A 222,405-nucleotide genomic window follows, 5' to 3' on the forward strand; every position below is an offset into this window, starting at 1 on the left:
GTGGTCCGTTGCGAGTTCTGCGATCAGTGGCTTTTGGTCATCAAGGCGAAGGCGAAGACAGCTCCAAGCAGCCGCGATTCTTGATTTGGAGTATTGAGGGCCGGTTTCTTGAAGGGCTCCTCTCACCAGGTCGCTTCGTTCGTGCAGCTCGAGCAGACCAACGCAGCTGGCCAGGAGATAGTGCACCCCATAGTCGCTTCCCTGGTTCTCCTCAAGGTCGTCGATGAGAGCCAGGCGTTCCGTCGCTGGCATCTCGCATAAGGCTTTGGCGGCTTCGTATTGACGCGCCTCGTCGCGGTGTTGAAGTCCAGCCCGTATCGCTTCTGCTTCTGAGGGAATCGGAGAGGGGTTGGCGAGAGCAAGCGTGCGCGGATCATCCCTCAGGAGCGTTTCAAGCAAGGCGTCTGAATGGGTTTTGTTGATGTCTTCTCTGTTGCCTTCGCTTTGGGCCTTGGTAATGAGGAAGGCGCTTTTGGCCCGTAGCGGCATTGACACGGGACAGCGGGTGAGCGCTTCTAAGGCTGCCAAGTGTTGAGCATCGCCTAAATCAATGACTGCTGCTCTGCGTCGTCCTGGATTGGTGTCTTGTAATTGACTCAGCAATGGCCCCAAGCTTTCGTCTCGATTGGTTAGCCGTAGGGCATGGGCATGGGCCGCTCCTGCGACTAAAGGATTTAAATCTCCGCGCAGTTCCGCAATCACATCGTTGCTATCTGGAAGGTTCAGACGCGTAAAGGCCTGGATAACGGCCCGCTTTTGGTTGTCAGGACCGTTCAGTGCAGTCAGTAATTGCTGCTGCTGGGTTTCGGTGAGTGATGCGCCAATGCGTGCAATGGAATCAACAGCGTTAACGACCGTTGGTTCATCTTGATCAGTCAGAGCCTCAATCAAGACAGGGAGAGCCGTCTTTTGTTTTCGTCTGCCCAGAGCTTCAAGAGCTTTTCGTCGGGTGATTCGTTCATAGAGGTCATCGCTTTCCTTTGATGCAACCTCAATCAATCGGTCAAGAGACTGTTGCGATGTGCAGGCTCCTAGGCGTGAGGCAGCTAAGTACTTAACACCGGGATTATCGAGTTGGCTTGGATCACTAATAATGAGATTGAGAGCATTCTCCTCACTCATTCCCGAAAATAATGTGTCAAAGCGCTCACTCATTGCCTACAGGGAAGAATGGGATTTTGATGCCGGCACTTGTCTAAATGCCCGACGAGGCCAGAGCCTTTGGCTCGGGTTGATCCTTTTCTCTATAGTAGTGGTCAGCCTCATTGGTGAATGAATGTGACGTCCGCATCTTCTGCATTGAGCGAGATCAACCGCTTTGTCAAAGCATTTGATTTGGATGATGCTCTGAATACTATTTCCAGTATCGAGGATCTCAAAAAACTTCTCGTGGATTTTGATAGCCCGCTTTCCGGATCGTTAATCCCACTTGAGCAGGCAACGCGGACCCCAAAGATTCTTGTTGACTCTGGTACAACTCAGCTGGGAATCCCATGGAGAACGCTTCAGTGTCCTGGTGGCCCTATTGTTCTACAAATGATTTGCGAAAAAGTTAATTTTGCCCTTTGGATTGAGGAGTGTTGAGTATGTCATCGTCTGAACTTGATCGGTTTATCCAAGCTGTCGTTGATGATCACGGCATTGCGACTGGAATTAAGCCTCTTGCTACCCATTATGATCTCGTCGCTTATGCAAACATCAGGGGCTTCTCAATCACATTGGTTGAATGGGGAAGGCATCTTGCGATGGATTGGCTTCAATCTGCCGATGCAGAATTGGAATTGCTTCAGCTTGCCGACCCTGCCCATTGGAGTTGGGCTTTTAGGCAACTGTCGAGTTGGCGTCCTTTGTTAATGGAAGGCACCCTTTCTGAGGGGTTGTTGGGAACGATCAATTTTGCCTCCATCTCTGAGTCCGATGATCAAAATGGGCTTAAGGGAACGGATGCTGTTGCTCAGCAAGAAAAGCCCCTCACGGATGCTGAGCGAGATGCAGCCCTGGAATCTTTCATTGAAATGCTTAAAAGTAGGCCTGATTTAAAAGATCAAGTGAAGTTTGCACGGGATCAGGATGCAGTGATTGAACTTGCGAATGCACAAGGCTTTCCGGTTGATTCGTTGACATTATTACGTCGTTGGAACAAGGTATCTGACTTCTCCAAGCCGACTTGGTTTGGTTGGTTTGACGAGTAATTTATTTAGCTGATTTCTGCATAACGAGTTTGCGATGTTCCGCGCTTTGCCCAATAGGTCACAATGGCTTCTCCCCCTGGCCGGGGGACTGGAGCATTGGCTCGAAGAATTTTGAATGTTCGGTTGGGTCCCATTGGCCAATTGCCTGCAGCTGAAACGGAACGAATTCTGCCACCAAGTAATTCAATACAACGCTCAAACTTTTCGAGTTGACTTTGATCAACAGTCTCGAAAATAAAATCTGTTCCAACACAAATCAAGTGTTGCGACCGGATCCAAGCTTTTAATTGTTTTTCCGCATCTAGCGCGGACATTCAAACCACATGCTTGCTTGATTAACCATCTTATCGAAGCCAGTCGAGGTTTAGAGAGTCGCCAAGGGATGTCACTCGTTTGAATTTTAAGGGTCCGTGTTCGGAACCCCATTTTTGCGCATGGGTTTCTGGATCAAAACCGCGATCACGGCTAACCCAAGTTGTGCTGTCTACATCAACCTCGCTGATCAGATAGGTCAATTGCCCATCGCGCGGGACCAAACACTTGTGGCCTGGCTCCACTTCTCCCCGATAACATCCAGTTTCGACTTCATGAAAATGCATATCACATCCACAGCGCGGTGTGAGGGACTCCACTTTGAGGCTTCGGAGTAAGTCTGGACGCTGTCCTGAGCCGGCAAGCCTTAGTGAATCAGCAAATCCAAAATTTTCAACAACAAAGATATCTTGAATTTGCTGGAGTCGATGAATCCCTTGTCGATAGGGACTCCATGGATCATGATCGTAGCTTTGTTCTGAGTAGAAGCCAGGTCCTTTTAAGGTTTCCCATGGTAGGGGCCTGAAATAGATATTAATGTGAGCGAAGTCTTTTGGGTTGTCCTGAGATTGCTCAAAATTGCTGTAATGTCCAGCCAGTGTTTTGGCAAATCTCAATAATGCTTCTTTAGAGCTCATCGATTATTGATGTAGTTACTGAATGTTTAAGCGCCTTACTTCTGATGCAAATGAAGTTTGTAGGATTCCCGAGCCTGCGGATGTACGAAGGACGGAGGACCGACAGCGCACGTTTTCTGATACAAACCAAATCCTTTCTTCTGCAATGGATTGCTCATATTGAGTCTTGAGCAGAAAGGTGCCATCTTCGAGGAATTTATAGTCGGAAACTGCGAATTCAGATTCTGCGTACCCTACGCTTCTGATGATTTTCCCTTCGGTCTCGTTGATGGCGAGGGGAACAAGGAGGCAAGACCCAGATGTGACATCGCTTGGATCGTCAGGTTCCCAATCACTTTCTGCTTTCCATTCCATTTGAAATGGGCAGGTTGCGGTTGCCTTGGAATCTAAGTTTGATGATTTGATTAGTTCTTGAATACTGCTAGAAAAAGGATCAACTCTTTTGATCTCTACTTCACTTAGCACGTCTTCAAATTGTTGGAAGGCTAGAGAGTGCCCAGAGCGCATCGAGCGCCATTTGCCTTCGCTTTGATGGACGAAAGTCTCAATATTCATTCAGGTGTGCATCAATCGTTGCCGAGGTGGCAGACGGATGAGGTTGATTGATATGCACCATATTCACCATGGAGTCAATCATCATTGACATGGCCATAGGAACGCCAGAAACAGAATCATGAAAACTCTCGTTTTGCCCTGATGTTTTCCTGTTGGAAGTGTTTCTAAAGATTGGCATGTCGTTTGGAGTGATTGAAGGTGCTAACGGCTTTGGCTGGGAAAACGCCAGATTGGGCCCTGTGAACGACCAAGGCCCAATCATGACCGATTCGATCTGCTCAATGAGCAAATCTCTCTAAGGGTTAAGCATTCGCAATAGAGATGATGCGACCGCGCTGGGCTTGGATGCTTCTGATCGTTGTGGACAGGGAGTTGTAGCTGACAACTGATCTTTGGGCTGAACGACGCGCCGTTCCGAGCTGCACACGTGACGTCCAAATGATCGTGTAGCGACCACCACCGCCAACGGCCTTCCGAGCACCAGCGGCTGTTGGATTGGTGTTCGAAGCAATGCTGCTCAGCAAAATTGATGTTTTGCTTCCATCAAAGCCTGCATAGCCAGGGTCAATGGCGATGTTGCGTTGGTAAGCAACGGTGGTTTCGCCAACCACTGATTTGGCTGTTCTGGCATAGGGAACCGTGTCGATCCCAAAATTCTTGAGATACTCGTCGCTGTAGGTGTAGCTAGCGATCTCAGCTTCAAATCCCTCTGTGGCAAGTCTGTTGACGTGCTCGCTGATCTCAGCCTGATTGCGTGGAGGACGTCCCATCAGGTGCTTGAAGTTCAGTTCGACGAAACGATAGGGATTGTTGGGCTCGAGCGTGTAACGCCGATAGGTCTCGGATTGAGCCAAGGAAGTGATCAGCCCCTGAACGGTGAGATCACCGTTCATGAACAACGCATCGATGGAAGGACAAACATCCAGCTCCATCAGATAACGGTTGCCGAACACCTGGCGATAAGCGGCTTTGAGAACAACGGAGGCTTGTTCGGTGTCTTGGTTTGCGGCGCAGGTGAGGGTCAGAGGGGCAGTCATTGTTGGGGGGAGGGAAAAAGAAGGCTTCATCACAGACGGGGGTCGGATGAAGCCAATGTGCGTCGAAGAAGTTGGAAGGGATGGGTGAATCCCTCCTTAGGTCACATCACCTCGGTGATGGAGACGATCCGACCTCCGCGGCGGTGGATGTACTTCATCTGGCTGGTCATGTCCTTTCCAGAAACCAAGTAGCTGGCATTGGGAGTCCTTTGGCGTCCACCTGCGGGTTGTGCTTGCACAACGATGCGGAACCGTCTCTTGGTGGGATCAGGGGAGCCAGCAATCGCGCTATTGCGGTTGCTGCGGACGGTTGTTGTGCGCCATCCACTGGGCACAGTCTTGGTGGCGACTGAGGTGACAAGGGACGAGCTGTTCGCTACGGAGTCGCTTGCTGCATAGCCTTCAGAGAGAGACAGATGGCGGTTGAAGGCCAGCTGGGAGCGTCCTTGCTCGGAGAGGATGCGCATGTAAGGAACGGTGTCCTCACCAAACGTGCTCTGGTATTCGGCGCTGTCGATGTAGCTATTGATTTCTGCTTCGTATCCTTCGTTTGCAAGGATTTGGATGTGCTCGCTCACCTCTGCTTGTGAGATTGGCGCACGTCCCAAAATGTGCTTGAAGTTCAGTTCAACGAAGCGGTAGGGAGCATTCGATTCAAAGAAACGACGAACGTATTCGGAAGACAAACAGATCCCACGAACCAACTCACGGGTGCTGTAGTAGCCCTCGGTGAACTTGCTTTCAGCAGCCAAGGCCCTCTCTGACTCCATCAAATGGGGATTGCCCATGACCTGGCGGTAGGCAGAACGGATCAATGCGTTGATTTGGTCCGCAGTGTCACCAGGGCAGCGTTGGAACACTTCCTGTTCCCGCTGACCAAGACCGAAGCCCACGTATGCATCGCCACGGGCTGGCATCGAGTCGCCGCCATCGCTGGACTTGCGCACCTTGGAGCTGAATTTGACATTGGTTCCAGAGCCGCTGCTCTTGGCTCCACGGGAAGAGGAGACGGAGCTGGGAAGCTGAATGTATGGAACGGCACCACGTGCGAGTGTGTTGCTCAGCTGACTGCGGGCGCCAACAGCACTGTCGCTGATGGCAAAGCCACGCTCAAGAGCAGCGATATTGACAAAGCTGCTTGTGGGGATACCAGCCGCAGACGTGAATGAACGGGTGTAGGGAACAACGTCGTTGCCGAACACTTCAGCGTATTCAGCCGAATCAACGATGAAATCAATCACCGCATCGTGACCAGCGCTTGCTAGCAAGGTGATGTGCGCTGACATCTCTCCTTGAGAAAGAGGAGGACGACCAAGCAAATGCTTGATGTTCAGTTCAACGCCCCGCATGGGTGCGACGCCTTGGAAGAAACGCGCGCGATAAAACTCAGTTTTTGCGAGTGCCCGCACGAATTCGCGAACGTTCCGTTCGCCATTGCAGAACTGAGCCTCCAATTCTCTCGAGCGCTCATGTTCCATCACATGGGCATTGCCATAAACCTGGCGGTAGGCGGCATTGATCGCAGCTTCGAGCCCAGCTGCGTCATCGACGGCATAACGCTGCATCGTTCCGCCATGGGGACAATCTTCGTGATTGCGAGGGCCTATCGCAATTTTCATTGAGGCGCAGGATTGACGCAGAAACTCAGCGTTGCTCAGGGCTGGCTTGTTTGCTGCATTGCGATTCCTGCTGAATGAGACAGGGTTCGAATTGAGGGAGCTGGCTCCGAAACCTTGAGAGGCAGACATGGGGGGTTGAGGGAGAGGGAAGGGAGAGGTGGTCGCTGGGGGCGACGGCAAACTAAGGATTGGCGAGACAGGCAATCGCCAATCCAGGATTAGGTTCAGTTCGAGGGGGTGATGCTGGCGATCTTTCCGCCTTCGGCATGAATGCGTTTGAATTGCTCAGAGAGCTTGTCGAAGGGGACGTAATACACACGGTTTGAGCGGGTGTATCGAGAGATGCGGCGCACATTGTTGGCGCTGTATCCAGTGACTTCGACCCGATAGGTCTTGCCTTCGTCGCCAGCGCCAACGCCAAGGCGTGTTGGCGCATCCTGGAGATTCTTGGACGGTCGGAAACTCCAGCCCTGGGTCTCGATAGAGGAGGGTGGAACGACAGCCAGAGGGCGGTTCTGATAGGCAGCACCACCCAACTTGCTGGTAATTCCTGAGAGGTCGCCTTTCAAGCTGCTGCTGCTATTGCCGCGCAGAAGCTGGAAGCTCCAGGTGAACTCCTGCATGGTGGTGCAGCTTTCGGTCTTCCATCCCCGCTGATAAGGAACAGTCCATTCACCAAAGGTGTTTTGGTAATCGTCTGAGTCGAGGAAGCTGTCGATATCGGCGCTAAAACCCTTACTATCCAGGCGTTCGGCGTGAGTGCGCATCTCCTGGAAATCCACAGGAGCACGACCAAGAAGATGGCGAAAGGCCAGTTCGATATAGCGATAACGAGGACAGGCATCAAAAAAGCGAGAGCTGTAAAGCTCGCTCTTGGCAACGACGCGAACAAACTCGCGAACACTGATTTCGCCAAGTTTGAACTGGGATTCGGCTACGAGCTGACGCTCGCTGTCCATCACGTAGGCATTGCCGAGTACCTGCTTGTACACGGCTGTGATGATTTGCTCCTTCTTGGCGTCTTCATCGCCTGGAATCAGTTCAAGGGGAGCTTCGCTCTCTGCGGAGAAGCGCTCAACGCCGAGTAACGAAGCGGGACCGAAAGGCATAGAGCTCGCTGGGTGTTCGCTCTATATGTTCTGACAACCCTTTTCTCAGCAGGGCGATTCTTTATAAAGCTCAATCAATTGTGTTGGAGTGTTGCGTGACATGACCATTTTGGCTTTGCTTCGGCAGCTGGGCTGATAAGTGGTAGTCACCGAAACTGTCGCGAAAGCTAGTTCAGGACAGTGATTCAAGCGCTTCACGCGTGTTTTTACGCGTCATTGGGTTCCAGCAGTCCAGCTCGAGATAAGGACGGGCCCGCAAGGCTCCTAATTGCTCTGCTAGACCCTTGCACAAAGAAAAGTCGGCGCCTTTGATCGACTCCACGCCCTCAAGTCCGGCATCCGTCAGGTCCGCTCCACGAAAGTCTGCGTAGTCGAGTTGGCAACCACCGAAGCGTGCCCCTCGGCAGCGGGCACCCCGCAGCACGGCGTGACGCAGGTCGGCTCCGACGAGGCGAACATCATCGAGCAGGGTTCCACTGAGATCGGCACCACTCAGGTAGGTGCCCATCAAAGAGGCGCCGCGTAAATCCATGCCCCGTAAGTCTGTTCCGTTTAGAAACGCTCCATTGAGCTTGGCTCCAGGTCCAACCGCTCCTGAGCTGCGCACTTCAAACCTCTCAGGCCAGATTGTGGCTCTGTCGTAGCGGGCTAAACGCAAATCAGCGCCCTCGAGGTTGCAGCCAGATAGGTCGCAACCGCGCAAATCAACGCGACAGAGAGCTGCTCCGCTGAAATCAGTGGTTCCCAACGATTGCCCTCGCCAGTTAGCTCCTCTGGCATCGGTCGTCCCTGAGGCAAAAGCCTCAGGGAGCGTTTGTTCTGGGGGTAGCCAAGAAGAGAGCTCAAGCTCAGCGGTCACGGCAATTAACGGGTGCTGAGCATTGAGCCTGCCACGATGATCAGCACGCGTAGGACTTCGACACTGCCAACCACGGCCAGGCCCAGCCAGAACTTCTTAACCCAGGCTGGTGGCTCTTTGATCCATGCGGGAGTGACACCGCCGCCAGACATGTCGCGGGTTTGCAGTTTTTGTTTCCACTGCATGTCACGCCAGTCGCTCCCATAACGCGGGAAGCGCTGATAGATCGGCATTTCGCCGGTTGCGGCGCCGGGTATGACTCTTGATCGCTGGTTTGGAACTTGGTCGTAGCCAAACGAATCCATGTATTCGCTGCTGTCGAGTACAGCGTCGACAAAGCCAGCAAACCCGCGATTGCCAATCACAATCGACCAGCTCAGGCGTTCACCGTCTCCATGAACAGGGCGCCCAAGAATTCTTCCAACAACCTGGTCCACGAGGCGGTAATTGCTGTTGCAAGACACATATCCCTCGGTGAAGCGCCGGGAGAGCAACAGGCCGCGAATGAAGTCGCGCATCGTGATGCTTCCGTTGCGCAGTTGCGACTCAAGAAAGGGATCTCTGTCTGCCTTCATGGCATGAAAGAACACTTGCCTGTAGGCGCTTTCTATTTGGTTTGTGAGAGACGTCCAGTTCTCTCCGTTCGCTGCTGCTGCGATCACAGTTTGATCGAGAGGTGCCTCCAGGCCGCCAAGATCGCCAACGCGTTGGTTTTGGCTGGTGAGGGGGTAGTCAAGCCGTGGCAGAGGCATTAGGTGCTAATACTCATGAGCAAGGTCGATATTCTCGTTCGATGTTTCCGATGAGGTGGTGTTTCCTTTGTCTCTCTTTACGTTCTTAAGATTTTTAAATCGGCTGCGTGTGATCGAGCTGAAATGCGCTCATTTTTTCGATGAGGTGGTTTAGGGCGCTTTCCAGCAAGTCCACATCGTGATTGGCCCCAGCGTGGGAATAGGCCTTGCATGCCAAATCGCGAAGCTGGGTGAGGGCGACCAGTAAGGCAGGGACAGGGACCTTTAGAACGTCGTAGAGCTCTTGCATGGCGTCGAGCCCAGCAGGATCGGTAAACCTTGTCTCGCCTGCGGCAACGGCATAGAGGCTGATCCTTAAGAAGTGAAAGCAATCACGCCAGCAAGCATCAGCACGCTCCTGAGGGAAAAGAGCTCCCCCGGGTTGTACGAGACCTGGTTGTTGCGTGAGGAGTGCTTCCCGAGCGCTGTCAACCAAACCAGGAACTTCGCTTTGCAGCTGGATCAGCAGAGCTGGCTTCACGCCAGAGTGCTGGCAAGCAGCGGTGATTTCTTCCGCCGTTAGGAGCCTCGTCTCATGGTTTGCTTGAGCCAGGGTGGCTCTGAGATCACTGTTGAGCGATTGGCGATCTAGCAGGCCAAAAATCTGCGCTCGTTGGGCTAAGGCCCGAATCTGTTCGGAAGATAGGGGCGAGGTCATGCCGTGATGGCCGGACTTAAAAGCTGCTCATCAATGATCGGCGAAGCGGTGAGCCAGCCGTGCCTCTCTAAATAAAAAGCCCATGTGATCTCTGCCCCAAGGCCAGGGCAGTGGCCTGGTAAAGCTTTGGCAATGTCAACGGGAACGCCCAGTTCGCTCAATAAAGGGACGATCCCTTCAGACGAGTCGATGCTGGTTGACCGAATCGCAGCACCAACAACCCAGGTGAGGCGCGTTGCATCGAGAGCATCCCGGTTGCTCTCGCAGGCCAAAAGAACGTTGCCTGGTTCTTTCAGGCCCAGCAGGGTGTCTCTCCAAAGCTTGAGGTCGTCAGCTTTGAGGTTGATCCTCAACACCCCATCTCCAATGGAGTGTTGACATTCATTTTCAGGTTGAATCTTTTGGATCAGAGCTCTGATCGCGGAATCGGCTGCACCGTTCATCACAACAGCTCAGATCGAAGAATCTTATCTCTGCTCCTTAAAGGCGTTGAGGATGGCAGCACGTTGCCTTGCGAAAGGTACCAGCCGTTGGTGCAGGCGTCTCCTTCAAGAGGTTTGAGATCACTGTGGACAAGTTGTTTGTGATCGATACCATCGGCTTCCGATGAGCTCGGAGTTCACGCCAATGACCATTTCTAGTCAAGACATGGTTCAGCAGTTGAGCGGACAACTGCACTTGGTCAGTGAGATTGCAGAATCTTTGACGCTCAGATTGCTTGCACTCGAAGAGCGATTTCACGAACTCTCAGAGAAGTTGGACTCTGTTGAGCCGGAACAAGCTGATGATTCCGATAGCTTTTTATTGCTCGCTGATAGCAGTGACCGTCTCGTGCAACTCCGCGGTTTGCTGAATGAGCAAGCAAAAGATGAGTCGCATGGCGAGGCGCCTCGACTCGAGGTGGTGATCGATTCTCATGTCGACTCAGACAACGACATGGAGGCGCCGGAGGATTTTGGTCTGGAACAAACTGTGCATGTCAACGATTCACAGGAACTGCCCTCAGAATGCGTGGATCCAGACCTCGAACAGAGCGACGAACTGCTGTCAGCTTGAGTGGCTTGCTCCATCCAGGTTGAGCAAGCGAACCCTAAAAATTGCGATCTGACGAGCTTGCTCGGGCTCAGCCTGGAGGAAGGGATGGTCCTCCATCTTTTCAATGACTGCATCGATACGTTGATCAATCGAAAGATCAGCAAATTGCTCAGCTTTGGCTAGGTGCTTCCAGGTTCGGTCGAACACCATCGCAAATCCGTCGGGATTATTGAAAGTGCGATCGTCATCGATCGGTACGCGAATCATCGACTGTTGCTTGCAAATGTCAGAACCCAGATTTGAATTGGGGGCGTTTCGACAATTTGCCCCTTCAAGCATTCAAATTGGTTGAGCAGTCATGCCGAAAAGCGCCTAGGAGGCGTTTCCCTTGCTGCTGATCCACCTCTCCCCAGCCGAAAGGCATGGTGTCGGGTAGGCCCATGGCACTTCTGAGGGGTGCATGGACCGAACAACTCTATGCCTCGCTCGAGTCTGCAGGGTTCATGCGCCGATGCCAGGCCTCGAGCTTCTTTGCATCGATTCAGGCGGCAAGAATGGTGCTCATCCATCCAAATCATTTTTATTGGTAGAACGAATATGATGAAATGTTTTTGGATTAGACGTGGTGGAGTGAGTTTTTGCGCTTGGCTTTAGCGCTTGTTTCTAGCGCTTCATATAAGCATTGGCGTATTGATCAATAACGCTTGGGTCATAATGGTGGGATGACAAGACTTCGGTGATTCTATGGGCCATGGCCCTCGATGTTGCTGAATATCGATTGCCTAATGGTTTAAGTTTTTTCCCTTGATCTCTCAATGTAGGAATTTTGCTGGCTTGATACTGCTCTTCCGCTAGATCGATCATGTCTCCACTGCTGTTCTCAAGCCACCAGTGATAATCATCAGTTTCTTCAAGCTTGCGCGAACCTCTGATGCAGTCAAAGTCTTTCCAAAAAAAGCGATGTAACGTATGCATGACAAACAAGTGCCACCCTCTCGTTTGATGGGGCGAAGCATGGGGAGAGCCTTTTGAGGACTGCTTTTGAGCTTCTTCTGCTTGGAAGGATTCGCCAAACTCCCTTTCGATCTCAAGAGTGGAGTGCAACCATTTTTTCCCTTTAGCTCTCTTTTCTTGAAGCAATCCCATTGGATTGATATAGAGGTCGAGGAAGCACTGAGAGATCGTGAGGATGTTTCGATCTGTTGAAGGAATGGAGAGATCACCGCTGCAAAATTGATCTGATGGAAAGAGTCCATCTGTATGGGGCTTTAAGACCCTCTTCCCGTCAATGTAAAGATGACCAGATCGGCTCGAAAGAAGAAAACCCATATGGTTTGGTTAAAGCTTCCCTGATTGAATTAATATTCCAAGTTTACCTTGTGGCTGCTCGATTTTATTGGTTTTTCAAGGACTTCTAGGTGTCTCATCCATTGATGTTATTCCGCCCATCTTATTCTGCCCATCCTTCGTCGAGCGACGGGCCTCACCCCAGGCTTTGATCGGCCACAGGCTCTAGATGAAACAGGAACAGTGCAAGTGGGACCGATTGTTTGAATGCTTGGTAGGAGAGGGGGTGCCGCCTCGTTCTCTTCAGATTACTGAGCTGTTCCAGCCAAAAACCTGAACCATTTGTGCCCTCAGTTGTGCGGTTGTTTCCAGCGCAGGAGAAAGGCTGCGTTCTCGTTGAGGGCTTTGCTTCATGACATAGTCGAGGTCCTGTAAAAGCATGGAATTCATGTTCATAGCAAGGATGCACTGTGCATTCTCGCAGTGATTCTGCTTTGTATCGTTGTACATGGACACAACATCTTTGATGTAATCAATGAAGACCTTTCTTGACTGTTCCATTGTTAAGACCTGCTCTTGATTCCATCCAAGAAATGCAATGAGTTGATGGCATGAGCTAAAAGCAGCAACGGTGTGCTCGGTTTCTTTGAAGTATGTTTTGATGAATGCAGCGATGTTGGCGATGCAAAATTGCATTCCAAACACCATGCTATCGGCTTGTTCTAAATCATCTTGAATTCTGTCCCAAGTGATGCGCGCAATGCGGTCGTCTGGCTGCATCTCAGCTAGCGCTGCCAATTGGAGCGACCTTGAAATAAGTTCTTTATTTAGCTTGCTATTCATGGATCTCTAGTAAACACGATGTTTGATGACATCACTCATGAGGCTAAGTACCTCTGCTGCTGATTGGTCATGGCTGAGCCGAGGGAGGGTGTCTGATGATCTTGAGTCTGCTCTGGCCCAATTGTGCATGAGCCAACGCAGGAGCATCGTTTTTCATGCGCAACTGTTTTCATGCGCAACTGTGGAGAATGTCATTGCGTGAAAATTTGGCGGTTGAAGATGATATTCGGCTTGTGGGAATCTCTCAAGCTCTAGCGCAGTTGCTTCTGTCATTGCCTTATGGGTGAGTTGGTCTGGGTCCTGCCCCTTCATTCAAGGGTTCAGGCGTTTCATCGCTCTATTGCTGAGGTCATGAAAGAAGGCGAGCCAATTCTCGGATTGTTCGCGTCTGCAAGGCATGGCGTGACGACTTCGGAATCCATTGGTGTGACCGCTTCAGCAAGATGGGTTCTACAGCGTTTGGTTTATGACATACGAGCAAGAGGTCATCATTAAGTGCGCCATCAAGGGCGTCCTTGGCGGTCTTGACAGGAAAATGACGTCTGAGGAGCTTGATGAGTTGCTGAACGGCTCACAGGATTGGAGAAAGCATTTGGTGATTGAGGAGATCACAGAGGTGGCCACCATCCATGCAGGGCGCCGTCGTCCAGAAATCGACTAGCTGTTATGGCTCTGCCGTTGTACGAGCGACCCCAAATCAGGTAGCAGGTTGGCGATTGGCAGCACGCCTACAGCTTCCAATGCCCATGGAGAGGTGACTCCATTGCGTCGATCAAGATTCAGTCAATGCCAGGACCCAGATTTGAACTGGGGACACGGCGATTTTCAGTCGCCTGCTCTACCAACTGAGCTATCCCGGCACGTCGTTTTCACGACAACGGAATCTTAAATCACGGGGTGCGCCCCAGACAGATCAATCCCCTGACCTCAAACCCAGCATGTTTCAACGTCTTCAATGCTTCTTGGGCCGTGGCTCCACTGGTGAGGATGTCGTCGACAATCCATGTGGGCCTTGCGGCAACGCAGCTGGATCGGTGGTCTGGATCGATGGCGAAGGCAGATTTCATGTTCACAAGCCGCTGACGACGACTGAGGTGGTGTTGCCCCACGGTGGGCCGACAACGTTTCAGCAGTGTCTTGGTGGTGCGTCCAAGGCTTTGGCAGATCAATGCCGGCAGAGGATTGGCTCGTTTTTCCGCTTTCCAACTGGGGATCGGAACCAAAAGAGCCCTTGCCGGAAGGGTTGGCTGTAGAGCGAAGGTGATGGCCTTCAGGACTGATAAATCTTGATTGAGCCTCAGGCGCAGGATGTGTCGGCGAAGCTCTCCTCGATACCAACCGGCCGCGTTGAAGCGAACAGGAGTGATGCCTCGCAGGCCAAATTCCACAAGGCCGAGCTTTTGCGTGCACTCACTACAGGGATGATCCGCTTGTGGACGGGGTTGGATGGCCTTCTTGCAAATCGGACAAAAAGGCACAACGAACAGGTCTTTCAGGCAATCGTGAAGTGCGACTAGCAAAGCGTCAGAACGACTGCCTTCAGGATTCCCCTTTGCTTTCGTCAGACGGCATGGCTCTCAGCATGGCCACCATGGTGCGGTGGGCGTCCTCACTGTCAGTGAGGGTGTGATCAAACGGGATCCGGACGGTTTTTCCGTCTACTTCAAGGCTCATCGCATCAGGGCTGACGGCCGTCATGGTGGCGTTGTTAGCAGCACTCACTCCTCCGTAATGGAGGGCGTACTGAAGCACTGCATCGCCATGGTCATCGTTCATGTGACGACAGATGCGTTCGCTAACAGCGGGGGTAAGCGGATCAGCGGTCATGGTTGAAGAAGAGAAGGGTTAAGAGCGGGGGATTGACTTAGCTAAAGCGTTGCCAGAGCAGAAGGGCGAGCCGAAACCCGCTGAATCCCACATATCCGGCAAGCACGATGAACAGGCCAATGGCAAGGCCGTCACGAAGTCGGTTGGGCAAGGGTTCGGGGATGCTGCCTTAATTCTCCCCTAGATGGATCGTCTTGTCTGGTGCTTGTACAGCCTGAAGAGCTAAACGAGCAACTCCGGCGGCTGGAGGTGTGTTGCAACTGCGGATCGGAACCCCGAGTTGGCGCTCGCGCAGGCGACGCCATTGAGGATTGCGCGCTCCACCACCAAGGGTCACGATCTTCTTGGGAGGATCAGCTCCAAGGCTTGTGAGGCGTTGCCATCCCGCCTGTTCGATTTGCGTTAACCCCTCTAAGAGGCCATGCAGATAGAGGGCATCGCTGACTGGGCGGGGCGTCAGGATGGGTTCAAGCTGGGGGTCATCAACGGGGAAGCGCTCTCCGCATCTTGGAAGGGGGCGCAGCTTTAAGCCGCTGTTCTGATCTGGATCGATCTGACGGCTCAGTTCCGCGAGGTCGATGTTGGGAAAGAGTTGGTGCAGCACGGCAGCCCCAGCATTGGAGGCTCCTCCGCATAACCAACGCCCTCCCACGCGATGGGTGGAGGTTCCTGGACCTGGAGCGAGGGGCTGATCGGTGAACCGCTTGAGCACCAAGGTGCTTCCCAGCACTGTGATGCCCTCGTCGTCGTCAGCATCAGCCGTGAGAACAGCCGCGTTGGCGTCGGTTGTCCCGGCAACGACCAGCAAGTTCTCTGGCAGGTCTAGATCTTTCGCGCGTTGGGGCGCCAGGGGGCCAAGCACGGAGCCGCTGGTTCGAATATCTGGAAGTGCATCCCACCAGGGTTGGCTGATGAAAGTGTCTGGCCAGGCATTTTGGCCGAGGTCCCATCCCAGTCGAAGGTTGTTGCCTTCCTCCCCATAACTCCAATTTCCAAGAAGCCATCCGCTGATCCAGTCGGCTTGATGGCGGAGCAAGAGAGGGGCTTGATGTTGATCGACAAGGTGCAGCGCTCGCGCGAGGCTTCCACTGGCGCTTGAAGCTGGTCCACCCTGTGGAATCAAGGCGCGGAGCTGCTCAACGGCGTTTGGGCATGCGAGCGAATAGGGCATGGCCTCAGCAAGGGGCAGGCCCTGTTGATCACAGGCGAGCAAAGTTCCTGAGGTGCCGTCCACCGCGATGGCTTTGAGGCGATGTCGGTACTCGGGCTTGAGGCGCCCGATCAATGTGCAACATCGGTCGCGCCAATCAAAGGGGTTATGCAGACCGATTTGGTATGGAACACTTTCAGTCTGGAGCAGGGCACAGCTGCTGTCGATGACAGCAATGCGGACCCCGCTGGTGCCTAGGTCAATGCCGAGCACCAGCGGATCTTGGCTCATGGTCTTGCGTTTACAGACTGTTGCCGGCTTGGATGCGGTTCGCTTCCGCTTGCTTTAGGGCTGCAGCCTTGTCATTGACGTCTTCCCAGGGCAAGTTCAGATCGGGGCGACCAAAGTGTCCATAGGCAGCTGTATCGCGGTAAAAGCGACCACCGTTGAGGGAAGGCATTTCCCGCAGCTTGAACTGCTCGATGATGGCACCAGGACGCAGGTCAAAATGCTCTTGTACGAGGTCGGTGAGTTCCGCATTGGACACCTTGCCTGAGCCGAAAGATTCCACAAGGATCGATACCGGCTTGGCCACGCCAATGGCGTAGCTCAGTTGAACTTCTGCACGATTCGCAAGACCTGCGGCTACCAGTGCTTTTGCTACGTAGCGGGCGGCATAGGCAGCGGAGCGATCCACCTTGGTGGGATCTTTGCCGGAGAAAGCGCCGCCGCCGTGACGGGCGTAGCCGCCGTAGGTGTCGACGATGATTTTCCGTCCCGTGAGACCGGCATCACCCTGAGGCCCGCCGACCACGAATTTGCCGGTGGGGTTGACCAGATAGCGGCAATTGGCCCGATCGGGCTTCAGAGGGAGGTCTGCTGTCGCTGGCAGCACCACGTGAGTCCAGAGGTCTTCGCTGATGCGATTGCGCACCTCCTGCTCGTCGGTTAGGCCCGTCACCTCGGCGGTGTGTTGGGTTGAGATCAGAATGGTGTCGATCTCGACGGGTTTGTCGTTTTCATAGACCACGCTCACCTGGGTCTTGCCGTCAGGCAGCAGGTAATCGAGGGTGCCGTTGTGGCGAACTTCGGCCAGACGCCTAGCAAGCCTGTGGGCAAGGCTGATGGGCAAAGGCATCAGCTCTGGAGTTTCATTGCAGGCGTAGCCAAACATGATTCCCTGATCGCCGGCGCCGACCTTGTCGAGGGGATCGCCTGCGTGATCATCCGCTTCATCAACGCCCTGGGCAATATCAGGGGATTGCTGATCAAGGGCGACCAGGACGGCACAGCTCGTGGCGTCAAAGCCACCGGCCCGCGCCCCGCTGTAGCCGATATCCCGAATCACATCGCGTACGAGATGGATGAAATCCACCTGGGCTTTGGAGGTGACTTCGCCCGTGATCATGCAAAGACCGGTATTCACAACCGTTTCGCAGGCCACCCGGCTCGTGCTGTCTTGGGCTAGGAGAGCATCCAGGACGGCATCACTGACTTGATCGCAGATCTTGTCGGGATGGCCTTCCGTCACGGATTCGGAAGTGAAAACGTATCGACTCATAAGGGTTTCGGGCGTGGTGGGATTTTACGGGTTGCCCTTACTGAGCTTGTTCAACCTTGAGCTCTTGCCAGTGATGGATCAAATGTTGATGGGAGGTGAGGTCGGGGGTTCGATTCCATCCCGCCACGTAGCCAAGCGCATAAGCAATGCCTGCGCGGCGTGCCATCAGGAGATCGGAGTCGGCATCTCCGATCAGTGCGCATTGGGATGGATCCAAATGCAGCTGCTTGCACAGACCATGCACGGCGCCTGGATCTGGCTTGCAAGGGGTGTCATCAGCGCTCCAGATTCCTGTGATGAAGTCGCTTAAGCCATGGTCTTGAAGAAACTGTTTGATGCCGTGGCGGGTGTCATTGCTGATCACGGCACAGATCACACCAGCGTTGTGCAGCTCGTTGAGCAACTCTTTCGAATGGGGCAGAGGGGTTCTGGCGCTGAGGGCTGCTTCCGTTGCGTTTTGCTTATGGAGATGGTCCACGCTGTCAAAGATCTCTTCAGCGAGCACGAGTGCTTGAGGCCAGCTGAGATCAAACAGACAGAAGATCGTTGCGGTGCTCAACAGATTGTGTTGACGCGAAGCGACGGCCAACGTTCCATCAGGAATTAAGCCGGAGTCGCATCGGCCCATCGCGCGCTTGAGCAACCCCTGGAGTTGAACTTGTGTCTCTGACGACGCGCCACGGGAGGCAAAGACACGAAGGATTTCATCAATCCTGGCGTCTGCCAGTTCAATGAGATGGGGTTCGCTATGGGAAAGGGTGCCGTCCTTGTCGAACAGCACCCCGTGGATCAAGCCAAGCGAATGGCCTCTGAGAAATAGATGAGCCATGGGCTCATGCAGCTCAGACCATCATCGAGCTCAAGGGCTCTTCTCCCTCTTCTGCTTGCTCAAGAAGCATTTGCTTGTAGCGAGCAGCCATTTCCTCAGCCTTGTCAAAGACCTTTTGAGGATCGGTGAGCATGTCACCGGGTTCTGGCTCTAGAGCCTTGGTGGACAGTGAGATCCGACCACGTTCGGCGTCGAGGTCGATGATCATCACCTTCATTTGATCATTCACATTCAGCACGGAATGGGGTGTTTCGATGTGCTCGTGACTGATCTCGGAAATGTGGAGCAAACCGCTGACACCGCCGATGTCGATGAAGGCGCCGTAGGGCTTGATGCCACGAACGGTGCCGATCACCACTTCGCCGACCTCGAGGCGATTCATCTTGCGCTCTACGAGGGCGCGACGATGACTGAGAACCAGACGATTGCGCTCTTCGTCGACTTCAAGGAATTTCAGGGGCAAGAAGTCTGCAACCAGCTCTTCTTTCGGCTTGCGCGTGCTGATGTGGGATCCAGGGATGAAGCCGCGAAGACCTTCCACGCGAACAAGAGCACCACCACGGTTGGTGGCGAAGACTTCTGAATAGATGGTGGCGTCTTCTTTTTGCAGCTGCCGCACCCGCTCCCAGGCACGCTGGTACTCAATACGGCGAACGGAGAGAGACAGTTGCCCGTCTTCGTTTTCTTCACTCATGATGAAGAATTCCCGAATTTCACCGGGTTGCAACACATCGCTGAGACCTTCCACCCTGTTGATGGAGACCTCTTGGAGTGGCATAAATGCGGCGGTCTTGGCGCCGATATCGATCATTGCCCCCTTCGTTTCCAGCGCAAACACGGTGCCGTTGACGATGTCGCCTGGCTTGAAGTTGTAGTCGTACTTGCTTAGTAGTGAGGCGAAATCATCAATCGTGAAGCCGGCCCCATCCAAATCCCCAGGGTTGGCGCGACTGCTTGGATCATCCGCGGTCGGAATATCTTCCGGAATACTGAGATCTTCGTCCGTTCCAAAATCGGCTTGGTCTGCTGTGGCTTCGACGGCTGTACTCTCGTCGATGGCAGTGGTGGTGTCCACAGCAAGATCCTGAGCCGGATCGGTTGGGGTAACAGTCATGGATGGTTGGCGGTCTGCCCGAGGACAGTGCGATAAAAATTGATCCAGTGCCCGCCGACAAAGGATCAGTATTTTTTAATTTTACAGAACAGCCTTGCTTTTTAGACGAGGGCGGCGAGCTCAGCTTTGTCTACGTTCATCCCTTCAAGGGTGGAGACGAAATCGCTGACGCTTCGAAAGTGTCGATACACCGAGGCAAAACGCACATAAGCCACTTCGCTGAGCCCTTTGAGATGTCCCAGCACCAGCTCACCAATCTCTGAGCTGGCAACCTCACGGCTATTGCTTTGCTGAAGGCTGAGTTCCAACTCGTCAACAATGGCTTCGAGTTTGCTGGGAGTGAGCTCTGTTTTTTCGCAGGCTCGGCTTAGGCCGTGCAGAAGTTTGCTGCGATTAAAAATTTCACGATGCCCATTGCGTTTGAGCACGGTGATGGGGACCATCTCAACCCGCTCGTAAGTTGTGAATCGAAATTCACAATTCAGGCATTCACGACGCCGGCGCACACTCCTACCACCCTCGGCTGCTCTCGATTCGAGAACCCGGCTATCCGTGTTTTGGCAGGAGGGGCACTGCACGCCCTAGTCGATCCAATATGAATACTTTTTATTGTATAGAACATGTGGAGCCTTGAAAAGTGTTTGTGACCTAAGAATCCGATTTGAGCAATAAAAAAACCCCGCTTTTGGCGGGGTTAGATCTGCTGGATGGACTACTTACCGATCTTCGGTGGATCGCGGAATGCGATTGCGAAGAACAAGGTGGCAATCGCCAGGCCGAGAATGAGGATGTAAGCGAAGCTTTCCATCGAGAATCTCCTAGAGAGCGATCAGCTGAGGGGGGTGGAACCCGTGGGAGGAACATATCCCTCGGGTAGGCGACGGGTGGATTTGTCGCCGAGTTTTTGGAAGAGACCGAACTCAACCTGTTCGCCAAGATCAGGGTCGATTCCTGCGAACACGTCCCGGTAGAGGGTGCGAGCACCGTGCCAGATGTGGCCGAAGAAGAAGAGCAAGGCGAAGGTTGCGTGGCCGAAGGTGAACCAACCACGAGGTGAGCTGCGGAATGTTCCGTCCGAGTTATAGGTTTCGCGATCGAAGTCGAAACCTTCTCCGAGTTGAGCCTTACGGGCTAGGCGCTTCACGTCAGCTGGATCAGTGAAGACCTTGCCATCGAGAGAACCGCCATAAACGGTTGCTGTGACGCCTCGTTGTTCGAAGGAGTACTTCGCTTCAGCGCGACGGAACGGAATGTCGGCACGAACGATTCCGTCATTGTCTTCAAGAACAACAGGGAAGTTCTCAAAGAAGTTGGGGAGACGACGAACTTGAAGTTCACGTCCTTCCTTGTCGGTGAAGACAGGATGGCCAATCCATCCAGTTGCCAGTCCATCGCCATTCACCATCGGACCTACACGGAACAGGCCGCCTTTGGCAGGACTGTTACCGACGTAGTCGTAAAAAGCGAGTTTTTCGGGGATGGCAGCGTAGGCCTCGTCAATCGTGGCACCTTCATCAAGAGCCGTCTGAACGCGGCGATTGATTTCTGTCTTGAAGTAGCTCTGATCCCACTGATAACGAGTGGGGCCAAACAACTCGACAGGGGTTGCTGCGGCGCCGTACCACATGGTTCCAGCCACAATGAAGGCGGCGAAAAACACAGCTGCAATGGCACTAGCCAAAACAGTTTCGATGTTTCCCATCCGCAAAGCCTTGTAGAGGCGCTCCGGCGGTCGGGTTGTGATGTGGAAGATGCCGGCAATGATGCCCACGATGCCTGCGGCAATGTGGTGGGCAACAATTCCTCCTGGATTGAACGGGTTGAATCCTTCCGGTCCCCACGAGGGTTGAACCGCCTCTAAGTGGCCTGTGAGGGCATAGGGGTCAGAGATCCACATGCCAGGTCCAAAGACACCTGTGAGGTGAAAGGCACCAAAACCGAAACAACCCAATCCTGCAAGGAGAAGGTGGATGCCGAAAATTTTCGGAAGGTCAAGGGCTGGTTCGCCCGTACGGGGGTCTTGCCAAATTTCAAGATCCCAGTACGTCCAGTGCCAAATGGCAGCGAGCATCAAAAGGCCACTGAAGACGATGTGAGCGGCTGCGACGCCTTCGAAGCTCCAGAAGCCAGGATCGACTCCCGTTTCTCCGGTAATACTCCAGCCTCCCCAGCTTCCGGTGACGCCAAGTCGGGACATGAAGGGCATGACAAACATGCCCTGACGCCACATTGGGTTCAGGACTGGATCCGATGGATCAAAAATTGCGAGTTCGTAGAGGGCCATCGAGCCGGCCCAGCCGGCAACGAGGGCAGTGTGCATGAGGTGCACGGCCAAGAGTCGGCCGGGGTCGTTAATGACGACGGTGTGCACCCGATACCAGGGCAATCCCATGGGTCAGGTTCAGGTGGAACGGAGCTGCTGATGCAGACAGACCAAGTGATCGTAGGGGGTTCGCTCAATTGAGTGGGGTGTGTTGTCGCGAGCTGCAATGTCTTGTGTTGAGCCGCCTCGATTTGTTTTCCCCGCTGTCCTGTCAGTGCTTCGGTCTATTGGCTGCCGCATTCAGGTCTGGTCGAGGGGGTTACAAAACGCAACCTTTGGGCGCAAAGTGGGCGTTTATCGCTGGAGCACTCCATGCCAGTCATTCGTTTTTTGCGTGAGGGACGTGATGTGGAGTGCTATCCCGGTGAAAATCTGCGCGATGTTGCTCTGCGCGAAAACATCGAGCTTTATGGCTTGAAGGGACAACTCGGGAATTGCGGTGGCTGCGGTCAGTGCATCACCTGTTTTGTTGACGTTGTGGGATCCGATGCCGACGCGCCTTTGACGGCTCGAACCGCTGTTGAGGACAGCAAGCTCAGGCGTCGTCCTGAGTCATGGCGATTGGCTTGTCAGGCGCTGGTGGAGCAATCCGTGATCGTGCTGACCCGCCCGCAAGTTCGCTTGGCTGACCTCGATAAGAAAAAGGTTGCCGCGCGCACGGCAGCCCTGCCAGTCGGGCCTACGGCATGGCCCGTGACCGAGAGCGAAGATGAGGCCGAAGAAGGATCGGAACAGGAGACTGCGGATGATGCTCCTGCTACGCCCAGTGACGAGGGGTGAGCTGAAGCTCATCGTTGCTCCCGAACGATGATACGTTCGGCCTTGCGTCAATAATCGCCCATGGAAACCAACGATCTCGGCTTCGTTGCCAGCCTCATGTTCGTCCTGGTTCCGACGGTGTTTCTGATCGTCTTGTTCATCCAGACCAACAGCCGAGAAGGTTCCTCCTGATCGACTGTTGGTTCGGGACTGGTCCGCTTTAGCTCTGCTCGGGTTCGCGGACCAAAAGAACCGGTGCAGGCGCATGGACTCGGATGTAATCGCTGATCGAGCCGCCAAGGAGTTTGTCCAAATCCACCAGGCCTCTAGCGACAAGAGGGCGCCTGTCCTGTGATGCGATCACCAAAAGGTCGGCATTGATTTCTTCGGCTGCTTGGCAAACCCCTCGGCCGATGTCCGGGTTTGCCACGTGCATTGGCTTGAGGTCAACGCCCAGGCTGCGAGCCCGTTGGACTGCGGCCGTCAGCAAGCCGTCGGCTTTGCTGTCGCCACCGCGGGAGGCCGAGAGGTCTTGCCTGGCAATGTGGACGCCAGTCAGCTGTCCGCCTGGGATCTCTCGAACCATTTCGCAGGCAATCCGAAGCGCATCATCGCCAACACCTGTTCCGTCAACAGTCACCATGAGGCGATTCACATGGCGGACATAAAGGTCATCACGCACCAGCAGCATGGGACGTGTTGATAGCTGAAAGACGTATTGGCTAGTGCTGTTGGACAGGATCGATTGCAGGCGACCCAGGCCTCTGGATCCCATCACGATCAAGTCGGCATTGATCTCTTCAGCCACCTTCAGAACGGTCTGCTTGGCATCCCCTTGGCGGATGATCGAATTCACGTCACTCGGGTTAAGACCCAATTGGCTTACCGCCTTGGCGAGCAAGCTCCCTGCGGTTGTCCAATGGTCTTCTGCGTTGACCTTGCCTTGCTCGGACACCACATGAAGCAGGTTGATGCGTGCAGCCCTGAATGCAGGAAGCTCCCGCAGCATCCGCACCATTTCTTCGACATGACCTTTGCCGGAATCAGCAATCAGAAGATTCTTGAACACGATGAAGAGTTAGGTCTGCATCAGCCTATGGCTGACTCACCAGACCGTGCTGATGGTGATTGAGAGCGTTACGAGACCTCCTTGGCAATTGCATAAGCGTGTGCTGCCACAACACACCGATCACGGCGGTGTGATGTGGCATGGCGCCTATGTCGGGTGGTTGGAAGAGGCTCGCGTGGAAGCCCTTGCTGCGGTGGGGCTGCCCTACCGGCTGATGGCGCTTGAACGGTTGGAAATGCCAGTGGTGCGCTTGGACATGTCTTACAAGCGAGCTCTTTTGCATGGAGACCAGGTTGTGCTTCTAAGCCATGCGCTTCCCCCTGAGGGTCCTCGCTGGCGATGGCAGACGCGCTTGTTAAGGCCAGATGGTGATTGCGTCTTCGAGGCCCATGTGGAGTTGGTGTTGGTCCGTCTCGACGGTGACAGGCGCCAGGTTTTGCGACGCCCACCACCGTCCGTGGCATCAGCGCTTCAGCTGCTGACCCAGGGCCCAACCCAATAGCGTGCTAGTACAGATGTACTTGCGCTGAATGATTGGGTGAGCGTGGCTGGTGGTGGCTGTGGATCTCATGCCCCGGATTGGGTGTTGCCAGGATGCGGGCCCTCAGGGCTGTTGCTCAAGCGCATCAGCTGCCCTTGGCCGATCTGTGGTCATGGCCTCTCTGGCGTTTGCAAAGAGAGCTGAGGTGGCCCGACGCCTTGATGAAGCGCGTCGAGTCGTATCGGCTGAGCAAAGGGACGTCCCCCAGCGTTGGGGTTCCGGACCATGCTCTGCTGCCCCTGGATCAAGACTGGCCGATCGCATTTGAAGGGTTGAAGCGTCCTCCGCTTGCGGTGCACTGGTCGGGGCGGAAGCCGTGCTGGCCGTTGTTATCTGCTCAGAAGGCTGTCGCGGTCGTCGGAACGCGCCGGCCGTCGGATCATGGCCGGCGAATGGCCCATGCGCTTGGTCAGGGCCTTGCCCGTGCTGGTTGGCCCGTGGTGAGTGGTCTTGCGGAAGGCATTGATGCCGCCGCTCACCATGGTTGTCTTGCAGCGGGTGGCCGTCCGGTTGGTGTGTTGGGTACGCCTTTGGATCGTGTGTATCCGTCTGAGCATGAGGCCCTGCAGGCCGAAGTTGAGTCTGCTGGCTTGTTGTTCAGCGAATGGCCCTGCGGTGCGCGGGTGCAGCGATCCAACTTTGCGTTGCGGAATCGCCTTCTGGTGAGTGTGTCTTGTGCCTTGGTGGTGGTTGAGTGCCCTGAAACAAGCGGCTCACTGTTGTCAGCTCAGATCGCTCACACTCAGGATTGTCCTGTGTGGGTGGTCCCAGGGGATGCGCTGCGCTGGTCTTGTCAAGGCAGCAATCGTTTGTTGCAGGAGGGGGCAACACCGTTGCTATCTCCGGAATCGTTGATTGCCGCCCTGGGACCAGGACCGCTTGCGCCAGCGAGCACGGCGTCGAAGCGATCGGATCGATCCCGGCCTTCCGTCGAGCGGCATCCCTCGCTTTTGCGATGGGTGGATGAAGGTTTCACCCTTGAGCAGTTATCTGCAGAACTCAGCTGCAGTCCAACTCAGTTGGCGCATGAGTTGTTGCAACTCGAGCTCGAGGGTGTTGTCGAACCCAAGCCTGGTCTGCGTTGGCGGTCCGTCTAACCTGAGCCCATGGGCGTGATTCGCTGCAAGGGAACAGATCTACTGGTGTGGAGGCGGGAGCTGCTCCGTCAGGGTGGGCGTGCTGTGGACTTGGATTGGCTGCTTTCGATGGCGGCAGATTGCTCCTGGGGTGATCTTCAAAAACTGCGCATTTGCCCAGACGTTGAGATCGAGCTGAGTTCTTCGTTGACCCAGCTCACAGATCTTTGGATCCAGCATCGCGATCAGCACATTCCGCTCCAGCACTTGGTTGGCCTCTGTCCATGGCGCGATTTTGAGCTGGAGGTGTCACCCGATGCCTTGATTCCGCGTCAAGAAACCGAGCTGCTCATTGATTTTGCGTTGCAGTGTTCGCCAGAAGATGCCCTGGATAAGGAAGGGATCTGGGCCGACTTGGGAACAGGCTCAGGAGCTTTGGCCGTGGCGCTTGCCCGTGGTCTCCCTCACTGGCAGGGACATGGCGTTGACTCCAGCAGCCAGGCGCTTGCTCTGGCGGAACGCAACCTCAGGGCCCTCGCTGGCGAAAGTTGTTGGCAACTCCATCTCGGCAACTGGTGGGAACCGCTCAAACCATGGTGGGGGCAGTTTGGTCTTGTGTTGAGTAATCCGCCTTACATCCCCACCGCTGTCATCGATGACCTAGCGCCCGTCGTTAAAGACCATGAACCTCATCTAGCGCTCTGTGGTGGTGAGGATGGACTCGACTGTTGCCGGCAGATCATTCGAGATGCCAGCAGAGCCTTAGCTCCAGGAGGCTGGATCCTCTTGGAGCACCACCATGACCAAAGTGCAATGGTGCTGAAGTTACTCAGTGAGGCAGGTTTCGAGCGGTCAGAAGCCCGCTCTGATCTTCAGGGCATCCCCCGCTTTGCACTTGCTCAGCGACCCTGCCATCCATTGCTTCTGGCCAGTTCATAGATCATCGATGACGATCAATCCCCTCAAGTTGTTGGATCGCGATGGCCTCGACGCGCATTTGCGTGCTGGGGGTGCTGCCTTGCTCCCTACAGACACCCTTCCGGCATTGGCTGCGCTGCCAGAGCAGGCGGCACAAATTTGGCGCTTGAAAAAACGTCCACAGGACAAGCCCTTGATCCTGATGGGTGCTGACGTTGATGCGCTGTTATGTCATGTATGCCCCGAAGCTCGAGCCGACGCCAATGCTCTAGCGCATCGGCACTGGCCAGGGGCCCTCACCCTGGTGTTGCCCGCCTTTGGGCCCTGCGCAGAAGCCCTCAACCCTGGAGTGGCAACTCTGGGTTTGCGCATTCCAGCTTGCGAGCCGATGTTGGATCTTTTGCGTTGCAGCGGTCCTCTTGCCACGACCAGTGCCAATGTGTCTGGTGAACCTGCCAGCCGAACCGAGCGGGAGGCGGCGGCTGCGTTCCCAGACTTGCCATTGCTTGCGCCGATCCCTTGGCCTAATCCTTCCTGTCAAGCGAGCTCGGTGATTGCTTGGCGAGGATCGCAACGTTGGCATTGGCTGCGCAGAGGCGCTGTCATGCCAGCAGGTGTGGTGAGCCCTCCCGAATGCTCTGGTTAATTGCTTCGTTATTTTTGCTTCAAACCGCCATTCATTGGCTGTTTGAACCGGTGGTCCAACTGCTCACGCCGTGGTTTGAATTGGATGTGCTCCCATGGATTCTTGCCATCATTGGGATCTGGCTGTTTACAGGTCGCTCGAACCGCTGATCCCAGCATCGATCTGGAGCGATGACCGTGGTCTTAAGGATCTTGTCTGAAGCCGGCTAACGGATTTGAACCGATGACCTTCGCTTTACAAAAGCGCTGCTCTACCACTGAGCTAAGCCGGCATTGATGGGAGTTTACCGCTGCACGTTCTCGTCGCTTCTGAATGGGTGTTGAGCCACCACATCGAAAGTTCAAGCCTCGAGCGGCAACCGCTTTTCTCGAGGGCGTTGCTGATGTGACTTTCCACGGTTCGGATGCTAACCACAAGTCGGGACGCGATGGCCCGATTGCTAAGCCCCTCCAGAAGGAGTTGGATCACGGTGGTTTCTGCGGGGGTGAAGCCTTGCTCAGCCATGACGTCTGGAGATGCTTCCAGAACCATTCCCCGCTAGTCCGGTTTGGGAGTTGTTGATGCGATTGGTCGCCGAAACGGCAAGTTGGCAACCAGGGCCGTGACGCGATCCTCGGTTTCCAAGCTCACATCACCTTCCTCTAGATCGATATCAACGTATTTGGCCACCACTTCAAAAATTTCACGACGCATTTGGTCGAGAAGCTCAGGGCTTAGGTCACTGCGGTCATGCGCCAGAACGAGCTGAAGCCTGTCTCTGGCAGTGCTTGCGCTTGCTGGTTGACGCCCAAGCAATTTGTCGACGAGGTCACGGAGAGTCATCAGCTCAGAAGATCTTCGTTTGCATCAAGCGGCGCACGGTGGCCCGTAGGCCCGAACGCTCCTTAGAGGGGTCCAGCAATGAAATGTCTTCGCCTTGAAGGCGGCCGGCAATATTGCCGTAGGCCTTGGCTGCTGGTGATTTGGTCCCATTCAGGGTGAGGGGTTCGCCCCGATTGGTGCTAACGATCACCTGCTCATCTTCCAGCACTAATCCCAGCAAGGGGAGAGCCAGGATGTCGGTGACGTCATCCACCGCCAACATTTCTTGATTGGCCATCATTTTGGGCCTAACTCGATTGAGAACGAGTTGGACTGGGGTCACCCCGTGGGTGTTGAGCAATCCGATCACTCGATCTGCATCTCGCACAGCTGAAACTTCAGGAGTGGTGATCACAATGGCCTCACGCGCTGCAGCAACGGCGTTCTTAAAGCCGTCTTCAATGCCTGCGGGGCAGTCGATTAACACGTAATCGAATCGTTTCTCAAGCATGGAGACAATGGCCTGCATGTCCTCTGGTTTGAGCCACTCGAGCATCCGCGGATTGCCAGCAGGCAGCAAGGCCAGATTCGGAACCTGTTTGTGCTTCACCAAGGCCTGGTCCAAGCGGCAGGTCTCGGCCAAAACCTCTTGAGCTGTATAAACAATTCGGTTTTCGAGTCCAAGCAACAGATCCAGGTTGCGTAAACCGAAGTCAGCATCCAGAACAACAGTGCTGGAACCACGCTGGGCGAGGGCTATACCCAAGTTGGCCGTAAGGGTGGTCTTACCGACGCCCCCCTTGCCGGAGCAGATCAAGATCGTTCGCGAATTTGACGTCACGTTGTCGCGGTTGATTTGGTCAGGTTAGGGGCAAGTGCTCTTAATTGTTTAAATCGGCTGAAAGCTCTTGCAATGACAAGTCACTGCGGGGATCAGCAGGCTCGATCGAAATCACTCCATCCACAATGCGGGCTTCCTCCGCAAGACCAGGTTGGGGTTTCTCCTCTGGTCCCCTGGCGACAAGATCCGCGATTCGTAGCTGAAGAGGACGGAGCTGTAAGGCCGTGATCCTGGCATTCAGATCGCCTTGAACCCCTGCATGAGCAGAACCACGGAGGCGTCCCCAGATCAGGACGTTCCCCCCGGCACTGATTTGCGCACCTGGATTGACATCGCCAATGAGCAAAACGTGGTGGCGTGCTTTGAGATGGTCTCCCGATCGCAGGGTGGCTCGATGGATCAACAGTGCTGGGGCCTGCTTGTCCTCAGCACTTTCAGGAAGCGGATCGACACGCTGTGGTGTGGTGAGTTGAGCTGGAATGCCAAGGGCGTTGGCGCTGACCACGGTGAGTGGATGGCAGCTTTTGATGGACAGCAATCGGCAGCTGCGCTCCTCAAGTTGCGCTTGCAAGGCAGAGAGCACCCGGCAATTCAACAACCACTCCCCGCTATCCAATTCGAGATCCTTGCCCTCCAGGCCACTGAGTTGGTCAGCGAGGGTGTCTTGCCAAGGGATGTGCCGATTGGTGGGCAGAACCAGGCGATGGCATGCCGCTTGAAGGGTCTCTTGGGTCAAAGCCACCGACGTGATCAAGAGTGGAAATTGACGTTAAATCTGCGCCAGGTATTGGCCCACCTTTCGTTTCAGTTCCTGACTGATTTGCTTTGGATAGATCAGCCAGCTGGTGCTGACAGGCTTGCTCAAGCTTTTAACGAGTGCTGAGCTTTGCTCGAGTGCTTGAAGTTGCTGACCATTCCAGAGCCTTAGCCCCCCGCGATAGGGGTGATATCCATGCAGTTGTTGATGGCGTAGACCGCAACTCAAACTCGGATCCAATCCCTTTGCTTCGGCCAATCCCCGTGCGAGTGCCAAGCATTCGAGCTGCTTCTCCTTGGAGAGGCTGTCCACATCGAGAGCTTTGAGGAGTCGTCGGTTGAGAAACCGATCACAGAGATCAGCGAGCGGGCGAGGGGCTTCCTCTCGCCAGCGCAACAGGTGATAGCCCGTTCGCAGGTCATCGTTAGCCAAATAGGCCTCCAGGTCGAGCTCATGGGCTGACCACAGCCAGCAGCGCATCGTGGAATCTGTCCAAACCTGATCGGGGCCTAGCTCACGGGCTAGGCGAATCATTTGTTCCAGCAGCCAATTGCACACCACATTGAGGCGGTGGTTGTAAACACTGCGGTACATCAGGTTTCGCACCACGAGGTAGTGCTCAACCGCCATGAGGCCCTTGGGATGAATCGCGAGTTCTCCATCTGGCGCCAGGGTCAGTGCGGCCAGAATTCTCCCTAAATCCAGTTGGCCGTAGCTCGTCCCTGTGCTGTAGCTATCTCGCAGCAAGTAATCGAGCCTGTCGCAATCGAGTTGGCTGCTCACGAGGTCCTTAATGACTCTCCGCTCTGAGGTGCCGTGCTCTAGGAGAGCGGCCACGGCTTCTGAGCTTCCTGGTTGGAATCGCTCGAGTGGCTCCCGGATCGCAGGGTGCTCTCGAACGATGCGTGCGGACCAGCGCTCATGGTGGGTGCCAAACATTTCCTCCCCGGTGTGGCTCAGGGGTGCATGACCCAGGTCATGGAGCAGGGCTGCCGCGTAGAGCACCCCCCGATGACGTTCCAGTGATGGATCCATGGCCAACAGACGCTGAAAGGCCTGTCGCGCAATGTGGAAAACGCCAAGAGAGTGGGTGAACCGGCTCGATTCAGCGCCGTGAAAGGTCAAAAAGGCTGGACCGAGCTGGCGAATCCGCCGAAGCCTTTGGAAGGGGGCTGCGTCAACGAGCTCGAGCACCAGGGCTTCAGCTGGGTTGACTGAATGAAGTGCGATGCCGCCATGCAAAGGGTCGTGATAAGTGCGGCTACTCATGCACTTTCTGCCATCTCCTCTGCCTTGATGGCATCGGCTGTTGCGGGTGATTCGCTGGTTTGGCGATCAATGATGGCCTCCAGAACCCGCGCTGCATCCGTCAGCCAGCGGTCTCCTTCGCCCCCGGGATTCAGGGGTTCGGGCTGATCTAGCAAGCGATCTGGCGTAATCCCTTGCCCTTGTATGTCCCGTCCGCTGGGGGTGACATATCCGGCCACAGTGACGGCCAAACCGCTGCCATCACTCAGGTTGGTTAGGGTCTGGATGAGCCCCTTGCCGAAGGTTTCACTGCCCAGCAGCAGCGAACGATCGTTGTCCTGCAGGGCCCCAGCGAGGATCTCGCTGGCACTTGCGGTGCCAGCGTTGACCAAGGTCACCATCGGACCGTCGTACAGCGTGACCGGGTTCGATTGGATGGGATCAGCAATCCCGTCTCGATTGCGTGTTTCCACGATCGGCTCTTGGTCCAAGAAGGCGTCAGCAACGGCAAGTCCTCCGCTGACGAGACCCCCAGAGTTGTTGCGAAGATCAAGCACCACTCCTTCCACTCCCTTATCGGTGAGTTCTTGCAGGGCTTCCTGTACTTTCTTCGGCACGCCTTCGCTGAACTGCGTGATGCGGAGATGGCCAAGCGTGTGGGTGTCACTTCGAAGACGCCGCGTGCGAACCGGGCGTAGATCGACATTGCGTCGTTCCAAGGTGAGCTCTTCAGCCTCTCCATTCGGGGGTTGGACGGTGAGCAAAACCTGCGTTCCCGCATCCCCTCGCAAGCGTGCTGCGGTGGTTTCGAGTCCCAGCAGAGCAGTGGATTCTCCGTTCACAGCCAGAAGTGCTGCGCCGCTGACCACGCCCGCGTCAGCGGCGGGTGATCCCTCAAGTGCCGCGATCACAACCACTGAATCTTCATCGTTGTGATGGCCCAGCTGAAGCCCTACGCCACTCAGGCTGCCGGAGTTGCTGGACTTCATGACGGAGTAATCGTCAGGTCTCAACAGCCTTGTGTAGGGATCATCGAGGGGTTCAAGCATCGTTTCGATGGCGCTGTAGGCCTGCTCGCTGGTTTCGATCGTCTGCTCAAGAGCTTTCTGGCGTAAGCGCTTCCAATGAATTCGATCGAAACTCGAGGGGTCGACATAGCTCTGATTCACAAGGCGCCAGGTTTCAACCACCAGCTGCTGGGCATCGTTGAGCGCCAGAGCAGGTGCTGGAATGAAGAGGCTGCAAAGCAAAAGGGAGGCACAGCCGGAGGCCAGCTGCCGCAGGCCTTTTCTCATGTAATTAACAATCGGCAACATCAGCTTCATTCTGTCGCGTCGGCTGGAGCGTCATCGGTAGACTCTCGCAATCCAAACCGACCTTTGCATGGCGAACTCCTCACCTGTCTACGACTGGTTCCAGGAACGTCTTGAAATCCAGGACATTGCTGATGATTTCAGCACCAAGTACGTTCCGCCCCACGTCAATATTTTTTATTGCTTGGGCGGCATCACGCTTGTTTGTTTCCTGATTCAGTTCGCGACCGGGTTCGCGATGACTTTCTATTACAAGCCCACTGTTGCTGAGGCCTACAGCTCAGTTCAGTACCTGATGACAGATGTGAGCTTCGGGTGGCTCATTCGCTCAGTTCACAGATGGAGCGCCTCAATGATGGTGCTCATGCTCATTCTTCACGTCTTCCGCGTGTACCTCACAGGTGGCTTTAAGCGTCCCCGTGAGCTCACCTGGGTAACGGGCGTGACCATGGCCGTGATCACTGTTTCTTTCGGTGTCACCGGCTATTCACTCCCTTGGGATCAAGTTGGTTATTGGGCCGTCAAGATTGTTTCTGGAGTGCCTGCTGCCATTCCGGTTGTTGGTGACTTCATGGTTGAACTGCTGCGTGGTGGTGAGAGCGTTGGTCAATCCACACTCACTCGCTTCTACAGCCTTCACACGTTCGTGATGCCTTGGTTGCTTGCTGTTTTCATGCTCATGCACTTCTTGATGATCCGTAAGCAGGGCATTTCCGGTCCTTTGTGATCCATTTCAGTTGCTTTACGCACTGATTCAAGTTTCGAACTTTCCCACTTACCGTTCGTTTATTACCGCTTAGCACCATGCATATTCTCAAGAAGCCTGATCTCACCGATCCCAAGCTGCGGGCCAAGCTCGCCAAAGGCATGGGGCACAACTATTACGGTGAGCCTGCATGGCCCAACGATCTTCTCTACATTTTTCCTGTAGTGATCCTTGGAACCATTGCCTGCATCGTTGGGCTCTCTGTCTTAGATCCAGCCATGTTGGGTGATAAGGCCGATCCTTTTGCAACCCCTCTGGAGATCCTTCCTGAGTGGTATCTGTACCCGGTGTTTCAGATCCTTAGGGTTGTTCCCAACAAGCTTCTGGGTATTGCATTGCAAACCTTGGTACCCCTTGGTTTGATGCTCATCCCCTTCATCGAGAGCTTCAACAAGTTTCAGAACCCATTCCGTCGTCCTATTGCGATGGCAGTGTTCTTGTTCGGTACAGCTACCACCATTTATTTGGGAATCGGTGCTGCAATGCCTATCGACAAGTCACTCACTCTCGGTTTGTTCTGAGGCCAATAGCTTGAAAAACCCTCAGCTCTGTGCTGGGGGTTTTTTGTTGTTCAGTTTTTTTACGGGGGTTTTTAGGTGGGTAGTTCGTCGAGGTCGAGCATCTCCACATCATCAGGATTCACTCTCAGGAAGTGGTGGAGCAGAAGAAATCCAACAATGGTCCAGGTCTGATAGGTGCGTGATTGCTGGCCCATCCAAGTGCCTGTGGGGCCATCAAAATATTCTGCCCACTGCTGCCTTGGCAGTTGGTTGAGTTGGCTCCAGTAACAATCCTCCAGCATTGACTTCATCTGTCCCATCAAAAGGATGTCTGCATTGGGATGACGGCGCTCGTGGAGGAGGATCGAGGCCCCGAAATACCAGAGAAGGCTCGGCCAATGGCCACCGTTGTGGTAGCTCCACGGCCAGTTCTTTGGATCCGATCCGGTCTTGTTCTGCCACTCCAACATTTCCATGGGTGGATGGCAAATCCGCATCGGCATCTGAGCCATCAGATGATTGCGGTTGTGAAGGGTGAGACGAAACAGTGCACGCTGTTGTGGGGCTGTGAGAAGTCCGAAGAGGCAGCCAAGAGAATTGCCTAAACTGTAAAAACGGAAATCAGGTCGGCCTGTACGCATGTTTCCGATGAGATAGCCACCGCGGTTCTCGAGCCAGTCCTGCAGCCAATCAGGGATCACTTGGGGCTGCACATTGAATTCGTTTTGGTGCTGATTGTCGCCGTATTGCTCTGTGGGCCTTCTCCTTAGGACTTGCATCGTCTTGCTGGTCACCCAGTAGTGCTTCAGCAAAAACTTGCGGAGGTCATGAATCCACTGGCGGGTGAGGACCAAGCGCTGGTCGAGTAGACGATTGTTTTGATTGCGTCGGCCGAGCTCCATGAGCTGAGCGCAGCAACGAAGGGATGCATACAGGAGTACTTCAACTTCTAGGGGCGCACCCCATACGTCCATCGGACGATCAATCATGAACGCGCAATCCGGCACAAACAGCACCGGTGTTCCCTCAAACGTGGGATGAAGTACGAGGTCCAAGAACAGTTGGACCCCTCGTTGGACGCCAGGTGTGGATCCAAATTCTTCGTCTCCACTGGCTTTGATGTACATCCAACAGAGAACTGGCCACCACAGGCTGGGATCTACAGACGTAATTCTTCCAATCGACCGTTGGCCGTAATCGGCAATGATCTTTCCGTTCTCTTCGACGAAGGAGGTTGGGAACACTCCACGTGTCTGATAGGTGGTGCTTTGGAGGTCGAGGCAGATCTGGAGGAACTGCTTGACGATCGTGAAACGTTTTTGCGTCAACAGGTAGACCATCACTGGCACGTTGTCGCGCAGGAAGATCTCGCCGTAGTTGAGAGCTTCGTCGGCACTGGGATGCTGGAGAGCTGCAACGCTTCCAGCAAGATTTCCTGCAATGGGAATCAGCGTGCGTTCGAAATGCTCTTTGGCCTTTTGGACCACTTGTTCTTCCTTGGAACTGGGACGGACCCGCTGGTGCTGTTGGCTGAAGCGATCGGCCATGGTGCTGTAGCGACCATTATTCAAAACTTAGTGATGGAGCTTGCTTTGGCCAGTGGAAGCAAGTCTTGAGATGCCTGAAGATGAGTTGAGGTTGCAGAAAGGGCAGTGAATGGGTTATGGTTTTGGACTGCGCAGGGGAGCACTGCTCCGAAGCGCAGCCGAGGGACGCGAAGAGCGAAAGCTTGAAGTGTTCAGCGGGTGCTTACGAGATTGAGGGAGCGATCCCACGATGTTGTAGGTTTCACAAGCGGTCGCGAGACCGCAGGCGGCACGTCTCTGAAAGGGGACGCAAAGCCAGAACCTGGACAATTTAAAAGTTTAGGAACTGACGCTTTTATCGCGTTTAGTTTGAACTGAAGGCCGCAAGGTTTTTAGTCTGGCTAAATGATAGTGCGATAAAGGTGTGAGGTCCCGTCAACAAAATTTTAGTTGCAGAGAAGCATTGTGCTTACAACTTGAAAGTTTTCACGAACTTTTGAGTTGTCGGTGTGCGCAATGTGGAGCAACGACCGGATCTGAGATCCCGGAAAGTCAAACGAGGAAGAAATTCTAAATTTGCACTCTTGTGAATCCTTCTGTCAGAGGAAGGGGGCGACAACTGCAACCAGTACGCCAGTGCTGGGATGTGGGTGAAGCAAGTCAATCTGAGGTGAAAGCCAAAAGGGATTGATCTACAACGGAGAGTTTGATCCTGGCTCAGGATGAACGCTGGCGGCGTGCTTAACACATGCAAGTCGAACGAACCTTCGGGTTAGTGGCGGACGGGTGAGTAACGCGTGGGAATCTGCCCTCAGGAGGGGGATAACGGTTGGAAACGGCCGCTAATACCCCATATGCCGAGAGGTGAAATGAATTTCGCCTGAGGATGAGCCCGCGTCTGATTAGCTAGTTGGTGAGGTAAGAGCTCACCAAGGCATCGATCAGTAGCTGGTCTGAGAGGATGATCAGCCACACTGGGACTGAGACACGGCCCAGACTCCTACGGGAGGCAGCAGTGGGGAATTTTCCGCAATGGGCGAAAGCCTGACGGAGCAACGCCGCGTGAGGGATGAAGGCCTCTGGGCTGTAAACCTCTTTTATCAAGGAAGAAGATCTGACGGTACTTGATGAATAAGCCACGGCTAATTCCGTGCCAGCAGCCGCGGTAATACGGGAGTGGCAAGCGTTATCCGGAATTATTGGGCGTAAAGCGTCCGCAGGCGGCCCTTCAAGTCTGCTGTTAAAAAGTGGAGCTTAACTCCATCATGGCAGTGGAAACTGTTGGGCTTGAGTGTGGTAGGGGCAGAGGGAATTCCCGGTGTAGCGGTGAAATGCGTAGATATCGGGAAGAACACCAGTGGCGAAGGCGCTCTGCTGGGCCATCACTGACGCTCATGGACGAAAGCCAGGGGAGCGAAAGGGATTAGATACCCCTGTAGTCCTGGCCGTAAACGATGAACACTAGGTGTCGGGGGAATCGACCCCTCCGGTGTCGTAGCCAACGCGTTAAGTGTTCCGCCTGGGGAGTACGCACGCAAGTGTGAAACTCAAAGGAATTGACGGGGGCCCGCACAAGCGGTGGAGTATGTGGTTTAATTCGATGCAACGCGAAGAACCTTACCAGGGTTTGACATCCTGCGAATCTCTTGGAAACTTGAGAGTGCCTTCGGGAGCGCAGTGACAGGTGGTGCATGGCTGTCGTCAGCTCGTGTCGTGAGATGTTGGGTTAAGTCCCGCAACGAGCGCAACCCACGTCTTTAGTTGCCAGCATTTAGTTGGGCACTCTAGAGAGACCGCCGGTGATAAACCGGAGGAAGGTGTGGATGACGTCAAGTCATCATGCCCCTTACATCCTGGGCTACACACGTACTACAATGCTACGGACAAAGGGCAGCAAGTTCGCGAGGACAAGCAAATCCCATAAACCGTGGCTCAGTTCAGATCGTAGGCTGCAACTCGCCTACGTGAAGCAGGAATCGCTAGTAATCGCAGGTCAGCATACTGCGGTGAATACGTTCCCGGGCCTTGTACACACCGCCCGTCACACCATGGAAGTTGGCCACGCCCGAAGCCGTTACTCCAACCCTTGTGGAGGAGGACGTCGAAGGTGGGGCTGATGACTGGGGTGAAGTCGTAACAAGGTAGCCGTACCGGAAGGTGCGGCTGGATCACCTCCTAACAGGGAGACAAACAACGATTTTGATGTCTGAGTTATTTATTCTTAGGCCAAAATCCTGTCACCTTAGGTCGATCGGTACCTCAACTTTGAAGCTAAGAGAGTTCCAGCAATGGTTGTCTGCTTAGTGGAGATTTTTAGTTCCTAAACTTTGTCTAGTTCACAACCCATTAGGGATGAGACTCCTGGGCCATTAGCTCAGGTGGTTAGAGCGCACCCCTGATAAGGGTGAGGTCCCTGGTTCAAGTCCAGGATGGCCCATTCGGTGTAGGGGGTTTAGCTCAGTTGGTAGAGCGCCTGCTTTGCAAGCAGGATGTCAGGAGTTCGAGTCTCCTAACCTCCACTGACTACCAAAATCCCCATCTCCAAAACCTGGAGTATGAACTCGTATGGATTGTGATTTAGATTTGTCCGCTAGATGACCCTAGCTTCTTGTCATTTTAAGGCATGGAAATAATTCCATGATTTGATTGATAGGATGCTGGGCTCGATGCAATGTATTGAGAGATCAATGCATTGTTTTGATGTCTAGCCGAACCTTGACAACTGCATAGTTTAAGTCTGGAAAGAATAAAGCATCTTTATGGATGCATCATTTTTTGTGTTAACGCATGAAGGAGTGATGTTAATTCTAAAGCAAGAGCCGAGACTCCAGTATGTTCTTTCAAATGTGTCGAGCATTTGAGAGTTTGATTTTAATTTCTAGTTTTAGGTGCTATTTTTAGTGTCTGACTTTAGAAATTAGAAAAATCTGTTTCAACAACAGCAAGCGTGCTGGAGATACATTGGTCAAGCTACAAAGGGCTCACGGCGGATACCTTGGCACACAGAGGCGATGAAGGACGTGGTTACCTGCGATAAGTCTCGGGGAGCTGGAAACACGCTTTGATCCGGGAATTTCCGAATGGGGCAACCCCTAGAACGGCCAGCTGAATCTATAGGCTGGCGCGAGCCAACCCAGCGAACTGAAACATCTTAGTAGCTGGAGGAAAGGAAAGTAAAAACGACTCCCTAAGTAGCGGCGAGCGAACGGGGAAGAGCCTAAACCAATGGTTTCGACCATTGGGGTTGTGGGACAGCAACGTGGATCAGGAATGTTAGTGGAAGTGTTTGAAAGACACGCCACAGAGGGTGAAAGCCCCGTACACGAAAACTGAACTGACCTAGCTGTATCCCGAGTAGCACGGAGCACGTGAAATTCCGTGTGAATCAGCGAGGACCACCTCGTAAGGCTAAGTACTCCTGTGTGACCGATAGCGAAACAGTACCGCGAGGGAAAGGTGAAAAGAACCCCGGGAGGGGAGTGAAATAGAACATGAAACCGTGAGCCTACAAGCAATGGGAGCCCTACTCATAGGGTGACCGTGTGCCTGTTGAAGAATGAGCCGGCGACTTATAGGCATTGGCGGGTTAAACCGGAAATGGTGGAGCCATAGCGAAAGCGAGTCTGAATAGGGCGTTTGTCAGTGTTTATAGACCCGAACCCGGGTGATCTAACCATGGCCAGGATGAAGCTTGGGTGATACCAAGTGGAGGTCCGAACCGACTGATGTTGAAAAATCAGCGGATGAGCTGTGGTTAGGGGTGAAATGCCAATCGAACCCGGAGCTAGCTGGTTCTCCCCGAAATACGTTGAGGCGTAGCGTCTCGTGCTCCAGCAGGGGGGTAAAGCCACCATTTCGGTGCGGGCTGCGAGAGCGGTACCAAATCGAGATGAACTCTGAATACCCTGTGTGTAGCGAGGCAGTCAGACTGTGGGGGATAAGCTCCATGGTCGAGAGGGAAACAGCCCAGACCGCCAGCTAAGGTCCCCAAATCAACACTAAGTGATAAAGGAGGTGGGATTGCCCAGACAACCAGGAGGTTTGCCTAGAAGCAGCCATCCTCAAAGGAGTGCGTAATAGCTCACTGGTCGAGCGATCCTGCGCCGAAAATGAATGGGGCTAAGTGTTGTACCGAAGCTGCGGATTTATGGTAGGGGAGCGTTCTATGTGGGGCGAAGCGTTAGCGTGAGCGGGCGTGGACTGCATAGAAGTGAGAATGTCGGCTTGAGTAGCGAAAACATGGGTGAGAATCCCATGCACCGAAACCCTAAGGGTTCCTCCGGCAGGCTCGTCCGCGGAGGGTTAGTCTGGACCTAAGGCGAGGCCGAAAGGCGTAGTCGATGGATAACAGGTCAACATTCCTGTACCGGTTATGTTTTGGGAAGAGGGACGGAGAAGGCTAGCCAAGCCAGATGTTGGTTACTGGTTCAAGCGTTCGAGGCGTTGAGGATCGGCGAAAACGATCCGAGCTGAGGCGTGAGTACGAGCTGCTACGGCAGCGAAGTTGGTGATGTCATGCTTCCAAGAAAAGCTCTATACCCGTTAAGGCATAACTGCCAGTACCCGAAACCGACACAGGTGGGGTGGTAGAGAATACCGAGGTGCGCGAGGTAACTCTCTCTAAGGAACTCGGCAAAATGGCCCCGTAACTTCGGGAGAAGGGGTGCCACAGCAATGTGGTCGCAGTGAAGAGGCCCTGGCGACTGTTTACCAAAAACACAGGTCTCCGCTAAGTCGCAAGACGATGTATGGGGGCTGACGCCTGCCCAGTGCCGGAAGGTTAAGGAAGCCGGTCAGCGTAAGCGAAGCTGGCGACTGAAGCCCCGGTGAACGGCGGCCGTAACTATAACGGTCCTAAGGTAGCGAAATTCCTTGTCGGGTAAGTTCCGACCCGCACGAAAGGCGTAACGATCAGGGCGCTGTCTCGGAGAGAGGCTCGGCGAAATAGAATTGTCTGTGAAGATGCGGACTACATACACCCGGACAGAAAGACCCTATGAAGCTTTACTGTAGCTTGGTATTGTGCCCGGGCTCTGAATGCGCAGGATAGGTGGGAGACGTTGATCTAGTGCTCGTGGGTACTAGGGAGTCAATGGTGAGATACCACTCTTTCAGAGCTAGGGTTCTAACGTTCACCCGTTATCCGGGGAGCGGACAGTATCAGGTGGGCAGTTTGACTGGGGCGGTCGCCTCCTAAAAGGTAACGGAGGCGCGCAAAGGTTTCCTCAGGCTGGTTGGAAATCAGCCGACGAGTGCAAAAGCAGAAGGAAGCTTGACTGTGAGACCTACAAGTCGAACAGGGACGAAAGTCGGCTTTAGTGATCCGACGGTTCTGAGTGGAAGGGCCGTCGCTCAACGGATAAAAGTTACTCTAGGGATAACAGGCTGATCTCCCCCAAGAGTTCACATCGACGGGGAGGTTTGGCACCTCGATGTCGGCTCATCGCAACCTGGGGCTGAAGTCGGTCCCAAGGGTTGGGCTGTTCGCCCATTAAAGCGGTACGCGAGCTGGGTTCAGAACGTCGTGAGACAGTTCGGTCCATATCCGGTGTATGCGTAGGAATATTGAGAGGATTTCTCCCTAGTACGAGAGGACCGGGAGGAACGCACCTCTGGTGTACCAGTTATCGTGCCAACGGTAAACGCTGGGTAGCCATGTGCGGAGTGGATAACCGCTGAAAGCATCTAAGTGGGAAGCCCACCTCAAGATGAGTATTCCCATGGGGTAACCCAGTAAGGTCACGGGAAGAACACCCGTTGATAGGCTCTACGTCGAAGTTCAGTAATGGATGCAGCGGAGGAGTACTAATAGACCGAGGGCTTGACCAACACTTGGTTCTTGCCTGAAAAAGACTTTATTCAATCCAGATGTCATCATCAAAACGAAAGTAGAGATGATGAAACTATGCAGTTCTCAGGGTTCAACCCTTGGCAATGTTTCTATCCTGGTGTCCATAGCGCTGTGGTCCCACTCCGATCCATCTCGAACTCGGTTGTGAAACGCAGCAGCGGCGACGATATTTGGGGGGTAGCCCCCTGAGAAAATAGCTCGATGCCAGGTAAAAACATTCAAACGAAGAAAGCCATCCCTTGAAGGGGTGGCTTTTTTTGTGCCCATTTTCGCGTTACTTTGGTCCTGATTGGTTCACTCAATTGCCATGGAATCGGATCTAGCTTTTTGATAAGCAGTCGTTCTGTATAGGCTTAACCTCCCTTTAAATTCTGTATTGATTGTGATTTGATTGTGATATTTTTCGATCTGTTGAACTCTCGCTCATCACTTTTGTGAATCTGGCTTAACTATTTTTGCCCCTATTTTATAGGTCAATTAAGGGGTTTTCTTGGAATTTTTGTTTTTAGGTCTGACAGCTTGAGCACCAGTGGGTGCTGCGTCCTGCAAGCTTGATACGTTCAATTGCTTGTCCACATTTCAAGCATGGTTGTCCTGTGCGCCGATACACCGCAGCTTGTCCTCCATAATTGCCATTCACTCCTTCCAGATCTCTGAAGTCACTAAAGGTTGTTCCCCCTGCTCCAATGCTCAGTTCTAGGATCTTAATTAGGCACACTCTGAGCTTGTCTAATTGCTTGCGATTGAGTTGTCCTGCTGCTGTTTGAGGGCGAATGCCCGCAGCAAATAAACTTTCGTCGGCATAGATGTTGCCTGTGCCAGCCACAATCGATTGATCCAATAATGCCGCTTTGATCGAGCGCGTTGATCCTTTGAATCGTTCTTGTAAGTACTGCGTTTTGAAGTCTTGGCTAAAGGGCTCAGGCCCCAACTTTTTCAAACCCGTCATGACTGACTCCACCGCAACTGCAGGTGGGACCCACCACATTTCAGCAAAACTTCTCAGATCAACGAAGCGCAATTCCTGGCCTTTGGCATTCCAAAATCGAACGCGCGTGTGATTGCAGGCTGGAGTGTCGTCTTCGATCCACTGAAATTGTCCGGTCATTCGTAAATGCACTCCCCAATATCCGGCGCTCTCTTCAGCTGCATCTGCTTCGGCTGATGCTGGCCTATGCAGTTCTGCGTAGAGGTACTTTCCTCTTCTCGTCCATTGACCTACACGGCAATTGACGAGTCCCAATTCAAAGTACTCAGGTCCACCAGGACTCGCAATCGCCCTGTCCCGGCACACTTCAAGATCGCTGATGACAAATCGGTCAAGACGATCCGCTAATCCACGACGAACCGTCTCAACTTCTGGGAGTTCGGGCAACGGCCTCAGGCCGGCTCTAGTTCCGCTTGAGCGAAATTATTGGTGTTGATTCCTCCTTCTGATCCAGAAATCCCGTTGTAATTCACCTTTTCAAAGCGAACAACCACCGGGTATCGAATGCCTGAAGTATCGATGGAGGCCACCGTGCCGACATCGTTGTACCAATAGGACTCAGGGCGCTTAATGCGCACCTTGTCACCGCGGGAAATTGCCATCGCTGCGCAGAAACGTTGATGCAAGCTGAGCGTATCGCTGCATGGTCTCCAGATGGAGTGAGCGTCACAGAATGTCGTTCGCCCTGATGCTCAGATCGCGGCATCGCCATGGCAGCATCCATCACCACCCCACCGATAACGCCTTTGACGAGCCTGAGTCCCGAAGCACCCGCGTTCAATCTCGACCTTCCAGATCCTGAAAGCGATGCCATCAGCACGATGGAATTCCTGGCTCGTCTCGAGCAGGCCTGGGATGTGTGCGACAAATTTGATCTTCAGACTGAAATCTGGCGTGGTCGCATCCTGAAATCGGTGCGTGATCGCGAAAAACGTGGAGGGGAAGGACGCGGTGCGGGCTTTTTGCAGTGGCTTCGCGAACGGGAAATCAGCAAGACCCGGGCGTATGGACTGATTCAGCTGGCTGAATCAGAGCAAGGTTTGGTGGGTGAGGGTTTGCTGGAGCCATCGAGTGTGAACCAGTTTTCAAAACGGGCCTTTCTTGAGACCGCGTTGGCAGCGCCTGAAGTGCAGGTGATGATTGCGGAAGCGGCCAACGAGGGGCAGGAGATCACCCGTAAGCAAGTTCGCAGACTGACGGATGATTTCACCTCTGCCACCAGTCCCTTGCTGCCTGACGAAATTCGGCAACGCGCACAAGAGAATTTGTTGCCTTCCAAGGTTGTCGCGCCATTGGTTCGCGAACTGTCCAAGCTTCCCGAGCTTCAGCAGGAAGACTTCCGCAAGGTGCTTCGCGATGCGCCGGAGCTGGATCGCATCAAGGATGTCACTCATACGGCCCGATGGATTACCAAAGCCACGGAGTCAGGTGTTGCTGTCCGTGCCTTTCACCAGGGTGATCTGGACCTAGAGAAAGCAATGCAGGAGGCGCAGCGCCTCGATGCTCTTGGTTTGCTTGCCGATGCCGTAGGGCAGGCTCAGGCGCTGGAAGCCGCCGTTCTCAAGCTTCATACCTCTTGGAGACGGTTAGGCGGACTGCATGAACGGCTGTGGGTGGAAAGCGGAAGCAGCACACCTTATCTTCGTGATGTTTTGACAGCGCTACAGACCTTGAGTGGGGCCACCATGCGGGTGTCGCTCGGGGAACTTGCTGGGGGCAAGAGGGTGAGACTTCAACTCGTTGAGGAGGCTCCTGACCAACTGGAGCCTCCCATCACCCTCTAGATCTAGTGCTCGTTAAAGTGAGAACACTATCTGTGGAGTGAGGGTGCGAGTTGGATCCACTCCTTGAGGCTCTCCACAGGTATTACGGCTGGGATTCCTTTCGTTCCGGACAGCGTCCGGTAATCGAAGCCCTGCTCAGCGGCCGTGACTGTTTAGCTGTGTTGCCAACGGGCGGGGGCAAATCACTCTGTTTTCAGCTCCCTGCCTTGGTTCGGCAAGGGTTGGTGGTGGTGATTTCTCCACTCGTTGCCCTGATGGATGATCAGGTTTTGCAACTCCAGCGGCGGGGCATTGCTGCCGCCTGCCTGCACCGCGGGATTCAACCGGAACAACGACGTTTGATTCAGACGCAGTTGTCGGCTGGCAGCTTGCGTCTTCTTTACCTCGCCCCTGAGCGTCTTCAAGGGGAGGCGGCGAGGGACATGCTCTCTGCCCATGCGCGGGAAGGGAGGTTGGTGGCTTTGGCCGTGGATGAAGCCCATTGCATCAGCGCTTGGGGGCATGATTTTCGGCCCGACTACAGGCGTCTTGGTCAACTTCGCGCCCTGTGTCCTGGCGTTCCACTCGTTGCCTTGAGTGCCACCGCAGCCCCGAGGGTGCGGGCTGACATTCTCCGTCTGCTGGGGTTGTGTAAACCGCTGATCCAGGTGTCGTCGGCGCAACGCAGCAATCTCCACTACACGATGCGGCGCCGTCCGAGCGATCCTCTCCCTGATGTTTTGGAGGCTCTCAAGCACTCACGTGGTGCCACTTTGATCTATGCCAGGACCCGGCGTTCGGTGGAGCTTTGGGCCGAAAGGCTGCAATCCCAAGGGATTCAAGCGATCACGTATCACGCGGGACTGGAGGTGGAGCGCCGCGAGGAGGCACTCAAGCATTTCCTAGAGGCTGATGCGCCGGTTTTGGTGGCCACCGTGGCGTTTGGGATGGGCGTTGACCGCTCGGATGTGGGGCTGGTGTTGCATTTGGATTTGCCGGCCACCCCGGAGGGATATCTCCAGGAGTCAGGTCGCGCTGGACGCGATGGCAGACCGGCCCATTGCCTGGTGTTGTTTTCGCCTGGAGATCGAACCAGCTTGGGCTGGGCCATGCAGTCCACGTTGCGTCGTGCTGCTGAATCCAAGGCCAAGGCTTCCGACGATGACGTTTGGCGGGTGGAGTTCTCCCAGCAGCAATTGAGGCGGATGGAAGCTGTTGCTGAGGGAGAGATTTGCCGCGAGCAAGCCCTGTTGCTCTCGGTGGGCGAGCTCACATCTCCTTGCGGCCGCTGTGATCGTTGCTTGGCCGATGGGCGGGCGAAGGATTGGTCGGATCGCGCCCAAGAATTATTGGAGGTGATCGATGCCGGTCAGGGAGTAGACATCCGCAGCTTGACGGAGCGTTTGCGCGAAATTGATGGCAGCGAAGAGAGTTGGGGCTGGCTTGCGCGCAGGCTTGTGCAAGAGGAGCTCATTCGTGAGAGCAATGACGGCGCTCAACGCTTGTCCTTAAGGGATAGCGGCAGACAATTTCTGCATGCCCCGTGGCCTCTGCATTACGCGGCTTGAGTGCAGTTGCCCAATGACCTCCACCTGGCTTAAGCGGTTTTTTTACATCGATCCATCACGAGATCCCTCTCGAAATTGGTCTGGGGGGCAATCCAGCTTTTCCATGCGCCATCAGAGCTGGTGACGTTGATTTTGCCTGCTGAGCAGTTCACCGCTACGTAGATGGGCTTGCCTTCGCTGTTCAAGGTTGGAGCCACCATGCTGCCGCCCATGGATTGCCAGTTGCTCCAGTCCACTTGGAGCGGACCGTAGGTGCGCCATGCCGCTGGTTTGGCCTCCACTGCTTTTTTTGGTGCTGCCGTTTTTGTCGCAGCAGGTTTGGCTTGAACTGGCTTGCTCTGAACGGGTTTAGCCTGAACCGACTTGGCTGGCTGGCTGGCCGTGGCGGTGAGAACGGGCTTTGCTGCTGGTGTGGTGCTGGTTTGCACTGTTGTGCTGACAGATGTGCTGACCGATTCGCTGGTCTCAGGGCGACGGGTGTCCCGCAGCATCAACTTGGTTCCAATCGTCACCTTGTTGGGGTCATTGATGGTGTTGAGATCAATCAACGAGGCCACGGGAACCTCATAGGCGCGCGCGATCTGGGTGAGGGTCTGACCCCTAGCCACGGTGTGGGATGTGGCATTGGGGTTGGCTTTGATCGGCGTCGGCTTGGCCTTCGCCACGGGTTTTGGCTTGGGAAGCACGGCCGATGTCGGCAGCTTCAGCGTTTGGCCAACCTCAACATGGTCAGCGCTTGGAAGGCTGTTGATGGCGATCAGATCTCTTTCACTGACGCGATATCGCGCCGCAATGCCACCGAGGGTGTCTCCCCCGCGAACGGTGTGGCGTCCTTTGCCAGCGCTAACAACACCCCTGGCACCACTTGGCAAACGCAATGTTTGCCCAACTTCTACATGGTTGGAATTGCGAATTCCATTTTCTCGCATCAAGCTTTTAACGGAAACGCCATAGCGGTCAGCAAGATCGGAGATGGTGTCACCTGGTTTTACTGTGATCGATGCCGCGCCCGCTTGAAGGGGCATCAGTGCCGACAGGGTTAGGGCGGCGGCAACAATGCTTCGCATTCTTCTTTCTGAGCTGGGCGAAACATAAGGTGTCCGGCCCAACTTGCCAGTCCCTTGTGCGGATTGATTTGTTTCGATTGATGGGGACCCTTGTTGCGTGGTGTTCAGCCAACCAAACAGCGAAATACCGCAGGATTGAATGAATACGGGGGGTAGCGGAGACGGATGTCGAGAAAAAAGGGCCGGCTCAGCACCGAGCGCTCGTGGGAGAAGGTTTGAAAGCCGGTTTCTGCGTGATAGCTGCCCATGCCACTGGGGCCCACTCCACCGAATGGCAATTCAGGAACCCCTTTTTGCATCACCACATCGTTAAAGCAGACGCCACCTGAACTGGTGCGTTGCAGAACCTCGCTTTGGTCGTTGTGATCACCGCCGAAGAGGTAGATCGCCAATGGCTTGTCTTGCTGTTGAATCCGTGTAATCGCGGAATCCAACGTATCCACCGTCAACATGGGCAATAAGGGGCCAAAGATTTCCTCTGCCATCAAGGGATCCTGATCGCTGTGCACCTCAATCAAGGTGGGTGCGATCTTGCGGCTTTGGTGGTCGCATTCCCCCCCAAACAGGATGCGTCCCTCTGCTCGTGCAGTCGCCAGCAGGCCTTCGAGATGTTGAAAATGCCGATCGTGGATTAAGGAGCTGAGATCAGCAGAAGCGATTGGATCTTCTCCATAGAGCTTGCGGCGCTCCTCTCGTAAGGCTTCCACGAGGCGCTGCCTGATGCTGGTCTGAACCAGGAGGTGGTCAGGGGCGATGCAGGTTTGTCCAGCATTCACCCCTTTGCCCCAAATCAAGCGGCGGGCGGTCACTGCCAGGTCTGCACCGTCGAGCACAATGGCAGGATTTTTGCCACCTAGCTCCAGCGTGACGGGCGTGAGATGACAGGCGGCACCGGCCAGCACCTTGGCTCCAATCGCTCCACTGCCTGTGAAAAAGATGTGGTCGAAACCAAGGTCCACGAGAGCGGCCGCGGTGGATCCATCCCCATTCACCACCCTCACCACATCGCTGGGGAATCCCTCCGTGATGAGGCGTGTGATCAGGGCTGCAGTGGCAGGAGCATGCTCGGACGGTTTCAAGACAACGGTGTTCCCCGCAGCAAGGGCACTGATCAGGGGCTGGAGCGTGAGCATGAACGGGTAGTTCCAGGGACCGATCACAAGCACGCATCCCAAGGGGTCTCGGATGAGTTGGGCCCGCCCTGGCTGTTGCGCGATCGGCACGGGGATGCGGCGAGGGCGCATCCAGGCCTTGAGGCGCCTCCGCGTAACTTTTAATTCTTGGAGCAACGCCACGATTTCAAACATCCCCTCGAGCTCTGGTTTGGCGAGGTCGACACGAAGAGCCTCAAGAATCTCTGCTTCATGGCGATCCAGCAGGTCGCTGAATCGTTTCAATTGCAGGCGCCGTCAAGCTTCTGGTCGGGTCTGCCCCGAGACGACAGCGGAGCGGCGACTCTTTAAATCAGTAGCTTGGAAGGCCTCGTGGGGGCAGGAGCTGACCATCGCAAGCCATGGGATCTGATTCCAAGCTCGCAGTCCTGATCGATGGATCGCGGACGAGGGGGTGACGTCGCGGCCGATCAGGGTTAGTACGAGTTGGAATGGTTCCGGCGTGATGACAAAGCAGCAGCCGTGGTGGAACGGTGCCGTCATCTACCAGCTGATTGTGCGCAGCTATGCCGATGGCAATGGGGATGGGATCGGCGACCTGCAGGGTTTGGCGAATCGCCTGCCCTATCTCCGTTGGTTGGGCGTGGAAGCGATTTGGCTCACTCCGATTTATCCATCGCCTCTGCAGGACGGTGGTTACGACATCACCGACTTCAAGTCCATCCATCCAGAGCTGGGAGATTTAGCGGCCTTCCATCGGGTTTTGATCGCAGCGCACTCTCACGGAATCAAGGTGGTGATGGATTTGGTGCTGAATCACACCAGCACGCTCCACCCTTGGTTTCAGCGCGCCCGTTGGGCCCCTGAAGGCAGTCCTGAACGGGATGTGTATGTGTGGAGCGATGACCCCAAGCGTTATGCCGATGCCCCCGTGCTGTTCCGCCATTTCGAGTCTTCGAACTGGGAATGGGACGAGGTGGCGCAGCAGTACTACCTCCACCGGTTTTTGCGTCATCAACCCGACCTCAATTACGACAGCCCAGTCGTGCAGGAGGAGATGCTTGATGTGGTGGATTTTTGGATTGAGCGAGGCGTGGATGGCTTCCGTCTTGATGCGGTTCCCTTTCTCTGTGAAGCCGAGGGTTCCCGTTGTGAAGGGTTGCCTGAAACGCACGAATTCCTCAAGCGTTTACGGGCCCGGGTGGATCGCCATGGTAAGGATGTTTTGCTCCTCGCAGAAGCGATTCAACCCGTGGAGGAGGCTGCTCCTTACCTCGCGGATGACGAACTGCATGGAGCCTTTAACTTCGCCCTAACGGCCCACCTGTTTGCCTCGATTGCCAGTGGAACGGTGGAGGCCTTGCGTGAGTGTTTGCAGGCGGCTCAGAACGCTGTTGGGGGGTGTCGCTGGGCCTTGCCTTTACGCAATCACGATGAGCTTTGGTTGGGGGACGGCCATCTGGTTCCAGAAGATGTGATCCAAACGATCCGAGCAGGATTGCATCAGGGGCAGGGCCATTGGCTGAACTGGGGAATCAACCGGCGTCTTGCGCCTTTGCTCAATGGTGATCCGGGGTCCAATCGGGTGATGCATGCCCTGCTGTACAGCCTTCCAGGACTTCCATGCCTCTATTACGGAGATGAGCTTGGGATGGGGGATTGGCCGGGCTTGCGCGACCGCGACCCGAATCGCACTCCGATGGCCTGGACGCCAGGACGAAATGGTGGATTTTCAACGGCTCCAGATCCACTGCTGGTGTTGCCACCCATCACGGCTCCCGGATACGACTATCGGGTGGTGAATGTGGAAGTTCAGAAGCAGTTGCCTGGATCGCTTCTGAATTGGCATCGACGCATGCTCACCTGCCGCAAGCTGCTTCCCGCCTTGCGCAATGGCGACTTTGAGCTGTTGGATTGCGCCCATCCTGGCGTGATCGTGTATGTCCGTACGAACGCAACAATGACCGTGATGGTGGCGGCCAATCTCTCGGCCGCTGGGGCATCCTTTCGCCTCGACCTGAGCCGTTGGTCTGGTGAACGCACCCGTGAGGTGCTGTGGGGGTGCGACTTCCCCCCTGCGGATGCGGATTGGTTTGTCTACCTCGCTGCGCATGGATTCAGCTGGTGGTTGATTGGTGAGGTGGAGGAAACCGACAACAGCAGCGAGGCCTTTGCTGATCAGCAGGACAAGTTCAGCTCCGGTGGGGTGTTGGGGGCGTCTATCCCCTCCTCTTCAAGAAGGGCTTGAACCTGGGGAAGAAGCCGCTCGGCTTCGTCCTGGTCCACCATGGCTAAGCGGCAGCGACGGGCGAGGACATCCGTTGCCGTGCAGGCGTGTTCGGCGCTAATGGCATGGCGTAATTCACCGCGACATACGGGGATGACATCGCTCAAAGGCTGACGCTCGCTTTCACTCCAACTGGCCACGAGTGCAGCCGCTTCCAATCCGAAACTGGATTGCAGGTGGGCCCGTTGCTGATCGCGTAGAGGGCTCTCTGGTAGCAAGCGTTCCAGGGCGCGGACTTGCTCTTGCAGCAGAGAAGGAGTGCGTTTGGGGTCTTGATCTGCGCCGATTAGCGGTAATGCAGAGGGGTCTGGAAGGGGGCTCCCGAATTGCTCTTCCACCGCCTGAAGGGTGTCGAGCGCCATGGGTCTGCAGGTGGTCCATTTCCCGCCCATCACGCTGATCAGGCCACTGTTCAGCGTCTCAACCTCGTGCTCGCGCACGACCCTGCTGCTATTCACTTCAGCACCGGCTGGCTTGAGCAGCGGTCGTCCGCCAGCCCAACAGCTCCCCACAACGGGATCGCCGAGGTCGGGGAACCAGCGCTTCACGTAATCGAGCAAATAGGTTTGCTCGTCTGCGGATGGAGCGGCTGCACTCGCTTGTGTGCACTTGGTGTCTGTGGTGCCGACCAGGGTGCGACCAAAGAACGGCAACATGAACAGAACACGGCCGTCATCGGTGGATGGCAACAGCAAACCAAGTCCTTCAGGACAGAGGTTGGCTCTTAACACCAGATGCACTCCCCTACTGGTGAGCATGCGCATGGAGCAGTTGGGGTCGGCCATCCGCCGAATGGCATCCGCATGGATGCCTGTGGCATTCACCACGGCCTTGGCTTCCCAGCGTTCTTGCTCTCCTTGGCTGTTTTCGCTGATGGCAGCACAGATCTGCCCCTGGCTGTTGCGTTCCAGCTCCCGAACCTTGGTGCGGGTTCGAATCACAGCACCGGCCCGTTCAGCGGTAAGAGCTAGCAGCAGATTCAGGCGAGCATCATCGAATTGCCCGTCGCTGTAGGCCACACCGCGTTGAACATCAGGACGCAGAAGAGGGAGTGCTTGGTGGAGTTGCTTGGAGGACAGCATGCGGCTGCTGCCGATCCCGGCACGACCGGATAGGGCGTCATACAGCCCAAGGCCGATGCGGTAGTAGGCCTGGCCAAGACGACAGTCGCTGGGCAGGGCCAGTTCAAGGCGTTGGGCTAAGAACGGAGCTTGTTCCAGCCAGTGCCCCCGTTCGAGCAGGGCTTCTCTAACCAAGCGCAATTGGGCGAGGTCGGCTGTTTTAAAAGCAAGTTCGAGATAACGCACCCCTCCATGCAGGAGTTTGGTGCTGCGGCAGCTGGTGCCACTGCCGAGGTCATGGCCCTCGAGCAGAGCAACACGCAGGCCGCGGCGGACCGCTTCATAGGCCACGCTGCATCCACTGGCGCCACCGCCGATAACGACGAGGTCAAAACGTTGATCAGCCATTCCAGTGAAGGCTCCTGCTCACAGCATCGTTCCAACGTTGGCGCCAGCGTTGGCGCTGCTCCAGGGTTTGTTGGGGCTCAAACACGCTGGAGTTTTGGGTGCGATTCGGCACCAGGTCTTTGAGATCTGCAATTACGCCGGCTTGTAAGCCCGCCAGAAGGGCCACACCGCGCGCTGTGCTTTCGAGATGCTTTGGGCGCCGCACGCGCAAACCGGTGCTGTCGGCTTGGGCTTGCAGGAGAAGGTCAGAAGCTGCGGCTCCCCCATCCACGGCAAGCTCCCCGAGACTTTGCTCCATGGCTTGCTCTGCCAACTCCACAAGACTGGCAACGGAGAGAGCAATTCCTTCCAGGGCGGCTCGAGCGATATGCCCTCGGCGGGTGTCGCGGGTGATCCCGATTAACAAACCCCTGGCACTGGGGTCCCAGTGGGGTGTGCCCCATCCGGTGAAGGCTGGAACAAGCATCACCCCGGCGGCGTTCTCCACCTCTTGCGCGAGGGGATTGACCTCTTCGGCACTGCGAATGATGCCGAGGCCATCGCGCAGCCATTGCACCACCGTGCCCGCATTAAACAGACTTCCTTCTAAGCAGTAGGTGGGGGTGCCGTGCTCATCGGTCCAGCCCAGGGTGCTCAGCAGGCCAGCGTCGGAATGGCGGATGCTGGTGCCGGTGTTCACCACGAGAAAGGCGCCGGTGCCGTAAGTGCATTTGCCTTCGCCTGGTTGCAGGCAGAGTTGCCCCAGGGTGGCGGCCTGTTGGTCGCCAAGCAGGGCTTGAATGGGTACGCCAGCAAAGGGCAAACCCGCTTGGATCACTCCGAAATCGCCTCGGCAGGGCCTGAGTTCGGGGAGGGCCTGCTTGGGTAAGCCAATTTCAGCGCAGGCGTCATCGATCCATTGCCGCTGCTCTAGATCCATCAGCAGGGTGCGGCTGGCATTGCTCATGTCTGTGGCATGAATGGTGCCGCCACTGAGCTGCCATAGGAGCCAGCTCTCCACCGTTCCAAAGCAGAGATCACCCTGGGCCGCGGCACTGCTTGCGGCAGTTTCATGGTCGAGCAGCCAGCGAATTTTGCTCGCGCTGAAATAGGGGTCGAGCATCAGGCCGGTTTTGGCTCTCCAGCTCGTTTCAAGGCCGCTTGCCTTCCATTGCTCACAGAGATCGGCTGTGCGGCCGTCCTGCCAGACCAGGGCTGGGCCGCAGGGGCTGCCATCGCTGCGTTTCCAGAGCGTGGTGGTTTCGCGCTGATTGGTGATGCCGCAGCTGATCACGGCTTGCCGCTGCTCCGGAGTGATCGCCTGCTCAAGGCGGCTCATCGCCAGACGCTGGCTCTCCCAGATCGCCGTAGGACTTTGTTCTACCCAGCCATCGGCGGGGTAGTGAATGTCAAGCGGTGCGGAAGCGCTGGCGACTGGGCGGCCATCCGTATCGAAGAGAGCAGCGCGTGAGCTGCTGGTGCCTTGATCTAGTGCGAGCAGGAGGGGCGGTGCTGCCATAGCCATCTCGTTTCCTACTTGCTAGCGATGGGACCAACGGCCTGCAAAGGAATGGCAGAGACATCACGCATTGGGCCGTTCCCCACTTGGGTCGCTGAGGCGATGGTCTACCAAGTGTTTCCTGATCGTTTTCGCCGCAGCGGCCGGGTGGAAGCGCAGCAGGGGTTGGCGTTGCAGCCCTGGGGGACAGACCCTGCCGAACAGGGGTTCCAGGGGGGTGATCTCTACGGAGTGATCGAGGCTCTGGACCACCTTCAGCAGCTGGGAGTGACCTGTCTGTACCTCACCCCTGTTTTCAGTTCGGCCGCCAATCATCGCTATCACGCTTATGACTATTTCGAGGTGGATCCTTTATTAGGAGGGAATGCTGCGCTTGATGCCCTGATTGCGGCGGTGCATCAACGGGGCATGCGTCTGATCCTCGATGGGGTGTTCAACCATTGCGGCCGCGGCTTTTGGGCGTTTCATCACCTGTTGGAAAATGGGGATCGCTCTCCCTATCGCGAGTGGTTCCATGTGCATCAGTGGCCGCTGCGGCCCTATCCGCGGAAGGGCCAAGACTGTGGTTACAGCTGCTGGTGGAATGATCCGGCGCTGCCGAAGTTCAACCATGACCATGCTCCCGTGCAGGAGTACCTCCTAGCGGTTGGTAGGCACTGGTTAGAACGCGGCATCGACGGTTGGCGCTTAGACGTGCCCGATGAAGTGCCTGCTGCCTTTTGGGTGGACTTCCGGCGCATGGTGAAAGCGGTGAACCCCGAGGCCTGGATCGTGGGTGAAATTTGGGGAGATGCCAGGTCTTGGCTGCAGGGAGAGCATTTCGATGGCGTGATGAATTACCGCTTGGGCTGGAGCAGCCTTTGTTGGGTGGCGGGCGCGCGTTTGCGACGCAGCTACCGCAACCCGATGTACCCGTTGCGCCCCCTGGAGACGGAGGCCTTGCTGCAGATCTGGTCTGAGACGCAGGGTTGGTATGCGCCGGAGGTGAACCGCTGCCAACTCAATCTTTTAGATAGTCACGATGTGCCCCGGGCCTTGCACAGCCTCAAAGGAGATGTAGCTGCGCTGTCTTTGGCGTTGCTGCTGTTGATGCTTCAGCCTGGGGCCCCTTGCTTGTACTACGGAACGGAAGTGGGCCTGGAGGGCGGTCCTGAACCAGCCTGTCGCGAGGCGATGCCGTGGGAGGAGCCTTGGCTCCAGGATTTGCGCCCTTTAATCGTGGCGTTGACCAAGGTCCGTCAACAGCTGGAGGCGGTGCGGGAGCGCGGCCTGTCGTGGCAGGCTCATGCCCGTGATGGCCTCATCGGACGTGCACCCGGGGTGGTGGTGGTGGTGAACCGCTCTCGGCGGAAGGCTTTGCGACTCGATCCTCACGACGTCGCACGAGATGGTTGGGAGACGGATGGTGCGGTGATTGGTCGCTACCAGAGGGCTCCCCATTCACTGTCGCCTCAATCAGCGGTGCTATTTAAGGTTCCAGGATGAACATTATTGTTTGATCTGTTCTGCTGATGAAGTTTGCTTGAGCATGCTTGTCAAATTTAAAATGCATTGATGATTGGCATACTCTTGAAGCACGACAACACCAATATCTTCCTTTGAACTGAGTTCGATTTCGATTAAATGGTTAGCCTCTACTGGCAGGGCCCTGAGAGGGCATAGCCAAGCATCCACGATGCGTTGTTCCAGGCATTCAAGACTATGTGAATCGCTAAAGTTTTTAGTTGAAGACACAATCCATCCTGAGGGTGGTGGATTGAGCAAGGAGTGATCAAGCCACCGATTGGCGTCAAGTCTTAAACTTGATTTTCCTTGTAAACGAGCCATTTGATGGACCATTCGCTCGAGTTGAAGCAAGAGCGAATCTTCCTTGGGTTGCCAATGATTGCCTATTTTTTGGAGTTTTATGCCAAAGATCTGAGCACATTTTTTCTGGTTTCTGCTGATTGTTGTTTGATGCTGCTCAAAAATTTCACCTACTTTTTTCCCAGACTGAAGCCATATCATTCCGTCAAAGCTAGAAAGCAAATCTAAACTAACCATGGTGCTGACTTTGGATCAAAATTCCACCTAAAAAGCTTGTTGTTTGGCTGATTTAGACACGCTTCATTATGCTGGATTTTGAGGGTGTAGGGATCAATGCATGCAAGCTATGCACTTTTGGGACCAGGTATTGGCCGAATGTTTGCCCTTGCTGTAACGAATTATGTTCATGAAATTACAAAGGAATCAATGCTTTGGGTTGGTTTTGATCCTTACTTTTCCTTTGCTAAGGCCTCGCCTGAGAAGACTGACTTTCGATCGCTTGCTACTTAGCTGCTTATGCGAGTGATTGTTGTTTAGGTGGGCGTTTGGTGGATGGGCAATGTTGTGACTCCCAGCGAAACCGATCGGCGTCAATGTTTTTGTGTTCAGTTACGGATGCTGTTTATTTACAAAATCATCTAGAGAAACCTCGTAGCGCTTGATGCTGAGAAGATCTGGATGGTTCCGTTCTGATCGGTTGTCAGTGCATCGCACCGAATCACAGCATTGACAAGCAGCCCCAACATCCGGCTGTCGTTTGAGATGGAAGCCCTTGTCGAGACTTGAACTCGAGACCTCTCCCTTACCAAGGGAGTGCTCTACCGCTGAGCTACAAGGGCGTGTGGTGGATGGGCCGGGTTGGATTTGAACCAACGTAGGCAGAGCCAGTGGATTTACAGTCCACCCCCATTAACCACTCGGGCACCGACCCGAACCACACTCGAAGAGGTTACCAGCAAGGCTGTCGATACGATCAACCTACGTTTACGAGTCGGGCCATGCACCTGTTGCTGCTCAACGGCCCCAACCTCAATCTGCTGGGCCAGCGGGAACCAGGCCTCTACGGCCGCCAGACCCTTGATCAGATCGAGACATCACTCTGTGAGCGAGCCTGCGCTGATGGCCTAACGCTGGAGTGTTTCCAGAGCAATTTCGAAGGTGCCCTGGTGGACCGCATCCATCAGGCGATGGGAAAGGTGGATGGAATCCTGATTAACGCAGGGGCCTACACCCACACCTCGATTGCGATCCGTGATGCCCTTCTGGGGACAGCGATTCCCTACGTGGAGCTGCACTTGAGCAATACCCACGCCCGTGAACCGTTTCGGCATCGCTCGTTTCTGGCCGACCGTGCCGTTGGCGTGATTTGTGGTTTTGGCCCTGTGAGCTACGACTTGGCCCTGGATGGGTTGGTTCGCCACCTGCGCAACTCTGCGAGCGGAGGGAAGAGCTGATGGCCTCGACATCTGTGGCCAGCATTCGTTGGTTGGCGGCACCCACGAGCGCTTCTTGGCTGCAGCAAGCGATCGCCAGACCAATAGAGGTCTTAATTGATCATGCGCACTGTGAGCGCAAAGCGGCGGGGTCTGCCGTGCAGCTGATGTTTCGCTATCTGTGCGAACCAGGCCTGGGGGAAGTGTTGAGTCCGTTGGCGCGCGAGGAGCTTGAGCATTTCGAGCAGGTGCTTGCTTTGCTACGGGCACGAGGGCGCTATCTCGAGCCTTTGCCATCCCCGGGCTATGGCGGCTTTCTTGCCAAGCACATCCGTAAAGGGGAGCCGCTGCGAATGCTGGATTCGTTTTTGGTGGCGGGTTTGATCGAAGCCCGTAGCCATGAACGGATGGCGCTGTTGGCGGAGCACAGCCCGGAGCAAGATTTAAAAGACCTTTATGGAAGCTTGTTGTTGAGTGAAGCGCGCCATTTCGGTCTTTATTGGGTGCTGTGTGAACAGCGTTGGGAGCGTTCGGTGATCGTGCCCAGGCTGGAGGAGCTTGCGCAGGTTGAAGTGGAGGCCCTGACTGGAGAATTGGAGGAGCCGGCCGACGTGAGAATGCATAGTTGTGGTGTTGATGTTCGCTGAGCTGCTCCACAACATCACTCCATATGAGGAACTGAGTGCCTGCGATATACACCCCCACTCAAGTTGTGGGGGGAGGATCTCATATCAGCGAAAACCAGATGCTGACTCGGTTTGGTAATTGTTCTCATCTAGCCTGGCGACCATCCCCTCATTGAATAGGGACCGATTGCCTCGCTTGATTGTTAAGATGGCAGCTGCCCGAATCTGTTCGTAGGTTTGTTGTGTCGACATGTTGTAACGAGAGACTAAGTCTCGAATCGTCAGCATCGATGTAAGTCGCCTGTTGGATAGATAAACGACTTACTGAAAGGCTTCAAGCGGATTAAATGTATTGATGTAACCTTCTCCAGAGGGGAGTTTATTAATCACTGAAAAGCTACTGGCATAGGGCAGTGGTTGCACTAAGGGAACAAAGCGGACATAGCTGGCATATCTATTTTTAACGCTGTTGGCAATTGATTGAGCCGTAGACAGTTCGCAATATTTGGATGCATTCCATTTGTTTGTAAATTTAAGAATTAGCTTTGTCTTGTGAGGATTCACTACCTACGACAAAATCCCACCATGCTTCAAGACGTTGCGTAGATGCATACCAGATGTCTCCAAATAAACCACCATGGGCAGTGTCGTCTTGAATCAGAGAGCGGGCGCCAGTAAGTAGAGCTGACTCAACTGGAACGAGTCCATCACCGAGGCATCCTTCATCATCAATAGCTCTTTGGTAACTAGCTTTAGCGCCCCTGCGGCTGAATGCCGAGGCATTTCCACTAGACAAATCAAGCTTTCCGGCAATAGCGACATAGTCAACGTCAGATTCATGACAACCAGGAAAGCGGCGGTCGACCATCGCCCTCAAAGGTGTTGCACGGACTGCCTGATGAGGACTGCCGAGTGTAACCAAACGATCACATCTTTTAGAGCCCGCATAAATCCTTCCCTCAAAAGGTTCATCGCTGAGATAGAGGCGTAACATCACTCCACCGGAGCTGTGCCCAATCAAGGTGACTTTTCCACTTAGTGAGTGATGTTGAACTTGTTTCACAATGTCATCGACACGGTCGAGTACGCGTCTCCATCCAAATCTCCAGATAGTTAAAAGCCAATCCAGTCGAGACATGGGAACCACCAGAGCATTGCAAATTCCCTTGTGCTTTAGCCACTCAGCCATTGGTTCATAAGCCTCTGCTGTAATCAAGAAGCCTCCAAGGATCACAACCGGCTGCTGAGGATCAACCGTTCTCATGGCTCTGATTCATGGAATGAACACCATCATCAATGGAGAAGGATGCCTAAGCAGTGATCCGTAGGACTCTCCTGTGTAACGCGATCAGCAGCTCTTGTAGCAGATCAAGTGCCATCGATGAGTGTCATGGATTGGGGGTAACTGCTTAGAGCATTCCAAGCTGCAATAAAAATCCCACTCGTGGCTGGGCAGTTGCAAGGTACTGTGACTATCTTTTACCCGTAAAGGCTCGATTGAATGGGGTCTTCTTCGTTTCTGATTTCATCAATCAAGCATAGTTTGTTCGAGTTTTGGAAATCGCTTATGTCCAGATTTTGAGTGACTTTATCTACTTCATCAGAGACTATTTTATGTCCTTTGTGAGCCGCATGGCTCAATGCTGCTAGTGAAGTCACGGCTCTGATAGTCCCCCATGCAGTGCAGTGGAGCTTTTTAATTGCTTTTTAGAGTTGTGTTCAACATCACAGCACCGCTTAATACCGGTCACTGTCTCTGCTGGTGATTCTGGAGATGGTGTGTGGGTCGAGCAAGTAAATCACTCTTCTCAGATCGCCATGGCTAATGCATTGATTACAATCCAAAAAATCATGACTGCCCCCCCCCTAATCGCTTTCGCATTGATGTCGCCAATGCCGGAAGACTCCAAGTCTGAAAAGCTTTGGCGTCTTTCATCCCGAAGCGTGAATAGCAGCTAAAGTTAATATTCGGCTCGCGATACCGTTCACCCACATTCGGGGTTTAGAGCATATGGCGGATAAGGTTCATTCATCATTGCCATGGAAGTCATCCGTTTCGATTTTCATTTGTTCTAAGCATCTTGTGTCATGTCTGGATGAGATGGTGAATATCGGCTTAGATTGATCTATGGATTAATAATGGTGCCTTTCTCTCTCGAAACTTCTCCTGGTGATCAGAGTTGTGCGATCAGGTCAGGTGCATTCAAAGGTTGTTGCTCGTTGCTGCTTTCGGTTGATGAATTGACATCTTTGTTTGAAGACCCTCCCGTTGAGGATTGAAATGGGTTGGCTCATGTCTTTGGCTAGCGGTCTTGAGATCACGGAATAAAAAAGCTACTCCCCTAAAAGAGCAGCTTAAAAACCAACACCTGAGCTATCAAAACCAAGAGCGTGAGCTGCAACCAGGATCTCTATGGTCGATCTTCTGTAGCAGCTAGTTGAATTGCCCTCTTTCGAGGGGCAGACCGTGAACCCACAGCTTGATTTTAAATTTGAATCTCAATCAGTGAAGAGTAAAAGGTTGTTTGTGGCTGATTAGTTCTTGTCTGTCAACGACTTGGACATGGCGGCTGCGAGAGCAACACAACCAGCGACGATCAGATAGCCCATGAGATTTGTTTGAAGGCTTAAGCATCATTTGTTTTCGAGCTGCCTGCTGACTGTCTCCGATGAGACCGAATCCTCAATCGATCGGCTGGATTGTCTGTTTGCTTGCTTAGGCAAGGCCTGGATAGTGACTGGCAATTGGGTCATCGGTGAAGGATGCCGCCCACCCTCCTGATTTTTTGAAAAAACGAATCACGCAGTAGCTGGGGTTCGCGCCCATGTCGAACCAGTGCCGGGTTTCCGCTGGAATGGCGATCCAATCATTGGCTTCGCAGATCAGCTGAAGCACCTCCCCATTGATATGGAGTGAAAACAGGCCGCGACCCTCCACAAAAAACCGCACTTCGTCTTCCGCATGCTGGTGTTCGCGCAGAAATGTTTGGCGCAATGGTTCGCTGCTGGGTTGATCTCCACCAACGCGCATCACGTCCACGGTTCCATATCCATCGCTGTCTTGGACGGAACGGATCAGTGATTGATAGGCCAACAGAATCTGCTCTTGATTGGCCCCTTGTTCGAGCCCTGGCTGGCTTGGCCAGCGTTGAAACTTGATCCCTCGCGTTTTGAGCTCTGCGCTGATCAAGGCGGGATTGCTGGTGCTGAACAGTGGCTTTGGTGTGGATGCAACGGCTGAAGCACGGTCTGCAGCAATGCCTGCTGCCTGTGTTGCGTAAATCCTCAGCTGCGTCATCAGCGCTGCGTTGCCTGAACCGCATTCCTGTTTAGCTCTGACGAGTCTCTGGCGTGGCGCCTGTCCCACCGGTCACTGTCATTGTTGGGCAGTTGGTTGGGGATCTTGTGCCTCACGCTCTGCAATTGATCGGAGTGGGCCCTGGTGATCCAGAGCTTCTCACCATTGCTGCTGTTCGCGCGATTGAAACCGCCGATGTCGTGGCTTATCCCGTTGCTCGTGCTGATGCTGATGGGATGGCTTGGACCATTGCCTCTCGCTGGACGCGTTCAACGCAACGGCGGCTGCCTCTGGTCTTTCCGATGGTGGCGGAAGCCGAGCCGAGATTGAAGGCTTGGCGTCATGCTGCCGATGCGCTTGCGTCTGAGCTGCGACGCGGTTTATCGGTGGTTTTGCTCTGTGAAGGTGATGCCTCGTTGTTTGCCTCGAGCAGCTATGTGCAACTGGCACTTCGCAAGCAGCATCCTGATCTCAGGGTCAAGTTGATTCCGGGTATTCCGGCAGTTTGTGCTGCAGCAGCTGCTAGCGCGGAGATGGCGATTGATTGGCCTCTCGCCTTGCAGCAAGACGGGGTGCTGATTCGTCCTTGCCCAGACCAAGAATCAGATCTGGAGAGATTGCTTGAATCAGCTAAAGCGGACTGCATGGTGCTGGCATTGATCAAGCTGGGGCAGCGATGGCCATGGGTTCGAACTTGCCTTGACCAGCGCCGGCTGCTCGAGGGCTCCCTCTTCGCGCAACGGGTGGGTTGGCCTGATCAGGTCTTGGCGCGGGCAACCGAAATTCCCGCTGAATCGAAGCCTTATTTTTCACTGCTGCTGATTCGGCAGACTTGGCCTGAGGTAGTGCCGTGACGGAAAGCGTTTCGTTTCTCACGTCTTTGAATTGGCTCGGGCTGGTTCACCCCGTTCTGATGATTTTGTTTGTCTATCCGGTGGTGGGTGCCACGATTCGGTTAGGCATCTTGGCCCGGGAACGGCGGCTGGATCTCAATCCGATTGCGCCAACGGTGCCGGTGGAACACGCCGATCACGGTCGTTGGGTGACGGGGGGAATGGTGTTGGCGGTGTTGGTGGCGTTGTTTCACAACGCTTTGGCAGGAGGGATGCAGGCTGATCAGATGTTGGGATTCCTGCTGGCTGTCGTGGGTGCTGCAGCGGCATACGTGGCGTTATTAGGTGCCAAAGGTGTTGTCCCGAAGATGTTGTGGGCAGCAGCCTGTTGGTTCACTCTGATGCTGAGTGCCTCTCAGCCAGCGTTGCTCCAGTGGCGCCAGGCCTTCCCCACAGCGGTTTGGCAGTCGCATCTTTGGGGGGGGCGGCCTTAATCGCACTGATGTTGGCTGCGGTAGTGATGCAAAAGCAGATTGCGGGTCGGCTCTGGATGCGACGGCTGCATGTGTGGATGAATGTTGTTGTTGCTTTGTTGCTAGCGACGCAGGCCATCACTGGGACGCGTGATTTATTCATGCGCTGATGTTGGGGATTGACTCGCAGAAAATGAGCGATGCGCCTCAATCAGAACAATCCTTGCCAGATGATTGAGCCAGGATTTGACGCCCCATTAATCTTTTCAAATCTTGTGAACGATTCATGAGCGGAAGTGGACATCACGGGCCTGATCGCAGCCTTTGGATGGATCACATCGAATCACCACCACCGATCGGAACAGGGACTGCTTGGACGGTGCAAGGGTTTGAGGATTTTTTTCGATGTATCCCAACGCTCTATCGGTGACGTTGCCGATTACAACGTGCACCTTCCTACCGATGGGGATCTCTACGACACCCATGAGATCTATGCCGGTCCAGATGGCATGGTCTATTTCACCCAGCGCATGCATGACCGCGTAGGTCGATTCACTCTGGATGGAAGGGTTGAGTTTTTTGATCTTCCCGATGGGTCTCGCCCCCACGGCTTGCGCTTTAGCCCTACTGGTGGCTGGTACATCACGCTCGAAAACTTTGACGAAATTGTTGAGTTGAGCAAAGAGGATGGCTCGATTGTGGCCACCTACAGCGTTGCCTTTGATGATCCGCAAATCCAAGGGATTGTGGGTCCCCATGGATTAGCGATCGATCAACAAAATCGTCTTTGGTACGCCGGTCGCACCTCAGATGTACTCGGTTGGGTTGACCCTGAAACGGGAGAACATCGGCGATTTGAGTTGCCTACTCGACCTGAAATTGCTCCCAACTTTGACCATGAATTGGTCAAGCCTGAAGCTAGTGCACCGATTTATGTTGATATTGATGATGATGATAACGCTTGGTTTGTGAATCTGCAAACGAATCAAATTGCCCGCATCGATCCTCAAGGTCAGATGCGCTTATTTGAGATTGAAGGTTTTGATACTGATAACACTCGTCTGATCAATGTTTTTCAAGGCCCGGATGGATTTATTTGGGTCACGATTGAGGGAGATAATTCGCCAGCTGTGGAAAATACCCAGCAAAGTCTTGGCGGTATTGCTCGGTTTGATCCCACTACGGAAACGTTTGAGGCCTATCCCCAAAAGTTATCCAAGGGAGCCGGTGTAGTTCTGGGCGTGAAAGATAGTTCCGTTTGGTTTCAATACCAGGAGGAGGCCCTCGTTCGCTTGACGGTTGATGACTCAGGCCGAACAGACCAACAGACCTTCCCTCTTCCAGACATTGGTAAACGTGTGATGCATCGCATCGCTCAAGGACCTGATTCAAACATGTGGTTTACAAGCCTTGCGGCGGATGTTGTCAGTCGGTTGGTGACGGATCAACAGGGCTTGCCTGTGTATGGCTTTGATCAAACGCAAACGGGTGATCAATACTTGTCTGCGTTGCCAATGGAGTGGACCCATTTGTTGCAACCTGAGTCGGGTTATGACTCCCCCGACCCTCTTTTCCTGAGTCCTTCAGCTGGGGACGAGGTCATTGCAACGTCGCGCCTCTGGGACCGATTGACTGGACAGACGGTTTGGACAATCGACAATCGATTGTGATGAACGCAATTCTTGGCAGAGCAGTTGTCGCTACGAGTGGTTGGGTGAAGATTTCCGTGTGTACGACGATCTCAGTGATGCGTCGGGGTTGATTCCGGTGTATCGCGCTCTCGATGCGGATGACGCTTCACTGCTCTGGTACACAGACCCACGCTTTGTGGACGCTTCGATTCATGCCGACTCTTCAGTGGCTTGGTATGCCTATGCCATTCCAGAGAACGCGACCTTTGGCTGAACAGGATTGCTGTAAAAGCACTGCTTGCCGTTCAACAATCTCGAACGCGTGATTTATTGATGCGCTGATCCTTGGACTCTGGGCAGGTGTTGCGGGATCATGCTCGGGTTGAAAGGCCCGCGTTTGGGTGGAGCGATCAGTCGCCGGAAGAGGGCCAACAAGGCACGGCCTTCCTGAGGTGCCTGACGGTCGACCCAGCATCCCGGCCGGCAAAACAGCCAGCGGATCAGGGCATAGCGATCCTGCCGAGCCAAATCTCCCCAGTGGAGAAGGGCTTCTGTGTCGGTTTTGTTGGTAAAGATCACTGGCAATGCAGGCAGCTCTTGGCACCAGCGCAGCTTGGAACTGGCCACCCATGGAAGGGGAGAACGGGAGTAGGCGATCTTGGCGCCGCTTTCGCTTAAAGCGGTGATGCAGCAGGGATAACGATGTCCGCCGTCATCTTCAATCCAGGCTTCCAGTTTGAGCTTTTGCCATGGGGCGAGGTCCTTCGCGGCAGGGTCCCAACAGGCACGAACCGCCACGATCAAACTGAGCAGATTGATCACGCCCCACACCAGCCCGACCGGCCGACCGGCAAGCACCTGATTTGGTAAGCCGCTGGCGTTGGAGAGCAGCCCCTGGAGGTTCACCAGATTGAACAGCACGAGGGCCAATAGCGGCAGGAGTAGTTCCACGCTGGTGCTGCCACGATCACGGCGCTGATGTTTGGGAGTGACGCGAAATCCACCGATGCGTCCAATCAGGTTGGACAGCACGGTCATGGTGAGGGGAACGGTGAGCACCCAGCCGGTGAGCTCGCTTAAAAAAGCCGTTCGAGACCCACGGTTTAACCAGCCCAGGCTCAGCACTTGCAAGCCCCAGAGCGGTAGGAGAAGGGTCAATGCGGCCTCGCTGTTGAGCAGGATCGGAATGATGCCCAGAAGGCCATAGCTGAGTGGCATCAGCATCAGCACCAGCCTTGGCACGTTGTTGAACCAATGCATCACGCCTTCGAGGTAGGCGATGCGTTGCCCAAGCGATAACCCCTTGGGATGTAAGGGGCCGCTGCGAAGCCGAAGGCTTTGCAAGGTGCCAGAGGCCCAGCGTTGGCGCTGGTGTACGAAATCCGCCATGGTTTCGGCCGCCAATCCAGCGCTGAGTTTTTCCTGCAAATAGAGCAGTCGCCAGTGCTGACGCGTCAGGCTGATGCCGGTCACAAAATCCTCAGAGATGGCTTGTTCCACAAAGCCACCGATTTGATCGAGTGCTTTCCGTTTCACCACAAACGACGTGCCTGCACACACCACCGCCCCCCAGCCATCGCGCACCGGTTGGATCCAGCGGTAGAAGCTTTCTTCATCTGACAGAAGCCAATGTTCCATCCCCAGATTGCGCATCACGGGGTCCGCGTTGATGAAGGTCTGAGGGGTCTGAATTAGCGCAACCTCAGGTTCGAGCAGAAAGCCAATGCTGCGATCTAGAAAAGTGCGTTGGGGAATGAAGTCGGCGTCGAAGACGGCCACCAGCTCTCCTCGGCAGTGGCGCAGACCATGGTTGAGATTGCCGGCCTTGGCATTCACGTGCTCCGGTCGGTGCAGGTAGCGGCACCCGAGCTCGGCAGCGAGGGTTTTCACCTCATGGCGACCGCTGTCGTCGAGCACCCACACCTTGGTGTGGGGATAGGACAAGTTTGTGCAGCCAATCAGGGCTCGTTCGAGCACCTTGATGGGTTCGCCGTAGGTGGGAACCAGGATGTCCACGTGGGGTTTCCAGCCGCTGTTAGCCCAGCGCTGTTGCCGATCGTTGATCTCGAAGCGGCGATCGGGGAATCGTCGCCAAGCCAGCCAGAGCGGGATCAAGCCAATGAGGAGCAGCCAGGCTTCGGCGAGCAGGAGCAGCAGGCTGAGGCTGATCGATAAGCGGCTATCAAAGTTGAGGCTGGAGGTGACTCTCCAGGTCAAATAGCGAAGGGTGAACAAGGTGATCAGCAGGATCAGGCTGCGCCGTCCCCAGATCGGGGTGTCTTGTTCAGGGCGACGAATCAACCAGAGCGGCCAGATCAGCAGCAGAGGCAACAACTCATTCACTGAATTTGCTGCATCTGTTGATCGAGTAACTCAAGGGCTGCGGCGAGCGTGGGGGCGCGCATCAGTTGCTGCCGAAACTGGGATGCGCTGGGGAAGCCAGTGCAGGTCCAGCTCATGTGTTTCCGCGCAATCAGCAGGCCGTGATCCCCGCGTGTCTCGACGAGGGCCAGGAGTTGTTCTTTGGCGAGGGCTAGACGCGCATGGGCTGTGGGCGTGGCGGGAATCGGCAGCCCACTCAGAGCGGCATCGATTTGGCCCACCAGCCAAGGGGCACCCATGCTTCCGCGTCCCACCATCACGCCATCGGCGCCTGTGATCCGCAGGCAACGCAGCGCTTCTTCTGGGCTGTTGACATCCCCATTCGCGATCACGGGAATACGCAGGGCTGCTTTCACTGCGGCAATCGCGTTCCAATCCGCACTGCCGCTGAAGCGTTGCTCTCGTGTGCGGCCGTGCAGCGTCAGCATTCGCGCCCCTGCATCCTGCAAGCGTCGGCACCAGCTCACGGCGGCCTCCGCCCCCGCGCCGTTGTGTTCACCACACCAGCCGAGGCGGGTTTTCACCGTAACGGGAAGGCCCACGGCGGCCACCACCGTGTCCACAATTTTGCAGGCAAGATCCGGGTCGCGAATCAGCCCGCTGCCGCCTCCTTTTCGGGCGATTTTGCGGACGGGGCAACCCATATTGATGTCGATCAAAAAAGCTCCCGCATCGGCCGCTCGCCGGGCTGCATCGGCCATTGCGGCCGGATGGTGATCAAACAGCTGCACCCCAATGGGCCCTGTCTCTTCTTGCAGCCCATCCATCTTGAGCCGACCGTGCCCCAGCTCCAGGCTGGTGGCATTCACCATCTCGGTGAACAGCAGCGCATCGGGAGCCCAGCGGCGCACCAGTTGCCTGAAGATCCGATCGCTGACGCCAGCGAGTGGGGATTGCAGGACGCGGCACCTGAGTTGTCGCTCTAACAGTCGACCCTGAATCTTCAGCGGCATGGCCAAAGGCCGAAGATCTCTGCATTCTGCGGGTTTGGCGGGTGATCTGAGACTTGGCGTAATGGTTGGGCTTGTCAAGGCAAGGCGATGGGGCGAAGGATGGAGGTCTCCGGTCTCTGCTCACATGCCCTCTAACCCCTGGCCGCTGAGCCGCTTGTTGTTGGAGCGAATCCTTGAGGACCGAATCAGTGATCGCTTTGTGGCCGAGCGGATCTGGGAGCGTTTGGGGTACCAGCCACAAGGGGAGGGCCTGGTTTGGCTCGCTGGGCCTGAGACGCCCTCGGTATGGCGAGAGGCCTTCCCCCAGGCCCCGGAAGTGATCAGTGTTCGCCCCGCATCCGTGCAACTCACCCGCTCGATTCCACACGAGCACAAACAGCTCTTGAAAGAACAGCTGAAGTTTGCCGGGTATCGAATCGGAGAGCTCTATCCACGGCGCACGCGAAGGGCGACGGCGGTGAATTGGTTGTTGGCCTGGCTTGCATCCCGCGATCAGTTGCTGGTAGAGGAGGGCCCCTTGCCACCCTTGCTGGATACGCCGCTCAATCCAGTGAGCGGCCATCCCGGTGATCTTCCCGTGCGTTGAGCCCTAGGCCTGGATGATCACCTTGGTGCCTTTGGGGGTGTTCTCGAACAGCCATCGAGCCTGTTTGGTGGGCATGCGGACGCAACCGTGGCTTCTCGGCACTCCAAAGGCTTGGCCAGCATCTTCTTGCCAGGGAGCGGCGTGCATGCAAATGGCTTCGTTGGCGGTGATGCACATCGCATAGGGCACGCCTGGAGAAACATAGGTGCGTCCGCGCATGGTGACCGAGCGGTACTTGGTGAGCACCGAGGCGTGGCCCGTGGGTGTGGGCGATGAAGCCTTGCCCGTACTCACGGGAATCACCCGGACGGTTTGATCTTGCTCGTTAAGCACGGTGAGGGTCTGATCGGAGAGATCGACCACGAGCGTTGCAATGAGCTCAAGCATGGTTGTGCCGCTGGCGTCGTTGTCACAGGCCTAGCTGCGTCGCATGCGTCTCATTCGTCTCTTTCTGAATGATTTCGCATTTCCGTGATGGGTCACCTCTGTACTGTCAAGAAAGTTTTTCTGGGCTCCTGTCTTGGCACGTCCGGTCGTCGCAATCATCGGACGTCCCAACGTGGGCAAGTCCACCTTGGTGAACCGTCTTTGTCGAAGTCGTGAGGCAATCGTTCACGACCAGCCAGGTGTGACCCGAGATCGCACCTATCAAGACGGGTATTGGGGCGATCGAGAATTCAAGGTGGTGGACACCGGCGGCTTGGTGTTCGATGACGACAGTGAGTTTCTTCCTGAGATCCGGGAGCAGGCCGGCCTCGCCCTAGCTGAAGCCAGCGTGGCGTTGGTGATTGTGGATGGTCAGCAGGGACTCACGGCTGCTGATGAATCGATCGCGGAATGGCTGCGTACGCAGCCATGCAAGACGCTGCTGGCAGTGAATAAGTGTGAGTCTCCGGAGCAGGGGTTGGCGATGGCCGCTGAATTTTGGTGCCTCGGTCTTGGCGAACCCCATCCGATTTCGGCCATTCATGGTGCTGGCACCGCCGAGCTTCTCGACCAGGTGCTCACCTTTCTTCCGCCCAAGGACGAGGAGAGCGATGAAGAGGAGCCGATTCAGCTTTCGATCATTGGTCGCCCCAACGTGGGGAAATCCAGCTTGCTCAACGCCATCTGTGGGGAGACGCGGGCGATCGTCAGTCCGATTCGTGGTACCACCCGCGACACGATTGATACCCGTATCGAACGGGAAAATCGTCCCTGGAGATTGATCGACACCGCGGGAATACGCCGGCGTCGAAGCGTGAATTATGGGCCAGAATTTTTTGGGATCAATCGCAGTTTTAAAGCCATTGAACGCAGTGATGTCTGCGTTCTAGTGATCGATGCTCTCGATGGTGTGACCGAGCAAGATCAACGCTTGGCGGGACGGATCGAAGAGGACGGTCGCGCTTGTGTGGTGGTGGTGAACAAGTGGGATGCGGTGGAAAAAGACAGCCACACGATGACGGCGATGGAAAAGGAGCTTCGCGCCAAGCTCTACTTTCTCGATTGGGCTCCGATGCTGTTCACCTCAGCGCTCACGGGGCAGCGGGTCGACAGTATTTTTGCCTTGGCGGCTCTTGCTGTGGAGCAGCACCGCCGCAGGGTGAGCACATCGGTTGTGAACGAAGTGCTGAAGGAAGCCCTCAGCTGGCGGAGTCCCCCCACCACCCGTGGTGGCCGGCAGGGCCGGTTGTATTACGGCACCCAGGTGGCAAGTCGTCCGCCCAGTTTCACGTTGTTTGTGAATGAGCCCAAGCTGTTTGGCGATACCTATCGCCGCTACGTCGAGCGTCAAATTCGTGAAGGGCTCGGCTTTGATGGCACGCCGGTGAAGCTGTTCTGGCGAGGCAAGCAACAACGGGATGCTGAAAAGGAGCTGGTCCGCCAGCAGAACCGCCAAGGCTGATCCTCCATGGACTGGTTGCGACAGATTCCGATCGGGCAGTACGTCGATGGCAGCGCTGGTTGGCTGCGTCTGATCGATCCGCGTTTGAAGCTGGGTTGGGTGGTGATGTTTTTACTCACCCCTGTGCTGGCCGGTCCGTTGTGGCGTCTCGGGCTTGTGCTGGCTTTGATGGTGATCACCGCCTTGAGTGGCTTGCCCGCCAGGTTGTGGTGGCGCTCTCTCCTGCTGGTGGTGTGTCTTGGGGTTGGCTTTGGCCTCCTGGCGATGTTTTTGCCAACGGGAGATCCCGCGGCCACGCAGACCATTCGGCCTGTTCAGGAGTTGCAGGGTTTGTCCTTGCAGGCGCCAAGTTGGGAGTTGTTTCGCCTGGGTCCTGTTCAGCTTGGACCGCTCAACCTGGGCCCCCTGTCTGTGGACCGGCGTTCGGCTGAGCTCGGTCTCAACAGCGCAACGTTGATTGTCACCGTGGTGCACAGCGTGAATCTGATGCTGCTGTCCACCCCCAGTGAAGATCTGATGTGGGCCCTGAATTGGTGTCTATTCCCGCTGACCAGGCTCGGTTTGCCAGTGGATCGTCTCTGCTTTCAGTTGTTGTTGGCGCTGCGTTTTTTACCTCTCGTGCAAGAGGAACTGCAGAATTTGGTGCGCTCGGTGGCGAGTCGAGCGGTCAATTTTCGTCAGCTGGGCTTCAAGGCTTCCTTTGGATTGCTCCTTTCTGTGGGAGAACGACTTCTCGCCAATATTTTGTTGCGGGCTGAACAAGGTGCTGATGCCTTGATTGCCAGGGGAGGGCGTTGGCTTCCTGCGGACTGCTTCCGTCCTGTTCAGAACCCGTCTGCCCTCACCCGTGGTTTGAACTTGCTGTCATTTGTGCTTCTTCTCGCGGTGGTGGGATTGCGAGGCAAGTACGGTGCTCTCTAAATCTTGACGGACTGAGTTGTGGGAGCGGAGCGTTACCTCAATCACCCCACCTTCGGAATGCTTTATCAGGTTTCGACCGCTGGAGAAGGTCGGGATCTGTACGCCACGCTTTATGCCCAGCGCATGTTCTTTCTGGTGACGCTGCAACCCAGAGGGGCTCAGTTTGAGGTGATTCCGCATCAGGATGCCCGGCACCACGCAGAGCTTCACCTCGCGCGCTGTCGACGTGATCGCTCCTCCGATTTCGCCGATTGGAAGCAGCTTTTCGATCAAACCTTCATTTGATGGCGTCCAGCAGCACAGAATCTGAGACGATTCAGGCGCGGTGGCAGGCGATTCACGCTGATTGTCCAACCGCCGTGCATTTGCTGGCTGTCAGCAAATGCCACCCGGCCATGGCGGTGCGTGAGCTTGCCGCGATGGGGCAAGTGGATTTTGGGGAGAGCAGGGTGCAGGAGGCACTCCCCAAACAACAGGACTTGTCAGACCTCAGCGGCTTGCGTTGGCATTTCATTGGACGTTTGCAGGCCAACAAAGTTCGGGCTGTCGTGCGTGCTTTCCCTGTGATTCATTCAATCGACTCTCAGGCCCTCGCAGAGCGCACCTCCAGGATTGCCTTGGAGGAAAACAAAAGTCCGGAGGTTTTTTTTCAGGTCAAACTTCGCGACGATCCGGCGAAGGGTGGCTGGGAGCCGGATGGCTTGCGGGAGGTTTGGCCAGAGCTGCAGTCGCTGCCGGGCTTGAAACCCATCGGGCTGATGACCATGGCCCCCCTTGGCCTGGGGCCTGAAGAGCGTCAGAGCCTCTTTCATGAGTGCAGAACCCTCGCGGATAAGCTGGCTCTGCCCGAATGCTCGATGGGGATGAGCGGCGACTGGAAGCAGGCTGCGAAGGCTGGTGCCACCTGGGTTCGCGTGGGATCTGGATTGTTTGGCCCGCGGCCTGAACGCTTGGTTTGACCCCCACTCAGCTACGTAGTCTGTTGTGAAGATGATCAAATGGTCTAGTCACTCTTGCTCACAACTCTGTAGAGCGCTATTCAGGGTCAAGGTTTGATTGGTTTCCGGTGTCGCTGATTTCTCGTCTTCGTGCGGTCGTTGCGGGTGATGATTACCTCGACGGTGATTATGACGATCTCGATTACGACACTGGCGAACAGGACGAAGTCGAGGAAGCTCCTTCTCAATCCATGTCAAGTGCTCTTGCAACTCTTGACGGAACCAATCCCTTTGAAAGTGAGCAATCTTTCACTGGATCCAATGTGATCGGGATGCCTGGTATTAGCACCGGGCCCGCTGAAGTTTCTTTGATGGAACCTCGCAGTTTTGATGAAATGCCTGGCGCCATCCAAGCCATTCGTGAGCGCAAAACGGTGATCCTTAATCTCACGATGATGGAGCCAGATCAAGCACAACGGGCAGTGGATTTCGTGGCAGGTGGAACCTTTGCTATCGACGGTCATCAAGAGCGTGTTGGCGAAAGCATCTTTCTGTTCGCTCCCAGCTGCGTGACCGTCACGAACGCCACCCAGGACGAAGCTTCCGTTCCTACCCACGTTTCCAAGGACGTCGAGCAAGCCTCTTCTGAGGCCAGCATCGCTCCGACTCCAGCCTGGAGTGCCACAAGCGCTACCGCACTTTGAGCCCTCAGTGCCCTTTTCCTTTGGTGTGATCGGTCTGGGCCGGATGGCTCAGGCCCTCGTGATTCCCCTGATTGAACAGGAACTCATTCCTGCTGATCAGGTGATTGCGGTTGTTGGTCGTCAGGAGTCTGTGGCAACGGTGTCTCAGCGCGTTCCCTCTGGCGTGAAGATCGTTGCGGCCGCTGATCCTGCTGCAACAGATGCGTGGGGGGCATCGGTTCAGCTTTTGGCCGTCAAGCCCCAGATGCTCGATGCAGTCGCTGCGTCAGCGCCCCCTCGATCAGCCATGCCTGAGTCGGGCTCAAGCCTGTTGATTTCCGTGCTTGCTGGGATTCCTTTGGCGCGGCTTCAGGATTTGTTTCCTGGCCGGGTTTGTGTGCGTGCCGTACCCAATACCCCCTGCCTGGTGGGTCAGGGACTCACGGGTTTGGCCTGGGGGGATGGCGTCTCTGATCAGGAGAAGCGGCAAGTGCGTTCCTTTTTTGAACCTGTTAGTGAGGTTCTGGACCTGCCCGAAGAACGGCTTGATGCTTTTCTTTCGCTCACCTCCTCTGGCCCTGCCTATGTGGCCTTAATGGCGGAAGCCTTGGCCGATGGTGCTGTTGCAGTGGGCATGCCTCGGGCCCAGGCCCATCATTTGGCCCACCGAACCCTCGCTGGAACCGCGGCCTTACTTCAGGAACAAGAACTGCATCCTGGCGAACTCAAAGACATGGTGGCCTCCCCTGGTGGCACCACCATGGCTGCGCTGCGTCATCTCGAAAAAGCGGGCTTGCGTTCAGCCTTGATTGAAGCCGTTGTTGTCGCTACGCACCATGGTCGGGGGATGGCCAACTAGCCCTGGCTTATGCGGCTAAAGGGTTCTCGGCGATCAGGGTGTCGTAAAGCTCTTCCAGAGCATCGATATTCGACACCATCCGGTAGCGCTCCATGACCCGCTCACGCGCTCGCCGCCCTAGCTCCTGGGTGAGTAGCGGTTGATCACGGAGAACAGGCAGCAAGGTGCGGAGCTGGGTGGTGACCCCCTGCGTGCTGAGCACGATGCCGGCTCCACCCGCCAGCACTTCTCCATCCGCTCCAGCGTCCGTGGCGACGCAGGCGCATTGGCAGCCCATGGCCTCGAGAAGGGCAATGGAGAGCCCCTCCACCAGAGACGGCAGCACAAACACTTCAGCGCACTGGAGCAGGGCGATGCGGGTGTTGAGATTGGCTTCGTAGCCCCACCACAGCAGATCCCCGATCCCATTGCCGTACACGTTTTGCAGCGTGCTGCGCAGGGGCCCGTCACCCACGATCACGAGCCTGCAGCCGGCTGGCTTGACCAGTCGCCAGGCCCGCAACAACGCTTCCACATTTTTCTCGGTTGCGATCCGTCCCATGTACAGAAAAATGCGCTGATCACCAAGGCGAGAGCGCACGGTATGCAGTTCCTTGCTAATCGAGGCGGGATGGCTCGGGGCGGGAGACCAGCGCTCGGGATCGACGCCATTGGGGATGACGGCAAGGCGCGTTTCGTGGACCCCTAAACGGTTCAGCACTTCCGCCTGAAGATCGGAAAAGACGATCACCCGGTCGTAGCGGGAGAGAGCAGGTGCGTAGAGCTGGTAGCTGAGCTGTTGCGTGCCTGCTGTGAGGTTGCGCAAGCCCGCATCAAAGGGGGGATGAAAGGTTGCGACCAGCGGAATCCCTAGGGGTTGGCAAAGCTCCGGAAGCCTGAAGTCGAGGGGGGAGAGGGTGAGGCTGGCGTGCACGACATCGGGCTGCAACCTCTTCAAGGACTCACGCAACTCCCTCTGGGCCCTAGGGGAGGGGATTGTGTACACCTGAGACTTCACCAGGTAGGGCAGGCTCACATCCGGGTCGTGGGCCAGTAACGACGTGTTGCTACTGCCTGGGGAGCCAGGGTTATCGAAATGAATGAAGCTGGTTTGATGGCCGCGTTTCTTGAGGGCCTCTGTGGTGCTCAGCCCGTAGGTGACATTGCCGCAGAACGGAGTTTTTTTGCCGAGCCAGGCAATGTGAGCCACTGGCACCGTTTCAAAGCCGAGTCTGAAGTTAGCAGCGCTCCCAAGGGCGCTCCCATAGAGCGGCAGCGAGAGACAGGGCCGCAAGCACCCAGAGCACCGGGATCAAGCCAATGCTGCTCACCAGGGCACCGGCGAGAACCAGGGGCAGGCTGAGAGCAATGTTGATCAGGTTGTTCTGCAGCCCGAAGACCCGACCCCGCTGCGCTTCAGGGGTGTCTTCCTGAATGGTGGTCTGAGCCGGAATCGCGACGAGAGCGGCACCAATGCCCAGGACGCCGCACAACAACAGGGTGGTGCTGAGATTTCCGCGCAGTTGGCCAAGCATGATCAGGCACCAGGTGATCGTGCCCAGTCCGGCCGCGGCGAGGCGACGACGGCTGAAGCGATGGCCCATTTGGGCCACCAGCACCGCGCCAATGGCCATCCCGAGTCCGCTCATCGCCAGCAGGGTGCCGAAGCCTGTTGGCCCCAACCCTTGGATGGCAGACGCCAGGCTGATCGCCAGCACATACAGCGCGGCTAGGAGGCTGTAGAGCACTACGAGATGCACCATCGCTCCGCGGACGGAGGACTGCTCTCGAAGCACCTGAATGCCTGCCACGATTTCTTTCCAGACCGATTCGCTGCTGTCCTTTCGCGGCGGTTCGCGCATCTGGATGGTGCTAAGGCTGATGGCCGCCATCCCGTAACAGAACGGAAGCAGCAGAAATTCGCCGTTGTTGATGCCCACCGTTTGAAGCAGGTGGTTGAGTCCTCGCAGGATTGGATCGCCTAGGGCAAAACCCACGATTGTGGCCCCCATGCTTGTGGCCTGATAGAGGGAGTTGGCGGCCAGCAGGTGTTCTCTGGGCACCAGCAGTGGGATCGAGGCTTGCTCAGCGGGGGCGAAAAACTGGGTGAGAACCGATTCAAGAAAGGTCATCACCAACAGAGCCCAATATCCCCAGCTCAGCCCAAACCAGTGCGGCCCAGGGATCAGGAACAGAGGAGTGCACAGCACAAGCAGTGCCCTCAGGCCATTGGAGGCCACCATCACCCTGCGTTTGGGCCAGCGGTCTACCCACACCCCCGCAACGGATCCGAGCACCATTGCTGGGATGGTGTTGGCCACATAGATGCCGGTAGCCAGCAAGGTGATCCGTTGGGCTCGCGTCTCGAAATCCATGCGAATCGCAGAGGCGATTTCAGCAAGGGCGCCATTGCTATCCGGTGTGTTGGTCACCCAGTATTGGGCGATCAAATACACCATCAACACGATGTAGAACTTGTCCGCAAGTTGGGAGAAGATCTGGCCGACCCAGAGGCGTCGGAAGCCATCGAGATGGATCACGGCCTGAAGGCCGAGGCGACCTTCGGGATTGGCGCTCGTGGGCAGGGCCGGATCCGGACTATTTAGGGAGGGGCCGCTCAAAATGTGTTCATTCGCCGGATCATGATCGCCCACCACTGGCCGTAGCGTGGACAGCCTCTTTCACCATGGCAAAGGAGCGCACGGGCCTTGGGAGATGCACACGGCACCAGCACTCCAAAAGGGTAAAAAGTCTGAGCCAAACGGTTCTGGGTCCCATCAAGCCGCCGTCTTGGCGTTCCGGCAGTTCAAGCCGCGTTAAGCGCTGAAGCAGGGCTAGCTCGGAGGGGTTGATCTGGATGGCTGCTCCAGCTTGCGCACCGATGGCCAGACCTTCGTCCGCCAGCAGGCTGCAGCGCCAGTCCCAATTCCCGATCGGTGGAGAGAGGGCGGCTCCAGTGCGGCAACACGTTTGCAGAGGCAGGCCGTAGCCGCCGAGAGCGAGCAGGTGAACGCAGGCCTGAACAAGCGTTGCCAGGGTTCGATCCACACGCTCGCCCTCAGCGCTTTCACGTTGAGCTTCACCCTGATTCCTCGCCAGCAGCTCGAGACGCTCGAGATGCATCAAGACCACACTGAGCATTCCGGGTAGAGGATCATCTCCAGCGACCAACGAGATCGAAAGCTCAGACAGAGCCTGGGCGGCTGTGAGCGTTTCCAATCGTTGGCCCACGTTGCCGAAATTGTGTTGCACCCGCAGTTGGCGCACCCGAAGCAGGCCGCTGCGTCCTCCCACCTGCAGCTCCAGGGTGGTGAGGGGAACCGCTGCTGCCAGGCTGCTGCGAGGTTTACGCGCCCCTGGCACGGCCAGGCGAATCAGGCCGACGTCATCGCTGAGCAGGGTGAGCAGCCTGTCCTGCTCTCCGAGGGGGCCCACCTTTAAGGCCAATCCTTCGATTCGCCGTTCCGGGCTCATTGCGGATGCCGAAGAGCCTGAATCAACGCTGGGCCATGGCTGGTTCCCAGGGCCGTGGCGCCCTCTTCCACAAGGTCCAGGGCCGTTTCCAACCGTTGAATGCCCCCGGCCGCCTTGATGGCGCAATTCCCCCTGGCAAGTTCCTTGAGCTTGCGCACTTGCAGCGGAGTGGTGGCCGCTCCAAATCCGTTGCCCGCTTGCAAGCACGCAGCACCGGCATCGATGGCGGCTTCGACAGCCAAGCTCAGCCGCTCTGGCGGCAAGCGGTTGACATCCAAAATCACCGTGACCGGTAGGCCGAGATCGCAAATTTTCGCAAGCTCTTCCGCATAGGCCTCCGCCCGCCCCGCTGTGATGGCAGCGAGGTTTGGCACCACATCAAGGGCATCCGCTCCCCTGGCTGCGGCCCATTCCGCCTGCGCCCGTTTGAGCTCCGCTGGAATCGTTCCGAAGGGGAAGTCCACAACAGCAAACAGGCGAAGACGACCGCTTGGTCCAAGGCGATTTCGGACCGCTTCCAGGTGGCAGAGGCTGGTGCAGAGCCCCCCGAAGCCGAGCAACCTCCCCGCATCGCAAAGGTTGTGCAGGGCCTCCTCTTCCAAGAGTGGATCTAAAACGGCTTGATGGATCAAGGGCGGCAGCTCAGGAAGCTCCCGCTGACGCGGCGACGCGGTCATCGTTGTGGGGCAAGCACTGGCTTTAATTCCGCGCTTGGATCACGCCAAAACCACCGTGATTGCGGTGATAAATCACCTGGAGCTCACCACTTTCTTTGTCTCGGAAGAGGTAAAAGTCGTGGTCGATCATCTCGAGTTGATGGCGTGCCTCTTCGAGACTCATCGCTGGCATCGCGAAATATTTGCGCCGAACACCTGGGCTTGGGAGCTGCGCTTCTTTCCCTTCGAGCAGGGAGTCTTCCGTGGGACGTTCCGTGAGCAGGACGTCATTCGCCGCCGTAGGGGTGGTCCGATGGCCATGGTCGCTGTGGCGTTCCTTAAACCGTCGCAGCTGGCGCGCCAGCTTGCTCGCGACCAGATCGATGCTGGCGTAAAGGTTTTCGCTTCTCTCCTGGGCGCGGATCACCGTGCCGTTGGCAAACACGGTGACTTCAGCGGTTTGTTGCGGCACCCGGGGGTTTCTGGCGACGGATAGGTGCACATCTGCTTCCTTGACGAGGTCGTCGAAGTGATGGATGGCCCGTTCCAGTTTTGTTTCGGTGTATTCCCGCAATGCGGGCGTCACATCCAAATTGCGACCATGGATCAGAAGCTTCATGGCGGTCCCCTTTGCCTGGTTCTACCGGCAACCTACTAACTGCCCTAGACGCAGGAAAGCGGTCTGCGGCATTTCTTTTTGAGCCTGTTGCGCCCGTGCCGTTCCTCCAGGCCTGGGAGTGGCAACGTCTCTGGCAGCAGCGATTGTTTGCTGCGGAAGGCTCAGACAGGGAAGCGGTGTGGATTCTTCAACATCCGTCTTGCTTCACCCTTGGTCGGGGAGCGACGGAGGATCATTTGCGCTTTGAGCCAGACCATCCGCCAGCTCCCCTGCATCGCATCGATCGTGGCGGGGAGGTCACCCATCACGCTCCAGGGCAGCTGGTGGTCTATCCGGTGTTGGACCTGCGCCGGCGTGAACCCGATCTGCATTGGTACATGCATCAGCTCGAACAGGTGGTGATCGATGTGTTGGCGGCATTGGGCTTGACGGGGCACCGCATCTCAGGCCTCACGGGGGTTTGGCTTGAGGGGCGAAAGGTGGCGGCCATCGGGGTGGGATGTCGTCGCTGGATCACGCAGCACGGCCTTGCTCTCAACGTGTCGTGTGCCATGGAAGGGTTTGCGCAGGTTGTGCCCTGTGGCATTTCCGATCGTCCGGTGGATCGTTTGCAGCGTTGGATTCCTGGCATCACCCCTGCGGTCGTGCAGCCACTGCTGCGGGATGCACTGGCCCAGCGTCTGTCCCTCATCTGGTGCGACCTTGCTGGTCTTGATTCTGGGTGGTACTCCTAGGCGCAAGCTGAAAACAACGTTGTGGGTTCGTTTGCACAGGCCAGCTGGCGACCAACGCCTTGGGAGTTGAAATCACTCGCCCGGCAGCAGCATGTGCAAGGCCTGGGGCGCGTGGATCAACTTTGGCCCAGGCTTGAGCAACGCCATGGAGCGTTGTTGGCTGTGGATGCTCCCCATGCTGTCCATCCGGAGCATTTCACCTATGCGGAGTTGTCGCAACGGATTGCAACGGCGGCGGCAGGGTTTCGTTCCTTGGGGATTCGTGAGGGAGATGTGGTGGGACTGTTTGCCGAAAACAGTCCTCGCTGGCTGATGGCTGATCAGGGTTTGATGCGCGCTGGTGCGGCCGATGCGGTGCGTGGCGCCTCGGCTCCTGTCGAGGAGCTGCGCTACATCCTCGAAGACGCCAAGGCCGTGGCTCTGGTGGTTCAAAACGCGGACCTGTGGCAACGGCTGCAATGGCCTGATCAGCTGCGCAGCCAGCTGCGCTTTGTGCTGCAGCTCGAGGGCGATGCTGTGGATCAAGACGTGATCACTTGGGCTGATCTTTTGGCGGCTGGTGCCGGGCAACAGGCACCGGATCCAGACGCTGGCCGAGATGCCGCCAGCGCTGCCAGCACGACAGCCACCATCCTCTACACCTCTGGAACCACCGGTCAGCCCAAGGGCGTTCCGCTCACTCACGCCAACCTGCTGCATCAGATGCGCAGCTTGAGTTGCGTCGCTCGGCCAGATCCCGGCGCTCCCGTTCTCAGCGTGTTGCCGATCTGGCATGCCTATGAACGCAGTGCGGAGTATTACTTCTTTTCCTGCGCCTGTTCGCAGAGCTACACCACGATCAAACAGCTCAAACGTGATCTCCCCAGGGTGAAGCCTGTGGTGATGGTCACGGTGCCGCGTCTGTGGGAGGCGGTGCAAGCCGGGTTTGAGGATGTCCTCAAAACATTTCCTGCCTCCAGGCAGCGCCTTTTGCGCGCGGCGCTCGCCAACAGCAGTGCCTATTGCTTGGCCCGGCGTCAGCGTCGCAACCTGATGCTGATCCCCCTGGGTCGCCGTCAGCGCTTGATGGCGCGCTTGAAATCTGCCGGACGCTGGCCCGCTCATGCCCTGGCAGCCAAGCTGATTTGGCCAAAGCTGAGGTTGCAGCTCAGTGGTGGTCAGCTGCGCTTCCCTATCAATGGAGGAGGAGCGATCGCTCCTCACGTGGATTCCTTTTTTGAAGCGGTGGGGATTGAGTTGTTGGTGGGCTATGGCCTCACTGAAACCAGCCCGGTCGTGAGTTGCCGGCGTCCGTGGCGCAACATTCGCGGAAGTTCAGGCCAGCCCTTGCCGGATACGGAGTTCCGGATCGTGGATGCTGAGACGCGTCAGCCGCTCGGCTTTCGTGAATGTGGTGTTGTTTTGGTGCGCGGTCCCCAGGTGATGGCTGGCTATTTGCGTCGGCCAGAGGCCACAGCAAAAGTGCTCGATGCCGATGGCTGGTTTGATACCGGTGATCTGGGCATGCTCTTGCCCGACGGGTCGGTGGTCCTGACGGGGCGTGCCAAGGACACGATCGTGCTCAGCAGCGGTGAAAATATTGAGCCGGCACCTTTGGAGGAGGAGCTGGTTTCAAGCCCCTTGATTGAACAGGTGATGCTTGTTGGTCAAGATCAACGCCAGCTGGCGGCCTTGGTTGTGCCGCGCCTCGAGGCGATGTTGGCCTGGGGGGCAGAGCAGGGTCTCCGTTTGCAGGCTGATCTCGGGGGGACTCCAGGCGATCAAGACTTGCGACGTCTGCTGCGTGGGGAACTGAATCGTCTGCTGAGTTTGCGGGTTGGAGCCCGCTCGGATGAACGGGTGATGGGTGTGGTGTTGGTGGCGCCGTTCACGATCGAAAACGGCTTGCTCACGCAGACCTTGAAGCAGCGTCGCGATCGGATCAGCGGGCGTGACCGGGAGTCGATTAACGCTCTTTACGGAAGCTGAATAGATGCTGATACCTGCATCCCCTGATTTGGGTTGACCTGCAGCCAGTGGACTGGGACCCTTGGCACCACGTCATTAATTTCATGTCGGACGGCAACACCCTCACGATTAAGCGCTCGATCACCATTCGTGCGGTGGTGACTCCCTCATGGAAGGAGGAGGCTGAGCGCGAGTTGAGCAATGGCATCGCCACCACGGATCAGCAGCTTGCCCAGCTGGAGCAAGAGGGACAGCAAGTGGTGGACGAAGTGCGTCGTCAAAGTGCGAATCCGCTCGACCCCCGTGTGCAGGATCAGGTGGCACAGGTGCAGCAACAGGTGGCGGCCAAACGCTCTGAGCTGGAGGAACAAAAGCGAAACCTGCTGCAACAACAGGCTCAAGTTCGTGAGCTAGAGATGGATCAGATCGTTGAACAGGGTCAACTCGATAGCTTTTGCGACGTCAAAGTTGGCGATAATTTGGTTAGCAAGATGCAGGTCTCTGTCGTTGTGCGCGATGGCGTGATCGAGTCGATCGATCAGGGCTGACCCGGGCCGTAAAATCTCTCTGATTAGCTCTTCTGGAGACGGTTTTGGCAACCCACGACATTTTTATGCCTGCCCTCAGCTCCACCATGACGGAGGGCAAAATCGTGGAGTGGCTCAAACAGCCCGGAGACAAGGTGGCGCGAGGCGAATCCGTTCTCGTTGTTGAGTCAGACAAAGCCGATATGGATGTGGAGTCCTTTCAGGAGGGCTACCTGGCCGCCGTGTTGATGCCTGCGGGAAGCACGGCCCCGGTGGGTGAAACCATCGGCTTGATCGTTGAGACGGAATCCGAGATTGCGGACGCCAAGGCCAAAGCCCCCACCGCAGCCCCTTCAGCAGCCCCAGCGGCTGCGCCAACCGCCCCAGCCGCTGCGGTACCTCCTGCTGCGGCACCTACCGCGGCGCCCGTTGCCCCAGCGCCCGTGGCGGCTCCCGCTCCCGTCTCAGCTCCCGTGGCCGCACCCGCGAGCAATGGACGTTTGATCGTGAGCCCCCGCGCCCGCAAGCTGGCCTCCCAAATGGGCGTAGACCTTGCCGGTCTGCGCGGCACTGGCCCCAATGGCCGGATCCAGGCAGAAGACGTTGAAAAGGCGGCCGGACGTCCGGTGACCCCCCCAAGAGTGGGAGAGGGCACGTCCGCCGCTGTTGTGACTGGTGGCACGGTTGCGGCTTCGCCGTCGGCTCCTGCAGGCAACAGTTTTGGGGCTCCGGGCGACACCGTGGCCTTTAACACCCTTCAGGCGGCCGTGAACCGCAATATGGAGGCCAGCCTGGCGGTGCCCTGTTTCCGCGTTGGATACACGATCACCACCGACAAACTGGATGCGTTTTACAAGCAGGTGAAGCCCAAAGGCGTCACGATGACGGCGCTCCTGGCCAAAGCCGTGGCCGTGACCTTGGCACGCCATTCGCAGGTGAATGCCGCCACCACGGCCTCTGGCATGAGCTACCCCGCTGAGGTGAATGTGGCTGTTGCTGTGGCGATGGAAGACGGCGGATTGATTACGCCTGTGTTGCGCAATGCCGATCGCACCGATCTGTATGAGTTGTCGCGTCAGTGGGGGGATCTTGTGAAGCGTTCCCGCAGCAAGCAGCTGAAGCCGGAGGAATACAGCACCGGCACCTTCACCCTCTCCAACTTGGGAATGTTTGGAGTGGATCGCTTTGACGCCATCCTGCCCCCTGGCACCGGCGCGATCCTGGCGGTTGCGGCATCTCGCCCCACCGTGGTGGCAGGCAAAGACGGCTCCATCGCTGTGAGGCGTCAGATGCAGGTGAACCTCACCGCTGATCATCGGGTGATTTATGGCGCCGACGGTGCTGCCTTCCTCAAGGATCTGGCGGAGCTCATCGATACGCGTCCGGAGAGTTTGGCTCTGTAAGCCTCAGCTGTGTTGGCTGCTTCGTTGCTGTCACGCCTGATTGGCCGAGCCTTGCCTCGGGCTCAAGTCGCCCATGAGCGACTGCCCAACCTGCAGGCTTTGCCGATTCTCTCGTCGGATGCTCTCTCCTCTGTGGCTTACGCCACAGAGGCTTCGCTTGGTGTGCTCGTCTTAGCGGGGAGTTCGGCCCTCAAGCTGTCGCTCCCCATCACCCTGGCGATCATCGCTTTGATCGTGATTGTGGTGCTGTCCTATCGGCAGGCGATCTCCGCCTATCCCAATGGTGGAGGGTCTTACGTGGTGGCTCGTGAAAACCTTGGACGCAACGTCAGCCTCGTGGCCGCGGCAGCCCTTCTCATCGACTACGCGCTCACAGCCGCCGTGAGCTTGATGGCTGGAACCCAGGCCCTGTCGTCTTTGCTGCCCTCGTTGCTGCCCCATGAGTTGGCGTTGTCCATGCTGTTGCTGGCCCTGGTGGGTTGGGCCAATTTGCGTGGCCTTCGTGAGGCGGGCAGAGTTTTTGCGATTCCCACCTACGTCTTCGTGGTGATGATCCTGTTGCTCACCCTTGTAGGGGTGAGCAACCTCAGCTTGCACCATGGCTGGACGCCGGAGCCGCCGCCTTTGGAGGCCGCTCTGCAGCCCTTAGGGCTGTTTTTGATCTTGCGCGCATTCAGCTCTGGCTGTTCGGCGATGACCGGGATTGAGGCCATCTCCACCGGCGTGCAGGTGTTTCGTGAACCCGCAGCACGCAATGCCCGCGTGACGCTGCTTGTGATGGGTGGATTGCTTGCATCGATGCTTTTGGCGGTGACGGGCCTGGGCTTCATGTATGGCGTTGCCCCAGATCCTCAAGTCACCGTTTTGGCTCAGATCGGTGTTCGTGTGTTTGGCAGCGGCAGCCTCTTGTTTTGGTTGCTGCAACTCTCCACCCTGCTGATTCTGGTCTTGGCCGCCAATACGGCCTTCGCTGGGTTTCCTCTGTTGGCGGCGATGCTTGCGGAAGACCGTTGCCTGCCGCCGCAGATGCGCTGGTTGGGAGACCGTTTGGTGTATCAGAACGGCATTGGCGTTCTGTTGGCGGTGTCGGCGTTGATCATTTGGATCTGCCATGGAGACACCACCGTGGCGGTCAATTTGTATGCCCTTGGCGTGTTTACGGCGTTCACGCTGTCGCAGCTGGGACTGGTGCTGCATTGGTGGCGCTTGCGTGAACCGGGTTGGCAGGGGCGGATGGCGCTCAATGCCTTGGGTGCCTTCTCCACGTTCGTGGTGTTGTTGGTGATCATCGTGAGCAAGTTCAGCGAAGGCGCCTGGACGGTGGTGATCGCTCTGCCCCTGGTGGTGTGGGGGCTCGCTGTGATTCGCAAGCGCTCTCGAGAGGTTCAGGCTTTATTGGCGCCTGATCCGGGCATGGAGCCTCTTTACCTAGAACCGAATGCGTCGCCACGCCATCAGGCCATCGTTTGGCTTGGTGGTCTCAACCAGCCCTCCTTTGAAGCCGTCCGTTATGCCTGTTCCATTGCCGATCAGGTCACGGCTGTGATGGTGGTGGTTGATCAGGATGAAGCGGGTCAACTCAGCCAGGAATGGGATCGTCTAGCGGGATCTCAGACAGGCGCCTTGGAGCTCAAATTGCTTGAGAGTCCATTCAGCTCACTCCTGAAGCCCTTTTGTGATTTTGTTGTTGATCAGGAGCAGCTTCATCCTGAGCAGTGCACAACGGTTGTGATGCCATTTGTCATTCCGAGGGATCACCTGGATCAAACCCTTCTGAACCAGAGGGCTTTCAACCTGTTTCGTGCTCTTTCCGATGGCAAAAGTCGCGTGTTTTCGATGGTGAGGTACTACATCCCGACCGCTGGGACTCCAGGTGACTGCGTGCGGGCAGCATGGGCTGATGTTGTGGTGGAGCCAGATCATGCCTGACTCACGCGATCTCCAGCTCAGCGCGTATGACTACGTGCTGCCGGAAGAAAGGATTGCGCAGGCGCCGGTGGAGCCGCGGCACGATGCGCGTCTGTTGGTGGTGCCCCCTGTAGGGAGTTCCCTGTCCGAGCTGAGGCACAAGCGCGTTTGGGATTGGCAGCAGGAGTTGCAGTCCGGCGACCTTTTGGTGGTCAATGACACCCGCGTGCTGAAGGCCCGTCTTCGCGTTCGGCGCAGCGGTGGTGGCTTGGGTGAATTGCTTGTGTTGGAGCCTCGTGGTGATGGGCGCTGGTTGTGTCTGGCAAGGCCTGCCAAACGCATGCGGCCTGGAGATCAGCTCTGGCTTGAAGCCTTGGAGCAGGATTCGCTTCCCCTTAACGTCTTGGCCAGCGATGGTACGAGTGGAGGACGCATTGTGCAGTTTCCTCCGGATTGTTTCGATGCTCAAGCGTTGGAACACTTACTGGATCGCTATGGAGAGGTGCCTCTTCCGCCTTACATCACCCGGCACGACATTTCAGATCAAGAGCGTTATCAAACCCGTTACGCCAAACGGCCTGGGGCAGTAGCAGCTCCAACTGCAGGACTTCATCTCAGTGATGCTCTTCTTGCATCGATTGCCGAGCGGGGAGTGGAGCTGGCGCATGTCACTTTGCATGTTGGTTTGGGCACCTTCAGGCCGGTAGAAATCGAAGACCTCACGGATCTGACCCTGCACAGCGAGTGGGTGGAGGTGCGCCCTGAGGTAGTGGAGGCCGTTTCAGCCTGTCGCGAACGGGGCGGCCGGGTGATTGCCGTGGGAACCACGAGCGTGCGAGCCTTGGAGGGGGCTTCTGTTGCGGGTGGAGGACGTCTACAACCGTTGAAGGGGCCTGTGGATCTGGTGATTCAGCCTGGTTATCGCTTCCAGGTTGTGCAAGGTTTACTGACGAATTTTCACCTTCCCAAAAGTTCACTTTTATTGCTTGTGAGTGCGCTGATTGGCAGGCAACGTTTGCTTGATCTGTATGAAGAAGCCGTCAAAAATGAATACCGATTTTATTCATATGGAGATGCGATGTGGATTGGACCTGATGCAGTTCTTTCCACTGTAAAACCTGATTTAACGCTAAAAACTAAAGGGATTGTCGTAGCATAGTGAATTTTAAATCCTGAAAGACGGTATTAGTTGATCATTCGAAAAACAGAAAATAAGGCTATTTTGTTGATTAGTATATGATGTTTTAACGGATGATGTGGTCTTGGGGAAATTATTTTTGTTTGACAGTAATAGTTTAAATTAATAAAAAGTCAGTGTATTAGCAGCATGCAGGTTGAGAATGGCTTGTGCATCCAGAGTTTGGATTACAAGTTTTTTTAAAATATGATCTTGCCCTCATCCTCAACTTTCTTATATCGGTCGATGGAAATGATTTGAACAGTTGTTGCTAAATTGTTATTTATTGCCCATAATAAAGTCCCGATTTATCAGAAAAGGAGTTCTGGAACATTTCGTCTTGAAAGTCTTGGTTGATCAAAACCAGAGAATCGACTTTTTCCTGATGATTAACCGTAAAATTATTTTTTGTATGGTTGACTAATCCAGTCAGTGAGGCATTGCCTTCTATTTTAGACTCACCTTGTAAAGAAACTCCCCTGCTTTCAGAGATCTCAAGTTGGCGCAAATTAAGTTGATCATCGCTATTCTCTTTCAGTAGGTTTTCTTTGTCATTTATTGGTGCTATTAATCGAGATATAAATCCCTCTGAATAAATCTCATTATTATCACTAGATAATGAAAATGAGACTGATTCCATATCAATTTTGCTTTGATTTGAGCTTCGTGCTTTTCTCTCGATTCTACGTTTTTCTTTACCACTACGGTTCCGTTCCATGATTGCTGAGTTTTGACTCTTAAATACAGTTCCTTCTTCTTTGGAGTGACATGGGTGTTGAATAAGGCTGATAATCAATCCTATAAATAGAATGCTAGCAATGTAAATTTTTTTTGTTACAATTAAATCTTTTCTTGGGATGTCAATGCCCAACTGAGGTGTGAAAAATTGTAGGCCGTGGAGCATGAGCCAATCTGCTGCTACTTGACTAATGTAAGAAGCATCAATCAAACAAAAAGCACTTTTGCTGGTCATGCGCCAAATCCCCAAGGCTCCTTTGCTGCTTGCCTTTTTTGTCTTTGCCGTTTTTGATTTCTTCCTTGCGGCGTACATGCATTAAGCTTTTAAAGTTGCTTGATTAAAGAATAAGCTGAATAGATTTATTTTTCGAGTTCTTTCGTGTTTACTGAAAGGAGGCCAGTGCTATCTTGAACAAAGCGCTAATCTAATGTGCAAATCTTTATACTTTAAATCTGTATTACCCGCGAAATTAAATTCTTGTTGCCCACTTTCAGTGGACTTATGATTGATGAATTGCGCTTAAGGGCAGAAGTCAAGCAATGAAAATCGGCCATTGAATTTGTTTTGAGCCACTCCGGAAATTTTATATATGGAAAAATTTGATAGTTGACAAGATCTGAGCGGTTTTCAATACCTCGAGGATGTGTTAATTGCTGACGCTCAGAATTATGAAAACCAGAGTTGGGTTATATTCATGAAGCTTATTCTTTACGACAACTCTGGTCTATATTTATCAGAAAAGATGAATCAGTGTTCAGGTGTGGGTTGCTAAGATGCAAAAAATATCTTACTGATTCAGTGAATATGAATTCCAATGTGTTTGTCATGTGAAAAGCGGTCATCAACCCTACTTAATAAAACAAATCACATCTATGTTAATCTATTCAATCATAATTAAATATTTTCAATGCTCCAGTGTTGCTGTTCCAAGCTTCTGTGAATATATCTTCAACAAAATGAGTGTCAATTTGATTAAAGATTTTTTCTGAAGCTTGTTTTGAAAGTGTGGTGTCGCTTTTTACATGACTAATTTTTCCAATTAAAGCATTCTCATGATTAGACTTTGAATTTACAGTGATCGATCCACTGAGATTCTGCTTGGGATTATCAGTATTGATGACTTCCGTTAGTCCATTTTGATTCTGCAGGGTCTCTTGTTGATTGGGCAGCGCCATTGCTTCTTCGCTATGGAAGACATCTATTTGCTGTTTAGTGCTGTGAAAATTTTCCTGATCTGATTGATCCTGCCTAACAATGCTTAATTCCAAGTTTTGCGATTGAACATTCGATTGTATATCTGTAAGGCCTTCTGATTTAAATTCAATTTTTTCTCTTCCCCACTTATTTCGATTTTGGCCTGAGATGTTCGAATTTCCGAATTTGGAAAGTTTCATGGCCTGAGAGTGAACATGCTTGGGGTAAAGAAATGGGGTGAATAGCAATATCAATAAAATTCTTTTTTTCATTGTTCAATTGTTGGAAAAGATTGATTTGTTTTTGGATTGGTTAGAGATTTTTTACTCATTCTAGGTCGGAGCGTCTGGCATCACTAAGTCTGTGCTTTGATCTAGTGCAACTGCTTGATTCCAGATTGGCTTGCAATTTGTATATAAGCCTGGGAAGGAAGCTTTCAAATGCTTCGTGTCAAGATTGACGCTTTGAGTTAAGTTTAATGTTTTAATGCATTGCTCAATAATTCCCCTTTCAGTGATGATTTGTGTTTTTTTTGCTTGTTCTTTCATTGCCTGAACGCAACTAGCTACTTGCTTGCCTATAGGTATTTGAAATCCAATTCGCCCTTGTGGCATCCACTCTTTTTCTTTCCAGTTATCACCGAAACTGCCAAAGTACTGACTGCTATAGGGAAGAATACCAAGATTGAGAAAAAGACTCGGTGATCGACAGCTGATTGCTTTTGTACCAACAGTCATATCACCCAGACGACCTTGACCAGTATTCCTCTTGTAACTATAAAGACCTACGCCAATTGACTCTGAACGCGATTGGTTTTGCTGTGAACTAACAGGTGATGTTGAGGAATTATTGGTGTTACTTTGAGTGGAACTTGATGTCTGAGCCAATACAGGATTGCTCATCATCAACAATGTAGATACACAGGTTGCGCATTGTCTAAAGATTGACATTGGTGCAATGTGTTTTCGTATCAAATATGGCAAAGGATTTTGATGACTACACGCAAATGATGCTTAGTAGTAAAAGCTCAAAACCTCTTTTGCGCAAAAGAGGTTTTGTTTGGTCTCAATCCCAACGGCCCGTCGATTGCGTTGAGCTTCTGCGGGATTATTTCGATTTAATTTAATGGACGAATTCTGGTCAATCCAGTGAAGTCGAAGGCAACCATTTTTATCGATTGTTAATCTTTGGTACGAGTTTGCCCTTTCAAGCTTTGTTGGCGATATTGATTTAAAGAAAGGAGTTTGATGGACTCTGTTGCGTTTACGCTTTTGGTTGTTGATCATTTTGAGGCTTAAGCGGTAAACGCTAAAGATCCTTGGATGCTTTGATTATTCTATTGATTGCCGGTAATGAGTCTTTATTTGCGAGGCGGATGTATTCTATTGCGCTAATAGATGTGAAATTTCTTCGATTTTACGCTGGTGAATGCCGGCCGACAGGCTATTTAATCGCTGGCTATTGAGCTTGTTGGATTTCACCTGTCTTGCTATGATTGAAATGTCGTTTGCTTCTGATTTGCAACCTAGGGCAGCATTTTTGCACTCTCCTTGGGCCAATAGAGCCACTTTGTATCGCTGGGAAAGTTGTTGTAGCCCTTCCTTCTTATTCATCAAAATCAACCAACATCTAATTTGTGCGCTGAATTGTGTTTGGGCTAAGCCACTTGATTTCAGGCTTGGGTTTTTCTTATGCAATATTGAAACAGTTGTACAAAAATAAACCCCAACACCCAACCAATGAAACACACAAAATTTCAAGCTTCAAGATCCCTTAACCAACTAATATCTTTGATCGTAGGTGCTTCTACGGCTAGAGCAACTGCTCAATATGAGAATAATATCAAGAAAAGAATCAAGGAGTGCCATGCACTTGTTTTATCTGAGATGGATGATGCATTTGCAAGTGGTGACACCTACAAGACTGAAGGCTGCAAAAGAAAAATTAACAGCATGGAATCTTTAATGATATTGTGTGAGATTGTGGAATGTGCAGATTATCAGGCCCAGGATTGATATATGCTAGACGTGATAATCCCATTATTTAAGTATGTGGTTTTTGTCGATAGATAGATCCTCTATTGTTGTTCACTCTTTGTTTAGAATGACATTGTCGTGAACGAGCTTGCTGTATTTCCAAAGCTTTTGTCATTGTTGAAGGTGTCGACCACTATATCAGTCTTAGTTGTTCCAGACTCTCTTATCATTCCTTCGGTAGACGTGTAGCCACTTCCTACTGATACACTAAGTGAACCATCAATGTAACCTTCGGATTGTATACCTTCCCAAGTGTTGGTAGATCCTGCCCCCGATAGTTGATTGGTGGTCGTCTCAATATTTTGATTGGCGTTATTTATTTGCCCTTCTGCCGAGTTGAGTTGTAATGAATCGGATCGATTACCTGTCCTTTGATCGATGCTTTCTTCTAGTGCTAATGATTCAGAACTATATCCTGAATCAGTTAAGTCATAGTCATTATATGGAGCAAGTGAATTGTCTGCTATGGCACCAGTGGCTTCTATCAATGTTGAATCTCCTTCATCCCTGATGCCTATCCTCGCATTTTCAGCACTTATATCGATTTGATAATTACTCGAATAAGATTTAACGTTGAGTTCATTGTCCTGATAAATTTCTCCAGTTACGGTTCCAGTCGTATTACCCCAACTATTCCCGATTACACTTGTTGCTGAAACACCATTCTGAGAAGTAATAGCGCCTGCATGTGCTGTAATCGGAACGAACAGAGCCAATAGACCAACTGTTGAAATGAGTTTCATCATGGCGCCAAGACTCATCAGATAAATTTGATTGATGCCTGATACACAGGCTCTTTTTGTATAGCTGCGCTTCTGAACCACAAGAACTAAACCCGCATTTTCCCGCATTATTCATCTAGATGCAATTCACTTTGCCTCCTAGACGCATTGCCTTCATGCCGCTTTTTTGCCGATGGCAATTCAGCTGGTTATGGAGTTTCAGTTTGCCTTGGTCCAGAAGAGAGGGAATGAACTGGGCGTCTGGATGTGGGGTCTATTGCAAGGTGGAGAGGCATAAAAAAAGGGGGCTTTTCGCCCCCCGTCTGCCGTGTTGATCAGATCAGGAGAGATCAGAAAGAACTGTTGCGGAACGAGGATGCTTTAGATCCAAAGCTCGTGCCGGTTGTAATTGACGTGAGATCAACAGTCGTCGAGGTGAGTCCAGTTTCCTTGATGGTCCCACCAATCGTAGTGGTTCCACTTTGGACGGAACCACTTATCTGGCCATCCACAGCGATTTCACTTTGGAGTCCTGCCCAGCCCGTGCCCTGCGTGGAGAACGAGCCGCCCCCTGTCGCATCTCCACTTACTGAGCCCTGGTTGGTGTCAACAGTGGAGGAGGAGGTGGACTCTACAACAGCGACATCGGCCTCTCCTTCAACAGAGCCACTGGCTTCGACGCTACCTGATCCTGCCAGGATTCCGGCAAAAGGACTAAGGGCCCCGGCTCCTGTTGCTGCACCAGAAGCTTCGCCCTCTACTGTGACGTCAGCTGAACCCTCAGCAGCGAAGCCCTCTTGAGAGCTTTCGGTGTCTGTGAATACGAAATTACCTTCACCTTCAAACTCGATTGCACCCGCTGCCATGCCAGAACTTTGGTTGTAAGCGGCTGCGCCAGGTGCGCGGGTCATGAATCGTCCATTATTGGCATCCAGATCCAAGCTGGTTGTGGATGTTTCGGAAGCGATATTCACCACATTGTCAATTGTGATGTCAGATTGCACCTTGATGACACTTGATCCAGTGCTGGTTCCTGTGAATTCGCTGCTTGATGCACCAAAGTCGTTGTTGAGGCTTCCAGCCATGGCACCAGTTGGGAACATCAGGCCGATGCCTGCAAGGCCAGAGATGATGAGTGCTTTTTTCATTTGTTGCTTGGTTGAGGTTTTTTTAATGGCGCTGATCTGAAAGGCTGAAATAATTCAGATAATCAGATGACTCATGTCTAGACCGCCCTGTTCCCTGAGCCCCGAAGTTTCACATCTTGGTGTTGAATAATTTTTAAACGCAGTGAAATTTGCCTTGTATTGATTATTTTATTTTTGACGTGTATATGGTTTGTGATTTTGATTAGTTTTGAGCTTTATGCAACAATCAACTCTTGCAATGTAATATTCAATCGCTCTTTTGCTTTTTCTCGCAATTGCGCATTGGCTATCAGGAGTGGGGTAAGGGTTTGGAAGCTAGTGTTCAGAAGAGATTGACAGGAACAGGCCTGTTGGATGCGCGTGCCAAGGCAAGGTGCACACGCATCACAAAAGGGGGTTTTTCTCCCCTTTTGTCGTGTTGTTCAGATCAAGAAAGATTGGAAACAAGCATTCCATAATGAGGATGCTGAAGCCCCAAAGCCTGTTCCCGATGTGGCTGATTCATCACATCAGGAAACTACGAATCGGAACTCCTACTCGTTCAATTCCGAGAAATAATTGATGAGGGTATCAGTGCTTGCATGTGTCGCTGTGAATTTGCAAATGTCTCGTAACTTCTTTCAGCAAACTGATTAAAAGCGGTATGGCTTAATTAAAATAAAGCTTAATCATGAAGTTATTACTCATTGCTTTTGTAGTTGTATTGATAGGTCTGTATGTGGCTCATTGAAGCTCGTTGCCTTAGTTGTTGATACTGAGGGCTTTTTAGGCATGGGGTTAGAAAATCAGATTCATATCGAATATCAATGTAATTCTTCATTCATGACTTTTTGCCCTGTTATTATCAGCTTTTCATAACTTCTTTGATCGTGACGATTGCAGTCATTAACTGACGTGTTTTCCTATTGCTTGCAAAAATCCTGTCTACATTATGACCCAAGACTGTATGTTGAACCTTTCTCTGCTTGATATCGTTTTACTACTCTATTGAGTAGATTGTATTTTGTTTCTGTGTTTATTCGAGAGTATTGAATTGAATGTTGCAGGACAAAAAATAATTAAAATCTACTGTGCTCTTTGAGCTAAAATGCAATTGACTTTGAGGTTAATGATCTCATGAATTTTGGTAAGATTCAATATCTTTTCTCATCCCAATGATTGAACACACCTTAAAGCATTAATCTAAAATTATTGATTTTAAAATATAACTTCTTTAAGTTATATTTTGAGGGGAATTTAAATGGCTAATCAGCCTAGAGTCCATTGTAATTGCCGGCTTCAGATGCAAACGATTCTGTGAAAGAATCTATGACAAAATCTTCATCCCTAGTGATTTCAGTATTACCACTCTCATTGGAAGTAAAATCCATGTTTGCTGAAACCTGATTGATTTGTCCCGAGATCGAGAAGCTAGGATCATTACCATCAACTTCTAAAATACCATTAAGGGCAGCATCAAAACTTTCTGTTGGGACACCAGTATCTTGAATGTCATTTGAATCGACTAAGTCAAGAACAAATTCATTGATACTTCCTGTTACTCCATTGCCGGCTAAATTAAAAGACATGGTATCTGATACGGATCCGCCAGACATAACCGTTTCTTTATTGGTATTAATTTTGATTACTTCATTGCCTTCACTGACTTTTGTTGTTGTATTTGTATTACCGCTGCTAAAAACAGTAGTCTTTAGGCCTTGAGCACAAAGGCTTTGTTGAGATAAAATTAAAGAAGCGAGAACAAGTGATGTTTTGAAGTTAACCATTGTGAATTTTAAGATGATTAAGTTAGGATTGAATGGTGATTATATGTTTATTACTCTTCTAAATTGTACCCTTCTTCTTCAAATTTTGCCAATATTAGTTGGGTGACATAGTCTTTGATGCTGATGTCTGATTTGATCGTGTGGAGCTTAATTGCTTTGTGCATTTCCTTGGAAATTAGAATCGATATTTTTTTAAGAGATTGAGATGACTTATTGCAATTTTCATTAAGTTTGTTTCTTTCATTTTCTTCCTCGTTGCCTGTGATTTGTGCTGGGTTTAACGTTGTCATGTTGAAAAATGGTGTTTTTTAAATAGATTTAGATTGAATTTATTTTTTGTTGATGACTCTCATCTCCGCCGGATTTAATTTTGCGTTTTCCCATATGCTTTTACAGTTTGTATATAAGCCCGAAAAGTTTTTCTCAAGTATAGAAATGTCCATTTTGATTTGATTTGCAACTTTCATTGTTTCTATGCATTTAGCGAGAACACCACTTTCGGTTGTCATTTGAGTTTGTAATGTTTGATATTTCATCGCACTGATGCAACTAGCTACTTGAGGACCAAATGGCATTTGCAATCCAAGTGTTCCTTGTGGCATCCAGTCTTTTTCGCGTGAATTATTATCAAAGGTTCCAAAATATTGATTATCGTAGGGAAGAATGCCTGCGTTGGCAAAAAAGCTAGGTGATTGACAACTGATTGCTCGAGCTCCTACTGTCATTTCCCCCAAATCTCCTTGTGCAGGATTCAGCTGATAGTTGTAGATACCGCCACCAATTGATTCTGATCTTGATTGATTTTGCTGAGAATTAACTGGTTGTGAAATAGCATTGTTATCGTTGGTTTGTGAAGGGTTAGCCTGTTGAGCTTGTACTTCTACTCCAAGAGATGAAGTAAGGATGAGTAGTGTTGTGAGCTTGCGGAGCATTTCGGATTTAATCTTTGCGCGAATATTCATAAGATGGCAAGCCTCTTTGGCGCTGACTGTACTTTTTGTGTGGATGCGCTTTAGCGCTTATGCGTGTAAACATATATGGAGACGACTAAGGCTTTAGTGATATCTTAATTTTTTATTTACAAATAACAGATCGTGGATTTACTTCTATTGATAGATTATGAAATGGCTTGCATTTATTAACGCTAGTACCTTGCGCTGATTCATAGAATCCTTGTAGAGCATTTTGTGTTGAGGGTTGCTTTAGTTCGGTTAAGAATTTTCTTTGAGGTAGGTTGTTATCATTGTTGTAATTAAATCCGTAAGAGTTGTGTCTTGAGCTAAGGCTTTTTCTTAATCTCTTTATGAAGTTCTTTGTCAATCAAAATCGAAAGTTTTTTAAGTGTGCAGCTAGTATTAGATTCCAATTTGATCGTCTTAATGGTCAGATGTTGTTGAGCAATGATTCATATTCAGCGCTTGAGTCGGATGCGCAACTTTTCATTTCTAGCCTCTAATTCGTCGATTTCTTTTAAATAACGCTTTAAAGCAAAAACAATCAAGGAATTCATAGTTTCTTCTCTTTCTAATGCGATTTCTCGGAATCTTTTGTGCATGCTGCTTGTTACCTGTAGAGATATTCTTTTGACTGCCCTCTTGCTCAATGATACATTTGTATGACTGAGAGCAGAAGTCTCCGCACCTGTCAGTTTGGAGATTTCAGCTGACAATGATTGATTTTCCATATGTAAGTTGAATTTTTATATACTGATTAGGACAGACCTCATCTTAATCAGATTCTCAGAAAACTCTCAGCCTTTAGGCGCCTTTCATGATGTCTTTAGCTTTAATATACAATTTCATAAGGTTTGAGTCTGGTTTTGCCGCCTTTTCGTCTCCTGCAGTGTTGGCAAATTTTTGATCTTCGTATTGCTGTTCGGTTTGTTGCCCTTTTCTCATTCGTTCAAGTTTCTTCAGCAATGGCCTCTGTTGGTCCATCCACCGACTTTCTCAACTCACCGAGTCGATATTTGTTTCGTTTCAATAGCTTTTACAATGGTTTAGCGAACTCCCCTACTTGTATTTTTACTCAAATATGTATTGATTTTGATGAAACAAAGGTGTCTTATCTTAATTGCGACGATCCTTCTTATCAATCATATAGAAATCTTAGCAATGATCTCGTTAGTCTTGGTTTAGTCAATAATCGGGATCAGTACCTTGACCTTTCCTGCGGTGTTAATTTTCGATTTGATTCGAAGCTGTCAGTGTTTGATCTTGATTTCTTTGATCAAACACTTCTTTCGGATCAATTCAGTCCTATTGGTTCTCTATACCAATTCGAGATCGAGAATTTAGACGCAAGTTTTTATATTTATTAGGCTTTTAATTGATGGCTCTCGACCTCTTTTTCTATTATTTTTGTAATATAGTCGCTTAATAGCATGTCAGCATTTATGGCGCTTATGCGTAGACATCGATGTAATTCTTTTGGTAATAGTACTGAAATCCGTTTTTTTTCTGTACAGTTTGATGGGTTTGCTTCGTGGGTTCCTGAGACCATTTTTTTTGTCCTTGTGATTTGCAATCCTTGGATCTATTAATCCTTGGATTAGCTTACATTTGTAATTTAGCAATACAGTTTCAAGCCCCCCTCTAAATCACATTTTGGCTTATATGCTTCTATCTTCTAGGGCTTTTCATCGCTGAACGTCTACATGCGGAAAAGCGCTTTTGGTTTTTGCTAATTGATCTACTTTTTCGTTTCCCCCATGTTGTCTCATATGGATTATGCTTTTTCGACCATCTGCTCTATAATAGTTTAACATTTCCTGTCGTTTTTATTTAAGCTTCATGCTAGAGCGTTAATATTTGTGGCATTCTCTTTTCGTTGCATACTTGAGTATTTTGGCACGATCCTTTTAGACTGTTTTTGCATGTCTTTAGGATGTATGATGATGCATGCATTGAGTTTACTTTGCATGATCTTCGTTAAGGACTTTATTGTCGCGATAGTGGTTTCTACCAAGCACCTCGATGATCTTCAAGTGTAATACTGTTGTAGTTGTGTATACGGTTTTTTCTTAGTCACTAAAACGCATTGTCTATAAAGCTGTTGTTTTCTTTGATGCTATTTTCGCATTCACCTGTACCAGCACTGCCTGCTGCGCTCTTCAAATACCATTCCCTTGTAATGATATATGTTTGAAGGTTTATCGTTAATTTTTTTCCTGGTTGTCTTGGCGTTAGGACAACGGATTCAGCTCCATGTAATGCCGTATAAAGCATCGGTGATCCGTCGTTAATTTGACCCATTGCTAGATTTGAACCAGGCTGGATTGTTAGTGAGATCCACTTACCCTGCCCAAACTGACAATCTAGGTAAATATTTCCTATGCTTTGATTCTGCGTACTTTGAGCATCAAAATTATTTTGAGAAAATTTCTGTGGCTCCTGGGTGAATTGTGCAGTTGCTACCTGAGCATTCATTAATGCAAGTATCAATGAATTCAATAAGACTTTCATCGTAATTATTAAGGTTTGGCTCAAAGGGTTTTGGCTTAATAATATAAAATAGTGGGTTGTGAAGGAGTTTTACGCCATTTTCTTTTGGCTGTTGATTCAGGCCAATATTGGCTGTTCGATTATTCCTGTTGGTACTTCTGCAAACATTGCTGATGATAAATAGCGCTCAGCTAAATCTGGGAGTACAACTACAATCGTTTTCCCGGCATATTCATCTCGTTTTGCTAGGCGAATTGCTGCAGCTGTTGCAGCTCCACAAGAAATTCCAACAAGCAAGCCTTCTTCCTTAGCAAGTCGTAGAGCCATTTCGATTGATTCTTCATTAGTCACTTGTTCAACCAGATCAACTATCGAAAGATCAAGGTTCTTTGGAACGAAGCCTGCTCCTATTCCTTGGATTTTGTGAGGACCTGGTTTGAGATCTTCTCCGTTGAGAGTCTGCGTGATGACCGGACTGTGGCTTGGCTCAACAGCAACTGAGGTTATTTTCTTGCCTTTCTGATTCTTGATATAGCGTGAGACGCCTGTGATAGTTCCTCCGGTACCTACTCCTGATACAAGAACATCGATTGTCCCATCACAATCGTTCCAAATTTCTGGCCCAGTCGTTTTTTCGTGGATTTCGGGATTGGCTGGGTTGTCAAACTGACCCGGCATGAAATACTTTTTGGGATCACTTGCCACAATGCTATTTGCTTTGGAGATAGCACCTGGCATCCCCTTAGCTGCCTCTGTCAAGATGATCTCAGCACCAAGCACAGCCATCACTCGACGTCTTTCAATTGACATCGATTCAGGCATTGTAAGGATTAATTTGTAACCTCTGGCTGCAGCTGTGAAAGCCAGTGCTATTCCAGTATTTCCAGAAGTTGGCTCAACGATGGTTTGGCCATCGCTCAATTTTCCTTTTTTTTCAGCATCCCAAATCATGTTTGCGCCAATGCGGCACTTAACACTGAAAGCAGGATTGCGTCCTTCGATTTTTGCGAGGACAGTAGCTTTGCAGTCCTTTGTGAGGTGGTTCAGGCGTACGAGAGGTGTATTTCCAATAGCCTGGCTGTTATCAGCGTAAACCCGTGTCATGGTCAACGTTCGTATTCAGTTATTCTAAAAGAAAGCGCAAAAACCATCCAGAAACTTTATGTCTTGTTAAGGATCAGAACAGTCGCGATGAACCGTCTGTGCTTTTCTTTATTTTACGATCCCAGAAACTATTCCTCTATGAACCTGTTTTGAGTTGCTTTCTTGATATTGTTTTCAATGCCACCTCTACCGGGAAAGTTGAAGCCTCTGCATTTCGAGCACGCAAGTGGGCTTGATGCAGCAGTGCTATGCGTCGGTACAGCGAGGCTGTCAAGGTAGATTTGAGGCGGCGTATGAGTCCGCCACAGCTGCATCAAATTCATGAGCAGGCTCGCCAGCGAAACCCACGTCGCTGGTCAAGATCCACACGCTGCTGGCGTCAGCCAGAAGTTGTTTGGATCAATCCACCACCAATGGAAGACGAATTCTAACCATTTTAGATGGCGGTTGCTGGGCCTGTGTTAATTGGAACGAGTGCTCGGAGTCTGTTGGTTGGTTTAAGTTTCAATTTGCACAAGAAGACCTCCTGAGCATTGAATGATTATTGTCTTAAATACGTTTGGTGTCTGCGGCTAAGAGTTTTACCTTTTGGCTACTTGGTTGCAACTGGTCAGTAAAGTGAATTTTTTTAATTTGATTGACTTGTTGTTATGGGTTGAGTCGAACGAGCGGAGTGTTGCAAATCGCTTGGCTGTTATCGGCGTAGACGCTGGACATGAAGCTGGAATTACTTTCTAGTAATTGCCATTAATGGCACGTCATTCCAGCTTTAGGCCTTGTTAAGACTTCGATGTCTGTTGCAATGAGTTTGTCTATGCAGAGCCACTCATTTTGTTTTCGATGAACACGCGCCAAGCGTCGTTTCTGGTGTGCGCATTGATTGCTGGTGCTCCTTCTGCAGTTCGGGCGGACTCTGAAGAGGAGATGGGTGGCCCCTATCTGCGACTCGGTGCGGGGATGCAATGGCCTGAGAACAGTGATCTGAAGGATCAGAGTTGTTCCAGCAGGAACCCACCTGCCTTATTTGGGTGTGGGCCAGGAGACGATGGACGGAGCCTGGGTGCCTACGGCGGTTTTGAACAGTCCCCGATGGTGGATGCTGCCGTTGGTTACCGCTGGGCCTCATGGCTGCGGACGGAAGCGCTGCTCAACTGGTCGCCCCAGCTCAACTTGTCCAGCACCAGCAATTTCCTTGGTCGGGGTTCCAACCAGCCGGTGAGTGCGTCCGGGAATGCCTTAGCGGGGTTTGGCGTTGTTTATGTGGATGGCCCTGAGCTTGCCACTGTGCGTCCTTACATCGGAGCTGGCCTGGGTGCTGCCAGCACCTCCCTCGGGCAGGTCACCTATCGCATTCCAGCGATTTCTAATGATGCCGTCACGGTGACCTCTGGAGGGAGTTCCACCTCATTCGCCTATTTGCTCACGGCTGGTGTAAGCATCCCTGTCAGCGAGAGGCTTGATCTTGATCTGGCCTATCGCTGGACCGATCTGGGAACGGTGAAAACCAATGCAGGATCCGCAACGATTGTGCGGCCTGCGGGCCGTTCCAACCTGGAGATTGCTGGCACTCAGATTGATCTTCAATCGCAAGCCGTTCTGGCGAGTTTCCGTTTCCGCTTCTAGGGCATGGAATGCGATAGGGCTCGCTCAAACCGTTGCCAGAGCTCGTCGGGTTGTTCGAGACCCACCGACACGCGCAGGAGGTGAGAGGGAACCCCGCAGGCCTGGGCCCAATCCAGTTCGTCGTAGTGAGCTAAGAGCACGTAAGGGCACATCAGGGTGAACGGTGTGCCTAGGCTTGGTCCTTTACAGACCGCCAGCCCGTCGTAAACAGCTTGGGCTTGATCGCTACCGCCCTTGAGCTCAAACGAAAGCAGGCAGCCATGTCCAGCGTCGGGGCGCATGAGTCTGCGGAAATTGGCGCATTGATCGGGGTAATACACGCGAGCCACTGCCGGATGGTTGCTGAGTCGCGCAGCTAGGGCTTGGGCATGGCGATTCAGTTGAGGAACGCGCTCTTGGATATCGCGGCTGCCTTGTTCCAAGGCCATCGCATCGGCATTGCCAAGGCCGATGAACCCCCTTGTTGAGCGCTGTTCGCGGAAGGTTTGTTCCCATCGCGACCAAGGGCTCACGACCAGGGATCCGGCTAACACATCACCACGACCGGCAAAACTTTTCGTGAGTGAACTGAAGATCACGTCTGCGTAAGGCAGGGGGTCGATGTTCAAGCAAGAGCCGATTGTGTCGTCTGCGATCAATGGAATCCCGCGGGCGTGGGCTAGGCGGGCGAGGGTGGAGAGATCCACACACTGAAGAAGTGGATTGCTGGGTAGTTCCACAATCACAGCTGCTGGATCGATGCGATCAAGAGCGGCTTCTACGGCTGCGTTGCTGCTGTCGAGGAGCAGTTCGCTGCCGGCAAAGACCACCTGAGGCAGTTTCAGCACATCCACGTAAGGGAAGCCGATTTGGAGGGTGGGGCGTCCGGGGCGCAATGCCGTGACCCATTGAAGAGCGGTGTGCAGAGCCGCCATCCCGGAGGGATGCAGGCTCAATTGCTGGGTTTCACACCCATAGATGGCGGCCAGTCGTTCGATCACAAGAGCCTGGGCTTGATCAGCGCTCCCGGCTGCTGGTGCTGCTTCCTTGTTCAAGCTGATCGCGGCCCGTCGCGACGAGGCTCCTAAACCAGCGTGTTGCCAGAAAGCCTTGGCATGGGGGCTTGCTTCAGCGTTGGCAATCAAGACGGCGAGTCCGAGTTGATCCACGATTTGGGTGGAAGCATGGGGAGCCACCCCATGGCAATGGTCCTGGGCGAGCTGGGCGGCAGCTCTGTTGGGGTATGGCCAAGCACTGGATCCAGCCGAAGCCTTGCCGGCAGGCAGCATCGTTAGGGCTTTGCGGGCAACCTCCGCAACCAAGGGATGGAGCGCAAAGCGTGGATAAAACGCTCGTAATTGCGAGCGGCATTGCGGATCGTTGTCTTCGTAGGCGATGACGTCGCGCCAGCGCGGTAAGGCCACCGATACGGCGTGGGTGCTGTCAGGCAAGGGATGGCCGAGGTCCTCGCCTTGCCAGCAGGGATTGCGCAGGAGATCGCGGGGACTCACGGAAGCAGGCTGAGGGCGTGGTCAAGATCGATCAAGAGGTCCGTGATGTCTTCGCAGCCAAGCGAGAGACGAATCAGTCCATCGCTGATTCCTAAGGCTGTTTTGATCTCGGCAGAAACGGCGGCGTGGGTCATGGTGGCTGGATGGCAGATCAAGCTCTCAACTCCGCCAAGGCTTTCGGCCATCGTGAACCAACGCAGGGCTTTACACATGGCATAGGCCTGTTCAAGGCTCGCATTTAATCCAATCGTCACGATCGCTCCGCCTCCGTTCATCTGGCGCAAAGCCACAGCCCTCTGCGGATGATCGTCTCGTCCTGGGTAACGCACCCACGACACGGCGGGATGGGATGCCAAATGATCTGCCACCGCAGCGGCATTCGCCATCTGTTGGTTCAGGCGCAGGGGCAGCGTTTTGATGCCTCGGGTGATCAGCCAACAGTCGAAAGGGGAGGGCATCAGCCCCAATGCTTTTTGGGCAAACACCATCTTTTGGTGCCAGCTGGGCTCATCGGTGCAAACCGCACCACCGAGGGCATCGGAATGGCCATTGATATATTTCGTGGTGCTGGTGAGGGACAGGGTGGCGCCGAGTTCCAGAGGACGTTGCACCAAGGCGGTCGCGAAGGTGTTGTCGACCACGACGGGGACGCCGGCGGAGCGGGCAGCGCTGCAGACCGCATCGAGGTCAATCACCTTGAGCAGTGGATTGGTGGGACTCTCCAGCCAGACCATCGCTGGCTGCCGCTCAATGATGCCGGCTGCCGCCTCGGGGTTGGTGAAATCCACCCATTCGGTGCGCACCCCAAACTTGGCAAACACCTGTTCGAACAAGCGCACGGTGCAGCCGTAGAGGTTCTCTTCGCAGACCACCAAATCTCCCTGGCTCAGGGTGGAGGCAATCGCGGTGATCGCACTGACTCCTGAACCAAACACCGTGGCATGGCTACACGCCTCTACGGAGGCCAACACCGTTTCAAGAATGCGGAAGTTGGGGTTGCCCGAGCGGGTGTAATCGAATCCGCCTGGGTTGCCATGCTCAAACGTGGAGGTGGCGTAGATGGGTGGCATCACCGTGCCGGTTTCGCTAGCGAAGCTTTCGCCGTGGTGAATGGCCCGGGTGGCTGTCGCCGGTTCTGGGACAGGACGCTGCAAGGCGTTGATGCGATCTATCGCAAGGCTATTCAACGGACCTTTGTTGAAGGGGTGTTGAAGGGGTGTTGAAGGGGTGTTGAAGGGGCTGGCTGGCCTTCAAGATGAGGAACGACAACGGAGTGTTGATGGGCGCAACGAACGCGAAAGATCTACGGCAGTTGTTGTTGCCTTTTTCGTCAATGGCACGGATCGGCGCTCGCTACAGCTGTTTATCGCTTTGATGAGTGCGGTGATTGCTGTGTCTCTTGGCTTAATGGCCTGGGTGTGATGGTCGATTTTGCTGGCTGGCTTGTACAAAGCCGCGCCTTGGCTGCGCTCACGGTGTTGTCTGTTTTGGCGAGTGGTTTGGCTGCATGGCCTCTTCGGGGGATGGACTCTCGTCGGCGTGTGGCTTGGTTGTATGTACTTGGTAGTTTTTGGTTGTTGTTAATTGTCAACGCAGTCGTTGTTCTTTTTACGTACTTCTTAAGGGATCTCACGGATTCATTTGTGGCGAGAAATATTGAGGGTTCTCGATTGGGCTTGATTCAGGTTTTTGTCTTTTTGGGTGTCTTTATCCCAGCAATTTATGCCTATAATTTTACTAAAAGTGCGTTTGCTAATTTTTGTTGTGAAGCGATGACTCTGCGCTTCTTTGGTGGCTGTCTAGGTGGTGGATTTTTCTATCGGCTTAGCTCTACCGGTTCGGTTGATGGCGTTCCGATTGATAACCCTGACCAGAGTATTGCTCAAGATATTGATAAGTTTACGGAGAAAAGCTCGGAGTTGTTTTTTTGAGCTTGTTGACTCTTGTGTTTCGGCTGCAAGTTTTGCTGTTGTTTTGATCACCATTGATGCGTAAATTCTTTTTTATGTGCTTGTGTATGCGGCATTTTTGTCTGGACTTATCGCCTTTGTTGGTAGGAAATTCGTTCGACTGAATTGTGTTCAATTGAGATTGAATGTTGATTTCGCTTTGGTCGGTTTATTTTAAGGACGAGATTGAGTTTGGAGTTTTCACCCAAGTATCGATAGCGTTCTCTGTCGTGAAGAGAGTTTTCAGCTTCATTGTGGATAATTTCCCTGACATTGCAAATTTGATTTCCAATGGTCAACGCTTAAGTGAAATTGGTCATGGTTTCGATCTCAGCGTTCATGATTTTGAGACCGGACCTTCATTGTCTGCATCGCATTCAGCTCCCGAAGCCAAATTGCTAGCTCCTGGGGTGATGATTCATGTGGAGTCTGCAACTCTGAAGATTCCATCCGGGGAGCGCACGTTAGTGCGCAACCTCAGCATCGATCTCGATCAGGAGAGCCGTTTTCTTATTGTGGGTTCATCGGGATGTGGGAAAACGTCGTTGCTGCGGACGTTCAGCGGCCTTTGGTCTCCCGCTTCTGGAGTGGTGGCATCACGGGGATTTCGTGATGGGGTAATCTTTGTTCCCCAAAAGCCCTATGTGTTTTCAGGCTCCTTGCGCGAGCAGCTGCTCTTCTATCCCGATGTTGAGTTGGATCTCAACCAGGAGCGGATGTACACACTGCTCGACTCGGTCTCTCTTTCCTCCGTCCACCAGACCCTTGAGTCATCGGAGGCCTTTATTGATTGGCCAAAAGTGCTCTCTGTGGGAGAGCAGCAGAGAATTGCATTTGCGAGGGTTTTGCTGGCCAAGGTGAAATTTGTGCTTCTCGATGAATCCACCAGCGCGTTAGACATCCCAACGGAACGGGCGGTGTGTCAGCTGCTGCAGGATGCTGGAGCTGGGTATGTGAGTGTGGGACATCGGTCTTCTCTGCTGCCCTTTAACGACTCTGTGCTGGAGCTTGGCTTGATCGTGACGGCGGCTGGAGCTTGTGTGATGCCCATGACTATGCCTTCCCGCAGGCTTGATGGTTTGCCTCAGGGCGTCTTAGCGTTCAAAGATTGTTGGGATGCATCGTGAAGGAAAGCCAGGTACAGCAAAGTGACAAGGATGAATGGCGCGATCATGTGCTTCAGGAGATTGTAGATTTTTTAAGTAAGAACAAAGAAGAGATCCATGGGCGTTATCTCGATCAACGAAGTGGCAAGCTTCCACGAGATTTCATTGAAGAGAAAGGCTTGATGGATTTTGAATTGGCGATCACATTTCTAGAGGATAAGCCCAAGGGAATGGGGTTAGGTCTTGGCTTTTTCAAGGCGACTCTGATTCGCTGAATGTAAGAAAACTCTCTTGATTCCTCCAATCAAGACGTTGTGAGATAAATGAGATGCTGTGTGGTTAGGGCCTAAAATCCCAAACCGCTAAATAGTTCTTGATGCACAACATAGGTGTGGTATAAAGTTGTGCCCGCATTGGGCGAAAGTTCGATGCCATCACTGTTGAAGGCGATGTTGCAAATCAAGTTTCCTTTCCAGGCAATCTTGTCTTCACTTTGCTCTGATGACCATTCCATTGCAGCGCTGAAATGATCAGGAATGATGGCTCCGATTTTTTCGCAGATGTTTGAAAGCCTGCAGAGGGCAGGGGGCTTGGCAGGTAGCGATAAACCTTTCCTTAGTATTAATTCGTCAATCACTCCTGTATATCTCACAAATTCGATGAATGCCTGTTCCTGTTCTGTGAGTGAGGCCTTGGAGAGTGCTTGATCAAAGAGATCGGCCGGAAGGATTGGCCTGGTTTTAATCATTTTGTAGAAACGCTTTGTTGCAGGGAAATGACTGTAGTGACGAGGGTTGGATTTTTGAATATCTCCCGTGGGTACGCTCTCGTTATTCAGTGCAAAGGGTTGTGTGTCATTGATTGCACGACCAGCAATTGTTTGCCACAGTACTTGGAAAGGGTCAATTCCATGGGTCTGAGGAAATCACTTAAAAAAGCCATGGTTTATTTGCTTGGCGTTGTCGATGAGTACTGGGCGATGCGAGAGCCTAGTCAGTACGGCAAAAAGGATCCAGAATGTTCTATCTCTGCTGAGAGTCAGGATTGTGTGAGCAAGAGTGTGCCCCATTGATAGCATTGATAGCTGATGAGAGAAAATGGTTATGGAGAAAAATATTGTAATTATTGAGCAGTCTTGTGGGGTTAGCGTTATAATCCTGTTGAATTGAGAATTTAAGTTGAATCAAGCCAGTATCCGCCGATTTATATTTACTTTGATTACGGGCTATTTGGCGATTTTTGGTGTTCAGCAGATCCCCTATGAATTTCCAAATCAATGGGCTGTGTTGATACCGGTTTTGATCGTTGTTTACATCATCACCGTATGGCTGGATGGAGTTTTCTTTAAGGATGATCAACCTCTTGAAAAGCTTCCTGCTTCCGTGACAAAGGCTAACAAGAAGAAATCATCTAAAAAGTCGAATGGATTTGGAGACACTTAAAAGATATTTGATTGGCTTGAAAGGTGTGTGTGGGCACAAAAAAACCTGCTGGCTTGATCTCCAAGGCCAACAGGAATAGGCATGGATTGAGAACAGTCCCAGATCGAAACCTGGGCTTGAACATCAGACTTTTCTGGAGTAGTACTCAACCACTAGCAGTTCGTTGATCTCAAGGGCCACCCATTCGCGCTCAGCGCGGCCAACCACTTTCGCGCTCAGCTTTGGTTTGTCGAGTTCAAGGTGGGGAGGCACGTTGGCCAATCCTGGGAATTGAAGATTCGCTTCAGCGAGCAATTTGCTGCACTTGCGTTCGCGAATGGCGATCACATCACCAGCCTTGCACTGATAACTAGCGATATCAGTGACCCGTCCATTCACGGTGACGTGGCCATGATTCACCAATTGGCGTGCTCCGGGCACGGTTGGGCCAAATCCAATGCGGAAACAAACATTGTCGAGACGGTTCTCGAGCAGTTTGAGCAGGTTGGTTCCTGTTGAACCTTCCTGAGCACGCGCTTTCTTCACGTAGCGCACAAGTTGACGTTCGGAAACGCCGTAATTGAAGCGAAGCTTTTGCTTCTCTTCTAAGCGGATTGCGTATTCGGAGCGCTTGCGACGGGCTTGGCCGTGCTGACCGGGTGGATAGGACCGTTTTGCGGCCTTCCGGGTGAGACCAGGGAGGTCTCCCAAGCGCCGCGTGATCCTCAGGCGAGGGCCGCGGTATCTGGACATAGGTCGATTGAGATCGGTAGTGGGTTGTTCGTGTCGACTCTGTCCATAATCACCGATTGCATACGGTGCGAGACGATCGACAAGAACCATTTAATATACCCCTAGACTGGCCTTGCTTCAAAAAAGCGTTTCTCTCAGGAGTCCATACAAATTTTGGATTCCATGAATAAATATTTTTTATTGTGAAAGCTAACCAATCCTCGTCGGCTCTTACTGGTTTCCTTCTCCGTTTTGTTGGCCTGCAATTTGTTGCTCTTATTTTAGCACTAGTTTTAATTGTCTCGGGGTATACCTTGGTGACAAGAACCTACGTTCGCTTTCAGGCTTCGCAGGTGATGGACGTTATGTTGGCTGTTCGTGAATATACTTCTAGGAAAATTAATCCATTGATTGCCCCTATCAATGACACTTCTGATGAGGCATTTATTCCTGAAGCTGTTCCAAGTTATTCTGCTACGAAGGTATTCGAATATCTAAGATTGAATAATGCATATTCTGATTTCCAATATCGAGAAGCTGCACTCAATCCAACAAGTCCCTCGGATCGCGCGAGTGCTACTGAAGCGGAAATTATTGGTCGGTTTGAAGGCAACCCTCGTTTAAGAGAGATTAGCGGTATTTTAAATGATAATAGTGATCATAATCAATATTTTCTCGCCAAGCCCATTCGGCTTTCAAAAGAAAGTTGTTTGGTCTGTCACTCAACACCCGATAGAGCTCCTAAAAGCCAACTTATAGCCTATGGAGATAAGAATGGATTTGGATGGAAGCTGGGTGATGTTGTTGGTGCTCAGATCGTGTCAATTCCGATTGATTCCGGTTTGCCGTCTCCAGCGCGTTTTGTCCTTCTGCTTGTTTTAGCTGTTGGACTTATGTCTTTGGCTGTGGTTGTGGTGGGTCAACGCTTTTTTGAAGCTCTTATTGCTCGTCCACTAAGACAAGTCTTGCGACTTGTGAGTGATGAGTCTTGTGGGGCCGATGAAGATTCAAGGCATCTGCATCAACGTCAAGATGAGTTTGGTAAGTTGTCTCGATGGATTTCCAGCCTTCGTGATTCCTTGAAGTGAGCCTTAAGATTCTTTGTATAGGATCAATTGGCTTCTTGCCTTTTCTTTTTAACTTAGCGCAATCCAAGCAAAAAGACCTTGAGATGCTATGAAGGTTGCTGGAAGGAAGATTTCCATGATTCTTTCGAGTGTTGGAACGCGTTCTGAGCCTTCTTTTGCAATTGTTTGTGAGATGTAATAAGCGATGAAGACTTCTGAAATCATAAACACGAATAGAAAGATTGTATAAGTATCGCCTAGGGTTAGATACGGGACTCTTGGTACTGAACTTGTGATAATGATTTGGTAAGCAAGAGTTGTAAACAGCAGTCCGGAAATGAATGCCAGTCTGTCCGCAAATGCCTCTAAAGGGATGGCTAGGAAAAAGATACTTGTGAAGGTGAGAATCCCTAGTGGTAGGAATATTTTGTAGATAAAGTGGCCTGACCGTCTTGAGATTGTTATCGTCGCTGATAATCTTGAGAATTCGTTGCTTCCTTGCTCAGGGTCGTCATGGTTGCGAATTATATAATCTAAATTTTTAATTTTCCATTCTGGAAGCTTGGAGTTTTTGCTTAGGCTTACGACATCTCCAAGTTCGACTAGCTTGATTACATTCTTGTCCCAGCTAAAGGACTGTACATATAAGTGCAGGAGTTGCTGGTCAAAGGGGAATTTTTCGAGTCTAAATTCTGAGCCAAGTCCTTCCTCAAAACGCGCTTTCCTTTCAACTGCTCCACTGCGATGCAGCGTGATGGTTTGAGTTTGGTAAAAGGCTTCGCTGACGCGATTTGTAAATTCAAGCTGAGGAACCCAATGGGATCCCATCCAGTCCTCCGCAGCGGATTTGAACAGAACGAGCTCATCTTCATCCTCCGGAAGATCGCTGATGATGCGTGGATCGCACCATGTGGAAGTCAGTAATCCATCAAGCTGAAAATTATTGTGTGTATCGGAGATTGAAGGCAATTCATTGATGTGGATGCTGACTCCCACAGGAATGGGTTTGAGCTTTGAGATTGGTTGCGGCGGCGCCAATGGATGAGTGGGTAAAAGCTCTTTCTCTGGGCAGCCGTATTCGGAAATATTGAGCTGAGATAAATCTTTGATTCTATTCGCTTGTCCAGGGATATATTCAACTGCACCTGATGGAGAATGGACTCCTATCCATAGACAGAAGGATATCAATGCTGCAAAAAATGCACCAATTTGCTTTCTTCGTGCCACGTATAAAAAGCACTACAGGATTTTGAAACGATAATCCCTGATTGGGGGGCAAAATATTTTGCGTTTAAGCACACCTCGTTAAGATGTAAGCATCTATTTGGTCTGTTGGCCGTGATCGAGACATGGATCAGCCGGTTGATGCTCGGCTTGATCGGCATCTATCGCACTTGGATTTCACCCTTGATCGGCCCTCGGTGTCGGTTTATCCCAACCTGTAGTGCTTACGGGATCGAGGCGATTCAGCGCCATGGCCCTTGGCGTGGTGGTTGGTTAACCCTGCGTCGTTTGCTGCGCTGCCATCCCTTTACTCCCTGCGGCTGTGACCCCGTCCCCGATTGATTCACGGCGATTGTTGCTCTTTAGCAGGGCTGGTTGTTGTCTCTGTGAGGGGCTCGAACAGCGCTTGCGAGATCTCAATCTTGAGCAAGATGTTCATCCCCTACAGCTTGAGGTGGTGGATATTGATTCACCCGAATGTCCAGTGTCATTGCGCGCGCGTTATGACCTCGAGGTTCCCGTTTTGGTCTTGGACGACACGGAGCTCCCTCGCGTTTCCCCCAGATTGAGTGGGGATGGATTGCGCAATTGGTTGCAGCGGGTCTGTTCCACTGGGACAGGTTCGGATTAGAAAACCCTCCTGTGGTGCCCCAGCGATGACCCAGACACTCCATGCTTTGCTCCATTCGGTGGGTTTGCCTGTCCCCCAGGGCTCGGTCGATGTCGTGATCGAATCGATCACCTGTGATTCACGTGGCGTAGGGCCTGGGAGTTTGTTCATCGGTCTTCCCGGCGGAAGGGTGGATGGAGGCAGCTTTTGGCCTAATGCTCTCGCTGATGGTGCTGCCGCTGTACTGATTGGCTCAGCTGCCGCTGCTGCTAAGCCTCCTGAACACAGCGACGCTGTGGTGGTGGTGCCTGATCCAGTTGCTCTCTGGGCTGGTGAGCTGGCAGCAGCTTTTTGGAATTACCCCAGTGATCGCATCGGCTTGATTGGGGTTACGGGCACCAATGGCAAAACCACCACGACGCATTTGATTGAACATTTGAGTTCGGCCTGTGGGCGTCCTTCTGCTCTGTTTGGAACCCTTCTGAATCGCTGGCCTGGCCATAGCGTGACCGCAACGCACACCACCGCTGTGGCTGATCGGCTGCAGGCTCAGCTCGCTGAGGCCTGTGCCGCTGGCGCTGAGATCACGGCCATGGAGGTGAGTTCCCACGCCCTTGATCAGCATCGGGTGGCTGGATGCCGCTTCTCTGGTGCTGTGTTCACCAATCTCACTCAGGACCATCTCGATTATCACGAGACGATGGCGTCTTATTTTGAAGCCAAAGCTCGCCTGTTTGCCACACCGCTTGCCCCACCTCTGGTCGCTGATCGTGGGGCTCAATTTGTCGTGAATGTGGACGACCCTTGGGGAAAACAACTAGCGGAGCGGTTGGGCGATCGTTGTTGGCGGAGTTCGTTATCCGAGGGCTCAGTTTCTGCAGAATTGACGATGTCTGATTTGGTGATGGGCTCGTCTGGGGTTGAAGGCCGCCTGTTGAGTCCGGTTGGTGAGGGCTCGTTTCACTCTCCACTGCTGGGTCGATTCAATGTGATGAATCTGTTGCAGGCCGTAGGGGTCTTGCTTCAGCAAGGTCTCCCTTTGGAGCCGCTCCTTGAAGCCATCAGCACATTCGGGGGCGTTCCTGGTCGGATGGAACGGGTTGTTGTGACCTCAAAGGGGGGAGCGCTGCCCACGGTCTTGGTGGATTACGCCCATACGCCAGATGGATTACGCAGCGCTTTGAAGGCCTGTCGCCCTTTCGCGGACGGCAAACTGATTTGTGTGTTTGGTTGCGGCGGTGATAGGGATCGTGGCAAGCGTCCGCAGATGGCTGCGATTGCGTCAGAGCTTGCTGATGGTGTGGTGGTGACTTCTGATAATCCACGCACAGAAAATCCTCAACAAATCCTGGATGATGTTGTGAGTGGAATTCCTAATGGAACTGCGTTAACGGTGACCCTGGATCGAGCTGAAGCCATTGCGGAAGCGATTCAGAATGCTGGCTCACAAGACCTTGTTCTCATTGCTGGTAAAGGTCATGAGGATTATCAAATTCTGGGTACCGAAAAAATTCATTTTGATGACCGTGAACAGGCTTTAAAAGCCCTGCAAGATAAATTGAGCTCTTAAACGTCTATTCTTAAACTTCTAACTTGGGTAGTAGTAAAAAGCTGCTCCGAAAATCGAAAACATTCCTAGGAGCAAAACACCTTCCAGCCAATTTGATTTTGCGTCCATATTGACAAGGTTCACAATTAAGACGCTAAAGATGAGTGCGATGACTTCGAAGGCTGTGAAGTCAAGATTCATGGGCTGACCGATCACAGATCCAATCATGATCAGTGCTGGCGCGATTAGTAGGGCAACAAGCAAGCTGGATCCCATCGCTAAAGAAATGGGGAGATCCATTTGATTTTTTAAGGCCCCTTTAACGGCAGGCACATACTCTGAAAACCCCCCAATGATCGGAATGATGATGATTCCGGTGAATAGGGCGCTGAAACCGAGCTGTTCTGTGGCAGGCTCTAAAAAATGAACAAAGCTTTCAGATTGATAAGCCAAGCACGCCGTGCTAAGAATTAATTGAATAATCCAAGGTCCTAAGTTTATTTTTTTTACTGCATCTTGAGGCGAGTCAGCGTCATCGCTTTGGATGTAGTTGGGGTCAAATAGATGGCTGTGGGTTGCGAGTGAGAATGTTAGCGTTAAGAAGTAAATAACAATAAGGATCGCCGCGACAGTCATTGATAGGCCATGAATTGCGATGGGATCATCGATTCCTGATGTGCTGATGAGGGATGCAGGTAGGGCCATCGCCATGACAGCTAAGGTCATAGCCGCACCGTTGGTGCGAACCATGGTTTCCTGAAAACTTTGTTCGCTGTATTTCAAACCACCTACAAGCATCGCCACGCCCGTAACGAGAAGTAGATCGGAGAGAATCGCTCCAGTAATACTCGCTTTGACAACATCGATAAGGCCCAACCTTAGAGCCGATAGGGCAATAATAAATTCAGCACAATTGCCAAACACTGCGGTGCAGATGGCTCCAATCGTTGCTCCGCTATGTTCTGCAATCTCTTCCGTTGCATCGCTAAGCAACAGGGCGATCGGAATGATGCCTGTCGCTGAAACAATGAAACAAAGCAGAGTTGGCCAACCCTGCATCGAGGCCAGCTGTGTTAGCCCCAGCATGAGTAGCGCTGGAATCAGCTTCCAGCGTCCGGATTGGACGAAGGAGGATATCAAGCTTTGGGGTATGAGTTCGTCGACTTTATGAAGGGCTGAGCGCATGTATTGTTTGATGTTGGAATGGGGTTGAGATCCTTGCTACGGCAGAAGTTTAGGGCTCCCATTGTTGTGCTCCAAAAAATGTGAGCTCAACGTAATTGCTAGCTTGGTTGTTATTGCTTGATAAGTCTAGCTGAAATCCTCCCAAGTCTACTTTTTTAATCGACTTAAGGCTTGTGAGGAGAGTTTCTTTTGTGAGTGGCCCTTGGACATTTTTGATCCCTTCTGTGATTAATTTGGCTGCCATAAATCCTTCCAGGCTTGTGAAGCCAAAACGGGCTGAAGGATTGTTTACGCGCATGAGGCGTTGATACTCTGCGACAACAGGAATCCAGCGGTCCCAGGGAAAGGGAACGACTTGGCTAACCCCAATGCCATTGGCTTGTCCTACAGGCAGTGATTGTTCAAGGGCTCTGGTGCCAACAAAAGACACATTCATGATTTGGGCTTTTGTATCTCGTTTTAGTAACTCTTTGCTTAACGCTGCTGAGCTGACGTATGTCGAAATGATGATGATGGCGTTTGGTTGAGTGGATGTTAGGACTTGAAGTGCTGATTGTATTTGTGCAGAGTTCCTTTGAACTGTGGAGATTGCATATGGTTTTAGGCCGTGCCTTTTTAGTGCTGATTCTGCAGATTTAAGTCCATCTTTCCCGAAGGCGTCATCTTGATAGATAATGGCTATTTTCTGTCTCGCATTTCGAACAAGACTATCCACAATTTTATCGATTTCCATTTGATAGCTGGCCCTTAAATTCACCACCATTTTCAATTCGTTGTCTCGCAGGATTGAAGCGCCTGTTAGAGGGGCGATGAGGGGGACTTTTCTTTTTTCAATGACGGGAAGGATCTCTTTTGTTGTTGGTGTGCCTACGTACCCAAATAAGGCGAGAAGGTTGGGGCGGTCCAGCAGGGTTTTCGTGTTTCTGATGGTTTGCTCAGGCTCATACTGGTCGTCGAGGCTAATCAAGCGGATTTTTTTTCCGTTGATTCCTCCCTGTCGATTCACTTCGTTAAACCATGCTTCCGCTCCAGCTTGATATTTTTTCCCGATTTGAGCTGAAGGTCCGCTCAGTGGTAAGGATTGACCGAGGAGGATCGTGCTTTTGCTATCAGAGTATGTTTGGGATTCTTTTTGTTGGGCTGATGTGGAGGCGATCGATAGACTGAGTCCAATTACTATAAGGGTATTTCTATGAAGAATCGTTGCTATTGGCTTAACCCGTAAAACACTTGTTTGATTCGCTGCTTTTTTTTTCATGACGAAGGTTCGAAGACGGAGAAAGTGGAACATCTTGGCGATCGCGTCAGTTGTGCTGGCAGCCTTGCTTTCCATCGTTGGAGTTACTAGTTTAAATGTTGATCAAGTGCCAGGTCGTGATTCCCTGCGCCTTTCTTCAGCTTCTCGTGCTTTGACGACATCAGTGGATCGTCTTCCTCGAGATGGCTGGAGTTCTCAGCGAGGAGAATCGTTGAGTGGAGGTGAAATTCAAGCTGATATTGATGCCTTGGATGATGCGCTATATCATGTAAAGATTGGGGTGTATTCAAATAGTACTTATGATTTAGATTTAAGTATTCCTAGCTTTTCGTCAAACGGCTATGTATGGATGCGTTGGAAGCAGCCTCTTCAGGATTACTTAGAGGCAAACGATACGGATTTGCAAGAGCATATTTCGTTGCTGAATGCGTTGTTGTCTGACGCGGATCCTGTGTTGCATCCTGTGCAAGATAAGCCAGCAATTTTGTCTGATGGTACCTACTATCAGCTTTATACTTATGTTGGACGTTTTTATATCGATCGAGCAAGCTTTAGACATTTTCCTTTCCTTACAATTAGTTTGCCGATTGCGATCGAGGCTGATGATGTAGCTGGTGGTCTTGGCTATGGAACACTACGTTTTGAACCTGATAGTCGTAATAGCGGGATGGGTCTCTATGCGGGTACGGGAATCATTGGTTGGTTGAACCGAGGCTGGTCGATTGCTGAGTACCGCCATAACTATGCTACCAATTTTGGCCTGGGTGGACTTGATCGAGACTATAGTCTTATTCTTTATGATATTACGTTTGGAACCTCATCCTGGTCCTCTTTTTGGCGCTTGATGTTGCCTTTGTTGGTGGTCATGGTGATGGTCCTACTCGTATTCAAAATCCGTCCAGATGAACAAGACGCCCGAGCCGGAATTCCGGTAACAGTTTTGTTGACTTTGGTTTTCTTGCAGCAGGTCTATCGAGGGGAACTTCCTGATCTTCCCTTCCTGACATTTCTGGATCAGGTCTATGTGATTGCTTATGTCATTACTTTGTTGGCGTTTGTTTTGTTGGTATGGATTGGACGTCGTTATGCCGATATGGAGAGTATGCCGCTTGGAGAGGCGCGCGATAATCTTTCGAAAAGACTTGAATTCTTAGATGAGGTTTGGCCGCTTTCTATGGTGTTGTTTTGCTCTATTGCTGTGGTGACTTCTTGGTACTTAATACCCGCAGGGGCTTAATGATTAGATGCCCGTCAGCTCTTTAAGAGCCTTCACGAAGGATGTGAGTTCGCGTTCTTCTGTGGTGATGTGGGTACAGGCTCTTAGGCAGATGGGTTCTTCCAGGTTGCGGATCCAAATCCCTTTGCTACCAAGTATTTTTACGATGTCAGTTGTGCTTCGGGAGCATGAATCGTTGAGCTGGAAGCTCACCAATCCTGCGGGGGGCTCCTCCTCGAGTAAGGGAGTGGTTCCCGGAAGCTCATTCAGCTTTCTCCAGAGCTCGCCGCTAAGAGATTGGATGGCTTCGAGGCGCTGTTGCTCGCTCGCCTCACTTGCGAGCAAGCTCAACGATTGACGCAGCCCTGCCATCAATGGCACACAGCTCGTTGCAATTTCAAAGCGCCGGCTGTCGTGGTGAAACGGGTCTGGATCATCGATCACGGCGCGTGTTTCATCGCGCAGGCTGCGCCAGCCAATCAGGGTTGGATTGGCTTGGTTGAGGATTCTTTCTGATAAGGCCACACCTCCAAGCCCCTCGGGACCGCAAGCCCATTTGTGGCCAGTAAATGCATAAATATCAGCCGCCTGGGCTGCTGCTTCCACAGGGATTTGACCCATGCTTTGGGCTGCATCCACGAGCAGAAAAGGTTGCTGAGCATGCTGATGAAGCTGCTCTGCCACCGCAGGGATGGGCATCAGCTGCCCGGTGTTCCAGAGCAGATGAGACAGCACCACCACTTTGGTGCGTGGCTGTAGAGAGTTCTCCAAGGCTTGAAGCACGCCTGCGTCGGTGTCGTGTTGGGTCTCACGTCCTTGCCTGAACTGCTGAACAGGGAGGTTGTCGACCTCCAGCTGTTCCCGTCTGGCGAGTTCATGGCATGCCGCGACGACTCCTGGGTGCTCGCAATCACTGATTAGGAGGCGATCACCTGCTTCAAAGGGAAGTCCCCAAAGGGGCAACACGCAACCGCTGGTGACGTTTTCGGTGAGTGCAAGGCGATGGGGAGCTACACCACACATGCGACTCAGCACCGCACGCGTTTTGTTTGTTTCTGAACTGATGTACGGCCACACATCTGTAGTGAAGGGCCCCAGTTCTTGGATGCGCTGCCAGCTTTGGGTCATGGCCTCCAACGACGGCGTTGGCAACGGTCCCTGTCCGCCGTAGTTCAAGTAGGTCTTGTTGCCCAGTGCTGGACAGAGATCGCGGAGGGAGTTTCGAATGTCCATGGTGTCGATCAGGTATGGATCACGAGAGGCTTCTGATGAGCACCAAGCTATCTACCAGGACTTGCGCCAGTGATTAAGCATGGTTTTGGCCATTCATTTATGGATGATTTTGAGGGGAATTGTTGTGTGAATCATTCTTGCTAACGACGCGATTGCGTTGTCTTGATGTTGCTTTTTTGTCCCTTTTTGCTCGGCACCATTGAGTCTTTGAGGGCTACGACGATGCCTACAGGTGGCTTCGGCATGTTTGGGCAGCGTGGCTACGTTTTGCGTTGATGCTCTGTTGGTGATGGCCGGCGTTGATTGGTTGTGGATCTTGCATCCTTTTCTTGCCGTGGTTTTGGTTTATCCACTGGTGGGTGTGGTGGTGCGCTTGGCCGTCCAGACGCGTGCACGTCGGCTCCAGAAACAGAATCTCCCCGTCACGGTTGGGCGCGACCACAGCGACCTGGGTCGTTGGCTTGCAGCGGCTGTGGTGATTGTGGTGTTGATTGCCCTCTCTGTTGTGATTGGCACGAAGGTTCCTGTCGCTGAGTTCAAAGGGGGTCTGGGGCGTGCGATCCAGCTGTTGCTGGTGTTGGTTGGAACGATCGTGAGCCTCCTCGCCCTTTGGCGTTGCAAGAGGCCTGGATTGAGGTTGGCTTTCTCTCTCATCACCTGGGCCGGAGTGTTGGGGCTTGGCGCCCAGCCTGAGGTTTGGCGGCTTTCGGATAATCCCCTTACGCCTGCGTTTTGGCAGTCCCATTACTGGGCTGGTGTTGGAGTAACGGGCTTGATGTTGTTTTCCCTGGGTGCTCGCGCTGAGATACTGCGCGACATTCGCATGCGTCGATTGCATGTTACCGCCAACGTGCTGGCGGCCTTGTTGTTTTTGACGCAAGGCCTCACAGGAACCCGTGACCTTCTCGAGATTCCGCTCGGTTGGCAGAAGTCCACCATTTATGCCTGTGATTTCAATGCGAAGACCTGTCCTTCACTGGATCCCAATGCACAGCCCTGACTGACCCATCTGGCTAAAGAGAGAGGGTTGTGGCTTCAACCCATGGATTCTTCAGCGTTGAAGGCACTGTTTTTGCAACGTGTGAGCTTGGGGGGCATGAGCTTGAGGCCATGTCGCGAGCTTTTTCTGCGCTCTATCGAAGCTTTCAGACGGATGTTATTGGGCGTGAGCGCTGCTCTCCTATCAAGGGCATGATCTACACCTGGATTGATCCTCCCTCGGGCCGTAGCGAACATGTGTGTTTGTTTTTCCATGGTGGGGGATACACCATGGGATCGACGGATGATCACTTGCAATTGATTGCCTCACTTGTAGAGGATTCAGGGATCAGTTTTCTAGGGGTTGATTATCGTTTGTGCCCGAACGATTGTTTTCCAGCTGCTCTCGATGATATAGAAGATGCTTATCGCTGGCTGTTAGCGCAGGGCTATCGAGCAGAGGCGATTGGTACGACAGGAATTTCTGCTGGGGCCACATTGGTGACGCAATTGCTGCATCGCTGTAAAAGGAAGGGCTTGCCGATGCCCGCTGTGGCATTGGTGATGGCAGGGGTTATGGACTTCAGCTGTGGGAGAGAATCTGTTGCTTTTAATGCCAACGATGATCTTGTGTCGTTGCAGCGACTCGAAGCTATCTCTTCCCATTATTTGCCAGAGGATGGTTCATATGATTCACGAGATCTTGACTGTTTGCAGCAGGATTACCGCTCTTATCCCCGTACATTATTCCAGGTTGGTGATCGTGAAGTGTTGCTCAGTGATGCGATCGCCTGTTTTTCAATTTTAAAAACAGCAGGACATGATGTGGCTTTGCCTGTTGTGCCTGGAATGATTCATTGCGGGCAGCTCTTTTCACGGGAATTTACGCCTGGTCAACGTGCAACGGCTGAGGCAGCCCTTTTTCTGCGTGAAGGATTCGTTGCTTGCAATCCATACTCAGTGCGTGGCATGGGTGAGCGCAAGAAGCAGAAGACTGGTCATTGATGCGGTGCCAGCCACAAACCAACCAAGACGGGCGCGATCAATGGCCGGGAGTTCTTCTCGGAACACGGCCATGAGCAGTCCCCCTCCCAGAAATGCTGTGGCGATGGCGAGATGGAGGTCGTCCACGGGGTGGAGGAGTGCTGCATGCAACAGCCCCAAGACCAGGGCAGCGGTTCCCACCCAGCGCATGCGTGTTCGGTAGATGGCTGGATGCCGAGCGTCCATGGTCCGATCGGCTAGGAGGACATGGGCGCTGATGGCGATGGTGAACAAGATTCCATAGGCCAATCCGGTGCTGATCAGGGACGGAAGCGAATAGGCATAGAGGTAGCTGATCGCAGCGAAATTAAGCGTGTGCAGTGATCTCGCAACCCTGCCAGCCTTGCGTTCATGGGTGGCGAGCACATCAAGGCTGTACGTCACCATGATTCCTGCTAGGGCGATCAGAAATAGCAATGCCTCTGTGATGGGGGTAGGGGCAAAGGTTTCCATCCCAGGGGCTTTAGATAAGGCTTGTCCATGACTGGCAAGTTCTGGCAATAGGTGCACAAATACGTAGGCGATTCCTGCTCCGCCTCCAAAGGAGGCCCAGCGCACCTGTTCGCGATCAGGTCGCGTTGCCACCTTGGCTGCGAGCCAGTGCGCACTTGCAATCGCAGTCACGCAGAGAATGGAAGAGATCCAGAGCATCACGGCCGACACCTGAAGACTGTTTCAGTGTGGCCTCTCATCGCAAGACAAACATTCTTTTGAATTGCTGAGTTCTATCGCCTTGAAAGACTGCCTCAAAGTTTAAGTTTGAAATACCGACATGCCTAGATGGCATGTCGGTCATTGGCCATCAAAGTTCAATTAGGGGTTGTGTGGCTTTTGTTCTGTGCAATATTGCCAATCCTTTGAAAGCAGTGAACGTCATGGAAACTTAAATGGTCGCACCTTTGGATCGCATGAAAGTGTTGAAGGGAAAACGAAATCAGAGGATACGCATAATAATTTAAACTCATCTTAGAAATTAGCCTTGTCGGGATTAAGGTATAAGACGCTAATAAGTGATTTTAATAATCTCTTGATTGCTGTTGTTAAGGCTGTGTCTTGAGTTAGGTTTAATAAATGGTTTCAGAGAACTTGGACCACTTCGCTCACCTCAGGAATCGATTCGCGCATCTTGCGTTCAATCCCCATTTTTAAAGTCATCGTGCTGCTCGGGCAGCTTCCGCAAGCGCCCTGCAGGCGAACTTTCACGATCGGACCATCGATCTCAACGACTTCCACGTTGCCACCATCGGCCATCAGGAAGGGGCGAAGTTCATCGAGCACCTTTTCCACGTTCTCGTTGGTGAGGGCCATGGTCTCGGTGCTCATCGTTCAATATTCAGACTGAGCCAATCCTAGGCATTTCTAAGCCGCTCGGCCTCATAGCCTGTCGACAGCAGATCTGTTCGCCCCTTGGACCGCTACGACGTTGTGCTCGTGGGTGCTGGGATCATGAGTGTCACCCTGGCAACCCTCCTGCATGAACTCGATCCAGACTTGCGGTTGTTGGTTGTTGAACGGTTAGAGGCACCCGCTTTAGAAAGCAGCGCTGCGGGAAATAACGCTGGCACCGGCCATGCTGCCAACTGTGAGCTCAATTACACCCCTCTTCAGGCTGATGGCACGATTTCAATGGCGAAACCGCTGGCGATCAATGCCAGTTTTGAGTGCAGCCTCGAGTTTTGGTCGTCCCTCTGTGAGCAGGGTCGTTTAGATCCCTCTGGGTTTATTCACCGCGTGCCCCACATCAGTTTTGTGTGGGGTGAGGGCGATGTGGCCTACCTGCGCCAGCGCTATGAGCAGTTGAAGCCGCTGCCTGCTTTTGCGGCCATGGAGTGGAGCCGCGATGAGGCTGAGCTCGCTTCCTGGATTCCGCTCGTGATGGCCGGGCGAGATCCTAAAAAAGCAGTTGCAGCCACCAGGATTGAGCGCGGCACAGACGTGGATTTCGGGGCTTTGTCTCGCTCTCTGTTTGTTCCCTTGCAAGCGTCTGGGGCCCTTGATCTGGTGTTCGGGACTTCGGTGTCTGATCTCAACCGTCGCGCAGAGGGCTGGGAGCTGCAATTGCGTGGCCCCTCTGGACGCCGCGACGTGATGACGCCGTTTGTGTTTCTCGGTGCCGGTGGTGGGGCCCTACCTCTCCTCCAACGTTCGGGCATTCCTGAAGCGGCTGCTTACGCCGGGTTTCCCGTGAGCGGGCAATGGCTTGTCTGCAATGACCCGGATTTATCGGAGCATCACTTCGCCAAGGTGTATGGCAAAGCCAAGGTGGGGGCTCCGCCGATGTCGGTGCCCCACCTCGACTCCCGCTGGATCGATGGCCGTCGCTCCCTCCTGTTTGGGCCCTATGCCGGCTTTAGCAGCAAGTTTTTGAAGCAGGGGTCTTTGCTGGATCTTCCTCGTTCTGTGCGCACCTCCAATGTGTTGCCCATGCTTCAAGTTGGGGTCAACAACATCCCCTTGGTTCGTTATCTCGTGAATCAACTGCGCCAAAGCAGTGAGGATCGGATGGAGGCGTTAAAGGCTTTTCTCCCAACGGCTCGCGCGGACGATTGGGCTTTGTCGGTGGCTGGTCAGCGCGTTCAGATCATCAAACGCACCCCCACTGGAGGCCGTTTGCAATTGGGTACGGAGGTGGTTGCTTCTGGCGATGGTTCGTTGGCTGCCCTGCTTGGTGCCTCTCCTGGCGCGAGCACCTCCGTCACGATCATGTTGGAAATTCTTCAACGCTGTTTGCCTGATCGCTTGGCTTCGCAAGCGTGGCAGCAGCGCTTGCAAGCGTTACTGCCGAGCTATGGGCAAGATCTCAATGCGGATAGAGAGCTCCTTCAGCGCAGCCGAGATCGCAGTGATGCGCTGCTTGGTTTGCAGATTGCACGCTAGTTAGGCGCAGGCGCGCTCCGATGAATCGGCGGAAGCCCCATTGTGGAGTTCAGGGATGCTTGCCAGTGAGATTCACGATGATCCCCCCAGCTGTGATCATGGCGATTCCCGTAAGCTGACCTGGTGAGGGAATTTGCTTGTAGGCAAGCAAGGCAACCAGCACAATCGCGATAATACCGATCCCACTCCAGGGGGCATAAGTGATGCCAAGCGAAATCGTTTGCACGACGCGAGAGAGCAACAGCATCAAGGTGGAGTAAGCGGCTTGCATAACGATTGCGGAAATAGGTCTGCTGAACCCTTGAGAGTGTTTGAGAAAAGAGGTTCCCATCACTTCGGAAGCGATCGCCAAGCAATCACAGAATCCAGGGTGGGGGCATGCAGCGTTTCTCTCATCGAATTGGTGGCGGCTCCTTAGGATTGGCGCATTGCCTTCTGAAGCCCGAGCCGGGATTTCGCCAACCGCATGACCGACGCTCCCGTCAAAAGGATTCGCAACTTCTGCATCATTGCCCACATCGACCATGGCAAGTCGACGTTGGCCGACCGGTTGCTGCAAGACACCGGCACGGTGGCCAATCGGGATATGCAAGAGCAGTTCCTCGACAACATGGAGCTGGAGAGGGAACGGGGGATCACGATCAAGCTCCAAGCGGCCCGCATGAACTACAAGGCGGCGGATGGTGAGGAGTATGTGCTCAACCTCATTGATACCCCCGGCCACGTGGACTTCTCCTATGAGGTGAGCCGCAGCCTGCAGGCCTGTGAAGGGGCCTTACTGGTGGTGGATGCAAGCCAAGGCGTTGAAGCTCAGACCTTGGCCAACGTCTACATGGCGCTGGAGAACGATCTTGAGATCATTCCTGTGCTCAACAAGATTGATCTGCCTGGTGCCGACCCGGATCGCATTAAGGAGGAGATCGAGGCGATCATCGGCTTGGATTGCTCGAATGCGATTCCGTGCTCCGCCAAAACGGGTCTAGGCGTTCCGGAAATTCTTCAAGCGGTGGTGGATCGGGTGCCACCTCCTGCCGACACAGTGGAAGAGCCCACCAAAGCGCTGATCTTTGATTCTTATTACGACCCTTACCGAGGCGTGATTGTTTACTTCCGTGTGATGAGCGGAAGGATTAGTCGCAAAGACAAGGTGTTGCTCATGGCGAGCAACAAAACCTATGAACTTGACGAAGTCGGGATCATGGCCCCGGATGAGAAAAAGGTGGATGAGCTCCATGCTGGAGAGGTGGGTTATCTCGCGGCCTCAATCAAGGCGGTGGCGGATGCACGGGTGGGAGATACGATTACGTTGCTGAACGAGCCGGCAGATGCACCGCTGCCTGGCTATGCAGAAGCCAAACCGATGGTTTTTTGTGGCTTGTTTCCTACAGAAGCCGATCAATACCCGGATTTACGAGAAGCTCTGCACAAATTGCAGCTCTCTGATGCAGCGCTGAAATTTGAACCCGAAACCAGCAGTGCGATGGGCTTTGGATTCCGTTGCGGATTCCTCGGCCTGTTGCACATGGAGATTGTGCAGGAGCGCTTGGAACGTGAATACAACCTGGATCTGATTGTTACTGCGCCATCAGTGATTTACACCGTGAATCTCACCAATGGTGAGCAAATCATGGTGGATAATCCGGCCACACTCCCAGATCCTCAGCAACGTGAATCGATTGAGGAGCCCTATGTGCGCATGGAAATTTATGCGCCGAATGAGTTCAATGGAGCATTGATGGGGCTGTGCCAGGAGAGACGAGGTGACTACATCGATATGAAATACATCACCAAGGAACGGGTGACCTTGATTTATGAATTGCCCTTAGCAGAAGTGGTGACTGATTTCTTCGATCAAATGAAGACCCGCACCCAGGGCTATGCCTCGATGGAGTATCACCTGATCGGCTATCGCAAGAACGAGCTTGTGCGCTTGGATGTGTTGATTAATGCAGAACGCGCTGATCCTCTTACCACGATCGTTCACCGCGATAAGGCCTACAACGTGGGCAAGGGCTTAGTTGAAAAGCTCAAGGAATTGATTCCGCGCCAGCAATTTAAAATTCCTTTGCAAGCTTCTATCGGGAGCCGGATTATTGCCAGTACGAGTATTAGCGCGATCCGTAAGGATGTGCTTGCGAAGTGCTACGGCGGTGATATTTCGCGTAAGAAGAAACTGTTGAAGAAACAGGCAAAGGGTAAGAAACGGATGAAGGCGATGGGCAAAGTCGATGTACCGCAAGAGGCCTTTATGGCTGTATTGAAACTGAATCAAACCTCTTGATTTTGATCGTTTTGTTGTCGCTTGAGGCTGATCTGAGGCTGATCGGTCAGCCCTTACGCTGATAAACGTTCAATCACTGAGAAATAAAGAGGAATGCCAACAATGATATTGAACGGAAAGGTCACTCCCAGGGCTGCTGATAGATAAAGGCTCGGATTGGAATGGGGAAGAGCTGTTTTCATGGCTGCCGGAACAGCGATGTAGGAGGCGCTGGCGCAAAGGATCACGAACAACAGCGCATTGCCAGGATCCAGTTTGAATAACGACGCTAAAGCGATCGCAACGAATGCATTCAGAACAGGGAAGAGAATCGAGAAGGCAATCAAGAAGAGTCCACTTTTCTTTAATTCGCCGATTCTTGAGGCGGCTGATATCCCCATTTCCAAGAGAAACAGGCACAACACGCCATAAAAAATCTGGTTGGTGAATGGAGCGATCTTCTCAACACCGGAATGATCGAATGTTTCCGATAAGGCACCAACAACAAGGGACCCCAAGAGTAAATAAACAGATGTATTCAGGATGGATGTTTGGATGATCGTGCTCAGCTGTGGCGATGTGCTGGGCGTGTTCTTGGATTGGCTTTGTGACCTTCCGTTCAGGATCAATCCCATCACAATGGCCGGAGACTCCATCAAGGCGAGTGCGGCAATCATGAATCCAGAATGTTCCACTTTGATTTCATTGAGAAAGGAACTTGCGGTGATGAACGTCACGGCACTGATCGATCCAAATGAGGCTGCAAGGGCTGCAGAATCCTCAGGCCCAAAGCGTCGCCTGAGAATGGGAAAGCCATAGAGGGGCACAACGATGGCCATCATCAAGCACATCAGCAGAACCGTGACAACGGATCCACTGAGCCCGCTGCGAACAAGCTCCACGCCACCTTTGAATCCAATGGCGATCAACAGATAGATGGACAGTAATTTGGAGATGGGCGGTGGTATCTCCAGGTTGATTCGCAGACAGACGGCAGCGGCTCCCATGAAAAAGAACAGGACAGCGGGTGAAAATATATTTTCAAGAATGAGGCTTTGATTCAATGGATTGATGTGGCTTTGTCCAAGGTAGCTTGCCACTTGGGTGACACGCCACTTGTATGCGTTTGAATCAATCGTTTTGATCAGCCTGCTTCAGTTTCAACACTTTTATCTGCAACAGAAGCTATCTTCGACACTTTATCTGGCTCGCTTATGCTTCAATTAAGGTGTTTTTCCGGAGAGTTCAATGTCATCTTCGTTATTGCAATGATCAAAATTGGCACTCGGATTGCTGGGGTCGCAATCATCAAGATTGTTGCCATGGCCATTGTTGCTGTTATTCGCAACGGTGATTTCATCGATTTGGTTGTAACTACCGTTGGTCAGCAACGCCAGTTGGGTCAGCCAGCTTGATTCCATGCCAATGGAGGTGGTGTTCACAATCAGCGGTTGATTGCTTCCATTGTGCGTGCGGCCTTCATTTTTAGAGGAGTAGCGCTCGGCCGTGCGTGTTTCATCTTTCCTGGACCATTTGCCTCCGTTAGGGTCCTTATTGGGTTTGCCATCAGTGAGGAAATAAAGAGTGTCTGTTTCGGTGTCATCAAAGCTCTGCTGAATCGAATCCCAGGGGTCCGTTCCACCCCAGCTGGTGACTTTGTCGTCATTCAAGGTGTTGACAAACTCAATCGCTGAATCTCGCTTTCCATCCGCGCCAAGGCTCACCAGGTTGGTGGTTGAATCGGTCCAGGATTTGTGGTTGGTGTACCCATCCGAACTGAACGATGTGATGCCCATCTTGGTGGTGTTCGGCAGTGCACCGATCAGCATGGTCATTTCGCTGATCAGGGCCTCCATGCGGGTGAGTGCACAGATTCGGTTCGTTTCTTTGTAGCGACCTTTTTTCGGGTCATAAAACGTTCGGTAGATTCCGTAACCGTCTCCCCACATCACACAGGCGCTCATCGATCCGGAGCCATCGATCACAAAGCGCACATTGCTACTGGTGATGTTCTGGAAGAAGGCTCCGCTCAGAACGCCTCCTTCCATGACTTCATCGGTGTTGTTCAGCCGTTTGTCGGCACGTGCGAAGGCAGTAAAATAAACATTTTGCTTGGTAATATCCACGCCATTTTTTGTTTTTTGTAAATAGCTGGCTGTAATCGGAAATGGCTGACTCGTCGGTTCATTGTCCGTGTCCGGGGTGGGATCAATGAATTTCATCAGCTTGAAGTTGGAATCGGTCTCCATCCTCAGGGCCGGTTCCCGTGGGCTCCGAAATGGGGTCACCCCTTGATTGAAGGAGAAATCGATTTGAGACAGAATCTCGTTCACGGGTTGGGGGGGGCAAGGCTCCTCTCCACACATCGATGGAAGAGCAGCGATTTGTTCCAGGATGTTGGAGAGGAAGAGCTCTTCTGTTTCATCGAAGGAACCATCGAGTTTCAAGGGTGGGCCGCAACGCTGGATGGTGTAGCCATAGCTGTTGTTGTTACTCGCGAGCCCGTAAACCACGGGTTTGGACAGTTCCACCATTTTGATCCCAAACAGTGGCTTGAACAGTTTGGTTCCAGCCAGGTTGGTGCATTTGCTGAGAACATCTGAATAACGTGGATTTTGAAGATTGAGATGTTGTTCAGCGTCTGGAAACGGATTGGCGTTGTGAACTATCAGATGAAGCCCCCGCTCCACCTCCGTTCGCATCAAGCGCATTCCATTCACCGTGTTCTGCCGGAGTGTTGCCTTATCAGCGGAGGTATTGATGATTTTTGCCGTGGATTGCATCGATAGAGCTGTAGCCCCCACAATCAAGGTTGAGGCAACTCCTGCCACCATGGCCTCGGTGAGACTGATCTGACCAGCTTCCTGTTTGCGACGACCACGCTTGGATGTTTTGAGGGCAACTTGCAGACTGGTCATGATGGAAGATGCAAACTTTTTTGTTCCTGATTCAAATCAACGGTTCCTTGATCAGTATGCATCTGCTGAATTGTTGAGTGATTGAGGTGTGGGTTGGTGTTCACTGAGAGTTAGGTGATTTCTATTAATTTTTCTTCTATGCACTGATTGTTCAGCCACTTGCCTCGCATGAGGTTTCCGGTTCCTGAAATCTCAATACAACGTTCCACTAATCGGTTGGATCCGTCCCCCTTGAGCATTGCAGGGTCCATTTGCTTCAGGGAACGGATGCGGAAGGTGAGGTTACCTGTTTCAGCACTGGTTCCCGGTGGCGTGAGGGAGTAGCTGCTTTGTGAGACGGCCACTTCAACATTGGTGCGGTCGCTGGATCCTTCCCGTTGAATCAGGCGAAAGGTTGGGGGAAAAAGCGGATCAAGGTTATTGAGGCATCCCTCGTCAAGATTTGCTGTTGCGAAGTCTGAATTGCAGCATTCCATTCTTGTATTGGTGGCGCTACTACCATTAGGTTGTTGAAATTCGAGGATGTCCCAAGTGGGTTGAAAGCTTTTGCTTACAGGAAAAGTTAGGGTGCAACTGGATCGCGTGGTTCCCAGCTTTCGCATCAGCTTCAGCATTCCGGCTTCCACTGTCTGTGTGTAGCGATCCACTTCCCCCTGCCAGACTTTGCGCAGAAAACTGGGTGCACTCCATGATGTGACTAGGGATAAAATCGTAACCACAACTAATAGCTCAACAAGGGTAAATCCATTCAGTTTTGGGTTGAGTTGATTCATGAGATTGTTGTGTAGCAACGGGAGGAAAAATTAGGGTTCATTTCCATGGTGCGCTTTTCTTTGTAATTGGAAGAGTCCGGTTCTCCTAGATATTCTGGTGCAGTAAAGGTGTATTCAACAATGAGGATGTCCAGATCATTTTTGGATAGTGGTCTGAGCACTCTTTGGATGGTTTGATTGATGCCTTCAGCCGTTGGTAAAGGAACCTTGGCTGTGATGATATCGGTTAGTTTCTGTGTGGGATTTGAGCAGGCTGTTTTCTTCTCTGCTTCACTGCCAAGGTTCTTAAGAGTTAGATAGGCGTCTTCTTTCTGAATGAGTTGAATATTGTCGTTAATCGCATTTTCAATACGAGTACGCTCCTGTTGGTTGGCCCCAGATGCCAACGAGGAGATGCTGAACCGGCTTACGCCTGCCATCACAAATGCCATGATCACGCCTGCAATCATCACCTCAACCAAGGTGAACCCCTGTTGCACAACGTTGTTTTGTTTTGTCTTTAAGGTGTGAAGATTGGAGAGCATGGAGGGCTTGCCTCCCTCATAAGCCACTTGAGACTGTTGATTTCAGAGGTGGGTGTTGACTCCTTTATTCTCTTCTCTTGCATTGGTGGTTAGGTTTGTGTAGAGCTAGATGTATTGATGGTTATGGTTATGGTTGTCTGAGAATGTACTGAAGCAAGAAATCTTTACCAGCGGCGGAAGATATCAAATCCTGTGCCTCTGATCCCTCGCGCCACCATGCGTCCATAACCTGGGAATCCCTTCTCGGTCCATTTCCAGAGGGAATCGCTCGCCTTGATTACCGTTTCACCGTTGTTTTCTGTGACTAACTGGATGTTCCCATCATTGGCGCAGATGCTGTGGGCCCAGATCACGCCATGAAGGTAGGCGTCACTGAACGGTTTCACCGTTCCTCTCGGGAGATGTACGATTGCATGAGGCAGTGTGGAACTGCTCTTGGAGCTTCCTTCCCAGCGCAACATATGCGGACGGTCGGACTCACAATTCATATCCGAAGTGCCAGCACTGGCGCTGATGATCAGTTTTGCGGGCTGCTGGTTGCAGCTTGAGCTGCCGTTATTGACGCCACAGAGAAGACTGCCGTTGCGCAGTTGAATCGCCCCACTGAGATTGGGGTTGATGGTGTCGTTGAGCGGTTTTTCCAAATGAAGAACAACCGGTCGATCACCGTTTTCAATCAGCAGCTTGGTTTTGCTTAGATCGAGATGTTCAACATACAGGTGGCATTCGAAACTGCTTTGTTGTGTGCAGATGTCTTCAGCGTGGAGGGTGATCACATTGTTGGCAATCGTGACCCCTTCCGGTTGACTGAAAGTGGTGCTGTCCTGAGAACGTACACAGACAATCCCTTCGTCTGGACATTGTGCGTGAAAAGTCAAATGCGCTGAACTGAGCGTATTGGAGGTGCTGTCTCCATCACTTTCAGTGTTATCAGTGCTTCCGCTTTCAGCAGTGCTTCCGCTATCAGTAGTGCTTCCGCTTTCATCAATGCTTTCGTCGATAACAACCCTTTCGCTGTCATCGAAACTCCAGATCCTTGGGAGTCCGTTGTTACCGACATCGAATGCATTGTCCTGAACAAACAGGGATCCCAGAGGCAGTCCTCGATTGAGTGTGGGCCAGATTTTGTCGCTCAGTTCATTGCTCTCTGCATTCACCAGGTCCTTTCTTTTGAGGATGTTGCAATCAATTGTGTCGAATCCTGATGCGTCGGTCATGTCCAACAGGATCAATCCTGGGCCTTCTGCACCTGTGTGATCGGTAACGCGGGAACCCACGAGTTCCATGTAATTCCCACCCATCACGGCCCAGTCCTTTTCAGCGGGAACGATGGATTGCACGTAAAGAGATCGCCGGAGCAGGGTTCGAGCCAGATAGCTATCGGTGGTTTGATTGTCACGTTTCACGATCCCCTCCACTTCGAAGATGCCCTCTCCGATCCCGCCTTTGCCTGGGCTGGAGTAACCCCTCAGGCGATAGAACAGCTGGATGGGGGCTTTGCCGTCGTTGCGTTGGGAGGTTCCTTCGGTGATTTGAACGCCGGAGCCTGTTCTCGGCCAATCCGCTGCTTGTGATTCGGGAACTCGGTTGCTGATATCGGTGCAGAGTTCTTCCAGTTTGGGAGAAGAGGCGTCAGCACTGCCAAGAGCCTCCCATAGCCAGACGTCGCCGCTATCGGGCTCAACGTTGTCGAGAGTTAATAAATAACCGCGGTAATTATCGGGATTATTGTTATTCAGGGCTCCAAGAATGCGGTTGAATCCGTTTAGCGCGGCCGTTTCCGCCATCTGTTGATAACTCTCGAGCGCACCCAGTTTTCGGGTCATCAATTGCCTGGCGAGCAAGCCACTGGCACCGGCGAACAGCACCATTCCCATCATTAAGGCAGTGACCATCGCCAGGCCCTGCTCTTGCTTGGCAATGCGTTGCACGCATCGGCTTTGGGAAGGGAGGAATGAACGGCGGCGTTTGCTCATGGTTCAGGGGCAGGTGAGATCGGTAGTGGCGGCGGCTGTTGTTCCATCTCCGGTTTGAATATTGCTGGCTCCTGTCCGAACATTGATGCAGCCGAGCACATTGAAACCGCTTGCTTTGGATTCAGTTGGGGTTGCCGTGAACACGTATCTGGGCTCTAGCCCTCCTCCAGTGGCAGTAAGGGTGTAGTTGGCTCCGGGCAGTGTGATCTCCGAAAAGGTTGCCCCGGAAGCAACCCCTGTGTCCGTCATGAAATCCCGCCTGAAGTCATTCCATCCATTCGGCAAAATATTGTCTTCTTCGTCGTAAGTTGTTATCACTAAATCCATCGCTTGGGTCACGGTTGTGACTGTTTCCCGCTGATGTGTGCGTTGCATTTGGCCCATGAAGCTTGGAAGTGATATGGAACTCAGAATCCCGATGATGGATACCGTTACTAGCACTTCTGACATGCTGAAACCGGCACTTTGAACTACAGAGTTTGTCGAATTCATCAGGCTTCACCTCGACCTCAATTCCTAAATTTTGCTTCAATGGTGGGAATCCTTAATGAATGACGCCTGAGAGTTTTGTGATAATCTATTGATTAATTGGCGCCTCATTTATTTTATTTGTTGTGTATTTTGCGATGATGTGAGAAAATCGTAAATATTGAAAATTTGCTTAATATGCTTTGATTAGCATTTACGAGAATTTTCCTCCTGTCTGGTTGTGTAGGAGGATTGAATGTTTTTTTTGGCTTTTTGGATTGCCGTAAAAAGGCAGCCTTCGGACTGCCTTTTTGTCTAATTTTAATGCTACTATTATTATGCACAGGTTGGCGCATCAGGCGCTGCTTCGGTGGAGGTCACGAGTTCTCTGGATCCAGTTGTTGAATTCACGCAACCGGCTGCAAAGTATTCACCAGCCAGGTCATCTTTACCTGTGGCGGATATAGCAAGTACTCCAGTATTACCGGCATCGGTGGGTGCGGCAATCGTGCAATATTCGGACGTTGTTGTTTCATTCTCGGCTTGAGCCACGGCGCTAGCAAGAGCTTCAACCTTGTTTCCAGCAGCGTCGGCGCCAAAGGCTGAAAGGATTGATCCCACTTTCGTGGTGCATTCAGTTGCCTTGGCTTTGTTGGCCTGGCCCAGGAAACTCGGAAGTGCTATTCCTGAAAGGATTCCAACGATCACAGTCACGACCATCAGCTCCACAAGGGTGAAGCCTTTTTCCAGAAGATTGCGACCTTTTTTGCGGTTGAGAAGGGACAGCTGAAGACGGCTCTTGAGAGTAGTCATGATTGTTCGTTGAGAGAGAAAACGGATCGGTGCACGTCGTGCCCACAGATCAATCATTCCCCCGGCCAGTGGCCGATAAAGAAGGAAACGGCTAGAGCTTGCTAAGAAGGTTCTTATGTAAAGAATGTTTTGAATCACCCTCGTCCGTTGCCATCCCTCCGGATTTGGCTGCAGTCTTCGGCCTTGCTCACGGTGATCGCTGGCTACGCCGTGCTTCTGGCGGTTCATTCTGCCTTTGCCACGGCCCAACGGAACAACAACCATCAGGATCTGGCGGCTTCTATTGCCCGCCTTCTTTCCCTGCATTCCACCGCAATTGCCCCTCCCAGCAACACACAACTTCATGTGGAGCTGCAGCCTGCAGGACCTGCCTTGGCTCCCCAGCTGCAGGAATTCACAGGGAATCAGCAATGGTTGGTGAGTCGTCGCCGTTTGCCGGAGCCGATCGACGGGTTGGATTGGCTGGAGCTGCGTCAGAACGTCACCCGTTCTCTGCAGCAGGAGCGTTTGAGTCAGTTGCTGCTGATCGCAGCAGCCGGTGTGTCGATCCTGCTCACATCCCTGTTGCTGCGTCCTGTGTTGTATCGCGGCCTGGTGATCCCTCTCAATGCCCTTGTGGATCAACTGCAGGCCCTGGAGGCGAACACCCTGGGTCAGGACTTGGTGGATGCCGAGCTTCAGCCGCAGGAGTTGCGGCCGATCGTGCTCGCCTTCAATCAGCTGCAACAGCGATTGGCGGCGGCCTGGCAGCGGGAGAAGGAGTTTGTGGATGGTGCCGCCCATGAGCTGCGCACCCCGATCACCGTGATTTCCGGTCATGCGCAACGGCTCAACCGTGACCTGCTCCCCTCTGCCACGCAGCGCTCTGCAGCTGTGATGGCTTCAGAAGCGGAGCGGATGGCCAGCATTCTTGATGCGCTCAGGGATCTTTCACGCCTTGATTCAGGTCGATTGCCTTTGCAGATCGAAACCCTGGATGCCGAGGAGCAGCTGCTGATGGCCTACGAGCGCTGCTTCGCTGCCGCAGCTGATCGCTTGCGGCTTCCGCCACCCAGATCAGAACCGGTGCTGCTGTTCAGGGCCGATAGCCAGCGCCTGCAGCAATGCCTGAAGGCCCTGATCTCCAATGCCATGCTCTACAGCCCAGGCCTGGTGCAGTTGCAGGCTGAGTGGAGAATCGATCAGTTGGTTCTGCATGTTCTGGATCATGGACCCGGCATCCCAGAAGCGGAGCGTGAGCAGGTTTTCAGGCGGTTTGCACGGGGAGCGATGGCCGGTCCAACCCGAGGGGTGGGGCTTGGGCTGGCCCTGGTTGATCAGTTGCTTCAGGCGATGGGAGGGGCGTTATCGATTCGCGATGCACCCGGTGGTGGTGCCGATGTTCAATTGCAGTTCAGGGTTGTGTCTCATCCACCCGCGCCATGAAACCAACCCCCCGGATGGTGTGAACCAGGGGGGGCGAACCCTGTTGCTTGAGTTTGCGGCGCAGATAGCCCAGATACACATCCAGGGTGTTGGGGTCGCCCACAAACGGTGCTCCCCAGACCCCTTCCAGGATCGCTTGCCGGGTTAACACCTGGCCTGAGCGCTCCACCAGGAAGTGCAGCAGATTAAATTCCCGTTGCGACAGCGACAGTGCCTTGTCCTTGAAGCGCACAGCACGGCTGAGCACATCGATGCTCAGGTCTCCGAGCGAGAGCGTCTCGCTTTGTTGTTCCGCTTTTTCCACGTGCCCGCGTCTCAGTCGGGCACGCACCCTGGCGTGGAGTTCCTTGAGCTCAAACGGTTTGGTGAGGTAGTCGTCTGCCCCCAGATCCAGGGCCTGCACCTGTTCGTCCAGATCGTCATGGGCGGTCAGCATCAACACCGGTGTCTGGTCACCGCTGCTGCGCAGCCGCCGGCAGATTTCAATGCCATCAAAGTCCGGCAGTGTCCAATCCAGAATGAGGAGATCAAACCGGCTCTGACGCAGGTGTTGGAGTGCTTCGGTGCCGTTGATCGCGCCGATGCACTCCGCCTGTTCACGAGAGAACTCATCCAGCAAAAATTGCAGCAGTTCTGGATCGTCATCAACGACGAGCAGCCGGGAGCGGGTCTCCTGCAACAAGGTGCTGGCACCATCTGCCGAAACCCTACGTTGATGGTTGGGGGAATGTTTGAAACCGTTGCGTTGATTCCTGTGGTTTCGTGGTTTGGCAGACGCCCACCCTCCCAATCCGGCTTCGTGATGCCGTTGGCGATCACCGCTTCAGCGGTGTTGTTGCTGGGCAGTGCCTCGATCCATACGCTCAGCCTCCAGAAACGCTTGCGGGTCCATGCCTCTGGTCAGAGAGAGCAAAGTGCTGATCAGTTGCGCTCTGCGGCCCAGGCCTTTGTTGTTGCTTCCCGTGGGCCTCAAGCTTGTTTGCTGCAGTGGCCATCGCATGATTGGCCTGCTGCCGTTCACGATTGCAAAGCATCCGATCCATCCCAGCTGAGTCGTGGTGTGGTGGGAGAGAAGCTATGGTCCCTGCTCGATTGGACTCCCCATGGTGAAAACGGGGCGTTGCGATTGCAGTTAGCGGATGGACGAACTGGTCGTTTCCGACTTGCGCTTGATCCTCTTGCTCCTGCGGTCCTGGGCATCAGTGATGTGGGGTTGCAGGCTCGCGTTCCTCAGCTGAAGGGTGAGTGATGAGCTTGCTTGAAGTGCTGGTCTCATCGGTTGTGTTGGCTGGAAGCAGCAGTGCCGCCCTCGGCGTATGGAATCAGGCTGCCACTGAAGTTCAACGCGCCATGCAGTTGGATGCGCTTGCTCTTCAGTTGGAGACGGCGAGGATCGCGACTGATCGTTGGCTTCAGTCGGATGAGGCATCATCTGCCGTGATTGATTCCAGCTCGCCTGATTGCAGGTTTAACCCTGAAGCCTTAGAGGCAGCTGTTGCTGAGCGCTTGCCGCTTGGATCTGATGTGAGCAGCCGTTGGAGTGTTGATCCCCAGGGCCTTGGCCATTGGCTTGAGCTCAGTGCGACTTCTCAGCACGTAATGCCTCCATTCAAGAGGCGTTTGCTGTTGTCGCCTGCTGCCTATGGCCTCTGCAAGCAGGAAGAGGTGAGTTCATGAGCTTGATTGAGCAAATCATGGTGGTGAGCTTGGTGGGGATGTTGGCGTCGATTCCAGTCGTGACGGGTCGCGGCGATCGCGATCAGCTTCAGCTCGATGCCAGTGCGCGCCGCTTGCAGAGCGGTTTGGACCGGGCCCGGAGCATTGCTCGGCGTGAGCAGACCGCTTGCGGACTTTCCCTGAACGAAGAGGGATTCATGGCTCCTGATGATGGGATCCTGCCGGTTTCTCTTCCTGCCTGTCCTGGGATTGGGATGGCCTTGCAGGAAGCGTTTGAACAGGGGCCAATCGAGTTGAGCACCAACTTGCCCCCGGTGTTGCGCTTCACCGCCAACGGTTTGCTCTTGGATGGCGGCATCGCGGTGCTCAGTCATCAGCGCTTGGCAAAAGCGCGTTGTTTGGTGGTGAGTTTGCCCTTGGGCGTGAGCCGGATTGGTTCCTATCAGGCCCCTCTTCCATCTGATGGAGGGCGTCTGCTTAGTAGCCGTTGTTTGCCAGATGTCGCTGCGAGCTAAGCCGATGATCAAGCGAATTTCCGAAACACGAGCTGAGAAAGGCTTCACGCTGATCGAGCTGATGCTTTCGCTCAGCCTTGGGAGCCTGCTGTTTGTTGTGATGCTGCAGCTGATTGGTGCTGATCTACGCCTCGGCAACACCATGGCGAGTCGGTTGCGTGAATCAGCGCAGCAACGCCAAACCTTGGAGTTGATTCGAGGTGAGTTGGCGATTGGAACTGGCTGGGAGGTGGATCCTGTTAATTCCGATCAATGGTCCTGCGGCATGGCTGGCCGCCAGCCCGTGCTCGCCATCGGCCTGGATTCCAGCAAGTTCCAGGTGTCTGCTCCAACCATTGTTTACAGCGTGGGAGCAGCGCCTTCAGCGATTTGGCGCGGGCAGGTGTTGATGCGCTGCGGGCCTGCCTACGGCCTTGATGGTGTGATCAGACCAGGGGGAACAGCTCAAAACCGCGTTCTTATTGATGGCTTAGCCAAGGACGATTTGGGGTTTCAAGTCCGCCAGGATCCTCACTCCAAGGTGCTGCATCTCGCGTTGGAACAGGAGGCTGATCATGGCTCCAAACGCCTTCGCTCTGCTGCCGTGTTCTGAATCAAGTGCTTTCTACTTAATCGTTGAAATAGACCTTGATTCTGATCTTCACCCAGCGCTTGTATGGAAACACTCTCCAGAATCGCCATAACCCCCAGGCCAGTAGCCAGCCAAACAGGCCCACCACCAGTCCCACTAGGAATGAATGTCCAACCAAAAAGGGTCCGCTGTATTCCAAGTGAAACAGTTCAACCAAAAAAGCAGAGGAAACTGCCACCAAATAGGTGGGAATTTGCGGGTGCTGATTGGTTGGAGTTTGCAAGTTTTTTGAGCCTTATTCACTCAACTCTAGGTATGTGCCCAGTGCAGGTCTTCCCTTGTCACACCAGTGTCAGACTGCATCGATGCCTTCTGCTTGGTCAAGCTTTTCAGCTGCAGGTACAGGCATGCACAGGAAGTAGACTTCCACACTCATGGCTGCCAGGGCCAGAAAGAGGTGATCAATCCAGCCGTTGCGCACTCCCATGCCCATGAAGGCAATCCAGGTGTTGATCACCACCATCACGCTTAGGAACGTGCTCAAAATGAAGCTAATAAAATGATTGAGACGTTTGCGTTGGGTCCAGAGACTCACTAACAGGGGCAGCAAGATCAGGGTGGACGTTGCATGCAGGATTTGCATGCTCAGATCACTATGTAAATGCGGAGTAATGGCTGCCCATAAATTCACAGGAATCAGCAGGGAACAAAAAATTATGTAATAGATCATCATCACGTTGCACTCGCCGTTGACGTTGGTTTCGGAAGGATCACGGAGAAGCAGCTTCCCTCTCCTTCTTTGCTTTGCACGTGCACTTTCCCTCCCATAGCGGACATCAGCAGGGCCACAACAGACAGCCCGAGCCCGGTGCCGCTGCTGCCTGAGCTGTTTTTAGCCCGATGAAAGCGCTTGAAAATATGGGGGAGATCACTCTCCGGAATGCCGATTCCTTCGTCTTTCACATCGATGACGATCCCATTTGGATGAGGATAAAGAATCAGCGAAATCAGAGAGTCTTCTGCGGAGTATTTGGCAGCGTTATCGATTAAATCCAAGAGCACTTGTTGGAGGCGACCAGGGTCAGCTAGTGCCTCACTGTTTTCATCAATAGGAATGTTGTTGAGCACTTCAAGCCTGCGATCGGTGAGATTGCTTTGGCTGAGATCAGCCACTTTCTCCACTAAGGGCCCAAGATCCACCACTTCTTGGTTGAGTTGGAGTTGGCCGGAGTCCCCGCGCGAGAGGTCGAGGAGATCGTCGAGCAGCATCCGCATGCGAATGCTTTCCTCTTCTGCCGTTTTCAGTCCGCGACGTTCGTCGTCGCTTAACCCATTGCTGCGTTTGATTGTGCGATGCAGATACCCCTGAACAATGGTGAGCGGTGTTCGCAACTCATGGCTCACGGCACTCACAAAGCGCTGCTGATCATTCCATGACAGCGCCAGCCGTTCCATTAATTCGGAATAGGTCCTTGCCAGTTGCCGCACTTCCTTTGGTGCCGCCGTCATCTCTGGAATCGGATCTTGATTGAGGGTGTCGGCGGTGAGGGCGGCACTGCGCTCACTGAGATGCAGCAGAGGCCTCACGATCCGTCTCACCATCACGGTGATCGTGATCAGTGAGAGCAACATCGATCCCACCCCGATAGCAATCATCCAACCCAAAAATTCGTTTTGGATGCGGCCCGAGTTAATCGCTTTGGCACTACTCCAAAGCCGTTCCCCTGTGGGATAGGAGCGACCAAGCAACGTGAGGTAATCCGCGTCTTCAACGCTGATCAGCCGAGTTTTGGGATCCTGTTTGTGAGCCTGCATGGTGGCTCTCATCATCTTTTGAGGGATGGCGATGGGGCCAAGCGTTGGCAGCACTAGGCGTCCATCTGCCAGCTCAATCCAGAGGGTGGTGCGCACGCTGGAGTGATCGCGCAGCGCCTGGCGCACTTCCTCCTCAATCGTTGGGCTCCAATCGCGGGCTGAATGGCCTTGGCCGAGGTGCCGATGGGCCACCAGGTGGTTGTTCAGATGGTCCGCATTGGCCTGCAAATCCGCTTCTCCGTTGCGGATTTGATTGCGGTTACTCAGCCAGAGCCCTGTGGTGGTGGCCCCAGTGAATCCAATCAGCACGGCGGTGTAGGTGGCCAGCTGAAGTTGGCCCTCAAGGCTTCCAAGAAGTTTTGATCGCCAGTTGGACCCAGATGCCACGAAATCGGTTCTCAGCGTGATTGTCTATTTCCCTGAGATTTTGGCAGCTGGACCAGGGAGAATGAAACCCCTAGCGCGTTCTCTTGCCTTGAGTTTTGCGGTCTCTCCCTTAGGCATTGCACGGCCCACCCTCTCGGCTCGCATGGCCCGATGGGGGCTTGTGATTGTGGGGATCTACATCGCCGTTGCCCTGCTCACGCCTGTGTTGATCAGTGTTGGCTTCCTTCCGGATCCCAATGCCGGTTTGGACAATGCGATCTATGCACCGCCGTCTCCGCAGCATTGGTGTGGCACCGATCGGCTCGGCCGCGATGTGTGTGTGCGCACACTGCAGGGGAGTGGTGTGGCGCTTCAAGTGGTGCTGCTGGCGGTTGTTCTTGCCTTGGTGGTGGGAGTGCCGGTGGGCATGATCAGCGGCTACCTGGGGGGCGGGGTCGACCGGGTGCTGGTTCTGCTCATGGACACCCTTTACACCTTGCCGGTGTTGTTGTTGTCTGTGGTCTTGGCGTTTCTGCTGGGCCGAGGGATTCCCAATGCAGCAGCAGCCTTGTGTGTGGTGTACATCCCCCAGTACTTCCGGGTGGTGCGCAATCAAACGGCCCAGGTGAAATCGGAGCTGTTCGTGGAGGCAGCACAAACCCTTGGTGCTGGTCCCATCTGGATCCTGCGGCGCTACCTGTTCCGCAATGTGATCACCTCCGTGCCCGTTTTGCTCACCTTGAATGCTGCTGATGCGGTGTTGGTGCTCGGCGGCTTGGGCTTTCTCGGCCTGGGCTTGCCAGAAACGGTGCCGGAATGGGGGAGTGATCTCAATCTTGCGCTTGCGGCTGTGCCCACGGGCATCTGGTGGACGGCCCTCTACCCAGGATTGGCGATGTTTGTGCTGGTGCTGGGTTTGTCGTTCCTTGGAGAAGGACTCGAGTCTTGGGTGAGCAGTACGGGGCGCGACGCGGCAAACTGAAAATAGTTGGTGTCTCGCGCATGACGCTCTGGGCCACATTGCTGTTGCTTGGCCTGATGACCTACCTGTGGTTGGCGGGGCGCAGCAATCCCGATGACGTGATCGGTCTTTTAGAGCAAATCCTGGCCATCACCCTTGGCTTGGTGGTGCTGTTCATCGGACGTAGTTTGTTCCTGGAAGTGCTGGTGCTGGTGTTTGCCCTGCGTTTGCCCGCTGCCCGGCGCAACCATCCTGTGGTGGCACGCTCCAAGGCTGGAAAAGATATGTTGATGCCGTTCTAACCCCCCTGCCTGAGGTCAGATCTTGATTAGCAGCGCAGTTTTGCGTTGCGTGGAAGCTCTTCTTGAATCTCCCCCTCCGCGTTGAGGGTTGGATAAGCCCTTTCTCGTTCGCGGCACCACAGGGCAACGTCGGGATAGGCCCACTCGAACAACAGATTGTCGTAGTTCTCTGCTGGAATTCCCTCCCCATCGGATGGGGCAAGTCCAGCCGCTTCCCGCTGACGCAGTGCCTCAAACAAGAGGGTGGCAGTGGCCACCGACACGTTGAGCGACTGCACCATGCCGCGCATCGGGATGAACACGTCGGTGTCCATCAGCTTGGTGGCGTTTTCGCTGAGTCCCCATTTCTCTGCGCCCAATACAAAGGCGCTAGGACCGGTGAAGTCACAGTCGCGGTAATCGACCGCATCCACGCTCAGATTGGTGCCATACAGGTGAAAGCCCCTGTCTTTGAGTTGTTTAACAGCTGCCTCGATGTTGGGGTGGTCATGCAAGGGCACCCAGCGTTGGCTGCCTTGGGCCGTGCTGTTGTACGTGCGTGACCGGCCACTGAGGCTTACGGCATGGGCTTCCAGCACGCCAACCGCATCGCAGCTGCGCAGGATGGCAGAGAGGTTGTGGGGTTTGTCCACGTGCTCGACCAGAACGGTGAGGTTGGCCATGCGTTGGTTCAAGACCGCACGCAACCGCTCGAAACGACGGGGAAGGATGGGCATGGCGCATCGTTCTCTATCCCTGAGGGTATGGGATGCCGCTCTCGGTCACATCCAGACGCATCGCGGGGCGGGTTCAGTCATCGATTCCCCGTTGGTTTGCAGAACGATGGAGTTGTTGCTTCTCACTCCATGAAACGCGCCGGGGTCGCTGTTGCTTTGATGTTGATGTCGGCTGCTGCTGCCACTGCACCTGCTTTTGCAAGGCCGAAAAATAGCTATGACGCTCAATCTGCCTATGTCGATCAGCGGTATGGCGGTTCAGCTCGCGATCCTTGGGTCGGTGCCACTCGTGATGTCTACGTGAACAATCAAGACACCAATAGTTGCCTGGAAGGCAGTGTGATCGGCGGCTTATTGGGCGCTGGCCTTGGTGCCGCCTTGTCACGGGGCAACGGCCGCTGGGTGGGTGTTCCCGTTGGTGGTGCCGCTGGCGCCTTGTTGGGTTGCCAAGTGGATGGGGGCTGATGCCTTCAGCGCTCCCCAGTGGAGCCAAAATTGGCTTCCAAAATGGCGGCTTGTAAGAGGGTTTGCATGGTGTGCAAATCCTCTTGCTCATAAGGTTCCCCTCCTGGCCAGCGCTCGAGTCGGTAGTTCACGGCATCCAGCAGCAACCTGAGGTCTGCAGGACTTAAGGAGAGATCAATTCGCAAATCGCCATTGTCTTGGGTTGTCATATGGCCTGAAAAGAAAACCGGATCGTTGAGGGGCGTCGCTCGAACTATCGAAAGGATGGCGTGTGCAGTCAGATTGGCTCGTAACGAGCTACCTAGTGGTGGGTTGATGACGATAAAAACATTTGATTGGGTCCAGCTGGGAGAGACGTTTTGATGAGCGGGTTTGGCATGCCGTCAGTTTGATTCCGCCTGGTCATTTGGCCACCTATGGCCAGGTGGCTGACTGGCTCGGGGCCTGGGGCTGCGCGCGTCAGGTGGGATGGGCTTTGCGCCGGCTGAGCTTGCCTTCTGAGGTGCCTTGGCAGCGGGTTGTGAATGCCAAGGGACGGATTTCGATGAGCCTGAGCAGGGAGGGATCCGATTGGATGCAGCGGCAGCTTTTGATTGCAGAGGGAATCCCTGTGGATGCAGACGGCCGGCTCCTGTTGCAGCGATTTCTCTGGAGGCCGGACCTCGAGGCGCTAGCTCTAGAGATCCACCAATTCGCCATTGCCCGTGAGTGAGCCCGAAGTCAACGGCGCCAAAATTGGTTTACCGGCGCGTCGTTTGGCCTGGGAGGTACTGGAGGCCGTGGCTGCGGGCGCCTATGCCGACGTAGCCCTAGAGCGGGCCCTTCGTCAAAATCCCCTGTTTCCAGCGGATCGCGGCCTGGCCACCGAGCTGGCCTATGGATGCATCCGCTGGCGTCAATGGCTGGATGGTTGGTTGGATCGTCTCGGCAAAGTTCCAGCCCATAAGCAGCCGCCCCGCTTGCGTTGGCTCCTGCATCTCGGCCTGTATCAACTGCTGCGGATGCAGCGCATCCCGGCTGCAGCAGCGGTGGATACCACTGTGGAGCTAGCCAAGCGCCACCGGCTCTCCAAGCTGTCGCCGGTGGTGAATGGTGTGCTGCGCTCGGCCCTACGCGCCAAGGAGGCCGGCGAGACCCTGGCGGTGCCCAACCAACCCGCCGAACGACTGGCGTTGAGCCACTCCCTACCCGTTTGGTTTGCTGAGAGCCTCCTGAACTGGACGGGTCCTGATCAGGCCGAGCGGGTGGCGATCGCCTGCAATCAAGTGCCCCCCTTGGATCTGCGGGTGAATCGCTTGTGCAGCACACCAGAGTTGGTGGCGGCTGAATTGGCTGAGGCTGGGGTGCCCACGCAGCCGATCGAGGCTTGCCCAGATGGCTTGCAGGTGCTGGCGCCTGCAGGTGATTTGCGCCGTTGGCCAGGTTTTGAACAGGGGCATTGGAGCGTTCAGGATCGATCGGCCCAGGGGGTTGCTCCGCTCTTAGCGCCTCAGCCTGGAGATCGGGTTCTGGATGCCTGCGCTGCCCCGGGTGGGAAGGCCACCCATCTGGCGGAGCTGATGGGGGATGGGGGTGAGATCTGGGCCGTGGATCGCTCCGCTGGTCGTTTAAAGCGAGTGGCCGCGAATGCCTCTCGCTTGGGATGCGCTTCCATCCAGGCGCTGGCAGCGGATGCGACCGACCTGCTTGCACAACAGCCCCAATGGCGTGGTTTCTTTCAACGGATCCTGCTCGATGTTCCTTGCTCGGGGCTGGGGACCTTGTCCCGTCATCCCGATGCCCGTTGGCGTGTCACGCCTGCCACGGTGGAGGAGCTGTTGCCGCTGCAAGCGCGCTTACTGGAGGCGATGCTGCCCTTGCTCGCCCCTGGTGGGCGATTGGTCTATGCGACCTGCACGATCCATCCCGATGAGAACGTGGCGCAGGTCCACAATCTTCTCCAAGGCCACGCCCGCTATCAGTTGGAGTCTGAGCAGCAGCGCTGGCCTGACCCCGATGGCGGTGATGGGTTTTACACCGCTGTGATCTCGGCACCAGTCACGGCACCGATCACTGCACCGGCAAAGGCCTGAAGAATTCGTCTACGGGGGGGCCACCAGAGGGGCTCACGTAACGGGGCTTGGGTGCGGGCTTCGGTGGGGCTGAGTTTTCATTGAAAGGATCATCATTCGCACCAAATAGATCACGATCCGGCAGAGGCCCGTCTCCGGGGTTCGGTCGATTGGGGTTGCGCGCTTTCTTTTTGCCAGGTCGTTGAAGCACCGGTCGTACCGTTTTGGGCTTGGCTGGAAACTTCTGCGCCGGAAATTCAGACTTGATTTGATTCATGAATTGCTTCCAGGCCCAGGCGGATTCGCCACTGTTGCTCTTGGTCTCCGCGTTGTTGTCGTGACCAAACCAAACGGCTGTGGTGAGCTGGGGAATCGAGCCGATGAACCAGATGTCCCGTCCCCCCTCTGAGGTTCCCGTTTTGCCGGCAACGGGGCGATCATCCAGCTTGGCTGCAATGCCCGTGCCGCCGCTCACCACCCGCTGCAGCATCCAATTCATGGTGTCGGCAACGTCGCTATCCATGGCACGTTTGCCTCGATCGCCATCGAGCCTGCGGCTCCAAAGCACATCGCCTCCAGGACCTCTGATCTCTTCAAAGGCGGTGGGTTTCACGTACACACCGCGGTTGGTGACGGCGGAATAGGCGGCCGTCATGTCTAAAACGGTTTGTTCATAGGCACCGATGGCCATCGGGTAGTAGCGGCCGAGAGGTCGCTGGTTGCCAATGCCGAGATTGTTGGCCATTGCAATGATCGGGTCAAAGCCCACCTTGTCTTGCAATTGCACCGCAACCGTGTTGAGCGAATTCTTTAAGGCGTCGGCGAGAGAGATGTTGCCAAAATATTTTTTGCCAAAGTTTTTGGGGCAGTAACCGTTCCAGCAGCGCGGTCTGTCCAGAAAAATATCTTCTGCTTTGACGCCCGCATTAATCGCTGCGCTGTAGGGAAACAGTTTGAAGGTGGACCCTGGTGATCTCAGGGCCTGGGTGGCGCGGTTGAACTGGCTGGAATAAAAGTTTTTTCCTCCCACCATCACCCGCACCAATCCGGTGCCAGGGGCGATCGAAACAATCACACCTTCTGTTCCATTCGGAGCGATTTCACGCACCACCTTTTGGGCTTTGCGTTGCCAATCGAGATTCAGGCTGGTGCGAATCTTGAGGCCTCCCACCTCCAGTTGTTCTGGGGTGAGCAAGGTGGGCAACTGTTGGGCGACCCAGGTTGTGAAGTAGGGAGCCGTGCTGTTGTAGTACTTCGGGATCGCGGGCTTGAGGGCCAGTGGGCTGTTGCGAGCTGCTTCCGCTTCGCCGGAGGTGATGAATCCTTCCTGCTCCATGCGGCTGATCACGATGCTGCGCCTTTGCAGGGCAATCTCGGGGTTCACCAGCGGTGAGTAGAGCGAGGGGGCTGGTGGCATGCCAGCAATGAGAGCCGCTTCTGGGAGGGTTAGATCCTCCGGTTGCTTCGAGAAATACACCCAAGCCGCATCGGAGACGCCATAGGCGCTGGATCCGAGATACACAAAATTGAGGTATTGCTCGAGGATCTGCTCCTTGCTGAGTTGACGCTCGAGCTTGTAGGCCAGTGCTGCTTCTTTGAGTTTGCGCGTGACCGTCCGGTCCTGGCTCAAGAACACCGTGCGGGCCAGTTGCTGGGTGATCGTGCTCGCTCCTTCGCGCACCGAGCCCTGCTTCAAATTCGTGACAACGGCCCGTCCGATTCCCCAGAGATCAACGCCGTCATGGTCAAAGAAGCGACGGTCTTCCGCTGCGATGAACGATTGCATCACCAGCTGGGGCATTTGCCCTGGTTTGATCTTCTCCCGGGTGGCTGGCCCAAGTTTTTGGATCACCTTGCCGTTGCTCGAGAGGAGCGTGATCGTGCCAGGCCGATTGAAGAGATTGATCCCTCTGGCATCGGGCAAGGTCGCATCTATCGCGCGTGTGATGGCGGCCTGCCCGAGGGCCGCACCACTGCCAATCGCAGCGGCGACACCCGCGATCAGGAACCAGTGACGACGGGTGGGATTCACATTCCCTGCGTCAGGGGACTGTGGCCGATCGCCAACGCTGTGACCAGCATCCCAAGCACGAGAAAGGGCTGGGCGCTGGCTTGATATTTCACGTCGAATTCAACGGGGTCGCGAAGCAGCCAGATGTCTTGAAAAGTGATCTGAGGCACGATCAACAACACAAGCAAGACGGCTGCAAAATGCTGCCCGATTGCGATCAGAACTGCAACCATCAAGAGCTGGAAGAGGTCGATCATCCCAGCGCTGATCCAGCTTGCGGGCCCAATCCCAAATGCAACAGGGAGTGACTGAAGGCCGAGAGCGCGATCACCTTCCACACTTTTGAAGTCGTTGACCACGGCAATTCCCAAGCCGGCGAGGCTGTAGGCAAGCGTGAGCAGTGCCGTCGCCCAGGTGAGTTGGCCAAACAGGGCCTGACCCGCCCACCAGGGAAGGGCGATGTAACTGGCCCCGAGGGCGTAATTGCCCAACCAACCGTTCTGTTTCAGCTTGAGGGGAGGCGCTGAATAGATAAAGCTCACAAACGAGCCACCAAGGGCGAGCAGGAACAGCACGGGAGTGCTGTGTCCAGCCCAAACGTCCAAACCCCAAGACACCGCTAAGCCGGCGATCAAGAGGCCCCAGATCTGAACCTTCACTTGGCCGAGGCTGATCGCACCCGAAGGGATCGGCCGGTACGGCTCATTGATCGCATCGATCTCGCGATCGTAGTAGTCGTTGATGGTTTGGGTGTAGCCCGCGAGAAGAGGGCCACTCATCACCATGCAGGCCAGCGCAGCGGCCACATGGTCAAAACGCCATTCGTAATTGCCACTGGCGGCAGCACCACACACCACCCCCCAGATCAAAGGGATCCAGGTGACTGGTTTCATCAGCTGCAAGCGCAGCTTCCAAATGTTGGAGGTGCCACTGGCACCTTTCATTCCGAGCAGCTGACGGGCGTCACTCACTAGGTCAATCCTCAGCCGGGAGCGATTTCGTCTTCGAAGAACCAGCTGGTTGAGCCATCACTGAGCTGAACGACCACGCCGATTCCTTTCCCATCGACAGTGCGGAAATCAACCACGGTGCCGATGGCGTCTTTCTTGAGCAATTCCACCAGTGCACCGGAAATGCGATCACGGACCCGGGTGACCCGGACTTTCGAGCCGATGTCGATCGTGACTGACGTCTGCTGTGACATGGCCTGCGAGGCTTGAGAAGTGGCCGCAACACTAACAGCCTCTTTTCAATTGACATGGTCGCTCTTCGTTTGATTCCCTGCCTCGACGTGGCCAACGGCCGGGTGGTGAAAGGTGTCAATTTTGTGGGCCTGCGTGACGCAGGCGATCCGGTGGAATTGGCCTGTCGTTACAGCGAGGCCGGAGCCGATGAACTGGTGTTTCTTGACATTGCGGCCAGCCATGAGGGACGCGCCACCTTGGTGGACCTCGTCCGTCGTACGGCTGCGAGTGTGACGATCCCGTTCACGGTGGGTGGCGGAATCGCTTCCGTGGAGGGCATCACGGAACTGCTGCGTGCCGGTGCCGACAAAGTGAGTTTGAATTCGTCGGCTGTTCGCCGCCCTGAACTGGTGTCTGAGGGGGCTGAGCGTTTCGGCTGTCAGTGCATTGTTGTGGCGATTGATGCGAGGCGCCGCTCGAGTGGGGGCTGGGATGTCTATGTGAAAGGAGGCCGCGAAAACACCGGATTGGATGCGGTGGACTGGGCCCGTCGGGTTGCGGACCTTGGGGCGGGGGAGATCCTGCTCACTTCAATGGATGGAGACGGAACCCAAGCGGGTTACGACTTGGCGCTCACCAGGGCGGTGGCTCAGGCCGTTGCTGTACCTGTGATCGCCTCGGGAGGGGCGGGGTGTATGGATCACATCGCTGCCGCCCTCGATGCAGGGCCAGAGGGCGGCCAGGCATCGGCGGCCTTGTTGGCCTCACTCCTCCATGACGGTGTTCTCAGCGTTGAGCAAATCAAGCTGGATTTGCAGGGACGCGGTTTGCTGATCAGGCCCTTGGAGCCTGAGCTGGCGCCTTAAATTGGGGGGACTTAGCAGGGCGGTTGTTGCTGGGTGGTTTGCCATTTATGACGCGTCATCAGGCCTTGCCTGTGGGGATCCTTTTGGTTGCGGTGGTGATGGCGTTGCTGGCCTGGGCCCTGCAATTGATGCAAGCGGCGATCGATCAACAGGAATTTTCGTTGATGCTCGCGGGCTGCTTGGTGTGTTCAGCTGCCGTTGGTTTGGCCACGGTGATGGTGATGACTTTGAACGGACTGCTGGTTTGAGCTGCTTGTGAAACCTCGTGACCCAGCGGCGGTGGAGGCGTTGTTTAACGCCGTTGCTCCCCGTTACGACCGCCTGAATGATCTGCTCAGTTTGGGGCTGCACAGACAGTGGAAGCGTCAACTCCTGTCCTGGCTGAGCCCGCAATCGCCTGAGCGTTGGCTTGATCTGTGTTGTGGAACGGGGGATCTCGCCCTTGCTTTGGCACGAAAGTTGAGGCCGGAGGGCTCGGTTTTGGGGTTGGATGCCGCCGCTGCACCGCTGTCGCTGGCTGCGGAACGCGCCGGGCGCGAGCCCTGGTTGCCGGTGCAATGGATCCAAGCGGATGCGCTGGACACCGGGTTGCCGGATCAGGACTTCGATGGGGTGGTGATGGCGTACGGGTTGCGCAACCTGGCAGACCCGTTGTTGGGTTTTCAGGAGATGGCAAGGCTGCTGAAGCCTGGCGGGCGCGCTGCTGTTTTGGACTTCAATCGGTTGCCACAAGGCAGTGCAGCAGCTGCTTTTCAGCGCACCTACCTGCGCCGGGTGGTGGTCCCTGTCGCCGCTGGCATGGGGCTTGCCGACCAGTACGCCTATCTGGAAACGAGCGTGGAGCAATTCCTCACGGGAGAGGAGCAGGAGCGTGAAGCTGTTGCCGCTGGCTTCACCGCCGCACAGCATCGACGTTTGGTCGGCGGACAGATGGGTGTGCTGCTCTTAATTCGTTGATTGAATTCGTTAAGGATGGTTGAGGCCTGTTGAGGCCCTTGCGCGGCGAGCCCAAAAAGGGATTAGGAAGAAAACATTAAGAAACGAAGCTGTCCGTTTGGCCTTCCCCCTCCCCTCCTTGCTGGCTTCGATTGAAGATCTCTTGGTGGAGGTGGCATGGCTCGACGGGATGATCCTGGTGACGGAGTCCCAAGAGGCCACCTTTCTTCCCGTGGCTCAGGTGAATCCTGTGCTGGCCAGGCTGCGATCGAAACCGCGAGGGGCTGAGGTTGCGGACAAACTCAGCCTGTCGCTGCTCAAGTCCCAAGGGCAGCGGGCGAGCAAACCCGTGTTGGTCGTCCAGGGAGACGGTCGCTTTTGGTTGGGAATTATCAGTCCCAGCAAGTCCCGTTCGCGCTCGCGTCATCAACGCGTCGTCGATCATCTTGATCGCTGCTTTGCGAAGGGCTAAGTCCGGGCGGTCAGGATGTCTCCCTGATCGCTGGACGCTCTGAGGAGACTGGATTGGATCTGCGCCTCAATTGTTGTTTTTGATCTGATTTGAATCGATTAAATTTAGATCTTTGTTTTTTGCATAGATCCGTGATTCTCAAGGCCTGGCTGATGCCTGCTAGATTTTTATTGCTTGCTTCCAATTGATTGAAAGGGCTCTCCACGCTCGCATTGTTTATGGCTGTTGTTGGCAGTGGTTTGGTTGGCATGCTGGTTTATGCGGGCCTTTTTTATTCCAATGCAAGGCGTACGATTCCCGCGCCCACTGAAATGGATAGCTCCCATTTTCAGTCTCGTGAGGAGGCTGAAAAGGCTGCGAAGGAATGGATCTCTCTTGGCGGTGTTTATGTGATGGAGACCATTACCACCGTGCGTCATTCTGTGCCCATTACGGCGCTTGAAAAAAAGAAATTAAAGGCTCAAAGGGATCAGGCTATGAGGAAGACAATAGAAGCTGAATATAGTGTTTGTCTTGAAAAAGCTCAAACCGATCTAGCCAGGGAATTGTGTTCCTTTGGACCGCGTGAAGTGCCTCTTGCGGATGAGGTCAAGATCCCCAAGAAAAAGGTGATTGAGCAGCGAAATGTGAAAACAGTTGAAGTTCCCCGTCGCGAGTGCAGCGATGATCCAGAGTTGCGTTCTTTTGAATGCATTGAGCTCAAGGTTGAGCGTGATGCCGTTGTGAATCGTTTGGATGGTGGTAAAGCAATCCCCATCGAGTCTTTTCAGCAATTTCGTTACTGAGAGAATGATTTAGATCTCATTTGTGTATTTTTTATGTTCATGGTTTAATTGTTTTTGATTGAAGGAAAGCTTATGCGTTAAATATGATGCAAATGGTTTAAAAAAATATGGCGTTATCGTTGTATTGTTTTGCAAGAATAAAAGAGAGGTCGTCCATTCCCTCCCTTGGAGCGGTCTCCGTCCCCGAGGAACCTTTACAAAATGTAACACCAATTGTTGTCGGACTAGGGGCGGCCTTTGTTTGATAGTGCATGTGTACTGTTTTGCGGCCTTGGGATGGGGGGAGAGGGTTGGCTTCAGGATCCAGACGGTTACTGGGTCAAGCGATTTCATCGCGATGAAGCGTCTTGGCGAGGAGGGTCTCGCGTTTTCGTCGATGACGGCAGGGGGATGCCCAATGGTGAACCAGCGCTCTTAAAGCGCCGGCAGCATTTGCGCCGTGAACAGGCTGAGCAGCTTTGGAAGGCGCTGCAACGTGAGGGCTGGAGGCCAACCAAACCTGTCTGGGGACCTGCTTGTAAGCCATAAAAATGAGAGGGCTCTCAACCCCTCTCAGTGCGTCTTGCTTTCGCTCCTTCACTTTGGCTTGCCTTTTTCATGGAGGTATGACGAGAGCGTGTGGGAGTCGCTACCAAATCCGTCTGAGTTGTGAGCGACCTTCGCTGTTGGGGGCAGAAGCCTTTGCTCGACTAGCCTTCTAGCCCCACAGGTTCTCTGCGTTGCTGCTTTGTATCGCCATCGTCCGATGTGCGCTCTAACGCTTGCGATCGTGCAGAGCTCCGTGAGCCCGACCCACCGTTCCCATTTGGCCCCTGCTCGGTATGCACTTCCAGGACATCATCAGCACGCTGAATCGCTTTTGGGGAGAGCAGGGCTGTGTGTTGTTACAGCCCTACGACACGGAAAAGGGTGCTGGGACCATGAGCCCGCACACGGTGTTACGGGCGATTGGACCTGAGCCGTGGGCAGTGGCGTATCCAGAGCCTTGCCGTCGTCCCACCGATGGACGTTATGGCGATAACCCCAATCGGGCGCAGCACTACTTCCAATATCAGGTACTGATCAAGCCTTCTCCCGATGGCATTCAGGAAACGTATCTGGCGTCCCTTGCTGCTCTGGGCATTTGTGCTGCGGATCACGACATTCGCTTCGTGGAGGACAACTGGGAGTCCCCAACCCTGGGTGCTTGGGGTGTGGGTTGGGAGGTCTGGTTAGACGGCATGGAGGTCACCCAGTTCACCTACTTCCAGCAATGTGGTGGCATCGACTGCAAGCCCGTTTCGATTGAGATCACCTACGGCTTGGAGCGTTTGGCGATGTACTTGCAAGATGTGGAAAGCATCTGGGAGTTGAGCTGGAACGCTGAGCGCAGCTATGGAGATATTTGGCTTCCCTTTGAGAAGGGGCAATGTGAATTTAATTTCGAGGCCTCTAACCCAGATCGACTCAAACAGCTCTTCGCTATTTATGAGGCGGAAGCCACAGATCTGATCGAACACAACTTGCCAGCTCCTGCCCTCGACTTTGTTTTGAAGTGCAGCCACACGTTCAATCTCTTGGAAGCCCGCGGCGTGATTTCGGTGACGGAACGGACCGCCACAATCGGTCGAATTCGCAACCTGGCTCGCAAAGTGGCGGAAGCCTGGTTGGCGGAACGGGAAGCGCTGGGGTTTCCATTGCTGCAGCCAAGCCCTGCAGCGCCGGTTGAGGCTTGACCTCTGAGTTTTGGCCTCTGAGGCTTCATCTCGACCTGTGCAAACGATGCATGCGATAGCCATGCACGATTTCAGTGGCCCATGCATGACCTGAATGCATGGTTTGGGTGAATCCATTCATTCTCAAATTGTTGGTGATGTTTAATCATTGGCCTTGATCCGTTTGCCGTAGGGCATTTTCGTTCTGCGTTAATGCGTATTTTTTCGTTCCATGTTGAAGGGGGAACGCTTTAACCAGCTTGATCGTTCTGTCTCGATGAACGTTGCACTTTGGCTGGTCCTTGTCATGCTTGCCACCCAGCTCGGGGCGGCTCTCTCCCAGGCGACCCAGCACTGGTGTGTGGTCTTGGTTGGGCTGGCTGCGGCTGTGGTGCTGATCTGTCGCCGGTTTGCGCTTTCAGGTTGGAAGCTGTTTGTTCTTGTGGTCGTGTTGTGTGGCTTGTTGCTGCGCTCCTCCATTGGGCAAGTGGCCACTCCTACCCCCCTGGATCCGCTGCAGCTTGTGCCAAGCGGTTCAGATTCGCAGCAGCTGGTGATTGAGGGCCGTGCTCTGGCCGATGCACCTGTTCGTCGGGGGCGCTGCCAAGCCCTGCTGCAGGTGCACCACTTAGCGGGGCAGGTTCGCGACGGCCGCACGGAGTTGGTGGTGGATCCTTGCCCTCAGCTGGTGCGCAAAGGTTCCTGGGTGAGGGCTCAAGGTCAGCTCGTGACGCCTGCTGTCGCAACCCATCGCTCGCTTCCCAACCCGGCGGAACGGTTGGCGGCTCGCGGCTGTTGGACCCAATTCCGTACCAAGACAGTGGAGCTGATCCATCAAGATCACACCCCCTTGGCTGATCGGCGTCGTCAGATCGCGGCTCGCTTTCAAGAGCTAGCAGGAGAGCCTTCAGGTGGTCTGTTGGCGGCGCTGGTGCTGGGCGGAGCCCACGTTGAGCTCAGCTCGGAGCTGCGAGAGGCCTTTCGTGTTGCGGGTTTATCCCACGCCTTAGCCGCGTCCGGATTTCATCTTTCTGTGTTGTTGGGAGCCACGCTTGTCCTGACGCGCAGGGGTTGCATGCCCTTGCGATTGGTGGCTGGAGTGGGCGCGATGGCTGTGTTTCTTGCGCTGGCGGGCGGGCAGCCATCCGTGGTTCGCGCCGTGTTGATGGGCGCTGCTGCTCTCTTGATCCGGGAACGGGGCTCTCGCGTCCAACCCTTAGGCGTGCTGCTCAGCACCTTGGTGGTGATGCTGTTGCTGAACCCTGCCTGGGCACGTTCCATTGGCTTTCAGCTCAGTGCTGCTGCAACGGCGGGTTTAGTGCTCAGTGCGCAGCCCTTAGAGCAGTGGCTTCTCCAGCTTGGTTCTCAGCGTTGTCCTCAGAGGTGGATGTCGGTTCTGGCCCCTGCCCTATCGGTGCCGATGGCGGCGCTGCTTTGGACCCTTCCTTTGCAGATCCTGCACTTTGGCTCTGTGCCTTTGTATTCGCTGCTGAGCAACCTGATGGCTGCACCTCTGCTGGCACCGCTCACCCTTGCGGCGATGACCTTGGCATTGCTGACGTTGGTGCTGCCAACGGCGATCGCCGCACTCGTGATGCCGCTGTTGGTTTGGCCGGTGCAGCAGTTGGCAGCGTTGTTGATCGCTTTGGTGGGTTGGATGAGCGCCTGGCCCCATGCCCAGCTGCTGACGGGACATCCGCAGCCTTGGGTGGTGTTGGTTGTTGTGCTGGCTTTTCTCCCTTGGGCCTTGCCCGCACTGCATTGCTGGCGCTGGAGAGCGTTTCCTCTTTTGCTCTTGGCCACGCTGGTGCAGGCGGGTGTCCAGCTCAGCGATGAGGTGGTGTTGGTGCAGCAGTGGGGAAGGCAGTGGCTACTGGCTCGTCATCAAGGGCGTGCTGCACTGATGAGCAGTCATGGAGATTTGCTTAGTTGCCAGTTGGCTCAGCAGCTTGCGCAGGGTTACGGACACCGCCGTTTGGATTGGGTGGTGGTGATGGACCCAGTGGCGAGTGATCACATCAGTTGTTGGACGCCTTTGGCCCATACCGTGCGGGCGGAGCATCAAGGCCAACCTCCCTTGCTTCCAGGTCAACGTCTGCAAAGCCCTGGTTTGATGTTGCGTCCTCTGCCAGGCCAAGACAGGCTTTGGCAGTTGCGCGTGAATGCGCAGCTCCATCGCCTTAAGCAATCAGGCCGTGGCGCTTTAAGATGGGATCACGCTGGTGAAGCGTTTGGAGAGGTGGCAGAGCCCGGTTGAATGCGCACGACTCGAAATCGTGTAGGGGTAACACCCTCGTGGGTTCGAATCCCACCCTCTCCGTTCTGAGCAACTCCTTGTAGGTCTCTGAAAGTCCCAAACCCGCTGTGGTGAGGGACTTTTTTAGTGGTTGCTGGTCCTGGTTCGTCCCTCGAAATACCAGGATGTCCCGCAAATGTGTTGTTGGAAGTGTTGTTGGATTTAGGGGTTGTGTTGTTGGATAAAATTGGTGTTGTTGGATTGCTGAGATGTCTCTCTCTGACTCGCAAGTCAAGGCAGTGAAGGCAGGACCACGCAGACAGAATGTTTCCGTAGGAGATTCTCTTTTCCTCGTCATTGAACCTTTTCGTGATAACGGAAAAGGTGGTGGAAAGTCCTTTGAGGGACGCATGAGGTTTCCTCCTGGACGCAAGGGAAAACAAGTCCCCGTTCGTATTGGTGTCTATGGAAGGGGGGTTGGGAAGTGGTCCTTGAAAGAGGCACGGGACGAATGGGACCGCATCAGGTCATGGAGCAGAGAGACAGGTAGAGACCCCAGGGAACTGAAAAATAATGATCGACAGACTCAGGTCCAGGACTCATTGGGTCCAACCTTTGCTGATGCATGTCAGTCCTATCTCTCCCATTCCTCGTCTAAGGCATCGAGGAATGAATATCCAAACCTGCTCGACCATCAGGTCATTCCTCGTCTTGGTGGGGATACACCCGTTGCTCACTTGTCCTGGGATCACAAAGGACCTGGTGGAAAGAATGGCAGGGAAAGAGTGATGGAGATATTCCGTTCCAAGGTTGCTGATGGGAAGGCACCCCAGGCAGACAAACTTCTGATGGTCATGCGTGGGGTGTTTGACCATGCGATTGATCAGGGGTGGATGGATAGGGACCAGAATCCTGCTCTCGGAACTAAAGGCACAAAGACAAAACACAAGGCAACTCCGCATCCAACCCTTCCTTGGGACCAACTTCCTCAGTTTTTTAATGACTTAGAGAAGAACCAGGCAAATGGAACTTTGGTTCTGTGCTCTGCTGTAAAGGTCGTTTTGATGACCTTCTTGCGAGTTGGTTCGTTAGTTCCAATGCTGTGGGAAGAACTCGATGAATCAAGGGATTTATGGGTGATTCCAGGTAGTCGGATGAAAACTGGGCATAACCACCTGGTTCCTTTGACTGATCCACTCAAAGAAGTTCTGGAATCTTTGCGGAAAGTGAATGGTGCTCAAGAGTTTGTGTTTGCTTCTCCCAGGTCCAGGAGCACCCCATATCTCAATCCTTATTCTATTAATCAGCACTTCATTCGGATGGGATACAAGGGCGTCCAGACAGCACATGGACTTAGAAGGACTGCTCTGACTGTTGGACAAGATGTTCTGGGGTTTCCTGCTGAACTTATCCAACGACAGTTGTCTCATGCGATTGGAGACAAAGTTAGGCAGTCCTATGACGATTCGACACTCTTAGACGAGAGAAGAAAGTTTATGATTGCTTGGTGTGATGCCCTCCTTGCTCAGGGAATGAAGATCTAATTATTTTAGATCACTTGTATTCGATAGACAGCGCGCAAAATCCAAACGAGACAGGAAGGTTCAATGTCTTGATTGTCATATAGGTGGTTGACAGTATAGGATTTTTGGAGTATGCTGAGTCAACGAATTGGGAAAGTTTTGACTTCTCTAGTTCGTTGCTAAAAACGCTAATCCGGTTCATTGTTTTAGATATATTTGTCTAGATTTATTTGACCCCGTGAAAAGCATTTATACATAACTAATTTATTTTTAAATATGACCTCAAAAGCAAAATTTATTCGCCTTCCTCAGGTAAAAGAACTTACCTGTCTCTCTAAAACATCGATTTATCGTCTGATGGGAGAGGGAGAATTTCCAAAACAAGTTGCCTTAGGTGCTCGATCTGTTGTTTGGGTTAAATCCCAAATAGAGGATTGGTGCGAAAGCAAGTTGAACGGAACTCAATTCAATCAATATTGTGAATAAACTGAATACACTACTAGTCAAAAACTATGTAGCATCGCTTATTAAATCTTATAATCCAGGTGTCAAATTATGAAGACAACAATATGCTTCTACGCAAGTAGAAGTTACGATATTGTGATCTATGATCGCAATCTTAATGCACCCTGCAGTGAACATATGATCAATGGTCATCAGGCGGTAGAAGTGATGAATCATCTCAATGGTAAAATATTAAATCAAAAAATGCTTGCCTCAATAGGAAGTTATGATCTTATGATTTATGACTGTAAAGGATATTTGTCTTGCTATAAAGAGATGATTGATGATTATCCTCTAGAGCAGGTACTGAATTACCTTGCCAATTCAAGTGGAAGTGACAAGATGGAAGCAACACCAATTAATAATATACAAATCCAAAATTTATTCAGGAGAAGGTTAAATGGGTAAAAGTTTCAAGACTAAGTATATTCCGGATAGCGCTATAGACGTATTGTGTATCGGAAGAGCACTTTGTGATATTACTAAGTATCCTAAAAGCAATTTCCCTGCAAGGATTCAAATTCGGTTTGACGATAAAGAGATGCAATTTGCATTTGAGCAATTAGTTGCTATGCATTTGGTTCCGATGCTGTCTTTTGATGAATTCGATGAACTCATTGAGGATGTTCATTCTCTCAAGCAAGACGACCAATAAAACTTGAGGTCTAGTTCAATAGAGGATGCATTGAGCATTCTCTATTTTTTTATTTGAATAAATAAGTTGTCAGCAATTAAACCTGAAGGGTTTGATGCTGTCCAGTTGCTTCGTATCCATTTTGTGCCCACCTGAGTGGTGGGAGAATTCAACATGTCTCAAAAGATCCATAATCTAATCCATACAAAGATATGGAATAAGACTAAAACTAAGAATCTAAAACAGGATAGATCTAATAGAGTTAGATCCTGTATTACACCAGTAAAGGTATATAAGGATTTATCTATAGTACTATCTAAAGAACAGTTAAAAGAATTAGAACTAACCCATCAAGATAAACTTCATTCATTTCAGAGGTTTCTCGAGAATGCCTCGTTACCGAGAGTGAGCGAAGAGATTCTGGAGCAGTTCAAAAGATCCATTAATCCAGATAAAAGGCACTACTGGATTACCTGGACCTTTGATAAGAAGTATGCCTATTGTGATTATGAAACCAGAAGGGATGTTTCTTTAATTAGAAGAAAACTAATTAGGTTGTTCTTTCCTAATGATAAGTCAGTTGGAAACCAAAGACCAGAAGGAATGCCAAAGATGATTTTTATTATTGAGAAGCATCTTGATTGTCAGTACCACATTCATATGATGATGGAGGAACTAGATCCAGCATTGATCTATCGTTCTCTTGAGCGAAATTCATACTGGCAAAGGTGGTCATCTATCTGTTCTTTGATTCAAAGTCGTCCAAGACCAAAGCAGATGGTCATTGACAAGAGAATGCTAAATGTACATCCTGAGTATCTTCATCATCCATATATCAATAGAACTTTTTCTTCAATTAGTTCTTTTGCAGATGGATGGTTGGTTTCAAGGTTTTTATGTGAATACATCTTCAGGAACAGTACTAATGTCCCTTGGGGATTAAAGCGACTATCTAACTCACCACTGAACCATCATTCAAAACTGATTGAGTCAAGAGAAGAAGTGCTGTCGAAATGTCACTACATGAATAAGGAACAGTACTTCAAAAGGAATGATGATTTCCTTCGGCATCTGATTCCAGAGTTGTCTGATATAGATCCAATACATCACGCTATAGGTAGTACATCAAACTCATGAAAATCGTATTAGTGCACTATTTATAGTGTTGTGTTGTCCTTAAAGTCCGTAAGATATGAAATCAAACAGATACGTATTTCAGGTTTCTTTTACAGAGAAGGAGTATAGGCAGATTATGCCACTGCTCCTTCAGATGAAGCAATATACTGGTATGACTCGTTCTAAACTAGTTAAAAGAATGATTGCTCATTATGGTTCAAGGATACCGTAAGGAAACAAACTAAATAGATCAGATGCAACTCATGAGGTTATGCAGAAAAGAATCGAGATGAACCGTAAGGTCATGGAACTGCTTTGGAAATTAGAACGAAATAGAACATTTACTGGTCAGTTCAAAACTGCTCAAGAGTATTTAGAGTGGTCGTTCGAGAATACTGATGAATGGTTTGATAAACATCCTCATAAGCAGTTAAGAAGATATATTGACTTTTGATTGTTTCCGAAAGATATAACAAGCAAGCGATCTCATTTATGAGAAAAAGTTTCGACGCCATTCGTTTCCTTTTTCTGCCCAAGGGAAATAAGGTGCCTTCAATTCTTTTGACCATATGCGTAGTTCTTTATATGAGATCTTGCGTCCATTTGATGCTGCTATTGCAATGATCTGCTTGGGGGTTGTTGCTTGTTTTATCTGGGACTGCAAATCATTACTTTCATCAAGTAACTTGCAGAAGTTTATTAATTTATTTGAGGGAGAGGAATCAGTCACTGAACCATCGATATTACCAGGATATTAATCGATGGTTGTCATAAATAAAAGTATCAATGGTTGCATTTTTTCATATGTTTGCTGTATGCATAATCTGCATAAAGTGTTAGTCATTATTCCAAGGCGTTAGAGATGATTCTTCATTGGTGGGGTAATAGTTCTTGCGAAATCTTAAAGTCATTCAGGGGGTTAATTAGATTTCATCCTTCCAGAATGCCTAGACGAAAAGGTCCTAAATAGATTGTAGTGATAAGAGAAAGTGATGCAGAAAAGAATCGAGACGAATCGAAAAGTGATGGACTTGCTTTGCAAATTAGAAAGGAAAAGAACATTCACTGGTCAGTTCCAAAGTGCTCAGGACTATGTTGAATGGTCGTTGGCAGAGGCATTGAAATGGATGGATAGACACCCCAGTAAAGAGATCAAAGGATATGTTGACCTTTAAAGAGTTTTGCAGGATCGAAGAAGAGAATGCTTTCAAAAGAATGGAAAAGGCATATCAAAAAAAGCAAAGAGAAAAGAAGATCAAGAAACTACTGTCAACTGACTCCCATTGGAAGGGTCTTAATTGATTCACTAAGATGCAGGAACAGATTTGTTTTTCTAGTCGTCAGTGCCCTTTAAATACACTCCTGGCATGATTCAAAGGATTGCTGCTGTGATGAGTCTCCCAGTGCCTATTGTCATGAGGAAGGACATCATGATAACCACATCCCATGCCTTTGACTTCACGAAATAAGGTATTGAGACACTCATTGCTGTTAGGTGAATAATGACACCAGTTTCAACATCTAGATGAAGTGTGATGAAGTAGGCAGCGATCACTAAACCACTGCCAATAACTCTCATACGTTGAAGCAAATCCATCGCTCATATCTCTACAGTAAATCAAACGTAAATCTACTTAGTTGCTTGCTGTGAGTGGGATTCGATAGGGATTACCGTCACAACGATAGAGAGTAATGCTTGTAACCAGTATCCAATGCCAGTTTGGATGAAATATGCAATAACGGAAGAACAGTTCGCAATTGATTTTATGGATAAAAAAGATCCATAAGATTTCCATTCTTGTCAACAATCCTGTATTACTTGCCTGAGTGAATTCCTATGGTTTGTGCCTTCCTTGCGGCAGATGGACAAGGAGAATAATGATTACAATTTCTCAGTTCACTGCCTTCAGCACTTTGAGCATCCGTGAAATGAGAGGTGGATGAAACTTGGCACCTCGTTCTGTTTCAAGACCACTGGTGTTCAGCACATCGCAGATCTGCCTCAGCGTTTGACCAGATGCCCTAAGAGGAAGGATGACGCCAGCGATTTTCTGAGCATCTTTTACTGCTTTTTCTTGCTTCGCTTTTGCTAGTGCATCTATGTGATGAATAGGAGCACCAAGACGAACTCCACGTTCCTTCGCTGCTCTTAGTGCTGACTTAGTTCTTTGGGAAATGAAATCTCTCTCCTGCTCCGCAAGTGCCGCATAGATGTGGAGTTGGAACTTGTCCGCATAGGGCATTTGAGATACACGAAAGTCCAAGTCTTTGTTTTCCATTAATGCAGCGATAAAAGAAACCTTGCGACTTAGGCGATCAAGTTTTGCGACCACCAGGACAGCATTTTTTTTCTTTGCCAAATCAATTGCAGTAGTCAGTTCAGGTCTGTCGTTGTCGTTGCCGGAATGAATCTCAACGAACTCACCCAAGACCTCATAGGGAGTGTCTGCGTAGTTCTCTAGGAACAGTTGAATATCTCGTTCCTGTGCTTCCAGACCTAGACCACTTCTGCCCTGCTCTTGAGACGAGACACGTTTGTAGGTGACATAGCGACGCATTGCCTTATCTGTTCTGTTGCAAAACGGTCGTTTGACTTAGAACAAGATTAGCGGAACCACAGGTTTTCTGCCGCTCTTGCTTCGCCAGAACTGAACACTCACCGCTAAAAGTGGTCCATATGTACTTGTTAGAGGTTCTATGGCAGACGGTTGGTTGAGAAATCCTCAGGACGGATGGACCTATCGGTTTCAGAGGGATGAGAAGGCATGGGCACAGGACCCGAGAGTGTTTGTTGATATGGGTCGTCCGATGCCTGATGGTCCCCCTGCTCTTCTGAAGACCCGTAAGCACCTCAGAAGAGAAAAGGCAGAGAGCATGTGGAGGGATCTGCTTCGTAGTGGATGGCAGAAGGTTCCTGCTGTCTGGGGTGCTGATGCGGAACCCTGAAGATGTCTTTCTCCAGCAAGGAGGAGCAGCAGTCACTTCAAGTCAGTCAGAGGGCACTGTCCTCGTTCGTGATCCTGTGGGGTCTTGCGTCAATTGCCTCCGTCTCTGTCATCTCATCTGTCCTTGCCGTAGAGAGGAATAGCAGGAGAGACTGAACGCATTAGTTGTTTGATGGGTCCCAGATAAATCCAAGTTCATCCAGAAGTCTTATGCGTTCTTCTGATAATTTCCCATTTGATTTGGTCTGCCTTTGGGTAGTAACCCACATTCCAATCTCTGGATGTTTGATGGGAACTTTTGCGTGACCATTCTCTTGAAAGTATTGCTTAAGTTTTTTATAGTTTTCTTGCCACTCTTGCTCCATTGGATCCCATATGAATCCAATCGCATCTAGACGTTTTATGTGCTCTTTTGACAATTTGCCTTTGATTTTTTTTTGTCTTTGAGCATATGTCCAATTTCTCAATTTTAAATCTGTTTTCAGGAAACTACTGCTGTCGTGAATGCATTGCTTTAACTTATTATAATTCTCTTGCCATTCATGCTCTAAGGGGTCCCAAATGAATCTAATTTCGTCAAGAAGTTGAATGCGTTCTTTTGATAATTTATTTCTATTATTCTGTTGTCTTTGTGTATAAACCCATAGACCTAGTATTGGATCTCGTTTGGGGACAAGGGAATGACCATTGTCCTGTATGTATTGCTTTAATTGCTGATATTTTTCTTGCCATTTGTGCTCTAAGGGGTCCCAGATAAATCCAACTGCATTAAGAAGTTTAATGTGTTCTTCTGACAATTTGCCTAGAGTATTCTGTTGTCTTTGAACAAGGACCCAAATACCTAGTATTGGATCTCGTTTGGGGACAAGGGAATGACCATTATCCTGTATGTATTGCTTTAATTGCTGATATTTCTCTTGCCATTTGTTCTCTAAGGGGTCCCAGATGAATCCAACTGCGTCAAGAAGTTTAATGTGTTCTTCTGGCAATTTGCCTGTAACCTTTTGCTGTCTTATTGTTCGTGTCCAATTCCCTAGGAGTGGATGATCACTTGCTATTTCTAAGTTGCCGTTTTCATGTTTGTATTGCTTTAATTGCTGATATTTTTCTTGCCATTTATGCTCTAAGAGATTCCATGTGAACCTTATTGTATCCAGTAGTTTAATGCGTATCTTTGATAATTTGCCTTTTGCCATATTTTGCCTTTGAGTGTCTGCCCATCTTCCTAGATCTGGGTGATTGGATGGAATATAACTATTTCCATTCTTCTCAACATATTGCTTGAGTTGACCATATATCTCCATCCAGTTATCGGTAGTTTCTCGAACAAGAATCGTTCTCAGTGAATCTGCAAAAGAAGTTGAAATATTAGAAGGTAGGTCAAAGACAATCTTGGAAAATCCTTTGACTGATTCCGTCGGAGCATTCCTTCTTCCAAGTTCTACTCTCAATTGATCTAACTCATCTCGCATTGAATCGTCTTGGGACTTCAGGGCAAGAATGATGCTCCAAATATCCTTGAATCTGCTTTGTAGGATCTCATCTTCGACATTGGTCGTATCACCAAGATAAACGGGGAGGATGATGTATCCATCGGTTTTATTTTCACTCTTTCGGATTGCACGACCTACTGCCTGAATGATGTCAACCTGACTGCTCCTGGGGTCAAAGAACGCAATACCATCAAGAGTCGGGACATCAACTCCTTCTGACAGGCATCGTGCGTTGGCAAGTATTCCCACCTCTTGCTCACTGATATTCCTTAACTTGTTGATTTCAGTATTCCTGATTTTTGCATTCATCTCTCCTGACACGTATGAGGTCATTGCCGACTTTCGTGATTTGGATTCGTCAGGAATCCAGTCAAGGATTAAAGGATGGTCTTCAGAGAATTTCTTTGCTGACTTGACTCGACTATGAAAGGTGATCATTCGACTCAGGTCGTAATCTTTAATTGCCTTTGCAAGGGCAATGTGATTCGCAAGGGTTTCTGTATCGATATTGCATTCATTTCCTGTATCTACAAGCATTCTGTCAATGATCTGTGCTTGAACAGACGGGTCATCAACTCCAACGATGACCACCTGATAATCACTTAAAAGTTCTTTCTCAATTGCCTTTGAGAAATTGAGTTGATGGAATACTTCTCCGAATTGCGAAACGTCATCCATGCAGGCAAGATTGATATTTTCTTCATCTGCCTTCTTTTTGATCTGCCTTGACAACACTCTTGGTGTTGCAGTCATGAATAGTCGTTTTTTTGATCTGATCTTCTGATCATCCAGGATGCTTCCAAAAGCACTTGATATCTTTCCTGTGCATCGATGTGCCTCATCTGCAAATGCAATATCAAATGCTGGAACTTCTGATTCTCTCTGTGACTCTGTGACTAAGGGAGAGGATTGATAGGTCGAGAACACAATTCCACCGTCATTGTCCAGAAGGAACCGTTTGATATCAACTGGATCACTGGTGACAGGAACCCCAAGAGCACTGACACTTTCGATCATGTTGTCTGTGGTCTTGTCTTGCTTTGCAACCGACTTGTCGGAGCAGACACAGATCCAGTTGAATTGCTGCTGACTAGTTGCTGTCCACTCCCTCAGGGTTTGAGACAACAGACCCAATGAGGGCACTAGGACCAATGTCCGTTTGGCATTCAGTGCTTCCTTGATCCATAGAGAGGTCAAGGTCTTGCCTGTGCCACATGCCATCAGGAGTTTCCCTCTGTTCTCTTTTTGGAACCCCTCTACGACGTTCGTGATTGCTTCCTGCTGATGTTCTCTTGGGGTATGTTTTTTCTTCCTTTGCCCTGTTGTCAGGTCTTCGGGTGCTGAAGGGAACTCGACTGCTGAATGCCTGAAGTGCTCTAGGAGAAAGCAGACGACCTGCTTCTCCTGTCGGTCGATCACCTGCTGTGCGTTTTTCCCGATGCCATCGGTGGATGCGATCAGCAGTCGTCCATGAATCCTGGAGTCACTTGACTCACTGAGGAAACTATCGATTTCTGCCTTGGAGATCTCACGATCAGGTGAAACGCACTTGCTTTGAACTGCCCAGTGCTTTCCCTGTTGGTCTTCGTAGACCAGATCAATCCCGCAATCCTTTCCCCACCTTTGCGGGTAGTCGTCCCACAACCAGACCTGACTGACCTTGGTTGACCACACAGGGTCTGTCTTTAGGAACCAAGGAACGAATACCTTCTCGAAATGCTCCCCTCTCTTATTGCTGTCCTCTGGAAGGGAGTTATAGAACTCGTCGAAGGTTGCCACTTGTATCGACCTGTTGAGGTCATTATCTCAAGAAACCTGTGAGCACCTTCGCAGGGAGCAGGCAGAGGGTATGTGGAGGGATCTGCTTCGTAGTGGATGGCAGAAGGTTCCTGCTGTCTGGGGAGTTGATGCGGAACCTTGAAAGGTGCTCATCCCTACAAAAGAGTTCATGCGGATACATAAAACTCTCCGCATCCCCTGGGGGTGGAATCCAAGGGGAATGCGTCGTCATGAGGGAGGTTGTGGGAGACCTTCCTTTTTTTGTTTAGGGGGGCACATGACACGAAGTCGTGTAGAGGCAATCTCTTCGTGAGATTGTTATCACGATTTTGATTTAGGGCGTCTCAGAAGGTCCTGAAAGTGTGTTGTTGGATGTGTTGTTGGAAATAAGTAAATTTGCTTTTAGGTTGTCCTAAGGCAAGTTATAAGGTCTTTTTGAGGTCTATATGTATTCCCACCCTCTCCGTTTTAATCATCGGGAAGGCTTCAAGGATCTATGTGTTCCTCTGGCCCTTGTGAGCTGAACGTTCCAATCCTAAAAGTTGCTGCGGTGTGGGATTGATATCACTCATCGGGGATCAATGGTTTGAGCCCTTGATTCGTAAGGACTAAAGTGCCTTCAAGGATCGCCTTAATCAGAGGTACCCTTTTGATTTTGTCTCTGTCAGGAGGGTCGATCATTGATTACATTTTTTGATTGTCTCTAAGGACTGAAGAGAAATTGCCATTCAAGGCGTAGTGAAGATGGATCGACCATTCAAAGGTCTGTATTTGCATAAAACGACTGCCCCATTCTTCTTTTCGTTTGTCACTTACACCCCACAGACGAAAGAGCAGATGATTGCCTGCGGAGATCTTGCTGAGGGAGAGGAGTATTTGAGCCAGGTTGTATGTGATTTTTTATTATTCATCTCAGAAGGTATTCTTGGGCATGTTTTAACGGCTGATTTTCCAATTTCTTATGATGATGTCGTCATCGTTTGCTCTCGCCAGCGTGGTGATGGTGTCCAGCATGAATATTTGATTCAGGTCATCGATCGTGGATGGACAAGCGAAGCTCAGGCGAGGCTTCTCGATGAATTAATGGCGATCTTGTCGCATCCCCTTTGGAATGGCGCAATATTAAAAAGCAAGTAATCTTTCAAGGATTTGATTTCAGTGATTGAGATGCGCTTTGATTTCTATGGATGGGTGCTGGCCAATGGTTTTGTTATTTGATGGAAATGATCGCGTAAAACAGAAGCATAAAAGCCGTGAAGCCTCCAAGCCAGTATTTAGCAACGGTGAGCAGATGTTTGTTCAAGTGATTTGATTGCTGGTGTGCTTTGGGCAGGGTTGTCTTGATTATTTTTTGCTTGATGAGGAAATTAGGAGTGAAAGAGAAGAACAAGCCCTTCACTGACTTGATGAAATTCACGTTCTTCTCGGCTTAGATCCAAGCCAATCTCCAATCCTTCCTTTAAAGCCTTCTCAAACGGTGGAGTGGAAGGCGGTGACGCGTCGATCCACAGCGCCGCGATTCCAATCGCGGTGGCGTGCCACCGAAAGCTCCCTGTGTCTCCAATCGTGGGTTCTTGGAGAGCTTCTTCGAGAAGGGCGCTGATGGATGTGTCGGTGGAAGTCATGCCCCAGCTTCGGAATTCTTGCTCTTGGCTGCAATTGGCTGAGAGACTTCTTGACCTGTTTCTGTCAGCAAATGCTGTTATCTGCTGGTTTCGGCTCGCTGCTTCGCAGGTCGGGAGGCAGCAGTTGTTCCTGTGCCGTTGCGGTGAGTGGCCCTTTCACCCTTTTGGTTGTGTCCTGTTGCGGTTCAGTAGGTTGAGACTCAAGGGTCACTTGGTGCAAGTCAGTCTGCGTCGATCGTCGCTCCAGGCCGGTGGATCCAGCCTGAGCCGGCGTGCGACGAAGCGGCATCTCGAGTTGTTGTCAGCCCCTCCCTCGGTGCTCACATCCGTGGCACTGGTTCGTAAGCAGAGCCGGTTTGGACGCTCACTCAAGCGCAGTGGTGATATTGCTTTCTCGTTGCTGGCTTTAGGACTTGGATCACCAGCTTTTTTGTTGATCGCCGCCTTGGTGAGCCTGAGTTCGCCCGGCCCTGTTTTTTACGTGCAGAAGCGCGTTGGTCGTCGATACCGCCGGTTTGGTTGCATCAAGTTCCGCACCATGCGCGCGGATGCCGATGCTGTTTTGCAACGCGTGTTGGCTGAGTCACCGGAAATGCGTGCTGAATTTGAGCGAGATTTCAAGCTCCGCCAAGACCCTCGCATCACTCCGATCGGCCGTTTCTTAAGGCGTTCCAGCCTGGATGAACTCCCTCAGTTTCTCAATGTCTTGCGTGGTGAGATGAGTGTGGTCGGTCCACGGCCGATTGTTGATAAAGAAATTGTGCGCTATGGCCCCTTTATGGACGAAGTTTTGGCTGTGCGGCCTGGCTTAACGGGGTTGTGGCAGGTGAGTGGCCGGAACAATCTCAGCTACCCAAAGCGGGTGAGGCTTGATTTGGCCTATTCGAGAGGCCGCTCTTTTTTTCTTGATTTGGCGATCATCCTGCGCACGTTTGGAGTGCTTCTGCTTCCCATGGACCGTGGTGCCTACTGAAGCAACGACCAGCCAGCTGCCGCCACCAACCAGGACGCTTCAAGTTTGAGGCTTAGGTTCAGCAGCTTGCGCACGCCTTCAGCCGTGGCCTTGCCCGATTGGGCAGAAAGCACTGGTTTGCTGATCCAAGTGTTGCCGTAGCGATTGAGCCCTCCCATCTGCACATCGGCGCAATGGGCAAAAATTGATTCTGAGAGTCCTGCGTTGGGGGAGGGATCAGGTCTCCCATCGGCCGCGGAGACTCGCACTGTTGTTGGCCACTGGGTCCAGGGCAAGCTCACAAGCGGAAGCGTGATCAGCACCAACCGGCAGGGCAACCAGGTCAATAGGTCGTCGAGCCTGGCCCCAGCAGTCCCGAGCCAGCGCAAGCGTCCATGCTTGTACCCAAGCATGGAATCCAGGGTGCTGCTGGCTTTGAACGCCCACGCCAAGGCCAGGGGGCCTGGACCTTGGCTGAAGCCCGCCTGCCAGAGGCCAGCTCCGATCAACATCCAAAACAGCGGGGCAAACAGTCCATCCACTGAATTTTCACTGGCTGTTTCCGCGCTGGCCCGGAGGATGTCGTCTTGATCCAATTGGCTCACATCACGGCCCACAATCCAACTGAGGCGATCCCTGGCCGAGGGGAGGTCGGGGAGGGCCTGAAGGACGGCCAGCACGCTGTCGTGAAGGCTGCGAGCTGCCAGAGCACTCGCCAGGGCAAGAACCAGCAACACCGTCGCCAAGGGATGGGGCAACGGAGACTGCGGCAACAGCAGACGCTCGAGCAGCCAGCCCGTTTCGCCGCTGCCCACCACCAAAACCAGCGTGATCAGGGCCCCACCGGCGCGCAGTGGAAAGGGCCGGTCTCCGGCCCAGCGTTCGACCCAGTGGCGAAGTCCAGTGATCACGCGCCCCATGGCGACCACTGGATGAGGGCTCCAGCGGGGATCGCCGACCAGCAGGTCAAGGCCTGCGGCGACGATCACCAGCAGAAAGGGATCGCTCAGGCCGTCTTGAGCCAGCTGAACATCGAGCGCAGCCCCTTGCCAACTTTCTCGATGGGATGCTCGGCATCACGCGCGCGAACTTTGTTCATTTCGGGCTTGCCGGCTGCGCATTCCGCAACGAAGTTCTTGGCAAAGGTTCCGTCTTGGATGTCGGAAAGGATCCTTTGCATCTCCGCTTTGGTGTCGGCGGTGATCAGGCGAGGGCCACTGACGTAGTCGCCGTATTCCGCCGTATTGGAGATGGAGTCGCGCATGGAGGACAGACCACCCTTCACCATCAAGTCAACGATCAACTTCACTTCGTGCAGGCACTCGAAATAGGCGAGCTCTGGCTGATAACCGGCTTCCACAAGGGTTTCAAAGCCGGCTTTGACCAGCTCTGAGAGACCGCCGCAGAGAACGGCCTGTTCACCAAAGAGGTCGGTTTCGGTCTCTTCCTTAAAATTGGTTTCGAGGATGCCCGCGCGCGTGCCGCCGATGCCTTTGGCGTAGGCCATAGCCAGGCCGCGAGCGTTCCCTGAAGCGTCCTGTTCGATCGCGAAGAGGGCTGGAACACCCTGACCGTTCTGATACTCCCAGCGCACGGTGTGACCGGGTCCTTTGGGAGCGATCATCAACACATCCACGTTTGCGGGTGGCTTGATCAACTCAAAGCGAATGTTGAAGCCGTGCGCGAAACTTAAAACCTTGCCTTCACTGAGATGTGGGGCGATTTCTTTCTCGTAGACCTCTTTCTGGAACTCATCGGGTAGCAGCACCATGATCCAGTCGGCCTTAGCAGAAGCATCCGCCACGCTCAAGACTTCGAGGCCGTCGGCTTTGGCTTTCTCGGCTGAGCGGCTGCCGTCATAAAGACCAACAACCACATTGACGCCACTGTCTTTGAGGTTGAGGGCATGGGCATGACCCTGAGATCCATAACCGATGATGGCTACCGTCTTGCCGCTCAGCAGTGAGAGATCAGCGTCGGAGTCGTAGAAAAGCTCGGCCATCCAGACTAGTGATGTTTGTAGGGGATTTTCTAGCTTAGATCTACAACGGTGAGAGCTCTGCCAATTTGAAAATTCCGTCGTTGTGATCGTTATCGCCTCCGCCCATTTGATCCTCAAATGAGAATGATTTTGGATTGTTGACCTTAAAGTGGGTATAGTCGAAAGTTTCTTGAGAATTGGGGATGAGATATTGGCCTTGTTCTGTAAAGACTAGCGCCATGTAGATTTTCCCACCTTCTAGTTCTAGTTCTCCGGATACCGTTGAATTGTTGATTTGATTGATAATGGGATCGTCTTCGTTGATGGTATTCATTAAAGCTGAATCTATATAGTTGGCGTCACCAGGGAGAAATGTTCCTATTTGCCCTGTTATATCATCAACTTCATAGAAAAATAATTTGTTGAAGGAATCAGCGGAACGTGTGTATTCATATTTCAGTGCCCACGTAGTTCCCTCTAGCTTTCCGTTACTCCATCGCATATCAAGCACAGCGCCAATCGCATTTGGGTTATATGGATCCTTCTGATTGAGTGGATTGACGATTTCAGAACCTGTTTTTTCTTTTACAAGGTTTTTGGAGGATTGACTGAGATCTGACCAAGGTGCAAGGCGAGCGAGTGCCCCTCGTTCGATTTTGGGTGGTAAATAAAGTTCTGGTTCAGATGCAGCTAAAATAGTTTTCTCATCTGCAGTTGTCGGATTGTAATAACGCCCCATTAATTGAAATTCATAGGCTTCCTTTACGAACCCCTCGCTGGGTGTAGGCAGCCAGTTGCTCGAGTTTGTTGGCTGAAATTGCTGGAACTGCAATACGATATCTTCGTTTTCGTTAAGAACGAAAGAATCCAGCTGTGCCTGACCAAGTTGAGAGACTGGATTCGTAAAGCCAAAGTTAAGTGTCTCTCCTGATTCTGTAAGATTGATTGTCTTTCCTGGAGATCCTTCTCCACCAACTGGAACACCTTTTACTCCATCGATTCTTCCATCCCAGTTGAAATCAGGATTATATTCTTCAGATAATTTGAAAAGGATTTCTTTTTTGTTATTTGGAATGTATTGAATCTCCGAAATATAATAGGTCGTCAGGGGACTTAATTCGCTGATCGATACAATTTCCCCTGTGTAAATGGCTGTTCCGATGGCGTTTGCGTTACTCCAATTTCCAGGTTTTGTTGTTTTTAGCCAACCTTCTTCAGTCAGTTTGGCTGTGGCGTTTAAGGGTGTGTAAAAATTGTTTGATATGGAATTCTGTATCAAGAAGGGTTGAAAAGTATTGCCCTCGTTGGGCTGATAAATTGTGTAAGCCCAGAATCCTTCAGCAGGCCCATAGATGATTTTATTGTCTTGATTGGTGAGGGGCGGAAGAGTGATTGAATAATTGTATCTTGAGGTTAAAGGATTCCCCTCGCTATCAAGTTGACTTGTTGGGTAAACGGCATCGTCTGGAATATTTGCGGCACCCCCGTCCACTGCTACGCCTGCACGAAGAATCAAGCTTTTCCAATCAATGAGGTTTGGGTTGTTCTCTGGAGAATTGGGATATACTCCAACGTTGAGGTTTTTGATATTCCAATTATTGGTTTCCGACTTGCCTTTTGCGATTTCAAATGTCGCAGCGCTAAGAAGTTGTTGGCTAAATTCATATGCCTTTTGGAAAATAAATGCTTCACGCTCTCCCCAGTTTGTTGGAAGGGAAAAGCCTGATTCGACATTGAGTCCTATGCTTGAAAATCTATCATTGAGAAGTTTTTTTTGGTCGTCTGAGAGTGCTGAGCTCGGTTGATAAGCGCTGTCTGGCAGGTAACTATCTGAATTGGGTGTCTGTTGAATCTGGTTTTGGTTCCCAAGCCACGCCGCAAAACTTGGAACTGGTGATGCAACATCAGTCGTTCGTAATTCAGGTATCGGGCTATTCTGTATTGACTGGCCTAGTGAATTGAAGAAATCAGTGACGAGAGTAGGGAGATCGCCAAATTCATCTTCCGCTTTTTCGTTTATAATACTTTGGTCAATTGGATCTTGATATGCAATAGAACCAGAATTCTCAAATTCAGTTAAAGTTCCGATTTGAAATCCGCTTCCACTCTCACTGGGATCTCCATTGATAAACTCCCGAGTTTTCTGGAGCGAGGTGGCGCTCATGACATCGGTGCCAAACCTGCCAGTCATCCAGGCTATGGGTGTATCAACTTTGATGATATTGACTATTTTGTCGTTAATCGTTGTAGTCCAGTCGGGACTGTTGTAGTAGATGCTAGAAGGACCTGCTAGAAGATAGTAAGCACCCTGACTGAGTTCAGAATTGTTCTGGGTTCTTGGGCCGATTGATCCGACTGTACCGATAAAACTATCTAAAATTGATATGATGTAATAATTATCGTTATCGTTTGTTGGTGTTTGTAAGATTAAATCTTCTGCGCTTAGGTCGAGCCATGCGTTGATATAAAGGACTGAGGCGTCTGGCGCTGGTGCAGAATTTTTATTGAGCCAACTAGCTACATTGGCGGGTTTAAAAATTTGATTAACAGGGGCTTGTTCAACTGTGTCTAAATTGCTTAATCGATATGTTTCCTCTGGTGGGTATCCCCATATCACTGCATGCAAGGTAGCGTCAAAGATAGATAAGTCGCTGGAACTCAGAAGTCCCGACGGAGATTCTCCAAAAATCTCAAGAAAATAATCGTGAACAAGAGACGTTGTATCTAAACCACTATTGTCATTAAAAATATAATTTTCAAAGAAACCTATTGAATTCATGATGTTTTAAGGTGCTAATCTTGCTTATAGCTATATGACCGAGTTGTAGGGCAAATGTTGTGATTCCCCTACATAGCATGCTGCCTTTTCCTTCAGGCTTCGTTGGGGTGGGAAATCACCCGATCGATCAAGCCGTAATCCTTGGCCTCTTCCGCACTCAGGAAATAGTCCCTGTCGGTGTCTTTTTCGATTTTTTCAAAACTCTGCCCTGTCATATCGGCCATGGAGCGGTTGAGCATTTCCTTCATCCGCAAGATTTCCCTGGCTTCGATTTCGATATCGCTCGCCTGTCGCTGCGCCGTTCCCCCCAGAGGCTGGTGGATCATGATCCGGCTATGCGGCAAGGCCAGGCGCTTGCCTTTCGTGCCTGCCGTCAACAAAAAGGCACCCATCGATGCGGCCAGCCCGACGCAGATGGTGACGACGTCACTCTTCACGTATTGCATGGTGTCGTAGATCGCCAAGCCAGCGGTGACCGATCCACCTGGGGAGTTGATGTACAGGTAGATGGGCTTGCTGCTGTCTTCGGAATCGAGATACAGCATCTGGGCAACGAGACTGTTCGCAACCCCGTCATTCACATCAGAGCCGAGGAACAAAATCCTCTCAACGCCAAGACGGGTGTAGATGTCTACCCAGCGCTCCATTTGGCTGCCGGGGAGGCGGTAGGGAGCGCTGGGGGTACCAATCGGCATGGGTCCTAGGAAGGGTTGAAGTAAAAAAATGGTCTGTTTAGACAACCACGGCTGGTTCAACAGCGTTGTGTTTTCAATAACACGCGGGTTGATGCTGGATGGGTCCTTAACCCACCGCTGCAGGCAGGTCCTTGCGGCTATCGAGAACCCTGTCAATCAGGCCGTAGGACACGGCTTCTTGAGGGGTGAGATAACTCATTCTGTCTGAATCGGCGGAGAGTTCTTCCACACTGCGACCGGTGTTGGTCGAAAGAATTTCGAGCATGGCCCGCTTGTTATGCAGCACCTCTTTGGCGCGGATCTGAATGTCCGTGGCCTGGCCGCGTGCGCCGCTGCGGGGCTGATGCAAAACGATCGAGGCATGGGGTAGCGCCGCCCTTTGCCCTTTGGTACCCGCGGAAAGGATGACGGCAGCCGTTCCCATCGCCTGACCGATGCAAATCGTGTGAACCGGTGGCTTCACATAGCGAAGCGTGTCGCAGATGGCAAAGGCTTCTGTCTCGAAGCCAATCGACTCGCCCGAATACCAACTTGTACCCGTGGAGTTGATATAGAAGTAAATCGGCTTGTCTGGGTTGTCGAACTCCAAAAAGAGGAGCTGGGCAATGATCAGCTCGGTCACGTCCAAGCCGAGCTGACGCTTGGTGTCTCCGTCTGAAAACAGCGGAAGGCCCAGATACACAATCCGCTCTTTGAGCATCAAAGAGGGCAGGTCAGGCGGGGGTGTGCGCATCACGCCTGAATCGCCGTAATAAGGCGCTGATGTGGTCATTCCTCTGAGCATCCCTGTCGTGGAGGGAGCCTAGCGGGGTCACGAGGATGGCTGCTCCTCAGCGCTGTCCGTGCGTGCAGCCTTGCCCTTGCTGCTCTTGCTGCTGCGGTTGTTTCGCGCACCGTTTTTGTCACGGCGAGCAAACACCATGCGCCCTGTTGGGGTCTGCAGTGCACCGGTCACCACAACGGGTTGACGGGATCCGATCAAGCTCCGGCCCTCCTCAACCACCACCATCGTTCCGTCTTCGAGGTAGCCCACTCCCTGACTCTCCTCTTTGCCTTCGCGCACGATTTTGAGCAACAGCTCATCGCCGGGCTGCACCTCAGGGCGTAGGGCGATCACCAATTCGCTCAGATTCATCACCTTGATCTCCTTCACTTCGGCGACCTGGGCCAGGTTGAAGTCGGCGGTCACAAGCGTGCCGCCCGTGTCGCCTGCGAGCAGGAGAAGGCGATCGTCGGTGCCCGTGCCTTCATAACGCGTGCTGTTGATCACCAGTCGACGGCCGTAGGTGTCGCGTAGATCGCGCAGAAGTTTCAGGCCACGACGTCCCTTGGCTCGCTTCTCCAAGTTGGTGGAGTCGGCCAATTGCTGCATCTCGTCGATCACCGTTTGAGCAACGATGGCCTGACCTTCCAGCAAACCGCAGGCCAACATGCCGCGGATTCGCCCATCAATGATCACGCTCGTATCGAGGATCTTCGGGGTGGCAGGGGTGAGCACACCGTCTGCGACCAGCAGCGCTTCCGTGCTGGTGGGGTTGAACAGGCGCAGAAGCGTGCGTCCGTGCACCTCGGCGAGGTTGTATCCCAGAACGCCAAAAAACACATTGCTGAGCACCGCAGCCAGCGGTTTGACCAGCGTTACGCCACCGGCGAGTGGGAGCAGCAGGATCGGCGCTAGCAACAGGTTGGCGACCAGCAAACCAAGAATCAGTCCCACCGATCGACTGATCAACAAATCGGTGGGCATCGTGCGCACCTGCTGCATCAGTTGCAGCCGCAGCCGCTTAAAAACAAGGCCTGCTACGAGGCCTATGGCCGTGCCAAGGCCGGTGAGCCCGAGGCGCACCCGTTGGACATCGGTGACATCGTCCAGCATCTCTTGTGGAAGGAGATGAACTCCCATCCAGCCGGTGGCTCCACCGGAGATCAGAAATAGGACCAGGATGAGAACTTCAACCATGGCAATCGGTCGTGGCCGTTCACTCCGTATGAAGGCAGCATGCATCATCTTCCGTCGCTCTGCCTGCGCAGATGACCGCATCTGCACCTCGCAGCGCCTATTTACATATTCCTTTTTGCCATCGGCGTTGTTTTTATTGCGACTTCGCGGTGGTGCCCCTCGGGGATCGGGCTGATGCGGATGGAGGGTCTGGTAGCGGTTCGATCGAGACCTACCTGGCGCAGCTCAGAGCAGAGATCCACCTCTCTCCCCCAGCGCCTCCACTGGCCACCGTGTATGTCGGCGGTGGTACGCCATCCCTGTTGAGGCCCGATCAACTTGCAGCGTTGCTGCAGCAGCTCAGAGGCCGCTTCGGCTTCCAGGACGGTGCTGAAATCACCCTTGAGATGGATCCAGCCACGTTTGAGCGCAGGGATCTGCACGCCCTGGTTGATGCTGGCGTGACCCGCGTGAGTTTGGGAGGGCAAAGTTTTGACGATGTCAGGCTCGCGGCCCTGGGGCGCCGACATCGCCGAAAGGATCTGCTTGAGGCCTGCCATTGGCTCCAAGAGTGTTTGCAGGCTGGTGGACTGCAGAGCTGGAGCTTGGATCTGATCCGAAACCTTCCAGACCAAGGGGATCAGGAATGGGAGGGGCAGCTGGAGCAGGCCGTTGTTCTGCAGGCCCCCCACCTATCGATCTACGACCTCAGCTTGGAGCCAGGCACGGTGTTTGCTTGGCGCGAGAAGCGAGGCGAGCTGGCGATCCCTGAGGAAGATGCTGCCGCCGACCGGATCGCCTTCACCACCCGTAGGTTGCGCCGCGCCGGTTACTGCCGCTATGAAATCTCAAATTTCGCTAGGCCAGGGCATGCCTCCAGGCATAACCGCGTGTACTGGAGTGGTGCGGGATGGTGGGCCTTTGGACTAGGCGCAACCAGTGCTCCCTGGGGGGAGCGGATGGCCCGTCCTCGAACCCGAGAGGCCTATGCCTCCTGGCTGAAAGAGCAGGGTCAAAAACTGGATTCGAGTTTGATTCGAGGGTCAGCCGAGAGCTTGCCACTGGACGATCGGCTGCTGGTGGGGCTGCGTTGCCACGAAGGCGTCAACCTGTGGGAGCTTGCGGGACGCTGCGGCTGGAACGAACGTCGCTGCAGCCGTGATTTGCCTGCCCTAGAAGCACGCTGGCAACCCTTCTTAGCCAGCGGCATGATGGAACGTTATGGCCGCCGTTGGCGCCTCAGCGATCCCGAGGGAATGGCCGTTAGCAATCAGGTGCTTGTGGAGGTGGTGGAGTGGTGGGAGTTGCTCCCTGATCCCGTTGCTCCGTCAGCCAGCTTTTGAGAGCACTGATGCTGAGTTCACGGCCTTGCATCCGGGCTGGGCTGAACGGTGGTTGGCTTGGCGTCAGTCCCAGCAGGTCCGCGGTCACGCTGACTTGTCCGTCGCAATCGGATCCGGCGCCGATGCCGATCACCGGGATCGACAAGTTGCGTCGCAACCGACCGGCGAGTTCGGAGGGGACATGCTCTACCACCAGTGAAAAACAACCGGCGTCCTCTAGAGCTTGTGCTTGGCGGTGCAGTTTGTCCTGGCTGCGCGGATCGATGGCTTGACGCCGGTAGCCGAGTCGATGCACCGCCTGAGGCGTGAGTCCGAGATGGCCCATGACGGGGATGCCCATGCGCACGAGGCGATCGACAACGGCAACCACCTCTGGTTCGCCGCCTTCAAGCTTGACGGCGGCGGCATCCGACTCTTTGAGGATGGTGCCTGCAGCGGCGACGGCGCGATCGAGGCCGCACTGATAACTCAGAAATGGCAGATCGCACACCACGAGCGGGCGCTCGGCAAGAGGTTTGCTCAGACCGCGGCATACGGCCTGGCTGTGATGCAGCATCTGTTCCAGTGTGACTGGAAGGGTGGTGGCATGGCCTAGAACCACCATCGCAAGCGAATCACCCACCAAGACCACGTCGGCGCCGGCTTCTTCCACCAGGGCAGCACTGAGGCCATCCCAGGCGGTGAGCATCGTGATCGCTCTCCCTGATTGCTTGAAGCGAATCAATTCAGCTGGTCGCATCCGCCCTTCCTCCGTGAAGGAGGTTCATTGCTAACATGACATCGATTCGGATCCATGCGGTCCAGACGCCCAAACCTGGTCAGAACCGGAAGGGAGCAGCCACACGGGATGCTCTGGGCAGGCGTGGACTCCGGGTCACCAACTTCTAGCTGTCACTCTGGCGTTGTTGGCGCTGCCTGAGGAAATCGGGGATCCGTGCACCGCTTTCAGGGGCGACGTTGGTCGGTGTACTGGGCTCGAAGGCTGAAACAGCGGGGCGAAGCGTGCTGCGCTCTGAGCGGTAAGGGTTGCCGTCTTCAAAGCCTGTGGCAATCACGGTTACGTGGATCTCTCCCTCGAGGCGTTCATCCACCACAGCACCAACAATGATGTTGGCTTCTGGATCCACGACGTCGTAAATCACCTCAGATGCGGTGGTCATGTCCTCCAGGGTCATGTCCCGGCCACCGCTGATGTTGATCACGCAGCCATTGGCACCATCGATGCGCGCGGCCTCGAGCAAGGGGCTATTAATCGCGGTTTGTGCCGCTTCAACTGCCCGTGATCGGCCTGAGCCCACACCGATCCCGAGTAGGGCGGTGCCGGCTTCGGTCATGACGGAGCGAACGTCAGCGAAGTCAACATTGACAAGGCCAGGGAGGGTAATGATGTCGCTGATTCCCTTCACTCCCATGCGCAGAACGTCATCGGCGCTGCGGAACGCTTCCTGAAGAGGTGCTCCAGCGATGGCATCGCGAAGCCGATCGTTGGGAATCACGATCAAGGTGTCCACGTGTTGTGCCAGGCGGGCGATGCCTTCATCGGCCTGACGCATCCTGCGGCGACCTTCGAAACTGAAGGGTTTCGTGACGATGCCAACGGTGAGAGCACCGCTTTCTTTGGCAACTTCTGCAACCACCGGAGCCGCCCCAGTTCCGGTGCCTCCACCCATCCCTGCAGCGATGAAGACCAGATCTGCACCCTGAAGGGCCTGTTGCAGATCAGCGCGTGACTCTTCCGCCGCTTTTTGGCCAATGCTTGGATTTCCTCCCGCTCCAAGACCGCGGGTAAGGGCTTGGCCCAGCTGGACCCGGTTGTCAGCAGCCGATTGAATCAGCGCTTGTGCATCGGTGTTTAAGACCCGGTAAGCAACCCCTTCGAGATCGCTCAAAATCATGCGATTAACAGCGTTGCTGCCACCCCCTCCAACACCGATCACTTCGATGCGGGCTGATTGGCTAGGCGAGATGCCCTCTGGATTCATGGCTGAGGACATCTCACTGCTCACAATCTCCATTATCCGAGCTTGAACCGCTGCAGTCGATTGCATTATGGGGCTGTGTATCGCTTTTGCCGACAAAAGAGATACAGGAACTTGATTGTCACCATCGTTTTTGGCCCGATCAGGTCAACGATTGCAGACTTTTTACGGAGCTGCTTTTTTGGGCTTGGGCCGTAACTTCAGTTCAGGTTGGCTTGGGTCACTGAGATCCAGCCCTTCGCTTGAAACGCCGACCAGGCTGGGAGGAAGGCTTTGCGTGAGTTGGGCAATCGTTTTGAATTGCTGATCTAAGAGAGCGTCATTGGCGCCGAGATAAACAAGGCCAAAGGTCTCAAAGCGCAAACTGACCCCACCGGCGGGTTCTACAACAATTGCTTTCAGTGGTCGACCGAGTTGGTCTCGTTGTTGAAGGATGCGGGCGATGACGGCCCGTCGATTGGAAATCCAGCCTTCGACTTTCACAGCGCTTGCAGGCTTTTTCCCTTTCCTGACTAAATCTATCGGAATCCACTGAGCCTCGCGATCCACCATTCCCCGCTCGATTCCATCGGGCCCCACGCGGGTGGCAGCCGCGATGGGTCGGCGTTCAACGAGTTGGATGTCGAGGCCTGGAGGGAGAAGACGCCGCTGAACGGAAACCCCCTGCACGGGAAGCTTCTGCATCAATTTGGTCTCGATCTGACGCGGCTCAAGGCTCAGCAGTGATTGAGGAAAGGAGAGGCCTGCAGCCTTCATCACCACGTTTTCGTTTATGCGCGCGCTTCCACTGATCTGGATTTGCGTAGCGGATCGCAGGCTCCAGCCCAGGGTCAGCAATAACCAACTCAATCCCGTGGCGGTGAGGAGAAAAAAAACAAGTCTCCACAATTGAATCAGGCGTTCTTGCCTGCGCTCCTGACTCAGCCTTCGACGCCGTTTCACGCCAGGGGGAAGGGGGCCTTGGCCATTGCGTTTGCCGAGCTTGCGGCCCTTCTTACTGGAAGCGTCTGTGCTCACAAGTCGCAGCGTGCACGAGACATGAGCTGATCCATCCAACGTCGGGCACGATCGGCATCCGCAAAGGGCACGTCGAGCTGACGACCATCCCCGATCAGCCTGAGACGGCAGCGACCTTGCGATTCGCTGGCCAGCGGGGCCTCCCCTGATGCCAAGGCCATGAGTTCGACTAGTTCAAGGCCCTTGATCACAAAGTGCCCCTCCTCTTGAAAAGATCCAGCACTGAAGCTGCTCCAGCGCAGTTTTCCATCCTTGAGAAGTGCTGCGCCGCAGCCATCGAGTTTGGCCAACTCCGACCCTTCGCTCCAGGTTCGGAACAGATTTTGACGACGGCGCTCCAGCCACCCCAGTGCTACAAGCAACACAAAGGCGACGAGCAGCGGAAGCCAGAGCAGACCTTCAATCATCGCTTGTCTGGATGTTGATTCATTCTCGCGCCGTGTGGACCAGCTGGGCCACTAGGTCGGGTAAAGCGACACCACTGGCCTCCCAAAGCATGGGATACATGCTTTGGGAGGTGAATCCAGGCAGGGTGTTGATCTCGTTGAGCCAGACCTCACCTGTTTGTTCGTCGTAAAAAACATCCACCCTTGCCAAGCCATAGGCGTGAACAGCCGTACAGGCTTGCAGGGCAATCGCTTGTATTTGAGCGCTCACCTGGTCGGGAAGTGGGGCTGGAATCAACGTTTGGCTGCAGCCCACGGTGTATTTGGTGTCGTAGTCATACCAATCGGCCTCAAAGCTGATTTCACCCACAACGGAAGCCTTGAGCTGTTGCCGTCCGAGGACGGCGCATTCCAACTCGCGAGCGGAGACGCCACGCTCCACGACGAGTCGGCTGTCATGGCGTGCCGCTTCCCGCAAGCCTTCAAGCAGTTGGTCTCGATCACGGGCTTTGCTGATCCCTACCGATGAGCCCATGTTTGCTGGTTTGACAAAACACGGATATCCCAATTCCGCTTCGATCCTGGCGACCAGTTTGTTTTGTTGTTCAGAGTGATGGAGGTCTGCAGCGTTCAGACCCACATAGGGGACTTGGGGGAGGCCTGCGGCGGCGAAAGCGGCTTTCATCGCCAGTTTGTCCATTCCAACGGCTGAACCGAGCACGCCGGAGCCCACATAGGGCTGCCCCATCAGGGTGAATAACCCTTGCACGGTGCCGTCTTCTCCATTGGGACCATGCAGCACCGGGTACCAAACATCCACGCGATCGTTGTCGATCGGCAGGGAACGGAAGCCCGCTGGCGGTAGGGGCTGGGGAAGGCTTTCCTCTGCAGGTGCTTGCTTTTGCTCAAGAACGCTGAGGGCAATGCGCTCGGGCCACCACCGTCCCGCCTGATCGATGTACAGCGGAACCACCTCAAAGCGATCTCGATTGCCCCCCGCTTGAAGGGCGTTGATCACCGTGATGGCCGAGCGAATCGACACGGCATGCTCACCGGATGCTCCTCCGAACACCACACCAATGCGAAGGGGAGACGAGGGCATGGTGTGGCTGTTCATTCAAGACATGAACCCGAAAGGTATCAGTTGCTCACCGGTGTGCCAGTGAGGGAGAACGAGCGAACTTGATCGATGCGGACATCAACCAGATCTCCTGCACGATGCGTGATGCCATTGGCGGATTCAGCGGAGAAAAAGGTCAGCCTGTTGGTGCGCGTCCGCCCCATCAGTTGGCTGGGATCTTTGGGATTGATTCCCTCGGCCAGCACTTGCTCGATCCGACCGGCGTAGCGAGCGTTCCGCTCTTTTGCCGTGGATTCCACAAGCGCATTGATCTCTTGTAGGCGTGCCACTTTGACGTCTTCCGAGAGCTGGTTTTTCCAGTCCGCCGCTGGTGTGTTGGGCCTTGGTGAATAGGCGGCTGTGTTCACTTGGTCGAAGCCAATCTCTTCAATTAACGCCAGGGTGCGTCTGTATTGCGCATCGGTTTCTCCGGGGAACGCCACGATCACATCCGCACTGATGGCGGCATCGGGCATGCGATCGCGAATGCGATCAATGATGCGCCGGTAACGCTCAACGGTGTACCCCCGGGCCATGGCTTTTAGAAGCTCGTTATCACCGCTTTGGAAGGGGATATGAAAGTGTTCGCATACTTTCGGCAATTCAGCGCAGGCATCAATCAAGCGCTCGGTGAAATATCTCGGGTGGCTCGTGGCAAAGCGCAGGCGTTCGATGCCCTCCACGTCGTGCACCTGGTAGAGGAGATCCGTGAGGGTGTGTTGGCGACGGCCCTCGGCGGTGATGCCCGGTAGATCGCGGCCATAGGCATCGATGTTTTGGCCGAGCAGGGTGATCTCTTTGAACCCACGCGCGGCCAAGCCCACCATCTCCAGCTTGATGGCCTGGGGCAGCCGCGATTGTTCTTTGCCGCGCACGGAAGGCACCACGCAGTAGGTGCAACGCTCGTTGCAGCCGTAGATCACGTTGACCCAGCCGCAGATGTTGCTGTCCCGGCGGGCAGTGGTGATGTCTTCGAGGATGTGATGGTCTTCCGTCGCGACCACCTGTTGTCCAGCCTCGACTTGTGTGAGCAGGGTCTCGAGGCGGTTGGCATGCTGGGGTCCCATGACCAAATCCAGCTCTGGCACTCGGCGCAGTAGGGATTCGCCCTCTTGTTGCGCGACGCAGCCAGCCACGATCAAGGTGAGATTCGGATTGGTCCGCTTGCGGATGGCTTGACGACCTAAGTAGCTGTAAACCTTCTGTTCGGCGTTGTCGCGAATGGTGCAGGTGTTGTACAGAACGAGATCAGCGTCGAGTTCAGCATCGGCTTCCTGGTAGCCCATGGTTTCCAGGATTCCTGCCATCCGCTCCGAATCGGCCTTGTTCATCTGGCAGCCAAACGTGGTGATCCAGTAGCTGCCGCGTTGCTGCTCGTCCCGAGTGGAGGATGCAGGGGTCTTGGCAAGACTGGGGTTGACGGGACTGGAGAGGGCCAAAGCGGGTGGCGATCCTGGAGACCGACGACGGTGAAATCTTCTTTTAGTGTGGGCCACGGCCAGCTTGTGCCAGCTTGGGGATTGGCGTATTCGGGCGATGGGCTGGTCTCTTCGGCGCTTTTCTCTCACAAAAGCGGTACCTCTCGCGATTAGCCGCGGAACCACTGCCCAGGTGGAGCACCTCGAGCTCACCTTCAGCATGGATGGCTATAGCGGCCGCGGCGAAACGGGGGGATTTGATACGGGGCATCGGGCCTTCAGCACCGATCAGCTGGCCTTGGAGCTTGAGGCTTTGCTGCCAAAACTGGGCGATGTGGACCCTGCTGATCGCCAGCAACTCGCTCCTTTGCTGCAGCCGTTGTCGCCCCCGGCTCGTTGTGCGGTGGATCTCGCCCTTTGGGATTGGTGGGGCCAACGGCTCGAACAACCGGTTTGGCGCCTGTTCGGTCTCGATGGCCATCGCCCTGTGGCCACCAGCGTGACCTTGGGGCTTGGTTCGGTCGATGCCGTTCTCAGCCGCCTTCAGCGTTGGTGGCGGCAGCTACCTGCAACACGCATCAAGCTCAAACTTGGCAGTGCTGATGGCTGCGATCACGATCGAGCGTTGTTGGAGGCCGTGGCCCAGGCCCTGCAGGAGCAGGCCCAACAGCAGCAGCAGCCGATGGAGCTTCAAGTGGATGCCAACGGGGGCTGGAGTCTTGATCAGGCAAAGGCGATGCAGACATCCCTGCACCAGGCAGGGGTGGTGTTGCTGGAGCAGCCGATGGCGGCCTTGCTCGATCCCGATCGAGATACGGCTGCTTTTGCGGCGCTCAAGCCCCATTGCGCCATGGCCCTTGTGGCCGATGAAAGCTGTTGGGATTTACAGGATTTGTTGCGCCTTGCCCCCCACGTGGATGGGGTGAATCTCAAGTTGCTGAAAAGTGGCGGGCTCAGTGAGGCGTGGTTGATGGCTCAGGTGGCTCAGCGCTTGGATCTGAATCTGATGATTGGCTGTTATTCCGACAGCGTCTTGCTCAATGGGGCGGCCGCCCAGCTGCTGCCCTTGATCCGCTGGCCCGATCTCGACAGCCATCTCAATCTTGTGGATGACCCCTATCAGGGGCTCGATCTCGTAGGAGATCAACTGCGAGCGCCAGCGGCGGCTGGGTTGGGGATCAGCCGCGCCTCATGACAACAAGCACGTCCTCTTATACCTGTTCTTAAAGCCGCGTTTTAAACCCCTCACTTGTGCGTTGTTGCTGCAAAGTCTTGCTAAAGGCTTAAGCAAGAGTTGGCAGCTTTGTTCTGCTCAACTCTGGTCGTCATGGCAACGGAATTGGCGTGAATCAGCACTGTCCTGAGGGGTTTGAACAGTTGCCTGTGCTGCTTCTTCAGCACGGTGGTCTGTCGTCCCTCACCGGCAAGACAGGCCTTGCCATGTTGCGCCATCGACGGGGGCCGATCGCAGCGGTCATTGACCCTGACCATGCCAACGGTTCCCTTGAAAAGATCACAGGGATTGCGCGCAAGGTGCCGATTGTGGGCGACCTGGCTGCGGCCTTGCCTTATGGCCCCGCGGTTGCCGTGGTGGGCTTGGCTCCCTCCGGTGGAGTGTTGCCCGGCCCGGTGCGACGGGATGCCTTGGCCGCGCTGCAGGCCGGGTTAAGCCTGGCCAGTGGTTTGCACACGCAGTTGGCAGAGGATCCGGACTTCAAGGCGGCCTGTCATGCCGGCCAATGGATCTGGGATTTACGCCAGGAGCCCCCCAGCGTGCAGGTGGGTCAGGCACGCGCTGCCGCGCTTTCCTGCCAGCGCGTTTTAGCCGTGGGAACCGATATGGCGGTGGGAAAGATGAGTGCCTGTTTGGCCCTTCAAGCGGCGGCAGAACGCCAGACGCTGGAGTGCCGTTTTGTGGGAACCGGTCAGGCTGGAATTTTGATCAGCGGTCGCGGTGTGCCTTTAGATGCGGTGCGGGTGGACTATGCGGCCGGTGCGGTTGAAGCGGCTGTTCTTGAAGCCGGGTTGGGGTTGTCAGCACAGGATTTGTTGGTGGTGGAAGGGCAAGGTTCCCTCTGTCACCCCGGCTCGAGTGCCACGCTTCCCTTGATGCGCGGCAGTCAGCCAACGGCGTTGCTGATGGTGCATCGGGCGTGTCAGTCCACGATCGGGCGTTTGCCTGAGGTGCTCCTGCCCCCGTTGAAGGAGTGCATCAGCCTTTGTGAGTCGTTGGCGGCGGTCGCCCGCCCGCAAGGCTCAGGCCCCCCACCGAAAGTCCAAGCCGTTGCTCTCAACACAGCTGAGTTATCGCCAGAGGAGGCGCAGAGATCGATCGAGTCTTGTCAAGACGCTCTAGGGCTTCCCTGTGATGACCCCATCCGCAATCGTGCAGACGGCCTTCTCAAGGTCTTCCTTAATCGTTGAGGGCGGATGAGGGGATTCGAACCCCCGGATGGCGGCACCACAAGCCGCTGCCTTAACCACTTGGCGACACCCGCCGTGTCAGGTAAGAATCTACCAATTCACCCAAACCCTTCTGGAGACGCTCATCGGCCCTTTCCGCAAGCCATCGGCCAATGCAGTGGCCGCCGTACTGGCATTCGCCGCTTCTGGCGTGGCACTCGCCCTATCCAACCCCTCCTCAGAAGAGTTCAAGAGCTATGCAGGAGCTCAACTCGTCTCCGTGATCAGCGACGAGTTATGTGGCGGTGCACTGCCGATGGTGCTGCAGCTTTGGGTTAAAGATTGCCCCCGCTTGATTCGTGATCAGGAGCCTGCGTTGGCGGAGCTTGCGGGTCAATTCAGCCGTCGTCTCAACCTTGGCCTGGCCAGCATCTACACCACCGAGCTTGGTGGACAGGACTTACTCCCCGCCTTGCGACTTCCTGAGTATTCGGTCACGACCCTCGCAATCGCCGGGCAATTTGTCATCCTTCAATCCAGCAGTGACGACGGCAAGATCGAATGATTCCTCGTTTTGGAGATGGCACGCTCCGTGCCTGGATTCCAAGGGGATTGGTCGAACTGGATCATGAGGGCGTTGGGACGCCAGCGCCGATCACGCGCGCCGATGGCCTATGTGCTGTGCAGGTGTTCTGGCGTGACGGACGGATTGTGCAAGTGCAGCCGCTTGTTGACGGGGCAGCGGAACCGGAGGGGATGTTGCTTCCCCGTCTGTTGGAACCGCATGCACATCTTGATAAAGCGTTCAGCTGGAGCGGCTACCCCAACCTCAGGGGCACCTACGCCGGAGCGATGGCGGCCAATCTCAGAGAACATCAGAGCCGAACTCTGGAGGTGGTTCAAGAGCGCTTTGAGCACGCCATGTCATTGGTTTGGCGCCATGGTCTGCGCGCTGTGCGCACCCATATCGACAGCCTTGGGCCTGGAGCTGCGTGCAGCTGGGACGCCATTCTTGAGGGTGCTTCTCGTTGGCAAGATCGGGTCATGGTTCAGCCGGTGGCGCTGGTTCCGGTCGAGCATTGGGGCAGCAAAGAAGGACGACAGCTGGCGGCTCGGGTGGCTGCGGCCGGTGGGTTGCTGGGTGGTGTGATCAGCCCCCCCTGCTCGGGGCGTGCGCCTCGCCAGGCGCTCCGCAACCTTTTGGCGCTTGCTGATCGGCATGGATGCGGGGTGGATTTGCATATCGATGAAGCCAGTTCTGAGCCTGCTGCCGGCTTGTTTCAACTGATGCGCGTGCTCAAGCGGACGACCGTTTCCGTGCCGATCACCTGTAGCCATGCCAGCAGCCTGTCGCTCCTAAGAGCCCCTGTCTTGCAGCGGCTTGCTGAACGGATGGCACATCACAACGTTCAAGTGGTGGCTCTCCCCCTAACCAATGGCTGGTTACTGGGTCGGCAGGATTTCGCGACGCCTCTGCGGCGACCCTTGGCTCCGATTCGTCAGTTGCAGCGGGCGGGTGTGTGTGTGGCTGTCGGCGGTGACAACGTGCAGGATCCATGGTTCCCGGCTGGCAACTTTGACCCTTTGGCGTTGATCGCAGCGAGCTTGGCCCAGGCCCAGCTGGCGCCTTGGGAGCGCTTGGGGCTTTCGCCCTTCACAACGGCGGCGGCCCGATTGATGCAGATGGAGTGGGATGGGGTGATCCGGGCGGGTGCCCCTGCTGATGCGATGCAGCTCTCCGTTCAAAGCTGGGCGGAAGCCTTGGCGGCACCTCCGCAGCGCCGGCTGTTGGTGCGTGGGGTGTGGGTGCAGGATTAAAGCTAAGGACGACCTTCACCCCCTTTCATCCCCGTTCACCACAACGGTTTCCTTGAGCAATAGCCTCTCTCTCACTCCAAGCCAGTCCTGAATCGCCATGGGTTTCGATGCTTTGCACCACGAGCTGGCAGCCATTGCCGATCTCAGCTTGCTGATCAGCCCAGCGGATTTAGGTCGCTATTCCCGCGACGCCTACGACTACTCACCGGTGCTGCGGGAACAGCTCAGCCAATGCCGTGCCGATCTTGTTGCCAGTGCAGCTTCCGTGCAGGCGGTGCAAGCGGTGGCCGCGGCCTGCCATCGCCATGGCGTGCCCTTGACCTTGCGTGGAGCGGGAACGGGAAATTACGGCCAAAGCGTGCCCCTGAAAGGGGGCGTGGTGCTCTTGATGGATGCTTTGCGCGAGGTGCGTTCCATCGATCCGGTTTCGGGAGTGTTGACGGTGGAATGCGGTTGTTTAATGCGTGACCTCGACCGCGCCTTGGCCGTTCATGGCCGGCAGTTAAGGCTGTTTCCAAGCACCTGGCGCAGTGCCACGATCGGCGGCTTTATCGGCGGCGGATCCGGGGGGATCGGTTCGGTGCGCTGGGGATTTTTGCGCGATCCTGGCCACCTCCTCGGCCTGGAGGTGGTGACGATGGAGGTCTCGCCACGGCTGTTGCAACTGGAAGCCGCGGAGGCGGAAGCCTTGAATCACGCCTATGGCACCAATGGCATCATCACGGCGCTCACCCTCTCCTCGGCGGCGCGGGTGGCGTGGCATGAGGTTGTGGTGGACTGTGCCGACTGGACGACGGCGGTGGAGCTGGCCCAGCGTTGCGGTCGAGCGGCCGTTGAGTTGAACCTCTGCACTGTATTGCAGGCGTCCATCGTCGAGCATCTGCCGTCGTGGAGTGGTTCCCCGCGGGGACAGCACCGGCTGCTGCTGTTAGTTGCCCCCGATGGGGTGAGCACGATTGAACGCCTGGCGCGCTCTGTTCAGGCGGAGATGCACGTGCTTGGCCAAGAGGACGACCATCAGGGCAATGGTCTGCGGGAGTTGAGCTGGAATCACACAACCCTGCATCTGCGCAATCACGATCCGAATTGGACCTATCTGCAGATGCTTTTGCCCCAGCCTGAACTGGGCTGCATGGAGGTGCTCCAGAAGCGCTGGGGAGATGATCTCGTGTGGCATCTCGAGGCCGTGCGTCAGCAGGGGGCCTTTCGATTGGCGGCTCTGCCATTGGTCTACTGGAGAGGGGCGCAGGCTCTTCAGGATTTAATCGATGACTGTCTGGCCCAGGGGGCGTTTGTGTTCAACCCCCATGTGATCACCGTGGAGGGAGGCGGCCTGGGTGTGATTGATGGCGATCAGGTCGCAGCGAAGCACCGCCACGATCCTGATGGCTTGCTCAACCCGGGAAAGCTTGGTGGTTTTCCCGCATGATCAGCAGTCCAGGCTGTCGCGGGTGGCGACACCGCTGCTGGGATTGACGCCATCAGCGTCCTGACAGAGGCGGCGCTGATCTTCCCGATCCAACAAGGCATCCGTGAAATCAGCCCCTTCGATGTCTGCGCCGGCAAAGCTGCTCCCGGCCGCAATCACGCCCTGGAGCAAGGCATCGCGAAGATCCGTTTTGGAGAAATCGGCACGATCCATCAGTGCATCACTGAGATTGGCACCATGGAAATTCGCTTCTGGGAATTCCGCTTGCGTAAAGATTGTTCCCTGCAGGTTGGCGTCGCTGAAATCAGCACCCCTGCCCGTCGCACCGGCGAAGGATGTATTGACGAGGTTCTGACCGTGGAAGTCACCGCCACTCTGGTTGGTCAGGGTGTAATCCACCCGCTCTTGAAAGAGCGCTCGATCCTGAAGCCCCACACCGGTGGAGGTGTCGAGAGCAATCACAGGGAAAGGCAGAGCTGTCATGAGCGCCAGGAGAGCTAGCGCGAAGAGGGAGCCCAGAATCTGGTGGCGCATGACGGGTGCATCAAAAGCTGACCTCACTCTGCCGTTCCTCCGTTCGTTCTGAAGCGAGCCCTGAACTTCTAGGCCTCTTTCAGCACCCCTTCCGCCAACAACGCGCCAATCAAATACAAGGAGCCTGCAATCACAGGCGTTGGCATCGGCCTGTTTGCAGTCTTCTTCGAAAGGCTGATGAGCACGTTCTCCACGCTTGAGGCGCTCCTCAGTTGCTGCGCATGCCTTGGGCAGATCTCGTTCAACATGTCGGCTGTCCAGCTCAGATGCCCTGGCACCGGCACGATCCAGGCTTCATCGTCTGGCTCCAGCAACAGGTTGAGCATCTCTGGGGCTTGCTTGTGGCGTTGAATGCCAAGAATCCAGATCTGCTGATGCCCTGGCTGGCTCCAGCCACCACGCTCGAGCGCGAGCTGCTGAGCCGCATCGGGGTTGTGGGCCCCATCCACACGCACAGAGTGGTGCTTCCACTGCAGTGTTTGAAGCCGACCAGGCCAACGGGCTTGGGCCAGCCCCTGCCGGATCTGCGCCTCTGAAATCGAGCTGCCAAGGGCATTCATGCGTCGCAGCGCTGCACGGGCCACGGCTCCGTTTCGCCGTTGCAGGTGTCCAGCTAACCCCAGTTCCCAGTCCTCTGATAGGGGCTCCACCCACTCCAGGGTTGCGCCCATCTCTTGGCTGCGTTCCTCCAAGACCTGGGCGACCGCCTCGTGTTGAGGGGCACTGACCACGTGGGCCCCAGGGCCGATCACCGCTGCTTTTTCGCTGCTGATCGCCGTTAAGGAGTGCCCGAGATGCTCGCAGTGATCCATGCCGATCGAGCCAATGGCGATCAGAGGTCGATTGGGATGGGCCGTTGTGGCATCCAGCCGCCCTCCAAGACCTGCTTCCAGGACGAGCCAATCGAGGGCGTTGGCTTCAAAGTGGACCAAGGCCGCGGTGATCAGCTGCTCGAACGGGGTCAGGTTGTGCTGCCGCGCCAACGCTTGGAGTTGTTTTAAACGTTGGCGCAGTTGGGGGAGTTCGATCGGCTGCTTATTGATGCAAATCCGCTCACACCAACTGATCAGATGGGGAGAGGTGGTGAGGCCAGAGTTCAAACCTGCTGCTGTCAGGCCGCTGTGAATCATGCAGGCGATCGAGCCTTTGCCATTGGTGCCCACCACCTGAACGGCGGGAACATCAACGCAGGGGTTGGCTAAATCAGACAGTGCCCTTTGCATTCGCTCAAGGGATAGATCCATGCCCCGCTGCTCAAAGGGGGAGATCAGGTCCGCTAACTCATCGATGGGATCAGCCTTGGAGCGGGTCACGCGTTCAACTGTTCCAGCGTGCGTTCCAGGCGGGAGAGCAGCGCCTTCACCTCCCGGCGATCGATCACGAGGGGAGGAACCATCCGCACCACTTTCGCTCCAGCTGGAACGAGCAACAGTTTTTGCGCTAACGCTGCTTTGACAACGTCAGCAGCAGTGAGATCGCAGTCTTCTCGTAGGACCAAACCCTGCAGCAAGCCCCACCCTCGGGCGTCCTGGAGTTGTTGAGGAAAGCGTTGAATGAGCTGGTGGAGTCCTGCACTTAATTGCTCGCCCCGTTCTGACACGTTGCGCAGCAGCTGCCTCCGTTCCAATTCGCGGGCGACGGTGAGGCCAGCGCGACAAGCAAAGGGGTTGCCTCCAAACGTGCTGGCGTGATCTCCAGGTGCAAACAGGTCGGCGTGTTGGCTGGTCAGCAGGGCCCCGATCGCATGGCCACCTCCGAGCCCCTTCGCCAAGGTGATCACATCGGGTTGGACATTCAGTTGCTCGTAGCCCCAGAGCCGGCCGCTACGACCCATTCCCACTTGAACTTCGTCAAAGATCAACAGGATGTTGCGTTCATCGCAGTGGCGACGGATCGCACGGAAGACATCGGGATCGCCAGGATTCACACCGCCCTCGCCTTGGAGCGGTTCGATCAGCACAGCGCAAACCCTGGGGCCATGGGCCTCCAGGCGGTTTAAAAGCTGTTCAAAGCTCTGGATGTCGTTGTAGGTGAAGGTCTCAAATCCCTCCACCATCGGCTCAAACCCCACGTGGTAGCGAGGTTGTCCAGTGGCGCTTACCGCTGCCAATGTGCGGCCATGGAAGCTTGCTGCCGCCGTCAGGATGATGGGGCGCTCGATCCCCCGCCGTTGATGGCCATGTTTGCGGGCCAATTTGATGGCGGCTTCATTGGCTTCCGCCCCGGAATTGCAGAAGAACACACTGTCGGCGCAACTGTTGTTCACTAGCCAGCGGGCTAGCTCTTCCTGCTCAGGAATCTGATAAAGATTGGAGACGTGCTGCAGGCGGCTGAGCTGATCCTTCAACGCCCGGCGCATGGCGCGGTTGCTATGGCCGAGGGTGCAGGTGGCAATTCCAGCGACGGCATCGAGGTAGCGATCGCCTTTGTGATCACGCACCCAACAGCCATTCCCACGCACCAGGGTGAGCGGGTAGCGGTTGTAGGTCCCCATCACGGCAGTGGAAGGCTGCTCAGTGATGCCAGTGGTTTGGGGGGGAGTTTTTACCATTTCGCCCGACTGTTGACCCGTGGCCTTCGCGCTTCTATTGAAGCTGACCGCTTCACTCATACAGGTGGTCGGACTTGAACCGACAAGGGTTGCCCCGCCGCATTTTGAGTGCGGTGCGTCTACCAATTCCGCCACACCTGCTATTTCGCGTCTCTTGACGCTCAAAGTCCTTCAAAGGATTGAGGACTCACTCAATACCCTACACGTTTTGCCCCTAGGCCCTATGAGCGCCTGGTCAATTTGGCTCCAGCCCTGCCCAGCTTTGCTTCAATATCGGCATACCCACGGTCGAGGTGCTCGAGTCCGCTCACTTGAGACGTCCCCTTCGCCACGAGCGCTGCCAACACCATGGCAGCTGAAGCTCTGAGATCGGTTCCACTCACTGGAGCGCCGCTGAGAGTTGAGACCCCTTCCACAACGGCGGTGTTGCTTTGAACCCTGATGGAGGCACCCATGCGCTGCAGCTCTGCGACGTGCTGCATCCGGTTCTCGTAGATCTTCTCCGTAATCACACTGGTTCCCTGTGCTGTGGCCAGTAAGGCCATGAACGGTGCTTGTAGATCGGTGGGAAAACCAGGGAACGGTTGGGTAGTGATGTCGATGCCCCGGATGTCTCCGGGTGTGATCGTGATCCCTTCGTCATCGATGTCGAGTTTGCAGCCGCAGTCGCGCAGCTTTTGCAGAACGGCACTGAGATGGTCGGGAATGACAGGAGCCACTCTCAGTTTTGAGCGGGTGATGGCAGCAGCGAGCAGGAAGGTTCCGGCCTCAATGCGGTCGGGAATCACCGTGTAGTCGCAACCGTGGAGTTGATCCACACCTTCCACGGTGATGGTGGGTCCGCCGGCTCCGCTGATCTTGGCGCCCATGGCAATCAGCAAGTTGGCGAGATCCTGAACCTCTGGTTCTTGAGCCGCATTCGAAATCACGCTCGTGCCTTTCGCCAAGGCTGCAGCCATCAAAATGGTTTCTGTCGCGCCCACGCTGGGGCAATCCAAAACGATCTCTGCCCCTTTGAGACGTTGTTCAACACCTGGGATCGAGGCGGCAATGATGCCGTGCTCCACGTTCACCACGGCTCCCAGCGCTTTCAACCCACGGATATGTTCCACAACAGGACGTGCACCAATGCGGCAACCCCCTGGTAGGGGCACCCTGGCCTGTCCCATGCGAGCGAGAAGCGGGCCGATCGCAAAAAAGCTGGCGCGCAGGCCGTTCACCAATTCGTAGGGAGGCTCTGCTCCTGTCATTTGATGGGCATGAAGATGAACCACCTCTCCTTTGCGTTGAACGTTTACGCCCAGACAAGAGAGGATGTCTGCCATTCCGCCGATATCGGTGAGCGGGGGAACGTTGCGGAGGGTGAGGGGCTCTACGGTGAGGAGTGAAGCTGTCATCAGCACGAGAGCTGAATTTTTCGCACCGCTGACGCGCAGCTCTCCACACAATTTTTCTCCACCATCGATCACGAGGTGCGGCTTGAGAATGCCTTGAGACGCAAGAGCCGCTGCCTTCATGCCCGTGGTTACTAAATTCACGACCATCTTGACCATCAAGGATGAGACCGTCTAGACGGCCGGCCCTCAAACTGGTTCTTTAGAGCCCCGATCGTGACTGTGACTCCAAAGCTAATGTCGTATGGTCTTCAGGTCACGTTTGTGACTCCAGCGGTTGTGGCGGAATTGGTAGACGCGCATGTTTCAGGTACATGTGTCTTCGGACGTGGGAGTTCAAGTCTCCCTAACCGCATTAGCTTGACTGGGTCAGGACTCCCAACTCTTTCATGATTGTGCTCAAGATCGCCAACTCATCGGAGGTAGTGGCTTCCAAAGTTGGGAAGTTCATCGAATTTTTGACTCCGGATTCCGTGGATCAATCCACGGTGGAAGACCAAGTCATTAAGAAGTTGGTTGAGAATTTGGCGGCTGAAGGGATTAAGGGGGAGATCGCTGCGGTTCAAGGCATTGACCTCAACGGCAATGACCTGAATCTTCGCGATGGAATGAAGGTGCGTAAGCACACCAGCTTCTGATTCCGTGTCTTTTGACGATCAGTCAGAGGAGCTGATCACCAGTCGCCGCAATCCTTTGGTGCGACGACTTCGTTCGTTGTCCTCCCGTTCAGGGAGAGCTGAACATGGTGTTGTCTTGCTGGAGGGAACGCATCAAATACAAGAACTTCGGACCCATCTTTGGCCGGATTCTGTTGTCCTTGATGTTGTGGCCACTCCCGCTTGGTTGAACACCCATGCTGGCTTGATTCGCGCTTTGCCGGGATCTGTGCGAGTGCAGCGGATCAGTGATGAAGCCTTGCAAGCGGGATTAACCACGGTTCAGCCCGATGGTGTGGCCTGTTTGCTGCCATTGTCTTGCTTGCCTTCAGCCGTAGCCGCTCCCGAGTTTGTGCTGGCGCTGGATCGCATTCAGGATCCAGGCAACCTCGGAACCCTGCTGCGCACCGCACGGGCCGCCGACATCCAGCAGGTTTGGTGTGCCTCCGGTGCTGATCCCTTGGCCCCAAAGGTGGTGCGATCCTCAGCTGGTGCGATTTTGAGCTTGCCGGTCGAGCGCTTTGGCCCTGATCCGACGGAAGGCGTCGTTCAACTCGCGGAACGATTGAGGCAAGTGCGCGATGCTGGACTTCAAATCGTGGCCACTTTGGTGCCAGATGCCGCGGCAGAACGACGCGTTCAGCCCTATTGGGAGCTGGACTGGACGCTGCCCACGGTGCTCCTGCTCGGCAACGAAGGAGCCGGTCTGGACCCGTTGTTACAGGACTGCTGCTCCGCTGGTGTGACCCTGCCCCACAGCGCAGCTGTGGAATCTCTCAATGTGGCGGCTGCTGCGGTCCCTCTGCTTTTGGAGAGGCGACGGGCGAGAATGACGCCTTCAACGCAGAAGATCGGGTGAGCGACGCCAGTTTCGACTTCGATGTGATTGTCATTGGCGCCGGATATGGCGGCTTTGATGCAGCCAAACATGCAGCCGATCATGGCCTCAAGGTGGCCGTCCTTGAATCCCGCGACATGGGAGGCACCTGCGTGAACCGTGGCTGTGTCCCCTCAAAAGCCCTGTTGGCAGCGAGTGGTCGCGTGCGCGAGCTGGCGGATGCTGAGCATCTCGCAGGGTTTGGCATCCATGCGGCTCCCGTGCGTTTTGAGCGCAAGAAGATTGCTGATCACGCCAATCAATTGGTGGCCACGATTCGGGCCAATCTCACCAAAACCTTGGAGAGGGCAGGGGTCACCATCCTTCGTGGTCAAGGTCGGCTTGAGGGACCTCAACGCGTTGGGGTGCGTGAGCTCAGCGGGGTGGACCGGGTCTTAACGGCACGGGATGTGATCTTGGCTACGGGCTCGGATCCGTTTGTCCCCCCGGGCATCGAAACGGATGGGCGCAGCGTGTTCACCAGCGACGAGGCGGTCAATCTGGAATGGCTGCCGCGTTGGATTGCCATCATTGGTAGTGGCTATATCGGACTGGAATTTGCCGATGTCTACACAGCTTTGGGCTGTGAAGTCACGATGATTGAGGCCTTGGATCGGGTGATGCCCACCTTTGACCCTGATATCGCCAAGATTGCAGCCCGCAAATTGATCGATGGCCGCGATATTGATGCGCGCTCTGGGGTTTTGGCGAAATCGATTCAACCCGGATCCCCCGTGCAAATTGAGCTGGTTGATATGAAAACCAAAGAGCCGGTTGAGACCTTGGAAGTGGATGCGGTGCTCGTGGCGACAGGGCGTGTGCCCAGCAGCAAGCATCTCAACCTCGAATCCGTGGGAGTGGAGACCAATCGGGGATTTATTCCCGTGGACGACAGCATGCGCGTGTTGGTGAACGGTGCTCCGCAGGCCCATCTCTGGGCCGTTGGTGATGTCACCGGCAAGTTGATGCTCGCTCACACGGCCGCGGCACAAGGCTCGGTGGCTGTCGACAACATTCTTGGTCATCCCAGGCGAATCGATTACCGCAGCATCCCGGCCGCGACCTTCACGCACCCTGAGATCAGTTCTGTGGGCTTATCGGAAGCCGATGCCAAGGAGCTTGCAGGAGAGGAGGGCTTTGAGCTGGGCACGGTTCGCAGCTATTTCAAAGCCAATTCCAAAGCGCTTGCCGAATTGGAAAGTGATGGCCTGATGAAGTTGCTGTTCAACAAAACCAGCGGGGAGGTCCTGGGGGCGCATATCTACGGTTTGCATGCCGCTGATTTGATCCAGGAGATTGCGAATGCAGTGTCTCGCCGTCAAAGCGTGACCCAACTCGCCAATGAGGTGCACACGCATCCAACGCTGAGTGAAGTGGTGGAAGTGGCCTATAAGCAAGCGGCTTCAGCGGTGGGGGCCTGAGTGATGGAGATCCGTCGTCGTCCGCCCAATCCCAAGGTGCAAGTTGCGCATCTGGAGTACGCCGTTCCTGATCAGGACGGCGAACCTCGCAACATCCTGGAAAAAATCGTCTGGGAGAAAGATCGCGAGATCGCTATTGCCCGTGAGCGCATGCCCTTGGAGCAGTTGCGCCGCAAGGTGGCTGAATTGCCCCCAGCCCGTGATTTCCTGGCCGCTTTAAGGACTGCAGCCGTCACGCCTGCCGTGATTGCGGAGGTGAAAAAAGCCAGTCCCAGCAAAGGGGTGATTCGAGAGGATTTCGATCCAGTGGCGATTGCCAAGGCTTATGCCGCCGGTGGAGCGAGCTGTCTTTCGGTGCTCACCGATAAAGCCTTCTTTCAGGGTGGTTTCAATGTGTTGATTGAGGTGCGCGATGCCGTGGACCTTCCCCTGCTTTGTAAGGACTTCATCCTTAGCCCTTATCAGCTGTATCAGGCGCGGGCGGCGGGAGCCGATGCCGCCCTTCTGATTGCAGCGATCCTGTCCGATCAAGATCTGGCTTACTTCTCCAAGGTGGCCGCAGCCCTTGGTCTCACGGTTTTGGTGGAGGTGCATGACGCGGAAGAGTTGCAGCGGGTGCTGGCCCTCGGTGGATTCCCCTTGATTGGAATCAACAATCGGGATCTCGCCAGTTTTGAAACCGATTTAGCGACCACAGAAACGCTCACGGCTCAGTTCTCTGCGCAACTGGCGGAGCAGCAGATCCTGTTAGTGAGTGAATCTGGACTGTTCCATCGCGCTGATCTCGATCGGGTTCAAACCGCTGGAGCCCAGGCTGTTTTGGTGGGTGAAGCCCTGATGCGCCAAGCGGATGTGCAGGCAGCACTCCAAGCGCTGATCCATGGTTGAATCAGCACCAGCCATCCGTGAATCGCTTGCCCCGGATCTCCGTCCGGCAGAATTGCTAGATCTTGGGGTCGCGACTTGCTGATCACTGTTCTGACGGGCTTCGCGGCAGGTGCTGTGCACGTGGTTGGTGGTGCTGATCATCTGGTCGCGATGGCCCCCTTTTCGCTGAGGCGTCCGTTGCAGGCCGTGAAGTCAGGATTGGCTTGGGGCGGAGGCCATTCCCTTGGAGTGGTGTTGCTCGGCATTGTTGCGATTTTTTTTAAAGATCTGATCCACGTCGAAAGCATGTCGGCATGGGCTGAATTTTTAGTGGGGGTGTCGTTGCTTGTGATTGGCGCTCTTGCGATTCGAACCGCGTTTGGCTTGGAGTTGCACACCCATGACCATCACCACGATGGTTCGGCCTTGCATCGCCATCTTCATGTGCACCTCCGCGGTCAGAACAACCATCGCCGCCATGCGCATGCGGCATCGGGCCTTGGCTTGCTCCATGGACTGGCGGGTGCCGGGCATCTGTTGGCCGTGATCCCAGCGCTTGCCTTGCCGGTTCATGGGGCGATTCTGTATTTGCTGGCCTATTTGTGCGGATCGATGGGCGCCATGCTCGCTGTGGTGAGCTCACTCTCCATGCTCACGATGCGGAGCAGCGCCCGTTTCCTGCCGCTGTTGGTGGGCTGCACCGGCGGGCTGTCGGTCGTGACCGGAGCGATTTGGCTCCAAAAAACATCAGCGGTCTTGTTCTGATGCTGTGGTCACGAGTGCCACCACTTCTCCGACCAAGCATTCCTTAGGAACACATCCCCATTGCCGGCTGTCTGTGCTGGCATCTGGGCAGTCACCAAGGATGGTGAGCTGGGTGTCCTCCACAGCGTGCAAGCGTTTGATCACCTGGCGTGAAGGCTGCTGCGGATGAAGGTAAACGACGATGGCACCGATACCGATGGCGGGGAAGGCTGCGTGCTGATCGAATGGCCGCACGATGACGCGGTCCTTGGGCTTCAGCGTTGGCCACATCGAATATCCCTCCACTTGCATCACCCGTCGACGCCCACAAAAAAGCAGCAGTAGGTCGAGAAGACCAACTGCTGCCAGGGGTTTTTGAAGGTCTGATGAAAAGCTCAGAACCCGACTCAGGAGGCGGTGACCCAAGCGTCCGTGCGGCCTTTGGACTGCCAGAACATGCCGTGGATTTTCTCAACAGCGGCCATCAACTCCTCAGCCTTGCCTTGATCGATGTGCACTTTGCAGGCGCTGCAGAGCTTTGCGGCTTTCCAGAACGTGTCGTGAAGGTCGGGGAATGTCGCCAGGTGCTCAGGCTTGAAGTAGTCGGTCCAAAGGATCAAGAGTTCTTTCTTGGTCTTCTGTGCCTCTTCTTCCTTGATGGCAACGAAGCGGGAGAAGGTGTTGTTGTAGGTGGCAAGAGCTGCTGCATTTCCAGCAGCAGGGGCTTCCAACGCTTTGAGCTTTTTGGTCATCGAGAGCACTGCTTCAGCGGCAACACGAGCTGAAGCAGGGTCATAGACGCCGCAGGGTCCGTCGCAGTGGGCTTCAACGGTGGAGGCGGGCAAGGAGCGAACGATCGCTGATAGAGCCGAGCGAAGCATCGGGTTTGAAACAGAATTTTCGGTTCGATAAGCCTACCTATGGACCACCGTCCAATGGCTCACCTTTTGATGTCCAGTAGCTCGACTTCAAAAATCAGGGTTGCGTTCGGAGGAATCACGCGGCCAGCACCACGCTTGCCGTAGCCGAGGTCAGGGGGAATCACGAGCTTGCGCTTTCCGCCCACTTTCATGCCTTGGACGCCCTCATCCCAACCCTTAATCACCCGGCCGGCCCCAAGCGGAAACTCAAACGGGGTGCCGCGGTCGTAGCTGGCATCAAATTGTGTGCCGTCTTCGAGGGTGCCGCGGTAGTTCACCACCACGTTCTGTCCCGAGCTCGCCACATCACCAGTGCCGACAACGAGGTCGGTGATTTTCAGGCCACTGGCGGTGACTTGAGGCTTCTCGGCTTCCATCGGTCCGCCGAGCGCTGAGGCATCAGCGATGTTGGTATCGGGAGCCATCGCAAACAAGGTGGGGTTGGGGTTGTCGGGGTCGAGTTCCATCGGATTGGCCACGGCCTGAACGACAGCCGCTTGGACAGTCGTCGCATTGCTGCTGGCCATGGTGGATGGCGTTGCCGCGATCACCGTGGAGGGCGACACCAGTTGACTGATGAACGCCACCATCAGACAGGACACAAACACAGCGGTGCTGATCAAGATCTCGCGCACAGAATTTTGCTCGATTGAATCCAAGTCTGGCAGTTCATTCCTCGCGCTCTTTTTGGCGCAACTGCTGCTCAAGGCGATCGATTCGTCCCCGCAGCTCATCCAGTTCGCGCTGACTGGCTAAGCCGAGGTCTTGAATGATGTGGTCGCGGTTGCGTTCAAGGTTGCGGCCCATCTGCTGTTCGAGTTCTGGGGTCTCGCCGCGCAAAGCCTTCAGCACATCGTCCACTAAGGCCGAGGCATGGGTTGAATCAAGGCGGCCGCTGCTGACCCATTCCTGGGTGACGTAACGGAGCCGATCGGCAACCAGGGTGGTCGTGCCGAGCCCGCGAAGAAGGAGCTGTTGCAGGGGATTAGCGGTATCCATAGCCGTACGGGTGCATTCCGATTCAGGATGGCTTGATCTCCCGCCACTGACCATGGGCAATGACCGATCCCTGGTGCTTCTGCAGGGGCTGTTGGGGGGACTGCTTGCAGGGGTTGCCCTCACCCTGTCGGGCCCTTGGTGGATGGTGCCGGCCCTGGCGCTGCTCTGGGCTGCGTCCCGCAGTTCTCTCGCCTCGGCGATCTGGGGTGGAGTGGCTGTCCTGGTGAGTCACCGCTGGTTGCTGGCGTTACACCCCCTGATGTGGATCGGTGTTCCCGCTTGGCTCAGCCTGCCGGTGGCGGTTGGGATCTGGTTGGCCTGCGCCCTGCTGGCAGCGCTGCTATTAGCCTGTTGGAGTGCCCTTGTGAATCGCCTGCCCTTGCGAGGCAGCTTCACCGATGCCGTGTTGGCCGCGGCTGTGTGGGGATTGGTGGAAGTGGCCCTATCGCAAAGTCCTGTGTTTTGGATCGGTGTCGGTGGCAGCGTGCTCCCTGCCGACCCCCCGTTGGCTGCCCTGAGTCGTTGGATCGGTGAGGGCGGACTGGCGGCCCTGCAACTGCTGCTCGGCTGGTGGCTGTGGCGTTTGCTGACGCTGTCCCGGCGTGAGTCGGGTTGGCCGAGACTGCTGTCCGGCGGCTTGCTGAGCCTGTTGGTTCTGCATGGGCTGGGGGCCTGGCTGCTGCAGAACCCAGTCAGGTTGGGTGCCGAATCCGATCGAGCGGAGTTCAGTGTTGGCCTCTGGCAACCGGCGATTCCCACCCGCGAAAAATTTTCTGCGCAACGTCAACGGGAGCTGCCCGGACGGCTACAAATGGCGCTTCAAGAGGCCGATGCCGCTGGTGCGGACTGGCTGATGGCACCTGAGGGCACGTTGCCACTTCATGGTTCCCTGATGGCACCGGCCCCGATTCCACTGATGAGTGGAGGGTTTCACTGGTCGCGGGGACGTCAGCACAGCGCCATGGTTTTGGTGGAGGCTGGCGGCACCACTCCGGTGTCCTCGCTGGATAAGCATCGCTTGGTGCCATTGGGGGAGTGGGTGCCGGCCTGGCCAGGTCTCAGCGGCCTCTCTGCCATCGGTGGCCTGGAGGCGGGTGAGCCCTCCCGGCTTTGGCGCTGGGGCGGTCCACCCGCTGCTGTGGCCATCTGCTACGAGATCAGCAACGGAGCAGCCTTGGCTCGCGCCGTGGCTGAGGGGGCGGAGTGGATCCTTGCGGCAGCCAACCTGGACCCCTACCCAATCCTTCTTCAGCAGCAGTATTTGGCTTTGGCCCAGCTGCGCAGTTTGGAATCGGCCAGACCGCTCTTGTCAACGGTGAATACAGGGCCAACGGCCATGATCCGCGCTGATGGTCAGATGGCAGAACGCCTGGCCGCGTTTGATCCAGGTCTTTTGCTGGCGCCGTTGCAACCTCGCAAGGGTTTGACGGGATACGTGCGCTGGGGAGAGGCGCCTCTGTGGTTGATGGTCGGCGTGTCGTCGCTGCTGTTGGTCAGATCGGCGAGTCGATCAGGCCTCCGCCCAGCACGACCTCGCCGTCGTAAAACACCGCCCCTTGACCAGGAGTGATCGAAAACTGTGGCTCTTGAAAGCTGAGCTTGCAGCGATGAGGGCGCTCTCCGGCCCGATCGGCGGCATTGGCTTCGATGCAGGTGAGATAGGCCGCCACGGGTTCGCTGCGGTAACGCACTTGCACCTCCACCTCCATGGCTGAACCGAGCGGGGGCGGGGCGATCGAGACCCAATTCACAGCGCCAACCTCGCAGCCAGTACGACCGGCTTCTGCCCTTGTGGCGACGACAACCTGGTTCATGGCGGCATCGAGCTTCACCACGTGGAGCGGCTCACTCCAGGCAATGCCTAATCCTTTGCGCTGGCCGATGGTGAAGTGTTCGATGCCGTCGTGCTGTCCAACCACCGTTCCGTCTTGCAGCACGATTTCACCGTCCCTTGGGGGAAGGTAGGCATCGAGGAAAGCGCGCATGGAGCCGTGGTGATCGGCCAGGCAGAGGTCCTGACTTTCTGGCTTGTCTGCCGTGCGTAATCCGTGGCGGGCAGCCTCAAGACGGGTGTCGGCCTTGGTGAGTTCGCCGAGTGGGAAGACCACGCGCGCCAAAACGTCCTGGGGGAGGTCATAGAGGAAGTAACTCTGGTCTTTGCGGCTGTCCATGCCTCGCAGCAGCTTCCAGCGACCGTCGTCTCCGTCCAGACGGATGCGGGCGTAATGGCCAGTGGCGATCCTGGGGAGATGGCGTTCCCGTTCGGCCCAGGCGAGCATCGGCCCGAATTTTACCGACCGGTTGCACTTGGAGCAGGGGAGGGGTGTGATGCCAGCCCGGTAGCCATCCACCAAGCCTTGAACGATTTCACGAACGAACGTATCTCTTGAATCCACCACGTGGTGGGGCACGCCGAGCTGTTCACAGATTCCGGCAGCATCCACCAAGCCTTCGGCGCAACACGCTCCTTTCCCACTCATCAGCCAGAGCGTGAGGCCCTCCACCTCCCAGCCGGCCTCCACCATCAGGGCTGCGGTGAGGGAGCTGTCTACACCACCCGAAAGGCCGACGGCCACACGATGCTCACCGGGCCATTGGCGCAATCGCTCTAGGGCCTCGGCACCGGCTGGGGTTGCTGTGAGGGTGGTCATCTTGGCCTCGGCCGACATGGGCGGGCATCGCTGTCTGACTCCATAGTGAGGGCCCGGGTGTTTTTGGCTTGGTCTGGCCTCCCCTAGATGCGGAGCACTGGCTTGTCAGTGCCGAACAAATGCTGGCCTTGGAGCAGGAATGGCTGGGCAGTGGTTTGCCCGTTGCTGCCTTGATGGAGGCCGTCGGTCAGGCGATGGCTGATTGGTGTCTTCAGAGGCGGAAGCGTCTGGACCAGGGCGTGTTGGTGTTGGTGGGACCCGGCCACAACGGTGGTGATGGGTTGGTCGTAGCAAGACGTCTGATGCATGCCGGAGTGGAGGTGAGGCTGTGGGCCCCTCTGCCGATTCGGCAAGCGCTCACCCAAGAGCATTGGCGTCATCTCGAGTGGCTTGGGGCAACGGTTCTAGAGACGGATCCGGATCCGGAGGATTCCGCTCTCTGGGTGGAAGCTCTGTTTGGGTTGGGACCACATCGGCCTCTTCCTGAAGGCTTGGCGTTGTTGCTCGGCGAACGCGAGCGTGTTCAGCCCCTTCGGCTTATCAGTCTGGATGTGCCTGCAGGGATGCATTCCAATCACGGACGGATGCAGGCCGGAGGTGGGGCGGTGGCTTCCGACACGTTGTGCGTGGGTCTGGTGAAACGCGGGTTGGTACAGGACGCAGCCCTCGCCAACGTGGGTTGTTTGCATCGCTTGGATCCTGGCGTTCCTCACCAGTTGATCGATTCACTGGCGGGACCTGTTGTCTTGCGGGTGATGGCAAAGGATCTAGCGACCTTGCCGGTTCCTAAAGACCCGCCAACGGCAATGAAATATCAGCGTGGCCGCGTCATGCTGCTCGCCGGCAGCGAGCGCTATCGCGGTGCAGCACTCCTGGCCGCACAAGGGGCCATGGCAAGTGGTGTGGGAAGCCTGAAAGCCGCGTTGCCAGAGGCCGTAGCCGAGCGCATCTGGCAATGGATTCCCGAGTTGGTGCTGTCGGCTGGGTTGCCAGCGACCGCATCGGGAGGATTGGCTTGGGGACCATGGCTGGCTCAGGCAGACCTGTCCCGTTTGGATGCGCTGTTGCTGGGGCCTGGGATTGGAGGGCTCAGCGCGCCGTGGGAGGCCTGGGCAGAGCCCTTGCTGTCCTTCGAAGGACTGCTTGTGCTGGATGCCGATGGGCTCAACGCCTTGTCCGCTTCAAATAAAGGCTGGCGCTGGCTTTGCCAGCGTGCGTTTCCAACCTGGATCACCCCGCATCAGAGTGAATTTGAAAGGCTGTTTCCTGATTTCAGTGGGCGGGAACCGCTGGAGAGCGCCCAAGGGGCTGCAGCAGAGAGCGGAGCCGTTGTGTTGCTCAAGGGTGCTCATTCGGTCATTGCCGATCCGAAGGGTGTGGTGCATCAACTCGTTGATACATCGGTGCAGGTGGCTCGTACGGGCTTGGGAGACCTGTTGGCTGGATTTGTTCTTGGCTGGGGGGCTCGCTCTCGGGCTTGTGGAGAGCAGCCGCGGGGACAAGCTCTTGCCGCCGCGGCTTTGCTGCATGCCGAGGCGTCACGAACCACTGAAAATGCCAGTGATGCCAGTGAGATTGCGAAAACCCTTGCTGCGCTCACCCGGCGGATTTGCGGGAATTAATGATTAAAAAATTGATCGAGTTTTAAAATGCACACAATTCAAAACGCGCAAATGTGTCGTTTTCCTTTCACGAATCTGAAGGGTTGCTGAAAACATTTGGCTTTATCGTTTTTTCATAGGAAAGTCTCACCACGCCCAAGAAACGAGTTGCCATGGTTTCCTCAACAGCTCGGACCTCCGAGACCCAGAGACGCAGAAACAGTGATCCCATTAGTTGGTACTTGGCGACAATTGGCCGAATACCTCTGCTAACGGCGGCTGAAGAAATCGAGCTTGGCAATCAGGTCCAGAAGTTCATGGAGCTGACCCAGGATGGATCTGTCTCTCCCGACAGCGAAGAGTTCAGCTCTAAAGACCGCCGCATGATCCGCGTTGGCCAGCGTGCTAAGCAGCGGATGATGAAGGCCAATCTTCGTCTTGTCGTGAGTGTCGCCAAGAAATATCAAGGCAAAGGCCTTGAGCTTCTCGATCTCATTCAAGAGGGCTCTCTTGGCTTGGAACGGGCGGTTGAAAAGTTTGATCCAACCCGTGGATACAAGTTTTCGACTTACGCCTTTTGGTGGATCCGTCAGAGCATGACTCGGGCGATTGCTTGTCAGTCACGCACCATTCGCCTGCCGGTGCACTTGAGCGAGCGTCTCACCACCATCCGCAAGGTGAGTTTGGATCTTGCTCACAAGCTTGGAGCGATGCCGAGCCGCCTCGAGATTTCAGAAGCCTTGGATATGCCTGTTGAGGAGCTCGACTCCCTGCTGCGCCAGGCTCTCACCACCAGCAGTCTTGATGCTCCTGTGAATGGAGAAGATGGTCGCAGTTTCCTTGGTGATTTAATTGCCGACTCTTCTGCGGAAGAGCCTCTCGACAAGGTTGAACAGCGCATTCACCATGAACAACTTGGCCGCTGGTTGAGTCATCTCAGTGAGCAGGAGCAACATGTACTCACCTTGCGGTTTGGTTTAAACGGCAACGAGCGTCACACCTTGGCTCAAATCGGCCGTTTGCTGGATGTTTCTCGTGAACGCGTCCGTCAGGTGGAATTGAAGTCCCTGCGCAAGCTGCGCAATCTCACCCGTCGGATGTCCCCTACCTTTTGATTGTTGGATTGATTTGTTGATGAGTATGCGGCTGCGTTAAACCCATTTCGTTAAAGAACCACTTTTTTTTCTGACCAGGTTTCAGAGCAGCCCGCTATCGCCCTATTGAAGCCGATGGTTTGAGAGCAGAGGGGTTCTGGAGGGTGGATTTTGAGAGAGTTTCTTGGCTATTTATTCAGGCATCAGCACGTGCGGGAGCTTTTCTGGATCCATCCCATAAGGGAATAATCTTTCAGACATTCTTGACTCGTATCTCTAAGAAGCATTTGAACGAACCCAATCAGCCCAGAAAGCCCAGAGCGCTCACTTATACGGAGATGATGAACGGTGGCCAGCAACAAATGGATGATGTCACCCATCAGCAAGAGCTGAACCTGGAGCGCCGAAAGGATGTATTTGAGCGCTCTGTCGAGCATCTGGAGCAGTCCCTCAAGACTGAGATTGATCTAGAAGTTGATCGAATTGGTGGTGATACTGGGATCTGATGAGTGCTCTTGCGTGCCTTATCTTGTCGGCAGCTCTTGCGTATCTGATTGCTCAATTTAGGCAGCGACGTTCTCCCAGAGAGGCGACCAGGGCATGGCGTGACGCGTCAGAGCTTGTCTTTGACAGGAACCTGAGATTTTGGGTCAAAGAGGAGTTTGAAACGGGCGATGCCCCCAAGGATTTTGCTAACTATGTTGAATCAAAGAATGCTCTTGTTAGCTACATGGCTTCCAATTTGTTGATGCTTGCCGACAGGCGTTTGGAGATTGATCCTTCCACGAGTGATGCTGAGACGTTCGTCCGCCAGCATTGTGATCTTGATGACGACGTCATCGAATCCATGTGGATTACCAGGCTGAGCGAAGGGAGGCAGTTCAGTCATGAGAGATCAACTCCCCTGTCGCATCTGCTCTGCACTGGTCCCGCTCCCCCCAAGGTTCAGGCGGGTCAAAACGGCTGTCTGCCCAAGCTGTGCCCATGAAGGTCTTGATAAAATGGTGACCATCAGGCTCTTCAAAGAGCAGATCACTGCCTCTTTTGGCTGATCGATGCATCGTTCTCAATCAGTTGTCAAAGACAATTTCTGTCTGCATTCTTTCAGCTTTTACGGTTACAAAAGTCTTTTCCATATCTGATTTGTTTTGAGGCAATTAGTATTGATCGGGTCCACAAGCCTTTTGCATTGTGCCTAGAAGGTATTGGGATGGTTTAACGCGATTGATTGATTTTTTATTATGTTTGCTTCAGGAGTTGCGTGCCTGAATGGGAGCCTTCTTCTTAGGCAAGTCACCATGCGGAATAACAGCCCGCCTTGATGAAAATCGCTGCAATGCCCCTCTGCTACTGAGAACGAAGTGGCAGTACCGCTTGTTTATCACCACCTCTATTCGGCGCCGCTACCCAGTAGCCATCGCTTCCCGATGGGGTGATGGTATACAAGTCTAGTAATAGCAATGGTTCTCAAGGTGTGTTGTGATCCAGAATCACAACGCAGTTCACAACGCAGGGGGGACAGCCTTTAAGTAAGACGAACATCAAACAATGGATGCCAACGTGCTTTAAGACAACTCTAGAAGTAGTAAGTCCTAGTCTTGACAAAGATTATTCGTCATATCAACCAGAACGGCTTTAGGGCACGACCCCCCTCTTCTTGTTGGAGAGACAGAGGGGTATGGGGGGATGACGTGTCCTTGTACTAACGAATAGGGGCTCAGAAATTTATGTTGAATATCTAAGAGTCTAATTCTTGTAGAGCTCACAGTGATCTTGGACTCTTTTGAATTGCCACTGAGCATCGTCAGATTTCAACTCCACTCCTAAATACTTTGCTGCTTCCTCAGTAGTAAGTTGACGGGCAGCATGCATGGCACATGTCTCTTCCTTTGACGTATATGAGACCAGCAGAAGTAGAGCAGGTAGCAGAGGTAACGTCTTTTTTGTTTCTGTCTCTAGAAGAGCCTGTGAGGCCGTCTAAACAATCAACGGTAATCTACTACTGATCATTTAAAACAACCCCTTTGTAGGCCCTAATCTGAGAATCACATGCCGAAAAGGCTTGCACTGACTACATCGATTTGACCGAACTTACCAGGTTCAAAGCCTACTTGGTACTGACCAATGTTCCTTTCCCATTCCCTGCGTTCTTTAGCTGTTAGATCTCTACCAGGATTGGCAAGGAAGACCATCCGTGGGTCTTTTCTCCAGCCATCAATGATCTGCTTGTCTTTCTTTCTTTGTAGTGTCATTTAAGTTCTAAAGTTTTAACTAATTTCTTGTTTACCCGTTTGGCAGCCATTACGCTTCAAGCATCGAATTGATGCAACGGCACAGGTACTAATGAATGATTTCCAAGGGAGCCTCTTAATGGCTATCTCTTTTCTTTTCCGATGATTGACTGGTTCATATTGCTATTTAGATCACTGGTGTGTACCGAGACTCATGAGCAAGGTCAGCAATCAATCTGAGGGTTTCTTCCGTTGAATTCAATAATCTTCGTGCTTCTGTATCGGCTCTAATAGCTGACCAGTCAATGGCCTTAGCCAAACCAGTGAACTGCTCAACTAGTTCCGCGTTGCTGATCTCACCACTTGCAAGTGTTGGCTGTAGTTGGATCTGCTGAGGATTCACTTCATCTGTTGGTTCTATTGGAGTGAGTCCACGTACTTGATCCAGCTGCGTACTGACCTTCTGGTCTTGCTTTTCTTGGCTTCGGCAAAATCGGGCAGGCCGTCCACGCCTCTCTTTTGTCTTAGCGGGATGTCGTTTCTGGAGCTTCTCTAGTTCACGGGTTGTGAGTGGGATGTCACCATTTTCTTTGTATTTGTGTCGAGCTTCTACTAAACCTTTCCAATCCATTCGAGCCAGTTGATAGAGACCAGTCAGACCATGGTCACGTAGGTATTTGACCTGCCACAAATAAGACTGTTCTTTTTCTTCCTTGGTCGATTCGAAGAAATCCCACTCATCTGTTGATGTGTCGTCGCGCCTTGATTTGTTGTCTGACATTTCACTGGCGACAAACTCACCTGCTGTAATCAGTTTTGAGATCTTGCTAGGCCTGAAGCCAATCTCACCAAGACATTCACGAAGACGTTTCTTCAATCCATTCCGTTGCCACCTCTCCATGTCTTGCTGAAAGAAAGCTGACACGAGTCGTAGGCCAGCCAACTCATATTTCGATTCACTCTCCTTGGTTAGGTTGTAGAAGTCAGATAGATCACGGATACAGCCCTGACCTGCCCTTTCAATGATTTCACTTGTGACACTTACGTATCGATGATCAATGCTACCGTCATCGTTGATCGGATTAATACTGTTCTTTAAATTCATTAGTTACTTTTTTCAGCGCGGAAAATAATCGCACACACCACTTACTGGTAACTCTTTGTCCTGGTAAATGGTGTAGGTATATATTCATCTGGATGTCAAGAAGGCGTGTTTCAGCGCCAGCTTCCGCTGGTACCTAGTCCTTATTACATCCTTGATGATCTTTCATCTTGGAGTGGTCTGCTATGCCGCTGTTCCATCACGTCATGCAAAGGGTAGGCTTCTTGGATCTAGCTGAGCTGCTGTTGGTCTCAGTTCCTTGGCTTCCTACTTGCTAATCGCGAGTTACTCCGTTTCTGGCATTCACAGCGACTAATTTCTTTTGACACGGTTCCAACCGTGTGGTGGAGAGTTTGCTTCTTCTCTCTACTATTAGTGTCCGTTTAGCTTAGATCGGTTGTGGTGTAATGGATCTACAAGTTGAATTTATTCCTTCTGGAAACTTGATTTAGTCGTATTCAAAGGACGATCTATATGACATTTTCATTGAATATTATGCCTTGTTTTTACTGCTGCTGCCCGCTGCAGTAGGCAGTTTCAGCTTTGCTGCTATTCAGTAGGCAACAAAAAACTCCCGCTGTTAAGCGAGAGCTGATTGATGTGAAATCCTTGGTTTACTTGGCGTATGACACGCCGCGATAGGTCAATGGTGCCTTCTTGGTTGCATCAAAACCAACACCTTTGTGCTGGACATACTGCTTACCACGATAGGTGAGAGTCATTTGAGGTTCCTCAGAAATCCAGGTCCCCGTTCCGTGGCCTGGCGAGTCTGCGCCTCACAGAAGTGAGGTGAACGTTCTTTGTAGTTGGTACTACTTTATTTTTATAGCAACAACGTCAACGTTTCTGTTGTTCGTGCTGTTACACAAGTGAATCCAATCTTTCTATTGGCAGCATATCTATACAGAAACGAAAAACCCCCAACAGTTAGGGCAGGGTTAGAAGGCTTTAGCGTTGGTTGCCAGAGCTTCATCAGCAGTGCCACGCTTGCGCTTATCAGGCAGCTTGGTCGAAATGATGTCGTCATACAACTAATCCAAGTCCTCACCCGTTATGGGTACAACACCTCCATAATTTCCCAACGGGACTGCAGACTCACGCCTAGCTGCCAAGCCATCAGCGTCATTCGCCCTCAGTGCCATCAGTAGCTCTTGCAGTAGAGCCAGCGTCATCTGTGTGTTGAGTGTCATTTGTTTGGGTCAACTGGTTAAAGTATTTCCCTCTGCAATAAAAAACCCGCTCGTGGCAGCACGGAGGAGCTAATAGTGCCCGAAAACAAAAGCCTCACCTCATCGAGTTCCACAAGTAGAGTCATTGGATGAAAAAGGCATTACTGCTGCTTCCTGTTCTTTTTCTGTTGGTGTCGTGTACCCCTAAGAAAAATACATGCACTCTTGTGGCTACTAAACAGATTGATTACCCAACTGCAATGAAAAGGTTGGGGCTAGAGCCAGATTTAAGTGGAAAGATGGATGATGGCACGCTAGTAAAGGATTTCTGTGAGGCAGTTTGGGGTCCCCCTTAGATTTTGACTAAAAACAGTGAACCCTAATTTCGTAAACAGCTCCTGTAGAAGAACAAAGGTCATCTGAGTGTCGAGGGTCGTTGGGAAAAAGCAGCTGCTTGAAGCATTCCCCGCTGCCTGTAAGTCATTTCTTTCGTCAAGCCTGATAGTCCAGGCCAAGGTAGCGATTCTAAGGGCATCAGTTAAATGCCAATTGAAATCAGTTTGCAGCGACTGAGAGTTGAGTGGTGCTTTTCATGCCTTTGGCGGAAAACAGTAGTGATTCGCACCACGGCTAGCCCAGACAATTTTCTAGAGCAAGTTCAGTGAAGCTTGTCCTCATGGAAATCCATACAGCCCATGGCGAACCCATTTTCGCGCATTGGCTTGCCCAGTCGGCACCAGCTGTCGGCTCACAATCGCGAAAGAACTGACTCGGAAGACCTGAATCAGGATGATCAAGCCAGGAAGAACGTACTCCCCCCCCACTCCCGATAAACTCAAATATCATCTTCCCTATGAAGCTGGAAGATTTCTCTCTGCAAGTACGTGTTCTTGCTGGCTTCATCAGAGAAATATGTTTGTGGCGAACCGACACAACATCTGATGTGCTCGATAGTAATTTTAGTTGCTCAAGTACCTATGTCTAGAAGCACTTGGCTCAAAACACCAACTCGTTGCTCGGCTGCCTCTACATGGCGCTTCTCTCACCAGCCGTCAATAAAGAAGCTGGCATCACCTTCTGAGATCACGTCGAAAGAGTCCTCTTCTGTTCTCAGGGTCGCCTCATGTTCTCCGATGTAATTCAGTGTGTCTTTATGGTTGTGTGTTGACGGGTGTTGATTTGGCTCATGGCGAAAGCAGGTTGGAGCGTTGCTGTTGTCGGAGCACTGGTGCTTGGTATCTGGGTTGCCAATACCTCTTGGCGTCAAAGAAAGCAATTATGGAAGATACAAAGTGCACTTATTGGTGGCTCAGTTGGTTTCGTAGCAGGCAGATTCACCAGCAAAAAGAATTAATCCCAAATACGGATTCTAGGCTGTGTAGAGCAACAAAAACCCCGCTCGTGGCGGGGCTGGTGAATATTCAGTCGGGAGATTGATAGCCACAATCAGTAAGCCTGATCGTTTATGGAATGGGACGTACGCAACGCAAGCTTCCAGCAGGTCACGCCTTTCACATCACGCTCAGGTGCAATAGCCGACAGTTTCTAATTGCCAAAGGCTTGAGAAGGGATGTGCTTCTTGCTGTGCTCACTAAAGCCAAACAAAAAGTGCCACACAAGTTGTATGCGGTGTGCCTGATGGCTAATCACCTGCACTTGCTAATCAGACCTGACGATGCATCACAGCTGCCAAAGCTGATGCATTGGTTTGGCTGGTATTCAGCCATGGCACTAAACCGCCTTTCTGGTCGTTGCGGGCATTTTTGGGAGGCGAGGTATTACGCCACTGCGATTGCTCCAACAGACCACAGGCGAGTGCTGAATACATTGCGTTATATCCACGCCAATCCAAAGGCAGCAGGAATAAGAAAAGGGTTTTATGACCCCTATTCCAATTACGGGCATTACGGAAGATTGGCGTGTGATGGCATCAGTGAGTGGCACCCAAGCTTTCTGCAACTGGCATCAAGCCTGAAGGGTTGTTCCAGGCGATATGCACGGTTCTGCCAGCACTACCGGCACAAAAGCAAAGGCGGCTCTAGGTGCCATTGGGGCTCAAGAATGCTGAAACGATTAGTTGAAAAAGGCAGAAGCAGTCAAAGCAGGAAGAACCGGGTCTCACCAGGACAACAGAAATTACCCTTTGCATTTGACATTCGTCTTAATCAAATTCCAGAAGAGTGGCATCAAGTCGCGGTGAGATTTAGAAGAGCAAATGGCATCCGTGATGGCGATCAAATCCTCAAGCTGTGGTGATTTAAAGAAAATATGAACATATCCTTAGAGGCAACAAATAAAGACAGTGAGCTTATATTGCCTGATTTTTTTATATGAATTATTGAATACTGAACTCACGATGCAAGCTCCTTTAGGACTCTGATCGTGCCAGGCATTGAAGGGCGATATGGACGGTTATTAGAGCTAATAAAGAAATAAAAAGCCCCAGCAATTGCAGGGGCTTTGGGGGTTAGGGTCAATCAATCGTCCATCACAGTTTATAACGTGCATCAGTCACCGCAGCCACCAACTGGACTGCCGGCGCCCAAACAAACTAATCCAGCAGCCAGTGATTTGTCGTCGTCGTGCACCCGAACATCCCTGTTCTTGGGTGATGCTGTTAACGCATTAATTGTTGGATTCTCCCACTTTTTCTTCGTCGCTGCTGTTGTACTTGGGCCACCAAAGCGCACTTTAAGATCAGCTGAAACTCTTGTATCGAATGCTTCGTCGTAGGAGATATTGACTCCTGCTGTGACGCCACTGGTCATTTCATAGGCTAAGCGTCCGAGTACGCCGGAACCATCTGCTTCTCCTAGGTCACCGCTTTGGTAGTAATAACCAACAGAAGCATTAACGGCTGGAGTGATGAAATAACCAATATCAAGCCCGTAGGTATCAAGCGAGCCGCCTTGATAAACGCTATTCAGCTGTTGCTCTGTATCACCAACAGGAACTAAGGCATAGGCATTGAAGTTCCAGCTATCAGAGACTGCTTCTGCATTAACTGCCACCTGCTGGAAGAAAGCACTCTTCTCTGTGCCGCTGACATTCACGCCTGTATCAGTTCCACCTGTATTCATCGGGCGGCTGTCATAGCCACCGTTAACGCCATACATCCAGCTGCGGTCGCTATTTAGCCAGCGATAACCCAATCGCGTTGAGGTACTGATCGTGGTGCCAGCTACGTCGGTATTGATGATGCTGCTATTGCCGCCGTAATCAGCAAAGTTGGCATTGAGCAGCACATCAGCAAAGAACACACTGTTCTCGCCAACAGCGAGGGGCAAGAACCCGCCAATACCTGCTTGGTTAGGCGTGCCTGCTCCTTGTAGTGCGCCTTGAAAACCCCAGTTGAACTTGACTGCATCCTTAAGGCTGATGCTCATCACCCCAAGGTCATCAGCATTGACGTCGTCTTGAGCAGCAGCAGGTAAGAGAGGAGCGTTGGCGAGGGCAAGAGCAGCAACACCGCTCAGCGATAACGACAGGCGCAAGGAACGCTGCATTGATAAGGATCTATTGAGCGCAGAATGGCTTGCTTTTACTGCTGTTGCCCGCTGCTGTAGGCAGTTTCAGCTTTGCTGCATATCAGTGAGGCAATAAAAAACCCCGCTCGTGGCTTTGCATCGTATTTATTGGCTTTTGCACTTATATGATTTTTGCCTGCCTATTGTGATTAGTTGAAAATGTATTTGCTGTCCAATGCTAAAAGCAAATTGCCATCGCCTCGTGGAAGTCTCTCCTTTGCTAAATGATTTATTTTTAACGTATCTGCAAGCTCTGCTAATGGGTCACCATCACAGACCCTCACAAAGGCTTCTCTGATGCGTTCATGTGCCTCTTCCATATCGATTGGAAGCACGGCTATGCAGTCATGAATAGTGCTTAATGGCTTCTTCCAGTCATGGAATGCAGCTTTCAGAATTGAACCATCGTAAGAGTGAACGAAATGAGGGCTGAGACCGCTTTTCAACTTGTTGGTGTTGGGTATTTTTAGATTTCCTAGACCAATGCTGACCTTCCCAAGGAAATGCGTCTCAACCCTGATCGCTTCAGCAGGTTGGTATTCCACGTGTTGGATCCGATCACCATTTGGTGTTGTCCAGCTATGGGCTGTAGCACCTTGTTCTAGTGCCGTTTCTGCGATCTCTTCTAACCAAGCAAGTGTTTCGAATACTGCTGGGAAGGCTTTTCTGCTCGCATTTCTTAGAAGACCAGTCAGAGCTTTGGTGTCTTCGTAAGACACTGGATTTGGGTATAGGTTTTCTTTGCGTAGGGCCTCAATGATGTCTTGACGGTTTGTCCGATATGACCCGCCGTAGATAGCCACCATCAACACTGGTTTCCCCAGGCTGCGATAGACGAGATGCTTTGAAAGCCAAGAGGTTGCAGAGTCTGCATCGGCTAACTCTCGTGCGACTCGTAGTACCTCCAAATAGGCATCCTTTGGCGGTGCTTCTGGGTCGTCCTGGGGTGTCAGGTTGCTGAACTCCATACCCTTTGGATCACGCCTCATAGCGCTCAGTAGCTGGAGACCTGAGGCTGTTGCATCTGCAGTGACCGGAACATGCCATTTCTCCTGCTGTTTTCGCAGAACAACCTTCACCCACTCCATGGCTAATTGAAGGAACTGCCAGAGATCATCTGCCTGTTCCCATTCAGTCGAAGTACCGATGGGGTCGTCTGCAATTGCTTCAAGCAGTCGTGAGTGTGATCTTGTCCATGCGGCTCGTTCAGAGAGAGTCCCTCGACTGCCAAGAAATGCACCACCAACGGCCTGAGCAGCTACTTCCTCTGATCGCTTGTCGAGCTTGCATCCTTCGGCAAAGCGTGAGAGAGACTTTTCAAAATCAGATGATTGTCTTCCCAGCCACGCTTGCTGGTCATACAGGCGGCCTCTGAAATCACATTCCCAGCTCAGATAAAACTTTGGTTCAGAAGCGAACTTTCTTGCCAACGACAAGACGGCCATTGTTGATCGAGCCTTTTCAATTTGATCGTGATGTGTTTCGTGTAGGGCATGCATTTCTTTTCGCCAAGTAATTCTGTCCTCATGATCTGCAGCTAGTTCTTGTAGATACATAGGCATGCCCTCAGCCCTTCGAGGATCGTCTTGAACGGCCTTCAAGCTGCCAATGGTTAACCCTTTATCCCAGCAGCTTTCGACGGCCTTCAGGACCTCCTGGTCGACGCACCACGCTGTTCTTTGTAGTCAGTTAAGAAGTCCGATTGCTTCAGCTCCGAAATAACTATCAGAGTGCATTCCTTTTCTTCCACCACAAAGTGGATTGATCTGCCTTAGTAATTGGGAGTGGTATCCGCCAGATATGTTCTTTCTTGCTGGCTTCTCCTCCAGCTGCCAATCCAGTGGTGGTTCAATCAACGGCCAGGACAAATACGACCATGAATCAATGTCATTTCTTGCTTTTTCTAGCCAGTCACTTATTGCTTGAGCTGGCATCAAAACATTCTCTGTTTTGTTCTTTGCCATCCGTTTTGGCTGCCTAATGAACCAGCCACCTTGAATGGCAGCTTCAATCAAGAAAAGCCCGATACCTGTACGAACCTCATTAGCCCACGTCGGAAGGAGATCGTCCTGCGCCCATCCTTTCTCTAAGAGTTGCTTTTCTACGGACAGCTTGATGCCTATATGCTTATGCCTTGTGGATGAGTTTTTCTTTTTCTTCTTTGCTTTTATCAGTCCTGTGGTTTCTTCTCCTCCAATTTCAATGTAGTAATTAATTCTGGCTTCTGCTTCTAGTGTTCGGCCAATTATGGTTGCTATATCGACCAGCTTGTTTTTGCCAGTATCAATGAAGTCAATCATCTTCTTCATCGCGCAATAGGCGACATACTCAATGCCTAACTCTTCTGTTAGTTGATCAGTGTGATTGGCAAACTGAGCCCACTTACTTGCCTTGCCGCTTGTTACGTCGTCGATTCTGCTCCTTACAGTATCTGAATAAGGTAAGAAGAGGCCTCTGAATAACTCTCTGCCTTCAGTTGTTCCTGAAATATATCCTTTCTCTTTTGCCGATTGCAAGCCTCTACGTCGCTTGGCTACCGCTTCTCTGTGTGACTGCTCTTCTAGTTTTAGTTGGGTTTTATTCATAGGAGATACCAGTTATTTGAGAGTGCCTAGCAAGTGATTCATTGAATTTGAAATTGATTTCAGTTCCGACAAATTCAATAGCTGTCGCTAATGCTTTCATTTTTTCACTGGTGTAGTGGGATGTGAGATTGCCTTTATGGCCCATTAGCTTTTGCTTCACTTCCTCAGTGCAGTGATAGCTGAGGTCACCTCCAAAAGCGTGTCTATAGGAGTGTGCATTTGCCGCACCATTAACTTTGAGATGCTTGGTCACATTTCGGATTCGGTCTCCAATCCAATCCTTGATGTTCTTTACATCGTGAATCTGTGAGGGCAATACATAGGAATTTGGATCACCTTGGTGTGGCAGCAATATTGATTTTAGTTTTTTGTTGATAGGTATTAAACGGATTCCGTCTGCTGTCTTCGACCAAAGAAGATCAATGATCCAAGTCCCTGAAGGGTCTTTGCGAATGTGTTGCCATTTCAAAAATGGAGCTTCTGTGTTGCGCAGTCCAGCGAGTCTGTACAGCGGGATTAGTAATTCAAGCTCTGGATAGATTTCAATCATTCCTCTTTGCATTGCCATGCAAGTTTCGTCACTTGCAGCACGCTCTCTATCCTTGAGAACTTTTTTTCGCTTCTCTGTCTCAGAAAGCTGCATCAGCTCAATGCCTGGTACAGGCATCCTCTGGTTATCTTGTTTGCAGTGCTGATTGTGAGCCTTGATAAGACTCCTGATCTTTAGTCCATAATTATTGGCCGAATCTTTTCCCATCCCCCGACCACCATTCGCAACAGGTAAAACAAGCCAACGTATGAAGCTGTTGAGAGATGAGGGTGTGACTGAAGCAAGCGTCGATGCCTTGATGTGTTCTTCCCAGGCTGCAATTTGTGTCGTGTAGTTGCTCAGTGTTCGTTCACCTAAGTCAGAGCGCTTGAGGTCCAAAGCTTGTTCCAGGGTGGATGGAAGTGGTTTGGCGGCCTCTGCTCTCAGCCTTTGGCCTAGCTCTGTTTCCTGGTGAAGCAAACCTGAGGTGAAGACTGAGTCAGCATTTGTTCTCCCCTCAAGGATTGCTCTTTTAGAAGCCGCTGCATAGGCAGTGGCTTGGTCGTTGTCTAGGGCTATGCCTGCTTGTGCAGCGTTATTTCTTGCCATCTCCACCAGCAACTCCTTGAAGTCATTAGTGACCCTTTCCATGTAGTTATCAATTTGCTCTCGCGATGGCTTGGCTTGCAGAATGTTTTCTTGGATCTCGTTGATTGCTTGGAATGCTTTTGCTTGAGACGCTTGTGACCTTTGAGGGTTGTCAGCTGTCTGTAAGTACAAAATCCCAAGCTGTCGCCTAAGCCGATCATCTTCTGATTCGTGCAGCAAGTCAGAAGCCACTGCTAGTCGCTTCTGTAAATCCGCCATGATCGCCGGGAATCTTTTTTTGGCCAGCGCAAGGCTGTCGGTACCCGTGGATTTCTGGAGACGTTTGACGGGTGTGCCTGATTTTGATGGAAGACGTGACTGCAGCTCCTTTGGCACGTTGAGCGTCACGACCCAGGATCCTGAGCTTCGATTCGTACGCCATATCAGGTTTTGGATGCCGGAATTAAGCAACTGTCAGAACAAGCAAATCACAACGCACCACAACACGGTGTCTTCCAGCCATCGTACTAAATCACAACACAGATCACAACGCGTTGTCACAACATACTTGTTTGAACCCAATCAAAATCGATTGCAAGAGCTGGAAAGCTAGTGCCAGTCCCACTTGTTTATCACCAGGCATATAGCGCGCCTCTACCGTCTAGCCATCGCTTCCCGATGGCGAAGTTCAGGATGTTGTTTGATGCTCTAAAGGCGTCGGGTCTAGCCGAATCCGCTCAGGTTCATACACCTCTCCCCGTTCCTCGCCGCTGGCTTGAATCAGTGCATCAGCGCTGCTATCACGAGGCCTTCGCTCGGGGCAAGCTCGATCGTCAAGCGCAGCGCAGGATTGGTCTTCCGGCCACCACACCCTTGGTGCAACGCACCTGGTTAGCCGTGGGGGGATCATTGCTCACGGCCCGATTGGCTCTTGAGCATGGTGTGTCATGCCATCTCGCTGGTGGTACGCACCATGCCTTTCCTCATTACGGCAGTGGCTTTTGCATCTTTAATGACATTGCCGTGTCAGCCAGGGTCCTGCTGGATGAGGGGCGCCTGGTGCGCTTGATGATCGTGGATCTGGATGTGCATCAAGGCGATGCCACGGCGCTGATCTTTGCTGACGACCCACGGGTCTTCACGTTTTCTGCTCATGCTGCCTCTAACTTCCCAGCCCGGAAGCAATGCAGTGATTGCGATATTCCATTGGAGGATGGCGTTGAGGATCAGGGGTATTTGGCTGCCGTGGGTGAGGTGCTGCCCTCACTTCTCGACCGCTTCCAACCTGAGCTGGTCTTCTACAACGCGGGCGTGGATCCGCATCGAGACGATCGCCTGGGCCGGCTTTGCTTATCCGATATAGGCCTATTGCAACGCGATCACCTCGTGTTTGATGCCTGTCTACGGCGACAGATCCCTGTTGCCAGCGTGATTGGCGGTGGCTACGACGCTCTTGACCCTCTGGTGAGGCGTCATTCACTGGTGTTTCGGGCTGCGGCCGACCAGGCGCGATTGCATGGTCTTTAGGGCTATGGGGATCAGTTTTCAGTCTTCGGCCCAGATGTAGCGCGTCAGTTCTGAGCTATCGGGCTCGGGGGCATTGAGGGCAAACTCCACGCAGTCCTGAACCTCAGCATCGATCTCTTTTTCGATCGCGCGAAGTTCATCAGCGCTCACCAATCCTTCGCCAACAAGATCGCGCTCGAAGGCTTTCAGCGGATCCCGCTTGGCCCAGAATTGCTTTTCCTCCTCGGCGCGGAGCTCATCAGGGTCAGCCAATGAGTGGCCCCTGAAGCGATAGGTGAGGCATTCGAGAACGGTTGGCCCTTCCCCAGCCCGCGCCCGTTCGATGGCCCGTTCTGCAGCGGCCCGAACGGCGAGTACATCCATGCCATCCACCTCTTCTCCAGCCATGCCGAAGGCAGCCGCTTTGCGCCAAATTTCTGGATCGCTGGTGGCGCGGTCATGGGCCATGCCGATCGCCCATTTGTTGTTCTCCACTACAAACAGGATCGGCAACTTCCAAAGCTGGGCCATGTTCAGGCATTCAAAGAATTGCCCGTTGTTGCAGGTTCCATCCCCGAAAAAGGCTGCTGTAACGGAGTCGCTACTGGAATCACCCATGGCATCACGCTTGTAGCGGCTGGTGAAGGCAGCGCCTAGGGCCACGGGAATTCCCTCGCCGATGAAGGCAAAGCCGCCCAGGAGGTGATGGGCTTTGGAAAACAGGTGCATCGAGCCGCCACGCCCTTTGCTGCAGCCGGTTTCCTTGCCAAAGAGCTCACTCATCACCTCGCGGGCTGGGACGCCTGCGCTCAAGGCATGCACGTGATCGCGGTAGGTGCTGCAAAACCAATCGTGCTGACGCTTCATGGCGCCGATCACGCCGGTACTCACCGCTTCTTGGCCGTTGTAGAGGTGAACGAAACCAAACATCTTGCCGCGGTAGTACATCTCCGCGCACTTGTCCTCAAACCGCCGACCCAGGGTCATATCGCGGTACAGCGCCAGTCCAGTTTCGCGGTCAACGCTGGCTCTTTTGGTCGTCACGAGCGACGACAAGCGTTCGGCGTGCGCTCCCATTGGGGACGCCCCACTAGCAAACTTTTGATCGATGCCTGCCGCTGCGCCTACTGCGATGTCCTGACTCATGGCACCACCTATTTGATTCGAACTTTAAGGGGCCGTGTTGAGGCAATGGGCAAAACCCCTTTCGCTGCCTAAAATTTCTCTTCTAATGAGCGCAACGCTGGTGGAATTGCCCATCGATCATTTCCGCCTGTTGGGGGTGAGCCCTTCAGCCGAAACTGAGTCGGTGTTGCGGACGCTGCAGTTGCGTCTTGATCGCTGCCCCGATCAGGGCTTCACCCATGAGGTCCTCATGCAGAGGGCTGAATTGTTGAGGCTCTCTGCCGACCTTTTAAGCGATGCGGAGCGACGGCAGGACTACGAGAGCACCCTGCTCAAATTGAGTCGGGAGCATCCTGAAGAGACGGCGGGTCTGGAAATGCCTTCCAGCCGTGAGGGTGCCGGTTTGATGTTGCTCTGGGAGGCCCACGCCCCGCACGAAACCTTTCAGCTCACCCGCCAGGTGCTGCAACCTCCGCAGGCACCCGCCCTGGGTAGTGGTCGAGAATCGGACCTGGCCCTCTTGGCGGCCTTGTCTTGCCGTGATGCAGCTCGCCAAGACCAGGACCAGCGCCGCTATGAATCCGCCGCCGGCCTGCTGACCGAGGGACTGCAGTTGCTCCAGCGCATGGGCAAGCTTCCCGATCAAAGGCGGCGGCTTGAAACGGACTTAGAGCAGCTCACTCCGTATCGAATTCTGGATCTGCTCAGCCGTGATCTGGCGGAGCAATCAGCCCGGCAAGAGGGACTGGTGATGTTGGAAACCTTTGTGCACAATCGCGGTGGTCTGGAGGGGGGTGCTGCTGAATTCACTACGTCTGGCATGGACCAGGGCAGTTTTGAGCTGTTTTTTCAGCAGATTCGACGGTTCCTCACGGTTCAAGAACAAGTTGATTTGTATGGACGTTTGGAGCGATTTGGCTCCTCTGATGCCAGCTTCCTTTCTGTGATGGCCTTGGCAGCCGCTGGATTTTCCCAACGCAAGCCTGAGCGGGTTCAGGACGCACGCGGGAAACTTCAAGTCTTGGTTCTCGTGGGTTTAGATCTCTATCCAATGCTGGGTTGCATGGATCTCCTGCTCGGTGATGTGGAGCGGGCGTTGGAACACGTGCATGCCAGTCCGGATGTGGAGTTGCAGGAGTGGCTGGAGAACCACCCCAGTGACGATCTCGCGGCCCTGTTCGATTACTGCCGCAGTTGGCTTGGCCAGGATGTCCTCCCCGGCTATCGCGATGTGGATGCCCAGGTTGTTGACCTGGAGGCGTGGTTTGCGGATCGCGATGTGCAGGCCTATGTGGAGCGCCTTGAGCGCAAGGAGGGGAGAAGCCCCCTAACGCCCTATCCGCCTGCAGCAACGGACGCAGACACGGATTGGAACTTTGGCAATCTCCCTCCACTCGGGCTGGATCCTGAGGGCACGATGCCCCTTTCTCTCGGGGACGCGGAACCCTTTTCTGAGGAGAGCGCCAATCTCGGGGAGGAGGAGACAAGGGGGCGTGGGTTGCGCCGGATGATTCCCGCGGCCTGGACAAACCTGAAGCTCCGCCGCCCGTCCCTGTCGCGTTTGTCGATGTCTCGGCTTTCCATGTCTCGGCTTTCCATGTCTCGGCTGTCGATGTCTCGGCTGTCTCTGCCCCAGCTCTCGCTTTCTCGGCTGTCGGTGAAGAGACCTTCATTGCCCGAATCCAGGCGTTCTGTGTGGATCGGCTCCGGGGTGGTTGCCGTGCTCGTGGTGGTGGGATTCAGTCTGGTGGGGCTGAGGCGGGAGGCCCAGCAGGAGACGGCATCCAGCCCAACAGCAACTCCCACCGCTGATGCCCTGTCTTCTGATGCGCTGTCTTCTCAGCCGAAGGCCACCCTCAAGCAGGAGACCCCTAAGGCCAATGCGCTGATGGCGCCCCTGGATGTGAAAACTCCCAGTGATGTTCAGTTGCAAGCTCTCCTCCAGGTATGGCTGGATCTCAAAGCGACGGCGTTGCTCCAAGAGGGGGGTACGGAATCCTTGGCAGAGGTGGCCCGTCCTGTGCTTGTCGGTCGCGTGCGTGATCAGCAAGCCGCCTTATCAAGGGATGGCCTCGTCCAAAAGGTTCAAGCGTCGATCACCTCGATTCAGACGGTGAGTTCAACCCCCTCTCGCATTGAAGTGAGGGCACAACTCACCTATCGCGATCAGACACTGAACGAACAGGGTGAAGTGGTGGCTGAGACTCCAGCAGGCAACTTGCCGGTGACGTACATCCTTGGCCGAGATCCTGAGGGCTGGCGTTTGCAGGCCTACATCCCTGGCTAACCCTTTCCTTTCAGCCCTCTCCTTTCAGCCCTTCACTTTCAATCGTGAACGTTCATCCAAGAAGCAGGACTTTTAGAGTTGGTTGAAGTGCTGCGCGGACTCCCTCCATGTTTGACGAGCTTTCAGCCCGTTTTGAAGATGCCGTCAAAGGTCTGAGAGGCCAGGACACCATCTCCGAAACGAATGTGGAGGGGGCGCTGAAGGAGGTCCGTCGGGCGCTTCTTGATGCGGACGTGAGTCTGCCGGTGGTCAAGGATTTTGTCTCCGAAGTCCGCGAGAAAGCGGTTGGTGCTGAGGTTGTTCGTGGTGTAACGCCCGACCAGAAGTTCATTCAGGTGGTGCATGAGCAGCTGGTCGACGTGATGGGCGGCGGCAATGCTCCGCTCGCGAAGGCCGACCAAGCGCCCACGGTGGTGTTGATGGCTGGCTTGCAGGGGGCAGGCAAAACCACGGCGACGGCCAAGTTGGGGCTTCATTTAAAAGATCAAGGACGCAAGGCCCTGATGGTGGGGGCGGATGTGTACCGCCCTGCAGCCATCGAGCAGTTGAAGACCCTCGGTGGTCAGATCGGTGTGGACGTCTTCAGTCTTGGGATCGAGGCCAAGCCTGAGGACATCGCTGCGGCCGGCTTGGCGAAGGCGAAACAGGAGGGATACGACACCCTGTTGGTCGATACGGCAGGCCGTCTGCAAATCGACTCCGAGATGATGGAGGAGATGGTTCGGATTCGCAGCGCCGTGCAGCCCGATGAGGTGCTGTTGGTGGTGGATTCGATGATCGGCCAGGAGGCGGCCGAGCTCACCCGCGCCTTCCACGATCAGGTGGGGATCACCGGCGCCGTGCTCACCAAGCTTGATGGTGATTCCCGCGGTGGTGCGGCGCTCTCGATTCGCAAGGTGAGCGGTCAGCCGATCAAATTCATCGGCACGGGCGAAAAAGTGGAGGCTCTCCAGCCTTTCCACCCTGAGCGGATGGCGAGTCGCATCCTCGGGATGGGCGATGTGCTCACGCTGGTGGAGAAGGCACAGAAAGAGGTTGAACTCGCAGACGTTGAAAAAATGCAGAAAAAGCTGCAGGAGGCGTCGTTTGATTTTTCCGACTTCGTGCAGCAAATGCGCTTGATTAAGCGCATGGGCTCCCTGGGGGGGCTGATGAAAATGATCCCTGGGATGAACAAAATCGACGATGGCATGCTCAAGCAGGGAGAGCAGCAGCTCAAGAAAATCGAAGCGATGATCGGTTCGATGACAGAGGCGGAACGCACGCAGCCCGAGTTGCTGGCAGCTCAGCCCTCAAGGCGCAGGCGGATTGCCTCCGGCTGTGGTTACCAAGCGGCTGATGTCGACAAAGTGCTCGCTGATTTCCAAAAGATGCGCGGGGTGATGCAGCAGATGACCAAAGGGGGCGGGATGCCAGGAATGCCAGGAATGGGCGGAGGTGGTTTTCCCGGAATGGGTGGAGGGATGCCAGGCATGCCGGGAATGCCTGGCATGGGTGGTGGAATGCCCGCTGGGCAGCCTGGAGCAGCTCCCCGCCGGCAGCGCCCTTACAAGAAGAAGAAGGGGTTTGGTCAGCTTTGAGTCCACGGCACGGTAAGTTGGTGGCTCAGGGCAACTTTTTGCTGCGCTGAATTCCACCATTAAGCAAGCGCCACGATGATCAAGCTCCGCCTGAAGCGGTTCGGTAAGAAGCGGGAAGCGAGTTTCCGTCTCGTGGCCTGCAACAGCACGTCACGCCGAGATGGCCGCCCCCTGCAGGAGCTGGGTTTTTACAACCCACGCACCAAGGAGACCCGTCTAGACGCCGAGGCTCTTCGCGTGCGCCTCAGCCAGGGTGCTCAGCCCACCGATGCCGTTCGATTCTTGCTCGAGAAGGGCGGACTGCTCGAAAAGTCTGTGCGGCCTGCTGAGACCATCGGCAAGTTGAAGCAAGCTGCTGCTCGCGAAGCAGTTGTGAAGCAGGCTGCCAAAGATGCGGCAGAAGCCAAGGCTGCAGAAGCAGCAGCGGCCAGTGAAGCTGATGATTCAGCTACCGAATCAACCGAAAGCTGATCAAACCCATGCCCGAAGCTGCCGCAACAGGTCGCTTCGTCCTTGATCTACCCCATTCTGAAGCCGCTCTTGCGTTAGCAGGATCGGCAGAACAGACTCTGCATCAATTGGAGGCCCTCACCGGTGCATCCCTTGTGATGAGGGGTCTTCAACTTGAAATGTCTGGCCATCTCGTCCAGATTGAACGCGCCGCTGCGGTGGTTGAGTTGGTCCGCCCGATTTGGCAGGACGGCCAGGCGGTGTCTCAGATTGATTTGCAGTCGGCTCTCGGTGCTTTAAACACGGGCCAAGGCGCGGATCACGTCGCGATGGGCGATCAGGTGCTTGCCCGAAACCAAAAGGGCAACCTTCTGCGTCCACGCACTTTGCGTCAGAAGAAGTACGTGGATGCGATGGAGCGCCATGACCTCACCTTTGCGCTCGGTCCAGCTGGCACGGGAAAAACGTTTCTCGCCGCCGTGTTGGCCGTGCGCATGCTCACGGAGCGCAAGGTTGAGCGCTTGATTTTGACTCGGCCAGCGGTTGAGGCTGGTGAGCGTCTTGGCTTTCTTCCTGGCGACTTGCAGCAGAAAATTGACCCCTATCTCAGGCCCCTCTACGACTCCCTGCATGCCCTGCTTGGACCCGAAAAAACCACCTCTCTGCTCGAGAGAGGTGTGATCGAAGTGGCTCCATTGGCTTATATGCGAGGCCGCACCCTCGCCGGCGCGTTTGTGATTCTTGATGAGGCTCAAAACACCACACCGGCCCAGATGCGCATGGTGCTCACGCGTTTAGGTGAGCGCTCACGCATGGTGGTGACAGGTGATGTTACGCAGCAGGATTTACCGTCTGGGCAGTTGAGTGGCTTGGTGGAAGCGGCCCAGGTGATGGAAGGGGTGCCTGGTGTTGCCGTTTGTCATCTCACCGCGGCTGATGTGGTGCGTCACCCGTTGGTGCAACGCGTGGTGGAGGCCTATGCCAGCTTTGATGAACAATCTCACCCACAAAGAGGCGCTGATTTGAGCCCGCTCGAGGGCCCTGAGTAGGGATCAGCAACGGCAAGTTGTTTGTTCCACCTGTTTGGAATTGATAGGGGGATCCACACTTCTGTAGCAGGCCATTCCCTTTTCTCGCTGGCAAGATGTAGGGAGTCTTCAGTGAAAGGCATGCCAGCCAGCAGTAATTTTCAAGAGGCCATCCGCGAGGCACAATCCAGTGCTCTTGTTGGCCCCAATGTTGTCAATAAAGCCCTGCCTTATGTAGGCGGTGGCATGGTTCTCACCGCCGCAGGTGTTCTTGGTGGCATGTCCACCATGGCCGCCATGGGGCCAGCCTTTAATGGGCTGTCGATGGTGGCGATTATCCCTTGGTTCATTCTGTTCTTTGTTGCACAGAATGCAGCCAAAAAAGGCAATAACGGCACTGCTTTGCCGTTGATGGCTGCTTTTAGTCTGCTCACGGGCTTCACGCTCACCGGTCTGGTGGTGCAAGCCGTTGCGGTGGCCGGTGTGGCTTCGATTGGCATCGCTGCTCTCGCCACGGGCCTCACCTTTGCGATTGCCTCCGTCGTCGGCCGGCGCATGAGCGACAGCGTTGGTCAAGCGTTGTCGGCAGTGGTGGGTCTTGGCTTGATCGGCCTTTTGATCGCCATGGTTGGCATCTTTGTCGCCGGCTTCTTCATCCCTGGGATCTTTGCAGCCACCAATCTTGCGATTGCAGGATTTGGAACGGTGCTGTTTGTGGGAATGGCCTTTGTGGACTTCTACACCATGCCCCGCACCTACAGCGACGATCAATATCTGGCAGGTGCCTTGGGTATGTATCTCACCTACATCAATCTGTTCATCTTCATCTTGCGCTTGATCATTGCCCTTCAGGGTGGTGGTCGTCGCGACTGATTGGCCTTGATTGATCAAAGGTCATTTGATGCTGTTTGTTTCATCCCGGCCTCGCCCGGGATTTTTTTATGGACCGGTGTCGTTGCCCATGACCCTCAACAACTTGGTGTTGGATGGAAAGCTTTGGGCGAATGCATCGCTTGGATGAATTCCGATGTGCAGCAGATTCCTGTGTTTTATGCCGGTGGTTGGGTTGGGAAAGGATTATTTCGGAATTGCCCCGATGACTCGGTGGTGCTCGGCTTCTCCCATGCCAGCTGGAGTCCATCGGTTCCGACAGATCAGGGCTGGGAATCGATTGTTCAATTGGGGTATCAAGTTGCTTTCGGTGACAACGTGACCCTTCAGCCAAACCTTCAATGGGTGTTCAATCCTTCAGGGACGGGTTCGGTGCCGGATGCTTTGGTGTTGGGAATGCAAATGTCTTTCTTGTTCTGATTTGAACATCACGCATTTACACGTCACGACTTAGTCGGCGACCGCTTCAATCGCGCGTGCAATCGCTTTCTTCTGGTTTGCGTCGTATCCCCAGCGATCGAGAAAAGCTACATCCTGTCCTTGATTGTCGCTTGCTGCTGCCAACAAGGTTTCTAAGCGTGCCTTGACGCTGTGGGGTTCGAGTTGGCGTAGCAACTCGGTGCAGCGCAGATTGACGCGCTCCGAACCTGCAGCTTGCAAGTCATCCGATTGCTTGCGGTGGTGCACCACCATCGCGGCGCTCATGGCGAGATTGCGAGCGGTGAGATCCACCACACCTTCACCACAGGAACGCAGTTTGCCCACAAGGGCTTCAGGCAATCGATCCATCAGGGCACTGTCTCCAGCCAGGCTGACCACAAAAAAGCCCCGCGCTCCATCGCGACTGGCCACAAGCTCCCCGACCCGATCGGCAATCACTTCATCACTGATTTCTTCTTGATCCCATTGCTGGAGCCAGACAGCGGCGATCTCCATCGCTTGTTGAAAGCTGGGCGCTGGTACGGAATCCGAAACGTGTGACTCGGTTTCTGACGGAACAGTCGAGTCCTGATCAGTCATGGTGCGGAGGTGAGCTCTGCTATGAGATTAGGAAGACAAGGCTTGTGCAGACGTTCCTTCTCGCCAAAGTAAGGACAAGCCGTTGATGAGGAGTGGAAGAGAAACAAGGTCATGATCTGAATCTCAGGCTGCCTGCTGGGCATTGGCAGGCGTTGCCGCGTCATTGCCAGCAAAGCGGCGAGACGCTAAGCGCGGTGGTTCGCAAAGCGTTGACCGATTACCTCGACCTCGAGCATCAGACTCTTTGGCAGCTCTCCACCTCACCGGCCGTGGTGGAAGGGGTTTTTGGCGGTGCCCTCCAGGTAAAAGACCTGATCGACCACGGCGACTTTGGTCTTGCACCTTTGAACAACTCGATGGCGAAGAGATTCTTCTCGATGGCGTCTGTTGGCAGGCGAGGGCCGATGGCAGCCTGATCCAGGCCCCGCCTGAGGAGGCCATTCCTTTTTGGGTGGCGACCCATTTTCAGGCTGAGCATCAGATGCGTGTCTCTGACATCGGCAGCATTGAGGATCTTGTTGGCCGCATCGATCCGGTTCGTCCTGGCGCCAACTTGTTCGTGGCGATCAAAATCCAAGGCTTGTTTGAACAGGTGGACATGCGAACGGTGTCGAGGGTGCCTGAAGGGATGGGCCTGCTCGAGGCTTCCAAAAACCAAACCATGGTCCGCCTGGAAAAGGTGTCTGGAACGCTGGTGGGGTTTTGGAGCCCTGCGCACACCACCAGCTTGAACATCCCTGGCTATCACTTTCATTTTTTATACGACGATTACGGCAGCGGTGGTCATGTCCTGAATGTGAAAGCGGATTCGTTGAACGTTGAACTGGACTTTCAATCGAATCTCCGGTTGGCGCTTCCAGAAACCAAGCAGTTTCTTGAGGCTGATCTTTCGCGAGATATCAGTGAGGAACTTCATCAAGCCGAAGGTGTGAGCCGATGACAGCGCAGACTTGATCCATGGTTGAGTCTTCCTCTCGTTCGTTCACAAGCAGTACGCCTGAGGGATTTCGCTCTGGTTTTGTGGCCCTGATCGGCCGGCCCAATGTGGGGAAGTCCACGCTGGTGAACCAGCTCATCGGCGACAAGATTGCGATCACCTCGCCCGTGGCACAAACCACCCGCAATCGGCTGCGCGCGATCCTCACAACCGATGAGGCCCAGCTGATTCTGGTGGATACGCCTGGCATTCATAAGCCCCATCACCTCCTGGGAGAGCGGCTTGTTCGCAGTGCCCGCTCAGCGATTGGAGAGGTGGATCAGGTGCTGCTCTTGCTGGAGGGAAATGAGCCCCCAGGACGGGGTGATGCCTTCATCGTCCAACTGCTGCGTCAGCAATCCTTGCCGGTGCAGGTGCTGCTTAATAAGTGGGATCTGGTCCCACTGGAGCAGAAGGATGCGGCCGACGCGGCCTATCGAGAGCTGTTGGCTGACACCGATTGGCCGGTGCATCGCTGTAGTGCTCTCAGCGGAGACGGCTGCCCAGAGTTGGTGAAAGCGATCAGTTCGTTGATGCCCGAGGGGCCCCAGCTTTATCCAGCGGACATGGTGAGCGATCAGCCCGAACGCCTGCTGATGGGAGAGCTGATCCGTGAACAGGTGTTGCTGAATACGCGCGAAGAGGTGCCCCACAGCGTTGCCGTGAGCATTGATCGGATTGAGGAGATGCCTGCCAAGGGCAAGGGCTCTGGGCGAACGGCCGTGTTGGCAACGGTGTTGGTGGAGCGCAAAAGCCAGAAGGGAATCCTGATTGGCAAAGGGGGAGCCATGCTCAAAACGATCGGCCAGGGCGCCCGGTTGCAGATGCAGACCTTGATCGATGGTCCGGTGTATCTGGAGCTGTTCGTGAAAGTGGTTCCCGATTGGCGCAGCAAGCCGGCCCGACTGGCGGAGTTGGGATACGTGGGCGATTAAGTGCTGGTTGCTGCGCCTGCGAAGATGCAACGCATGAGCGATCAAACTCCGTTCCCTCCGTCAGATCTCGACGGTTTTCTTGCCCTCTGCGTGGGCCGTTGGATGAGCTTGCGTAGCCGCTTTCTGATCAATGCATCCGAGCAGGAATGGCATAGCAGCGAACGGGGCGAGGTTGAGGTGTCAGCTTCCGTTGCCTCTGGCGTGCCCTGTTTGGACGTGACTCCCGCCGAGGGTGGCAAGAGCACCCTCGCGTTTCAAGCCGATGGGTGTCTTGCGATCGAGGCAGGCGGCACCGAGCAGACCGGGCGTTGGCAGCTGCTTCCTGATGCCAGCCTCGAGCTCCGCGTCCAAGCCAAGA

General features: G+C 53.7%; 232 protein-coding genes, 10 tRNA genes, 3 rRNA genes, 1 other RNA gene and 2 pseudogenes (2 of these 248 only partly in view). 115 read left to right on the top strand and 133 right to left on the bottom strand.

Annotated features, from left to right (window positions below; all coding sequences use genetic code 11):
• On the bottom strand, positions 1–1,155 hold the 5' portion of the coding sequence (locus SynROS8604_RS03175; RefSeq protein ID WP_186545099.1) for a HEAT repeat domain-containing protein. 54 nt of this gene lie to the left of the window's left edge; 1,155 of the gene's 1,209 nt are visible here — the first part of the coding sequence; its start codon is at positions 1,153–1,155; its stop codon lies off the left edge, out of view.
• 117 nt (positions 1,156–1,272) lie between these two features.
• On the opposite strand from SynROS8604_RS03175, the gene SynROS8604_RS03180 reads away from it, so the two are divergent.
• Positions 1,273–1,584, top strand: a complete 312-nt coding sequence (locus SynROS8604_RS03180; protein ID WP_186545100.1) for a hypothetical protein — start codon at positions 1,273–1,275, stop codon at positions 1,582–1,584.
• A 2-nt stretch (positions 1,585–1,586) separates the two neighbouring features.
• On the top strand, positions 1,587–2,192 hold the full coding sequence (locus tag SynROS8604_RS03185; RefSeq protein WP_186545778.1) for a Nif11-like leader peptide family natural product precursor: 606 nt from the start codon (positions 1,587–1,589) through the stop codon (positions 2,190–2,192).
• A 5-nt stretch (positions 2,193–2,197) separates the two neighbouring features.
• Here the strand turns inward: SynROS8604_RS03185 and SynROS8604_RS03190 are convergent, their stop codons facing one another.
• From SynROS8604_RS03190 to SynROS8604_RS03240, 11 genes are all read right to left on the bottom strand, one after another.
• Positions 2,198–2,506, bottom strand: a complete 309-nt coding sequence (locus SynROS8604_RS03190) for a hypothetical protein (protein ID WP_006854892.1) — start codon at positions 2,504–2,506, stop codon at positions 2,198–2,200.
• Between the two features lie 30 nt (positions 2,507–2,536).
• Complete coding sequence (locus SynROS8604_RS03195) at positions 2,537–3,142, bottom strand: chromophore lyase CpcT/CpeT (RefSeq protein WP_186545101.1); 606 nt, start codon at positions 3,140–3,142, stop codon at positions 2,537–2,539.
• A gap of 15 nt (positions 3,143–3,157) precedes the next feature.
• Complete coding sequence (locus tag SynROS8604_RS03200; protein ID WP_186545102.1) at positions 3,158–3,697, bottom strand: phycobiliprotein lyase; 540 nt, start codon at positions 3,695–3,697, stop codon at positions 3,158–3,160.
• Positions 3,687–3,986: a hypothetical protein gene (locus tag SynROS8604_RS03205; protein WP_222930126.1), complete on the bottom strand. Its 300-nt coding sequence runs from the start codon at positions 3,984–3,986 to the stop codon at positions 3,687–3,689. The genes SynROS8604_RS03200 and SynROS8604_RS03205 overlap by 11 nt, the downstream gene beginning before the upstream one ends.
• Positions 3,987–3,999: 13 nt before the next feature.
• Entirely contained in the window at positions 4,000–4,734 is a 735-nt protein-coding gene (locus SynROS8604_RS03210) for a phycobilisome rod-core linker polypeptide (protein WP_006854895.1), read from the bottom strand.
• A gap of 101 nt (positions 4,735–4,835) precedes the next feature.
• Complete coding sequence (locus SynROS8604_RS03215; protein WP_186545103.1) at positions 4,836–6,482, bottom strand: phycobilisome rod-core linker polypeptide; 1,647 nt, start codon at positions 6,480–6,482, stop codon at positions 4,836–4,838.
• A gap of 95 nt (positions 6,483–6,577) precedes the next feature.
• Complete coding sequence (locus tag SynROS8604_RS03220; protein WP_186545104.1) at positions 6,578–7,462, bottom strand: phycobilisome linker polypeptide; 885 nt, start codon at positions 7,460–7,462, stop codon at positions 6,578–6,580.
• 172 nt (positions 7,463–7,634) lie between these two features.
• Positions 7,635–8,321, bottom strand: coding sequence for a pentapeptide repeat-containing protein (locus SynROS8604_RS03225; protein WP_186545105.1), 687 nt, complete (start codon positions 8,319–8,321; stop codon positions 7,635–7,637).
• 5 nt (positions 8,322–8,326) lie between these two features.
• Positions 8,327–9,073, bottom strand: coding sequence for a phycobilisome rod-core linker polypeptide (locus tag SynROS8604_RS03230; RefSeq protein ID WP_186545106.1), 747 nt, complete (start codon positions 9,071–9,073; stop codon positions 8,327–8,329).
• A 94-nt stretch (positions 9,074–9,167) separates the two neighbouring features.
• A complete protein-coding gene (locus tag SynROS8604_RS03235) occupies positions 9,168–9,770 on the bottom strand; it encodes a phycobilisome polypeptide (RefSeq protein ID WP_186545107.1) in 603 nt (200 codons plus the stop codon).
• Positions 9,767–10,213 (bottom strand): hypothetical protein, encoded by a 447-nt coding sequence (locus tag SynROS8604_RS03240; RefSeq protein ID WP_186545108.1) that lies wholly within the window; start codon positions 10,211–10,213, stop codon positions 9,767–9,769. The genes SynROS8604_RS03235 and SynROS8604_RS03240 overlap by 4 nt, the downstream gene beginning before the upstream one ends.
• 184 nt (positions 10,214–10,397) lie before the next feature.
• Between SynROS8604_RS03240 and SynROS8604_RS03245 the strand changes: the two genes are divergently transcribed.
• The gene (locus SynROS8604_RS03245; RefSeq protein WP_255445164.1) at positions 10,398–10,826 is read left to right on the top strand and encodes a hypothetical protein; all 429 of its coding nucleotides are present in this window, start codon (positions 10,398–10,400) and stop codon (positions 10,824–10,826) included.
• Here SynROS8604_RS03245 and SynROS8604_RS03250 read toward each other — a convergent pair.
• The 3 genes from SynROS8604_RS03250 to SynROS8604_RS03260 form a co-directional block, all read right to left on the bottom strand.
• Complete coding sequence (locus SynROS8604_RS03250; protein WP_006854903.1) at positions 10,818–11,072, bottom strand: hypothetical protein; 255 nt, start codon at positions 11,070–11,072, stop codon at positions 10,818–10,820. The two genes, SynROS8604_RS03245 and SynROS8604_RS03250, sit on opposite strands and share 9 nt — an antisense overlap.
• 396 nt (positions 11,073–11,468) lie before the next feature.
• Entirely contained in the window at positions 11,469–12,134 is a 666-nt protein-coding gene (locus tag SynROS8604_RS03255; protein ID WP_186545110.1) for a hypothetical protein, read from the bottom strand.
• 261 nt (positions 12,135–12,395) lie between these two features.
• Complete coding sequence (locus SynROS8604_RS03260) at positions 12,396–12,935, bottom strand: hypothetical protein (RefSeq protein WP_186545111.1); 540 nt, start codon at positions 12,933–12,935, stop codon at positions 12,396–12,398.
• 466 nt (positions 12,936–13,401) lie between these two features.
• Here SynROS8604_RS03260 and SynROS8604_RS03265 point away from each other — a divergent pair, with 466 nt between their 5' ends.
• Complete coding sequence (locus SynROS8604_RS03265) at positions 13,402–13,596, top strand: hypothetical protein (RefSeq protein WP_006854908.1); 195 nt, start codon at positions 13,402–13,404, stop codon at positions 13,594–13,596.
• Between the two features lie 126 nt (positions 13,597–13,722).
• On the opposite strand, the gene SynROS8604_RS03270 is transcribed toward SynROS8604_RS03265, so the two are convergent.
• From SynROS8604_RS03270 to psbB, 10 genes are all read right to left on the bottom strand, one after another.
• Positions 13,723–13,795, bottom strand: a tRNA-Phe gene (locus tag SynROS8604_RS03270).
• A gap of 30 nt (positions 13,796–13,825) precedes the next feature.
• Positions 13,826–14,455 (bottom strand): ComF family protein, encoded by a 630-nt coding sequence (locus SynROS8604_RS03275; protein ID WP_186545112.1) that lies wholly within the window; start codon positions 14,453–14,455, stop codon positions 13,826–13,828.
• Between the two features lie 19 nt (positions 14,456–14,474).
• Complete coding sequence (locus SynROS8604_RS03280; RefSeq protein ID WP_186545113.1) at positions 14,475–14,762, bottom strand: DUF2470 domain-containing protein; 288 nt, start codon at positions 14,760–14,762, stop codon at positions 14,475–14,477.
• A 169-nt stretch (positions 14,763–14,931) separates the two neighbouring features.
• On the bottom strand, positions 14,932–16,203 hold the full coding sequence (locus tag SynROS8604_RS03285; RefSeq protein WP_186545114.1) for an FGGY-family carbohydrate kinase: 1,272 nt from the start codon (positions 16,201–16,203) through the stop codon (positions 14,932–14,934).
• 10 nt (positions 16,204–16,213) lie between these two features.
• Positions 16,214–17,473 carry a methionine adenosyltransferase gene (gene metK, locus SynROS8604_RS03290; RefSeq protein WP_186545115.1) on the bottom strand — a complete coding sequence of 420 codons (1,260 nt, stop codon included), beginning with the start codon at positions 17,471–17,473 and terminating at the stop codon, positions 16,214–16,216.
• A gap of 37 nt (positions 17,474–17,510) precedes the next feature.
• Positions 17,511–18,302: an HAD family hydrolase gene (locus SynROS8604_RS03295; protein WP_186545116.1), complete on the bottom strand. Its 792-nt coding sequence runs from the start codon at positions 18,300–18,302 to the stop codon at positions 17,511–17,513.
• 13 nt (positions 18,303–18,315) lie between these two features.
• A complete protein-coding gene (locus SynROS8604_RS03300; RefSeq protein WP_186545117.1) occupies positions 18,316–19,416 on the bottom strand; it encodes a 30S ribosomal protein S1 in 1,101 nt (366 codons plus the stop codon).
• A 101-nt stretch (positions 19,417–19,517) separates the two neighbouring features.
• Positions 19,518–19,994 carry a transcriptional regulator NrdR gene (nrdR, locus tag SynROS8604_RS03305; RefSeq protein ID WP_186545118.1) on the bottom strand — a complete coding sequence of 159 codons (477 nt, stop codon included), beginning with the start codon at positions 19,992–19,994 and terminating at the stop codon, positions 19,518–19,520.
• 134 nt (positions 19,995–20,128) lie between these two features.
• Positions 20,129–20,224, bottom strand: a complete 96-nt coding sequence (locus tag SynROS8604_RS03310) for a photosystem II reaction center protein T (RefSeq protein ID WP_006854916.1) — start codon at positions 20,222–20,224, stop codon at positions 20,129–20,131.
• A gap of 21 nt (positions 20,225–20,245) precedes the next feature.
• The gene (gene psbB / locus SynROS8604_RS03315) at positions 20,246–21,808 is read right to left on the bottom strand and encodes a photosystem II chlorophyll-binding protein CP47 (RefSeq protein WP_006854917.1); all 1,563 of its coding nucleotides are present in this window, start codon (positions 21,806–21,808) and stop codon (positions 20,246–20,248) included.
• 243 nt (positions 21,809–22,051) lie between these two features.
• Here psbB and SynROS8604_RS03320 point away from each other — a divergent pair, with 243 nt between their 5' ends.
• Positions 22,052–22,519 carry a 2Fe-2S iron-sulfur cluster-binding protein gene (locus SynROS8604_RS03320; RefSeq protein WP_186545119.1) on the top strand — a complete coding sequence of 156 codons (468 nt, stop codon included), beginning with the start codon at positions 22,052–22,054 and terminating at the stop codon, positions 22,517–22,519.
• A 60-nt stretch (positions 22,520–22,579) separates the two neighbouring features.
• On the top strand, positions 22,580–22,690 hold the full coding sequence (gene psbM / locus SynROS8604_RS03325; protein WP_006854919.1) for a photosystem II reaction center protein PsbM: 111 nt from the start codon (positions 22,580–22,582) through the stop codon (positions 22,688–22,690).
• A 28-nt stretch (positions 22,691–22,718) separates the two neighbouring features.
• On the opposite strand, the gene SynROS8604_RS03330 is transcribed toward psbM, so the two are convergent.
• Positions 22,719–23,567, bottom strand: coding sequence for a universal stress protein (locus SynROS8604_RS03330; protein WP_186545120.1), 849 nt, complete (start codon positions 23,565–23,567; stop codon positions 22,719–22,721).
• A 52-nt stretch (positions 23,568–23,619) separates the two neighbouring features.
• On the opposite strand from SynROS8604_RS03330, the gene SynROS8604_RS03335 reads away from it, so the two are divergent.
• From SynROS8604_RS03335 to SynROS8604_RS03355, 5 genes are all read left to right on the top strand, one after another.
• Positions 23,620–24,069 (top strand): acyl-CoA thioesterase, encoded by a 450-nt coding sequence (locus SynROS8604_RS03335; RefSeq protein ID WP_186545121.1) that lies wholly within the window; start codon positions 23,620–23,622, stop codon positions 24,067–24,069.
• 92 nt (positions 24,070–24,161) lie between these two features.
• The gene (locus SynROS8604_RS03340; RefSeq protein WP_186545122.1) at positions 24,162–25,205 is read left to right on the top strand and encodes a DNA-processing protein DprA; all 1,044 of its coding nucleotides are present in this window, start codon (positions 24,162–24,164) and stop codon (positions 25,203–25,205) included.
• A gap of 9 nt (positions 25,206–25,214) precedes the next feature.
• Positions 25,215–26,123, top strand: a complete 909-nt coding sequence (prmC, locus tag SynROS8604_RS03345) for a peptide chain release factor N(5)-glutamine methyltransferase (protein ID WP_186545123.1) — start codon at positions 25,215–25,217, stop codon at positions 26,121–26,123.
• A gap of 7 nt (positions 26,124–26,130) precedes the next feature.
• Positions 26,131–26,748 carry an L-threonylcarbamoyladenylate synthase gene (locus SynROS8604_RS03350; protein ID WP_186545124.1) on the top strand — a complete coding sequence of 206 codons (618 nt, stop codon included), beginning with the start codon at positions 26,131–26,133 and terminating at the stop codon, positions 26,746–26,748.
• The gene (locus SynROS8604_RS03355; RefSeq protein ID WP_186545125.1) at positions 26,736–26,897 is read left to right on the top strand and encodes a hypothetical protein; all 162 of its coding nucleotides are present in this window, start codon (positions 26,736–26,738) and stop codon (positions 26,895–26,897) included. Before SynROS8604_RS03350 ends, SynROS8604_RS03355 begins: the two co-directional genes overlap by 13 nt.
• 50 nt (positions 26,898–26,947) lie before the next feature.
• Here SynROS8604_RS03355 and SynROS8604_RS03360 read toward each other — a convergent pair.
• The 7 genes from SynROS8604_RS03360 to ctpZ all read right to left on the bottom strand — a co-directional run bounded on the left by SynROS8604_RS03360 (position 26,948) and on the right by ctpZ (position 31,711).
• A tRNA-Thr gene (locus tag SynROS8604_RS03360) sits at positions 26,948–27,019 on the bottom strand.
• On the bottom strand, positions 27,010–27,279 hold the full coding sequence (locus tag SynROS8604_RS03365; protein ID WP_006854926.1) for a response regulator transcription factor: 270 nt from the start codon (positions 27,277–27,279) through the stop codon (positions 27,010–27,012). Before SynROS8604_RS03365 ends, SynROS8604_RS03360 begins: the two co-directional genes overlap by 10 nt.
• Positions 27,280–27,285: 6 nt before the next feature.
• Positions 27,286–27,570, bottom strand: coding sequence for a cell division topological specificity factor MinE (gene minE / locus SynROS8604_RS03370; RefSeq protein ID WP_186545126.1), 285 nt, complete (start codon positions 27,568–27,570; stop codon positions 27,286–27,288).
• Between the two features lie 4 nt (positions 27,571–27,574).
• On the bottom strand, positions 27,575–28,390 hold the full coding sequence (gene minD, locus SynROS8604_RS03375) for a septum site-determining protein MinD (protein ID WP_006854928.1): 816 nt from the start codon (positions 28,388–28,390) through the stop codon (positions 27,575–27,577).
• 40 nt (positions 28,391–28,430) lie between these two features.
• Positions 28,431–29,132, bottom strand: a complete 702-nt coding sequence (gene minC / locus SynROS8604_RS03380) for a septum site-determining protein MinC (protein ID WP_255445165.1) — start codon at positions 29,130–29,132, stop codon at positions 28,431–28,433.
• Between the two features lie 27 nt (positions 29,133–29,159).
• Positions 29,160–30,416 (bottom strand): HD domain-containing protein, encoded by a 1,257-nt coding sequence (locus SynROS8604_RS03385; RefSeq protein WP_186545128.1) that lies wholly within the window; start codon positions 30,414–30,416, stop codon positions 29,160–29,162.
• Positions 30,413–31,711, bottom strand: a complete 1,299-nt coding sequence (gene ctpZ, locus SynROS8604_RS03390; protein WP_370586580.1) for a carboxyl-terminal processing protease CtpZ — start codon at positions 31,709–31,711, stop codon at positions 30,413–30,415. Before ctpZ ends, SynROS8604_RS03385 begins: the two co-directional genes overlap by 4 nt.
• A 67-nt stretch (positions 31,712–31,778) precedes the next feature.
• On the opposite strand from ctpZ, the gene petB reads away from it, so the two are divergent.
• Together petB and petD are read left to right on the top strand one after the other, a co-directional pair.
• Positions 31,779–32,435 carry a cytochrome b6 gene (gene petB, locus SynROS8604_RS03395; protein ID WP_006854932.1) on the top strand — a complete coding sequence of 219 codons (657 nt, stop codon included), beginning with the start codon at positions 31,779–31,781 and terminating at the stop codon, positions 32,433–32,435.
• A 77-nt stretch (positions 32,436–32,512) separates the two neighbouring features.
• Entirely contained in the window at positions 32,513–32,995 is a 483-nt protein-coding gene (petD, locus tag SynROS8604_RS03400) for a cytochrome b6-f complex subunit IV (RefSeq protein WP_006854933.1), read from the top strand.
• A 71-nt stretch (positions 32,996–33,066) separates the two neighbouring features.
• Here the strand turns inward: petD and SynROS8604_RS03405 are convergent, their stop codons facing one another.
• Positions 33,067–34,521: a glycoside hydrolase 100 family protein gene (locus tag SynROS8604_RS03405; protein WP_186545130.1), complete on the bottom strand. Its 1,455-nt coding sequence runs from the start codon at positions 34,519–34,521 to the stop codon at positions 33,067–33,069.
• Between the two features lie 673 nt (positions 34,522–35,194).
• Between SynROS8604_RS03405 and SynROS8604_RS03410 the strand changes: the two genes are divergently transcribed.
• From SynROS8604_RS03410 to rrf, 5 genes are all read left to right on the top strand, one after another.
• Positions 35,195–36,679: ribosomal RNA gene (locus SynROS8604_RS03410) — 16S ribosomal RNA — on the top strand.
• 184 nt (positions 36,680–36,863) lie between these two features.
• Positions 36,864–36,937: transfer RNA gene (locus tag SynROS8604_RS03415), tRNA-Ile, on the top strand.
• Positions 36,938–36,946: 9 nt separating this feature from the next.
• Positions 36,947–37,019 (top strand) — tRNA-Ala (locus SynROS8604_RS03420).
• Positions 37,020–37,463: 444 nt separating this feature from the next.
• Positions 37,464–40,329, top strand: a 23S ribosomal RNA gene (locus SynROS8604_RS03425).
• 115 nt (positions 40,330–40,444) lie between these two features.
• Positions 40,445–40,561, top strand: a 5S ribosomal RNA gene (gene rrf, locus SynROS8604_RS03430).
• Together the 16S, 23S and 5S rRNA genes with 2 tRNA genes alongside form the textbook arrangement of a ribosomal RNA operon.
• Positions 40,562–40,856: 295 nt before the next feature.
• Here rrf and SynROS8604_RS03435 read toward each other — a convergent pair.
• A complete protein-coding gene (locus tag SynROS8604_RS03435; RefSeq protein WP_186545131.1) occupies positions 40,857–41,726 on the bottom strand; it encodes a DNA-formamidopyrimidine glycosylase in 870 nt (289 codons plus the stop codon).
• Between the two features lie 5 nt (positions 41,727–41,731).
• A complete protein-coding gene (locus SynROS8604_RS03440; protein WP_006854760.1) occupies positions 41,732–41,941 on the bottom strand; it encodes a photosystem I reaction center subunit IV in 210 nt (69 codons plus the stop codon).
• 108 nt (positions 41,942–42,049) lie between these two features.
• Between SynROS8604_RS03440 and SynROS8604_RS03445 the strand changes: the two genes are divergently transcribed.
• Entirely contained in the window at positions 42,050–43,123 is a 1,074-nt protein-coding gene (locus SynROS8604_RS03445; RefSeq protein WP_186545132.1) for a hypothetical protein, read from the top strand.
• A 50-nt stretch (positions 43,124–43,173) separates the two neighbouring features.
• Positions 43,174–44,670 (top strand): ATP-dependent DNA helicase RecQ, encoded by a 1,497-nt coding sequence (locus tag SynROS8604_RS03450; RefSeq protein ID WP_186545133.1) that lies wholly within the window; start codon positions 43,174–43,176, stop codon positions 44,668–44,670.
• 29 nt (positions 44,671–44,699) lie between these two features.
• Here the strand turns inward: SynROS8604_RS03450 and SynROS8604_RS03455 are convergent, their stop codons facing one another.
• The 3 genes from SynROS8604_RS03455 to SynROS8604_RS15660 form a co-directional block, all read right to left on the bottom strand.
• The gene (locus tag SynROS8604_RS03455; protein ID WP_186545134.1) at positions 44,700–45,737 is read right to left on the bottom strand and encodes a LysM peptidoglycan-binding domain-containing protein; all 1,038 of its coding nucleotides are present in this window, start codon (positions 45,735–45,737) and stop codon (positions 44,700–44,702) included.
• A gap of 104 nt (positions 45,738–45,841) precedes the next feature.
• A complete protein-coding gene (locus tag SynROS8604_RS03460; protein WP_255445276.1) occupies positions 45,842–47,140 on the bottom strand; it encodes an aldehyde dehydrogenase family protein in 1,299 nt (432 codons plus the stop codon).
• A 6-nt stretch (positions 47,141–47,146) separates the two neighbouring features.
• Complete coding sequence (locus SynROS8604_RS15660; RefSeq protein WP_255445166.1) at positions 47,147–47,392, bottom strand: hypothetical protein; 246 nt, start codon at positions 47,390–47,392, stop codon at positions 47,147–47,149.
• Here SynROS8604_RS15660 and SynROS8604_RS03465 point away from each other — a divergent pair.
• Positions 47,355–49,097 (top strand): alpha-amylase family protein, encoded by a 1,743-nt coding sequence (locus SynROS8604_RS03465; RefSeq protein WP_186545135.1) that lies wholly within the window; start codon positions 47,355–47,357, stop codon positions 49,095–49,097. The genes SynROS8604_RS15660 and SynROS8604_RS03465 overlap by 38 nt on opposite strands.
• Here the strand turns inward: SynROS8604_RS03465 and SynROS8604_RS03470 are convergent.
• Positions 49,028–50,605: a glycerol-3-phosphate dehydrogenase/oxidase gene (locus tag SynROS8604_RS03470; protein WP_186545136.1), complete on the bottom strand. Its 1,578-nt coding sequence runs from the start codon at positions 50,603–50,605 to the stop codon at positions 49,028–49,030. The genes SynROS8604_RS03465 and SynROS8604_RS03470 overlap by 70 nt on opposite strands.
• A complete protein-coding gene (locus tag SynROS8604_RS03475; RefSeq protein ID WP_186545137.1) occupies positions 50,598–52,109 on the bottom strand; it encodes a glycerol kinase GlpK in 1,512 nt (503 codons plus the stop codon). Before SynROS8604_RS03475 ends, SynROS8604_RS03470 begins: the two co-directional genes overlap by 8 nt.
• A 21-nt stretch (positions 52,110–52,130) precedes the next feature.
• Here SynROS8604_RS03475 and SynROS8604_RS03480 point away from each other — a divergent pair, with 21 nt between their 5' ends.
• Positions 52,131–53,588: a glycoside hydrolase family 13 protein gene (locus SynROS8604_RS03480; RefSeq protein ID WP_186545138.1), complete on the top strand. Its 1,458-nt coding sequence runs from the start codon at positions 52,131–52,133 to the stop codon at positions 53,586–53,588.
• 3 nt (positions 53,589–53,591) lie between these two features.
• Here SynROS8604_RS03480 and SynROS8604_RS03485 read toward each other — a convergent pair whose 3' ends face one another.
• The 3 genes from SynROS8604_RS03485 to SynROS8604_RS03495 all read right to left on the bottom strand — a co-directional run bounded on the left by SynROS8604_RS03485 (position 53,592) and on the right by SynROS8604_RS03495 (position 54,840).
• Complete coding sequence (locus tag SynROS8604_RS03485) at positions 53,592–54,146, bottom strand: hypothetical protein (protein WP_186545139.1); 555 nt, start codon at positions 54,144–54,146, stop codon at positions 53,592–53,594.
• Between the two features lie 530 nt (positions 54,147–54,676).
• Positions 54,677–54,748: transfer RNA gene (locus SynROS8604_RS03490), tRNA-Thr, on the bottom strand.
• 10 nt (positions 54,749–54,758) lie between these two features.
• Positions 54,759–54,840 (bottom strand) — tRNA-Tyr (locus SynROS8604_RS03495).
• 67 nt (positions 54,841–54,907) lie between these two features.
• Between SynROS8604_RS03495 and aroQ the strand changes: the two genes are divergently transcribed.
• Together aroQ and SynROS8604_RS03505 are read left to right on the top strand one after the other, a co-directional pair.
• Positions 54,908–55,363 carry a type II 3-dehydroquinate dehydratase gene (gene aroQ, locus SynROS8604_RS03500; protein ID WP_186545140.1) on the top strand — a complete coding sequence of 152 codons (456 nt, stop codon included), beginning with the start codon at positions 54,908–54,910 and terminating at the stop codon, positions 55,361–55,363.
• A complete protein-coding gene (locus tag SynROS8604_RS03505) occupies positions 55,363–55,989 on the top strand; it encodes a tRNA-(ms[2]io[6]A)-hydroxylase (RefSeq protein ID WP_186545141.1) in 627 nt (208 codons plus the stop codon). The genes aroQ and SynROS8604_RS03505 overlap by 1 nt, the downstream gene beginning before the upstream one ends.
• Before the next feature lie 511 nt (positions 55,990–56,500).
• Here SynROS8604_RS03505 and SynROS8604_RS03510 read toward each other — a convergent pair.
• The gene (locus SynROS8604_RS03510) at positions 56,501–57,232 is read right to left on the bottom strand and encodes a triacylglycerol lipase (RefSeq protein WP_186545142.1); all 732 of its coding nucleotides are present in this window, start codon (positions 57,230–57,232) and stop codon (positions 56,501–56,503) included.
• A 1,452-nt stretch (positions 57,233–58,684) separates the two neighbouring features.
• Positions 58,685–59,266, bottom strand: a complete 582-nt coding sequence (locus tag SynROS8604_RS03515; protein ID WP_186545143.1) for an acireductone dioxygenase — start codon at positions 59,264–59,266, stop codon at positions 58,685–58,687.
• A 107-nt stretch (positions 59,267–59,373) separates the two neighbouring features.
• On the opposite strand from SynROS8604_RS03515, the gene SynROS8604_RS03520 reads away from it, so the two are divergent.
• The 4 genes and pseudogenes from SynROS8604_RS03520 (at position 59,374) to SynROS8604_RS03535 (ending at position 62,477) form a co-directional block, all read left to right on the top strand.
• Positions 59,374–60,120, top strand: a complete 747-nt coding sequence (locus SynROS8604_RS03520) for a precorrin-2 C(20)-methyltransferase (protein WP_186545779.1) — start codon at positions 59,374–59,376, stop codon at positions 60,118–60,120.
• Positions 60,117–60,742: pseudogene (locus SynROS8604_RS03525) on the top strand (DUF4079 domain-containing protein). The gene SynROS8604_RS03520 and the pseudogene SynROS8604_RS03525 overlap by 4 nt, the downstream one beginning before the upstream one ends.
• Positions 60,743–60,868: 126 nt before the next feature.
• Positions 60,869–62,242 carry a hypothetical protein gene (locus SynROS8604_RS03530; protein WP_186545144.1) on the top strand — a complete coding sequence of 458 codons (1,374 nt, stop codon included), beginning with the start codon at positions 60,869–60,871 and terminating at the stop codon, positions 62,240–62,242.
• Positions 62,243–62,282: 40 nt separating this feature from the next.
• The gene (locus SynROS8604_RS03535; protein WP_186545145.1) at positions 62,283–62,477 is read left to right on the top strand and encodes a hypothetical protein; all 195 of its coding nucleotides are present in this window, start codon (positions 62,283–62,285) and stop codon (positions 62,475–62,477) included.
• Positions 62,478–62,530: 53 nt separating this feature from the next.
• Here the strand turns inward: SynROS8604_RS03535 and SynROS8604_RS03540 are convergent, their stop codons facing one another.
• Positions 62,531–64,546, bottom strand: coding sequence for a glycosyltransferase (locus SynROS8604_RS03540; protein WP_186545146.1), 2,016 nt, complete (start codon positions 64,544–64,546; stop codon positions 62,531–62,533).
• Complete coding sequence (gene dusB, locus SynROS8604_RS03545) at positions 64,543–65,538, bottom strand: tRNA dihydrouridine synthase DusB (RefSeq protein WP_186545780.1); 996 nt, start codon at positions 65,536–65,538, stop codon at positions 64,543–64,545. Before dusB ends, SynROS8604_RS03540 begins: the two co-directional genes overlap by 4 nt.
• Before the next feature lie 124 nt (positions 65,539–65,662).
• Here dusB and SynROS8604_RS03550 point away from each other — a divergent pair, with 124 nt between their 5' ends.
• On the top strand, positions 65,663–66,124 hold the full coding sequence (locus tag SynROS8604_RS03550; protein ID WP_186545147.1) for a DUF1823 family protein: 462 nt from the start codon (positions 65,663–65,665) through the stop codon (positions 66,122–66,124).
• Positions 66,125–66,127: 3 nt separating this feature from the next.
• Here SynROS8604_RS03550 and SynROS8604_RS03555 read toward each other — a convergent pair whose 3' ends face one another.
• Positions 66,128–66,511, bottom strand: a complete 384-nt coding sequence (locus SynROS8604_RS03555) for a L,D-transpeptidase (RefSeq protein ID WP_186545148.1) — start codon at positions 66,509–66,511, stop codon at positions 66,128–66,130.
• 133 nt (positions 66,512–66,644) lie between these two features.
• Here SynROS8604_RS03555 and der point away from each other — a divergent pair, with 133 nt between their 5' ends.
• The 6 genes from der (at position 66,645) to proC (ending at position 71,413) form a co-directional block, all read left to right on the top strand.
• Positions 66,645–68,012: a ribosome biogenesis GTPase Der gene (gene der, locus SynROS8604_RS03560; protein ID WP_186545149.1), complete on the top strand. Its 1,368-nt coding sequence runs from the start codon at positions 66,645–66,647 to the stop codon at positions 68,010–68,012.
• Positions 68,013–68,018: 6 nt separating this feature from the next.
• Positions 68,019–68,933 (top strand): energy-coupling factor transporter transmembrane protein EcfT, encoded by a 915-nt coding sequence (locus SynROS8604_RS03565; protein WP_186545150.1) that lies wholly within the window; start codon positions 68,019–68,021, stop codon positions 68,931–68,933.
• A gap of 18 nt (positions 68,934–68,951) precedes the next feature.
• Positions 68,952–69,218 carry a PipX family protein gene (locus SynROS8604_RS03570; protein WP_186545151.1) on the top strand — a complete coding sequence of 89 codons (267 nt, stop codon included), beginning with the start codon at positions 68,952–68,954 and terminating at the stop codon, positions 69,216–69,218.
• Positions 69,218–69,892 carry a YggS family pyridoxal phosphate-dependent enzyme gene (locus SynROS8604_RS03575; protein WP_186545152.1) on the top strand — a complete coding sequence of 225 codons (675 nt, stop codon included), beginning with the start codon at positions 69,218–69,220 and terminating at the stop codon, positions 69,890–69,892. Before SynROS8604_RS03570 ends, SynROS8604_RS03575 begins: the two co-directional genes overlap by 1 nt.
• A 107-nt stretch (positions 69,893–69,999) precedes the next feature.
• Entirely contained in the window at positions 70,000–70,575 is a 576-nt protein-coding gene (locus SynROS8604_RS03580) for a cell division protein SepF (protein ID WP_186545153.1), read from the top strand.
• Positions 70,576–70,582: 7 nt separating this feature from the next.
• Positions 70,583–71,413, top strand: coding sequence for a pyrroline-5-carboxylate reductase (gene proC, locus SynROS8604_RS03585; RefSeq protein WP_186545154.1), 831 nt, complete (start codon positions 70,583–70,585; stop codon positions 71,411–71,413).
• A 7-nt stretch (positions 71,414–71,420) separates the two neighbouring features.
• On the opposite strand, the gene SynROS8604_RS03590 is transcribed toward proC, so the two are convergent.
• From SynROS8604_RS03590 to hpf, 5 genes are read right to left on the bottom strand one after another with little or no spacing between them, the layout of a single operon-like run.
• Positions 71,421–72,602 carry a glycosyltransferase family 4 protein gene (locus tag SynROS8604_RS03590; protein ID WP_186545781.1) on the bottom strand — a complete coding sequence of 394 codons (1,182 nt, stop codon included), beginning with the start codon at positions 72,600–72,602 and terminating at the stop codon, positions 71,421–71,423.
• A 28-nt stretch (positions 72,603–72,630) separates the two neighbouring features.
• Entirely contained in the window at positions 72,631–74,049 is a 1,419-nt protein-coding gene (locus SynROS8604_RS03595) for an MFS transporter (RefSeq protein ID WP_255445167.1), read from the bottom strand.
• On the bottom strand, positions 74,033–74,866 hold the full coding sequence (locus tag SynROS8604_RS03600; RefSeq protein ID WP_186545155.1) for a DNA repair protein RecO: 834 nt from the start codon (positions 74,864–74,866) through the stop codon (positions 74,033–74,035). The genes SynROS8604_RS03595 and SynROS8604_RS03600 overlap by 17 nt, the downstream gene beginning before the upstream one ends.
• Entirely contained in the window at positions 74,863–75,543 is a 681-nt protein-coding gene (locus SynROS8604_RS03605; RefSeq protein ID WP_186545156.1) for a 2-deoxyribose-5-phosphate aldolase, read from the bottom strand. Before SynROS8604_RS03605 ends, SynROS8604_RS03600 begins: the two co-directional genes overlap by 4 nt.
• Positions 75,544–75,565: 22 nt before the next feature.
• Positions 75,566–76,141, bottom strand: coding sequence for a ribosome hibernation-promoting factor, HPF/YfiA family (gene hpf, locus SynROS8604_RS03610; protein WP_186545157.1), 576 nt, complete (start codon positions 76,139–76,141; stop codon positions 75,566–75,568).
• 11 nt (positions 76,142–76,152) lie between these two features.
• Between hpf and lipB the strand changes: the two genes are divergently transcribed.
• From lipB to queA, 6 genes are all read left to right on the top strand, one after another.
• The gene (gene lipB / locus SynROS8604_RS03615) at positions 76,153–76,875 is read left to right on the top strand and encodes a lipoyl(octanoyl) transferase LipB (RefSeq protein WP_186545158.1); all 723 of its coding nucleotides are present in this window, start codon (positions 76,153–76,155) and stop codon (positions 76,873–76,875) included.
• A 21-nt stretch (positions 76,876–76,896) separates the two neighbouring features.
• Complete coding sequence (locus tag SynROS8604_RS03620; RefSeq protein ID WP_186545159.1) at positions 76,897–78,843, top strand: AMP-binding protein; 1,947 nt, start codon at positions 76,897–76,899, stop codon at positions 78,841–78,843.
• Between the two features lie 83 nt (positions 78,844–78,926).
• A complete protein-coding gene (locus SynROS8604_RS03625; protein ID WP_115070298.1) occupies positions 78,927–79,370 on the top strand; it encodes a YlqD family protein in 444 nt (147 codons plus the stop codon).
• A 65-nt stretch (positions 79,371–79,435) separates the two neighbouring features.
• Positions 79,436–80,752, top strand: a complete 1,317-nt coding sequence (locus SynROS8604_RS03630) for a dihydrolipoamide acetyltransferase family protein (protein ID WP_255445170.1) — start codon at positions 79,436–79,438, stop codon at positions 80,750–80,752.
• A 9-nt stretch (positions 80,753–80,761) separates the two neighbouring features.
• Complete coding sequence (locus SynROS8604_RS03635) at positions 80,762–82,681, top strand: APC family permease (protein ID WP_186545161.1); 1,920 nt, start codon at positions 80,762–80,764, stop codon at positions 82,679–82,681.
• Positions 82,674–83,819, top strand: a complete 1,146-nt coding sequence (gene queA / locus SynROS8604_RS03640; protein ID WP_370586542.1) for a tRNA preQ1(34) S-adenosylmethionine ribosyltransferase-isomerase QueA — start codon at positions 82,674–82,676, stop codon at positions 83,817–83,819. Before SynROS8604_RS03635 ends, queA begins: the two co-directional genes overlap by 8 nt.
• 301 nt (positions 83,820–84,120) lie before the next feature.
• Here the strand turns inward: queA and SynROS8604_RS03645 are convergent, their stop codons facing one another.
• The 4 genes from SynROS8604_RS03645 to SynROS8604_RS03660 all read right to left on the bottom strand — a co-directional run bounded on the left by SynROS8604_RS03645 (position 84,121) and on the right by SynROS8604_RS03660 (position 87,506).
• A complete protein-coding gene (locus SynROS8604_RS03645) occupies positions 84,121–84,888 on the bottom strand; it encodes a hypothetical protein (protein ID WP_186545162.1) in 768 nt (255 codons plus the stop codon).
• Between the two features lie 572 nt (positions 84,889–85,460).
• Complete coding sequence (locus SynROS8604_RS03650; RefSeq protein WP_186545163.1) at positions 85,461–85,970, bottom strand: hypothetical protein; 510 nt, start codon at positions 85,968–85,970, stop codon at positions 85,461–85,463.
• A 132-nt stretch (positions 85,971–86,102) separates the two neighbouring features.
• The gene (locus SynROS8604_RS03655) at positions 86,103–86,675 is read right to left on the bottom strand and encodes a hypothetical protein (protein ID WP_186545164.1); all 573 of its coding nucleotides are present in this window, start codon (positions 86,673–86,675) and stop codon (positions 86,103–86,105) included.
• A 477-nt stretch (positions 86,676–87,152) separates the two neighbouring features.
• The gene (locus tag SynROS8604_RS03660) at positions 87,153–87,506 is read right to left on the bottom strand and encodes a hypothetical protein (RefSeq protein WP_186545165.1); all 354 of its coding nucleotides are present in this window, start codon (positions 87,504–87,506) and stop codon (positions 87,153–87,155) included.
• Positions 87,507–87,509: 3 nt separating this feature from the next.
• On the opposite strand from SynROS8604_RS03660, the gene SynROS8604_RS03665 reads away from it, so the two are divergent.
• Positions 87,510–87,785 carry a hypothetical protein gene (locus tag SynROS8604_RS03665; protein ID WP_186545166.1) on the top strand — a complete coding sequence of 92 codons (276 nt, stop codon included), beginning with the start codon at positions 87,510–87,512 and terminating at the stop codon, positions 87,783–87,785.
• A gap of 83 nt (positions 87,786–87,868) precedes the next feature.
• Here the strand turns inward: SynROS8604_RS03665 and SynROS8604_RS03670 are convergent, their stop codons facing one another.
• The 9 genes from SynROS8604_RS03670 to cysK all read right to left on the bottom strand — a co-directional run bounded on the left by SynROS8604_RS03670 (position 87,869) and on the right by cysK (position 95,989).
• Positions 87,869–88,657 carry a hypothetical protein gene (locus SynROS8604_RS03670; RefSeq protein WP_186545167.1) on the bottom strand — a complete coding sequence of 263 codons (789 nt, stop codon included), beginning with the start codon at positions 88,655–88,657 and terminating at the stop codon, positions 87,869–87,871.
• Between the two features lie 221 nt (positions 88,658–88,878).
• The gene (locus SynROS8604_RS03675) at positions 88,879–89,631 is read right to left on the bottom strand and encodes a hypothetical protein (protein ID WP_222930127.1); all 753 of its coding nucleotides are present in this window, start codon (positions 89,629–89,631) and stop codon (positions 88,879–88,881) included.
• Positions 89,632–90,929: 1,298 nt separating this feature from the next.
• On the bottom strand, positions 90,930–91,442 hold the full coding sequence (locus SynROS8604_RS03680) for a hypothetical protein (RefSeq protein ID WP_186545169.1): 513 nt from the start codon (positions 91,440–91,442) through the stop codon (positions 90,930–90,932).
• Between the two features lie 50 nt (positions 91,443–91,492).
• Complete coding sequence (locus tag SynROS8604_RS03685) at positions 91,493–91,732, bottom strand: hypothetical protein (RefSeq protein WP_186545170.1); 240 nt, start codon at positions 91,730–91,732, stop codon at positions 91,493–91,495.
• 39 nt (positions 91,733–91,771) lie between these two features.
• Positions 91,772–92,404, bottom strand: coding sequence for a hypothetical protein (locus SynROS8604_RS03690; RefSeq protein WP_186545171.1), 633 nt, complete (start codon positions 92,402–92,404; stop codon positions 91,772–91,774).
• 449 nt (positions 92,405–92,853) lie between these two features.
• Entirely contained in the window at positions 92,854–93,126 is a 273-nt protein-coding gene (locus tag SynROS8604_RS03695) for a hypothetical protein (protein ID WP_186545172.1), read from the bottom strand.
• A 73-nt stretch (positions 93,127–93,199) separates the two neighbouring features.
• Positions 93,200–93,379, bottom strand: coding sequence for a hypothetical protein (locus SynROS8604_RS03700; RefSeq protein ID WP_186545173.1), 180 nt, complete (start codon positions 93,377–93,379; stop codon positions 93,200–93,202).
• 1,092 nt (positions 93,380–94,471) lie between these two features.
• Positions 94,472–94,930: a hypothetical protein gene (locus SynROS8604_RS03705; protein ID WP_186545174.1), complete on the bottom strand. Its 459-nt coding sequence runs from the start codon at positions 94,928–94,930 to the stop codon at positions 94,472–94,474.
• Between the two features lie 72 nt (positions 94,931–95,002).
• Positions 95,003–95,989 carry a cysteine synthase A gene (gene cysK, locus SynROS8604_RS03710; protein WP_186545175.1) on the bottom strand — a complete coding sequence of 329 codons (987 nt, stop codon included), beginning with the start codon at positions 95,987–95,989 and terminating at the stop codon, positions 95,003–95,005.
• Between the two features lie 840 nt (positions 95,990–96,829).
• Between cysK and SynROS8604_RS03715 the strand changes: the two genes are divergently transcribed.
• Positions 96,830–97,612 (top strand): outer membrane protein, encoded by a 783-nt coding sequence (locus SynROS8604_RS03715; RefSeq protein WP_186545176.1) that lies wholly within the window; start codon positions 96,830–96,832, stop codon positions 97,610–97,612.
• Here the strand turns inward: SynROS8604_RS03715 and SynROS8604_RS03720 are convergent.
• A complete protein-coding gene (locus tag SynROS8604_RS03720; RefSeq protein ID WP_186545177.1) occupies positions 97,609–99,102 on the bottom strand; it encodes a PLP-dependent transferase in 1,494 nt (497 codons plus the stop codon). The genes SynROS8604_RS03715 and SynROS8604_RS03720 overlap by 4 nt on opposite strands.
• A complete protein-coding gene (locus tag SynROS8604_RS03725; RefSeq protein WP_186545178.1) occupies positions 99,099–100,256 on the bottom strand; it encodes a PLP-dependent aspartate aminotransferase family protein in 1,158 nt (385 codons plus the stop codon). Before SynROS8604_RS03725 ends, SynROS8604_RS03720 begins: the two co-directional genes overlap by 4 nt.
• Positions 100,257–100,332: 76 nt before the next feature.
• On the opposite strand from SynROS8604_RS03725, the gene SynROS8604_RS03730 reads away from it, so the two are divergent.
• From SynROS8604_RS03730 to SynROS8604_RS03745, 4 genes are all read left to right on the top strand, one after another.
• Positions 100,333–100,524 carry a hypothetical protein gene (locus SynROS8604_RS03730; RefSeq protein WP_186545179.1) on the top strand — a complete coding sequence of 64 codons (192 nt, stop codon included), beginning with the start codon at positions 100,333–100,335 and terminating at the stop codon, positions 100,522–100,524.
• Positions 100,524–101,033 carry a hypothetical protein gene (locus SynROS8604_RS03735; protein ID WP_186545180.1) on the top strand — a complete coding sequence of 170 codons (510 nt, stop codon included), beginning with the start codon at positions 100,524–100,526 and terminating at the stop codon, positions 101,031–101,033. Before SynROS8604_RS03730 ends, SynROS8604_RS03735 begins: the two co-directional genes overlap by 1 nt.
• A 380-nt stretch (positions 101,034–101,413) precedes the next feature.
• Positions 101,414–102,178: an ATP-binding cassette domain-containing protein gene (locus SynROS8604_RS03740; RefSeq protein WP_186545181.1), complete on the top strand. Its 765-nt coding sequence runs from the start codon at positions 101,414–101,416 to the stop codon at positions 102,176–102,178.
• Positions 102,175–102,432 carry a hypothetical protein gene (locus SynROS8604_RS03745; RefSeq protein WP_186545182.1) on the top strand — a complete coding sequence of 86 codons (258 nt, stop codon included), beginning with the start codon at positions 102,175–102,177 and terminating at the stop codon, positions 102,430–102,432. The genes SynROS8604_RS03740 and SynROS8604_RS03745 overlap by 4 nt, the downstream gene beginning before the upstream one ends.
• A 71-nt stretch (positions 102,433–102,503) precedes the next feature.
• On the opposite strand, the gene SynROS8604_RS03750 is transcribed toward SynROS8604_RS03745, so the two are convergent.
• Complete coding sequence (locus SynROS8604_RS03750; protein ID WP_255445171.1) at positions 102,504–102,794, bottom strand: hypothetical protein; 291 nt, start codon at positions 102,792–102,794, stop codon at positions 102,504–102,506.
• 541 nt (positions 102,795–103,335) lie between these two features.
• Here SynROS8604_RS03750 and SynROS8604_RS03755 point away from each other — a divergent pair.
• The gene (locus tag SynROS8604_RS03755; protein ID WP_186545184.1) at positions 103,336–103,599 is read left to right on the top strand and encodes a hypothetical protein; all 264 of its coding nucleotides are present in this window, start codon (positions 103,336–103,338) and stop codon (positions 103,597–103,599) included.
• 123 nt (positions 103,600–103,722) lie between these two features.
• On the opposite strand, the gene rpsD is transcribed toward SynROS8604_RS03755, so the two are convergent.
• A complete protein-coding gene (rpsD, locus tag SynROS8604_RS03760) occupies positions 103,723–104,331 on the bottom strand; it encodes a 30S ribosomal protein S4 (protein WP_006854709.1) in 609 nt (202 codons plus the stop codon).
• A 182-nt stretch (positions 104,332–104,513) separates the two neighbouring features.
• On the opposite strand from rpsD, the gene SynROS8604_RS03765 reads away from it, so the two are divergent.
• Positions 104,514–105,398 carry a DUF3365 domain-containing protein gene (locus tag SynROS8604_RS03765; RefSeq protein WP_186545185.1) on the top strand — a complete coding sequence of 295 codons (885 nt, stop codon included), beginning with the start codon at positions 104,514–104,516 and terminating at the stop codon, positions 105,396–105,398.
• 48 nt (positions 105,399–105,446) lie between these two features.
• Here the strand turns inward: SynROS8604_RS03765 and SynROS8604_RS03770 are convergent, their stop codons facing one another.
• Positions 105,447–106,604, bottom strand: a complete 1,158-nt coding sequence (locus tag SynROS8604_RS03770; RefSeq protein ID WP_186545186.1) for a hypothetical protein — start codon at positions 106,602–106,604, stop codon at positions 105,447–105,449.
• 138 nt (positions 106,605–106,742) lie between these two features.
• On the opposite strand from SynROS8604_RS03770, the gene yidD reads away from it, so the two are divergent.
• The 3 genes from yidD to SynROS8604_RS03785 are packed head-to-tail and all read left to right on the top strand — an operon-like array spanning position 106,743 to position 108,781.
• Positions 106,743–106,943, top strand: coding sequence for a membrane protein insertion efficiency factor YidD (yidD, locus tag SynROS8604_RS03775; protein WP_255445277.1), 201 nt, complete (start codon positions 106,743–106,745; stop codon positions 106,941–106,943).
• On the top strand, positions 106,924–107,232 hold the full coding sequence (locus SynROS8604_RS03780) for a glutaredoxin family protein (protein ID WP_186545187.1): 309 nt from the start codon (positions 106,924–106,926) through the stop codon (positions 107,230–107,232). The genes yidD and SynROS8604_RS03780 overlap by 20 nt, the downstream gene beginning before the upstream one ends.
• A gap of 25 nt (positions 107,233–107,257) precedes the next feature.
• A complete protein-coding gene (locus tag SynROS8604_RS03785; RefSeq protein ID WP_186545188.1) occupies positions 107,258–108,781 on the top strand; it encodes a UDP-N-acetylmuramoyl-L-alanyl-D-glutamate--2,6-diaminopimelate ligase in 1,524 nt (507 codons plus the stop codon).
• An 18-nt stretch (positions 108,782–108,799) separates the two neighbouring features.
• On the opposite strand, the gene cax is transcribed toward SynROS8604_RS03785, so the two are convergent.
• Complete coding sequence (gene cax, locus SynROS8604_RS03790) at positions 108,800–109,945, bottom strand: calcium/proton exchanger (RefSeq protein ID WP_186545189.1); 1,146 nt, start codon at positions 109,943–109,945, stop codon at positions 108,800–108,802.
• Positions 109,946–109,994: 49 nt separating this feature from the next.
• Entirely contained in the window at positions 109,995–111,278 is a 1,284-nt protein-coding gene (locus SynROS8604_RS03795; RefSeq protein ID WP_186545190.1) for an ABC transporter substrate-binding protein, read from the bottom strand.
• Here SynROS8604_RS03795 and SynROS8604_RS03800 point away from each other — a divergent pair.
• Positions 111,268–112,440: a hypothetical protein gene (locus tag SynROS8604_RS03800; RefSeq protein WP_255445172.1), complete on the top strand. Its 1,173-nt coding sequence runs from the start codon at positions 111,268–111,270 to the stop codon at positions 112,438–112,440. The two genes, SynROS8604_RS03795 and SynROS8604_RS03800, sit on opposite strands and share 11 nt — an antisense overlap.
• 3 nt (positions 112,441–112,443) lie before the next feature.
• On the opposite strand, the gene SynROS8604_RS03805 is transcribed toward SynROS8604_RS03800, so the two are convergent.
• Complete coding sequence (locus tag SynROS8604_RS03805) at positions 112,444–113,652, bottom strand: aminotransferase class V-fold PLP-dependent enzyme (protein ID WP_186545192.1); 1,209 nt, start codon at positions 113,650–113,652, stop codon at positions 112,444–112,446.
• Between the two features lie 289 nt (positions 113,653–113,941).
• Here SynROS8604_RS03805 and SynROS8604_RS03810 point away from each other — a divergent pair, with 289 nt between their 5' ends.
• Together SynROS8604_RS03810 and SynROS8604_RS03815 are read left to right on the top strand one after the other, a co-directional pair.
• Positions 113,942–114,652 carry a DUF4079 domain-containing protein gene (locus SynROS8604_RS03810; RefSeq protein WP_186545785.1) on the top strand — a complete coding sequence of 237 codons (711 nt, stop codon included), beginning with the start codon at positions 113,942–113,944 and terminating at the stop codon, positions 114,650–114,652.
• Positions 114,653–114,942: 290 nt separating this feature from the next.
• Entirely contained in the window at positions 114,943–115,635 is a 693-nt protein-coding gene (locus tag SynROS8604_RS03815; protein WP_370586543.1) for an alpha/beta hydrolase, read from the top strand.
• Here the strand turns inward: SynROS8604_RS03815 and SynROS8604_RS03820 are convergent.
• Positions 115,588–116,325, bottom strand: a complete 738-nt coding sequence (locus tag SynROS8604_RS03820; RefSeq protein WP_186545193.1) for a hypothetical protein — start codon at positions 116,323–116,325, stop codon at positions 115,588–115,590. The genes SynROS8604_RS03815 and SynROS8604_RS03820 overlap by 48 nt on opposite strands.
• A 426-nt stretch (positions 116,326–116,751) precedes the next feature.
• Complete coding sequence (locus SynROS8604_RS03825; RefSeq protein ID WP_006854698.1) at positions 116,752–116,997, bottom strand: NifU family protein; 246 nt, start codon at positions 116,995–116,997, stop codon at positions 116,752–116,754.
• Positions 116,998–117,081: 84 nt separating this feature from the next.
• On the opposite strand from SynROS8604_RS03825, the gene SynROS8604_RS03830 reads away from it, so the two are divergent.
• Positions 117,082–118,551 (top strand): malate:quinone oxidoreductase, encoded by a 1,470-nt coding sequence (locus SynROS8604_RS03830; protein ID WP_186545194.1) that lies wholly within the window; start codon positions 117,082–117,084, stop codon positions 118,549–118,551.
• Between the two features lie 49 nt (positions 118,552–118,600).
• Here SynROS8604_RS03830 and SynROS8604_RS16195 read toward each other — a convergent pair whose 3' ends face one another.
• Entirely contained in the window at positions 118,601–119,077 is a 477-nt protein-coding gene (locus SynROS8604_RS16195; protein ID WP_370586544.1) for a multidrug efflux SMR transporter, read from the bottom strand.
• Between SynROS8604_RS16195 and lepA the strand changes: the two genes are divergently transcribed.
• Positions 119,018–120,832, top strand: coding sequence for a translation elongation factor 4 (lepA, locus tag SynROS8604_RS03840; RefSeq protein ID WP_186545196.1), 1,815 nt, complete (start codon positions 119,018–119,020; stop codon positions 120,830–120,832). The two genes, SynROS8604_RS16195 and lepA, sit on opposite strands and share 60 nt — an antisense overlap.
• 53 nt (positions 120,833–120,885) lie before the next feature.
• Here lepA and SynROS8604_RS03845 read toward each other — a convergent pair whose 3' ends face one another.
• The 8 genes and pseudogenes from SynROS8604_RS03845 to SynROS8604_RS03875 form a co-directional block, all read right to left on the bottom strand.
• The gene (locus SynROS8604_RS03845; protein WP_186545787.1) at positions 120,886–121,875 is read right to left on the bottom strand and encodes a sodium-dependent bicarbonate transport family permease; all 990 of its coding nucleotides are present in this window, start codon (positions 121,873–121,875) and stop codon (positions 120,886–120,888) included.
• 159 nt (positions 121,876–122,034) lie between these two features.
• A complete protein-coding gene (locus SynROS8604_RS03850) occupies positions 122,035–123,729 on the bottom strand; it encodes a VWA domain-containing protein (RefSeq protein WP_186545197.1) in 1,695 nt (564 codons plus the stop codon).
• 110 nt (positions 123,730–123,839) lie between these two features.
• A complete protein-coding gene (locus SynROS8604_RS03855) occupies positions 123,840–124,502 on the bottom strand; it encodes a Tfp pilus assembly protein FimT/FimU (protein ID WP_186545198.1) in 663 nt (220 codons plus the stop codon).
• A complete protein-coding gene (locus SynROS8604_RS03860; protein ID WP_186545199.1) occupies positions 124,499–125,026 on the bottom strand; it encodes a prepilin-type N-terminal cleavage/methylation domain-containing protein in 528 nt (175 codons plus the stop codon). The genes SynROS8604_RS03855 and SynROS8604_RS03860 overlap by 4 nt, the downstream gene beginning before the upstream one ends.
• A 164-nt stretch (positions 125,027–125,190) precedes the next feature.
• On the bottom strand, positions 125,191–127,002 hold the full coding sequence (locus SynROS8604_RS03865) for a hypothetical protein (protein WP_186545200.1): 1,812 nt from the start codon (positions 127,000–127,002) through the stop codon (positions 125,191–125,193).
• Positions 127,003–127,005: 3 nt separating this feature from the next.
• The gene (locus SynROS8604_RS03870) at positions 127,006–127,377 is read right to left on the bottom strand and encodes a hypothetical protein (RefSeq protein WP_255445174.1); all 372 of its coding nucleotides are present in this window, start codon (positions 127,375–127,377) and stop codon (positions 127,006–127,008) included.
• A 27-nt stretch (positions 127,378–127,404) separates the two neighbouring features.
• Positions 127,405–127,494: pseudogene (locus SynROS8604_RS16200) on the bottom strand (type II secretion system protein); the annotation flags it as partial.
• 312 nt (positions 127,495–127,806) lie between these two features.
• The gene (locus tag SynROS8604_RS03875; protein WP_186545202.1) at positions 127,807–128,283 is read right to left on the bottom strand and encodes a type IV pilin protein; all 477 of its coding nucleotides are present in this window, start codon (positions 128,281–128,283) and stop codon (positions 127,807–127,809) included.
• 147 nt (positions 128,284–128,430) lie between these two features.
• Here SynROS8604_RS03875 and SynROS8604_RS03880 point away from each other — a divergent pair, with 147 nt between their 5' ends.
• Entirely contained in the window at positions 128,431–129,708 is a 1,278-nt protein-coding gene (locus SynROS8604_RS03880; RefSeq protein ID WP_186545203.1) for a sensor histidine kinase KdpD, read from the top strand.
• On the opposite strand, the gene SynROS8604_RS03885 is transcribed toward SynROS8604_RS03880, so the two are convergent.
• Positions 129,677–130,390 carry a response regulator transcription factor gene (locus tag SynROS8604_RS03885; protein ID WP_370586545.1) on the bottom strand — a complete coding sequence of 238 codons (714 nt, stop codon included), beginning with the start codon at positions 130,388–130,390 and terminating at the stop codon, positions 129,677–129,679. The two genes, SynROS8604_RS03880 and SynROS8604_RS03885, sit on opposite strands and share 32 nt — an antisense overlap.
• A 33-nt stretch (positions 130,391–130,423) precedes the next feature.
• Here SynROS8604_RS03885 and SynROS8604_RS03890 point away from each other — a divergent pair, with 33 nt between their 5' ends.
• The 4 genes from SynROS8604_RS03890 to SynROS8604_RS03905 are packed head-to-tail and all read left to right on the top strand — an operon-like array spanning position 130,424 to position 132,492.
• Positions 130,424–130,957 (top strand): hypothetical protein, encoded by a 534-nt coding sequence (locus SynROS8604_RS03890; RefSeq protein WP_255445175.1) that lies wholly within the window; start codon positions 130,424–130,426, stop codon positions 130,955–130,957.
• Complete coding sequence (locus SynROS8604_RS03895) at positions 130,957–131,385, top strand: hypothetical protein (RefSeq protein WP_186545204.1); 429 nt, start codon at positions 130,957–130,959, stop codon at positions 131,383–131,385. The genes SynROS8604_RS03890 and SynROS8604_RS03895 overlap by 1 nt, the downstream gene beginning before the upstream one ends.
• Positions 131,382–131,900 carry a GspH/FimT family protein gene (locus tag SynROS8604_RS03900; protein ID WP_186545205.1) on the top strand — a complete coding sequence of 173 codons (519 nt, stop codon included), beginning with the start codon at positions 131,382–131,384 and terminating at the stop codon, positions 131,898–131,900. Before SynROS8604_RS03895 ends, SynROS8604_RS03900 begins: the two co-directional genes overlap by 4 nt.
• A gap of 4 nt (positions 131,901–131,904) precedes the next feature.
• Positions 131,905–132,492, top strand: coding sequence for a prepilin-type N-terminal cleavage/methylation domain-containing protein (locus tag SynROS8604_RS03905; RefSeq protein ID WP_186545206.1), 588 nt, complete (start codon positions 131,905–131,907; stop codon positions 132,490–132,492).
• A gap of 16 nt (positions 132,493–132,508) precedes the next feature.
• Here the strand turns inward: SynROS8604_RS03905 and SynROS8604_RS03910 are convergent, their stop codons facing one another.
• The 3 genes from SynROS8604_RS03910 to SynROS8604_RS03920 form a co-directional block, all read right to left on the bottom strand.
• Positions 132,509–132,709, bottom strand: coding sequence for a hypothetical protein (locus SynROS8604_RS03910; protein WP_186545207.1), 201 nt, complete (start codon positions 132,707–132,709; stop codon positions 132,509–132,511).
• Between the two features lie 114 nt (positions 132,710–132,823).
• The gene (locus SynROS8604_RS03915; RefSeq protein ID WP_255445176.1) at positions 132,824–133,114 is read right to left on the bottom strand and encodes a hypothetical protein; all 291 of its coding nucleotides are present in this window, start codon (positions 133,112–133,114) and stop codon (positions 132,824–132,826) included.
• 89 nt (positions 133,115–133,203) lie between these two features.
• Positions 133,204–134,673 (bottom strand): sensor histidine kinase KdpD, encoded by a 1,470-nt coding sequence (locus tag SynROS8604_RS03920; protein ID WP_186545209.1) that lies wholly within the window; start codon positions 134,671–134,673, stop codon positions 133,204–133,206.
• 61 nt (positions 134,674–134,734) lie between these two features.
• Here SynROS8604_RS03920 and SynROS8604_RS03925 point away from each other — a divergent pair, with 61 nt between their 5' ends.
• The gene (locus tag SynROS8604_RS03925; protein ID WP_115070352.1) at positions 134,735–135,634 is read left to right on the top strand and encodes an ABC transporter permease; all 900 of its coding nucleotides are present in this window, start codon (positions 134,735–134,737) and stop codon (positions 135,632–135,634) included.
• A gap of 20 nt (positions 135,635–135,654) precedes the next feature.
• Positions 135,655–135,915 carry a hypothetical protein gene (locus tag SynROS8604_RS03930; protein WP_186545210.1) on the top strand — a complete coding sequence of 87 codons (261 nt, stop codon included), beginning with the start codon at positions 135,655–135,657 and terminating at the stop codon, positions 135,913–135,915.
• A 26-nt stretch (positions 135,916–135,941) separates the two neighbouring features.
• Here SynROS8604_RS03930 and trmH read toward each other — a convergent pair whose 3' ends face one another.
• Entirely contained in the window at positions 135,942–136,631 is a 690-nt protein-coding gene (gene trmH, locus SynROS8604_RS03935; protein ID WP_186545211.1) for a tRNA (guanosine(18)-2'-O)-methyltransferase TrmH, read from the bottom strand.
• Between trmH and SynROS8604_RS15665 the strand changes: the two genes are divergently transcribed.
• Both SynROS8604_RS15665 and SynROS8604_RS03940 read left to right on the top strand, forming a co-directional pair.
• Positions 136,630–136,764, top strand: a complete 135-nt coding sequence (locus SynROS8604_RS15665) for a hypothetical protein (RefSeq protein ID WP_255445177.1) — start codon at positions 136,630–136,632, stop codon at positions 136,762–136,764. The two genes, trmH and SynROS8604_RS15665, sit on opposite strands and share 2 nt — an antisense overlap.
• Positions 136,761–137,096: a glycine zipper 2TM domain-containing protein gene (locus SynROS8604_RS03940; protein ID WP_186545212.1), complete on the top strand. Its 336-nt coding sequence runs from the start codon at positions 136,761–136,763 to the stop codon at positions 137,094–137,096. Before SynROS8604_RS15665 ends, SynROS8604_RS03940 begins: the two co-directional genes overlap by 4 nt.
• A 5-nt stretch (positions 137,097–137,101) precedes the next feature.
• Here the strand turns inward: SynROS8604_RS03940 and SynROS8604_RS03945 are convergent, their stop codons facing one another.
• The gene (locus SynROS8604_RS03945; RefSeq protein WP_186545213.1) at positions 137,102–137,305 is read right to left on the bottom strand and encodes a hypothetical protein; all 204 of its coding nucleotides are present in this window, start codon (positions 137,303–137,305) and stop codon (positions 137,102–137,104) included.
• Between the two features lie 122 nt (positions 137,306–137,427).
• Here SynROS8604_RS03945 and SynROS8604_RS03950 point away from each other — a divergent pair, with 122 nt between their 5' ends.
• Entirely contained in the window at positions 137,428–137,808 is a 381-nt protein-coding gene (locus tag SynROS8604_RS03950; protein WP_186545214.1) for an MGMT family protein, read from the top strand.
• Positions 137,801–139,168 (top strand): 16S rRNA (cytosine(967)-C(5))-methyltransferase, encoded by a 1,368-nt coding sequence (locus SynROS8604_RS03955; protein ID WP_186545215.1) that lies wholly within the window; start codon positions 137,801–137,803, stop codon positions 139,166–139,168. Before SynROS8604_RS03950 ends, SynROS8604_RS03955 begins: the two co-directional genes overlap by 8 nt.
• Here the strand turns inward: SynROS8604_RS03955 and SynROS8604_RS03960 are convergent.
• Genes SynROS8604_RS03960 through SynROS8604_RS03970 form a run of 3 tightly spaced genes read right to left on the bottom strand, consistent with a single transcriptional unit; the run spans position 139,146 to position 142,362 of the window.
• Positions 139,146–141,179, bottom strand: a complete 2,034-nt coding sequence (locus SynROS8604_RS03960) for a transglycosylase domain-containing protein (protein WP_186545216.1) — start codon at positions 141,177–141,179, stop codon at positions 139,146–139,148. The genes SynROS8604_RS03955 and SynROS8604_RS03960 overlap by 23 nt on opposite strands.
• On the bottom strand, positions 141,176–142,129 hold the full coding sequence (gene chlG / locus SynROS8604_RS03965) for a chlorophyll synthase ChlG (protein WP_115070984.1): 954 nt from the start codon (positions 142,127–142,129) through the stop codon (positions 141,176–141,178). The genes SynROS8604_RS03960 and chlG overlap by 4 nt, the downstream gene beginning before the upstream one ends.
• Before the next feature lie 11 nt (positions 142,130–142,140).
• Positions 142,141–142,362, bottom strand: a complete 222-nt coding sequence (locus SynROS8604_RS03970) for a DUF2862 domain-containing protein (protein WP_006854671.1) — start codon at positions 142,360–142,362, stop codon at positions 142,141–142,143.
• A 54-nt stretch (positions 142,363–142,416) separates the two neighbouring features.
• Here SynROS8604_RS03970 and hisF point away from each other — a divergent pair, with 54 nt between their 5' ends.
• The 14 genes from hisF to SynROS8604_RS04040 all read left to right on the top strand — a co-directional run bounded on the left by hisF (position 142,417) and on the right by SynROS8604_RS04040 (position 153,129).
• Positions 142,417–143,208 carry an imidazole glycerol phosphate synthase subunit HisF gene (gene hisF / locus SynROS8604_RS03975; protein WP_006854670.1) on the top strand — a complete coding sequence of 264 codons (792 nt, stop codon included), beginning with the start codon at positions 142,417–142,419 and terminating at the stop codon, positions 143,206–143,208.
• Positions 143,209–143,255: 47 nt separating this feature from the next.
• Positions 143,256–143,456, top strand: a complete 201-nt coding sequence (locus SynROS8604_RS03980; RefSeq protein ID WP_186545217.1) for a hypothetical protein — start codon at positions 143,256–143,258, stop codon at positions 143,454–143,456.
• A 7-nt stretch (positions 143,457–143,463) separates the two neighbouring features.
• Entirely contained in the window at positions 143,464–144,165 is a 702-nt protein-coding gene (gene ubiE / locus SynROS8604_RS03985) for a bifunctional demethylmenaquinone methyltransferase/2-methoxy-6-polyprenyl-1,4-benzoquinol methylase UbiE (protein ID WP_186545218.1), read from the top strand.
• A 97-nt stretch (positions 144,166–144,262) separates the two neighbouring features.
• A complete protein-coding gene (locus SynROS8604_RS03990) occupies positions 144,263–144,616 on the top strand; it encodes a hypothetical protein (protein ID WP_186545219.1) in 354 nt (117 codons plus the stop codon).
• A 188-nt stretch (positions 144,617–144,804) separates the two neighbouring features.
• Positions 144,805–145,401: a hypothetical protein gene (locus tag SynROS8604_RS03995; RefSeq protein WP_255445178.1), complete on the top strand. Its 597-nt coding sequence runs from the start codon at positions 144,805–144,807 to the stop codon at positions 145,399–145,401.
• A 276-nt stretch (positions 145,402–145,677) separates the two neighbouring features.
• Entirely contained in the window at positions 145,678–145,929 is a 252-nt protein-coding gene (locus SynROS8604_RS04000; protein WP_186545220.1) for a DUF1651 domain-containing protein, read from the top strand.
• 293 nt (positions 145,930–146,222) lie between these two features.
• Positions 146,223–147,116, top strand: a complete 894-nt coding sequence (glyQ, locus tag SynROS8604_RS04005; protein WP_186545221.1) for a glycine--tRNA ligase subunit alpha — start codon at positions 146,223–146,225, stop codon at positions 147,114–147,116.
• Positions 147,117–147,372: 256 nt separating this feature from the next.
• Positions 147,373–149,352 carry a ComEC/Rec2 family competence protein gene (locus SynROS8604_RS04010; RefSeq protein ID WP_186545222.1) on the top strand — a complete coding sequence of 660 codons (1,980 nt, stop codon included), beginning with the start codon at positions 147,373–147,375 and terminating at the stop codon, positions 149,350–149,352.
• Positions 149,329–149,415, top strand: a tRNA-Ser gene (locus tag SynROS8604_RS04015). Before SynROS8604_RS04010 ends, SynROS8604_RS04015 begins: the two co-directional genes overlap by 24 nt.
• A gap of 185 nt (positions 149,416–149,600) precedes the next feature.
• On the top strand, positions 149,601–150,875 hold the full coding sequence (locus SynROS8604_RS04020) for a site-specific integrase (protein WP_186545223.1): 1,275 nt from the start codon (positions 149,601–149,603) through the stop codon (positions 150,873–150,875).
• Between the two features lie 255 nt (positions 150,876–151,130).
• On the top strand, positions 151,131–151,340 hold the full coding sequence (locus SynROS8604_RS04025; RefSeq protein ID WP_186545224.1) for an AlpA family transcriptional regulator: 210 nt from the start codon (positions 151,131–151,133) through the stop codon (positions 151,338–151,340).
• Between the two features lie 156 nt (positions 151,341–151,496).
• On the top strand, positions 151,497–151,766 hold the full coding sequence (locus SynROS8604_RS04030; RefSeq protein WP_186545225.1) for a hypothetical protein: 270 nt from the start codon (positions 151,497–151,499) through the stop codon (positions 151,764–151,766).
• Positions 151,759–152,013 carry a hypothetical protein gene (locus tag SynROS8604_RS04035; RefSeq protein WP_186545226.1) on the top strand — a complete coding sequence of 85 codons (255 nt, stop codon included), beginning with the start codon at positions 151,759–151,761 and terminating at the stop codon, positions 152,011–152,013. The genes SynROS8604_RS04030 and SynROS8604_RS04035 overlap by 8 nt, the downstream gene beginning before the upstream one ends.
• Before the next feature lie 384 nt (positions 152,014–152,397).
• Positions 152,398–153,129, top strand: coding sequence for a hypothetical protein (locus tag SynROS8604_RS04040; RefSeq protein ID WP_186545227.1), 732 nt, complete (start codon positions 152,398–152,400; stop codon positions 153,127–153,129).
• A gap of 469 nt (positions 153,130–153,598) precedes the next feature.
• Here SynROS8604_RS04040 and SynROS8604_RS04045 read toward each other — a convergent pair whose 3' ends face one another.
• The 3 genes from SynROS8604_RS04045 to SynROS8604_RS04055 all read right to left on the bottom strand — a co-directional run bounded on the left by SynROS8604_RS04045 (position 153,599) and on the right by SynROS8604_RS04055 (position 155,666).
• Positions 153,599–153,838: a Nif11-like leader peptide family natural product precursor gene (locus SynROS8604_RS04045; RefSeq protein ID WP_186545228.1), complete on the bottom strand. Its 240-nt coding sequence runs from the start codon at positions 153,836–153,838 to the stop codon at positions 153,599–153,601.
• Between the two features lie 642 nt (positions 153,839–154,480).
• Entirely contained in the window at positions 154,481–154,705 is a 225-nt protein-coding gene (locus tag SynROS8604_RS04050) for a hypothetical protein (protein ID WP_186545229.1), read from the bottom strand.
• Positions 154,706–155,000: 295 nt separating this feature from the next.
• Positions 155,001–155,666: a recombinase family protein gene (locus SynROS8604_RS04055; protein WP_186545230.1), complete on the bottom strand. Its 666-nt coding sequence runs from the start codon at positions 155,664–155,666 to the stop codon at positions 155,001–155,003.
• Between the two features lie 139 nt (positions 155,667–155,805).
• On the opposite strand from SynROS8604_RS04055, the gene SynROS8604_RS04060 reads away from it, so the two are divergent.
• Positions 155,806–156,054 (top strand): DUF1651 domain-containing protein, encoded by a 249-nt coding sequence (locus SynROS8604_RS04060; RefSeq protein WP_186545231.1) that lies wholly within the window; start codon positions 155,806–155,808, stop codon positions 156,052–156,054.
• A 160-nt stretch (positions 156,055–156,214) separates the two neighbouring features.
• On the opposite strand, the gene SynROS8604_RS04065 is transcribed toward SynROS8604_RS04060, so the two are convergent.
• The gene (locus tag SynROS8604_RS04065) at positions 156,215–159,325 is read right to left on the bottom strand and encodes a DEAD/DEAH box helicase (protein WP_186545232.1); all 3,111 of its coding nucleotides are present in this window, start codon (positions 159,323–159,325) and stop codon (positions 156,215–156,217) included.
• Between the two features lie 13 nt (positions 159,326–159,338).
• Here SynROS8604_RS04065 and SynROS8604_RS04070 point away from each other — a divergent pair, with 13 nt between their 5' ends.
• Both SynROS8604_RS04070 and SynROS8604_RS04075 read left to right on the top strand, forming a co-directional pair.
• Entirely contained in the window at positions 159,339–159,467 is a 129-nt protein-coding gene (locus tag SynROS8604_RS04070; protein WP_255445179.1) for a DUF1651 domain-containing protein, read from the top strand.
• 602 nt (positions 159,468–160,069) lie between these two features.
• A complete protein-coding gene (locus tag SynROS8604_RS04075; RefSeq protein ID WP_186545233.1) occupies positions 160,070–160,462 on the top strand; it encodes a hypothetical protein in 393 nt (130 codons plus the stop codon).
• Between the two features lie 230 nt (positions 160,463–160,692).
• On the opposite strand, the gene SynROS8604_RS04080 is transcribed toward SynROS8604_RS04075, so the two are convergent.
• Positions 160,693–160,950 (bottom strand): hypothetical protein, encoded by a 258-nt coding sequence (locus SynROS8604_RS04080; RefSeq protein ID WP_006854636.1) that lies wholly within the window; start codon positions 160,948–160,950, stop codon positions 160,693–160,695.
• Positions 160,951–161,164: 214 nt separating this feature from the next.
• On the opposite strand from SynROS8604_RS04080, the gene SynROS8604_RS04085 reads away from it, so the two are divergent.
• On the top strand, positions 161,165–161,923 hold the full coding sequence (locus SynROS8604_RS04085; protein WP_186545234.1) for a sugar transferase: 759 nt from the start codon (positions 161,165–161,167) through the stop codon (positions 161,921–161,923).
• Here the strand turns inward: SynROS8604_RS04085 and cbiB are convergent.
• From cbiB to SynROS8604_RS04115, 6 genes are all read right to left on the bottom strand, one after another.
• Positions 161,917–162,891, bottom strand: a complete 975-nt coding sequence (cbiB, locus tag SynROS8604_RS04090) for an adenosylcobinamide-phosphate synthase CbiB (RefSeq protein ID WP_186545235.1) — start codon at positions 162,889–162,891, stop codon at positions 161,917–161,919. The two genes, SynROS8604_RS04085 and cbiB, sit on opposite strands and share 7 nt — an antisense overlap.
• Before the next feature lie 17 nt (positions 162,892–162,908).
• Positions 162,909–163,904: a ketol-acid reductoisomerase gene (ilvC, locus tag SynROS8604_RS04095; RefSeq protein WP_186545236.1), complete on the bottom strand. Its 996-nt coding sequence runs from the start codon at positions 163,902–163,904 to the stop codon at positions 162,909–162,911.
• Between the two features lie 40 nt (positions 163,905–163,944).
• The gene (locus tag SynROS8604_RS04100) at positions 163,945–166,662 is read right to left on the bottom strand and encodes a DUF1254 domain-containing protein (RefSeq protein ID WP_186545237.1); all 2,718 of its coding nucleotides are present in this window, start codon (positions 166,660–166,662) and stop codon (positions 163,945–163,947) included.
• 92 nt (positions 166,663–166,754) lie between these two features.
• A complete protein-coding gene (locus tag SynROS8604_RS04105) occupies positions 166,755–167,357 on the bottom strand; it encodes an ATP-dependent Clp protease proteolytic subunit (RefSeq protein WP_186545238.1) in 603 nt (200 codons plus the stop codon).
• A gap of 106 nt (positions 167,358–167,463) precedes the next feature.
• Positions 167,464–168,129, bottom strand: a complete 666-nt coding sequence (locus tag SynROS8604_RS04110; protein WP_038014693.1) for an ATP-dependent Clp protease proteolytic subunit — start codon at positions 168,127–168,129, stop codon at positions 167,464–167,466.
• 39 nt (positions 168,130–168,168) lie between these two features.
• The gene (locus SynROS8604_RS04115) at positions 168,169–169,317 is read right to left on the bottom strand and encodes a PIN/TRAM domain-containing protein (RefSeq protein WP_006854630.1); all 1,149 of its coding nucleotides are present in this window, start codon (positions 169,315–169,317) and stop codon (positions 168,169–168,171) included.
• A gap of 71 nt (positions 169,318–169,388) precedes the next feature.
• Here SynROS8604_RS04115 and hemW point away from each other — a divergent pair, with 71 nt between their 5' ends.
• On the top strand, positions 169,389–170,639 hold the full coding sequence (hemW, locus tag SynROS8604_RS04120) for a radical SAM family heme chaperone HemW (RefSeq protein WP_186545239.1): 1,251 nt from the start codon (positions 169,389–169,391) through the stop codon (positions 170,637–170,639).
• On the opposite strand, the gene panB is transcribed toward hemW, so the two are convergent.
• The gene (gene panB, locus SynROS8604_RS04125; RefSeq protein ID WP_186545240.1) at positions 170,560–171,378 is read right to left on the bottom strand and encodes a 3-methyl-2-oxobutanoate hydroxymethyltransferase; all 819 of its coding nucleotides are present in this window, start codon (positions 171,376–171,378) and stop codon (positions 170,560–170,562) included. The genes hemW and panB overlap by 80 nt on opposite strands.
• A gap of 43 nt (positions 171,379–171,421) precedes the next feature.
• On the opposite strand from panB, the gene ffs reads away from it, so the two are divergent.
• An RNA gene (gene ffs / locus SynROS8604_RS04130) (signal recognition particle sRNA small type) lies at positions 171,422–171,518 on the top strand.
• A 5-nt stretch (positions 171,519–171,523) separates the two neighbouring features.
• On the opposite strand, the gene ftsZ is transcribed toward ffs, so the two are convergent.
• The 5 genes from ftsZ to miaB all read right to left on the bottom strand — a co-directional run bounded on the left by ftsZ (position 171,524) and on the right by miaB (position 176,493).
• Positions 171,524–172,654 carry a cell division protein FtsZ gene (gene ftsZ, locus SynROS8604_RS04135; protein WP_186545792.1) on the bottom strand — a complete coding sequence of 377 codons (1,131 nt, stop codon included), beginning with the start codon at positions 172,652–172,654 and terminating at the stop codon, positions 171,524–171,526.
• A gap of 129 nt (positions 172,655–172,783) precedes the next feature.
• On the bottom strand, positions 172,784–173,635 hold the full coding sequence (locus SynROS8604_RS04140; protein WP_186545241.1) for a cell division protein FtsQ/DivIB: 852 nt from the start codon (positions 173,633–173,635) through the stop codon (positions 172,784–172,786).
• The gene (locus tag SynROS8604_RS04145) at positions 173,632–174,042 is read right to left on the bottom strand and encodes a hypothetical protein (protein ID WP_186545242.1); all 411 of its coding nucleotides are present in this window, start codon (positions 174,040–174,042) and stop codon (positions 173,632–173,634) included. The genes SynROS8604_RS04140 and SynROS8604_RS04145 overlap by 4 nt, the downstream gene beginning before the upstream one ends.
• Positions 174,043–174,061: 19 nt before the next feature.
• Positions 174,062–175,123, bottom strand: a complete 1,062-nt coding sequence (locus SynROS8604_RS04150; protein ID WP_186545243.1) for a D-alanine--D-alanine ligase family protein — start codon at positions 175,121–175,123, stop codon at positions 174,062–174,064.
• Positions 175,124–175,161: 38 nt separating this feature from the next.
• On the bottom strand, positions 175,162–176,493 hold the full coding sequence (miaB, locus tag SynROS8604_RS04155; RefSeq protein WP_255445279.1) for a tRNA (N6-isopentenyl adenosine(37)-C2)-methylthiotransferase MiaB: 1,332 nt from the start codon (positions 176,491–176,493) through the stop codon (positions 175,162–175,164).
• 184 nt (positions 176,494–176,677) lie between these two features.
• On the opposite strand from miaB, the gene SynROS8604_RS04160 reads away from it, so the two are divergent.
• Positions 176,678–177,754 carry an enolase C-terminal domain-like protein gene (locus SynROS8604_RS04160; protein WP_186545244.1) on the top strand — a complete coding sequence of 359 codons (1,077 nt, stop codon included), beginning with the start codon at positions 176,678–176,680 and terminating at the stop codon, positions 177,752–177,754.
• Between the two features lie 149 nt (positions 177,755–177,903).
• A complete protein-coding gene (locus tag SynROS8604_RS04165; protein ID WP_186545245.1) occupies positions 177,904–178,983 on the top strand; it encodes a DUF1611 domain-containing protein in 1,080 nt (359 codons plus the stop codon).
• Between the two features lies 1 nt (position 178,984).
• Here the strand turns inward: SynROS8604_RS04165 and SynROS8604_RS04170 are convergent.
• Positions 178,985–179,057 (bottom strand) — tRNA-His (locus tag SynROS8604_RS04170).
• An 83-nt stretch (positions 179,058–179,140) separates the two neighbouring features.
• Here SynROS8604_RS04170 and SynROS8604_RS04175 point away from each other — a divergent pair.
• From SynROS8604_RS04175 to SynROS8604_RS04185, 3 genes are all read left to right on the top strand, one after another.
• The gene (locus tag SynROS8604_RS04175) at positions 179,141–179,527 is read left to right on the top strand and encodes a DUF4359 domain-containing protein (protein WP_186545246.1); all 387 of its coding nucleotides are present in this window, start codon (positions 179,141–179,143) and stop codon (positions 179,525–179,527) included.
• A complete protein-coding gene (locus SynROS8604_RS04180) occupies positions 179,524–180,780 on the top strand; it encodes an amidohydrolase family protein (RefSeq protein WP_186545247.1) in 1,257 nt (418 codons plus the stop codon). Before SynROS8604_RS04175 ends, SynROS8604_RS04180 begins: the two co-directional genes overlap by 4 nt.
• Positions 180,781–180,877: 97 nt before the next feature.
• On the top strand, positions 180,878–182,209 hold the full coding sequence (locus tag SynROS8604_RS04185; protein WP_186545248.1) for an FAD-binding oxidoreductase: 1,332 nt from the start codon (positions 180,878–180,880) through the stop codon (positions 182,207–182,209).
• On the opposite strand, the gene SynROS8604_RS04190 is transcribed toward SynROS8604_RS04185, so the two are convergent.
• The 5 genes from SynROS8604_RS04190 to murA form a co-directional block, all read right to left on the bottom strand.
• Positions 182,210–182,743 carry a pentapeptide repeat-containing protein gene (locus SynROS8604_RS04190; RefSeq protein WP_006854617.1) on the bottom strand — a complete coding sequence of 178 codons (534 nt, stop codon included), beginning with the start codon at positions 182,741–182,743 and terminating at the stop codon, positions 182,210–182,212. It lies immediately after the preceding gene.
• A gap of 68 nt (positions 182,744–182,811) precedes the next feature.
• The gene (locus SynROS8604_RS04195; RefSeq protein ID WP_186545249.1) at positions 182,812–184,056 is read right to left on the bottom strand and encodes a folylpolyglutamate synthase/dihydrofolate synthase family protein; all 1,245 of its coding nucleotides are present in this window, start codon (positions 184,054–184,056) and stop codon (positions 182,812–182,814) included.
• Positions 184,053–185,294, bottom strand: a complete 1,242-nt coding sequence (locus tag SynROS8604_RS04200) for an aspartate aminotransferase family protein (protein ID WP_255445280.1) — start codon at positions 185,292–185,294, stop codon at positions 184,053–184,055. The genes SynROS8604_RS04195 and SynROS8604_RS04200 overlap by 4 nt, the downstream gene beginning before the upstream one ends.
• A 59-nt stretch (positions 185,295–185,353) precedes the next feature.
• Positions 185,354–185,435: transfer RNA gene (locus SynROS8604_RS04205), tRNA-Leu, on the bottom strand.
• 80 nt (positions 185,436–185,515) lie between these two features.
• Positions 185,516–186,811: a UDP-N-acetylglucosamine 1-carboxyvinyltransferase gene (murA, locus tag SynROS8604_RS04210; protein WP_186545795.1), complete on the bottom strand. Its 1,296-nt coding sequence runs from the start codon at positions 186,809–186,811 to the stop codon at positions 185,516–185,518.
• Between the two features lie 150 nt (positions 186,812–186,961).
• Here murA and SynROS8604_RS04215 point away from each other — a divergent pair.
• The 6 genes from SynROS8604_RS04215 (at position 186,962) to SynROS8604_RS04240 (ending at position 191,274) form a co-directional block, all read left to right on the top strand.
• Positions 186,962–187,043: transfer RNA gene (locus SynROS8604_RS04215), tRNA-Leu, on the top strand.
• Positions 187,044–187,077: 34 nt separating this feature from the next.
• On the top strand, positions 187,078–187,326 hold the full coding sequence (locus tag SynROS8604_RS04220) for a hypothetical protein (RefSeq protein WP_186545250.1): 249 nt from the start codon (positions 187,078–187,080) through the stop codon (positions 187,324–187,326).
• Between the two features lie 4 nt (positions 187,327–187,330).
• On the top strand, positions 187,331–188,203 hold the full coding sequence (locus SynROS8604_RS04225; RefSeq protein WP_186545251.1) for an RNA methyltransferase: 873 nt from the start codon (positions 187,331–187,333) through the stop codon (positions 188,201–188,203).
• Positions 188,200–189,642 (top strand): dihydrolipoyl dehydrogenase, encoded by a 1,443-nt coding sequence (gene lpdA / locus SynROS8604_RS04230; protein WP_186545252.1) that lies wholly within the window; start codon positions 188,200–188,202, stop codon positions 189,640–189,642. Before SynROS8604_RS04225 ends, lpdA begins: the two co-directional genes overlap by 4 nt.
• A 3-nt stretch (positions 189,643–189,645) precedes the next feature.
• Entirely contained in the window at positions 189,646–190,530 is an 885-nt protein-coding gene (trpC, locus tag SynROS8604_RS04235) for an indole-3-glycerol phosphate synthase TrpC (protein WP_186545253.1), read from the top strand.
• A 75-nt stretch (positions 190,531–190,605) separates the two neighbouring features.
• On the top strand, positions 190,606–191,274 hold the full coding sequence (locus tag SynROS8604_RS04240; RefSeq protein ID WP_186545254.1) for a hydantoin utilization protein A: 669 nt from the start codon (positions 190,606–190,608) through the stop codon (positions 191,272–191,274).
• Here the strand turns inward: SynROS8604_RS04240 and sodX are convergent.
• The 4 genes from sodX to SynROS8604_RS04260 are packed head-to-tail and all read right to left on the bottom strand — an operon-like array spanning position 191,257 to position 193,172.
• A complete protein-coding gene (sodX, locus tag SynROS8604_RS04245) occupies positions 191,257–191,679 on the bottom strand; it encodes a nickel-type superoxide dismutase maturation protease (protein ID WP_255445181.1) in 423 nt (140 codons plus the stop codon). The genes SynROS8604_RS04240 and sodX overlap by 18 nt on opposite strands.
• Positions 191,661–192,134: a superoxide dismutase, Ni gene (gene sodN, locus SynROS8604_RS04250; protein WP_186545255.1), complete on the bottom strand. Its 474-nt coding sequence runs from the start codon at positions 192,132–192,134 to the stop codon at positions 191,661–191,663. The genes sodX and sodN overlap by 19 nt, the downstream gene beginning before the upstream one ends.
• 59 nt (positions 192,135–192,193) lie before the next feature.
• Positions 192,194–192,808, bottom strand: coding sequence for an FKBP-type peptidyl-prolyl cis-trans isomerase (locus SynROS8604_RS04255; protein ID WP_186545797.1), 615 nt, complete (start codon positions 192,806–192,808; stop codon positions 192,194–192,196).
• A gap of 34 nt (positions 192,809–192,842) precedes the next feature.
• Complete coding sequence (locus SynROS8604_RS04260) at positions 192,843–193,172, bottom strand: phasin family protein (RefSeq protein ID WP_006854605.1); 330 nt, start codon at positions 193,170–193,172, stop codon at positions 192,843–192,845.
• A 52-nt stretch (positions 193,173–193,224) separates the two neighbouring features.
• Between SynROS8604_RS04260 and SynROS8604_RS04265 the strand changes: the two genes are divergently transcribed.
• Positions 193,225–194,742: an apolipoprotein N-acyltransferase gene (locus SynROS8604_RS04265; protein WP_186545256.1), complete on the top strand. Its 1,518-nt coding sequence runs from the start codon at positions 193,225–193,227 to the stop codon at positions 194,740–194,742.
• Here the strand turns inward: SynROS8604_RS04265 and mnmA are convergent.
• Positions 194,666–195,841 (bottom strand): tRNA 2-thiouridine(34) synthase MnmA, encoded by a 1,176-nt coding sequence (gene mnmA, locus SynROS8604_RS04270; protein ID WP_370586546.1) that lies wholly within the window; start codon positions 195,839–195,841, stop codon positions 194,666–194,668. The two genes, SynROS8604_RS04265 and mnmA, sit on opposite strands and share 77 nt — an antisense overlap.
• A gap of 50 nt (positions 195,842–195,891) precedes the next feature.
• Between mnmA and SynROS8604_RS04275 the strand changes: the two genes are divergently transcribed.
• The 3 genes from SynROS8604_RS04275 (at position 195,892) to SynROS8604_RS04285 (ending at position 199,024) form a co-directional block, all read left to right on the top strand.
• A complete protein-coding gene (locus SynROS8604_RS04275) occupies positions 195,892–197,445 on the top strand; it encodes an NAD(P)H-hydrate dehydratase (protein ID WP_370586547.1) in 1,554 nt (517 codons plus the stop codon).
• 152 nt (positions 197,446–197,597) lie between these two features.
• The gene (locus SynROS8604_RS04280) at positions 197,598–198,539 is read left to right on the top strand and encodes an RNA polymerase sigma factor, RpoD/SigA family (protein ID WP_186545257.1); all 942 of its coding nucleotides are present in this window, start codon (positions 197,598–197,600) and stop codon (positions 198,537–198,539) included.
• Positions 198,540–198,682: 143 nt separating this feature from the next.
• The gene (locus SynROS8604_RS04285) at positions 198,683–199,024 is read left to right on the top strand and encodes a hypothetical protein (RefSeq protein ID WP_186546118.1); all 342 of its coding nucleotides are present in this window, start codon (positions 198,683–198,685) and stop codon (positions 199,022–199,024) included.
• Positions 199,025–199,224: 200 nt separating this feature from the next.
• Here SynROS8604_RS04285 and SynROS8604_RS04290 read toward each other — a convergent pair whose 3' ends face one another.
• The 4 genes from SynROS8604_RS04290 to SynROS8604_RS04310 form a co-directional block, all read right to left on the bottom strand.
• Complete coding sequence (locus SynROS8604_RS04290) at positions 199,225–199,407, bottom strand: hypothetical protein (RefSeq protein ID WP_186545258.1); 183 nt, start codon at positions 199,405–199,407, stop codon at positions 199,225–199,227.
• Between the two features lie 1,156 nt (positions 199,408–200,563).
• Positions 200,564–200,770 (bottom strand): hypothetical protein, encoded by a 207-nt coding sequence (locus SynROS8604_RS04295; RefSeq protein WP_186545259.1) that lies wholly within the window; start codon positions 200,768–200,770, stop codon positions 200,564–200,566.
• A gap of 166 nt (positions 200,771–200,936) precedes the next feature.
• Positions 200,937–201,854, bottom strand: coding sequence for a hypothetical protein (locus tag SynROS8604_RS04300; RefSeq protein ID WP_186545260.1), 918 nt, complete (start codon positions 201,852–201,854; stop codon positions 200,937–200,939).
• Positions 201,855–202,882: 1,028 nt separating this feature from the next.
• A complete protein-coding gene (locus SynROS8604_RS04310; protein WP_186546106.1) occupies positions 202,883–203,041 on the bottom strand; it encodes a hypothetical protein in 159 nt (52 codons plus the stop codon).
• Between the two features lie 1,165 nt (positions 203,042–204,206).
• Here SynROS8604_RS04310 and SynROS8604_RS04315 point away from each other — a divergent pair.
• Together SynROS8604_RS04315 and SynROS8604_RS04320 are read left to right on the top strand one after the other, a co-directional pair.
• A complete protein-coding gene (locus SynROS8604_RS04315) occupies positions 204,207–204,374 on the top strand; it encodes a hypothetical protein (RefSeq protein ID WP_186544318.1) in 168 nt (55 codons plus the stop codon).
• Positions 204,375–204,490: 116 nt separating this feature from the next.
• Entirely contained in the window at positions 204,491–205,276 is a 786-nt protein-coding gene (locus SynROS8604_RS04320; protein WP_186545261.1) for a transposase, read from the top strand.
• Positions 205,277–205,527: 251 nt separating this feature from the next.
• On the opposite strand, the gene SynROS8604_RS04325 is transcribed toward SynROS8604_RS04320, so the two are convergent.
• The 4 genes from SynROS8604_RS04325 to SynROS8604_RS04340 all read right to left on the bottom strand — a co-directional run bounded on the left by SynROS8604_RS04325 (position 205,528) and on the right by SynROS8604_RS04340 (position 210,657).
• Positions 205,528–206,526: a carbamoyl-phosphate synthase gene (locus tag SynROS8604_RS04325; protein WP_186545262.1), complete on the bottom strand. Its 999-nt coding sequence runs from the start codon at positions 206,524–206,526 to the stop codon at positions 205,528–205,530.
• Between the two features lie 170 nt (positions 206,527–206,696).
• The gene (locus SynROS8604_RS04330; protein WP_186545263.1) at positions 206,697–208,109 is read right to left on the bottom strand and encodes a DNA-directed RNA polymerase; all 1,413 of its coding nucleotides are present in this window, start codon (positions 208,107–208,109) and stop codon (positions 206,697–206,699) included.
• 123 nt (positions 208,110–208,232) lie between these two features.
• Positions 208,233–209,132 (bottom strand): hypothetical protein, encoded by a 900-nt coding sequence (locus tag SynROS8604_RS04335; protein ID WP_186545264.1) that lies wholly within the window; start codon positions 209,130–209,132, stop codon positions 208,233–208,235.
• Positions 209,125–210,657 carry a site-specific integrase gene (locus tag SynROS8604_RS04340; RefSeq protein ID WP_186545265.1) on the bottom strand — a complete coding sequence of 511 codons (1,533 nt, stop codon included), beginning with the start codon at positions 210,655–210,657 and terminating at the stop codon, positions 209,125–209,127. Before SynROS8604_RS04340 ends, SynROS8604_RS04335 begins: the two co-directional genes overlap by 8 nt.
• A gap of 204 nt (positions 210,658–210,861) precedes the next feature.
• Here SynROS8604_RS04340 and SynROS8604_RS04345 point away from each other — a divergent pair, with 204 nt between their 5' ends.
• The gene (locus SynROS8604_RS04345; protein WP_186545266.1) at positions 210,862–211,776 is read left to right on the top strand and encodes a histone deacetylase; all 915 of its coding nucleotides are present in this window, start codon (positions 210,862–210,864) and stop codon (positions 211,774–211,776) included.
• A gap of 18 nt (positions 211,777–211,794) precedes the next feature.
• Here the strand turns inward: SynROS8604_RS04345 and pdhA are convergent, their stop codons facing one another.
• Positions 211,795–212,901: a pyruvate dehydrogenase (acetyl-transferring) E1 component subunit alpha gene (gene pdhA, locus SynROS8604_RS04350; protein WP_186545267.1), complete on the bottom strand. Its 1,107-nt coding sequence runs from the start codon at positions 212,899–212,901 to the stop codon at positions 211,795–211,797.
• A gap of 85 nt (positions 212,902–212,986) precedes the next feature.
• Between pdhA and SynROS8604_RS04355 the strand changes: the two genes are divergently transcribed.
• From SynROS8604_RS04355 to SynROS8604_RS04380, 6 genes are all read left to right on the top strand, one after another.
• Positions 212,987–215,167: an ARC6/PARC6 family protein gene (locus SynROS8604_RS04355; protein ID WP_186545268.1), complete on the top strand. Its 2,181-nt coding sequence runs from the start codon at positions 212,987–212,989 to the stop codon at positions 215,165–215,167.
• 107 nt (positions 215,168–215,274) lie between these two features.
• The gene (gene ffh, locus SynROS8604_RS04360; RefSeq protein WP_186545269.1) at positions 215,275–216,747 is read left to right on the top strand and encodes a signal recognition particle protein; all 1,473 of its coding nucleotides are present in this window, start codon (positions 215,275–215,277) and stop codon (positions 216,745–216,747) included.
• Positions 216,748–216,822: 75 nt separating this feature from the next.
• Positions 216,823–217,218 (top strand): 30S ribosomal protein S16, encoded by a 396-nt coding sequence (gene rpsP / locus SynROS8604_RS04365; RefSeq protein ID WP_186545270.1) that lies wholly within the window; start codon positions 216,823–216,825, stop codon positions 217,216–217,218.
• 8 nt (positions 217,219–217,226) lie between these two features.
• Complete coding sequence (locus tag SynROS8604_RS04370; RefSeq protein ID WP_186545271.1) at positions 217,227–218,246, top strand: PhoH family protein; 1,020 nt, start codon at positions 217,227–217,229, stop codon at positions 218,244–218,246.
• A 120-nt stretch (positions 218,247–218,366) separates the two neighbouring features.
• A complete protein-coding gene (locus SynROS8604_RS04375; protein ID WP_006854591.1) occupies positions 218,367–219,098 on the top strand; it encodes a Bax inhibitor-1 family protein in 732 nt (243 codons plus the stop codon).
• Positions 219,099–219,536 (top strand): carbohydrate porin, encoded by a 438-nt coding sequence (locus SynROS8604_RS04380; protein WP_186545272.1) that lies wholly within the window; start codon positions 219,099–219,101, stop codon positions 219,534–219,536.
• A gap of 30 nt (positions 219,537–219,566) precedes the next feature.
• On the opposite strand, the gene SynROS8604_RS04385 is transcribed toward SynROS8604_RS04380, so the two are convergent.
• On the bottom strand, positions 219,567–220,136 hold the full coding sequence (locus SynROS8604_RS04385) for a hypothetical protein (RefSeq protein WP_186545273.1): 570 nt from the start codon (positions 220,134–220,136) through the stop codon (positions 219,567–219,569).
• 244 nt (positions 220,137–220,380) lie between these two features.
• Between SynROS8604_RS04385 and SynROS8604_RS04390 the strand changes: the two genes are divergently transcribed.
• The 3 genes in view from SynROS8604_RS04390 to SynROS8604_RS04400 are tightly spaced (at most 24 nt apart) and all read left to right on the top strand, a layout consistent with a single transcriptional unit that may run on beyond the window.
• Positions 220,381–221,076, top strand: a complete 696-nt coding sequence (locus tag SynROS8604_RS04390) for an acetolactate decarboxylase (protein WP_255445182.1) — start codon at positions 220,381–220,383, stop codon at positions 221,074–221,076.
• A gap of 17 nt (positions 221,077–221,093) precedes the next feature.
• Positions 221,094–222,047, top strand: a complete 954-nt coding sequence (era, locus tag SynROS8604_RS04395; protein WP_186545274.1) for a GTPase Era — start codon at positions 221,094–221,096, stop codon at positions 222,045–222,047.
• A 24-nt stretch (positions 222,048–222,071) separates the two neighbouring features.
• A protein-coding gene (locus SynROS8604_RS04400; RefSeq protein ID WP_186545275.1) for a phycobiliprotein lyase crosses the window boundary here: on the top strand, positions 222,072–222,405 show its 5' portion. Its footprint extends 143 nt past the window's final position; the window shows 334 of its 477 coding nt (coding positions 1–334); it begins with the start codon at positions 222,072–222,074; the stop codon falls past the right edge of the window.

It is taken from the genome of Synechococcus sp. ROS8604, from assembly GCF_014279655.1.
Classification (GTDB): Bacteria; Cyanobacteriota; Cyanobacteriia; order PCC-6307; family Cyanobiaceae; genus Synechococcus_C.

Excerpts from the sequence above, each read along its gene's own strand:
- SynROS8604_RS03180 (WP_186545100.1), top strand. The coding sequence starts at position 1,273 with ATGAATGTGACGTCCGCATCTTCTGCATTGAGCGAGATCAACCGCTTT.
- SynROS8604_RS03185 (WP_186545778.1), top strand. The coding sequence starts at position 1,587 with ATGTCATCGTCTGAACTTGATCGGTTTATCCAAGCTGTCGTTGATGAT.
- SynROS8604_RS03190 (WP_006854892.1), bottom strand. The coding sequence starts at position 2,506 with ATGTCCGCGCTAGATGCGGAAAAACAATTAAAAGCTTGGATCCGGTCG.
- SynROS8604_RS03195 (WP_186545101.1), bottom strand. The coding sequence starts at position 3,142 with ATGAGCTCTAAAGAAGCATTATTGAGATTTGCCAAAACACTGGCTGGA.
- SynROS8604_RS03200 (WP_186545102.1), bottom strand. The coding sequence starts at position 3,697 with ATGAATATTGAGACTTTCGTCCATCAAAGCGAAGGCAAATGGCGCTCG.
- SynROS8604_RS03210 (WP_006854895.1), bottom strand. The coding sequence starts at position 4,734 with ATGACTGCCCCTCTGACCCTCACCTGCGCCGCAAACCAAGACACCGAA.
- SynROS8604_RS03215 (WP_186545103.1), bottom strand. The coding sequence starts at position 6,482 with ATGTCTGCCTCTCAAGGTTTCGGAGCCAGCTCCCTCAATTCGAACCCT.
- SynROS8604_RS03220 (WP_186545104.1), bottom strand. The coding sequence starts at position 7,462 with ATGCCTTTCGGTCCCGCTTCGTTACTCGGCGTTGAGCGCTTCTCCGCA.
- SynROS8604_RS03230 (WP_186545106.1), bottom strand. The coding sequence starts at position 9,073 with ATGCCTCTGCCACGGCTTGACTACCCCCTCACCAGCCAAAACCAACGC.
- SynROS8604_RS03235 (WP_186545107.1), bottom strand. The coding sequence starts at position 9,770 with ATGACCTCGCCCCTATCTTCCGAACAGATTCGGGCCTTAGCCCAACGA.
- SynROS8604_RS03240 (WP_186545108.1), bottom strand. The coding sequence starts at position 10,213 with ATGAACGGTGCAGCCGATTCCGCGATCAGAGCTCTGATCCAAAAGATT.
- SynROS8604_RS03245 (WP_255445164.1), top strand. The coding sequence starts at position 10,398 with ATGACCATTTCTAGTCAAGACATGGTTCAGCAGTTGAGCGGACAACTG.
- SynROS8604_RS03250 (WP_006854903.1), bottom strand. The coding sequence starts at position 11,072 with ATGATTCGCGTACCGATCGATGACGATCGCACTTTCAATAATCCCGAC.
- SynROS8604_RS03255 (WP_186545110.1), bottom strand. The coding sequence starts at position 12,134 with ATGGGTTTTCTTCTTTCGAGCCGATCTGGTCATCTTTACATTGACGGG.
- SynROS8604_RS03260 (WP_186545111.1), bottom strand. The coding sequence starts at position 12,935 with ATGAATAGCAAGCTAAATAAAGAACTTATTTCAAGGTCGCTCCAATTG.
- SynROS8604_RS03265 (WP_006854908.1), top strand. The coding sequence starts at position 13,402 with ATGACATACGAGCAAGAGGTCATCATTAAGTGCGCCATCAAGGGCGTC.
- SynROS8604_RS03280 (WP_186545113.1), bottom strand. The coding sequence starts at position 14,762 with ATGACCGCTGATCCGCTTACCCCCGCTGTTAGCGAACGCATCTGTCGT.
- SynROS8604_RS03285 (WP_186545114.1), bottom strand. The coding sequence starts at position 16,203 with ATGAGCCAAGATCCGCTGGTGCTCGGCATTGACCTAGGCACCAGCGGG.
- metK (WP_186545115.1), bottom strand. The coding sequence starts at position 17,473 with ATGAGTCGATACGTTTTCACTTCCGAATCCGTGACGGAAGGCCATCCC.
- SynROS8604_RS03295 (WP_186545116.1), bottom strand. The coding sequence starts at position 18,302 with ATGGCTCATCTATTTCTCAGAGGCCATTCGCTTGGCTTGATCCACGGG.
- SynROS8604_RS03300 (WP_186545117.1), bottom strand. The coding sequence starts at position 19,416 with ATGACTGTTACCCCAACCGATCCGGCTCAGGATCTTGCTGTGGACACC.
- SynROS8604_RS03310 (WP_006854916.1), bottom strand. The coding sequence starts at position 20,224 with ATGGAAAGCTTCGCTTACATCCTCATTCTCGGCCTGGCGATTGCCACC.
- psbB (WP_006854917.1), bottom strand. The coding sequence starts at position 21,808 with ATGGGATTGCCCTGGTATCGGGTGCACACCGTCGTCATTAACGACCCC.
- SynROS8604_RS03320 (WP_186545119.1), top strand. The coding sequence starts at position 22,052 with ATGCCAGTCATTCGTTTTTTGCGTGAGGGACGTGATGTGGAGTGCTAT.
- psbM (WP_006854919.1), top strand. The coding sequence starts at position 22,580 with ATGGAAACCAACGATCTCGGCTTCGTTGCCAGCCTCATGTTCGTCCTG.
- SynROS8604_RS03335 (WP_186545121.1), top strand. The coding sequence starts at position 23,620 with ATGGTGATTGAGAGCGTTACGAGACCTCCTTGGCAATTGCATAAGCGT.
- SynROS8604_RS03340 (WP_186545122.1), top strand. The coding sequence starts at position 24,162 with ATGCGGGCCCTCAGGGCTGTTGCTCAAGCGCATCAGCTGCCCTTGGCC.
- prmC (WP_186545123.1), top strand. The coding sequence starts at position 25,215 with ATGGGCGTGATTCGCTGCAAGGGAACAGATCTACTGGTGTGGAGGCGG.
- SynROS8604_RS03350 (WP_186545124.1), top strand. The coding sequence starts at position 26,131 with ATGACGATCAATCCCCTCAAGTTGTTGGATCGCGATGGCCTCGACGCG.
- SynROS8604_RS03355 (WP_186545125.1), top strand. The coding sequence starts at position 26,736 with ATGCTCTGGTTAATTGCTTCGTTATTTTTGCTTCAAACCGCCATTCAT.
- SynROS8604_RS03365 (WP_006854926.1), bottom strand. The coding sequence starts at position 27,279 with ATGGTTCTGGAAGCATCTCCAGACGTCATGGCTGAGCAAGGCTTCACC.
- minE (WP_186545126.1), bottom strand. The coding sequence starts at position 27,570 with ATGACTCTCCGTGACCTCGTCGACAAATTGCTTGGGCGTCAACCAGCA.
- SynROS8604_RS03385 (WP_186545128.1), bottom strand. The coding sequence starts at position 30,416 with ATGAGTAGCCGCACTTATCACGACCCTTTGCATGGCGGCATCGCACTT.
- ctpZ (WP_370586580.1), bottom strand. The coding sequence starts at position 31,711 with ATGTTGCCGATTGTTAATTACATGAGAAAAGGCCTGCGGCAGCTGGCC.
- petB (WP_006854932.1), top strand. The coding sequence starts at position 31,779 with ATGGCGAACTCCTCACCTGTCTACGACTGGTTCCAGGAACGTCTTGAA.
- petD (WP_006854933.1), top strand. The coding sequence starts at position 32,513 with ATGCATATTCTCAAGAAGCCTGATCTCACCGATCCCAAGCTGCGGGCC.
- SynROS8604_RS03405 (WP_186545130.1), bottom strand. The coding sequence starts at position 34,521 with ATGGCCGATCGCTTCAGCCAACAGCACCAGCGGGTCCGTCCCAGTTCC.
- SynROS8604_RS03440 (WP_006854760.1), bottom strand. The coding sequence starts at position 41,941 with ATGGCAATTTCCCGCGGTGACAAGGTGCGCATTAAGCGCCCTGAGTCC.
- SynROS8604_RS03445 (WP_186545132.1), top strand. The coding sequence starts at position 42,050 with ATGGCAGCATCCATCACCACCCCACCGATAACGCCTTTGACGAGCCTG.
- SynROS8604_RS03455 (WP_186545134.1), bottom strand. The coding sequence starts at position 45,737 with ATGCGAAGCATTGTTGCCGCCGCCCTAACCCTGTCGGCACTGATGCCC.
- SynROS8604_RS03465 (WP_186545135.1), top strand. The coding sequence starts at position 47,355 with ATGACAAAGCAGCAGCCGTGGTGGAACGGTGCCGTCATCTACCAGCTG.
- SynROS8604_RS15660 (WP_255445166.1), bottom strand. The coding sequence starts at position 47,392 with ATGACGGCACCGTTCCACCACGGCTGCTGCTTTGTCATCACGCCGGAA.
- SynROS8604_RS03470 (WP_186545136.1), bottom strand. The coding sequence starts at position 50,605 with ATGGCTGATCAACGTTTTGACCTCGTCGTTATCGGCGGTGGCGCCAGT.
- SynROS8604_RS03475 (WP_186545137.1), bottom strand. The coding sequence starts at position 52,109 with ATGGCTATGGCAGCACCGCCCCTCCTGCTCGCACTAGATCAAGGCACC.
- SynROS8604_RS03480 (WP_186545138.1), top strand. The coding sequence starts at position 52,131 with ATGGGACCAACGGCCTGCAAAGGAATGGCAGAGACATCACGCATTGGG.
- SynROS8604_RS03485 (WP_186545139.1), bottom strand. The coding sequence starts at position 54,146 with ATGGTTAGTTTAGATTTGCTTTCTAGCTTTGACGGAATGATATGGCTT.
- aroQ (WP_186545140.1), top strand. The coding sequence starts at position 54,908 with ATGCACCTGTTGCTGCTCAACGGCCCCAACCTCAATCTGCTGGGCCAG.
- SynROS8604_RS03505 (WP_186545141.1), top strand. The coding sequence starts at position 55,363 with ATGGCCTCGACATCTGTGGCCAGCATTCGTTGGTTGGCGGCACCCACG.
- SynROS8604_RS03510 (WP_186545142.1), bottom strand. The coding sequence starts at position 57,232 with ATGAGAACGGTTGATCCTCAGCAGCCGGTTGTGATCCTTGGAGGCTTC.
- SynROS8604_RS03515 (WP_186545143.1), bottom strand. The coding sequence starts at position 59,266 with ATGACGCAGCTGAGGATTTACGCAACACAGGCAGCAGGCATTGCTGCA.
- dusB (WP_186545780.1), bottom strand. The coding sequence starts at position 65,538 with ATGCCGCTGAAGATTCAGGGTCGACTGTTAGAGCGACAACTCAGGTGC.
- SynROS8604_RS03550 (WP_186545147.1), top strand. The coding sequence starts at position 65,663 with ATGCCCTCTAACCCCTGGCCGCTGAGCCGCTTGTTGTTGGAGCGAATC.
- SynROS8604_RS03555 (WP_186545148.1), bottom strand. The coding sequence starts at position 66,511 with ATGCTTGAGCTCATTGCAACGCTCGTGGTCGATCTCTCCGATCAGACC.
- SynROS8604_RS03565 (WP_186545150.1), top strand. The coding sequence starts at position 68,019 with ATGGACTGGTTGCGACAGATTCCGATCGGGCAGTACGTCGATGGCAGC.
- SynROS8604_RS03575 (WP_186545152.1), top strand. The coding sequence starts at position 69,218 with ATGGCGTCCAGCAGCACAGAATCTGAGACGATTCAGGCGCGGTGGCAG.
- SynROS8604_RS03600 (WP_186545155.1), bottom strand. The coding sequence starts at position 74,866 with ATGAGCCCGGAACGGCGAATCGAAGGATTGGCCTTAAAGGTGGGCCCC.
- SynROS8604_RS03605 (WP_186545156.1), bottom strand. The coding sequence starts at position 75,543 with ATGACCGCGTCGCCGCGTCAGCGGGAGCTTCCTGAGCTGCCGCCCTTG.
- hpf (WP_186545157.1), bottom strand. The coding sequence starts at position 76,141 with ATGAAGCTTCTGATCCATGGTCGCAATTTGGATGTGACGCCCGCATTG.
- SynROS8604_RS03625 (WP_115070298.1), top strand. The coding sequence starts at position 78,927 with ATGTCGGACGGCAACACCCTCACGATTAAGCGCTCGATCACCATTCGT.
- SynROS8604_RS03630 (WP_255445170.1), top strand. The coding sequence starts at position 79,436 with ATGCCTGCCCTCAGCTCCACCATGACGGAGGGCAAAATCGTGGAGTGG.
- queA (WP_370586542.1), top strand. The coding sequence starts at position 82,674 with ATGCCTGACTCACGCGATCTCCAGCTCAGCGCGTATGACTACGTGCTG.
- SynROS8604_RS03645 (WP_186545162.1), bottom strand. The coding sequence starts at position 84,888 with ATGTACGCCGCAAGGAAGAAATCAAAAACGGCAAAGACAAAAAAGGCA.
- SynROS8604_RS03650 (WP_186545163.1), bottom strand. The coding sequence starts at position 85,970 with ATGAAACTTTCCAAATTCGGAAATTCGAACATCTCAGGCCAAAATCGA.
- SynROS8604_RS03655 (WP_186545164.1), bottom strand. The coding sequence starts at position 86,675 with ATGATGAGCAATCCTGTATTGGCTCAGACATCAAGTTCCACTCAAAGT.
- SynROS8604_RS03665 (WP_186545166.1), top strand. The coding sequence starts at position 87,510 with ATGAAACACACAAAATTTCAAGCTTCAAGATCCCTTAACCAACTAATA.
- SynROS8604_RS03670 (WP_186545167.1), bottom strand. The coding sequence starts at position 88,657 with ATGCGGGAAAATGCGGGTTTAGTTCTTGTGGTTCAGAAGCGCAGCTAT.
- SynROS8604_RS03675 (WP_222930127.1), bottom strand. The coding sequence starts at position 89,631 with ATGTTCCCAACTGGTGCCATGGCTGGAAGCCTCAACAACGACTTTGGT.
- SynROS8604_RS03680 (WP_186545169.1), bottom strand. The coding sequence starts at position 91,442 with ATGGTTAACTTCAAAACATCACTTGTTCTCGCTTCTTTAATTTTATCT.
- SynROS8604_RS03685 (WP_186545170.1), bottom strand. The coding sequence starts at position 91,732 with ATGACAACGTTAAACCCAGCACAAATCACAGGCAACGAGGAAGAAAAT.
- SynROS8604_RS03690 (WP_186545171.1), bottom strand. The coding sequence starts at position 92,404 with ATGAATATTCGCGCAAAGATTAAATCCGAAATGCTCCGCAAGCTCACA.
- SynROS8604_RS03695 (WP_186545172.1), bottom strand. The coding sequence starts at position 93,126 with ATGGAAAATCAATCATTGTCAGCTGAAATCTCCAAACTGACAGGTGCG.
- SynROS8604_RS03700 (WP_186545173.1), bottom strand. The coding sequence starts at position 93,379 with ATGGACCAACAGAGGCCATTGCTGAAGAAACTTGAACGAATGAGAAAA.
- cysK (WP_186545175.1), bottom strand. The coding sequence starts at position 95,989 with ATGACACGGGTTTACGCTGATAACAGCCAGGCTATTGGAAATACACCT.
- SynROS8604_RS03715 (WP_186545176.1), top strand. The coding sequence starts at position 96,830 with ATGAACACGCGCCAAGCGTCGTTTCTGGTGTGCGCATTGATTGCTGGT.
- SynROS8604_RS03735 (WP_186545180.1), top strand. The coding sequence starts at position 100,524 with ATGGTCGATTTTGCTGGCTGGCTTGTACAAAGCCGCGCCTTGGCTGCG.
- rpsD (WP_006854709.1), bottom strand. The coding sequence starts at position 104,331 with ATGTCCAGATACCGCGGCCCTCGCCTGAGGATCACGCGGCGCTTGGGA.
- yidD (WP_255445277.1), top strand. The coding sequence starts at position 106,743 with ATGCTCGGCTTGATCGGCATCTATCGCACTTGGATTTCACCCTTGATC.
- SynROS8604_RS03785 (WP_186545188.1), top strand. The coding sequence starts at position 107,258 with ATGACCCAGACACTCCATGCTTTGCTCCATTCGGTGGGTTTGCCTGTC.
- cax (WP_186545189.1), bottom strand. The coding sequence starts at position 109,945 with ATGCGCTCAGCCCTTCATAAAGTCGACGAACTCATACCCCAAAGCTTG.
- SynROS8604_RS03795 (WP_186545190.1), bottom strand. The coding sequence starts at position 111,278 with ATGGAAAGCAAGGCTGCCAGCACAACTGACGCGATCGCCAAGATGTTC.
- SynROS8604_RS03805 (WP_186545192.1), bottom strand. The coding sequence starts at position 113,652 with ATGGACATTCGAAACTCCCTCCGCGATCTCTGTCCAGCACTGGGCAAC.
- SynROS8604_RS03810 (WP_186545785.1), top strand. The coding sequence starts at position 113,942 with ATGGCCGGCGTTGATTGGTTGTGGATCTTGCATCCTTTTCTTGCCGTG.
- SynROS8604_RS03820 (WP_186545193.1), bottom strand. The coding sequence starts at position 116,325 with ATGCTCTGGATCTCTTCCATTCTCTGCGTGACTGCGATTGCAAGTGCG.
- SynROS8604_RS03825 (WP_006854698.1), bottom strand. The coding sequence starts at position 116,997 with ATGAGCACCGAGACCATGGCCCTCACCAACGAGAACGTGGAAAAGGTG.
- lepA (WP_186545196.1), top strand. The coding sequence starts at position 119,018 with ATGACCGACGCTCCCGTCAAAAGGATTCGCAACTTCTGCATCATTGCC.
- SynROS8604_RS16195 (WP_370586544.1), bottom strand. The coding sequence starts at position 119,077 with ATGGTCGATGTGGGCAATGATGCAGAAGTTGCGAATCCTTTTGACGGG.
- SynROS8604_RS03850 (WP_186545197.1), bottom strand. The coding sequence starts at position 123,729 with ATGACCAGTCTGCAAGTTGCCCTCAAAACATCCAAGCGTGGTCGTCGC.
- SynROS8604_RS03855 (WP_186545198.1), bottom strand. The coding sequence starts at position 124,502 with ATGAATCAACTCAACCCAAAACTGAATGGATTTACCCTTGTTGAGCTA.
- SynROS8604_RS03860 (WP_186545199.1), bottom strand. The coding sequence starts at position 125,026 with ATGCTCTCCAATCTTCACACCTTAAAGACAAAACAAAACAACGTTGTG.
- SynROS8604_RS03865 (WP_186545200.1), bottom strand. The coding sequence starts at position 127,002 with ATGAGCAAACGCCGCCGTTCATTCCTCCCTTCCCAAAGCCGATGCGTG.
- SynROS8604_RS03870 (WP_255445174.1), bottom strand. The coding sequence starts at position 127,377 with ATGCAACGCACACATCAGCGGGAAACAGTCACAACCGTGACCCAAGCG.
- SynROS8604_RS03875 (WP_186545202.1), bottom strand. The coding sequence starts at position 128,283 with ATGACTACTCTCAAGAGCCGTCTTCAGCTGTCCCTTCTCAACCGCAAA.
- SynROS8604_RS03890 (WP_255445175.1), top strand. The coding sequence starts at position 130,424 with ATGGTTGGGGGAATGTTTGAAACCGTTGCGTTGATTCCTGTGGTTTCG.
- SynROS8604_RS03895 (WP_186545204.1), top strand. The coding sequence starts at position 130,957 with ATGAGCTTGCTTGAAGTGCTGGTCTCATCGGTTGTGTTGGCTGGAAGC.
- SynROS8604_RS03900 (WP_186545205.1), top strand. The coding sequence starts at position 131,382 with ATGAGCTTGATTGAGCAAATCATGGTGGTGAGCTTGGTGGGGATGTTG.
- SynROS8604_RS03905 (WP_186545206.1), top strand. The coding sequence starts at position 131,905 with ATGATCAAGCGAATTTCCGAAACACGAGCTGAGAAAGGCTTCACGCTG.
- SynROS8604_RS03915 (WP_255445176.1), bottom strand. The coding sequence starts at position 133,114 with ATGCAAATCCTGCATGCAACGTCCACCCTGATCTTGCTGCCCCTGTTA.
- SynROS8604_RS03925 (WP_115070352.1), top strand. The coding sequence starts at position 134,735 with ATGAAACCCCTAGCGCGTTCTCTTGCCTTGAGTTTTGCGGTCTCTCCC.
- SynROS8604_RS03930 (WP_186545210.1), top strand. The coding sequence starts at position 135,655 with ATGACGCTCTGGGCCACATTGCTGTTGCTTGGCCTGATGACCTACCTG.
- SynROS8604_RS15665 (WP_255445177.1), top strand. The coding sequence starts at position 136,630 with ATGGCGCATCGTTCTCTATCCCTGAGGGTATGGGATGCCGCTCTCGGT.
- trmH (WP_186545211.1), bottom strand. The coding sequence starts at position 136,631 with ATGCCCATCCTTCCCCGTCGTTTCGAGCGGTTGCGTGCGGTCTTGAAC.
- SynROS8604_RS03940 (WP_186545212.1), top strand. The coding sequence starts at position 136,761 with ATGAAACGCGCCGGGGTCGCTGTTGCTTTGATGTTGATGTCGGCTGCT.
- SynROS8604_RS03945 (WP_186545213.1), bottom strand. The coding sequence starts at position 137,305 with ATGACAACCCAAGACAATGGCGATTTGCGAATTGATCTCTCCTTAAGT.
- SynROS8604_RS03970 (WP_006854671.1), bottom strand. The coding sequence starts at position 142,362 with ATGTCACAGCAGACGTCAGTCACGATCGACATCGGCTCGAAAGTCCGG.
- hisF (WP_006854670.1), top strand. The coding sequence starts at position 142,417 with ATGGTCGCTCTTCGTTTGATTCCCTGCCTCGACGTGGCCAACGGCCGG.
- SynROS8604_RS03980 (WP_186545217.1), top strand. The coding sequence starts at position 143,256 with ATGACGCGTCATCAGGCCTTGCCTGTGGGGATCCTTTTGGTTGCGGTG.
- SynROS8604_RS04000 (WP_186545220.1), top strand. The coding sequence starts at position 145,678 with ATGGGGGGAGAGGGTTGGCTTCAGGATCCAGACGGTTACTGGGTCAAG.
- glyQ (WP_186545221.1), top strand. The coding sequence starts at position 146,223 with ATGCACTTCCAGGACATCATCAGCACGCTGAATCGCTTTTGGGGAGAG.
- SynROS8604_RS04010 (WP_186545222.1), top strand. The coding sequence starts at position 147,373 with ATGAACGTTGCACTTTGGCTGGTCCTTGTCATGCTTGCCACCCAGCTC.
- SynROS8604_RS04020 (WP_186545223.1), top strand. The coding sequence starts at position 149,601 with ATGTCTCTCTCTGACTCGCAAGTCAAGGCAGTGAAGGCAGGACCACGC.
- SynROS8604_RS04025 (WP_186545224.1), top strand. The coding sequence starts at position 151,131 with ATGACCTCAAAAGCAAAATTTATTCGCCTTCCTCAGGTAAAAGAACTT.
- SynROS8604_RS04030 (WP_186545225.1), top strand. The coding sequence starts at position 151,497 with ATGATCAATGGTCATCAGGCGGTAGAAGTGATGAATCATCTCAATGGT.
- SynROS8604_RS04035 (WP_186545226.1), top strand. The coding sequence starts at position 151,759 with ATGGGTAAAAGTTTCAAGACTAAGTATATTCCGGATAGCGCTATAGAC.
- SynROS8604_RS04050 (WP_186545229.1), bottom strand. The coding sequence starts at position 154,705 with ATGGATTTGCTTCAACGTATGAGAGTTATTGGCAGTGGTTTAGTGATC.
- SynROS8604_RS04055 (WP_186545230.1), bottom strand. The coding sequence starts at position 155,666 with ATGCGTCGCTATGTCACCTACAAACGTGTCTCGTCTCAAGAGCAGGGC.
- SynROS8604_RS04060 (WP_186545231.1), top strand. The coding sequence starts at position 155,806 with ATGGCAGACGGTTGGTTGAGAAATCCTCAGGACGGATGGACCTATCGG.
- SynROS8604_RS04075 (WP_186545233.1), top strand. The coding sequence starts at position 160,070 with ATGGATCGACCATTCAAAGGTCTGTATTTGCATAAAACGACTGCCCCA.
- SynROS8604_RS04080 (WP_006854636.1), bottom strand. The coding sequence starts at position 160,950 with ATGACTTCCACCGACACATCCATCAGCGCCCTTCTCGAAGAAGCTCTC.
- ilvC (WP_186545236.1), bottom strand. The coding sequence starts at position 163,904 with ATGGCCGAGCTTTTCTACGACTCCGACGCTGATCTCTCACTGCTGAGC.
- SynROS8604_RS04100 (WP_186545237.1), bottom strand. The coding sequence starts at position 166,662 with ATGAATTCAATAGGTTTCTTTGAAAATTATATTTTTAATGACAATAGT.
- SynROS8604_RS04105 (WP_186545238.1), bottom strand. The coding sequence starts at position 167,357 with ATGCCGATTGGTACCCCCAGCGCTCCCTACCGCCTCCCCGGCAGCCAA.
- SynROS8604_RS04110 (WP_038014693.1), bottom strand. The coding sequence starts at position 168,129 with ATGACCACATCAGCGCCTTATTACGGCGATTCAGGCGTGATGCGCACA.
- SynROS8604_RS04115 (WP_006854630.1), bottom strand. The coding sequence starts at position 169,317 with ATGGTTGAAGTTCTCATCCTGGTCCTATTTCTGATCTCCGGTGGAGCC.
- hemW (WP_186545239.1), top strand. The coding sequence starts at position 169,389 with ATGACCGCATCTGCACCTCGCAGCGCCTATTTACATATTCCTTTTTGC.
- panB (WP_186545240.1), bottom strand. The coding sequence starts at position 171,378 with ATGCGACCAGCTGAATTGATTCGCTTCAAGCAATCAGGGAGAGCGATC.
- ftsZ (WP_186545792.1), bottom strand. The coding sequence starts at position 172,654 with ATGGAGATTGTGAGCAGTGAGATGTCCTCAGCCATGAATCCAGAGGGC.
- SynROS8604_RS04145 (WP_186545242.1), bottom strand. The coding sequence starts at position 174,042 with ATGATTGAAGGTCTGCTCTGGCTTCCGCTGCTCGTCGCCTTTGTGTTG.
- SynROS8604_RS04150 (WP_186545243.1), bottom strand. The coding sequence starts at position 175,123 with ATGCCCTCGTCTCCCCTTCGCATTGGTGTGGTGTTCGGAGGAGCATCC.
- SynROS8604_RS04160 (WP_186545244.1), top strand. The coding sequence starts at position 176,678 with ATGGGCTGGTCTCTTCGGCGCTTTTCTCTCACAAAAGCGGTACCTCTC.
- SynROS8604_RS04180 (WP_186545247.1), top strand. The coding sequence starts at position 179,524 with ATGATTCCTCGTTTTGGAGATGGCACGCTCCGTGCCTGGATTCCAAGG.
- SynROS8604_RS04185 (WP_186545248.1), top strand. The coding sequence starts at position 180,878 with ATGGGTTTCGATGCTTTGCACCACGAGCTGGCAGCCATTGCCGATCTC.
- SynROS8604_RS04190 (WP_006854617.1), bottom strand. The coding sequence starts at position 182,743 with ATGCGCCACCAGATTCTGGGCTCCCTCTTCGCGCTAGCTCTCCTGGCG.
- SynROS8604_RS04200 (WP_255445280.1), bottom strand. The coding sequence starts at position 185,294 with ATGGTAAAAACTCCCCCCCAAACCACTGGCATCACTGAGCAGCCTTCC.
- murA (WP_186545795.1), bottom strand. The coding sequence starts at position 186,811 with ATGAAGGCAGCGGCTCTTGCGTCTCAAGGCATTCTCAAGCCGCACCTC.
- SynROS8604_RS04220 (WP_186545250.1), top strand. The coding sequence starts at position 187,078 with ATGATTGTGCTCAAGATCGCCAACTCATCGGAGGTAGTGGCTTCCAAA.
- trpC (WP_186545253.1), top strand. The coding sequence starts at position 189,646 with ATGGAGATCCGTCGTCGTCCGCCCAATCCCAAGGTGCAAGTTGCGCAT.
- sodN (WP_186545255.1), bottom strand. The coding sequence starts at position 192,134 with ATGCTTCGCTCGGCTCTATCAGCGATCGTTCGCTCCTTGCCCGCCTCC.
- SynROS8604_RS04260 (WP_006854605.1), bottom strand. The coding sequence starts at position 193,172 with ATGGATACCGCTAATCCCCTGCAACAGCTCCTTCTTCGCGGGCTCGGC.
- SynROS8604_RS04265 (WP_186545256.1), top strand. The coding sequence starts at position 193,225 with ATGGGCAATGACCGATCCCTGGTGCTTCTGCAGGGGCTGTTGGGGGGA.
- mnmA (WP_370586546.1), bottom strand. The coding sequence starts at position 195,841 with ATGTCGGCCGAGGCCAAGATGACCACCCTCACAGCAACCCCAGCCGGT.
- SynROS8604_RS04280 (WP_186545257.1), top strand. The coding sequence starts at position 197,598 with ATGGTTTCCTCAACAGCTCGGACCTCCGAGACCCAGAGACGCAGAAAC.
- SynROS8604_RS04290 (WP_186545258.1), bottom strand. The coding sequence starts at position 199,407 with ATGACTGAACTGCCTCCCTTCGCTCAGCCTGGTAATCCACATGGATTC.
- SynROS8604_RS04295 (WP_186545259.1), bottom strand. The coding sequence starts at position 200,770 with ATGACACTACAAAGAAAGAAAGACAAGCAGATCATTGATGGCTGGAGA.
- SynROS8604_RS04300 (WP_186545260.1), bottom strand. The coding sequence starts at position 201,854 with ATGAATTTAAAGAACAGTATTAATCCGATCAACGATGACGGTAGCATT.
- SynROS8604_RS04310 (WP_186546106.1), bottom strand. The coding sequence starts at position 203,041 with ATGACACTCAACACACAGATGACGCTGGCTCTACTGCAAGAGCTACTG.
- SynROS8604_RS04315 (WP_186544318.1), top strand. The coding sequence starts at position 204,207 with ATGGCGAAAGCAGGTTGGAGCGTTGCTGTTGTCGGAGCACTGGTGCTT.
- SynROS8604_RS04320 (WP_186545261.1), top strand. The coding sequence starts at position 204,491 with ATGGGACGTACGCAACGCAAGCTTCCAGCAGGTCACGCCTTTCACATC.
- SynROS8604_RS04325 (WP_186545262.1), bottom strand. The coding sequence starts at position 206,526 with ATGCAGCGTTCCTTGCGCCTGTCGTTATCGCTGAGCGGTGTTGCTGCT.
- SynROS8604_RS04330 (WP_186545263.1), bottom strand. The coding sequence starts at position 208,109 with ATGCCTATGTATCTACAAGAACTAGCTGCAGATCATGAGGACAGAATT.
- SynROS8604_RS04335 (WP_186545264.1), bottom strand. The coding sequence starts at position 209,132 with ATGAATAAAACCCAACTAAAACTAGAAGAGCAGTCACACAGAGAAGCG.
- pdhA (WP_186545267.1), bottom strand. The coding sequence starts at position 212,901 with ATGAGTCAGGACATCGCAGTAGGCGCAGCGGCAGGCATCGATCAAAAG.
- SynROS8604_RS04355 (WP_186545268.1), top strand. The coding sequence starts at position 212,987 with ATGAGCGCAACGCTGGTGGAATTGCCCATCGATCATTTCCGCCTGTTG.
- ffh (WP_186545269.1), top strand. The coding sequence starts at position 215,275 with ATGTTTGACGAGCTTTCAGCCCGTTTTGAAGATGCCGTCAAAGGTCTG.
- rpsP (WP_186545270.1), top strand. The coding sequence starts at position 216,823 with ATGATCAAGCTCCGCCTGAAGCGGTTCGGTAAGAAGCGGGAAGCGAGT.
- SynROS8604_RS04370 (WP_186545271.1), top strand. The coding sequence starts at position 217,227 with ATGCCCGAAGCTGCCGCAACAGGTCGCTTCGTCCTTGATCTACCCCAT.
- SynROS8604_RS04375 (WP_006854591.1), top strand. The coding sequence starts at position 218,367 with ATGCCAGCCAGCAGTAATTTTCAAGAGGCCATCCGCGAGGCACAATCC.
- SynROS8604_RS04385 (WP_186545273.1), bottom strand. The coding sequence starts at position 220,136 with ATGACTGATCAGGACTCGACTGTTCCGTCAGAAACCGAGTCACACGTT.
- era (WP_186545274.1), top strand. The coding sequence starts at position 221,094 with ATGGTTGAGTCTTCCTCTCGTTCGTTCACAAGCAGTACGCCTGAGGGA.